The organism is Pseudomonas sp. ADAK7, assembly GCF_012935675.1.
Taxonomy (GTDB): Bacteria; Pseudomonadota; Gammaproteobacteria; order Pseudomonadales; family Pseudomonadaceae; genus Aquipseudomonas.
This window is the reverse complement of record NZ_CP052861.1, coordinates 1,592,931-1,820,308: the sequence shown is the minus strand read 5'-3', so window position 1 is coordinate 1,820,308 and position 227,378 is coordinate 1,592,931. Positions and strand designations below refer to the sequence as shown.

General features: G+C 59.8%; 220 protein-coding genes (2 of these 220 cut by a window edge). 95 read left to right on the top strand and 125 right to left on the bottom strand.

The annotated features are described in order from the left end of the window. The 3 genes in view from HKK53_RS08395 to HKK53_RS08385 are tightly spaced (at most 20 nt apart) and all read right to left on the bottom strand, a layout consistent with a single transcriptional unit that may run on beyond the window. Positions 1–48: the start of a sugar transferase gene (locus HKK53_RS08395; protein ID WP_169370423.1), read on the bottom strand. The gene continues 699 nt to the left of window position 1, outside the view; 48 of the gene's 747 nt are visible here — the first part of the coding sequence; its start codon is at positions 46–48; its stop codon lies beyond the left edge, outside the window. Positions 49–68: 20 nt separating this feature from the next. Beyond that, entirely contained in the window at positions 69–1,115 is a 1,047-nt protein-coding gene (locus HKK53_RS08390) for an NAD-dependent epimerase (protein ID WP_169370422.1), read from the bottom strand. Beyond that, positions 1,112–2,464 carry a UDP-glucose dehydrogenase family protein gene (locus HKK53_RS08385; protein WP_169370421.1) on the bottom strand — a complete coding sequence of 451 codons (1,353 nt, stop codon included), beginning with the start codon at positions 2,462–2,464 and terminating at the stop codon, positions 1,112–1,114. Before HKK53_RS08385 ends, HKK53_RS08390 begins: the two co-directional genes overlap by 4 nt. Before the next feature lie 389 nt (positions 2,465–2,853). Here HKK53_RS08385 and HKK53_RS08380 point away from each other — a divergent pair, with 389 nt between their 5' ends. Continuing rightward, on the top strand, positions 2,854–4,551 hold the full coding sequence (locus HKK53_RS08380) for a sulfatase-like hydrolase/transferase (RefSeq protein WP_169370420.1): 1,698 nt from the start codon (positions 2,854–2,856) through the stop codon (positions 4,549–4,551). A gap of 126 nt (positions 4,552–4,677) precedes the next feature. On the opposite strand, the gene HKK53_RS08375 is transcribed toward HKK53_RS08380, so the two are convergent. Beyond that, positions 4,678–5,703, bottom strand: a complete 1,026-nt coding sequence (locus HKK53_RS08375; protein WP_169370419.1) for an AraC family transcriptional regulator ligand-binding domain-containing protein — start codon at positions 5,701–5,703, stop codon at positions 4,678–4,680. A 71-nt stretch (positions 5,704–5,774) separates the two neighbouring features. On the opposite strand from HKK53_RS08375, the gene HKK53_RS08370 reads away from it, so the two are divergent. Then, on the top strand, positions 5,775–6,689 hold the full coding sequence (locus HKK53_RS08370) for a LysR family transcriptional regulator (protein WP_169370418.1): 915 nt from the start codon (positions 5,775–5,777) through the stop codon (positions 6,687–6,689). A gap of 49 nt (positions 6,690–6,738) precedes the next feature. On the opposite strand, the gene HKK53_RS08365 is transcribed toward HKK53_RS08370, so the two are convergent. After that, the gene (locus HKK53_RS08365; RefSeq protein ID WP_237267159.1) at positions 6,739–7,659 is read right to left on the bottom strand and encodes a LysR family transcriptional regulator; all 921 of its coding nucleotides are present in this window, start codon (positions 7,657–7,659) and stop codon (positions 6,739–6,741) included. A gap of 94 nt (positions 7,660–7,753) precedes the next feature. Between HKK53_RS08365 and HKK53_RS08360 the strand changes: the two genes are divergently transcribed. From HKK53_RS08360 to HKK53_RS08345, 4 genes are all read left to right on the top strand, one after another. Further along, a complete protein-coding gene (locus HKK53_RS08360; protein WP_169370416.1) occupies positions 7,754–8,605 on the top strand; it encodes an AraC family transcriptional regulator in 852 nt (283 codons plus the stop codon). Positions 8,606–8,713: 108 nt separating this feature from the next. Further along, positions 8,714–10,540, top strand: a complete 1,827-nt coding sequence (locus HKK53_RS08355) for a DUF1302 domain-containing protein (RefSeq protein WP_169370415.1) — start codon at positions 8,714–8,716, stop codon at positions 10,538–10,540. 11 nt (positions 10,541–10,551) lie between these two features. Further along, entirely contained in the window at positions 10,552–11,889 is a 1,338-nt protein-coding gene (locus HKK53_RS08350) for a DUF1329 domain-containing protein (RefSeq protein ID WP_169370414.1), read from the top strand. 164 nt (positions 11,890–12,053) lie between these two features. Then, on the top strand, positions 12,054–13,397 hold the full coding sequence (locus tag HKK53_RS08345; RefSeq protein ID WP_169370413.1) for a DUF1254 domain-containing protein: 1,344 nt from the start codon (positions 12,054–12,056) through the stop codon (positions 13,395–13,397). 285 nt (positions 13,398–13,682) lie between these two features. Here HKK53_RS08345 and HKK53_RS08340 read toward each other — a convergent pair whose 3' ends face one another. Further along, positions 13,683–15,659 (bottom strand): alkyl/aryl-sulfatase, encoded by a 1,977-nt coding sequence (locus HKK53_RS08340; protein ID WP_169370412.1) that lies wholly within the window; start codon positions 15,657–15,659, stop codon positions 13,683–13,685. Positions 15,660–15,764: 105 nt separating this feature from the next. After that, positions 15,765–17,717, bottom strand: coding sequence for an acyltransferase family protein (locus HKK53_RS08335; RefSeq protein WP_169370411.1), 1,953 nt, complete (start codon positions 17,715–17,717; stop codon positions 15,765–15,767). Positions 17,718–17,922: 205 nt separating this feature from the next. Here HKK53_RS08335 and HKK53_RS08330 point away from each other — a divergent pair, with 205 nt between their 5' ends. From HKK53_RS08330 to HKK53_RS08305, 6 genes are all read left to right on the top strand, one after another. After that, entirely contained in the window at positions 17,923–18,591 is a 669-nt protein-coding gene (locus tag HKK53_RS08330) for an ABC transporter ATP-binding protein (protein WP_169370410.1), read from the top strand. A 1-nt stretch (position 18,592) separates the two neighbouring features. Further along, positions 18,593–21,064, top strand: coding sequence for an ABC transporter permease (locus HKK53_RS08325; protein WP_169374210.1), 2,472 nt, complete (start codon positions 18,593–18,595; stop codon positions 21,062–21,064). Next, positions 21,054–22,106 (top strand): lipocalin-like domain-containing protein, encoded by a 1,053-nt coding sequence (locus tag HKK53_RS08320; RefSeq protein WP_169370409.1) that lies wholly within the window; start codon positions 21,054–21,056, stop codon positions 22,104–22,106. The genes HKK53_RS08325 and HKK53_RS08320 overlap by 11 nt, the downstream gene beginning before the upstream one ends. Positions 22,107–22,168: 62 nt before the next feature. Further along, positions 22,169–22,411, top strand: coding sequence for a hypothetical protein (locus tag HKK53_RS08315; protein ID WP_169370408.1), 243 nt, complete (start codon positions 22,169–22,171; stop codon positions 22,409–22,411). An 11-nt stretch (positions 22,412–22,422) separates the two neighbouring features. Then, on the top strand, positions 22,423–22,590 hold the full coding sequence (locus HKK53_RS08310; RefSeq protein ID WP_169370407.1) for a hypothetical protein: 168 nt from the start codon (positions 22,423–22,425) through the stop codon (positions 22,588–22,590). 429 nt (positions 22,591–23,019) lie between these two features. Beyond that, positions 23,020–23,844: a VanW family protein gene (locus HKK53_RS08305; protein WP_169370406.1), complete on the top strand. Its 825-nt coding sequence runs from the start codon at positions 23,020–23,022 to the stop codon at positions 23,842–23,844. A gap of 54 nt (positions 23,845–23,898) precedes the next feature. Here HKK53_RS08305 and HKK53_RS08300 read toward each other — a convergent pair whose 3' ends face one another. Then, positions 23,899–24,924 carry a hypothetical protein gene (locus HKK53_RS08300; protein ID WP_169370405.1) on the bottom strand — a complete coding sequence of 342 codons (1,026 nt, stop codon included), beginning with the start codon at positions 24,922–24,924 and terminating at the stop codon, positions 23,899–23,901. Between the two features lie 471 nt (positions 24,925–25,395). Beyond that, on the bottom strand, positions 25,396–25,866 hold the full coding sequence (locus HKK53_RS08295) for an SMI1/KNR4 family protein (RefSeq protein WP_169370404.1): 471 nt from the start codon (positions 25,864–25,866) through the stop codon (positions 25,396–25,398). A gap of 247 nt (positions 25,867–26,113) precedes the next feature. Between HKK53_RS08295 and HKK53_RS08290 the strand changes: the two genes are divergently transcribed. The 5 genes from HKK53_RS08290 to HKK53_RS08270 are packed head-to-tail and all read left to right on the top strand — an operon-like array spanning position 26,114 to position 29,064. Next, the gene (locus HKK53_RS08290) at positions 26,114–26,704 is read left to right on the top strand and encodes a hypothetical protein (protein ID WP_169370403.1); all 591 of its coding nucleotides are present in this window, start codon (positions 26,114–26,116) and stop codon (positions 26,702–26,704) included. Next, the gene (locus HKK53_RS08285) at positions 26,701–27,228 is read left to right on the top strand and encodes a DUF4303 domain-containing protein (protein WP_169370402.1); all 528 of its coding nucleotides are present in this window, start codon (positions 26,701–26,703) and stop codon (positions 27,226–27,228) included. Before HKK53_RS08290 ends, HKK53_RS08285 begins: the two co-directional genes overlap by 4 nt. Positions 27,229–27,256: 28 nt before the next feature. Next, on the top strand, positions 27,257–27,799 hold the full coding sequence (locus HKK53_RS08280) for a CbrC family protein (protein ID WP_169370401.1): 543 nt from the start codon (positions 27,257–27,259) through the stop codon (positions 27,797–27,799). Between the two features lie 45 nt (positions 27,800–27,844). Beyond that, positions 27,845–28,585, top strand: coding sequence for a hypothetical protein (locus tag HKK53_RS08275; RefSeq protein WP_169370400.1), 741 nt, complete (start codon positions 27,845–27,847; stop codon positions 28,583–28,585). A 5-nt stretch (positions 28,586–28,590) separates the two neighbouring features. Next, positions 28,591–29,064, top strand: a complete 474-nt coding sequence (locus HKK53_RS08270) for a hypothetical protein (RefSeq protein WP_169370399.1) — start codon at positions 28,591–28,593, stop codon at positions 29,062–29,064. Between the two features lie 2 nt (positions 29,065–29,066). Here HKK53_RS08270 and HKK53_RS08265 read toward each other — a convergent pair whose 3' ends face one another. From HKK53_RS08265 to HKK53_RS08200, 14 genes are all read right to left on the bottom strand, one after another. Next, a complete protein-coding gene (locus HKK53_RS08265) occupies positions 29,067–29,354 on the bottom strand; it encodes a hypothetical protein (protein WP_169370398.1) in 288 nt (95 codons plus the stop codon). Further along, entirely contained in the window at positions 29,351–30,394 is a 1,044-nt protein-coding gene (locus HKK53_RS08260) for a hypothetical protein (protein WP_237150738.1), read from the bottom strand. The genes HKK53_RS08265 and HKK53_RS08260 overlap by 4 nt, the downstream gene beginning before the upstream one ends. Before the next feature lie 362 nt (positions 30,395–30,756). Then, positions 30,757–31,797, bottom strand: a complete 1,041-nt coding sequence (locus tag HKK53_RS08255; RefSeq protein ID WP_237150736.1) for a DUF6708 domain-containing protein — start codon at positions 31,795–31,797, stop codon at positions 30,757–30,759. A gap of 72 nt (positions 31,798–31,869) precedes the next feature. Continuing rightward, positions 31,870–32,235 (bottom strand): hypothetical protein, encoded by a 366-nt coding sequence (locus HKK53_RS08250; RefSeq protein ID WP_169370397.1) that lies wholly within the window; start codon positions 32,233–32,235, stop codon positions 31,870–31,872. Positions 32,236–32,334: 99 nt separating this feature from the next. Continuing rightward, positions 32,335–34,197, bottom strand: a complete 1,863-nt coding sequence (locus HKK53_RS08245; protein ID WP_169370396.1) for a hypothetical protein — start codon at positions 34,195–34,197, stop codon at positions 32,335–32,337. A gap of 121 nt (positions 34,198–34,318) precedes the next feature. Beyond that, positions 34,319–35,002, bottom strand: coding sequence for a hypothetical protein (locus HKK53_RS08240; protein ID WP_169370395.1), 684 nt, complete (start codon positions 35,000–35,002; stop codon positions 34,319–34,321). A gap of 98 nt (positions 35,003–35,100) precedes the next feature. After that, positions 35,101–35,730, bottom strand: coding sequence for a hypothetical protein (locus HKK53_RS08235; RefSeq protein WP_169374207.1), 630 nt, complete (start codon positions 35,728–35,730; stop codon positions 35,101–35,103). A gap of 721 nt (positions 35,731–36,451) precedes the next feature. Next, on the bottom strand, positions 36,452–37,180 hold the full coding sequence (locus HKK53_RS08230; RefSeq protein ID WP_169370394.1) for a permease: 729 nt from the start codon (positions 37,178–37,180) through the stop codon (positions 36,452–36,454). A 105-nt stretch (positions 37,181–37,285) separates the two neighbouring features. Further along, the gene (locus HKK53_RS08225) at positions 37,286–37,915 is read right to left on the bottom strand and encodes a hypothetical protein (protein ID WP_169374206.1); all 630 of its coding nucleotides are present in this window, start codon (positions 37,913–37,915) and stop codon (positions 37,286–37,288) included. Between the two features lie 1,060 nt (positions 37,916–38,975). Then, a complete protein-coding gene (locus tag HKK53_RS08220; protein ID WP_169370393.1) occupies positions 38,976–40,106 on the bottom strand; it encodes a hypothetical protein in 1,131 nt (376 codons plus the stop codon). Positions 40,107–40,559: 453 nt separating this feature from the next. Then, a complete protein-coding gene (locus tag HKK53_RS32565) occupies positions 40,560–41,813 on the bottom strand; it encodes a hypothetical protein (RefSeq protein WP_237150734.1) in 1,254 nt (417 codons plus the stop codon). Further along, the gene (locus HKK53_RS08210; RefSeq protein ID WP_169370392.1) at positions 41,810–45,031 is read right to left on the bottom strand and encodes a hypothetical protein; all 3,222 of its coding nucleotides are present in this window, start codon (positions 45,029–45,031) and stop codon (positions 41,810–41,812) included. The genes HKK53_RS32565 and HKK53_RS08210 overlap by 4 nt, the downstream gene beginning before the upstream one ends. Beyond that, positions 45,028–47,121, bottom strand: coding sequence for a type VI secretion system Vgr family protein (tssI, locus tag HKK53_RS08205; RefSeq protein ID WP_169370391.1), 2,094 nt, complete (start codon positions 47,119–47,121; stop codon positions 45,028–45,030). Before tssI ends, HKK53_RS08210 begins: the two co-directional genes overlap by 4 nt. Before the next feature lie 131 nt (positions 47,122–47,252). Next, entirely contained in the window at positions 47,253–47,768 is a 516-nt protein-coding gene (locus HKK53_RS08200) for an Hcp family type VI secretion system effector (RefSeq protein WP_054051032.1), read from the bottom strand. A gap of 427 nt (positions 47,769–48,195) precedes the next feature. Here HKK53_RS08200 and HKK53_RS08195 point away from each other — a divergent pair, with 427 nt between their 5' ends. Beyond that, complete coding sequence (locus HKK53_RS08195) at positions 48,196–48,873, top strand: type 1 glutamine amidotransferase domain-containing protein (RefSeq protein ID WP_169370390.1); 678 nt, start codon at positions 48,196–48,198, stop codon at positions 48,871–48,873. Positions 48,874–49,011: 138 nt separating this feature from the next. Here the strand turns inward: HKK53_RS08195 and hglS are convergent, their stop codons facing one another. The 6 genes from hglS to HKK53_RS08165 all read right to left on the bottom strand — a co-directional run bounded on the left by hglS (position 49,012) and on the right by HKK53_RS08165 (position 56,923). Continuing rightward, entirely contained in the window at positions 49,012–50,403 is a 1,392-nt protein-coding gene (gene hglS, locus HKK53_RS08190) for a 2-oxoadipate dioxygenase/decarboxylase HglS (RefSeq protein WP_169370389.1), read from the bottom strand. Between the two features lie 88 nt (positions 50,404–50,491). Then, positions 50,492–51,712, bottom strand: coding sequence for a glycolate oxidase subunit GlcF (gene glcF / locus HKK53_RS08185; protein WP_169370388.1), 1,221 nt, complete (start codon positions 51,710–51,712; stop codon positions 50,492–50,494). A gap of 1 nt (position 51,713) precedes the next feature. Beyond that, a complete protein-coding gene (gene glcE, locus HKK53_RS08180) occupies positions 51,714–52,763 on the bottom strand; it encodes a glycolate oxidase subunit GlcE (RefSeq protein ID WP_169370387.1) in 1,050 nt (349 codons plus the stop codon). Next, positions 52,763–54,262, bottom strand: a complete 1,500-nt coding sequence (glcD, locus tag HKK53_RS08175; RefSeq protein WP_169370386.1) for a glycolate oxidase subunit GlcD — start codon at positions 54,260–54,262, stop codon at positions 52,763–52,765. Before glcD ends, glcE begins: the two co-directional genes overlap by 1 nt. 253 nt (positions 54,263–54,515) lie before the next feature. Then, positions 54,516–55,445 carry an alpha/beta fold hydrolase gene (locus tag HKK53_RS08170; protein WP_169370385.1) on the bottom strand — a complete coding sequence of 310 codons (930 nt, stop codon included), beginning with the start codon at positions 55,443–55,445 and terminating at the stop codon, positions 54,516–54,518. Positions 55,446–55,468: 23 nt separating this feature from the next. Then, complete coding sequence (locus HKK53_RS08165) at positions 55,469–56,923, bottom strand: flavin-containing monooxygenase (protein ID WP_169370384.1); 1,455 nt, start codon at positions 56,921–56,923, stop codon at positions 55,469–55,471. A gap of 282 nt (positions 56,924–57,205) precedes the next feature. Here HKK53_RS08165 and HKK53_RS08160 point away from each other — a divergent pair, with 282 nt between their 5' ends. Together HKK53_RS08160 and HKK53_RS08155 are read left to right on the top strand one after the other, a co-directional pair. After that, complete coding sequence (locus HKK53_RS08160) at positions 57,206–58,279, top strand: diguanylate cyclase (protein ID WP_169370383.1); 1,074 nt, start codon at positions 57,206–57,208, stop codon at positions 58,277–58,279. Between the two features lie 273 nt (positions 58,280–58,552). Continuing rightward, on the top strand, positions 58,553–59,794 hold the full coding sequence (locus HKK53_RS08155) for a M20/M25/M40 family metallo-hydrolase (protein ID WP_169370382.1): 1,242 nt from the start codon (positions 58,553–58,555) through the stop codon (positions 59,792–59,794). A gap of 67 nt (positions 59,795–59,861) precedes the next feature. Here HKK53_RS08155 and HKK53_RS08150 read toward each other — a convergent pair whose 3' ends face one another. The 8 genes from HKK53_RS08150 to HKK53_RS08115 all read right to left on the bottom strand — a co-directional run bounded on the left by HKK53_RS08150 (position 59,862) and on the right by HKK53_RS08115 (position 68,083). Next, complete coding sequence (locus HKK53_RS08150; RefSeq protein WP_169370381.1) at positions 59,862–60,731, bottom strand: isocitrate lyase/PEP mutase family protein; 870 nt, start codon at positions 60,729–60,731, stop codon at positions 59,862–59,864. 135 nt (positions 60,732–60,866) lie between these two features. Further along, a complete protein-coding gene (astA, locus tag HKK53_RS08145; protein ID WP_169370380.1) occupies positions 60,867–61,901 on the bottom strand; it encodes an arginine N-succinyltransferase in 1,035 nt (344 codons plus the stop codon). Between the two features lie 61 nt (positions 61,902–61,962). Beyond that, a complete protein-coding gene (locus HKK53_RS08140) occupies positions 61,963–62,979 on the bottom strand; it encodes an arginine N-succinyltransferase (RefSeq protein WP_169370379.1) in 1,017 nt (338 codons plus the stop codon). A 121-nt stretch (positions 62,980–63,100) separates the two neighbouring features. Beyond that, the gene (locus HKK53_RS08135; protein ID WP_169370378.1) at positions 63,101–64,450 is read right to left on the bottom strand and encodes an APC family permease; all 1,350 of its coding nucleotides are present in this window, start codon (positions 64,448–64,450) and stop codon (positions 63,101–63,103) included. A gap of 67 nt (positions 64,451–64,517) precedes the next feature. Next, positions 64,518–65,270 (bottom strand): N-formylglutamate amidohydrolase, encoded by a 753-nt coding sequence (locus HKK53_RS08130; protein ID WP_169370377.1) that lies wholly within the window; start codon positions 65,268–65,270, stop codon positions 64,518–64,520. Next, a complete protein-coding gene (locus tag HKK53_RS08125; RefSeq protein WP_169370376.1) occupies positions 65,254–66,585 on the bottom strand; it encodes a glutamine synthetase family protein in 1,332 nt (443 codons plus the stop codon). The genes HKK53_RS08130 and HKK53_RS08125 overlap by 17 nt, the downstream gene beginning before the upstream one ends. After that, positions 66,582–67,226 (bottom strand): isochorismatase family cysteine hydrolase, encoded by a 645-nt coding sequence (locus HKK53_RS08120; protein WP_169370375.1) that lies wholly within the window; start codon positions 67,224–67,226, stop codon positions 66,582–66,584. Before HKK53_RS08120 ends, HKK53_RS08125 begins: the two co-directional genes overlap by 4 nt. Positions 67,227–67,228: 2 nt before the next feature. Then, positions 67,229–68,083, bottom strand: coding sequence for a MurR/RpiR family transcriptional regulator (locus HKK53_RS08115; RefSeq protein ID WP_169370374.1), 855 nt, complete (start codon positions 68,081–68,083; stop codon positions 67,229–67,231). A gap of 382 nt (positions 68,084–68,465) precedes the next feature. On the opposite strand from HKK53_RS08115, the gene HKK53_RS08110 reads away from it, so the two are divergent. Together HKK53_RS08110 and cobF are read left to right on the top strand one after the other, a co-directional pair. Next, on the top strand, positions 68,466–69,038 hold the full coding sequence (locus HKK53_RS08110) for a histidine phosphatase family protein (protein WP_169374204.1): 573 nt from the start codon (positions 68,466–68,468) through the stop codon (positions 69,036–69,038). Next, entirely contained in the window at positions 69,038–69,793 is a 756-nt protein-coding gene (gene cobF / locus HKK53_RS08105) for a precorrin-6A synthase (deacetylating) (RefSeq protein ID WP_169370373.1), read from the top strand. The genes HKK53_RS08110 and cobF overlap by 1 nt, the downstream gene beginning before the upstream one ends. Before the next feature lie 25 nt (positions 69,794–69,818). Here the strand turns inward: cobF and ftrA are convergent, their stop codons facing one another. Continuing rightward, positions 69,819–70,793, bottom strand: coding sequence for a transcriptional regulator FtrA (gene ftrA, locus HKK53_RS08100; RefSeq protein WP_169370372.1), 975 nt, complete (start codon positions 70,791–70,793; stop codon positions 69,819–69,821). 101 nt (positions 70,794–70,894) lie between these two features. Here ftrA and HKK53_RS08095 point away from each other — a divergent pair, with 101 nt between their 5' ends. Then, positions 70,895–71,329 carry a rhodanese-like domain-containing protein gene (locus HKK53_RS08095; protein ID WP_169370371.1) on the top strand — a complete coding sequence of 145 codons (435 nt, stop codon included), beginning with the start codon at positions 70,895–70,897 and terminating at the stop codon, positions 71,327–71,329. 98 nt (positions 71,330–71,427) lie between these two features. Here the strand turns inward: HKK53_RS08095 and HKK53_RS08090 are convergent, their stop codons facing one another. Next, on the bottom strand, positions 71,428–72,069 hold the full coding sequence (locus HKK53_RS08090; protein WP_169370370.1) for a type 1 glutamine amidotransferase: 642 nt from the start codon (positions 72,067–72,069) through the stop codon (positions 71,428–71,430). A gap of 344 nt (positions 72,070–72,413) precedes the next feature. On the opposite strand from HKK53_RS08090, the gene HKK53_RS08085 reads away from it, so the two are divergent. The 3 genes from HKK53_RS08085 to HKK53_RS08075 all read left to right on the top strand — a co-directional run bounded on the left by HKK53_RS08085 (position 72,414) and on the right by HKK53_RS08075 (position 75,299). Continuing rightward, positions 72,414–73,193 carry an ABC transporter substrate-binding protein gene (locus HKK53_RS08085; RefSeq protein ID WP_169370369.1) on the top strand — a complete coding sequence of 260 codons (780 nt, stop codon included), beginning with the start codon at positions 72,414–72,416 and terminating at the stop codon, positions 73,191–73,193. Positions 73,194–73,303: 110 nt separating this feature from the next. Next, entirely contained in the window at positions 73,304–74,416 is a 1,113-nt protein-coding gene (locus HKK53_RS08080; protein ID WP_169370368.1) for a M14 family metallopeptidase, read from the top strand. Positions 74,417–74,582: 166 nt separating this feature from the next. Beyond that, positions 74,583–75,299: an alpha/beta hydrolase gene (locus HKK53_RS08075; RefSeq protein WP_169370367.1), complete on the top strand. Its 717-nt coding sequence runs from the start codon at positions 74,583–74,585 to the stop codon at positions 75,297–75,299. Positions 75,300–75,310: 11 nt separating this feature from the next. Here HKK53_RS08075 and HKK53_RS08070 read toward each other — a convergent pair whose 3' ends face one another. Continuing rightward, positions 75,311–75,877, bottom strand: coding sequence for a hypothetical protein (locus HKK53_RS08070; RefSeq protein WP_169370366.1), 567 nt, complete (start codon positions 75,875–75,877; stop codon positions 75,311–75,313). Positions 75,878–75,982: 105 nt separating this feature from the next. After that, positions 75,983–76,768, bottom strand: coding sequence for a hypothetical protein (locus HKK53_RS08065; RefSeq protein WP_169370365.1), 786 nt, complete (start codon positions 76,766–76,768; stop codon positions 75,983–75,985). 200 nt (positions 76,769–76,968) lie between these two features. On the opposite strand from HKK53_RS08065, the gene HKK53_RS08060 reads away from it, so the two are divergent. Further along, on the top strand, positions 76,969–78,291 hold the full coding sequence (locus HKK53_RS08060; RefSeq protein ID WP_169370364.1) for an Nramp family divalent metal transporter: 1,323 nt from the start codon (positions 76,969–76,971) through the stop codon (positions 78,289–78,291). Between the two features lie 89 nt (positions 78,292–78,380). Here the strand turns inward: HKK53_RS08060 and HKK53_RS08055 are convergent, their stop codons facing one another. Further along, entirely contained in the window at positions 78,381–79,274 is an 894-nt protein-coding gene (locus HKK53_RS08055; protein ID WP_169370363.1) for a LysR family transcriptional regulator, read from the bottom strand. Between the two features lie 114 nt (positions 79,275–79,388). On the opposite strand from HKK53_RS08055, the gene HKK53_RS08050 reads away from it, so the two are divergent. Continuing rightward, positions 79,389–79,991 carry an NADPH-dependent F420 reductase gene (locus HKK53_RS08050; protein ID WP_169370362.1) on the top strand — a complete coding sequence of 201 codons (603 nt, stop codon included), beginning with the start codon at positions 79,389–79,391 and terminating at the stop codon, positions 79,989–79,991. Positions 79,992–80,206: 215 nt separating this feature from the next. Here the strand turns inward: HKK53_RS08050 and HKK53_RS08045 are convergent, their stop codons facing one another. From HKK53_RS08045 to HKK53_RS08035, 3 genes are read right to left on the bottom strand one after another with little or no spacing between them, the layout of a single operon-like run. Beyond that, a complete protein-coding gene (locus HKK53_RS08045; protein ID WP_169370361.1) occupies positions 80,207–81,388 on the bottom strand; it encodes an acetyl-CoA C-acetyltransferase in 1,182 nt (393 codons plus the stop codon). 11 nt (positions 81,389–81,399) lie between these two features. Next, positions 81,400–82,065, bottom strand: a complete 666-nt coding sequence (locus HKK53_RS08040) for a CoA transferase subunit B (RefSeq protein ID WP_169370360.1) — start codon at positions 82,063–82,065, stop codon at positions 81,400–81,402. 36 nt (positions 82,066–82,101) lie between these two features. After that, a complete protein-coding gene (locus HKK53_RS08035; RefSeq protein ID WP_169370359.1) occupies positions 82,102–82,800 on the bottom strand; it encodes a CoA transferase subunit A in 699 nt (232 codons plus the stop codon). Positions 82,801–83,028: 228 nt separating this feature from the next. Between HKK53_RS08035 and HKK53_RS08030 the strand changes: the two genes are divergently transcribed. Further along, complete coding sequence (locus HKK53_RS08030) at positions 83,029–83,928, top strand: LysR family transcriptional regulator (RefSeq protein WP_169370358.1); 900 nt, start codon at positions 83,029–83,031, stop codon at positions 83,926–83,928. Between the two features lie 132 nt (positions 83,929–84,060). Here the strand turns inward: HKK53_RS08030 and HKK53_RS08025 are convergent, their stop codons facing one another. Both HKK53_RS08025 and HKK53_RS08020 read right to left on the bottom strand, forming a co-directional pair. Continuing rightward, the gene (locus HKK53_RS08025; RefSeq protein WP_169370357.1) at positions 84,061–84,903 is read right to left on the bottom strand and encodes an NAD-dependent protein deacetylase; all 843 of its coding nucleotides are present in this window, start codon (positions 84,901–84,903) and stop codon (positions 84,061–84,063) included. A 243-nt stretch (positions 84,904–85,146) separates the two neighbouring features. Beyond that, the gene (locus HKK53_RS08020; protein ID WP_169370356.1) at positions 85,147–86,193 is read right to left on the bottom strand and encodes a class I SAM-dependent methyltransferase; all 1,047 of its coding nucleotides are present in this window, start codon (positions 86,191–86,193) and stop codon (positions 85,147–85,149) included. 340 nt (positions 86,194–86,533) lie between these two features. On the opposite strand from HKK53_RS08020, the gene HKK53_RS08015 reads away from it, so the two are divergent. Together HKK53_RS08015 and HKK53_RS08010 are read left to right on the top strand one after the other, a co-directional pair. Then, entirely contained in the window at positions 86,534–87,373 is an 840-nt protein-coding gene (locus HKK53_RS08015; protein WP_169370355.1) for an HvfB family MNIO-type RiPP peptide maturase, read from the top strand. Next, positions 87,366–88,115, top strand: coding sequence for an HvfC family RiPP maturation protein (locus HKK53_RS08010; protein WP_169370354.1), 750 nt, complete (start codon positions 87,366–87,368; stop codon positions 88,113–88,115). Before HKK53_RS08015 ends, HKK53_RS08010 begins: the two co-directional genes overlap by 8 nt. 151 nt (positions 88,116–88,266) lie before the next feature. On the opposite strand, the gene HKK53_RS08005 is transcribed toward HKK53_RS08010, so the two are convergent. Next, positions 88,267–89,565, bottom strand: coding sequence for an ATP-binding protein (locus HKK53_RS08005; protein WP_169370353.1), 1,299 nt, complete (start codon positions 89,563–89,565; stop codon positions 88,267–88,269). Beyond that, entirely contained in the window at positions 89,562–90,302 is a 741-nt protein-coding gene (locus HKK53_RS08000) for a response regulator (RefSeq protein WP_169370352.1), read from the bottom strand. The genes HKK53_RS08005 and HKK53_RS08000 overlap by 4 nt, the downstream gene beginning before the upstream one ends. A 297-nt stretch (positions 90,303–90,599) precedes the next feature. Here HKK53_RS08000 and HKK53_RS07995 point away from each other — a divergent pair, with 297 nt between their 5' ends. From HKK53_RS07995 to HKK53_RS07985, 3 genes are all read left to right on the top strand, one after another. Next, positions 90,600–90,863, top strand: a complete 264-nt coding sequence (locus HKK53_RS07995) for a DUF2790 domain-containing protein (RefSeq protein ID WP_133835903.1) — start codon at positions 90,600–90,602, stop codon at positions 90,861–90,863. A 39-nt stretch (positions 90,864–90,902) separates the two neighbouring features. After that, positions 90,903–91,109, top strand: coding sequence for a hypothetical protein (locus HKK53_RS07990; protein ID WP_169370351.1), 207 nt, complete (start codon positions 90,903–90,905; stop codon positions 91,107–91,109). A gap of 166 nt (positions 91,110–91,275) precedes the next feature. Continuing rightward, the gene (locus HKK53_RS07985; RefSeq protein WP_169370350.1) at positions 91,276–92,487 is read left to right on the top strand and encodes a cytochrome c biogenesis protein DipZ; all 1,212 of its coding nucleotides are present in this window, start codon (positions 91,276–91,278) and stop codon (positions 92,485–92,487) included. A gap of 17 nt (positions 92,488–92,504) precedes the next feature. On the opposite strand, the gene HKK53_RS07980 is transcribed toward HKK53_RS07985, so the two are convergent. Beyond that, a complete protein-coding gene (locus tag HKK53_RS07980) occupies positions 92,505–92,963 on the bottom strand; it encodes a GNAT family N-acetyltransferase (protein ID WP_169370349.1) in 459 nt (152 codons plus the stop codon). Positions 92,964–93,003: 40 nt separating this feature from the next. Continuing rightward, entirely contained in the window at positions 93,004–93,993 is a 990-nt protein-coding gene (locus tag HKK53_RS07975; RefSeq protein WP_169370348.1) for an AraC family transcriptional regulator, read from the bottom strand. 182 nt (positions 93,994–94,175) lie between these two features. Between HKK53_RS07975 and HKK53_RS07970 the strand changes: the two genes are divergently transcribed. Both HKK53_RS07970 and HKK53_RS07965 read left to right on the top strand, forming a co-directional pair. After that, entirely contained in the window at positions 94,176–94,445 is a 270-nt protein-coding gene (locus tag HKK53_RS07970) for a DUF4242 domain-containing protein (RefSeq protein WP_169370347.1), read from the top strand. A 51-nt stretch (positions 94,446–94,496) separates the two neighbouring features. Then, the gene (locus HKK53_RS07965) at positions 94,497–95,309 is read left to right on the top strand and encodes a class I SAM-dependent methyltransferase (RefSeq protein ID WP_169370346.1); all 813 of its coding nucleotides are present in this window, start codon (positions 94,497–94,499) and stop codon (positions 95,307–95,309) included. 119 nt (positions 95,310–95,428) lie between these two features. Here the strand turns inward: HKK53_RS07965 and HKK53_RS07960 are convergent, their stop codons facing one another. Further along, positions 95,429–95,887: a GNAT family acetyltransferase gene (locus tag HKK53_RS07960; RefSeq protein WP_169370345.1), complete on the bottom strand. Its 459-nt coding sequence runs from the start codon at positions 95,885–95,887 to the stop codon at positions 95,429–95,431. 251 nt (positions 95,888–96,138) lie between these two features. Between HKK53_RS07960 and HKK53_RS07955 the strand changes: the two genes are divergently transcribed. Beyond that, positions 96,139–96,738: a SagB/ThcOx family dehydrogenase gene (locus HKK53_RS07955; RefSeq protein ID WP_169370344.1), complete on the top strand. Its 600-nt coding sequence runs from the start codon at positions 96,139–96,141 to the stop codon at positions 96,736–96,738. Between the two features lie 13 nt (positions 96,739–96,751). Here HKK53_RS07955 and HKK53_RS07950 read toward each other — a convergent pair whose 3' ends face one another. The 5 genes from HKK53_RS07950 to HKK53_RS07930 form a co-directional block, all read right to left on the bottom strand. Then, a complete protein-coding gene (locus tag HKK53_RS07950) occupies positions 96,752–97,210 on the bottom strand; it encodes a GNAT family N-acetyltransferase (RefSeq protein ID WP_169370343.1) in 459 nt (152 codons plus the stop codon). A 39-nt stretch (positions 97,211–97,249) separates the two neighbouring features. Further along, positions 97,250–97,645, bottom strand: coding sequence for a DUF488 domain-containing protein (locus HKK53_RS07945; RefSeq protein WP_169370342.1), 396 nt, complete (start codon positions 97,643–97,645; stop codon positions 97,250–97,252). 6 nt (positions 97,646–97,651) lie between these two features. After that, positions 97,652–98,374 carry a phosphatidylcholine synthase gene (pcsA, locus tag HKK53_RS07940; protein WP_169370341.1) on the bottom strand — a complete coding sequence of 241 codons (723 nt, stop codon included), beginning with the start codon at positions 98,372–98,374 and terminating at the stop codon, positions 97,652–97,654. A 199-nt stretch (positions 98,375–98,573) separates the two neighbouring features. Continuing rightward, positions 98,574–98,999: a GNAT family N-acetyltransferase gene (locus HKK53_RS07935; RefSeq protein ID WP_169370340.1), complete on the bottom strand. Its 426-nt coding sequence runs from the start codon at positions 98,997–98,999 to the stop codon at positions 98,574–98,576. A 27-nt stretch (positions 99,000–99,026) separates the two neighbouring features. Then, positions 99,027–99,392, bottom strand: coding sequence for a VOC family protein (locus HKK53_RS07930; RefSeq protein ID WP_169370339.1), 366 nt, complete (start codon positions 99,390–99,392; stop codon positions 99,027–99,029). 175 nt (positions 99,393–99,567) lie between these two features. Between HKK53_RS07930 and HKK53_RS07925 the strand changes: the two genes are divergently transcribed. Further along, on the top strand, positions 99,568–100,311 hold the full coding sequence (locus tag HKK53_RS07925) for a tellurite resistance TerB family protein (protein WP_169370338.1): 744 nt from the start codon (positions 99,568–99,570) through the stop codon (positions 100,309–100,311). 130 nt (positions 100,312–100,441) lie between these two features. Beyond that, positions 100,442–101,569, top strand: coding sequence for a saccharopine dehydrogenase family protein (locus HKK53_RS07920; protein ID WP_169370337.1), 1,128 nt, complete (start codon positions 100,442–100,444; stop codon positions 101,567–101,569). A 117-nt stretch (positions 101,570–101,686) separates the two neighbouring features. On the opposite strand, the gene HKK53_RS07915 is transcribed toward HKK53_RS07920, so the two are convergent. Further along, positions 101,687–101,968: a hypothetical protein gene (locus HKK53_RS07915; protein WP_169370336.1), complete on the bottom strand. Its 282-nt coding sequence runs from the start codon at positions 101,966–101,968 to the stop codon at positions 101,687–101,689. 136 nt (positions 101,969–102,104) lie between these two features. Beyond that, a complete protein-coding gene (locus HKK53_RS07910; RefSeq protein WP_169370335.1) occupies positions 102,105–102,779 on the bottom strand; it encodes a DUF3313 domain-containing protein in 675 nt (224 codons plus the stop codon). Between the two features lie 286 nt (positions 102,780–103,065). On the opposite strand from HKK53_RS07910, the gene HKK53_RS07905 reads away from it, so the two are divergent. Then, on the top strand, positions 103,066–104,127 hold the full coding sequence (locus tag HKK53_RS07905) for a hypothetical protein (protein ID WP_169370334.1): 1,062 nt from the start codon (positions 103,066–103,068) through the stop codon (positions 104,125–104,127). A 12-nt stretch (positions 104,128–104,139) separates the two neighbouring features. Here HKK53_RS07905 and HKK53_RS07900 read toward each other — a convergent pair whose 3' ends face one another. Continuing rightward, positions 104,140–104,541 (bottom strand): hypothetical protein, encoded by a 402-nt coding sequence (locus tag HKK53_RS07900; protein WP_169370333.1) that lies wholly within the window; start codon positions 104,539–104,541, stop codon positions 104,140–104,142. Positions 104,542–104,653: 112 nt separating this feature from the next. Then, complete coding sequence (locus tag HKK53_RS07895) at positions 104,654–104,968, bottom strand: DUF2388 domain-containing protein (RefSeq protein WP_149662174.1); 315 nt, start codon at positions 104,966–104,968, stop codon at positions 104,654–104,656. Positions 104,969–105,193: 225 nt separating this feature from the next. Here HKK53_RS07895 and HKK53_RS07890 point away from each other — a divergent pair, with 225 nt between their 5' ends. Both HKK53_RS07890 and HKK53_RS07885 read left to right on the top strand, forming a co-directional pair. Then, positions 105,194–106,807: a methyl-accepting chemotaxis protein gene (locus HKK53_RS07890; protein WP_169370332.1), complete on the top strand. Its 1,614-nt coding sequence runs from the start codon at positions 105,194–105,196 to the stop codon at positions 106,805–106,807. A 65-nt stretch (positions 106,808–106,872) separates the two neighbouring features. Then, positions 106,873–107,538, top strand: a complete 666-nt coding sequence (locus HKK53_RS07885) for a polysaccharide lyase family 7 protein (RefSeq protein WP_133835923.1) — start codon at positions 106,873–106,875, stop codon at positions 107,536–107,538. Between the two features lie 58 nt (positions 107,539–107,596). Here the strand turns inward: HKK53_RS07885 and HKK53_RS07880 are convergent, their stop codons facing one another. Beyond that, positions 107,597–108,028 carry a nuclear transport factor 2 family protein gene (locus HKK53_RS07880; protein WP_133835924.1) on the bottom strand — a complete coding sequence of 144 codons (432 nt, stop codon included), beginning with the start codon at positions 108,026–108,028 and terminating at the stop codon, positions 107,597–107,599. A 183-nt stretch (positions 108,029–108,211) separates the two neighbouring features. On the opposite strand from HKK53_RS07880, the gene HKK53_RS07875 reads away from it, so the two are divergent. From HKK53_RS07875 to HKK53_RS07865, 3 genes are read left to right on the top strand one after another with little or no spacing between them, the layout of a single operon-like run. Then, positions 108,212–108,433 carry a hypothetical protein gene (locus HKK53_RS07875; protein ID WP_169370331.1) on the top strand — a complete coding sequence of 74 codons (222 nt, stop codon included), beginning with the start codon at positions 108,212–108,214 and terminating at the stop codon, positions 108,431–108,433. After that, on the top strand, positions 108,433–108,864 hold the full coding sequence (locus HKK53_RS07870) for a DNA methylase (protein ID WP_169370330.1): 432 nt from the start codon (positions 108,433–108,435) through the stop codon (positions 108,862–108,864). Before HKK53_RS07875 ends, HKK53_RS07870 begins: the two co-directional genes overlap by 1 nt. Beyond that, on the top strand, positions 108,861–109,589 hold the full coding sequence (locus HKK53_RS07865; protein WP_169370329.1) for a DUF72 domain-containing protein: 729 nt from the start codon (positions 108,861–108,863) through the stop codon (positions 109,587–109,589). Before HKK53_RS07870 ends, HKK53_RS07865 begins: the two co-directional genes overlap by 4 nt. A gap of 26 nt (positions 109,590–109,615) precedes the next feature. Here the strand turns inward: HKK53_RS07865 and HKK53_RS07860 are convergent, their stop codons facing one another. Further along, entirely contained in the window at positions 109,616–110,047 is a 432-nt protein-coding gene (locus tag HKK53_RS07860) for a lysozyme inhibitor LprI family protein (protein WP_169370328.1), read from the bottom strand. A gap of 465 nt (positions 110,048–110,512) precedes the next feature. On the opposite strand from HKK53_RS07860, the gene mqo reads away from it, so the two are divergent. Then, a complete protein-coding gene (mqo, locus tag HKK53_RS07855) occupies positions 110,513–112,159 on the top strand; it encodes a malate dehydrogenase (quinone) (protein WP_169370327.1) in 1,647 nt (548 codons plus the stop codon). Between the two features lie 102 nt (positions 112,160–112,261). Here mqo and exaC read toward each other — a convergent pair whose 3' ends face one another. The 8 genes from exaC to phnD all read right to left on the bottom strand — a co-directional run bounded on the left by exaC (position 112,262) and on the right by phnD (position 120,831). Continuing rightward, positions 112,262–113,782 (bottom strand): acetaldehyde dehydrogenase ExaC, encoded by a 1,521-nt coding sequence (exaC, locus tag HKK53_RS07850; RefSeq protein WP_169370326.1) that lies wholly within the window; start codon positions 113,780–113,782, stop codon positions 112,262–112,264. Positions 113,783–113,856: 74 nt separating this feature from the next. Beyond that, entirely contained in the window at positions 113,857–114,684 is an 828-nt protein-coding gene (gene phnX / locus HKK53_RS07845; protein WP_169370325.1) for a phosphonoacetaldehyde hydrolase, read from the bottom strand. An 86-nt stretch (positions 114,685–114,770) separates the two neighbouring features. Continuing rightward, the gene (locus HKK53_RS07840; protein WP_169370324.1) at positions 114,771–115,643 is read right to left on the bottom strand and encodes a LysR substrate-binding domain-containing protein; all 873 of its coding nucleotides are present in this window, start codon (positions 115,641–115,643) and stop codon (positions 114,771–114,773) included. 54 nt (positions 115,644–115,697) lie between these two features. Continuing rightward, positions 115,698–116,993 (bottom strand): MFS transporter, encoded by a 1,296-nt coding sequence (locus HKK53_RS07835; RefSeq protein WP_169370323.1) that lies wholly within the window; start codon positions 116,991–116,993, stop codon positions 115,698–115,700. A gap of 125 nt (positions 116,994–117,118) precedes the next feature. Then, positions 117,119–118,210, bottom strand: a complete 1,092-nt coding sequence (psrA, locus tag HKK53_RS07830) for an iron-containing alcohol dehydrogenase PsrA (protein ID WP_169370322.1) — start codon at positions 118,208–118,210, stop codon at positions 117,119–117,121. Between the two features lie 136 nt (positions 118,211–118,346). Beyond that, the gene (gene phnE / locus HKK53_RS07825) at positions 118,347–119,165 is read right to left on the bottom strand and encodes a phosphonate ABC transporter, permease protein PhnE (protein WP_169370321.1); all 819 of its coding nucleotides are present in this window, start codon (positions 119,163–119,165) and stop codon (positions 118,347–118,349) included. Positions 119,166–119,167: 2 nt separating this feature from the next. Next, the gene (gene phnC / locus HKK53_RS07820; RefSeq protein WP_169370320.1) at positions 119,168–119,965 is read right to left on the bottom strand and encodes a phosphonate ABC transporter ATP-binding protein; all 798 of its coding nucleotides are present in this window, start codon (positions 119,963–119,965) and stop codon (positions 119,168–119,170) included. Continuing rightward, positions 119,962–120,831, bottom strand: a complete 870-nt coding sequence (phnD, locus tag HKK53_RS07815) for a phosphonate ABC transporter substrate-binding protein (protein WP_169370319.1) — start codon at positions 120,829–120,831, stop codon at positions 119,962–119,964. Before phnD ends, phnC begins: the two co-directional genes overlap by 4 nt. Before the next feature lie 109 nt (positions 120,832–120,940). On the opposite strand from phnD, the gene HKK53_RS07810 reads away from it, so the two are divergent. Then, positions 120,941–121,819 (top strand): LysR substrate-binding domain-containing protein, encoded by an 879-nt coding sequence (locus HKK53_RS07810; protein ID WP_169370318.1) that lies wholly within the window; start codon positions 120,941–120,943, stop codon positions 121,817–121,819. A gap of 38 nt (positions 121,820–121,857) precedes the next feature. On the opposite strand, the gene HKK53_RS07805 is transcribed toward HKK53_RS07810, so the two are convergent. From HKK53_RS07805 to HKK53_RS07795, 3 genes are read right to left on the bottom strand one after another with little or no spacing between them, the layout of a single operon-like run. Next, positions 121,858–122,235 (bottom strand): hypothetical protein, encoded by a 378-nt coding sequence (locus HKK53_RS07805; RefSeq protein ID WP_237150732.1) that lies wholly within the window; start codon positions 122,233–122,235, stop codon positions 121,858–121,860. A gap of 42 nt (positions 122,236–122,277) precedes the next feature. Next, positions 122,278–122,700 (bottom strand): DUF4952 domain-containing protein, encoded by a 423-nt coding sequence (locus HKK53_RS07800; RefSeq protein WP_169370317.1) that lies wholly within the window; start codon positions 122,698–122,700, stop codon positions 122,278–122,280. Beyond that, complete coding sequence (locus HKK53_RS07795) at positions 122,697–123,446, bottom strand: hypothetical protein (protein WP_169370316.1); 750 nt, start codon at positions 123,444–123,446, stop codon at positions 122,697–122,699. The genes HKK53_RS07800 and HKK53_RS07795 overlap by 4 nt, the downstream gene beginning before the upstream one ends. A gap of 290 nt (positions 123,447–123,736) precedes the next feature. Between HKK53_RS07795 and HKK53_RS07790 the strand changes: the two genes are divergently transcribed. Beyond that, positions 123,737–124,804 carry an NAD(P)-dependent alcohol dehydrogenase gene (locus tag HKK53_RS07790; RefSeq protein WP_169370315.1) on the top strand — a complete coding sequence of 356 codons (1,068 nt, stop codon included), beginning with the start codon at positions 123,737–123,739 and terminating at the stop codon, positions 124,802–124,804. A gap of 357 nt (positions 124,805–125,161) precedes the next feature. Next, positions 125,162–127,417, top strand: coding sequence for a catalase/peroxidase HPI (gene katG / locus HKK53_RS07785; protein WP_169370314.1), 2,256 nt, complete (start codon positions 125,162–125,164; stop codon positions 127,415–127,417). A 571-nt stretch (positions 127,418–127,988) separates the two neighbouring features. Here the strand turns inward: katG and HKK53_RS07780 are convergent. After that, complete coding sequence (locus HKK53_RS07780; protein WP_169370313.1) at positions 127,989–128,603, bottom strand: hypothetical protein; 615 nt, start codon at positions 128,601–128,603, stop codon at positions 127,989–127,991. Between the two features lie 187 nt (positions 128,604–128,790). On the opposite strand from HKK53_RS07780, the gene HKK53_RS07775 reads away from it, so the two are divergent. After that, complete coding sequence (locus HKK53_RS07775) at positions 128,791–129,435, top strand: M24 family metallopeptidase (protein WP_169374202.1); 645 nt, start codon at positions 128,791–128,793, stop codon at positions 129,433–129,435. A 59-nt stretch (positions 129,436–129,494) separates the two neighbouring features. Here the strand turns inward: HKK53_RS07775 and HKK53_RS07770 are convergent, their stop codons facing one another. From HKK53_RS07770 to HKK53_RS07750, 5 genes are all read right to left on the bottom strand, one after another. After that, a complete protein-coding gene (locus HKK53_RS07770) occupies positions 129,495–129,713 on the bottom strand; it encodes a hypothetical protein (protein WP_169370312.1) in 219 nt (72 codons plus the stop codon). 195 nt (positions 129,714–129,908) lie between these two features. Continuing rightward, on the bottom strand, positions 129,909–132,488 hold the full coding sequence (locus HKK53_RS07765; protein WP_169370311.1) for a bifunctional diguanylate cyclase/phosphodiesterase: 2,580 nt from the start codon (positions 132,486–132,488) through the stop codon (positions 129,909–129,911). Between the two features lie 294 nt (positions 132,489–132,782). After that, positions 132,783–133,565, bottom strand: coding sequence for a methylmalonyl-CoA decarboxylase (gene scpB / locus HKK53_RS07760; protein ID WP_169370310.1), 783 nt, complete (start codon positions 133,563–133,565; stop codon positions 132,783–132,785). Continuing rightward, positions 133,562–134,788 carry a CaiB/BaiF CoA transferase family protein gene (locus HKK53_RS07755; RefSeq protein WP_169370309.1) on the bottom strand — a complete coding sequence of 409 codons (1,227 nt, stop codon included), beginning with the start codon at positions 134,786–134,788 and terminating at the stop codon, positions 133,562–133,564. Before HKK53_RS07755 ends, scpB begins: the two co-directional genes overlap by 4 nt. 22 nt (positions 134,789–134,810) lie before the next feature. Continuing rightward, positions 134,811–136,115 carry an MFS transporter gene (locus HKK53_RS07750; protein WP_169370308.1) on the bottom strand — a complete coding sequence of 435 codons (1,305 nt, stop codon included), beginning with the start codon at positions 136,113–136,115 and terminating at the stop codon, positions 134,811–134,813. Between the two features lie 165 nt (positions 136,116–136,280). Between HKK53_RS07750 and HKK53_RS07745 the strand changes: the two genes are divergently transcribed. After that, positions 136,281–137,198, top strand: coding sequence for a LysR substrate-binding domain-containing protein (locus HKK53_RS07745; RefSeq protein ID WP_169370307.1), 918 nt, complete (start codon positions 136,281–136,283; stop codon positions 137,196–137,198). A gap of 156 nt (positions 137,199–137,354) precedes the next feature. Here the strand turns inward: HKK53_RS07745 and HKK53_RS07740 are convergent, their stop codons facing one another. Beyond that, positions 137,355–138,113: a DUF899 domain-containing protein gene (locus HKK53_RS07740; protein WP_169370306.1), complete on the bottom strand. Its 759-nt coding sequence runs from the start codon at positions 138,111–138,113 to the stop codon at positions 137,355–137,357. 90 nt (positions 138,114–138,203) lie between these two features. On the opposite strand from HKK53_RS07740, the gene HKK53_RS07735 reads away from it, so the two are divergent. From HKK53_RS07735 to HKK53_RS07725, 3 genes are all read left to right on the top strand, one after another. Beyond that, the gene (locus tag HKK53_RS07735) at positions 138,204–139,415 is read left to right on the top strand and encodes a helix-turn-helix domain-containing protein (protein ID WP_169370305.1); all 1,212 of its coding nucleotides are present in this window, start codon (positions 138,204–138,206) and stop codon (positions 139,413–139,415) included. 34 nt (positions 139,416–139,449) lie between these two features. Further along, entirely contained in the window at positions 139,450–140,079 is a 630-nt protein-coding gene (locus tag HKK53_RS07730) for a Vgb family protein (RefSeq protein WP_169370304.1), read from the top strand. Between the two features lie 151 nt (positions 140,080–140,230). Further along, positions 140,231–140,593: a hypothetical protein gene (locus HKK53_RS07725; protein WP_169370303.1), complete on the top strand. Its 363-nt coding sequence runs from the start codon at positions 140,231–140,233 to the stop codon at positions 140,591–140,593. Here HKK53_RS07725 and HKK53_RS07720 read toward each other — a convergent pair. From HKK53_RS07720 to HKK53_RS07710, 3 genes are all read right to left on the bottom strand, one after another. After that, positions 140,588–141,352 carry an alpha/beta hydrolase gene (locus HKK53_RS07720; protein ID WP_169370302.1) on the bottom strand — a complete coding sequence of 255 codons (765 nt, stop codon included), beginning with the start codon at positions 141,350–141,352 and terminating at the stop codon, positions 140,588–140,590. The genes HKK53_RS07725 and HKK53_RS07720 overlap by 6 nt on opposite strands. A gap of 84 nt (positions 141,353–141,436) precedes the next feature. Further along, positions 141,437–142,330 (bottom strand): YghX family hydrolase, encoded by an 894-nt coding sequence (gene yghX, locus HKK53_RS07715; RefSeq protein WP_169370301.1) that lies wholly within the window; start codon positions 142,328–142,330, stop codon positions 141,437–141,439. A gap of 24 nt (positions 142,331–142,354) precedes the next feature. Then, on the bottom strand, positions 142,355–142,855 hold the full coding sequence (locus HKK53_RS07710) for a transporter suffix domain-containing protein (RefSeq protein WP_169370300.1): 501 nt from the start codon (positions 142,853–142,855) through the stop codon (positions 142,355–142,357). Positions 142,856–143,034: 179 nt separating this feature from the next. Here HKK53_RS07710 and HKK53_RS07705 point away from each other — a divergent pair, with 179 nt between their 5' ends. The 3 genes from HKK53_RS07705 to HKK53_RS07695 are packed head-to-tail and all read left to right on the top strand — an operon-like array spanning position 143,035 to position 146,706. After that, positions 143,035–144,558 carry an efflux transporter outer membrane subunit gene (locus HKK53_RS07705; protein WP_169374201.1) on the top strand — a complete coding sequence of 508 codons (1,524 nt, stop codon included), beginning with the start codon at positions 143,035–143,037 and terminating at the stop codon, positions 144,556–144,558. Then, entirely contained in the window at positions 144,555–145,694 is a 1,140-nt protein-coding gene (locus tag HKK53_RS07700; RefSeq protein ID WP_169370299.1) for an HlyD family secretion protein, read from the top strand. The genes HKK53_RS07705 and HKK53_RS07700 overlap by 4 nt, the downstream gene beginning before the upstream one ends. Further along, complete coding sequence (locus tag HKK53_RS07695) at positions 145,684–146,706, top strand: DUF2955 domain-containing protein (RefSeq protein ID WP_169370298.1); 1,023 nt, start codon at positions 145,684–145,686, stop codon at positions 146,704–146,706. The genes HKK53_RS07700 and HKK53_RS07695 overlap by 11 nt, the downstream gene beginning before the upstream one ends. Here the strand turns inward: HKK53_RS07695 and HKK53_RS07690 are convergent. The 3 genes from HKK53_RS07690 to HKK53_RS07680 form a co-directional block, all read right to left on the bottom strand. Next, on the bottom strand, positions 146,696–147,151 hold the full coding sequence (locus HKK53_RS07690; RefSeq protein WP_169370297.1) for a YMGG-like glycine zipper-containing protein: 456 nt from the start codon (positions 147,149–147,151) through the stop codon (positions 146,696–146,698). The two genes, HKK53_RS07695 and HKK53_RS07690, sit on opposite strands and share 11 nt — an antisense overlap. Before the next feature lie 576 nt (positions 147,152–147,727). Then, positions 147,728–151,864: a CheR family methyltransferase gene (locus tag HKK53_RS07685; protein WP_169370296.1), complete on the bottom strand. Its 4,137-nt coding sequence runs from the start codon at positions 151,862–151,864 to the stop codon at positions 147,728–147,730. Positions 151,865–152,249: 385 nt separating this feature from the next. Then, a complete protein-coding gene (locus tag HKK53_RS07680; RefSeq protein ID WP_169370295.1) occupies positions 152,250–154,013 on the bottom strand; it encodes an L-lactate permease in 1,764 nt (587 codons plus the stop codon). A 158-nt stretch (positions 154,014–154,171) separates the two neighbouring features. Between HKK53_RS07680 and HKK53_RS07675 the strand changes: the two genes are divergently transcribed. Beyond that, positions 154,172–154,408: a hypothetical protein gene (locus tag HKK53_RS07675; RefSeq protein WP_169370294.1), complete on the top strand. Its 237-nt coding sequence runs from the start codon at positions 154,172–154,174 to the stop codon at positions 154,406–154,408. Positions 154,409–154,429: 21 nt separating this feature from the next. On the opposite strand, the gene HKK53_RS07670 is transcribed toward HKK53_RS07675, so the two are convergent. Further along, on the bottom strand, positions 154,430–154,786 hold the full coding sequence (locus HKK53_RS07670; RefSeq protein ID WP_169370293.1) for a hypothetical protein: 357 nt from the start codon (positions 154,784–154,786) through the stop codon (positions 154,430–154,432). A gap of 197 nt (positions 154,787–154,983) precedes the next feature. On the opposite strand from HKK53_RS07670, the gene HKK53_RS07665 reads away from it, so the two are divergent. Together HKK53_RS07665 and HKK53_RS07660 are read left to right on the top strand one after the other, a co-directional pair. Further along, positions 154,984–155,238 carry a hypothetical protein gene (locus HKK53_RS07665; RefSeq protein ID WP_169370292.1) on the top strand — a complete coding sequence of 85 codons (255 nt, stop codon included), beginning with the start codon at positions 154,984–154,986 and terminating at the stop codon, positions 155,236–155,238. A gap of 75 nt (positions 155,239–155,313) precedes the next feature. Next, on the top strand, positions 155,314–156,315 hold the full coding sequence (locus tag HKK53_RS07660) for a hypothetical protein (protein ID WP_169370291.1): 1,002 nt from the start codon (positions 155,314–155,316) through the stop codon (positions 156,313–156,315). Here HKK53_RS07660 and HKK53_RS07655 read toward each other — a convergent pair. After that, the gene (locus HKK53_RS07655) at positions 156,312–156,581 is read right to left on the bottom strand and encodes a hypothetical protein (protein WP_169370290.1); all 270 of its coding nucleotides are present in this window, start codon (positions 156,579–156,581) and stop codon (positions 156,312–156,314) included. The two genes, HKK53_RS07660 and HKK53_RS07655, sit on opposite strands and share 4 nt — an antisense overlap. Then, the gene (locus tag HKK53_RS07650; RefSeq protein ID WP_169368742.1) at positions 156,578–156,892 is read right to left on the bottom strand and encodes a hypothetical protein; all 315 of its coding nucleotides are present in this window, start codon (positions 156,890–156,892) and stop codon (positions 156,578–156,580) included. The genes HKK53_RS07655 and HKK53_RS07650 overlap by 4 nt, the downstream gene beginning before the upstream one ends. Before the next feature lie 80 nt (positions 156,893–156,972). On the opposite strand from HKK53_RS07650, the gene HKK53_RS07645 reads away from it, so the two are divergent. Both HKK53_RS07645 and HKK53_RS07640 read left to right on the top strand, forming a co-directional pair. Beyond that, positions 156,973–158,040: a hypothetical protein gene (locus HKK53_RS07645; protein WP_169370289.1), complete on the top strand. Its 1,068-nt coding sequence runs from the start codon at positions 156,973–156,975 to the stop codon at positions 158,038–158,040. 18 nt (positions 158,041–158,058) lie between these two features. Further along, positions 158,059–158,412, top strand: a complete 354-nt coding sequence (locus HKK53_RS07640; protein ID WP_169370288.1) for a DUF1428 domain-containing protein — start codon at positions 158,059–158,061, stop codon at positions 158,410–158,412. 14 nt (positions 158,413–158,426) lie between these two features. Here the strand turns inward: HKK53_RS07640 and HKK53_RS07635 are convergent, their stop codons facing one another. Then, positions 158,427–158,621, bottom strand: a complete 195-nt coding sequence (locus HKK53_RS07635) for a hypothetical protein (RefSeq protein WP_169370287.1) — start codon at positions 158,619–158,621, stop codon at positions 158,427–158,429. 60 nt (positions 158,622–158,681) lie between these two features. On the opposite strand from HKK53_RS07635, the gene thpR reads away from it, so the two are divergent. Beyond that, positions 158,682–159,248 carry an RNA 2',3'-cyclic phosphodiesterase gene (gene thpR / locus HKK53_RS07630; protein WP_169370286.1) on the top strand — a complete coding sequence of 189 codons (567 nt, stop codon included), beginning with the start codon at positions 158,682–158,684 and terminating at the stop codon, positions 159,246–159,248. Between the two features lie 234 nt (positions 159,249–159,482). Here thpR and HKK53_RS07625 read toward each other — a convergent pair whose 3' ends face one another. The 5 genes from HKK53_RS07625 to HKK53_RS07605 form a co-directional block, all read right to left on the bottom strand. Next, positions 159,483–160,580 carry a polyamine ABC transporter substrate-binding protein gene (locus HKK53_RS07625; RefSeq protein WP_169370285.1) on the bottom strand — a complete coding sequence of 366 codons (1,098 nt, stop codon included), beginning with the start codon at positions 160,578–160,580 and terminating at the stop codon, positions 159,483–159,485. 218 nt (positions 160,581–160,798) lie between these two features. Beyond that, positions 160,799–161,683: an ABC transporter permease subunit gene (locus HKK53_RS07620; RefSeq protein WP_169370284.1), complete on the bottom strand. Its 885-nt coding sequence runs from the start codon at positions 161,681–161,683 to the stop codon at positions 160,799–160,801. Continuing rightward, the gene (locus HKK53_RS07615) at positions 161,680–162,594 is read right to left on the bottom strand and encodes an ABC transporter permease subunit (RefSeq protein WP_123509047.1); all 915 of its coding nucleotides are present in this window, start codon (positions 162,592–162,594) and stop codon (positions 161,680–161,682) included. Before HKK53_RS07615 ends, HKK53_RS07620 begins: the two co-directional genes overlap by 4 nt. After that, positions 162,591–163,733 (bottom strand): polyamine ABC transporter ATP-binding protein, encoded by a 1,143-nt coding sequence (gene potA / locus HKK53_RS07610; protein WP_149658484.1) that lies wholly within the window; start codon positions 163,731–163,733, stop codon positions 162,591–162,593. Before potA ends, HKK53_RS07615 begins: the two co-directional genes overlap by 4 nt. 376 nt (positions 163,734–164,109) lie before the next feature. Next, entirely contained in the window at positions 164,110–164,871 is a 762-nt protein-coding gene (locus tag HKK53_RS07605; RefSeq protein ID WP_169370283.1) for a gamma-glutamyl-gamma-aminobutyrate hydrolase family protein, read from the bottom strand. Positions 164,872–165,151: 280 nt separating this feature from the next. Between HKK53_RS07605 and HKK53_RS07600 the strand changes: the two genes are divergently transcribed. The 5 genes from HKK53_RS07600 (at position 165,152) to HKK53_RS07580 (ending at position 170,949) form a co-directional block, all read left to right on the top strand. Further along, positions 165,152–166,528: a glutamine synthetase family protein gene (locus HKK53_RS07600; protein WP_123409720.1), complete on the top strand. Its 1,377-nt coding sequence runs from the start codon at positions 165,152–165,154 to the stop codon at positions 166,526–166,528. A 251-nt stretch (positions 166,529–166,779) separates the two neighbouring features. Beyond that, the gene (locus tag HKK53_RS07595) at positions 166,780–168,270 is read left to right on the top strand and encodes an aldehyde dehydrogenase (RefSeq protein WP_169370282.1); all 1,491 of its coding nucleotides are present in this window, start codon (positions 166,780–166,782) and stop codon (positions 168,268–168,270) included. Positions 168,271–168,320: 50 nt separating this feature from the next. Then, positions 168,321–169,607, top strand: coding sequence for an NAD(P)/FAD-dependent oxidoreductase (locus HKK53_RS07590; protein ID WP_169370281.1), 1,287 nt, complete (start codon positions 168,321–168,323; stop codon positions 169,605–169,607). A gap of 268 nt (positions 169,608–169,875) precedes the next feature. After that, positions 169,876–170,424 carry a cupin domain-containing protein gene (locus HKK53_RS07585; protein WP_007895886.1) on the top strand — a complete coding sequence of 183 codons (549 nt, stop codon included), beginning with the start codon at positions 169,876–169,878 and terminating at the stop codon, positions 170,422–170,424. A 78-nt stretch (positions 170,425–170,502) separates the two neighbouring features. After that, complete coding sequence (locus HKK53_RS07580) at positions 170,503–170,949, top strand: NUDIX hydrolase (RefSeq protein ID WP_169370280.1); 447 nt, start codon at positions 170,503–170,505, stop codon at positions 170,947–170,949. Positions 170,950–171,066: 117 nt separating this feature from the next. Here the strand turns inward: HKK53_RS07580 and HKK53_RS07575 are convergent, their stop codons facing one another. From HKK53_RS07575 to HKK53_RS07550, 6 genes are all read right to left on the bottom strand, one after another. Beyond that, positions 171,067–171,594, bottom strand: coding sequence for a hypothetical protein (locus HKK53_RS07575; RefSeq protein WP_169370279.1), 528 nt, complete (start codon positions 171,592–171,594; stop codon positions 171,067–171,069). A gap of 224 nt (positions 171,595–171,818) precedes the next feature. Next, positions 171,819–172,112 carry a fructose-bisphosphate aldolase gene (locus HKK53_RS07570; RefSeq protein WP_169370278.1) on the bottom strand — a complete coding sequence of 98 codons (294 nt, stop codon included), beginning with the start codon at positions 172,110–172,112 and terminating at the stop codon, positions 171,819–171,821. Positions 172,113–172,681: 569 nt separating this feature from the next. Next, on the bottom strand, positions 172,682–172,882 hold the full coding sequence (locus HKK53_RS07565; protein WP_123514905.1) for a PLD nuclease N-terminal domain-containing protein: 201 nt from the start codon (positions 172,880–172,882) through the stop codon (positions 172,682–172,684). A 142-nt stretch (positions 172,883–173,024) separates the two neighbouring features. After that, on the bottom strand, positions 173,025–174,722 hold the full coding sequence (locus tag HKK53_RS07560) for an amidase (protein WP_169370277.1): 1,698 nt from the start codon (positions 174,720–174,722) through the stop codon (positions 173,025–173,027). Positions 174,723–174,866: 144 nt separating this feature from the next. Continuing rightward, complete coding sequence (locus tag HKK53_RS07555; RefSeq protein WP_169370276.1) at positions 174,867–176,081, bottom strand: MFS transporter; 1,215 nt, start codon at positions 176,079–176,081, stop codon at positions 174,867–174,869. A 42-nt stretch (positions 176,082–176,123) separates the two neighbouring features. After that, a complete protein-coding gene (locus HKK53_RS07550; RefSeq protein WP_169370275.1) occupies positions 176,124–177,509 on the bottom strand; it encodes a 3-deoxy-7-phosphoheptulonate synthase in 1,386 nt (461 codons plus the stop codon). Between the two features lie 420 nt (positions 177,510–177,929). On the opposite strand from HKK53_RS07550, the gene HKK53_RS07545 reads away from it, so the two are divergent. From HKK53_RS07545 to asnB, 7 genes are read left to right on the top strand one after another with little or no spacing between them, the layout of a single operon-like run. Then, positions 177,930–179,246: a phenylacetate--CoA ligase family protein gene (locus HKK53_RS07545; RefSeq protein ID WP_169370274.1), complete on the top strand. Its 1,317-nt coding sequence runs from the start codon at positions 177,930–177,932 to the stop codon at positions 179,244–179,246. Continuing rightward, positions 179,243–180,982: a prenyltransferase/squalene oxidase repeat-containing protein gene (locus HKK53_RS07540; RefSeq protein ID WP_169370273.1), complete on the top strand. Its 1,740-nt coding sequence runs from the start codon at positions 179,243–179,245 to the stop codon at positions 180,980–180,982. Before HKK53_RS07545 ends, HKK53_RS07540 begins: the two co-directional genes overlap by 4 nt. Before the next feature lie 10 nt (positions 180,983–180,992). Further along, positions 180,993–181,388, top strand: a complete 396-nt coding sequence (locus HKK53_RS07535) for a hypothetical protein (RefSeq protein WP_169370272.1) — start codon at positions 180,993–180,995, stop codon at positions 181,386–181,388. 4 nt (positions 181,389–181,392) lie between these two features. Beyond that, the gene (locus HKK53_RS07530) at positions 181,393–181,677 is read left to right on the top strand and encodes an acyl carrier protein (RefSeq protein ID WP_169370271.1); all 285 of its coding nucleotides are present in this window, start codon (positions 181,393–181,395) and stop codon (positions 181,675–181,677) included. Position 181,678: 1 nt separating this feature from the next. Next, a complete protein-coding gene (locus HKK53_RS07525; RefSeq protein WP_169370270.1) occupies positions 181,679–182,662 on the top strand; it encodes an acyl-CoA synthetase in 984 nt (327 codons plus the stop codon). Beyond that, on the top strand, positions 182,659–184,041 hold the full coding sequence (locus HKK53_RS07520; protein ID WP_169370269.1) for an amidase family protein: 1,383 nt from the start codon (positions 182,659–182,661) through the stop codon (positions 184,039–184,041). Before HKK53_RS07525 ends, HKK53_RS07520 begins: the two co-directional genes overlap by 4 nt. Positions 184,042–184,053: 12 nt before the next feature. Further along, positions 184,054–185,889 (top strand): asparagine synthase (glutamine-hydrolyzing), encoded by a 1,836-nt coding sequence (gene asnB / locus HKK53_RS07515; protein WP_169370268.1) that lies wholly within the window; start codon positions 184,054–184,056, stop codon positions 185,887–185,889. Here the strand turns inward: asnB and HKK53_RS07510 are convergent. Continuing rightward, positions 185,886–186,824, bottom strand: coding sequence for a LysR family transcriptional regulator (locus HKK53_RS07510; protein WP_169370267.1), 939 nt, complete (start codon positions 186,822–186,824; stop codon positions 185,886–185,888). The genes asnB and HKK53_RS07510 overlap by 4 nt on opposite strands. A gap of 285 nt (positions 186,825–187,109) precedes the next feature. Here HKK53_RS07510 and HKK53_RS07505 point away from each other — a divergent pair, with 285 nt between their 5' ends. Together HKK53_RS07505 and HKK53_RS07500 are read left to right on the top strand one after the other, a co-directional pair. Next, positions 187,110–187,955, top strand: a complete 846-nt coding sequence (locus tag HKK53_RS07505; RefSeq protein ID WP_169370266.1) for an SDR family NAD(P)-dependent oxidoreductase — start codon at positions 187,110–187,112, stop codon at positions 187,953–187,955. Position 187,956: 1 nt separating this feature from the next. Then, a complete protein-coding gene (locus tag HKK53_RS07500) occupies positions 187,957–188,841 on the top strand; it encodes an SMP-30/gluconolactonase/LRE family protein (RefSeq protein WP_169370265.1) in 885 nt (294 codons plus the stop codon). Positions 188,842–188,890: 49 nt separating this feature from the next. Here the strand turns inward: HKK53_RS07500 and HKK53_RS07495 are convergent, their stop codons facing one another. After that, positions 188,891–189,385, bottom strand: coding sequence for a PaaI family thioesterase (locus HKK53_RS07495; protein ID WP_169370264.1), 495 nt, complete (start codon positions 189,383–189,385; stop codon positions 188,891–188,893). A gap of 71 nt (positions 189,386–189,456) precedes the next feature. Next, positions 189,457–189,690 (bottom strand): hypothetical protein, encoded by a 234-nt coding sequence (locus tag HKK53_RS07490; RefSeq protein ID WP_169370263.1) that lies wholly within the window; start codon positions 189,688–189,690, stop codon positions 189,457–189,459. 242 nt (positions 189,691–189,932) lie between these two features. Between HKK53_RS07490 and HKK53_RS07485 the strand changes: the two genes are divergently transcribed. From HKK53_RS07485 to HKK53_RS07455, 7 genes are all read left to right on the top strand, one after another. Beyond that, on the top strand, positions 189,933–190,859 hold the full coding sequence (locus tag HKK53_RS07485) for a substrate-binding domain-containing protein (protein ID WP_169370262.1): 927 nt from the start codon (positions 189,933–189,935) through the stop codon (positions 190,857–190,859). A 73-nt stretch (positions 190,860–190,932) separates the two neighbouring features. Further along, the gene (locus HKK53_RS07480) at positions 190,933–192,438 is read left to right on the top strand and encodes a sugar ABC transporter ATP-binding protein (protein ID WP_169370261.1); all 1,506 of its coding nucleotides are present in this window, start codon (positions 190,933–190,935) and stop codon (positions 192,436–192,438) included. Beyond that, a complete protein-coding gene (locus HKK53_RS07475) occupies positions 192,422–193,396 on the top strand; it encodes an ABC transporter permease (RefSeq protein ID WP_169370260.1) in 975 nt (324 codons plus the stop codon). The genes HKK53_RS07480 and HKK53_RS07475 overlap by 17 nt, the downstream gene beginning before the upstream one ends. 81 nt (positions 193,397–193,477) lie before the next feature. Beyond that, on the top strand, positions 193,478–194,563 hold the full coding sequence (locus HKK53_RS07470) for an alcohol dehydrogenase catalytic domain-containing protein (protein ID WP_169370259.1): 1,086 nt from the start codon (positions 193,478–193,480) through the stop codon (positions 194,561–194,563). A 15-nt stretch (positions 194,564–194,578) separates the two neighbouring features. Beyond that, on the top strand, positions 194,579–196,111 hold the full coding sequence (locus tag HKK53_RS07465) for an FGGY-family carbohydrate kinase (RefSeq protein WP_169370258.1): 1,533 nt from the start codon (positions 194,579–194,581) through the stop codon (positions 196,109–196,111). A gap of 16 nt (positions 196,112–196,127) precedes the next feature. After that, a complete protein-coding gene (locus tag HKK53_RS07460) occupies positions 196,128–196,865 on the top strand; it encodes an SDR family oxidoreductase (protein WP_169370257.1) in 738 nt (245 codons plus the stop codon). Positions 196,866–196,932: 67 nt separating this feature from the next. Beyond that, positions 196,933–197,940 (top strand): LacI family DNA-binding transcriptional regulator, encoded by a 1,008-nt coding sequence (locus HKK53_RS07455; RefSeq protein WP_169370256.1) that lies wholly within the window; start codon positions 196,933–196,935, stop codon positions 197,938–197,940. Positions 197,941–198,067: 127 nt separating this feature from the next. Here the strand turns inward: HKK53_RS07455 and HKK53_RS07450 are convergent, their stop codons facing one another. Then, entirely contained in the window at positions 198,068–199,003 is a 936-nt protein-coding gene (locus tag HKK53_RS07450) for a DMT family transporter (RefSeq protein WP_169370255.1), read from the bottom strand. 74 nt (positions 199,004–199,077) lie between these two features. Here HKK53_RS07450 and HKK53_RS07445 point away from each other — a divergent pair, with 74 nt between their 5' ends. Beyond that, entirely contained in the window at positions 199,078–199,932 is an 855-nt protein-coding gene (locus HKK53_RS07445) for a LysR family transcriptional regulator (RefSeq protein WP_169370254.1), read from the top strand. A gap of 7 nt (positions 199,933–199,939) precedes the next feature. Here HKK53_RS07445 and HKK53_RS07440 read toward each other — a convergent pair whose 3' ends face one another. Then, complete coding sequence (locus tag HKK53_RS07440) at positions 199,940–200,557, bottom strand: LysE family translocator (RefSeq protein ID WP_169370253.1); 618 nt, start codon at positions 200,555–200,557, stop codon at positions 199,940–199,942. A gap of 147 nt (positions 200,558–200,704) precedes the next feature. Here HKK53_RS07440 and HKK53_RS07435 point away from each other — a divergent pair, with 147 nt between their 5' ends. Further along, the gene (locus tag HKK53_RS07435; protein ID WP_169370252.1) at positions 200,705–201,157 is read left to right on the top strand and encodes an Lrp/AsnC family transcriptional regulator; all 453 of its coding nucleotides are present in this window, start codon (positions 200,705–200,707) and stop codon (positions 201,155–201,157) included. Between the two features lie 15 nt (positions 201,158–201,172). Here the strand turns inward: HKK53_RS07435 and HKK53_RS07430 are convergent, their stop codons facing one another. Continuing rightward, positions 201,173–201,421, bottom strand: a complete 249-nt coding sequence (locus tag HKK53_RS07430) for a hypothetical protein (protein WP_169370251.1) — start codon at positions 201,419–201,421, stop codon at positions 201,173–201,175. Positions 201,422–201,639: 218 nt separating this feature from the next. Between HKK53_RS07430 and HKK53_RS07425 the strand changes: the two genes are divergently transcribed. Next, positions 201,640–203,559 (top strand): tyrosine-protein phosphatase, encoded by a 1,920-nt coding sequence (locus HKK53_RS07425; protein ID WP_169370250.1) that lies wholly within the window; start codon positions 201,640–201,642, stop codon positions 203,557–203,559. Positions 203,560–203,693: 134 nt separating this feature from the next. Here the strand turns inward: HKK53_RS07425 and HKK53_RS07420 are convergent, their stop codons facing one another. After that, the gene (locus tag HKK53_RS07420; RefSeq protein ID WP_429527162.1) at positions 203,694–204,629 is read right to left on the bottom strand and encodes an AraC family transcriptional regulator; all 936 of its coding nucleotides are present in this window, start codon (positions 204,627–204,629) and stop codon (positions 203,694–203,696) included. A gap of 181 nt (positions 204,630–204,810) precedes the next feature. Between HKK53_RS07420 and HKK53_RS07415 the strand changes: the two genes are divergently transcribed. Continuing rightward, complete coding sequence (locus HKK53_RS07415) at positions 204,811–205,203, top strand: GFA family protein (RefSeq protein ID WP_169370249.1); 393 nt, start codon at positions 204,811–204,813, stop codon at positions 205,201–205,203. A gap of 14 nt (positions 205,204–205,217) precedes the next feature. Here the strand turns inward: HKK53_RS07415 and HKK53_RS07410 are convergent, their stop codons facing one another. Then, a complete protein-coding gene (locus HKK53_RS07410) occupies positions 205,218–205,934 on the bottom strand; it encodes a hypothetical protein (RefSeq protein WP_237150729.1) in 717 nt (238 codons plus the stop codon). After that, positions 205,924–206,928: a LacI family DNA-binding transcriptional regulator gene (locus tag HKK53_RS07405; protein ID WP_169370248.1), complete on the bottom strand. Its 1,005-nt coding sequence runs from the start codon at positions 206,926–206,928 to the stop codon at positions 205,924–205,926. Before HKK53_RS07405 ends, HKK53_RS07410 begins: the two co-directional genes overlap by 11 nt. 182 nt (positions 206,929–207,110) lie before the next feature. On the opposite strand from HKK53_RS07405, the gene HKK53_RS07400 reads away from it, so the two are divergent. The 3 genes from HKK53_RS07400 to HKK53_RS07390 are packed head-to-tail and all read left to right on the top strand — an operon-like array spanning position 207,111 to position 210,666. Then, the gene (locus HKK53_RS07400; RefSeq protein WP_442962280.1) at positions 207,111–208,277 is read left to right on the top strand and encodes a Gfo/Idh/MocA family protein; all 1,167 of its coding nucleotides are present in this window, start codon (positions 207,111–207,113) and stop codon (positions 208,275–208,277) included. After that, positions 208,274–209,377 (top strand): sugar phosphate isomerase/epimerase family protein, encoded by a 1,104-nt coding sequence (locus HKK53_RS07395; protein WP_169370247.1) that lies wholly within the window; start codon positions 208,274–208,276, stop codon positions 209,375–209,377. Before HKK53_RS07400 ends, HKK53_RS07395 begins: the two co-directional genes overlap by 4 nt. A gap of 56 nt (positions 209,378–209,433) precedes the next feature. Beyond that, a complete protein-coding gene (locus tag HKK53_RS07390) occupies positions 209,434–210,666 on the top strand; it encodes a nucleoside permease (protein WP_169370246.1) in 1,233 nt (410 codons plus the stop codon). 23 nt (positions 210,667–210,689) lie between these two features. Here HKK53_RS07390 and HKK53_RS07385 read toward each other — a convergent pair whose 3' ends face one another. Beyond that, positions 210,690–212,369 (bottom strand): thiamine pyrophosphate-binding protein, encoded by a 1,680-nt coding sequence (locus HKK53_RS07385; protein WP_169370245.1) that lies wholly within the window; start codon positions 212,367–212,369, stop codon positions 210,690–210,692. Between the two features lie 187 nt (positions 212,370–212,556). After that, positions 212,557–213,393, bottom strand: coding sequence for an NAD(P)H-binding protein (locus HKK53_RS07380; protein ID WP_169370244.1), 837 nt, complete (start codon positions 213,391–213,393; stop codon positions 212,557–212,559). Positions 213,394–213,587: 194 nt separating this feature from the next. Here HKK53_RS07380 and HKK53_RS07375 point away from each other — a divergent pair, with 194 nt between their 5' ends. After that, entirely contained in the window at positions 213,588–214,274 is a 687-nt protein-coding gene (locus HKK53_RS07375) for a TetR/AcrR family transcriptional regulator (RefSeq protein WP_169370243.1), read from the top strand. On the opposite strand, the gene yghU is transcribed toward HKK53_RS07375, so the two are convergent. The 4 genes from yghU to HKK53_RS07355 form a co-directional block, all read right to left on the bottom strand. Next, complete coding sequence (gene yghU, locus HKK53_RS07370) at positions 214,271–215,110, bottom strand: glutathione-dependent disulfide-bond oxidoreductase (protein WP_169370242.1); 840 nt, start codon at positions 215,108–215,110, stop codon at positions 214,271–214,273. The genes HKK53_RS07375 and yghU overlap by 4 nt on opposite strands. Before the next feature lie 71 nt (positions 215,111–215,181). Further along, on the bottom strand, positions 215,182–215,853 hold the full coding sequence (locus HKK53_RS07365; RefSeq protein WP_169370241.1) for a class I SAM-dependent methyltransferase: 672 nt from the start codon (positions 215,851–215,853) through the stop codon (positions 215,182–215,184). 47 nt (positions 215,854–215,900) lie between these two features. Continuing rightward, on the bottom strand, positions 215,901–216,422 hold the full coding sequence (locus tag HKK53_RS07360; protein ID WP_169370240.1) for a hypothetical protein: 522 nt from the start codon (positions 216,420–216,422) through the stop codon (positions 215,901–215,903). A gap of 174 nt (positions 216,423–216,596) precedes the next feature. Then, positions 216,597–218,012 (bottom strand): purine-cytosine permease family protein, encoded by a 1,416-nt coding sequence (locus HKK53_RS07355; RefSeq protein WP_169370239.1) that lies wholly within the window; start codon positions 218,010–218,012, stop codon positions 216,597–216,599. 344 nt (positions 218,013–218,356) lie between these two features. On the opposite strand from HKK53_RS07355, the gene HKK53_RS07350 reads away from it, so the two are divergent. Further along, positions 218,357–219,268 carry a LysR family transcriptional regulator gene (locus tag HKK53_RS07350; RefSeq protein WP_169370238.1) on the top strand — a complete coding sequence of 304 codons (912 nt, stop codon included), beginning with the start codon at positions 218,357–218,359 and terminating at the stop codon, positions 219,266–219,268. 16 nt (positions 219,269–219,284) lie between these two features. Here HKK53_RS07350 and argE read toward each other — a convergent pair whose 3' ends face one another. From argE to HKK53_RS07310, 8 genes are all read right to left on the bottom strand, one after another. Further along, a complete protein-coding gene (gene argE, locus HKK53_RS07345; RefSeq protein WP_169370237.1) occupies positions 219,285–220,433 on the bottom strand; it encodes an acetylornithine deacetylase in 1,149 nt (382 codons plus the stop codon). Beyond that, entirely contained in the window at positions 220,430–221,107 is a 678-nt protein-coding gene (locus tag HKK53_RS07340; protein WP_169370236.1) for a DUF1028 domain-containing protein, read from the bottom strand. Before HKK53_RS07340 ends, argE begins: the two co-directional genes overlap by 4 nt. Positions 221,108–221,249: 142 nt before the next feature. Continuing rightward, positions 221,250–221,666 (bottom strand): RidA family protein, encoded by a 417-nt coding sequence (locus HKK53_RS07335; RefSeq protein WP_169370235.1) that lies wholly within the window; start codon positions 221,664–221,666, stop codon positions 221,250–221,252. Between the two features lie 20 nt (positions 221,667–221,686). Beyond that, positions 221,687–223,039 (bottom strand): flavin-containing monooxygenase, encoded by a 1,353-nt coding sequence (locus tag HKK53_RS07330; protein ID WP_442962288.1) that lies wholly within the window; start codon positions 223,037–223,039, stop codon positions 221,687–221,689. A 208-nt stretch (positions 223,040–223,247) separates the two neighbouring features. Continuing rightward, positions 223,248–223,679, bottom strand: a complete 432-nt coding sequence (locus HKK53_RS07325) for a hypothetical protein (RefSeq protein WP_169370233.1) — start codon at positions 223,677–223,679, stop codon at positions 223,248–223,250. A gap of 171 nt (positions 223,680–223,850) precedes the next feature. Beyond that, complete coding sequence (locus HKK53_RS07320; protein WP_169370232.1) at positions 223,851–224,279, bottom strand: nuclear transport factor 2 family protein; 429 nt, start codon at positions 224,277–224,279, stop codon at positions 223,851–223,853. Positions 224,280–224,281: 2 nt separating this feature from the next. Continuing rightward, complete coding sequence (locus tag HKK53_RS07315; protein WP_169370231.1) at positions 224,282–224,752, bottom strand: hypothetical protein; 471 nt, start codon at positions 224,750–224,752, stop codon at positions 224,282–224,284. Continuing rightward, positions 224,749–225,726, bottom strand: a complete 978-nt coding sequence (locus HKK53_RS07310) for a DMT family transporter (protein ID WP_169370230.1) — start codon at positions 225,724–225,726, stop codon at positions 224,749–224,751. Before HKK53_RS07310 ends, HKK53_RS07315 begins: the two co-directional genes overlap by 4 nt. Before the next feature lie 93 nt (positions 225,727–225,819). Here HKK53_RS07310 and HKK53_RS07305 point away from each other — a divergent pair, with 93 nt between their 5' ends. Together HKK53_RS07305 and HKK53_RS07300 are read left to right on the top strand one after the other, a co-directional pair. Continuing rightward, on the top strand, positions 225,820–226,728 hold the full coding sequence (locus tag HKK53_RS07305) for a LysR substrate-binding domain-containing protein (protein WP_169370229.1): 909 nt from the start codon (positions 225,820–225,822) through the stop codon (positions 226,726–226,728). A gap of 57 nt (positions 226,729–226,785) precedes the next feature. Beyond that, on the top strand, positions 226,786–227,378 hold the 5' portion of the coding sequence (locus HKK53_RS07300; protein WP_169370228.1) for a diguanylate cyclase domain-containing protein. 1,021 nt of this gene lie beyond the right edge of the window; only the first 593 of its 1,614 coding nucleotides appear in the window; the start codon lies at positions 226,786–226,788; the stop codon falls past the right edge of the window.

The window sequence follows — 227,378 nt, the reverse complement described above, 5'->3', positions numbered from 1 at the left end:
GTCACGGCGCAAACTTTGGAGTGGCACACCTTTTTCATGTCCAGTCATAGACTCCTCCGCTGTAGCTCTCAGCCCTGTTGCTCAGCCGCAGGCGGCGTATGGGCGTGCAATGGGTAGTATTCGCGGAACCAGGCGACGAACCGGCGAAGGCCCTCGTCGAGTTCGATGCGCGGTTGAAAACCGGTGTCCCGTTCCAGTTCGTGGACATCGGCACAGGTGTTGAGCACATCGCCCGGTTGCAGCGGCAACAGCTCGACATTGGCTTTGCGGCCCAGGTGCTTTTCCATCAGGGCCAGGTAATCCTTGAGTTCCACCGGGCGTTCGCCGCCGATGTTGTAGATCCGCCACGGCGCCATGCTGCTGGCCGCGTCCGGTTGTTCGCGGTTCCAGTCCGGCGTGCTGCTCGGTGGCCGATCGACCAGGCGAGCGATGCTTTCGACGATGTCGTCGATGTAGGTGAAGTCGCGTTGATGCTGGCCGTAATTGAACAGCTTCAACGGGCTGCCCTCGGCAATCGCCTGGGCGAAACGGATCGGCGACATGTCTGGCCGACCCCAAGGCCCGTAGACCGTGAAGAAGCGCAGCCCGGTGCTGGGAATGCCGAACAGGTGGCTGTAACTGTGGGCCATCAGCTCATTGGCTTTCTTGGTGGCCGCGTACAGCGACAGCGGGTGATTGACGCCGTCATGGGTCGAGTAGGGTGTGTGCTGGTTGGCGCCGTACACCGAACTGGACGAGGCGTAGATCAAGTGCTTCACCGGATGGTGGCGGCAGCTTTCAAGGATGTTCAGGAAACCGCTGAGGTTGCTGTCCAGATACGCCTTGGGGTTATCCAGCGAGTAACGCACCCCGGCCTGGGCGGCGAGGTGAAGCACCACCTCCGGTTGTTCGCTCGCAAACAAGGCTTCGATGGCCGGGGCGTCGGCCAGGTCAATCTGCGCGAGGGGAAAACTGCCGACTTGCTCCTGCACCCAGCGCACGCGATCGTGCTTGAGTTGCGGGTCGTAATAGTCGTTGAAGTTATCCAGCCCGCAGACCCGATGCCCGTCGCGCAACAACCGCAACACACAATGGGCACCAATGAATCCCGCTGCTCCCGTCACCAGAATATTCATGGGCGCAGCACCTCTGGAGCGATGTGCCGCAGGCCGATGCCGCTGTAGTGCAAACCGGCGGCGGCGACGTGTTCCGGGTTGTAGAGGTTGCGCCCGTCGACGATGACCTTGGCGCGCAACTTGCTCGCCAGCAGATCGAAATCCACCACCCGGAAATTCTTCCACTCGGTGCAGATCACCAACGCATCGGCGTCTTCCAGGGTGTCGTCGCGGGTGGCGCACAGGTGCAGGTCATTGCGGTAGCCGTAGATGCGCCGGCATTCGGACATGGCTTCCGGGTCATAGGCCTGCACACTCGCGCCTTCGGCCCACAGCGCATCCATCAGGTAACGGCTGGGTGCTTCGCGCATGTCATCGGTGTTGGGCTTGAACGCCAGGCCCCAGACGGCGATGGACTTGCCGGCCAGGCCTTGGGGAAATTGCGCTTTCAGTTTGCTGAACAGAATGTGCCGCTGGGTATCGTTGACGTCGGTGACGCTGCGCAGCAGACGCAATGGCATGCCATTGTGTTCGGCGGTGTGCAGCAGGGCGCGCAGGTCCTTGGGGAAGCACGAGCCGCCGAAGCCGCAACCGGGGTAGATAAAGTGATAACCGATGCGCGGGTCCGAGCCGATGCCCTTGCGCACCGCTTCGATGTCGGCGCCCAGCAGTTCGGTGAGGTTGGCCAGCTCGTTCATGAAACTGATGCGGGTGGCGAGCATCGCGTTGGCCGCGTACTTGGTCAGCTCGGCGCTGCGGTTGTCCATGAACATGAGCTTTTCATGGTTGCGGCAGAACGGTGCGTAGAGTTCGCTCAACTGGTCACGGGCGATGTCGTCGTTGGTGCCGACGATGATCCGGTCCGGGCGCATGCAGTCGGCGAGGGCACTGCCTTCCTTGAGAAACTCGGGGTTGGACACGACCCGTACGATCAGCGCGTCTTTGCCCCGGCGTCGCAGTTCGTCGCTGGCGGCTTCGGCAACCTTGTCCGCAGTACCGACCGGCACAGTCGACTTGATGATCAGGGTACGATCGGCTTCCATGAAACTGGCGATCTGCCGGGCCACGTTCAGCACATGGCTGAGGTCGGCGGAACCGTCTTCATCGGCCGGCGTACCGACCGCGATAAAGATCAATTCGGCATGTTCGACCGCATCGCTGGCCTGGGTCGTGAACAGCAAACGGCCAGCCTTGATGTTTTCTTCCAGGGTGCCGGAAAGTCCCGGTTCACTGATCGGTGGAACTGCCTGTTGCAACTGTTTGATCTTGTTCGGATCGATATCGACACACAGCACGCGATGTCCGACATCGGCCAATGCAGCTGCTTGAATCAGGCCAACGTAGCCCGTACCAAATACGCTCACGTCCATATTGGCGTGCCTCGTAAGACGGTGGAAAGATCAGGAATTAGACTGTCAAAAGGGGTATAGCCCAGCCTTGGCAAATCGTGTCAGCAAAATGACATGTTGCTCTTCTAGAACACCCCCGTTTTTGGGGGCGAATGGCCATCAAGTGCTTGCTGTGTCTGGATTTGCCGCGGTTTTGACGGGTTTTTCACATTTAGAAGAAAACGATAAACGGTCGAAAGGCTTGAAATACAAGGGCTGTAGCGCTTTGAGTGTGTCAGATTTGAGTCAACAATTTTTTGACGCTTTTAGGAAAAACCCGGCATTTCTTGCGGTTTGATGGCTCGGTGCTAGTGTCAAAAAATGGCTGACAAACTATTGGCAAAACACCCTCGCCGAGTTGCGTAAATACTATGATTCGATATTTGAAAGAACTGCTGTTAGTTCTCTACTTAATCAAGAATTACGATTATTACCTGGAGCGCCTGAGCGCCATGGGTATCGGTTTTCCGGTGCTGCTGTTTAGCGCGATGTTTATCGCGCTGACGGCAGCGCTGTTCATGACCGCGTACATCCGCCAGACGCTCATCAGGCATTTATTCGCTATAACGCTGTTTATATCCGCAGTGTTCTTTGACGTTTATACCCGGGTGACCGCCGATTACCTGACTTACAGCAGTTTTGTGTCGTTGGTGTATTCCGGCGGTTTCATCCAGGAAGCGGCGTACCAGTACCGTGATCCGCTGATCAGCGGCTTGCTCAGTGGCCTGTTGCTGCTGTTCGGCATCGGCCTCAAGCCCCGTCGGCGGATGCCGCTGCCGGGGGCTTTGCTGGTGGCGGCGCCGGTGTTGGGGGTGTTGCTGCTCAGTGCGGTGCTGTTTGTGCGGGCCGGCGAGGGCGCCCGGGGCCTGCCGATCATGTACACGCCGCTGGCCTACCTGAATCTGTTCACCTATGAAGCCCTGCACAACACCGTCGGCCCGCGGGAACCGGTGAAACTGGCGCGTAACGATCAACCGGTGGGCCACGACATCGTGCTGATCATCGACGAGAGCATTTCCGGCAACTACCTGGACATCAACGCGCCGTTCGGCGTGCACAGCAACCTCAAGGAAGCGCGCCCCGGCGTCGACATCTTCAATTATGGCTACGCCGCCTCCATCGCCAATTGCAGCGCCGACACCAACATTACCCTGCGCTACGGCGGCACCCGCGCCGACTACATGCGCATCAACACCACGCTGCCGTCGATCTGGCAGTACGCGAAAAAGGCCGGGCTGCGCACCGTCTACATCGACGCCCAACGCACCGGCGGTAACCTGCAGAACCTGATGAACGACGCCGAGAAAAAAGACATCGACGAGTTCGTGCAATTCGACCAGACCAGCGTGCGCGACCGCGACATGGCGGCGGCGACGAAATTGATCGAATTGCTCAACGACGATAAACCGCAGTTGGTAGTGATCAACAAGGTCGGCGCGCATTTCCCGGTGCATGACAAATACCCGGATGCCTTCATGGCCTACCGCCCGACTTTGCCCCGTGGGCAGTTCGTCGAAGTGGCGGACACCGGCAAGCGCGATGGTTTCAACGGCCAGCCGGATGATTGGCTGCTGTACCGCAACGCCTACAAGAACACGTTGCTGTGGAATGTCGGGGAGTTTTTCTCACGGCTGTTTGCCCAGGCGGATTTGAGCCATGCCACGCTGATCTACACCTCGGACCATGGCCAGGATCTGCATGAGCGCGGCAATCCCGGGCTCAATACCCACTGCGGCGGCGACCCGGTGGAGGAGGAAGGACTGGTGCCGTTGGTGGTGATTCAGGGCAGCGGGTTGAAGACGCTGGACTGGTCGGCGCAACTGCCCGGCAACAAGGATCGGTCGAGTCACTACAACATCTTCCCGACGCTGTTGCAGTTGATGGGGTACGACCTGGCGGGGGTGGAAGCGGTGTATGGCAAACCGCTGAGCGTGGCGACGGCGGATGAGTTCACCTTCAACTATCGGTTCAATGCGCGGCTGGGGGCGAAGCCGGAGTGGAAGCATATTGATTTGAAGACGATTGTGACGCCGGCGCAGGCGGCAACGAGCGTAGCGGCGGGGCAGTGACACCGTAAAAAGATCGCAGCCTTCGGCAGCTCCTAAAGGGGATCGAGTACACCAACCATGCCCGGTGGATACACGCAATCCCCTGTAGGAGCGGCCAAAGGCTGCGATCTTTTGATCTTCGTTTTTCTAATTCACCCACCGCGCCCGATACACCCCCGGCGCACACCCCAACCAGCGCAAACACGCGCGGTTGAAACTCTGCACATCGCCGTAACCCAATCGATCCGAAATCTCCACCAGCTCCAGAGCCCCAGCCTGCAGCAAGTCTTCAGCTTGGCAGCGCCGATACTCATCCAGCAACTCGGAAAAACTCCAGCCCAACGCCTTCAAGCGCCGCGCCGCCGTGCGTTCCAGCATGTGGTGATCAGCGCAAAACTGTTGCCAGTTGGCACCCGCGAGGTCGGCGATCAGATGGTCGCTGACCTGCTCCAGCAATGTCGGTTCGCTGTTGAGTCGGGTTTGTTCCAGCAAGTCCACCAGGGTTTGCTCCAGCTCATGATTGCCCGGTGTCAGCGCGGTCACGAACAACTGCGGATCGAGGCGGAGCGAAGGGTGCGGCTGGCGCCAGTGCACCGGTGCGCGAAAGGCTTGTTCGTGATCCTGAGGATTGGCCGGTGTCGGCCACGCCAGATTGACGCCCAGTATCGGATCGCGCTCCAGGCCACTGGCGAGGAATTTTCGGCGCAGCATGCTGCACAGGCCGATGAGGATGTAATCGGTGGTCGGCGCGCTGGCCTTCAGGCTGCCGCAGTCGAGCAGGCGCAGCTCGACACCGTCCTCGTCGCGTACGATCTGCGCCTGGTAGTGCCCGTTGAAAAACGGAAAGAAGCGGACGAAATACGCGCAAGCGCTTTCCAGGGTCGCGGCCACATCGAACAGGTAGGTCAGGCCATTGGTCGCGGTCGAGACAAAACGCCGTCCCGCCGCGAGCCCGATCAATGGGTCGGCGCTTTGCTCCAGCGCCAACGCCCAGAATCGTCGCGACAGAAACAGCGGGATGCGCATGAACGGCGTGCGCAACTCGAACAAGCTGCGGTGAAACACACGTTCAATGGTTTCCCGTGCGACGCCTCGGGCCAGCAGTTCTTCGATGGCTGGCAGCAAGGTCGGGGCGTAGAACGCATTCGGCAATGGCTGATCGCTTTTTGTCATGTAGGGCTCACAGCGTGTTCCTGGACACTGGTTAGGCTGCCCGACGTTAAGCGATTTGCCGGAGCAAGACCATGCTTGATTTACGCCAGCTCGACCTCAACCTGCTGCTTGCCTTCGACGCGATATACCAGCAACGCAGCGTGACCCGCGCCGCCGAGGTGATGTGCCTGTCGCAACCGGCGATGAGCAATGCGCTGCGCCGGCTGCGGGATTTGTGCGGCGATCCGTTGTTCATCAAAAGCCGTCTCGGCGTGACGCCAACGCTGGTCGCCCATCGCCTGGCCGACTACGTGCGCGCGGCGCTGGAATCGTTGCGCGACGGTTTGCGGATGATCCCGGCCGCGCGCCAAAGCAATCCGCTGCTGCGCATCAGTTGCCTGGATTGCCTGCAACCGGTGCTGCTCGATGCGCTGCTCGAAGCGCCCCAGGCCGACTGGCAGGTGCGCTACTTCCAGCCACGGCGGCGGGACGCCTTGCAAGAATTGGCGAGCGGCAAACTGGACATCCTGATCGACCTCGACCAACCCCTGGCCGGGCTCGCCGGTCTGCACAAGCAAGTGTTGCCGGCGGACCATTACGTGTTTGCCTATGGCGCGGCGCTCAAGGAACCGCCGCGCACGCTGCAAGCCTATCTGGAACAGCCGCAGATTCAGATTTCCAGCCGTCGCGACGGGCTCAGCCCGGTGGATCTGCACTTGGGGTTGAAAGGCTTGCGTCGCACCCTGGCGGTGAATACCCAAAGCACCCTGGCCGCCAAATTGATCGCCGACCGCCAGCCTTTCGGCATGAGCCTGCCGAGCCGGGTCGCCAGTGTGCTGGGGTTGCAGCAGGTGCCGTTGCCGCTGGATGAACCGGTGGAACTGAAACTGGCGCTGTACATCGAGGCCCGTTATCGCTTTGAGCGCAGTCGGGAAGAGGCGATGCATTGTTTGTTGCGGGCGTTGGGTGAGCCGCGGGCATTGCTGTCGCTGGCGCGGCGTGCCTGACACAGAGCGATGGCTGCTTGATCATTTGGCAGTCGATTTTCGGTTGATGTCATCCCTCCGCCAGCAACCGCCGATCCACCGTCAGAATCGCCTCAATCATCGCCAGCGCCGCCGGGGTCAGGGAGTAACCGGCGCGGCTGACGATGCCGTAATGCAGCTGCAAACCGGGGTCGTCGCTGGGTACGTCGGCAAACTCCAGCAGGCGGATCAACCCCTGATCGGCCAGTTCGGTGAGCGCTTCCATCGTCGCCAGGCCCACGGCGTCGGAGTACATCACCACTCGGCGGATCGCATCGAATTGCGCGCATTCGACACTCGGGTTGAAGTCCGGCTCGCCCTGGATGTCGGCGAGGATCTTGCGAATCATCGGCGGAATCCGCGTGCCGACCACGGCGTAATCGAGCAATGCCCGCAGGGACAAACCCTTGCGCCCCGCCAACGGGTGATCGACACGGCAGAAGAACCTTCCACGCCGTGGTCGCAACAGCTGCACCTGATATTGCGGATCGCCGGTGAAGTAGCGCGCATCGGCCACCAGGAATTCAATCTGCTGCTCGCGCAACCACAGCGACAGTTGCTCCCAGTCGCCCAAATGAAAACGCGTACGGATCGCCGGATGCGCCTGGATGAATTCGGCCAGTGCAGCGGGCACCAACAACTGTGCCGGATAAGGGCCACTGCCGAACTGCAGCTCGCCGCCGGTCAAGCCGTTGTACTGGGTCAGTTCGTTGTGCAAGGCCTGGCTGCCGGCGAGCAAGCGCCGGGCGTGTTGCAGCACCAGTTCGCCCTGGCCGGTGAGGCGAAATTCACGGCTGCTGCGTTCGACCAAGGCGCAATCGAGGTCCCGTTCCAGGGTCTGGATGCTGCGGCTGAACGCCGGTTGACTCAGGTTGATCGCCTCGGCCGCGCGGCCAAAACTGCGGTAATCGGCGAGGGCGACCAAGTGGCGAAGCTGGCGTAGATCCATCATGCGTCTCCTGCATTCTGAGGATACTTTTAATGCATTTGATCGATATCACAACGACTGGCATAAGTACACGCCTGCCCACTCGATGTCATCTGCCATGCCTGACCAACCCTTTGCCTCCAGTGCATTTACCCGCACCATTCTCAGCCACGCCCAACAGTCGGGCTTGTGCCAGGACCAACTGCTGGCACGGGCCGGCATCAGCCTGTCGTGGCTCGACGGCCAAGGGCAGCACATCCCCGCGCACCTGGTGGAACAACTGTGGAATGAATGCGAGAGCGCCGGTGCCGGTGCGACGTTCGGCTGTGAACTGGTCAACGGCATGGCGACGGCTTGCCTGCAGGGCTTGAATATCCTGCTCGATTCCGCCGCGACCCTGCGCGCGAGCCTGGCCTGTTTCGTCGAGTTCCTGCCACGGGTGACCAATTGCGTGGTGGCGGAACTTGAGGAGGTCGACGGCCAGGCTCGATTGCATGTGCGCGCAGCCGGGCAATTGCCGCATTACTTTGGCCTGGATGCGGCGACGTTGAGCCTGGTGCGCAACATCGCCCGGCGTGTCGGGCGGGCGCCGGGCGAGGTGTTTATCGCCGTCAGCCTGACCTCGCAGCAGGCGGCCGGCCCATGGCTGCACAGCGTCGGCATCGCGGTTGAAGAGGGGCCATACCCGTGTCTGACACTGCCACTGGCCAGCCTCGACCAACCGTTGCTCGGGGCCAATCCATTCCTGCATCAGAGCATGCTTCGGCGCTGGCAAACCGAGGCTGCGCAACACGCTCGCAGTGACAGCCTGGACATGGCGCGGCATTGGCTGACCGCCGGTGACCAACCCATCGAGCGCATTGCCGAGCGCCTCGGGTATCGCCAGCCGAGCAACTTTATTCGCGCCTTTCGCAAACAGTTCGGCATCACGCCCAAGCAGTTTCGGCTGGGTTGTGCCGAGCCGGTTTAACACCGCGAACGCACGCTGATGATTACTTTTTGTCGGCCATCGCTTGCGTGTGCCGGCTGAGAGTTGGGCACCGTGTCCGGGCTGAGTAATCCTGACCGGAGCCTAATAATGATAAGAAAATGCTCGGCCACCGCCGGAGTCCGCCCGCGACGCCATCGGCTTGGCCAAACCCGCCCGCAGCCCCTTGCGCTGGCGGTGCTTGCCGTCCTCGCGGGACCTTCGTATGCCACCAGTTTTGACATTAATGACGACTGGACACTGTCGACCAAAACCACCTTGACCCTTGGCAGTAGCTGGTCAACGCAAAACCCCGACAAGCGCCTGATGACCCGCGCCAACGCGTTGCAGGCCCAAGGCGTGCGCGCCAATGGCACCAGCGTCAGCGCCGACGACAACCGGCTCAATTTCGAGAAGGGCGATCCGGTCTCGCAGAACTTCAAGGGCCTCACCGATTTCAGTCTCGATGGCCAGGGTCAGGGCGCATTCGTGCGCTTCAAATACTGGTACGACCATGCCTACGAAACCCGCGACGGGCGCTTCAAGCAGTTCGACGATTCGGGTTGGGACGACCTGTCGAAATTCCAGGGCTTCAAGATGCTCGACGCCTACGTCTGGAAGGACTTCCAGGTGGCCGACCGTCCGCTGACGGTGAAGGTCGGCAACCAGGTGTTGTCCTGGGGCGAATCGCTGCTGATCCAGAACGGCATCAACGTGATCAACCCGCTGGACGTCTCGGCGTTCAACCGTCCGGGGGTGGAGATCAAGGAAGGCCAGTTGCCGGTGGAAATGCTGTCCTTCAGCTTCGGCCTGTCGGACAGCCTCAACCTCGAAGGCTTCTACCAATACAACTGGCGCCCCAGCGCGCTCGATGGCTGCGGCACTTTCTTCGCCAGCAGCGATGTGATCCAGAAGGGTTGCGGACCGTTGTACCTGAGCCAGGTGCAGACCGATCAACAGATGCAGGCGGCCGGGTTGTACGCCTCGCCTCGGGGCAATGAATCGCCGTCCGACAACGGCCAGTTCGGTTTCGCCCTGCGCAACATGATCCATTCGCTGAACGATGCCGAGGCGGCGATCTACTACATCAACTATCACTCGCGGCTGCCGTATTTCACCCTCGATGCGAAGAACACCAGCCTGCCCGGCACCTTCCCCGGTGGCGTCCAGGCGCCGAGCTACGCGGCGGCGTTTCCGGAGAATATTCACCTGTATGGCATCAGCCTCAATGGCGTCGAGCCGATCAGCGGGATTTCCCTGGCCGGCGAGCTGAGCTATCGGCCGAACATGCCGTTGGCGATCAATGCGCCGGACATCAACGTGGCGGTGATTTCCGGGCCGGGCGGCAGTTCCTGGGTCGACTTGCCGGCCGGTTTCAATATCAACAACGGCAGTCGCTACGACGGCTGGGTGCGCAAAGGCGTATGGCAGATGACGGGCTCGGCGACCCAGGCATTCGACAACGTATTGGGCGCGACCCGATTGAGTCTGTTTGGGGAGGTTGGCGTGGTGCACATCGACGACCTCGGTGACGAGCGTCTGGGCCGCAATGCCGCGTTCGGCCGCAGTGCGCCGCGCAATGGCACGGCCTGCAACACCGTGGCCTCGGGCGTGACCAATCAGTATTGCACTGACAAGGGTTTCGCCACGCCGTGGTCCTGGGGTTATCGCCTGCGCGCCAGCCTCGAATACAGCGACGTGTTGCCCGGTATCAACCTGATCCCGGCGGTGAATTGGCGGCATGACGTCTCGGGTTATTCCTACGATCCGCAAGGGCCGTTCCAGGAAGGCCAGCAAGCCCTGGGCGTGAGCCTGACCGGCACCTACCTCAACGATTACAGCGTGGAACTGGCCTACAACGCGTTCTTCGGTTCCAACGACTACAGCACCCTCGACGACCGCGATTTCGCATCCGTCAGCTTCAAGGCAGACTTCTAAGGAGAACCGTTATGCGTATGCAATTGTGCGTGCTGGCGCTGGCCTGCACCGTCGGCCTGGCCCAGGCCAAAGGCACCGATACCGCCGCCCTCGGCAAGACCCTGACCCCCATGGGTTCGGAAATGGCAGCCAACGCCGACGGCAGCATTCCGGCCTGGACCGGCGGCCTGGCGAGCAACGCCGGCACCGTCGACAGCAAGGGCGGATACAGCGATCCGTTTGCCGCCGAAAAACCGTTGTTCACCATCGACGGGAAGAACGTCGCGCAGTACCAGAAATTTCTCAGCCCAGGGCAAATCGCCTTGTTCAAGCGCTTCCCCGACAGCTACAAGATGAACATCTACCCGAGCCATCGCAGCGCCAACCTGCCCAAGGAGGTGTTGGCGCAGAGTCGCGACAACGTCGCCAAAACCAGCCTGGCCGATGGCGGCAACGGCTTGCACGATTACGCTCGCGGCATTCCGTTTCCACTGCCCACCGAGGGCCTGGAGGTGATGTGGAACCACATGACCCGTTATCGCGGCGGCAGCTACGAGCGCATCAGCAGTTCGGCGCTGGTGCGGGAAAACGGCGCCACCAGTTACGTGCGCAACCAGTCGCTGATCAACTTCGCCGACACCGTGGGCGGCCTGGAACCGGGGGCCAACATGCTGTTCATGTTCAAGAGCCGGGTACTGGAACCGGCGCGGCTGTCCGGCGAAGCGGTGCTGGTGCACGAACCGATCGACCAGGTCGCCGAGCCGCGTTCGGCCTGGCAATACCTGCCGGGCCAGCGCCGGGTGCGTCGGGCGCCGATGATTGCCTACGACAACAGCGCCCGCTACAGCAACGGCCTGATCACCGCCGACAACATCGACGGCTACAACGGCGCGCCGGACCGTTTCGACTGGAAACTGATCGGCAAACAGGAGCTGTTCATTCCCTACAACAGTTACAAAATCGGCAGCCACAGCCTTAAGTACGACGAGGTGATCAAGCCCAACCACATCAATCAGGACCTGGCCCGTTACGAGAAACACCGGGTCTGGGTAGTGGAAGCGACCCTCAAGCCGAACGCCCGGCACATCTACGCCAAGCGCCGGTTTTATGTGGATGAGGACAGTTGGCAGATCGCCCAGTCAGACCAATACGACAGCCGTGGTGAACTGTGGCGCAGCGGCGAACTGCACGCGATTCAGCAGTACGACCATGGCTTCACCTACAACGTGCTCGAAACCTCGTACGACCTGATCTCCGGACGCTATTACGCCGGTGGCCTGGCCAACGAAGAGACCGAGCCGATGCGAGTCGGCTTCGCGGCCAAGACCGACGACTACACCCCGTCGGATCTGCGCCGCTGGGCCAAGTAATCCCGTCCTTGGCATGTTGATCGTTCCCACGCTCTGCGTGGGAATGCCTCAATGGACGCTCCGCGTCCGCTTTGGGACGCGAGCGTCTCGGGCTGCATTCTCACGCGGAGCGTGGGAACGATCAGCGTTGTGCGTGCTGATGTTTATTTGTCTGGAGACCTGATATGCGCTACTGGATTTCTGCTCTGGCCCTCGGCGCAAGCCTGGGCACTGTTCACGCTGCAACCCTCGATCAACCGCAAGCGAAGATGCTGGCGCAAGAGGCTTATGTCTTCGCCTACGCCACCGTCGAACACGACAAAGTCCTGACCGCCATCGCCGCGAAACTGCCGTTCAATCGGTTGTACAGCGAACCGCGTTTGCTCGGCCCGGAAGACAACAAAGTCGTCTCACCGAACAACGACACCTTCTACTCCCGCGCCTTGCTCGACCTGCGCGGCGAGCCGCTGGTGCTGGAAGTCCCCGAGGTGCAGGGGCGCTACTACAGCTTCCAACTGGTGGACATGCGCACCGACAACCTCGACTACATCGGCACCCGCGCCACGGGTAATCAACCGGGGCGTTACCTGATCGCCGGGCCGGACTGGCACGGTGAAGTGCCGGCGGGTTTCAGTGGGGTAATTCGTTCGCCCAGTCGCCTGGTGTTTTTGCTCGGGCGCACCGAGGTCAAGGGTGAAACGGACCTGAAAGACGCCGCGAAAGTGCTGATGGGCTATGCCTTGCAACCGTTGTCCCGCGTGGTGGGTGGCGTGGTGCCAGAACTGCCGGCACCGCTGCAACTGCCGCCATACCAAGACACCAAACAAGGGCCGGCCCAGGCCTTGTTCGGCACCTTCAATGCGTTGGCGCCGCTGCACGAGTGGACGCCAAACGAGCGCGAAAAACTCGCCCGTTTTGCCGCCATCGGCGTGAGACCCGGTGCGGCCTTCCAGCCACCGGCAGACCTGAGCGAAGCGATTGCCCAAGGCGCCGAAGCCGGTCGTGAGCAAGTACGCGTGGCCTCAAGCCAAGTGTCGGTGGAGCAGCAAGGCTGGTTTCGTTCGCCGGCCAATGTCGGCAAATTCGGCGACGATGACCTGACCCGCGCGGCGGTGGCCTGGCGCTACATCTACGCCAACGACCCGGTGGAAGCGGTGTACCCGATGGCCTTGCACGATGCCCAAGGGCAGATGCTGGATGGCCGCAACGCCTATCGCCTGCATTTCCCCGCCGGGCAATTGCCGCCGGTGAATGCCTTCTGGTCCCTGACTTTGTATGACGGCAAAACCCAGTTGCTGGCGGCCAATCCGATCCAGCGTTATGCCCTGGGCGATCGCAGCCCCGACCTGCGTTACGACGCCGACGGTGGCTTGACCCTGATCCTGCAACCCGGCGCTCCCGCACAACAGGGCAACTGGCTGCCGACCCCGCAAGGTCCGTTCAATCTATTGCTGCGCTTGTACCTGCCCAAGGCCGGGGCGCTGGACGGTGGTTATCAAATGCCGACGATTGCGCGGGTTGAGCCTTGATCGTCGGTCGATCGGGCGATCGGGCGATCAGAGCCCGCCATTGCAGGGCGAGATGCCTGGGGTTGAGGTGGTTTGATATCGTTCCCACGCTCCGCGTGGGAATGCCTCTTGTGACGCTCTGTGTCACGCTTTGGGACGCGGAGCGTCCCGGGCTGCATTCCCACGCAGAGCGTGGGAACGATCAAGCAAAAGATCGCAGCCTCGTTTCACTCGACAGCTCCTACGTGTGAATGCGTAAGCCCTGTAGGAGTTGTCGAGTGAAACGAGGCTGCGATCTCTTGAACTTTACGGCGTCACAATATTGAACTGCGGACTGAACGTATCCAGGCTCCCCAGCAACTCCCCAAGTTTCTTCCCGTTCCCTTGCAACTTGATCAAGCCTTTCTGAATCGCCGTCGGGAAATCCAGCTGCTTGAGGCTGATCTGTTCCAGCGTCGTCTTGCTCAAACTCACACTGGCATCCGCCGCTGCATTGAGGCCTGCGCGGTGGGTCAGCACGCCATTGCGCAGGGTCAGGTTGAAGTCCTTGTTCTTCTGGTCCTCGAACGTCCAGTTCAGCGTCAAGTCATGCCCCACGGCCTTGTCGCTGTCGAGACGAATCGCCAGGTAATCGAAGAACATGTCCGGCGTCATCGCCCGCACCATGTCCACCGACACTGAACTGCCGGCATGTTGCGGTACGCCGTTGCGCAGTTCCATGGCCCCGGTCAGGTACATGTTGCGCCAGGTGGCGTTCTCGCTCTGATAGCCCGTCTGCTCCAGGGCTTGGGCCTGGGCGCTACGGCCGGCGGCGTTGTCCGGTTCGGCGAAGAGCAACTGATTGCCCAATTGCGCAGCCCAACGATAGTCACCCTTGGCCATCGCCGCGCGCATCTTCTCGATCACTGCCGCGCCGCCACCCATGGCCTCGACGGTGCGCTGGGCAGTTTCCACGGGTGGCAGTGGATTGAGGTTGGCCGGGTTGCCGTCATAGAAACCCATGTAACGCTGATACACCGCCCGGGAATTGTGGCTCAGGGAGCCGTAATACCCACGGGTGTACCACTTCTGGTCGAGATCGCCGGGCAGCTTTTGCATGTTGTCGGCGATTTCCATCGGCGTCAGGCCCTGGTTCAACAGGTGCAAGGTGCGGTCGTTGAGGAAGGCGTACATGTCGCGCTGATCCGCCAGGAACGTGCGGATCCGCTCGCTGCCCCAGGTCGGCCAGTTGTGCTGGGCAAACAGCACGTCGCTCTTGTCGCCATAACGCGCCAGGCTGCTGTCCAGGTATTGCGCCCAGGCTTTGGCGTCACGCACTTGCGCACCGCGCGGGGTGAGGATGTTGTGCATCATTTGCGTGGCGTTTTCGGCCATGCACAAGGCGCGCAACTGCGGCAGGTAGAGGTTCATCTCCGACGGCGCTTCGGTGCCGGGGGTGAGTTGGAATTCCACCTCGATACCGGCGATGGTGCGGGTTTCCAGTTCCTTGCCGATCAGGTCGGTGGGCTCGATCAGGGTGATGGTGCCGCCCGTGGGCAGACTCTTGCCCATGCCTGAATCCACCTGACCTTTCTCGCCACGGGGCAGCAGACTGCCGAATTGGTATTGGGCGCGGCGGCTCATGGCGTTGCCGGCGTACACGTTCTCGCTCATCACGTGTTCCATGAACCCGGACGGCGCGAACACCTTGACCTTGCCGGCCTTGACGTCGGCCTCGTCGATGACCCCGCGCACGCCGCCAAAATGGTCAACGTGGGTGTGGCTGTAGATCACCGCCACCACCGGTTTGTGCGGACGATTGGCGTAGTACAGCGCCAGCGCAGCCTTGGCGGTTTCGGCCATGGTCAACGGGTCGATGATGATCAGCCCGTCGTCACCTTCGATGATGGTCATGTTGGCCACATCGAGGCCGCGCACCTGATAGATCTTCGGGCTGACCTCGAACAAGCCGGCGTGTGCACTGAGCTGGGCCAGGCGCCACAGACTCGGGTTGACCGACTCCGGCGACTTGTCGTTCGCCAGGAAGTCGTAAGCCGAGACATCCCAGATGACCTTGCCGGCCGCATCCTTGACCTGGCCCTTGAACGGCGCGATCAAGCCACGGCTGACCGACTCATAGTCCGTACGGTCGCTGAACGGCAAGTGTTGCAGCACCGCTGCGTTTTGCGTGGCAGTGATCGAACTGGCACTGGCCGGTTCATCGACGGCGTAGACCGATTGCGTCAGGCAAGCGGTGATCAAGCAGGCCAACAGGCCACGAGGGCTTAAAGTGAAACGAGGCATGGCGTCTCCGGTTTTTATCGTTATGGTTAGACCAGCCTCGAGGGTAGGGCGCCCGTCGTGCGGGGCGGCAATCGTCAACGGACAAAAACCATGCAGTGGGCCGTTTTATCGTGCCGGCGCTTGGCTCGGCGTCGCAAGCAATGCCGACGCCTGCGCGTTGGCAGGCCTCGTGTGATCGGCCAACAAAGAGTCGCCCCGGTTCAGCAATGTCTGGCCAATGAAACGCGAACCCACTTCGCTGAGGTGGGCATTGTCCAGGTACAACAACGTGCCCTGAATGATCGGGCTGCAAATACCGTTGGGGCAAATCACCACATTGGGATCAATAAAGCGAACCTGAGGCAACGCCTGCCGCACATCAGCCCAATAGGCGGGCAGTGCACTTCGCTTCACCGAGCAGTCGCGATCAATGCCGAACATCAAGCGGCGGATGGGACAGCTCGCGGCCTTTTCAATCGGCTGGTTACTCAAGATGACGATAACCTGGCCGCTGTTCTCGACCACCCGCTGAATACTCGCCTTGACCATGTCCCTGGCGGCTTCATTCTTCGGCCAGATCCCCGCGAGGACGACGTAGGGATATTTATTCTGCTGGATCAACTCGAACACGCGCTCGTTGCGTTTCACACAATGGGTGGCATACACGGCGGACATTCCTGCGGTGTAGCCCATGATCGGCGGGCAGGAGTCCATGGTGTAATCCATGAGCGTGATGCCGTTGGGCTTGGCCAGGACATCGACCATGCCGGTGAAGTGATTGGCGAACGAATCACCGATCATGATGCCGTCGATCCGTGGCTTATCGGCCCCCACCCGGCAGGCCGCGCTGGGTTCGGTGCGGTACAGCGCATTGGTCACGTGGCACCCCCGACGAATCTCGCTGGGCTTGCTCAGCGTCATCGCCTCCAGCGTCGCCACTTCGGGGCTGAAGCGCTGCGTAAAGCCATTCCATTGCACACTCAGCCCGGCCAACACCGCCAGCCCCAATGCAGGGAGGGCAAAGCGCCGGGTAAACACCTGGTGCAAATGCATCGCGGCACCGTTGCGTCGAAACGGCACCTCGACATAACGCCAGGATAGCCACGAGAGCAGGATCGAGGTCGCGACCACCAGCATCGCTGCGGCAAGATTGAGGTGAATGCCGAGGTAGTTGAGATAGGCAATCAGCGGCCAATGCCATAGGTAAAGCGAGTAAGAGATCAAGCCGATAAATACCATCGGCCGGCTGGTCAACAAGGTCGAGCGAAAGTCGCCGCTGCCGGCCAGGATCAACAGGAAGGCGCCCAGGCACGGGATCAGCGCATTGATCCCGGGGAAGTTGGAATCGGCGTTCAATGTCCCCAGCGCAAACCCGATTAATAGGTACCCGGCCAGCGCATAACTGTGGGCCCGCAGCCTGCCAAGGGGGCGCGGCTGGTACAGATAAATCCCCAGCAGCCCTCCCAGCATCAGCTCGAAAAACCGCGTGGGCAACAGGTAGTAAGCGGCCGTAACGAACAGGCCGGTGCCGTACTCCGAAATCCCCACCGCGACCATCACGCCGAGGCCCACTATCGGCAATACATAACGCGGTGCCAGGCGCACCAGCAGGACGATAAACAGCGGCCAGATCACGTAGAACTGCTCTTCAATCCCCAGCGACCAGGTATGCAGCAAGGGCGCCTCTGTGGCATCGGCGGCGAAATAGTTGCCGTACTTCATCCAGATGTAGATGTTCGAGACACCCATCAAGGAAAACAGCGCGCTGACGTTGAGCCGAATCAGATCGACCGGTGAAAGAATGAATACCCCGGCAATCACACTGGCCAACAGCACCGTGATCAGGGCCGGAACGATGCGGTTGATGCGTCGCTGGTAAAAGCCCTTCAGCGAGAACGTCTTGCGCTTGATCTCGGCGTAAACCTGGGAAGTGATCAGGAAGCCCGAAATGACAAAGAAGATATCAACCCCGACGAACCCGCCCGGTAGCAGGCTCGGTTTGAGGTGGTGGATCAACACCGCAACCACCGCCACCGCGCGAAGTCCGTCGATGTCCCGACGGTAATTGTTTTGTGTCATCCCTTGGCCATCCATCCGGGCGTTGATCCGAGGTGGACCGCCGACCGCCTAATGCTCGCCGCGTCGTCGCGCGGCAAACAACTGTCAGAAATGACGGTTTTTAATAACTTTTCGCGATAGGTTTTATTTAGGTTTTGCGCGGATGATTACGTGTTCAACCGGACGTCCGCTATCCTTGCCTCACGTTCACCCATCAGGTTTTCCCATGCTTTTGGTCCAAGGCGTCTTCAAAAGCTACGCCACCCCGCAAGGTCCATTGCCAGTGCTGCAAGGCATCGACCTCACCTTGAAACCCGGCAGCAGCCTGGCGCTAATGGGCGAGTCGGGCAGTGGCAAAAGCACCTTGCTGCACCTGATCGCCGGGTTGGACAAGGTCGACAGCGGCAGCATCCGCAGCGGCGAGCATCGGCTGGAGCGGATGAACGAAGGGCAATTGGCGAATTGGCGGCGCAGCGAAATCGGCCTGGTGTTCCAGCAGTTCAACCTGATCGGCAGCTTGCGGGTGGAGGATAATCTGGCGTTCCAGGCACGCCTTGCCGGGCGCCACGATGCGCGTTGGCAGGCGCATCTGGTGCAGCGACTGGGCTTGAGTGATTTGCTGAAGCGTTACCCGGAGCAGTTGTCCGGCGGCCAACAGCAACGGGTCGCACTCGGTCGCGCGTTGGCCTCGCAACCGAAACTGCTGCTGGCGGATGAACCCACCGGTAGCCTCGATGAAGCGACCAGCGACGAGGTGTTGAAGTTGTTGCTGGAGTTGCTCGACGACACGCCTACGACTTTATTGATGGTCACCCATAGCCCACGGGTGGCGGCGCGTCTGGCGGAAAAAGTGGTGCTGCATCATGGCCGTCTGGCTGACGCGGACGTGCGCTGAGGTGCGAGTCTTTCGTGAAACCTTGCGCGCGTTGCTGAGCCATTGGCGCCAGCACCCGGTACAGTTTTTCAGCGTGCTGACCGGGTTGTGGCTGGCCACCAGTTTGCTGACCGGGGTGCAGGCCTTGAACAGTCAGGCCCGGGAAAGTTATGCCAAGGCCAGTCAGTTGATCGGCGGCGAACCCCAGGCCAGCCTCAGCGCGCCGAGTGGCGGCGTCTTCTCTCAGCAATTGTTTGTCGACTTGCGGCGGGCGGGTTGGCCGGTGTCGCCGGTGCTGCAAGGCCGGCTGACGCTCAAGGGCCACGACGATCAGCGCTTGCAGTTGATGGGCATCGAGCCGGTGTCGTTGCCGGCCGGTTCGGCGGTGGCGGGGCAGGCGCTGGCGATGGAACGGATCGTCGAATTTTTCAGCCCGCCGGGCCGTACCTGGATTGCGCCGCAGACCTTACAGGCCTTGGGTTTACATGAAGGTGAAACGCCGATTTCCGAAAGCGGTCAGACCTTGCCGCCGCTGCATGCCCAACCGGACATGGCGCCCGGTGTGTTGCTGGTGGACATCGGCTTCGCCCAGCAAATCCTCGGCCTGCCGGATCAACTGTCGCGCCTGCTGTTGCCCAAGGATTTTCACGCGGCGCTTGCGGATCAATTCAAAGGCCAACTCCAACTCAAGACCAGCGGCGAAGAAAACAACCTTGCGCGCCTCACCGAAAGCTTTCACCTGAACCTCGATGCCCTGGGTTTTCTGTCCTTCGTGGTCGGCCTGTTCATCGTGCACGCGGCGATCGGCCTGGCGCTGGAGCAACGCCGGGGTTTGCTCCGGACCCTGCGCGCCTGCGGGGTCAGTGCGCGGATGTTGATTGGCTGCCTCGCTGTCGAATTGGGTGGCTTGGCGCTGATCGGCGGCATCGCCGGGGTCGCCAGCGGTTATCTGTTGGCCACTGTCCTGTTGCCGGACGTCGCCGCCAGTCTGCGCGGGTTGTACGGCGCCGAAGTGGCGGGGCAGTTGAGTTTGAGTCCATGGTGGTGGCTCAGCGGTGTTGGCCTGAGCCTGCTCGGCGCCTTGCTGGCCGGCGCCAACAGCCTGCTGCGCGCGGCACGTTTGCCGTTGCTGGCGCTGGCCAATCCGCAGGCCTGGCATCAGGCTCATGCGCGGTGGTTGCGGCGCCAGGGTTGGGTCGCCGCATTGGCGGCAGTGATCGCGCTGCTGGCATTGATCTTGGGCGACAGCCTGGCCAGCGGTTTTGTGCTGATGGCCGCGTTGCTGCTTGGCGCGGCACTGGCGCTGCCGGTGTTGCTCAACGCCGTGCTCAACCTGGTGCTGCACCGCAGTCGTACGGTGCTCGGCCAATGGTTTCTTGCTGATTGCCGCCAGCAACTGCCGGCCCTGAGCCTGGCGCTGATGGCGTTGCTGCTGGCGCTGGCGGCGAACATCGGCGCCGGCAGCATGACCGCCGGGTTCCGCCAGACCTTCAGTGACTGGCTCGAACAACGCCTCACCGCCGAGCTTTACCTCAACCCGCAAAACCCGGCCCAGGCCCGCGAGTTGCAAACCTGGCTCAAACAACAACCGCAAGTCACTGCCGTGTTGCCGAGCTGGCAAGTGTCGATCCAGTTGCAAGGCTGGCCAGCGGACGTCTACGGCGTGATCGACCATCCCAACTACCGCCAGCACTGGCCGCTGCTGGAAGCGGTGGGGGACAACCCGTGGGAGCGCCTGGCCAAGGACGACACGGTGATGCTCAGCGAACAACTGGCGCGGCGCTTGAAAGTGCAGTTGGGTGATCACCTGACGATCCCGACGCCGAATGGCTCGTGGTCACCGCGAGTGGTCGGGATCTACGCCGACTACGGCAATCCCAAGGGTCACGTGCTGGTCAACGTCAATCACCTGCTGCGCGGCTGGCCGCAGCTCACGCCGAACCGTTTTAACCTGCGTATCGACCCGACGGCGACCCCGTCATTCCTTGTTGCGCTGCAAAATCGTTTCGCGCTGGACGACAACCGCATCGTCGATCAGGCGCGTCTCAAGGGCTGGTCGACCCAAGTGTTCGAACGCACCTTTGCCGCCACCGCCGCGCTCAACAGCTTGACCCTCGGCGTGGCCGGCGTCGCGCTGTTCATCAGCCTGCTGACCCAGAGCCAGAGCCGCCTCGGCCAACTCGCGCCGCTGTGGGCGCTGGGCGTCACGCGGCGGCAACTGATGCTGCTCAACCTCGGGCAAACCTGGTTGCTGGCGCTGCTGACGCTGGTCTTGGCGCTGCCGCTGGGCATTGCTCTGGCGTGGTGCCTGGACTCGGTGATCAACGTCCAGGCCTTCGGCTGGCGCCTGCCGTTGCGAGTGTTTCCATTGCAACTGGTGCAGTTGATGGGGCTGGCAGGGCTCGCCACGTTGCTGGCGTCGGCGTGGCCGCTGTACACCTTGTATCGCACCCGGCCGGCGGATCTGTTGAGGACGTTTGCTCATGAAGATTAAGGCCGGGCTGTTGATTTTGGCTTTGTTGAGCGGTTGTGATAACTCGGCACCCGATGAAAAAGGCTTCGCCGGGATGGGCGGCGAGGCGTCCGCGTTTACCCCGGTGGTGCCCGGTCGAGTGTTCAGCTTTCCGGCGGATCATGGGCCGCATGATGGTTTTCGTATCGAGTGGTGGTACGTCACCGCCAATCTCAAGGACGCTCAAGGCAACGAGTTTGGCGTGCAGTGGACGTTGTTTCGCAGCGCCTTGAAGGCTACGCCCGAGGTGGCGGGCTGGAGCAACCAGACGATCTGGCTCGGGCATGCGGCGGTCACCTCGGCAACGGTGCATCACGCTGCTGAACGCTATGCGCGAGGCGGTGTGGGTCAGGCAGGTGTGAACGTGGCGCCGTTCAAGGCGTGGATCGATGATTGGCAATTCAGCGGTCCTATGACCGATTTGCAGCTCAGCGCGTGGGACCAGAGGTTCAGCTATCAACTGCGGCTGACGTCCAGCCGTCCGCTGGTGCTTCAGGGCGATCATGGTTTCAGTCAAAAATCCGAACAAGGCCAGGCCTCGTATTACTACAGCCAGCCGTTTTTCCAGGCCAATGGTTCGCTGGAGATCGACGGCAAAACCTACACCGTCAGCGGCCCGGCGTGGCTTGACCGCGAATGGAGCAGCCAGCCGCTGACCGCCAACCAGACGGGCTGGGACTGGTTTTCCCTGCACCTGGACAGTGGCGAACAGGTGATGCTCTACCGCATGCGGCAAAAGGACGGCGCGCCTTTTGTGACGGGCACCTGGATCGACGCCCAGGGCAAAACGCAGTTATTGCATGGCGCCGACATCAGCCTCACGCCCGAGGACACCGCCAAGGTCGCCGGCCGAGCCATGCCTGTGCGTTGGTCGATAAAAATCCCCGATAAACACCTGGCTATCAGCATTAACGCGCTGAACCCGAATGCATGGATGGATTTGCGCATTCCGTATTGGGAAGGGCCGGTGCGGTTGAGCGGCAGTCATGCGGGGCAGGGGTATCTGGAAATGACCGGTTATTGAATCGGAACTCTCGCCGCAACGACGTCCTCCTACGTTATGAAGCCCGTTCCCTGGAGTCCGCCATGAGCGACGACCTCAAACCCCCGGATCTCGCCACTTGGCAACGCCTGTTCGACGACAAGGCCTACTGGCAACAATCCCCCGACGCCCACTACAGCGAACTGCTGCGAGTGGCCGACGACTTGCTGGGGCAGGGCGCCATCGACCTCGAGCAATGGCAAACCCTGAAAGCCAAGGCCGAGCAATCCCACAAGGACTCGCCCGCCGTCAACGTCGCCGAGGAAGTCGACGACCCTGAAGCCTGAGGAGGCCCCATTTGAAACCCATCACCGAATCCGAACACCCCGACGAACCCCGGCCACCCGGCGAAACCGAGCGCGACAACGACGCCCTGCGCCCCACCGACCCGACCAAGCGCAAGGAAAACAGCAAGGGTACCGACAGCGGCGAATCCACCGCCCAGGAAACTGCGAACACTCCCTGATTGGCGGCAATGGTCATCGGCAAAAAAGCGTTATTGTCACTTACACCGATATCATTGAAAGTGAATCGACAACACAAAATCTGAGTAGTAGCTCTACATAAACTGATTATTCTTGTACGACTCTTGTATAAGAATAATCAGCTTAACGTTCCAGTTGGTGAGTTTGGTGTTTGTAAGTTTGATGTCGATAAATATCCACACAAAGTTGTGGGCATGAAATTTCATGTATATGTATGCGGACATCTTCGCCAACTTCTATTAATATGCGTTGCGTTCGCCCAGTGTCAGGGCTCTTTACCGGTGCATGGATTGCCAGGCCATTACACTGGGCGAACACCTTCTTTTAGTGCGACACGCACTTGCAGCAATACGTTAAGATGCGCGGCTTTTTACTCAAGGAAGAAAACGGCCGCCGCCGATCTGACACGGATGAAACCACTTTCCCTCTACCACCCGGCCCTCTACTGGCTTCGCGTGTGGCAAAAACGACTGTTCCGCCAACTGTCCTGGCGCTATTCCCGTAAGACATTCGCCGTGTCGCTGGACAGTACCCGCTTGCCGTTTCGCTACCTCAAGCACACCTCCAAACTGATTCGAAAACTGGGCAATTCCGATATTGCACTGCAACATAACAAAGTCATTAACCTGAAACTTGCAGTGGCTTCTGTCGACGGTGTCGTCATTGCCCCGGGCGAATATTTTTCCTTTTGCCGGTTAGTGGGTCGACCGACTCGTCGACGCGGGTACGTCGAAGGCATGGAATTGTCCTTCGGTGAGGCACGCACGGGCGTCGGTGGCGGGATCTGCCAATTGAGCAACCTGATCCACTGGATGGCGATTCACTCGCCGCTGGTGGTGGTCGAGCGGTCCAATCACAGCTTCGATCCCTTTCCCGATGAAGGCCGGGTATTGCCATTCGGTTCCGGGGCAGCGATTTTTTATAACTATGTTGATTTGGTGTTGTACAACCCGACGGATCGGCATTTTCAGTTGAAACTGAATGTCGGCGAGCAACAGTTGGAAGGGGAGTTGTTGTGTGATCGGGTGCGGGAGTTTCGCTATCACGTTTATCAACGGGCGCATCGATTTGTGCGCGACGGCGATCGGGTGTTTCGAGAGAACGAAATCTGGCGCGATGTAAGCACCAAAGGGCAGGAGAGTCAGTTGGTGAAGAGTGAACGTCTTTATCGAAATCGGGTGGTGGTCAAGTACGCGGTGGATGACGCGTTACTTGAAAGTCCGGTCGTCATATAAACAAACAGGTGATCACAAGATCACCTGTTTTTCATCTTTAGCATTTAAAGGTGATCAGACCTCTTTTCTCCAGGCAGTAAACGTAATCGCGGTGCCTTCATCCTCTTGATCCCGGATGTCGATTTTGTAGGTGCCGCCGCCAGCAACGCCGTCAACCCGTGCCTTTTCATCATTGGCTTGTAACTCGGCACCTTTGGCGTGCTGTTGGTAAAACCTCAGCACGTCGGCGAACGGCATATAAGTCTGCAACATGACCTCGAACTCATGCATGGGGCGGCCGTCAATCTGGTCGAACATACCCTCCATCGGGGAGCCTTTGATACCGGGCGAAATGTAAAATCCATCGGCGCCAACGCCCGATAGATAGGAATTCGTTGGCAGCAGCGGGAGCATCGCCTTCGGGAAGTCAGACGGCAATTGCGCAGTCGTCCAGGACGGTTTGTTCGGGGCAGTGGTGATGTATTCGACCGAGCCGATCTTCTGCGCCTTGGCGCGTGTTTCGGGATCTTCACTTTCAGCCCAATACGCCACCAGTGGCGGCAACTGTTTGCTCCAGACAATGATCGGGTCTGCGTCGCTCTTTTTCGCACCTTTGGCCTGGAAAATCGTCAGCACGGTTTCGGGCCCCGGGTTGCAGGACAACGTCTCCGTACGCGATTTCACGGTGCAATGCCCATTGACCAACCCCACGGCGATCAACTGCCCCTTTTCGTCCAACAACAGCGCGCCGCGCTCGTCGCCGTGGTTACCGTCATCCATGGCGGTCAGCATCGTGCGCCCGGCCGGCACGCCTTCCTCAAACGTCGTGAATTCTGAATCCAGGGCATCGAGTATCTGCGACACGATCAAACTGCCGTCGAGGGTGTAACTGCCGGTGGCGTAACCGATGAAATCAACCAACGCCGCGCGTATCGCCGGATCTTCATTGAGTTGAGGCGGCCGTGCGGCGGCGGGCGCGTTGGAGAGCTGCAGCACGGTGGTGCCGTCGGCGCGCTTTTCTGAACGAAGTGACAATGCCGCGGCATCAAGAGAAACAGACAACGCCAAAAGCAGGGCGAGGGGGCGTGCGATGGTAAACAAGGGTCATTCCTTTGCTGGGTGGTGATCCGGTTTCACTCGCCGACGGCCATGCGTCAGGCGGAAATGGGGGTATTCAACCTGTGTGGCAGTCAAAAAGCCAGATTAAACATTGGGTTGCGTTATCGGATTCGTCCATGCGGTGGGGATTTTTCAATTGATGTATGCACTTCGCTGGGGTGCGATATCAGACTTTATAAGTTTTTAATGGTTTAAAGACTTTCAAGGTCGAGGTTGCAGCCATAGGTTTTGAAATCATTTGCAGATAGTGCAGGGGGCTTTCTGCGAAGATAATTATAACAACCGATGTTTTCCAGTAGGTCGCTCGCATCCTCTATGTGATTAGCTACAGTGAATACATATTTGATAAATGCATTTTTCAGTAGGGTTTCGGGATGTTCTTGCGTCTTTAGAAAACCGCAAAGCCATTGCCAGTTAATTATGTGCAACTGGGTTCCCCAGCCGAGCCCTATCCTACTCTCGCCATAAGCCAACAAAATCATTAAAACTGTTAGCTACAAAGCCTGTACTGCCGGATTCTGGATCGAACATCTCGACAGTGGTGGAGCGTGTATTGAAAGTCAGACAAATAAGACAATCACCCGCATCCCTGGCAATGGCTACCCATCCAGTTGGCAGCCCGGCAACTCTGGTGTGCCAAACAATAGTGCCAGCCTTTAATGACGGGGAGAACGAGTAAAACTCGCTTATGCAGGTGCCTGCGCCAGATATTGAGTGCTGACTCAGAATGTCCAGGGCTAATGCACCCCATTCTTTTCCATTGTCTATTTTCAGGATCAGGAGCGGAATGCACTTTGTTCTGAAGCTAATAATATCCCGGACATCCAGTTCTCGCCGAATATGGTCATTTTCGTAGAGATCACACGTGAAGAAAAACCCTTTGCCGCCCATGGAAAGCTTTTGCTGAGAGCCAATCAGTGACATCTTGAAGTGCTGGGCAGGGCTGTCGCGCTACCTCGATGACGGGGCCATCTGAAGGATATACTTACGCCGCTGCCGACGCAGCGGGCGAGTGAGGTTGACCAGCTATTGCCGCACAGGTGGACGGACGAACGTGTCCATGCCCCATTTAAGCCGACCAATGCCCCCAGCCCACCGCGCCTTAAATACAGTGCTGGACGATTGAGGGTTGGCGAACGCAGCTGTTTTGATCAAATAAGGATATTTGTTAATGACGACTCCTGATGAAGCACCGCAAGCATTTGCGCAGTTCGTCACGCTATTCAATACGTGGCCTGACTCCCTCGGCCAACTGCATCTGCGCGAGAGTCCAGCGGACCTTACGGCTATTGCCGAAGCCCCCAGAGCCGGAATCATGCGCAGCTACTTCCAGTGGATAGACTTCCCTGATCGCCCCATGATCGGCGGGGATTTCATGCTTGCGCTCTATGGTCCTGACGACTTGCCCAAAGCGCAGGAGGGATGGCACGCAACAGGTGATGAAAATCCGGCGTGGGGCTGGAAAGACAGCTTCACTGTGTTCGCTGATCGCCATGGCGATGTGCTGGTTTATGATCGCCTTGATGAACACTCCGCCATATTTGGCTCGATTCAAAAGCGCTCATTCAAGGTCGCGGCGAATATTCTCGCGCTGATAGGCGCGCTGGAAGCGGGTATCGCGGTGCAATTGAACGAGTTTAATGATGCCACTTGCGACGATGACGACGACTATACGCCCGCCTTTCTGTCCAGGGTCAGGGAAGTGGTCGGCGATGTTGAGGGCACGGATGTGGATGGTTTCATGAGGTTCTTTTTTGAATGAGCGACTCGGGCCAGATCAACGACCATTTTCAGCGAGATATTCAGATAGCGTGCAAAAAGGCCATCGAGCAGTTTCGCCAAGCGCACCCCACCGCCGATGTCTGTGGGTTTGCACTGTACTCAGACGCCGATGCGCGGACGTTGGTGCCGTCGTTCAACACGGCTGATCACTTGGCGCGCGTGCAGGCTGAAGAACCTGCTGAGCAGGGGTACTTCAAATGGTCACCCGCTGAATGGAGCCACGAAACGTTCGGTGGCGAACACTTCAACGCCCTGTCGAACCTGTTGTGGGACTTGGCTGATTCGATTCCCGATGAAGATGTTGAACGTCACCGCGCGCTCGTCTTCGAACACTGTGTTGCGGCCTTGAAGCCGCTAACGAGGTGCGCGTTTGAGAACGCCATTTATGTATTCACAGTCTCTGACTTTCAAAGCGTGCCGGAAGAAATCACCTGGATTACGCAACTCAATACCCCCGAGCAAGCCCTCGAATTCAAGACTTGGTTAGAGCAGGTCGAGCAATGAAAGGCATGCATTTAACAAGGATGCGTACATGACACTGCCCCACTTTATTTACCATCCCGATCCCGTCGGTAGCGGTTCGGTGCAACCCTCTTCCGCCACTTGCGTGAGCTGCAATCAGGCGCGAGGCTACATTTATGTGGGCCCGGTATACGCCATTGATGAATACGAAAACTGCATCTGCCCTTGGTGCATTGCCGACGGGAGTGCGCACCAGCGCCTGGGCGCGACGTTTGTCGATGACGAGAGTATCGGCCTGGACGGCGAAGACACGCTGAGCGAGGCGCAGATCGCCGAAGTCAGCCAGCGCACGCCTGGTTTTAACGGCTGGCAGCAAGAGTGCTGGTTCACTCACTGCGACGACGCAGCCGAGTTTGTCGGTAAGGTCGGCCATGCAGAGTTGCTTGAACTGGGCCCGGCAGCCATCGCCGCCGTTCAGGACTCAACAGGGTTGGAGGACGGTCCGCAGTGGCAAGCGTTCTTCAATGCCCTGGATAAGGATCATGGGCCTACCGCCTACCTGTTCAAATGTCGCCACTGCGCCACGCTGGGCGCTTACCAAGACAGCCATTGATACCCAAGTGCTCAACCCGTAGCGACCCACAAGGAAGAACCTCTGATGAGTGACGATCACACCCCCGACTTCACCAAAGTCCCCACCGGCATGCTGCCGTTCCCGCCTGTTGAAGACGTGTTTGTCGCCGATCAACTGGAACTGGCCAACCATCTGCACCCTTTGTTCAGCCTGGATATCAGCACCGTAAACCCCGAGTGGTCGGGCGTGCTGCACATGCTCAGCCCGTTGGAGCCGTACGAGGGCTTTGTCGGCGAGCTGACCGAGTGGGACGGGTACCATGGCTACCTGCTGAAAACCAACTGGATCGGCTTCAAGGTCGAGCAAGGGCGGTATCGCTTGTGCGGCGATCCACGCTACTTCTTTCTGCACGAGGGGAATGCACAGCTGGCTGATCCTCACCCGGAGGCGAGAGCGGATCTGGAGCGGCACTACGCCGATCAGCACCGCGCGTTTGCCGCCACCGTTGAAAGGTTTAAAACCAGCGGCGTGCTGGCGCGTGAGGATGGCGAACCGTTGTATGCAGTGGAATTTGTCGCGCAACTGGGCGGCGAAGTCGATGGCTGCGCCAACTGGGTGGAGGCGGTCGAATTTCCAATGCACATCGTTGAACTGGACCCCGACCGCGGCGATTCGAATGTCTACCCCCTGAGCCCTGCGGGTAACCGGTTTTTCCACGTGGCAAGCGTTCCGGGCTGGCATTACCGGACGGCCGGCGCAGACCTGATCGTCATGTTCTACGAACCGATTGAAGGCTTGGTGCTATTCACCTTCGATTACAGCTGAATCCCATGAGTAAGATCGAACTGCAAACCCTTGTAGTCAGAGTTAAAAAGTATCTCTCGATTATCTTTTTGCTCTGCCTTGTAGGCGTTTTCATCTATGCATACCTGCACAAACCGGAATTCCCTTCTGAGATAGTCCTGAAGCAAGGCTTCATTCCGGGGCAGTCGATCTACATCGTTCAGGATGCCAGGGATCCAGATGAGCCCAAAAGCCTGAGGTTCTACGTCAACAACGGCGGCAGTAGGAATAATGAGACGATGAAGGTGCGCCTCGGCAAGACCCCGCCCTTCCTGGTCTCGGACACTGACTTGAAAGACGTGGTAATCCAGCGAGTCTCCAACGGCCTGCACATCAAGCTCAAAGGCGCAGTCTCGGATTACCAGAGCAACCTTTACCTGGAAGACGGCGATACTTACACCACCTACCGTGTAAGCCTTGAACAAGTCGAAACGCGACCGCCCTTGCCGAGCGGTCAGTAAGCTTATTTCAGCAAGGCAATCACTGCGCAGACAACCGCAATCGCCAGCGCCGGCCACTGCATCGGCATGAAAAAGAAGTGGTGGCGAACGCCATCGGCGTGAACCTGGCGATTCAATACAAAGCCCAGCACAACGTTGATGGCTGAACCAATACCCACCCCCATCAAAAAATGCATGAGCGATACATTGCCGGGCTTAACGCTGGGATCCATCAACAACCACATCAATAACAGCACCATGACTATTGGTGTTAACAAGGTCATCCAGCCTGCGCCGCGATAGATCATCATTTGCTGTTCATCTCGAAAACATCTGCTGCTGACTCGCGTGCTTGCTCTTCAACAGCCAATACGACATCAAGCGTATTGAGGAACAGGTCATGGCTCAGGATGCCGGTGGTGGTGGTCGACAATACGGGCTTGCCGTTTTCGTCCTTGATCACCACGTCTTCGGTCCAGGCGTTGAGGTCTACCGTACGCAGCGACGACATCGGCACTTTGTTGCCTTGGTACTCGAGGAAATCCTGGCGCACAACAATTGGCGCCGTAGTTATTTTGAGGAAGTTACCGGTCACTCGCTTGCCCCAAACCTGCTTTGAATTGATGCAGTTGAAAGTTACGGAGCCGCCCGACTCCAGCGTTTGTGCAACAGACGGCAGGCGCGCGCGTACGTGCAACTCACGAACCAGTTCCTGAAACTTCTGAAAGCCTTTGAGGGATTCGAGAACCCGATGAAACGGCTCTGCGGCATTACGGCGATAGGCCAGGTTTGTGATCAGGCCGGTCAATGCAGTTTGCCCGGAGCTGAACAGATACAGGTCTTCTATCTCAGCAAACGGCATGTAGTCGCGCTGCTCTTTAGTGATGCGCACGAGGCCGTGTTCATAAACTTCGTAGTGGGTATTACGCAGCTTCTTTTGCCAAACGTAGATACCCAATATGCACAGCCCCACAATGGCCAACAAACCGGTCGTGAAATAAAACATGACGTGTGTGCTGGCGAAATTGAGAGTCATGCCTCGGGACGTCTGAAGACTGACCGGGCCGTCATTGCCCATCGGCAAAATCGTGCTCAGATAGAAGACGAACACGGCGAGGCCCAAAAACGCAGCGGCCAATATCAGGCTGAAAATCAAAAAGGCCTTGCCCTGGCGGAACGTCGCGATCAGCTCGCCGGTGGCGGAAGAAGCGTGGAAGTCGGTTGAGTGCATGAGTGCTTGCGTCCCTGTCATTGAGTAGATGCGCGCCTTTAGGCGCGGCGCGGTGTGAACGGTGCGCCTTGGCCGTCCGGTATCGATATTAATCCAGAAGTAAGCGGACAGTGAGGCCATCTTGCGTTTTATCTAGTCGTTGGCAGCTTTAGAGCTAGCCGATACAGCACCTTCTTCAGTCGCGACAAAATAGCTTAAGATCAGGCGAAAGCTGGAATGGAATATGTCGACTAAAGGACACAACATTCATTGAAATCCCCTGTTCTCACATCAGCGAGCGTTTGAATAATCGCCGATTCACGGTAGCGGGCAACACCCACGGGCTATTGCCGCGTAGCGGGTTGGATTTAGGTGACTTGGCCGGACGGATATGTTCAACATGCGTCCTGCTCCTTGCAGGGGAATCTTCCCGGTTTGCCGTGTGTGTTTTGCGTCGAAGGGGGGCTCTGGGAAGCCCCGTCACAGATAAAAATCTGTCTGCTTTATGTAGGTATTTTGTTCAACTCGCCAAGCTTAATCTTGAAGTAGTCCAGCAAGTTCTTTCCTTCTGAAAATGCCTTTCGGATCTCAGCACTTTCCTTAATCAGTTCCTCGCCAGGTATTGCATGTTCTTCAATAGGGCGCGGTAGCGACCACTCCAGAACCTCCCTTGGGAAGCCTGCTTTAGGGCGGTTATTGATCCAGACGGCAAGGTAACAAGGAATCGTCCAGCCACTGAAAAACTGAACTATCAAGAAGCCGAAGACATATCGAAGCAATGAATGATGGGAGCGATAACCTTTTCTACACATATGGAAGTAGGCGACCGAGCCGGCTTCGAATTCATCCGATTGCCCCTCGGGCAAGGCTTGCGGTCCATCTTCCATATAGACACGGATTGCCTCCCACTCAGCGATCGCCTGATTCAAATTTCCACTTGGAACACTGATCCAAAGCACATCGCCGTTTTTCGTCTCACGTAGCCCAATCATTAATTTGAATTCAGGAATGACAGCATATTGAGTGATCAATTTGCTGATCGAGACACTCGTAATGACTTCCTCCCACGGTACATAACGTGGGGTCATGCCTTTTTTGGGAACAAAGACGACCTCGCGACGCTGACGATTGAAGCGCACAGGAGGTTGATTGCTTACCCGACGAATTGCAAAGAAAAACACGCAAAGGTAGAGAGTGGCCAGCGCTCCCACAAAACCCCAAACGGCAATACTTGTGAAGAAATCCAGCCAGCTACTCCAGAAAGGTTCTATGTCACGTCTTATCCAGGATCCGAAACCCGTTGTGAAAAACAGAAAAATCAACAGGAACATAACCGCCCCGATTCCGGCTCGAGTCATAAACTCAAAGCTTCCTCTAGAAACGGCAAAGTCCAAGACTACTTCATCGGCATAGCGGTGTAGCTGGCGAGCACTGAAAGGCTGCACTCCGGTTGGCACTGGCTTTGGTGATAAATAGAGTGTTTCAGTGCCTGATTCTCTGTCGATGTCACCTGCTTGAGGCAGTCGGTCATATCTATTTTTCAAGGGTATGGCTCGTCAAGTAGAGGTCTCGGGTTCTTGAGTCGGTTCGGCAAATGTCACCGGGCTTTTTGTTCTCTACGATGTGCGCTGTTCTTCTGCCAAAAACAAACTCTGCAAGTCACCCGTCAGTGTGTCGTTGTCTATGCCGTAAGTCAGAGAAAACGCATCGTTTACACCCTCTATTGTGCTGACGCCATCCATGATTCCCAAAAGGTTAGATGTGGTATCGACCATTGTCTGCCTGATGACCTCAAAGAAAACTTCTCGCTGTTCGGTAGGTAGCGAGTTGAACAAGGTTAAGGCTCGCCTCCAGTATTCGTCGGTTGCATCGTGAATGGTCGTGTTGGCGAAAAGCTGTCTGTAAATACAAATATTCTCCTCCACGACAGCCGTTTTAAGTCCAATGACAAAGTCTTTCGGGGTGATCGGGTTGCTGCTCACTTGGATTAGGCCTCGGGTTAAGCGTCTTTTTTCTTTTATTGGGTGGGCAGGATGCTCACCGCCCCCCAATCTTCACGACTACCGACACATCGTCCAACCCTACCAGGACAACGCTTGCGCAATCTGATTCGCCTCTTTCCCGGATTGCCCACCCTCCATGATTGGCGCCCGTAGCAGCGACCGTACCCCCTCGCGATCCACAATCCAGAACGTCATCTTCGTGGGCGTTTTCCGCTGGATGCCAGCCACGTAGTCGTCAGTCACGGCACCTTGTTCGCCAGGCAGCTTCGTCACATCGAACTCCCATATTTGCCCGGTTGCTTGCGACTTTTCTGGTTCGGCCGATTTGGGTGAGAATTTCGTCTTGCGCATATCAGCGGCTTGTAGCCCCAGCTTTTTCACCATGAATGCGCGCAGCAACGACTCAAGTTTTTCGTCCGATGTCTGAGCCGAATCCACGGTGAGGCCAAGCTGTGCCCCTGTTTGCAAGTTTTCGTAGTAGAAACGATTTTCCATGTCCGTTCTCAAACGGTAGTCGCCCACGCGCAAGGGCAGGTGAATGCCTTTCCAGCTATTCACCAGCGCATTTTTATCCTTCGGTGTTCCCCAGCCGAGCGTCGCATCGCTTTGCTGCCATTCGATGAGCTTCCGGTTCAGGGCGATGGCCTCCTGAGTTCTGCCCTGGCGGTAGGCGATGTCCGCTGCGTAATCCAGCGCAGTGCGATAGAGGGGTAGATAGGAAGAGCCATTCTCCCAGGCAGGTAGGGCCAAACCCAGCGAGTGGCGAGCGGCGTCGAGGTCGCCGTGCCGGTACTGCGACACGCCGATAAGTGTTTGTACACGCGCAACTTCATCCGGGAAAAAGGCGTCGGGCAGCGCCTTTTTCGCGAGCTCAGCAGCCTTCGACCAGCCACCCGGAAGCTCCCAGGTTGAATCCATGTCTTGGGTCTGTTCGGCCATCGTGCGCTCGCGGAACAGCGTTGGTGCGCTTTGCCATTTCAGTGACGCGAACAACTTATGCATTTGTTCAATGGCTTGGGCCTCGTCTCGCGATTTGAACATCACATCAATGTCCATGCGCCAGTCACCGCGTAGCGCCGTCCAGCGAATGTTGGTGCATTGCTCGCCGTCACACTGTTCTGGGCTTCCCATTTTTGCGGCGGTCAGGTCGGCGAAGGGGAGGTCGGGCATCGCCGATGCAAATGCTCGACGCTTAGGCTGCTCCTGATAGGGTTTGAGCCAATCCTGGCGTTGCGATGCCGTGTACTTGCGTTGTGCTTCGTCATAAACCAGCGAAATCTCCGCGCTCAGGCGTCCGTTCGCCAACGCCTGCGTGTAGAGGAGGTTGGTGGTGACATCACGTCTTTCTGCGGGCTCAAACTTCGCCAGTTTCCATTGCCCCAGCAGGAGTGGCGTCGAGAAGTCAGCCAGTTCGTAATGCAAGCGCGGTTCGTCCGGCGACAAGCGCCACAGACCGAGCTCGGGGCTGTTGATCGTGAAGAGCTTTTCCTGCAAGCGTGCTACCTCAGCTCGTTCACCCGCCATCATGCTTGCCTCGATCGCCACGCCCAGCATGCTCGTGATGCGGGTGTCGCGCCTGCTTGTCGACCCGACAGCGGCCGATTCCCGCTCCCAATACGCGATCTGCTCTTCGGCGGCTTTCCGGGCTTCGTCGTATCGCCCTTGCTGATGCAGCAGATCGACGAGCAAGGCGCCCGCCTCGAGATCCGTGTAATCCATGGCGCTGCCCTTGCGGCCTGCCTCCATCGCCGCCCGGGCGGCGACCGTAGCCTCTGCCAGTGATTTCTCGCTGCTCAGGCGTTGTGCTTCGTGCATCAACTGAGCAGGACTGGGTGGCCGAGCTTTTGCCTGATCCGCCGGCACCGCCCAGACGGCGGAGCAGGTTGACAGCAGGATCGCGGTAAAGAGGGCGCAGTGTCGGCGTCGTATCGAATGCTTCATGGTTGTCTCCCTGACACATGTCCAATGGGCTTACCGCACAGACATATAAAAATGCGCAGCTCGGCGCGAAGGCGCCTCGCCATTTGAATGAAATTGACGCTCAGGAGGATGAGTCCCGAACTCACAGGGGCCGCTTGACCACCCAATTTTTTATCGCGGGATCAATAGGCTTGTCCGCTTCAACTTCCGTCGGCGTTTGATTGAACTTCATGCCATTGCCGCAGAACGCGGTGAACATATCCCCGTTGAAACTGTAGAGCTCGACACTCGTGACAGTCTCACAAGCATCACTCGCCACAACCTTTCGGGCGAGCTTGACCCGAGACGACTGATAAGTGTCGTACCAGTCTTTGAAATAGGCTTTGGATCGGGCTGCGGATGCACCGGGACTCAGGATATTGTTGGCAATCCGGGCATCGAGCGGGCTCGCCGCGAAACTTGAATAAGGCTGGATATCTTCGGGGCTGACTGGGTAGACACGTGCGTACCCTTTTTGGATGTCGAGTTTGACCACCTGCAACTGGGCTTCTTCTGGATAAACTTTGTAGACGACATCCAGAATTCCCAGGAGCGAGTTGGCTGACGATTTACCCGTGTAGATGAACTTCTCTTCAATGTTCAGGTTGAAGCGTTGGACTATTGCTTCGATTTGGTCGAGCCGTTTCCGTTCTTCCAAGCTGCTTTCCGCGATGGCGACTGGCTTCAGGTTTTTCAGTTGTTCGGGTATTGGGGAGATCTGGACCTGGATATCTGCCTGGGCGTTGAAGGCGGTGGCTGCCAGGATCAAGGGGATTATGGGTTTCAACTTGCTTACTGGTCCTTGTAGGGAAGCTTCCTGGTTTTGCTTTGTGTGTTTTGCGTCGAAGGGGCGTGCGTTGGGCAGCCCCTCCCAAGCTTTTACGCTCAACCACGATGAACATCATCAAAGTCATCGGCCTTCGGCGTTGAGTGCATGCCTTTAGCTTCTTGAGCGCGGTAGTAAGCCTCGATACTCAGAGATGGATCAATGCGAGCCTTGATGATGCAGGGTTGTTGTTGCCAAGGGTATTGCTGCAACTGTTGAGTCAACTGCTTGAGACCCGTGGCCAGCCAACCCTTTTCCGACTGGTCGCGCCAGCGTCTCGGGTTGCGGCCCGTTTTGGCGTCGTAGGCGGCAGTTATCGGGTCGAGGTGACGACTTTGCTCAAGTACTGGCAGGTCCGGCAGCGGTTGGGTGACGTCCATGTAGCGTTGTAGGCAATCCCAGAAGGCCAGTGCATTCGCCTGGTCGAGACCCAAGGCGTGGACTTTGGTAGCTAGACAAATCTTGTTGTCGGTGTAGCGGTGATGCAGCCAAAGGGCATAGTCGTGGGAGCCATAACCGCTGGGAAGCAGTTGTAGCACTGGGTCGAACTCTTCGAACGGTGCAACGAAGAGGCGGCGGAAACGGCGTTTGAAGCGAAGCATGCCGTCGACGCGGTTGAATTCGCTTCCGTCGTGGGTGGTGATTTTGCTGTGGAGCCAGAGCAGGCAATCAAAACCGATGGCACCCATGAAGTAGAGGAAGGCTCCGGTCCATAGGGCTACTTGCAGTTTATTATGGCCCCATAATGAACCCGTCATTCCAAGCACGATTCCGGCGCAAACAATAAAACCAATAATCTGTACGTGGTGAACTATTTTTTTTCCTGTCATATAAAGAGTTAATGAGCCTAATGATAAAAGAAGAAATACCACAACTAAGAGTAGTAGCGACGAATCTCGCAGATACTTCGCTACCTCCAATCCGGGTAGAAGCGAGCTCAAAATCCAAGTTCCCCAAACGACCCAGATGAAAGGAAAACTCATCAGTTTTAGTAAGAATAATAGATGTGGGACCTTGCTTGAGTTTTGAAAGCGCCAACTTTTAGCATCGCAGTAAATTTCTTCTTTTTTTCCGAGTGTCTGCTGCTGTAGATAGCGCGTGTGCTCTTCACCTTGCAACTGGGTAGTAATCTCCATCGCCGGTTCCAAATTGGCGTAATGACCAAAGGCGAGATGGGTATCAAAATTCCCTGAGCGATTGGCATCCTCTAACCATTTTGGCGGTGGCACAGGTTCACGACTGTTGCTGCGATAAGCACTGGCAGCGTATGGGGTATCCTTTTGTACGGTCATACAGAGAACTCAGTGTTTTGAGGTGCCAATCCCTAGCGGTTGCCGGGCGTGGATGAAGTCATGGCTGATTATTGGCCAATAAATCTGTCCCGTTTCTTATATTCTTCTTCATGCTTTTTCAATATGGCCAAGTGTCTTCTGTGAAAACTGCGGTTTTAGGCAGTGCTTCTTTTAGTAACTGTAAATATTGCTCAAGATTTTTTTTGTTTTCAAAGCGGGTTTCAAACCCTACGGTCTTGTCGGTCCGATGAATGACTACAACAGAACTGGGCCTATCAACGGTAACAAAATTGTACTCGTTCCATGGCCTGCTTTTTTCGTATTTTTTTTCATTTTTCCAACCGAGTAAAAATTTCGCTGCGCCTAAGGACATTGCTACCGGACCAAATAGAAATATCAATGAATTTGTGTAAACCGCTATTCCGATGAATAAAAGAACTACGAATATTGCACTGCCTTTGAACAAAGGGCCAGCAAATTCAGGGTAGTGGAGAGCGTGCTCAACTGCAATTCCGGTTGTAGTAGCTCGGTAATTAAATATGGTTTTTTGTCTTGTTATTAAAAGAAGACCACCTAACATGGTGAAGACTATAACGCACATTCCAGACCAAATATCTAGATTTTCTCCGATTTGTCCCCACATTTTCCAAGTGATCGCCAGGCATATTGTCATGGCTAGGCCTAGGATTATTATTGGACCTAAGATTATTTCGCGTCTAGGTTGATTTAGGACCTTACTTGTCCATGACATCAACTGGCTTCCTTCCATGGAGTGGATGAAGTCGCTTTGCTCTATTGATGCCTCATTTTGTTTTATGTCGTTGTCAGGTTTTTTTTCTTTGTGCATTTCTTCTTTATTCCCGAAGTACAAAAAAATGGGATAGGTTTATTTTTACGCGACCTCCAGTCAAGGAATGCAAAGAAAATAAGTTATCCCTTTTAAACTTTACGTTCAACCACGATGAACATCATCAAAGTCATCGGCCTTCGGCGTCGCCTGGATGCCTTTCGCTTCCTGAGCGCGGTAGTAAGCTTCGATGCTCAGGGACGAATCAATTCGAGCCTTTATGATGCAGGGCTGTTTTTGCCAAGGGTATTGCTGCAACTGTTGGCTTAGCTGCTTGAGACCCGTGGCCAGCCACCCTCTTTCCGACTGGTCGCGCCAGCGTCTCGGGTTACGGCCAGTTTTAGCGTCGTAGGCAACAGTTATGGGGTCGAGGTGGCGACTTTGCTCCAGCACTGGCAGGTCCGGCAGCGGTTGCGTGACGTCCATGTAGCGTTGTAGGCAATCCCAGAAGGCCAGTGCATTCGCCTGGTCGAGGCCCAACGCGTGGACTTTGGTGGCCAGACAAACCTTGTTGTCGGTGTAGCGGTGATGCAGCCACAGGAGATAGTCATGGGAGCCATAACCGCTGGGTAGCAGTTGCAGCACTGGGTCGAATTCTTCGAACGGCGCAACGAAGAGGCGGCGGAAACGGCGTTTGAAGCGAAGCATGCCGTCGATGCGGTTGAATTCGCTTCCGTCGTGGGTGGTGATTTTGCTGTGGAGCCAGAGTAGAGCATCTGAACCTATGGTCGCCATGAAATAAAGGAAAGCACCGGCCCATAAAGCGATCTGCATACTGCTACCTCCCAAGACCGAACCCTTAAACCAAAACACAGTAATGGCGCCGATAATGAAACCCGCGATTTGTAGATGGTGGACTATTTTTTTTCCTGTCATATATAAAGTTAAAGAAGTTAGCATTAAGGCAACAGCGGAAAATGCAATTAGAAGTGCGAGACCTGTGTCAGGAGGTCCATATCCAAGCTCCGGCTTAATTGATCCTATGATCCAAACGGACCAAGGAACCCATATAAAAGAAATACACGCTATTTTTAGTACGAATAGCAAATGTGGGATTTTGCTCGAGTTTTGAAAGCACCAACGCCGCGCATCGCAATACACGTTTTGTTTTTTTTGTCCCTGCTGTTGCTGGTAAATCCTCTGCTCCTCACCCTGCAACTGGGTATTGACCTCCATCGCCGGCTCCAAATTGGCGTAATGACCAAAGGCGAGATGGGTATCAAAGTTCCCTGAGCGATTGGCATCTCCCGCCCATTTCGGCGGTGGTAAAGGCTCATGACTGTTGCTGCGATAAGCACTGGCAGCGTACGGGGTATCCATTTGTACGGTCATAGAGAGAACTCAGTATTTTAGTGTGCCAATCCCTTGCGGTTACCGGCGTGATTGAGGTCGTGGCTGATTCTTGGCGGTTATCGGCTTTCAACTCGGCCTGTCGCTGGCGGATAGCCTGTTCCAGCTCTGGAGAGCGCTGGGACCATTGTTCGGGCGACAGAGGTTTGGACCACTGGCGGCACCAACGTTTCTCTGGGGCAGTTCACTGCCAGGGCGGTGCATGCAACACCTTTACCGCTTGATCCACATGGGTGTCAGGCAGGACTCGACCGTAGCCATCGACGAGAAAACGGGTACGACGGGTTCATCCGGGCAGGTTGAGAGAGAGGGCAACCCTGCAGTTAAAAACTGCAGGGAGAGTTGGCTTTTGCCTTGAATGGAGACCGGCTAATGGGGTTCCCGTTCACCTTGTTTTAATGCAAGCGGATTAGGTCTGAAAAAGCACCTTTGTTTGTGTAAAACATCACGCCTTTTTCTTTCCGCCGTTTTCTGCCTGATAAACTTCTGCAAAAATTTCAGTGATTGAGCGCAGGCGTTTTTGCTTTTTTAGTTCTTTCACCCGTTTACTCAGTCTGACCAAAACATCGCTTGGCTTTGCCCATTGCTCTTCAGGTAGTGGCTCGGACCAATCACGCATGGCTTGCGGCAATGCCTTGCGTCCGACTTTCGCAATGCGGCGAATTTCCCATTCGACGATTCGATTGGGTAACGTCCAGAATGTCATGAGGTGGTAGAGGTACCAGAAAAAGGCATAGACCCACCCAACTTCCTTTTCGCGAATCCGGCGGTGCAGGCGTGCCCGGGCATTGCGGAAAGTGTGCATCCCTTCATGGGGTGGATCATCTGGACCTTGCAGGTCCATGGGGTCCTGAATGCTTTTTAGGTCGTGGACTTCGTATTCCATGTAGGCACGCACGGCCTCCCAATGGGCTATGGCAAGTGGCAGACCGCCACAAACGAATTCAACGCTGACCAACTGTCCCTCGTGATGGAACCCCATGCCCATGCCGTACTGTCGCCGAACACCATACTGGGTTGCGCCTTGCGCCTGAACCACCCAGGCGGAGAGCGATTCCCAAGGCACAAAAACCGGAGCTTCTGCGCCCGTGGGCATGAAGCAGACTTCACGGCGCTGACGGTTGAAGCGGGTCGGGGTGACTTGTGTGTACTTTTTATGATTGTAGAGCCACACGGCGAGGCCGATGCCCAGGCCGCCCAAATACATCCAGATAGCTGGTTCGCGAGTAGCTAAAAAGACGCCTTGCATCGCACCCCGAATGTCAGCCCGACCGTAGCCGAAGCTTGCACCAAAGAGTGCGATGATAATCGGGCCACCTAAGACCATTAAGAGCGCAGCGGTAAAAGGACCACCCAGTGTCATCTGCCATGAAAACACTTGTGGTTTGCCGCCGCCGAAATCCAGATACGTATCGTTGAGATCGCTTACATAAGGGCTGTGTGGGGATGCGTCGGTGGGCAGCGGCAATGGTGCCAAAAACGTCGTGTTGCCAGAGGGGAACCGCTCGATGTCTCCTGCGCGGTGCAATTGCCTTGCCGCTGGATCTATCGGGTCGATATCAAGGTTTTTAGACATGCGAAGCAAATTCCATCATCAGGGGTTCTACCTGGAGCAGAGGCGCTTGAGGGGGAGGTGGGACTCGATCAACTGAAGGGAAGGCGCCAACTCCCCTTGGATCAAAACGAATATAGTGTGTTCTCTGTTGAGGCTGCCCACTGGAACTGGTGCTTTGAACAGCCACAACGAGCATCAATTCCTCACGAGATTTACCCACAATCCGTTCGTTGGTCTCTGGGTACCCGACGCAGAGAACCACTTGATTGTCTTCCACACGGCGTAGTCTGGCCACAACAGGCTCGCTAAGAATCTCCCAGCGTTCTGTGGTCTGCGCCCGATCTATGAGAATTGTGTTAATGCGGTACGCCCCGATTTTCAACTGGTGGAAAAACGGGACGGATTTATTTACGCGATTTCCTGGCAAGAATATGCTTAGAAAATAAACCTTTCCACTTACTGCATATGTTTCATTTAGCCGCGATGAATGTTGTCGTAATCATCTGCCTTCGGAGTTGAGTGTATGCCTTTCGCCTCTTGAGCGCGATAATAAGCCTCGATGCTAAGTGTAGGATCGATTCTGGCCATTAAAATGCACGCTTGGCTTTGCCAAGGGTACTGCAAGTTTCTCCGCATCATGGCCGGCCGCTCAGTGCGATCCCAAACTTTATATTTAGTATCACGCCATCGGCGTAGGGGGCGATTGGACAGTTTGTCGTGTGCAGCAGTGGTTGGATCAAGATGACGGAATTGTTCAAGGATTGGTAGTTCCGGCAATGGCTGACTCACGTCCATATAACGCTGTAATGTATCCCAGAATGCAAGGCACTCTTCACGACTCATGCCCAATGATTGAACCTTGCCTCCAAGAAATATCTCAAAGTCGCTATAGCGATGGTGCAACCAGACGGTCATGCTGCTATTGCCGTGCGGACTTGGTCGTAATTCCATGGTCGCGTCGAACTCATAAAATGGTGCAGTAAAGGCAGGGCGGAAGCGGCGAGCAACGGTGACTATACCTGTTTTTCTATTGAGTTCACTGCCATCGTGTTTGAATATACGTAAGTAATAAATAGTTATATAGTCCCAGCCGACTAGCCCCATAAATACCGTCGCACCCATCGCGAGGCTTAACCATAGTGGAGAGGTATCATCTGGTGCGGTCTGAAAGTTTAAAAAGCTTGAAGCGAAAACTACTAAAAACTCAATCGATACCAAGAATAGATATTTTTTATACTTGGGGTTGTCTCTCCACATCATCCAAGCACTTAATGCAATTGATATTAATGTGGTGGCTACTATTAGTAGCATAAGCACCATGGTGATATACACACCTTTAGATGCATTGATCTCGTCGAAAAAATTCGAAAATGCTTCAGTCATTCCGAATCCCCACAATATCCATGGAAAAAATGCGATGGACCACCATTTAAGAAAAGGCAGAAGCGTTAAAAATATACTGGAGGTTTCAAAACTCCAGCGATGATGGTTAATGTAGTGATCGACGCTACTTTCTGGGGCCGATGAATTTTGCATGCCTGAATTGAGTTGAGCGCTGACATCTTGCCAAGGTTGGAGATTGGCGTAGTTCCCCCAGCACAACGTCGTCCGGAAAAGGCCTGAGCGGGTAGAATTCTCGCGCCCTCGGTGTCCGGGTTGAGTCGGAATTTTGCCGCTGTTGAATGAGGCCGGGCCATAGTTAAGTGGTTCAAAATTTAAACTATTCATATTTTCGCAAAATCTCTCTGCTCTATCAGCCAGTAGGGTACGTCTCCGGCACCATCATTTTTTTCTGGTTCAGGACCGGGGTAAGGCACCCACGCGCTAGGTTTAGGTTGCGGAAGCGCGATGTTACGATACGCGGGAAATGGCTCTCCTGCATTACATTGACGCTGCCCCAACTCAAATTGACCAGAGACCTTTAAACTGTACTCGCATGTACGAAGTTGCCGGCTCGGATCATTTTCCGCAATTGCGTAGTTCTGGTTTGCAAGTATATAAAGTACCCGAGTTCCATCCAATACAACTCCGCCAAGTTTTTCTTTGGGGATTTCTGTCGGAGGGCGATAGTCCCAACCGCTATCGTTTTGTAGTGTGCGCACGGTTTCTTTGGCTGTGATTTTGAACGTTGACTCATTATCAAAGTGGCTCAGAAGAGGAGTTTGCAGTTCCACGGCCCAATCATTTGGAGCTAATATTGTGTTGCTTTCTCTTGCAGCAGAAAGAAGTTGGCTGTTGTCTTCTTTGCTGACCTCTTGTTGCCAATTTTTTAACCGGTAAATTTTAAATCGGGGGGCGCCTAGTATGCCAAGCAGTTGTTGGTATGCAATCAACGGGTCATTCAGATGTGTTAGTCGATCACTATCACCAAAAGGCCCCTGTTTGACAGATTGCTCTACTGGGCTGTTGGCTAATAAAGCACTTCCTACAAGTCCCACCACAAACAGGGTGATCCCGATTCCAAGTATCCAAGGACTCGCCAAAAATCCAACGGTATAAAGTGCCCACATGCCAGAGCCGACGGCAGCCAAACTATAGGCCATTGCTACATCATTTTCACCCTGCTTAGCTGCTCGAACCGCATCCCAAATAAAAAGAGCGGTAGTGGCTGCGACAGCAAAGGTTGACCCTATACGAGTCCAGTTGAGCCAACTACTTCCGGTACGTTTGAGAAGGTTTTCCGAGAAATTACCTTTCCAGTTTTTTGTATCGAAACGTCCGTTTTCCCAAAAAGCAAGCCAAGGTGATTGCGTAGCTTTCGAGTTAACCAAAATTTTCAATGCAACGTTGTTGGCGGCTAAACCAAGATCAATACCTGCTGCCATAGCTCCTGCGAAAAACCGCGATCTTTCTCCTGATAATAGAGACAACGCCCCCACCGTGTTCGCATATAAACTAAACGCTGCAAAAGCCGTCGCTATCCCAGGTAACGCAACGTTACTGCTTAATTTTTCGGCGGACGACATCCTAGGCATAGCCATACGCCATTTCATATATTCCTGAACGGCGGGGTCGTTCGCGGGACCTGCCACTACCATTACGTAGCCTAACTCTTTCTTTGCGAAGGCGAGGCGTTCCGCTACCTTACCGCTTGTTGTACCAACAATTTTCCCGTTTTTCCCTTCCAAATTGGCCACAAGGAAGTTTTTGCGCGTGAAAGTAGTTCGTTCGTCGGGAGAGATACCGAAACTCAATCCCGCGCCATGAATGCCCAATACGACTAAATCTTTACCCAAGGCCTCACCTTGAGTGATCAATTTCAGGTTTTTTGCTTTACTGGCGAATTTGTTGGCAAATGTGAAACTAGGGCCGAAGACTCTAACCATTTCGACTTGAGTAACATTTTTGCTTTCGGCTACTTGTTTTGCCACCGTTGCAGTCGCGTGTGCGATGTGGGCTGCCAATTCATCTATCGCGAGTGATACGTTCTGGCCGATATATAAGTTGGTGAACAACGATAACGAACTCAACCCAAGATTTTCTGGGGTCGCGTTTTTGCCGTTGCTTTGGAATACAGCAAGCCTGCTTGCCAATGCTGGTAGCTCACCGTTAGTTGGCGGCAGCAGGTCTTTTGTTAGGACGTGAGTGGCGGCGGCCAACTCTTTACTTATCTTGAATACTGCTGCGCTGACCTTGATGTCTTCTGGCTCTATACACCGTGGATCGGATTTTTTTGCAGAGCGACCCAACAACTCCAGCAACTCCACCAATAGGGCGTAAGGTTCGAGCAGCCGCTCATCCTTGCTGTAGGTGTAGTCATTCCAGATAGGCGGTAAACTCTTTGTTACCAAGTCGAGCATGCGTTCTTGCTGAATATAAATAACTTCGCGAGCTTTTTCTCGTTCAAAATGGAACGTCGTTTTTTTCAGCCCTTCTTGATCTATGTGCGGGAGTAAGTCTTTCAAACTACCCGCAGGCGACAGCGTCTCTTGATACAAAAGCTCGGCGTAGTGACCAAAGGGTTGGTAGGGTACAAGCGCATTGAGTGTTTGAAGCAGTTCGACGGCCAGTCTGGACTGAGCAACAGCGTGACGGAACGTAAATAAAGGGTCGTCGACTATGAACCCCACCAAGTGAGGGTAATCGCGAATCTTATATTCGTTAAGCAAGTCTTTGCTTTCAGGTAGAGCGCCTGGTGGTGAAGGTGGGCTGGTACCGAGATGCCCGGCGAGCTCTTGGTGATATTTTTCTAATTGTTTGATGATTGCTGTGTCTGGCAGAGTCTTCAAATCCGGAGTAAACAGGCTGGGATCTTCCATCAGGGTTTCTGCGTGCAGTTCACGCGCCCGCAACCCTTTGACTAGACCCTTTACCGGTGTCGCCGGATAAATCAACGAAGCCTTCCAGATCTGCGTTTCACCCGCAGTCGCCGCCCAGGCAGGCGCCATGTTTTGGCTGCGCGCCTTGATCCGTCCGGAGTCCTTTTCAAGCCATTCGATGTATTCCCATGTCCATGGCAATTCGCTGTAGGCCATGCTGAGTTGGTCGCCAACGAATCGACCCTGTAGAAACATCGGAACTAGAATCAAAAATTGTTTAACGCACACTGGTTCGCGTTTGTCGGCATCGCCTTTTTTCTCGGCAATCTTGCGCCAGTGGGCCACGTCGACTTCGAACAGCTGACCTTTACCGTCGGTTTCCAGTTCTCGCCACAGTTTGTTTTTCAGGAACACATAGATGCGGCCAGGGCGCGGTAACGCGCCTTGTAACGTTTCATTGAGTTTGTCATGCCCCGGCAGCCGCGCCAGCGGGGTGACCGCCAACAACGTGTTGTGCTGGTACTTTTCTTCTTCTTGAGTGGTCTTGGCATCGACCATGATCGGAATCTGCAGTTTGCCGCCATCGGTACGTTCTACGTTCAGCGCTAATCGCGACTTTTGCTCATTCTCGTATTCGGTTTTCTTGCGAGTCCCTTCGCTGATGGGCTTGTCGTTAAAACTGCTCATGCCTTGCCCTCCGGGCCCAGTAGTTGCAATTGGCTGCCCAATTCAGGGTCGCCCCAGACATCGACGATTAGAGCCTCCGGGCCTTTTTCGCCTGGGGTTTTTCTCGGTGCGGCATTGTTGACCGGTGCATTGCCCAACGTCTGCCCGACTGGCGCGGTGTCTGCGGGTTTAGGTGGTGTCGGAAGAATCGGCGCAGCCCCCGTACCATTACCGGCGCTGCCGCCAGAGTTCATGTTGATCACTGGCCCGCTTAGCGTGACGCCGCTGCCGTCGATCTTGATGAAGCTTCCCCCGCCAATCAGGGTTAATTCAGTGCCCGCTTCCATTACCACTTTCAGGCCACTGTCGAGATGGATTTCCTGACCGGCCTCAATAAACTGCCCAGTCCCAATCTTGACGTGCTGATTAACCCCCACCGTCAAATGATCATTCGCCTGTGTCTCCACCTTCCGGTCGGCATAAACCGTGTGGTGTTCTTCAGCCTTGAACTCCGTATAGCTGTTCTTCTCAACCGTATCGTGGCGTTCATTGCCGACGCGGATCTTCTGGTCGTGCTCGACGTTTTCATCCCAGTCGCGCTGGGCGTGGAGGAAGATTTGTTCCTGGCCTTTTTTGTCTTCGATGCGCAGTTCGTTGTAGCCGCCGCCGCCGGGGGAGCTGAGGGTTTTGAAGGTGGTGCGGGTTTTGTTGGCCGGTAGCTCGTACGGGACGATGTTTTCCTTGTGGTACAGGCAGCCGCTGATCAGTGGTTGGTCGGGGTCGCCTTCAAGGAAGGTCACCAGTACTTCCATGCCGATGCGCGGGATGGCGATGCCGCCGTAGTGGGCGCCGGCCCAGGCGGAGGAGACGCGTAGCCAGCAGCTGGTTTTGTCGTCGGCCTGGCCTTCGCGGTCCCAGTGGAATTGCACTTTGACGCGGCCGTATGGGTCGCAGTGGATTTCTTCACCTTTGGGGCCGGTGACCACGGCGCTCTGGCTGCCGAGGATTCGCGGTTTTGGGTGGTTCAGCGGTGGACGGTTCGGCACGTCCCACGGGGTGGCCTGGAAGCGGTTGCGATAGCCCTGGTGGAAGTCGTCTTTAAGGTTAGTGGTGCTGCTGGTGACCGACTCTTCCAGCACTTGCGGCTGTTTGCCTTCGTGGAGGACTTCGGTGAGCAGCCACAGGTCGTTCCACTTGGCTTTCGGGTGTTGGGTCAGGGCCAGGAAGTGGCCGCTGACCAGGATCGGTTGATCGCTGCGGCCTTCGGCGAGCTGGAAGTCGCTGCGGTGGCGTTCGAGGGCGCGTTTGGCCAGGTGCTTGCCTCGTTCGCGGTCGATGAAGCGGCCTGGGTAGTCGTAGTCTTCGAGGTCGGGCAGGGCGTCGCCACGGTTTTCGCTTTCGAGGGTGAGGCGTGGTTTTTCGAAGTCGTAGTCGCGGCGGGTGGTGCGGCTGGTGCGGGTTTCCAGGCGCAGGTCGAAGCGCTTGATCACCGGGTCGTTGGCGACCATGCCGGAGTCTTGCTGGTAGGCCACAGGCTTGAGTTTCGGGAACACCGTCTGGTCATCGCCGAACACCAGTTTGTGGGCCGTGGCGCTGTGCTGGAAGTGGTAGTGGATACCTTCTTCCTCGCACAGGCGCTGGATGAAGTGCAGGTCCGATTCATCGTACTGGACGCAGTAAATGCGCTCGGGATAAATCGCCCCGACTTTGAATTCGTAGGCGTTGCTCTGGATGCCGTGCTCTTCGAGGACCATGCCGATGATTTTCGGCACGCTGAGGTTCTGGAAGATGCGCTGGTTGATGCGGTGCGCCAGGTAGGACAGTTGCGGGCGCAGGGTCACCGCGTAGCGGGTCAGGCGTTTGCCGGATTCACCCTGGGCGGCGCGATAGATCTGACCATGGATGCCACTGCCGTCAGGCGAGAGCTGCAAAAAGGCCGGTTTGTGCAGCAGCGTTTCGAGGTCCAGGGACGGCTGTTCACTGACCAGCTCCACCTCAAACACAAAGGGCTGGCTGATGGCTTCCCGGCCTTGCAGGGCAAGGACCTGCAGGTCGTTGGAAAGGCCTTCGATAGTCAGGGCAAAGTGGGTCTGATTGGCCGGCGCGAACATCCCTTGTTCCTCGTGCAGTGCTGCGGCGTAAACCAATACCCGATCAAAGGATCAGCAGACGCAAAATTCTGGAAAGGCGTAAACAACATCGACCAGCAGAGCTGGCCGATGCGTGAAGCGGTCAGCCGCGATTAAGCGACTGGTTGACGCCAGTCATCGGAACCCGAAGTACCGGATACTTCGTGGGTCCAGGTGATTTTACGGTAGGTGAACTGCACTTCTTCCAGGTGCGTGAAGTGGGAGTTCGACGGATCCTGGCAGTTGTGCATTTTGTTGTTGATGGCGACGATGATCGCGTCTTCCAGTTTGGTGGTGTAGTAGTGCTCTTGGGTCCCTTGGGCCGAAGTGCGGTACCACTGGATAACGATTTCGCTCATGCGCTCGCCGGAAGTCAGAGCGGCTTGCAGCAGTGGCGAAGCTTTGTCGTAGACCTTGGTGATCACGACTGGCTTGTGAACGCGCTGACCGGTTGGTTGGCCGGACTGCGGGTCACGCGGGATGATCACGTCGTGGCTGAACGCCTGAACCATGACCTGGTCTTCGTGACCTTCCTGGTAGGTGTTGCCAACGGAGTCAGCGGTGAATGCGCCAGCAGTGATCAGGCCTTGTTTTTCGCCAGTGACGGACATGTAGGCAGGTGTTGCCATGGGATGCTCTCCTTGCTTGATAAATAAAAGTGCCCGGAGGCGAAATCGCCCGGTGGGTGCCTAACTGTTATCAAGGTCCGTGCCAGAAAAGGTGAGGGCTATATAAACCGGGGGGATGGCCGAGGTATTTCAATCACTTGCGTGATGTTGAAGGGAAAACACCCCACAAAGTGCGCAAGAAGTTGCGCAGTACTGCGCAACTTCTTGCGCACTCGTCTACAGGCCACAGCGGGGTTGGCGCTTAGCGATATTGGATGGCGTTTTCGCAAAATAAGTGCGCAACTTCTTGCGCATCAAGGCCATGCGCCATCATTCAAGGTCGGCGCCGATATATGCGACGAAACGAACCGCGCTGCCGGGTGGTCAATGGCTCTGTACCTACGCGCCGTTGAGCGTACGAATAATCCGCAAATCAAGTGAGAACGATATGAATATCCTGATGGTTCTAACGTCCCACGATCAGTTGGGAAACACCGGTAAGAAAACCGGCTTCTGGCTGGAAGAATTCGCTGCGCCGTATTACACGTTCAAGGACGCCGGTGCTCAGCTGACCCTGGCCTCGCCCAAGGGCGGCCAGCCACCACTGGACCCGAAAAGCGACGAGCCGGACGCGCAAACTGCCGCAACCGATCGTTTTCGCAAGGATTCGGCTGCGCAATCTGCGCTGGCATCTACCGTGGTGTTGAGCAGCGTGAAGGCTGAAGATTTCGACGCCGTGTTCTATCCAGGTGGCCATGGCCCGCTGTGGGATTTGGCGGAAGACCAAGACTCGATCGCGTTGATCGAGGCGTTTTACAAGGCCGGTAAACCGGTGGCGACGGTCTGCCATGCACCGGGCGTGCTGCGTCACGTCAAGGATGCGCAGGGGCAACCGTTGGTCAAAGGCAAGCGGGTGACCGGGTTTAGCAACACGGAAGAAGAGGCGGTGCAGTTGACCGATGTGGTGCCGTTTTTGGTCGAGGATGTGTTGAAGGCCAACGGCGGGATTTATTCGAAGGGTGCTGATTGGGCGAGCTATATCACCACCGATGGGTTGTTGCTGAGCGGGCAGAACCCCGCGTCTTCGGAGGCGACGGCCAAAGCGTTGTTGGCGAAGCTGACCTAAGCACTTTCCTGTGGCGAGGGAGCTTGCTCCCGCTTGAGTGCGCAGCACTCACAAAAATCTCTGTCGTTCGAAGAGTTTTGGGGCCGCTGCGCAGCCCAGCGGGAGCAAGCTCCCTCGCCACAAAGGTGTTCCACAAACTCAGCTCAGGTCCGGCAATCCCAGTGCCTCATAACACGCCTCAATCGACCGCCGCTGCGTCGCCGCATACAACCCGAGCTCATCAATGGTCGACCGCCCCAGCGCCTGTTCAAAAGCCTGCTGATTCGATTGCACGTCATAGCGGGTTTGCGCCGCATCTCCCAGGTTCGACTGGAAAATCCCCGCCGCACTCACCGGCAAAAAGTCCTCATACACCATGGGTTCAACCCGCACATACCCGCCGCTGAGCAAGTCGTCCAGCGAGACACCGTCCAGCCCATCCGCCGCCAATCCCTTTTCCGTCACGAAGTAGCGAAAGTACGCCAGTTCCTGTCGGCGCATGCCCTCCAGCGTGTCAGGGAATTCGCCAAAGTGTTGGCTCATCAATTCGTTGTAACGGACGGCGTTGGCTTCATTCGGAAAATCCTTCAACTCATCACGGGCGGCGTTAAGCAAACGGTCGTAAAGCGCCCGACCTTTAGGCGTGAGCGCCGCACCACGTTGCTCGATTTCACCGAAACGGGCGCTGTGGCTGCCGCGTGTCTGGTCTTGATCGGTAAAGGCAATCGGCTCGTCCAGCGCTTTGAAGCTGGTCTGGCGCAGCAGGATCGGGCAATGGCGGCGCGGCGGGCCTTCGATCACGGCTTTGGGGGTGATGCCGTGGGCGGGCATTTGCGCCTGGACGATATCGATGTCCAGGGTGCGCGGGGTCAGGTGGTTGATGTGTGGGCCTTTGAACGCCACCACGTCGGCGATCAGTCGATGCTGGGCGCTGAGTTGCTGGTATTGCGCGGCGGTGACGGTGGCGCTGTGGTGCCAGCGGAAGGTTTCCAGGGCCTGCTCGACGAATTCCCAGGCTTGCTTCTCGGTGAGCCCACCGTGGGTTTCGGCCTGTTCAATCAGCGCCAACGTCTCAACGGTGAAGATCGAGCGTTTATCCAGCACCGATTGGGCAAAGGCGCGCAGTTCCAGATCTTCGATCAGCTCCAGGCGCAGCAACGAGGTGAACACCCGGAACGGGCTGACTTGCAGCGCCGCTTCATGCACCGCGCGGAACGCCGTGGAATGCACCGGAACCCCGGCCGGGGTCAGGTCGTAATAGCCCACCGGTTGCATGCCCATCACCGCAAACAGCCGTGCAAGGGTGGCCAGTTCAGCGGCGGTGCCGACGCGGATGGCGCCGTGACGTTCCAGGTCCAGGCGCTGGATTTCGCCGGTGCTTTCGAGCTGTTGGGCGATCTGCGTTTCGCTGGACAGCACCTGGCGGTTGGTTTGCTCCACCAATTCCATCAACGCGCCGTACAGCGGCACTTCTTCGCGGTACATGTCGGACATCGCTTTGGAGAAGCGCTGGCGGATCAGGTCGGGGCTGACGAAGCGGGGGTGGTTCATGAAAAAAATTCCTGGCGCGGTAACAGAGAGGATGCGGGAAAAGATCGCAGCCTTCTGCCACGCCGACAAACGAAGATTCCTACGAACTTCATTCTCCCAGCGACTGGTCTACCAATTCGATCCAGTGCCGGACCTGGGTTCGCCCGGCGCTGGCGAGGTGGCTCTGGCAGCCGATGTTGGCGGTGACGATCAGTGACGGATGGCCACTTTCCAGGGCGTTGAGCTTGTTGTCCCGCAGTTGCCGGGCCAGTTCCGGTTGCGTCAACGAATAAGTCCCGGCGGAACCACAACATAAATGACTGTCCGGCACGGCGGTGAGGTTGAAGCCCAAGCGGCTCAGCACGGCCTCGACCGCGCCGCCAAGTTTCTGCGCGTGCTGCAAGGTGCAGGGGCAATGGAAGGCGATGCGTTGATCCGTCGCGGCGCAGACCTTCTCCAGGGGTTCATCGGCCAGCACTTGCACCAGGTCCAGCGCCAGCGCACTGACCCGCAGTGCCTTGGCCGCATACGCCGGGTCACCCTCCAGCAAATGCCCGTAATCCTTGATGAACGCGCCGCAACCACTGGCGGTCTGCACAATCGCTTCGGCACCGCTTTCGATATGCGGCCACCAGGCATCGATGTTGTGCCGGGCGCGGTCCAGCCCTTTGGCCTGGGCGTCGAGGTGATAGTCCAATGCACCGCAACAACCGGCCTCGGGCGCTGGGATCACGCTGATCCCCAACCGATCCAGCACCCGCGCCGTCGCTGCGTTGGTGTTGGGCGACAGACCGGGTTGCACGCAGCCTTCGAGCATCAACACTCGCCGCGCATGCCGCGGGGCAGGGCGCTCGCCGGTGGCGGGCAGGTCGTGGGGCAACTTCATTTCAACCGTGCGTGGCAATAACGGCCGGAACGTCGCGCCGATCCGCAGCAGCGACTTGAACAGGTTCGGATTCGGCGCCAACGCCCGCAACCCTTCACGCAACAGGCGCTGACCCATCGGACGCGGCACCGCTTGATCGACCACGGCCCGGCCGATGTCGAACAGGTTGTGATAATCCACCCCGGACGGGCAGGTGGTTTCGCAGTTGCGGCACGACAGGCAACGGTCCAGGTGCAATTGGGTTTTCGCCGTGGCGGGGGCGCCTTCGAGCACTTGCTTGATCAGGTAGATGCGCCCGCGCGGGCCGTCCAGTTCATCGCCCAGCAATTGATAGGTCGGGCAGGTGGCGTTGCAGAAGCCGCAATGCACGCAGGTGCGCAGGATCTTTTCCGCTTCGGCGGCCCGTGGCAGTTTGCGCGACTGCTCGCTGAGGGTGGTTTGCATGCTAGAACTCCGCGTACATCCGGCCAGGGTTGAACAGCCCTTGCGGGTCCAGTTGCGCCTTGAGTTGCCGGTGGTAGCGCAGCAGCGCCGGGGCCAATGGCTGGAAAGGTGTGTCACTGAAGCCATGACTGAAACAGGTGGCGTGGCCGCCCAGTTCATGGGCCAGCGACTGAATATTGCCCGCCTCGGATTTCAACCAGCGTTGCGCGCCGGCCCAGTCGATCAGTTGTTCACCGGGCAGCTGCAAAGGTCCGAGGTTGTTGGGCAGGGACAGCCGCCACAACGGCAGGCCCTCATCGAAAAACGCCAGTCGCTGCTCGTTCAATGCCGCCCAATACCCCGAGTCCAGCGGCTCGCCGCCCAGCCGTTGATGAGCCGCCGTCACCGAGCCTTCGCCACCTTCCAGTCGCAGAAAAAGGCGCTGACCATCATGGCTCGCCGCGCTGATCGGCAGCGGTTGTTGGCCCCATTCGGCCAGTTTGATCAGGGCGCGGGCGCTGTCGACTTCCAGGCTGATGCTCAAGCATTGCCGGGGTTTTGGCAGCACTTTGAGCGAGACTTCGGTCAGCACGCCGAGGCAACCGTAACTGCCCACCAGCAAGCGCGACAGGTCATAACCGGCGACGTTCTTCATCACTTCGCCGCCAAAGCGCAGGTGTTTGCCGAGGCCGGTAATGACGCGGGTGCCGAGGACAAAGTCGCGCACCGAACCCGACCATGGGCGCCGTGGCCCGGACAGCCCCGCAGCGATCATTCCGCCGACGGTGGCGCCTTCACCAAATGACGGAGGTTCGCAGGGCAGCATTTGCCCCTTTGCGTCGAGCGCCGCCAGCAGTTCGGTCAAAGGCGTGCCGGCACGAACACTGACCACCAATTCCGTCGGGTCATAGCTGACAATGCCGCGATGGGCACGGGTGTCGAGCACTTCCCCGGCCACCTCGCGGCCAAGAAACGCTTTGCTGTTGCTGCCCTGAATCCGCAGCGGCGTGGCGTTGTCCCGGGCCTGATTGACCTGCGCGAGCAACGCCTCGCTGGCATCGAAATCCGCCATCAGAAGCGCTCCAGTTCAGGAAACGGCAATTGCCCGGCGTGAATGTGCATCGCGCCGAATTCCGCGCAGCGGTGCAGGGTCGGGATGTTCTTGCCGGGGTTGAGCAGGCCCTGCGGGTCGAACGCCGCTTTTACCGCGTGAAACAGGGTCAACTCGTCGCTGTTGAACTGCGCGCACATCTGATTGATTTTCTCCCGTCCCACGCCGTGTTCGCCGGTGATGCTGCCGCCGACCTTCACGCACAATTCCAGTATTTGCCCGCCCAACGCTTCCGCCCGGGCCAGTTCGCCGGGCTGGTTGGCGTCGAACAGGATCAGCGGATGCATATTGCCGTCGCCGGCATGGAACACATTGGCCACGCGCAAGCCATGTTCGGCGCCGAGGCGGGCGATGCCTTCGAGCACGCCGGGCAATTCGCGGCGGGGGATGGTGCCGTCCATGCAGTAGTAATCCGGCGAGAGGCGGCCGATGGCCGGGAAGGCATTTTTGCGTCCGGCCCAGAAGCGCACGCGTTCGGCTTCGTCCCGGGCCTGGCGCACTTCGCTGGCGCCGGCCTGTTGCATGACCTCGCGCACGCGCTGGCAATCGTCGTGGACATCGGCTTCGACGCCGTCCAGTTCGCAGAGCAGGATCGCCTCGGCGTCCACCGGGTAACCGGCGTGGATAAAGTCCTCGGCGGCGCGGATCGCCAGGTTGTCCATCATTTCCAGGCCACCGGGGATGATCCCGGCGGCGATGATGTCGGCCACGGCGCGGCCGGCTTTTTCCACCGAATCGAAACTGGCCAGCAAGACCTTGGCGACTTGCGGTTTGGGCAGCAACTTGACCGTGACTTCGGTAATGATCCCCAGCAAGCCTTCGGAGCCGGTGAACAGCGCCAGCAGATCGAAACCTGGCGAATCCAGCGCGTCGGAGCCCAAGGTCAGGTGTTCGCCTTCAACGGTGAGCACTTCCAGTTTCAGCAGGTTGTGCACGGTCAGGCCGTACTTGAGGCAATGCACGCCACCGGCATTTTCCGCGACGTTGCCGCCGATGGAACAGGCGATTTGCGAGGACGGATCCGGCGCGTAATACAAGCCGAACGGCGCCGCAGCCTGGGAGATCGCCAGGTTGCGCACGCCGGGCTGGACCCGCGCGGTGCGAGCGGCGGGGTCGATGTGCAGGATGTTATTGAAGCGCGCCATCACCAGCAGCACGCCTTTTTCCAGCGGCAGGGCACCGCCGGACAACCCGGTGCCCGCGCCGCGCGCGACTACGGGCACGTGTTGCGCGTGACAGATTTCGAGGAGTTTTTGCACGTGCTCCAGACGCCGGGGCAGGGCTACCAGCATCGGTGTGGTGCGGTAGGCGGAGAGGCCGTCGCATTCGTAGGGCTTGAGTTCCTCTTCGCGCCAGAGCAGGTCCAGGTCGGGGATTTGCTGGTGCAGGCGGTTGAGCAGGGCGGCTTTGTCGACATCGGGCAACGCGCCGTCGATGCGTTCGTCATAAAGAATGTTCATCAATGCTGTCCCTTATCTCAAACATCACCCTTGTAGCAGCTGTCGAGCTTGCGAGGCTGCGAGGCTGCGTTCGGCTGCGAAGCAGTCGTCAAACCTGAGCACTCTGTCTCCTGAGGCACCGCGCTGGCTGAATTCACGACTGCTTCGCAGCCGAACGCAGCCTCGCAAGCTCGACAGCTGCTACGGGCGAACGTAGCCTCGCAAGCTCGACAGCTGCTACGGGCGAACGCAGCCTTCGGCAGCTGCTACAGGGTTACGTGCGCACTTCCCCTAAAAACTCCCGATACAACCGCGCCGTCCTCACCGGTTGCTCGACCATCGGCATATGGCCAATGCCTTCCCAGATGTCCACCCGCAAGTTATCAATGCCCTTGCTCCACACCGCCACGCTGCTGACGTCGATCAAGCGGTCCTTGCGCCCCCAGAGCAACAGCGCCGGGCATTTGATGTCGGCGAGTTTCGGCTCCATCGGTGGGCTGGCGCGGAAGTCCTCGAAGATCTCCGCCAGTTCGTCGCGGCTTTGTTCGTAGCGCTGGGCGACGGCGTCGAGCACCACTCCCGGCACCCACGGCGGGTTGGCCATGGTCATGGCGTAGAAGTACTGGAATTCTTCCTTGGAGTTGATCAAAAACGGGTTGTGCCCCTTGGCCAAGTGACGCTCCAGGTCGCTGATTTCGGGAGCGGTGACGCCCGCCGGATCGATCAGCGCCACCGAGGCAATCCGCTCGGGATAAGTGGCCGCCAGCCAGGCCGCGATGTAGCCGCCCATGGAGTTGCCGATCACATGCACTTTTTCGACCCCGCAAACGTCGAGCAACTGGATCATTCGCTTGGCCTGCAAGCCGATGTCGTAGCCGCCGCCGGCCTTGAAGCCGGTTTCGCCATGGCCGGCGAGGTCGGGGATGATCACCCGGTAGTCGCCGACAAAATGCCGGGCAAAGCGCAGCCAGAGGTTCTTGTCGGCACTGTAGCCGTGCAGCATCAACACCGCGCTGGCGGCTTCATACGGCCCGCCTTGCCAGGTCGAGACGGTCATCTCGCTGATCGGCACCACGATCTTGTGCAGCCGATACAGCTTGGCCTCCAGGGCCATGCTCAGGTCATACAGCCAATGGCCGATGGCCGGGTAACTCAACCAGCTCCAGGCCACAAAAACCGCGATTGCGACAACCAACAAAAGCATCAGGCGTCTTCCTTTTTACGTGATCAGGACAGAATGTGGTCGGCGGGTTTCAGTGCCTTGGTCAAGCGGTGATAGCTGAAACTGAACCCCGGAAACATGGCGATCACATGACCGCTCTTGCTTTGATACCAACTGTGGCAGCCCCCGGACTTCCACACCGTGCGTTCCATTTCCCGGTGGATCATTTCAGTGTAGGTACGTTCCGCCTCGGGGCGTACTTCAATGCTGCGCAGGCCCTGTTCTTTTAGTGTGCGGATGCAGCCGAAGATGTAATTCATCTGCGATTCGATGATGAACAGCGCCGAGGTGTGGCCGATGCCGGTGTTGGGGCCGGTGACGATAAACAGGTTGGGAAAGTCCGGCAGGCTGGTGCCCAGGTAGGCGCGCGGGTATTGGGCCCAGACATCTTTCAGGCGCTTGCCGTTCTTGCCGGTGACCGGGTAGGAAATCACCCCGTCGGTGGCGTCGTAGCCGGTGGACCAGACGATCAGGTCAACGTCGATGTGCTGGCCGTCCAGGGTGTTGATCCCGGTTTCGTCGAGAGAGGCGATGCCTTGTTCGCGCGCGTGCAACGTCACGTTGGGTCGGCCCAGCGCCGGATACAGCGTGCTGGAGACCAGCACCCGTTTACAGCCGATGGTGAAATCCGGAGTCAACTTGCGTCGCAACTCGGGGTCGGGCACTTGGCGCTTAAGCAAGCGCAGGGCTTGCTGCTGAACCAGATGAATCGCCGGTTTTGAGTATTTGAAGGCGATCACCCGGGTTTCGAATAACCAGTAGATCGTCCAGCGCAGCAGTTTGTAAGCCGGTTTCACCCCCAGTAGCCAGCGCTGGAAGCGGCCGAAAGTTCGATCGGCGCGGGGTAATACCCAATGGGCGGTGCGTTGGAAGACGTGCAGGTGTTCGACGTTGGGTGCGATGGCCGGAATGACCTGGGCTGCACTGGCGCCGCTGCCAACAATAGCCACGCGTTTACCCGTGTAATCGTAGGAATGGTCCCAATGGTTGGTGTGAAAGGTTTTGCCCTGGAAGCGTTCCACGCCTTCGAAGTGTGGGACGACGGGTTGGCTCAGCGGCCCGGTGGCGTTGATCAGGAACTGCGCGTAGTACGTGCCTTTGCTGCCGGTGCGGACTTCCCAGCGTTTATTGGCGTCATCCCATTCGATGCCTTCGACGTTGGCCTCAAGCTCTACCTTGTCGCGCAAGCCGAAACGCTCCACCACGTACTGGGTGTAGCGATGCAGTTCGGCCTGTTCGGCGAACATCTGCGTCCACTGATAAGGCGCGAAAGACAGCGAATACAGGGGCGAGGGCACATCGACGGCTGCACCGGGGTAGGTGTTCTGGCACCAGGTGCCGCCGAAAAAGTCCCGCCGTTCCAGCAAGCGAAAATCGCTGATTCCCGCCTTGAGCAAATTGATCGCCGCACACTGTCCGCCAAATCCGCTGCCGATGATCAATACCTGAAAGGTTGGCATGGGCCTCCTGTTTGTCGTTGTTTATTAAACCCTTCCTTCATGTATAGCCATAGGGCGCCGTTTGCGCATTTGCATTTGTAGGAGCGAGGCTTGCCCGCGAAGAACGATAACGCGGTGCATCAGGCGTACCGTGTCATCGTTCTTCGCGGGCAAGCCTCGCTCCTACAGATAGCAGGGTATTCACCGCCAGCCGGTGATGGCTATTTAACGTTGCCCTGATAGACTCCGTTCACACCCGCAACCCCCGGTGTAATCAGATTCCGTTCAGTGGTAGAGGCCTCTATGGCAAAAACGGGAGGAAAGGGACTTTCACTGGCCAGGAGGCTCTACACGTCGCGAACCCTGGGTTTGGCCTTGGGTTTGTTGTGCGTGAGTGCGGCGATGTACCCGCTCAATCCTGCGCCTTGGGTCTGGGCGGTGATGCTGTTCAACGGCATTATCTGGCCGCACCTGGCCTACCAATGGGCCCGCCGCGCCACACTCCCTTATCACGCCGAACACCGCAACTTGCTGGTAGACGCCTTTCTCGGCGGCTTCTGGGTCGTGGCCATGCAGTTCAATCCATTGCCCAGCGCCACCACCATTTCGATGATGGCGATGAACAACGTCGCCATCGGCGGCTTGCGTTTTCTGTTGGCCGGGACCGTGGCGCAGATCCTCGGAGTGGGCATCGGACTATTGGTTTTCACTCCCGCGTTTATCCCGCAAACCAGTCCGTTGCAGCTGTATGCCTGCTTGCCGTTGTTGTGCCTGTACCCGCTGGCGCTGGGCTGGATCTGCTTTCGCCAGGCCAATACCCTCGGCCGGCAGAAACGCGAATTGCTCGCCCTGAGCCGCACCGACAGCCTCACCGGTCTGCTCAACCACGGCGCCTGGAAGGATCAACTGGAAGTCGAATTCCAGCGCTGCCAGCGACAGAATCAGGGCGGGGCGATTGCGCTGATCGACATCGACCATTTCAAAACCATCAACGACACCTACGGCCATGTCGCCGGGGACATCGTCCTGCGCCAACTGAGCAAAATGCTCAAGCAGAACCTGCGTGCAGCGGACGTCGCCGGGCGCTATGGGGGTGACGAGTTCTGCGTGATTCTCCCGGACCTGCCCCTGAACAGCGCCGCCGCCGCGATGGACGCCTTGCGCGACCGTTTCGCCACCCTCGGCTATGAGCAGAATCCGGCGCTGAAAGTCAGCCTTAGCATTGGTTTGGCCGCGTTCAATCCGGCGCATTCCGACGCGACGTTGTGGCTCAACGATGCCGATCAGGCGCTTTACGAAGCCAAAACTACAGGGCGCAACCGGGTTATCTGCAGCAGTGACGGCAAGCCTCGGCATGAGTTATTTGACTCGGTCTGAGCGTCTAAAACCCTACACGTAGCAGCTGTCGAGCACCGCGAGGCAGCGTTCGGCGGCGAAGCCGTCGCAAACCCTGCGCACGCGGTCCACCTGATACACCGCGTTGCCTGATTTCACGACGGCTGCGCCGCCGAACGCTGCCTCGCGGTGCTCGACAGCTGCTACGGGGGCTTTGGGCTTGTAAAACGAACGCTCAGTGTCGTATCCGGTATAGAGCCTTGCGTCGCAGTCAGGTAGGGTTCGACTACCCCGACAAGAAACAAGGATCGATTCATGACCTTCAAACTCGCGCGTTCCCCACTGGCCACCAGCCTCGCCCTGACCTTCGCCCTCGGCGCTTTCGCGCCCGCCGCCTTCGCCGAACCGAACAAACAAGTGCTTGCCGACTCCGAGCAATACAAGGCCGAAGCCCTGAAGCTGCTGGAAAAACTGGTCAATATCGACACCGGTTCCGGCTACGAACCCGGCCTGACCCAGGTCCGTGATATCGCCGTCGACGAGCTGAAAAAACTCGGCTTCAGCATTGAACTGGTGCCGAACACCCCGGACAAGAGCAGCCACGTAATCGCCACGCTCAAAGGCACCGGTAAGGCGAAAATCCTGCTGATGGCGCACATGGACACCGTGTTCAAGGAAGGCTCGGCCGCCGAGCGCCCGTTCCACATCAAGGACGGCCGCGCCTACGGGCCGGGAGTGATGGACGACAAGGGCGGGATTGTCGCCGGGATCTACGCGCTGAAAGTCCTGAAAAACCTCGACTTCAAGGACTATGCGCAAATCACCTTCCTGCTCGATGCCAGCGAAGAAACCGGCTCGGACGTCGCCACCGACCTGATCAAGAAAACCGCCAAGGCCCACGACGTTACCCTCAACCTCGAACCGGGTCGCCCGGCGGATGGCCTGGTGGTGTGGCGCAAAGGCAGCGCTACTGCTGTGGTCGAAGTGAAGGGTAAAGCAGCCCACGCCGGCGTCGCGCCGGAACTGGGGCGTAATGCGGCGATGGAAGCGGCGCACCAGATTCTGCAGCTGGGCAAACTCGGCGACGAAGCGAAGAAAACCACCATCAACTTCACCGTGCTCAAGGCTGGCGACCGCACCAACGTGATCCCGGACCAGGCCACCGCCAAGGCTGACGTGCGCGCGGCGGTGCCGGAAGAATTCGACCGGATCGAGAAGGATCTGGCGCGGGTATCCAAGGATAAGTTGATCCCGGATACCGAAGTCACCACCACCCTGCAACGTGGCTTGCCACCGATGCCGCAGACGCCGGAATCCGATCGCCTGATGGCCATGGCCCAGGGGATTTACGGCGAAATTGGCCGCAAGTTGACCGAAGAAGGCAGCGGCGGCGCGGCGGATGCCAGCCTCTCCGCTGGCGTGGGTACGCCGACGCTGGACGGGTTCGGGATTGTCGGCGGCAACATTCATACCCCGGAGGAATACGCGGAAGTGGAAAGCGTGGCGCCGCGGATTTACCTGTTGTCGCGGATGATTATGGAGTTGGCCAAGCGGTAAGCCACTGATCGTTCCCACGCGGAGCGTGGGAACGATCAGATTAGCGGTGTGCCGACTGGCGCCGTAATCACTCTTTCACGCGCATAAACTCTTCCGCCCAACGAATGTATTCTTCAGGCTGCGTATAGGTATGCGTCAGCTCGGTCGCGCTCAGATCCGAGGCCTGGGTAAAGATCTGCCGTTGTTCGCGCAGGCTGTCGTACGTCGCCTTGATCGCCGCAAAGTACGCGCCGTGGCCATCGATGGTGACCCGTACACCCAGTTCCGCCAGGCGTTTGTCGTCGCGCAGGGCCGGGTTGCCGTAGGTGACCAGCATCAGCGGCACGCTCAAATGTTCGGCGATTTTTTCCAGTTGGTCGAAGTCCTGGACGCCGACCATGCAGATGCCATCGGCCCCGGCGTTCTGGTATTGCTGGGTGCGGTTGATGATTTCCTGGATCGGCAGGATCCCCGCATTGGTGCGGGCGATGATCGCCATTTCCTTGTCGACCCGGGCTTCCAGCGCCGCGCGGATTTTGCCGACACCTTCGGCGACCCCGATCAAGTCCGTGGATTTGCGGCCGAATTGCGCGGGCAGCAGGGTGTCTTCGATGGTCAGCGCGGCGACGCCGGCGCGTTCCAGTTCGACGATGGTGCGCATCACGTTCAGCGCGTTGCCGTAGCCGTGGTCGGCGTCGGCGATGAATGGCAACTGGGCCACACGGCCGATACGGGTGGCCTGTTCGGCGAATTCGCTGAGGGTGATCAAGGCGAAATCCGGGGCGCCCAGCACCTGCAACGAGGCGACCGAGCCACCGAGAATCCCGACTTCAAAACCCAGGTCCGCCGCGATACGCGCCGACATCGGGTCGAACACGGAAGCGGTGTGGTAGCACGCGTCGGAAGCCAGCAATTGGCGAAAGTTACGGCGCAAATCTTGATGGGAAAGCCTGGACATATAGTTCCACCACTGCATTGGAATGGAAGGGCTTGAGCAAAAGTGTCAACGCCGAAGGAACAAAAGGCTATCACGCGGGCGGGGTAAGGATGATGACGAATTTTCAGGCGGGTTGTGGGAGGCTTCAGAGGTTAATCAAGCCGCCACCGCCTGCTGCGCCTGATCCAGCAACCGCACCGCCCGCACCGAGTTCCCCGGTTGCAGTTGCAGGCGTTTGGCAGTGAGGCGGTCGACGATCAGGCTGTTGCCCACCAGTCGCGCCTTGGCGGTGGTGATGCGGCAGTTTTCCATGCGCCGGTTGTGGATCAGCCACGCCGGCGCCTGTTCGTCCGGCGTGCCGATGCCCAGCACCAGTGGCTGGCTGTCGCGCACGGTGCGGATTTTCGCGATCTGGGCTTCGATCACCGGTCCGCCGTCAAAGATGTCGATGTAGTCGCGGTGGGCAAACCCCTCGGCATTGAGGATTTTCAAGGCCGGTTCGGTGTTCGGGTGGGCCTTGCCGATCACGGCCTGGGCCTGTTCGGTGAGCAGGCAGGTGTACAAGGGTTGGCGCGGCATCAGTTCGGCGATGAACGATTTGTTGCCCAGCCCCGACAAGTGATCGGCGTGGCTGAAATCGGTCTTGAAAAAGTGCCGGCCGAGGCTGTCCCAAAACGGTGAGCGGCCTTGTTCGTCGGCAGTGCCGCGCAGTTCGGCAATCAGTTTGTCGCCGAACAACTGTGGGAACTCGGCAACGAACAGCAACCGCCCCAGCGACAGCAACCGCCCGTTATAGCCCTGGCGTTGATCGGGGCGCAGAAACAGCGAGCAGAGTTCCGATTGGCCGGTCATTTCGTTGTTCAGGAACAACGTCGGGATCTGTTTCTGGATGCCCAGGTCCGGCGATGAACTGACGGTCAACCCGACCCGGTAGTTGTACCAGGGCTCGCGCATGCCCACGGCCCCGGTCAGGGCACTGACCCCGACCACGCGCTGATCGTCGTCTTCGAGCACGAACAGATAATCGGCATCGGCGCGTTCGACCTGTTCGGCGAAGGTCCGTTGCGCCCAGCGCAAACGGTGGCCCAGGCGCTCCTCGTTGGCCGGCAGGGTGGTAAACCCGGGGCCGGCCTGTTGCACCAGCACCAGCAGGGCGGGCAGGTCGGTGACTTGAACCGGACGGACAATCATGATGCAGCTCCTATTGCGCGCGTGCTCGGGCGCTGTCGTTGGGCACGGGGCCGGGTGTTGCTCACAGGGCGATCAGCCGGATCGGGCTGCCGTCGGTCACGTTCAGGGCCGCGCACATCTCGGCGCTCAGGCCCACCGGTTGTCCGGCGATGAAATCCAGTTCGGCCACGATGGCCCGGTAACCCTTGAGCGAATCGTTGCTGACCAAATAGCTGCCACGGGCGTCGATGACTTCGACGGGCTGCGTGGTAGCGGTGTGGCTATGGGCGATGGAGCGAATACCCGGCGTGCGCGCATACAGCGTCGGGCCGCCGTCGAACAGGTCGATGTAGCTGTTGGTTTCGAAGCCTTCGCGCTCCAGGATGTCGAACGCCTCCTGGCCGTCGGGGTGGATGCGGCCGATGCAATCTTGCGCCGCCTGGGGCAGCATCGGCACGTAGATCGGGTATTGCGGCATCAGTTCGGCGAGAAAGGTCCGGCTCTCCAGACCACAAAGCCGTTCCGCCTCGACGTAAGGCAAATCGAAAAAATGTTTGCCCAAGGCATCCCAGAACGGCGACTGGCCTTGCTCATCGCTGTAACCGACGATTTCGGTGATCACCGCGTCGGAGAAGCGCGCCGCATGCGCCGCGATAAACAACAGCCGCGCCCGTGACAGCAGTTCGGAAAACGGTGTGCGCACCAGCTCGGCATCGATGTGAAAGCCGCGCAGCAAGGTGTGGCCGCTGAGGTCGTGACACAACGACAGCGCCGGCACGCCGTGCTCGATGTTCAGTTCCCGGGAGACGCTGGTGAAATGGCGGTTACGCAAGCTGTAGAACGGCTCGTTGAAGCCGGCGGTGGCGAGGATTTCCGAGCAGCCCGCCAGACGCTGGGTGGCCAGGTCTTCGAGGACGAAAAAGTAGTTTTCCGGGCCATGGCCTTCAACGTCTTTGTTGAAAGAGGCGCAGGAATCGAGAATCTTCTCCCGCAGGCGCTCGCTGTCATCCGGCAGGGACGTGACGCCCACCAGGCTGTCACGGGCCAGTTGTTGTAACTGGGGCAGGTCGGTTAATTCGACTGGGCGTAAGACCAGCATGGATGTACTCCTGTATCAAAGGGTTCGGCGGTAGTGCCGTCGAACCTGACTATCACTGTCGGTTTCCACGCGTTAAAGCGGCGGTCGCCTGATCTGTTGTCAGACGCCGCCCTTTTTCTTGTCAGACGTTGCTCGGGTCGGCCAGCGTCGTGCTGGCGCCCAGCTTGTTTAGAAAGAACAGATAGACCAGACCCAGGGCAATCCAGATCAGCCCGAGTTTCTGCGCATCGACGCCCATGTTGTACATGATGGCCGCGACGATGATGAAGCCGATCACCGGGCACAGCAGGTGACGGATCACCTGGCCGGATTGCTGCCGGCGCCAGTAGTAATTGATCACGGTCAGGTGCAGCAGCATGAAGCCGCTCAAGGCACCGAAGTTGACCAGGGAGGTGAGGGTGTCCACCGAATTGATGAACAGGTAGCAGATCACCAGCGACAACACCGCCACCAGGTAAATACTGATGTAAGGCGTGTTGTGTTTGGGATGGACCCTGGCCAGCACTTTCGGCAGTTTGCCGTCCCGCGCCATGCCGAACAGCAGCCGCGACACCGCCGCTTGCGAGGTAATCGCCACCGCCACGCCCCACGCGAGGGCCGTGGCCACGCCAGTGAGGGTCGCGAGCCAGCTGCCGGCAGCGATTTCAGCGATTTCATAGAATGCGGTGTCGGCGGATTTGAAGCCCATGCCGGCGGCCAGGTCGGTGGCAATCCAAGTCTGCACAACGAAGATCACACCCATCACCAGCAAAGTAATCAACGCAGCCTTGCCGACGCTGCGGCCCGGATCGCCCTTGATCTCTTCGGCGAGGGTGGAAATCGCGTCGAAACCGAGGAACGATAACACCGCAATCGACACCGCTTGCATCAGCAGGGCGAAGTTGAACGTTGCCGGGTTGTACAGCGGCGCCAGGGTCAGTTCACCGTGACCGCCGCCGCTGTGCAGGGCATTCCAGGCGTAGAACAGGAAGATCCCCAATACCACCAGTTGCGCCAGCAGAAAAACGATGTTCATCCGTGCGGTAAAAGTGATGCCGCGCAGGTTCACAAAGGTTGCGCTGACCAGAAACGCCAGGATGAAACCCACTTTTGGAATGTCCGGGTACAGGTGATTCAGCGCCATCGCCGCGTAGACGTACAGCAGCGGCGGAATCAGCAGGTAATCGAGCAACATCAACCAACCGGCGATGAAGCCGACGTGTGGATTCAGCCCCCGTTGGGCGTAGGAATACACCGAGCCGGCAATCGGAAAAGCCCGGGCCATGCTGCCGTAACTGAGGGCGGTGAACAGCATCGCGACCATGCCGATGATGTACGCCAGGGGGACCATGCCCGGCGCTTCGGCGTTGACGTAGCCATAAACGCCGAACGGGGCGATGGGGATCATGAAAATCATCCCGTACACCACCAGGTCCGTCAGGGTCAGGCTGCGTTTCAACTCCTGTTTGTAGCCGAATTCTTCTATTTCCATGAAGCGTTTCTCCTTGTCAGTCATTCAGGCTTTGTTAGTTTTTATAGCGTCAGCGTTCAGCTTTTTTCTACAGCAGCGGGGCGAGGTAGCCAGCCCAGCGCTCAATCGCTTCGGGGGTACGCAGCAGGTCGTTACGCACCTCGATCAACACCGATTCCAACCCGCGGGCATCGCCGTGCACCGGCACGGTCATGTCCCCCTGCGGGTCGATCTTGTACGGCTGATTGCCGGCCACTTTAAGCGGATGCCGGCTCAATCCGTCAATGATCCGTTCGGCGTATTGCCGGGCTTCGCCGAACAGTACGCCGGCCTCCAGCAGTCGGGGCTGGCCGTAATAAACCGGGGTGAAACTGTGAATCCCCACCACACGCACCTCGCGCCCTTGCGCCAGGCGCTCGTCGATCAGGCTTTGCAGCCGGGTGTGAAACGGTGTGAACAGCGTCTGCCGGCGGTATTCCCGGGTGGCTTCATCCAGCTGCTGGTTGCCCGGCACCTGATAGATCTCGCTCTGTCCCGGAATGCTGTCCGGGGCATGGCGTGGGCGGTTGAGGTCGATCAACAGCCGCGAATAATTGGCCGCCAGCAAGGTCACGCCGAGGGTGTCGGACAAATGCTCGGCCAGGGCCAGGGCGCCGATGTCCCAGGCGATGTGTTCACGGGCGGCCTCATGGCTCAAGCCCAGGTCGTGCAAGGCCGGCGGGATAAAACGGCTGGCGTGTTCGCACACCAGAATCAACGGGTGCTCGGAGGCTTCCCGGCTCAGGGTGTACGGGGGCTCGGTGTAGAGCCCCACTTCAACGGATTCAGTACAAGCGCGCATAGTGCTCACAAAGGTCGGCGGGCGAGAGCTGTTCCGTCAGCGTCAGTTCCTCGGTTTTCAGGGCGAAATAGGTGTCGAGCAAGGCCTGGGGCAAGGCTTCGATCAGCGCCTCGCTGTTGCGCAGGCAGTCCAGGGCCTGGGCCAGCGAGGCGGGAAGGGCGACGATGCCCCGGGCCTGGCGTTGTTCTTCGTTCAGGGCGTCGGGGATTTCATCGGTGATCGCGTTCAGCGCCAGGCGCTGCTCGATGCCGAGGCGCCCGGCAATCAGTAGCGCGGCCATGGCCAGGTGCGGTGAGGCGGTGGCGTCCATGGCGCGAAATTCCAGGTTGTACTGCGCCGCCACGGACTTGCCGCCCAGGCTCACCGTCGGACAAATCCGCAGCGCCGCTTCGCGGTTGCGCTGGCCAAGGCAGGCGTAGGAGGCGCTCCAGTGGTGGGGCTGCAAACGCTCGTAGGACACCGGCGTCGGCGCGGTAAAGGCGCAAAGGGCCGGCAAATAATGCAGGACACCGGCGGCCCAGTGCTGGCCGAGGGTCGACAGGCCGTTGGTGGTGCCGGCGTCGTACAGCAGCGGTTGCCCGGCCAGGTCTTGCAGGCTGATATGCAAATGCACGCCGTTGCACACCGCGTGCTCGGCGGTCTTCGGTGCGAAGCTCAGGCCAAGGCCCATTTGCCGGGCGATTTCCCGGGTGATCTCGCGCACGTTGACTGCACGATCAGCCGCCGCGACCCCCAGTGTCGGACGGCAGGTGATTTCGTATTGGTGCTTGCCGTATTCCGGTAGAAACATCTCCGGCTCGACGCCCCCGGCGCGCAAGGCGCTGAGCAGCCAGCCGCCAAATTCGGCGCCCTGGCGCTGGGCTTCCAGGGTGAACGCCAGGTGTTCGGCAGCCCCGCAATCCAGATTGAATTCATGTTCGAACGCGGCGTTGACCTGCACACCCAGTTCGGCCCGATAGCGCTCCACCTCGTTGCGCAGCAGCGTGCGCGGGCAAGCGCTCCAGGGACGGCCATCGGTTTCGCGAATGTCACCGTGGATGAAATCCAGCGCCGGGGCGTTGGCGTCCGGGCCGTTGCTGACCGTGACCCGGCTGCTCAGCTCGGGAATCAGGCGCAAGTCACCATAGGCGCCCCACGGATTGGTCGAGGCAATGACGTCTTGCGGGGTCAGCGCGCTGTTGGCCGGCACCCAGCCGCAACCGGCGGCTTGATAATGCTCCAGCTCATCAGTCGGAAAGGAACGCCCACGGGTCACGCCGATCAGGTCGGTGGTGACGATCGTGGTCATTGGCACCGGCAGCAGGCGCGCGCTCATGGTTGCATGTCCTGCAAACGGGCGAGCACGGTCTGGGTATCGGTAATCCAGCAGTAGCCCTTGATCGCGTTGAGGCAGGCTTGATGGCGTTCGGCGGTGTAGGTGGCGCAAGCGTCTTCGACCATTGTCACCAGATAGCCACGGTCGGCGGCGTCGCGCACGGCCATGTCCACGCATTGGTCGGTGACAATGCCGGCGATGATCAGGTGCCGCGTCCCGAGGTTGCGCAGCACGTAGTCGATGCTGGTGGAGTTGAACACCCCGGAGGAAGTCTTGGGTAACACCACTTCGTTTTCCGTCGGCGTCAGGTCGTCGATAATTTGCGCCTGCGGGCTGCCCTTGGGCAGGTGCATGTCCGAGAGTTTGTGGTCCAGGGAGCGGTCGCGGCCATCGGCGGTGAGGCTTTCGATCAGGGTGTGCAGCACGTTCTGTCGGGCGCTGCGAAAGGCGCTGAGCAACCGCCGCTGGTTGGGCACCACCTGCATGTGGGTGCGGGTCAGGAAGTATTCGGCGTCCGGGTCATTGAGGTGCGGGTCGAACTGCGGTTCGAGCCAGGCCCGTTGCATGTCGACCAGCAACAGCGCGGTGTGGTCGGTGACAAATGGCAGGTCGCGGGGCGAGCGGTGGGGGAGCGTAAACATCCTTATTTTTCCTCCAGCAGGTGGGTGTCGAATTCGGCGCGCACGGCATCGATGCCTTCCAGGCGATCGGCCAGATCGGGGCTGCGCAGGGTCAGGCAGGCGATCAGTGCTTCAATCTGCGCCAGTGCCGGGACCATGCTGTCGAACGCCGACACTGATTCGACCGGCGCACTGATGATCAAGTCGGCCATTTCCCGCAGTGGCGAGGCATAGATGTCGGTGAACAGCACCACCCGCGCATACCGATTTTTCGCCGCACTGGCCACGCGCAGGGCCTGGCACTGGTAACGCCGATAATCGAACACCAGCACCACGTCCTGGCGCTGCACGTCAAACAAACGGTCCGGCAACTGGGCGTTGTCGTCCAGGGCAAAGCAACCAGGACGCAGCAGGCGCAAATGGTTGAGCAAATAGTTGGCGAGGAAACTGCTGAAGCGCCCGCCGAAGCAATGCACCTGATGGCGGACATCGAGCAACCATTCCACCAGGATTCGCACATCTTCGGGTTGGGTCAGGGCCTGGGTTTCCACGAGCGAGCGATGGGTTTCGGCCAGGTAATGGCTCCACGGATCGTCTTTTTGCAGGTGGGCGCGAGGTTGCAACAGGGCGCTGGGGGAGCGCAGGCGGTGGTCCATGTCGCTGAGCAGGGCGTCCTGGAATTCGGCGTAACCGCCAAAGCCGAGTTTTTTCACCAGCCGCACGATGGTCGGATCGCTGACACCGGCATGTTCGGCCAAACGCGACATCGGCCCCAGCCCGTTACGCGGGTACTGGTCGAGCAAGGCGCGGATGACTTTGCGTTCCGATGGCGTGAGGTCCAGGCCGGGATCGGTGATCAGGTCTCTGAGGGGGGGCATCCGGGCTCCTGCTGGAGGGGTGTGTCGGTTTTATTTCACATTTCGCTAAAACAGTATTTATGTAACGCACGCTACATGTCTAGTGAATTTTTAAACGGGAATGCCAAGCGTTGAAATCGGGTGAAACGCCCGTGGCATAAGGCCTACGTGGATGTCGACTGAGGGTGTAGGACATTGTCTATAGCTGTGTCGGAGATCGCCGTTTTCCGTTGAAGAATTTTTACGCGACAGGCTGGCCAGTGAACAATTTGGGGCGAGAAAGCTTGCTGTGGCGAGGGGCTCCTTGACTGATCGCTTTACCCCCTAGCCCTGTCTTGCGGCACAATCAGCCAATTGTTTACGGCGTGTTGCCGTTTGCGTTTCCAATGAAAGAGTAATGCCCGTGCAGGCGACCCGTTTGACCCTGATTTGCCACGCCCGAACCGTCGCACAAAAACTGGCGCGTTTTCCTGCGGATGAATCCGTGGAAATGGTCTGGCAATCGGCGAAGTGTTCCCGCCGTGGATCCTCCAAGGTCGCGCCACGCCTGCTGTGTGGTCCCGAGGCCCGCACTCGCGAGACCGCCGAACTGTTCGGCAGCGATGCGCAAATTGTCGACGCCTTGCGCGATTGCGATTTCGGTCGCTGGCAGGGTCAGCGAATCAGTGAACTGCAAAAAACCGAGCCCGAGGCGCTCAAGGCCTGGCTCGAAGACCCGCACTCCGCGCCCCACGACGGCGAGTCGGTGGTGCAACTCGGTGAGCGCGCGGCCGCCTGGCTGGCGACACTGGAGACGACGCCGGGCGACATCATCGCCATTACCCATCCCTATGTTGTTCGCGCCGTACTGACCCATGTCCTGCAAAGCACGGCGTTCAACCTGATCGACGTCGAACCGTTGTCGGCCATCGAACTGCGGTTCACTGGACGCTGGCGGCTGCGCTTGATGAGCACTGATGCTGACGGAGGCTTTTGATGAAAACGTTGTTGGTCATCGGTATCGGTGCCGGTAACCCGGACTACATCACGATGCAGGCGGTGAAGGCGCTGAACCGGGCGGACGTGTTTTTCCTCATGGACAAGGGCCAGAGCAAAGACAAGCTGATCGACCTGCGCCGCGAGATCTGCGAGCGCTACATCACCGATCACCCTTACCGGTTCGTCGAAGCCCACAGCCCTGAACGTGAACGCGGCGATGTGGACTACAAGGCCAGTGTCGATGAGCTGAACCTGGCCAAGCAGCACACCTTCGAACGCCTGATCAACGAGGAAATGTCCGACGGCCAGTGCGGCGGTTTCCTGGTGTGGGGCGACCCGGCGTTGTACGACAGCACCGTGCGCATCTTGCAGGCGATCCTGGCTTCGGGCCGTGGTGTGTTCGAATTCGAAGTGATCCCCGGCATCACCAGCGTCCAGGCCTTGGCAGCACAACACAAGGTGCCGCTGAACCGCATCGGCCGCTCGATTGAAATCACCACGGGCCGGCGGTTGGCGGCGGGGCAGGTGAGTGAGGCCGACAGTCTGGTGGTGATGCTCGACGCCGAAGATTCCTACCATCAGGTGGCCGATCAGGAGACAGAGATTTACTGGGGTGCCTACCTGGGCACGCCGGATGAAATCCTCATCAGCGGCAAGCTCAAGGATGTGGCGGATGAGATTGAGCGGGTACGCAAGGCGGCGCGGCTGGCGAATGGGTGGATTATGGATACGTATTTGTTGCGTAAGCCTTGAGGTTGGCGGTGTCCTCAAGGACACCTCAGGAAATGGCTTGTACGCCGCGCCCGAACCGCTCCCGATACACCGATGGCGGCACCCCGACCACGCTGCGAAACGCCACCCGGAAACTCTCCACCGAACGATAACCACAGCGCTCGGCAATCTGCTCGGTGTTGTCGCCCGTGCTCTCCAGCAACTCCCGGGCCCGGGCCAGGCGTTGATGTTGCAGCCAAGTCTTGGGCGACTGACCGCTGGCCTCGCTGAAGCGACGCAGGAAGGTGCGTTCACTCATCGCCGCCTCGCTGGCCAGGTCACGGACTTCCAGCGGTTCGTGCAAGCGCTCCCGCGCCCATTGCATGACCCGTGACAAATCGCTGCGAGGCGTTGGACTGACCGGTGTAGGAATAAACTGCGCCTGACCGCCAGTACGTTGCGGCGACATCACCAGCCGTCGTGCCACCGAGTTCGCCACTTGAGTCCCGAAGTCCCGCGCCACCAGATGCAGGCAGGCATCAATACCTGCTGCACTGCCGGCTGAGGTGATCAGCTGACCCGAATCGACATACAGCACGTCCGGGTCTACCTGAATGTTCGGGAAGCGCTCGGCCAGCTCCGTGGTGTAGCGCCAATGGGTGGTGGCGCGATGACCGTCGAGCAATCCGGTAGCCGCCAGCACAAACACCCCGGAACAGATCGACAGCAATCGCGCGCCGCGGGCATGGGCCTGGCGCAACGCACTGAGCAAGGCTTCGGGCACCGGTGCCTGGCGGTCGCGCCAACCGGGAATGAGGATGGTCCGGGCCTGTTCCAGCAATTCCATGCCGCCGTCGGCCAGCACCTGGATGCCGCCCATGGCGCGCATCGGGCCCTCATCCACGGCGACGATCTGATGTTCATACCACGGGAAATCGAACTCCGGCCGGGCGAGGCCGAAGATCTCCACGGCGATGCCGAACTCGAAGGTGCAGAGGCCGTCGTAGGCCAGGATCGCGACTAATCCAGGGGTGGGCTGCATTTGGCGGAAAGTTCCCGGTGAGTGTCTTGTGCGCCACTGTAGCGGCAAGCGCCGGGCAGATAAAGTCTGCCTACACCCACCCAGACGTAGGACTACACCCAATGACCAGCCTGGTTCGTCAAATTCCCGCAGCCCCGTCCGCCATTGCCCTGATGCACTTCAGCAATCGCCTGACGTTTGAAACCGATTGTTCCGACGTGTATGGCAGCCAACAGGCAGGCGAAGTGGATTTTATTCTGGTCGATACCCGTGGCCCGCAGGCTTTTGAGCGTGGGCATGTGCCGGGAGCGATCAATATTCCAGGGCGGCTGATGACCGCCGAGACGTTGGCGGGTTATCCCTCATCCAGTGTGTTCGTGGTCTATTGCGCCGGACCGCACTGCAACGGCGCCAACAAGGCCGCGGTGAAACTGGCGGCGCTGGGTTACCCGGTCAAGGAGATGATCGGCGGGGTGACGGGGTGGCTGGATGAGGGGTTTGAGTTGAGTGTTGAGGTGGCGCGGCCGGTCAGTGTGGTGGTCAATTGCGAGTGCTGACATAGACACCGCCATATCGCGGCGAACACCACGCCCGTAGGAGCAAAGCGTGCTCGCGATGGCGTCCTTGAGATCGCTATCGCAGGCAAGCCTTGCTCCTACAAAAAGCCTGTCGCTACCCACCATTGATCCAATGTTCCCCGCAACCACTCAAACACCGCCGCATGCGCAGCGCTGTCGTCTTGGTCTCGTGGCAATGGCGACTCATCGCCAAAATGCTCGTTCAGCAGAATCACTGATTCAGCATTCCACTCCGGATGAAACTGCAACCCCACCCGCGTCGCCCCGACCCGATACATCTGCTGCTCACAGGCCTCGCTACTGGCCAGCAATTGCGCGCCGGGTGGCAGATCGATCGCGTCTTCATGCCATTCCAGCACGTTCAACGTCTGGCCATCAGCCAGGCTCAGCGCGGTCCAGCCCGTTTCAGGGTGAGGCATGCGCCGCACATTCCCGCCCAGGCTCAACGCCAATAACTGCGCCCCCAGGCAAATGGCAAACACCGCCGCGCCTTGCTCCAGGCTGGCCGCCAGCCATTGACGCTCTGCTTCCAGCCACTCAGGCCCGGCGTTGGACTCATAAGGCCCGCCCAACAGGATCACCGGCCCCGCAGCCATCGGCGGCAATTGCCCGAGGTCGGCACGAAAGACATTCAGCGTGATCCCGCGCAACCTGGCCCATTCGGCAATGGCACCGGGGCCTTCGGCGGGGTGGTGCTGGATCAGGTTCAACTCGGGCATCAGGTTTCTCTTGCAGGGGGCAGGTGGCGCTCAATGTGCCGCAAAAAAGCCTTCGTCGCCAGTGAGGCGCTGCGGCTGTTTCCATGGCGACTATTCAGTCGGATAAGCACCCGAACCTCGTAGGTTTTATCTGAAAGCAGGACTTGTCCTACAGCTTTTGCACTGCTGTGGCGCACACCGCTAAACCGTCCCTTGGCTCGGCCACTTTTTTATAAGTATTTGTCGCATCAACACAATTGGCTGGCCGAAAGCCACTCTAGACTGCCCGCCATTTCGGCTTTCTCTCGCCGAAACTGCCAATCGAAAAGCTGCCAATAAAAGCCTCCGCACACATGGAGTTATAAATGAAGAAGCTAGTGATGTTCGGTGCCCTGGCACTGTCGATGTTGTCCCTGACCGCTGTGGCCGAAGACGCCAAGCCGATCCGCATCGGTATCGAAGCCGGTTACCCGCCATTCTCGATGAAAACCCCTGACGGCAAACTCACCGGTTTCGACGTCGACATTGGCGACGCGCTGTGCGAGCAGATGAAAGTGAAGTGCGTGTGGGTCGAGCAAGAGTTCGACGGCCTGATCCCGGCGCTGAAAGTGAAGAAAATCGACGCGATCCTGTCGTCTATGACCATCACTGACGATCGTAAGAAAAACGTCGATTTCACCATCAAGTACTACCACACCCCGGCGCGCTTCGTGATGAAGGCAGGCACCGACGTCAAGGACCCGCTGACCGAACTCAAGGGCAAGAAAGTCGGTGTGCTGCGCGCCAGTACCCACGACCGCTTCGCCACTGAAGTGCTGCAACCGGCCGGGATTATCCTGGTGCGTTACGCCTCGCAGCAGGAAGCCAACCTGGACATGGTTGCTGGCCGCCTCGACGCGATGCTGGCCGACTCGGTCAACCTGGACGACGGTTTCCTGAAAACCGACGCCGGTAAAGGTTTCGCCTTCGTTGGCCCGACCTATGAAGACGCCAAGTACTTCGGCGGCGGTGCCGGCATCGCCGTGCGTAAGGGTGACAAGGCGCTGGCGGACCAATTCAACACCGCCATCACCGAAATCCGCGCCAACGGCAAGTACAAGCAAGTGCAGGACAAGTACTTCGCCTTTGACGTCTACGGCGAATAATCCAGCCGTTCAAAAAAGTGGCTACCGTAAACGCGGTGGCCACTTTTTTTATGACCTCATGATCTATCCTGCCAACACATTCCCCCCTACGGTCTACAGGACCCTTCGCTATGCAACGCATCGACCATCCACTGCCGTGGAGCCATTTGGGCACCGAACGCAGCTTGAGCGTGTTTCGTTTTGGCGCCGGCGCCCGCAAGGTGTACATCCAGGCCAGCCTGCACGCCGATGAACTGCCGGGCATGCGCACCGCCTGGGAGCTGAAAAAGCGCCTGACCGAACTCGAAGCCCAAGGCCAGTTGCAAGGTGTTATCGAGCTGGTGCCGGTGGCCAACCCGATCGGCCTCGACCAGCACCTGCAAGGCGCGCACATGGGCCGTTTTGAACTCGGCAGCGGCAAGAATTTCAACCGCTCGTTCGTCGAACTGAGTGCGCCGGTGGCCGCGTTGGTCGGCGCTCAGTTGGGCGACGATGCCGAGGCCAACATCGCGTTGATTCGCCAGGCCATGGGCCAGGTATTCGACGGTCTGCCGGCGCCGGCGTCGCAACTGGAAGCCATGCACCGCTTGCTGTTGCGCCACGCCTGCGATGCCGACATCACCCTGGATTTGCATTGCGACTTTGACGCGGCGATTCACATTTACGCCTTGCCGCAACAGTGGCCGCAGTGGCAATCCCTGGCCGCGCGCCTGAATGCGGGCGTGGGGTTGTTGAGTGAAGATTCCGGTGGCAGTTCGTTCGACGAGTCCTGTTCGACGCCGTGGTTGCGTTTGGCGCAGGCCTTCCCGGAGGCGGCGATTCCGCTGGCGAACCTGGCAACCACCGTGGAGTTGGGCAGCATGGGCGACACCCGGGTTGATCAGGCCCAGGCCAATTGCGAGGCGATTCTGGGCTTTCTCGCTGAACAAGGTTTCATCACAGGCACCTGGCCGGCGGCGCCGAGCGAATGCTGCGAAGGCATGCCGTTCGCTGGCACCGAATACCTGTTCGCCCCGCACCACGGCGTGGTCAGCTTCCTGCGCGAGGCGGGTGAGTGGGTGGAGCAGGGCGATGCGCTGTTTGAAGTGGTCGATCCGTTGAGCGACCGAGTGACGACCGTGCGCGCCGGGACCAGCGGCGTGTTGTTTGCGATTGATCGTGGGCGGTACACCCAGCCGGGGACGTGGCAGGCGAAAGTGGCGGGGCGCGAGGCGTTTCGGGTTGGGAAGTTGACTAACGACTGATCCAGGTTATTTGTCGCCCGTCATGGCCTCTTCGCGGGCAAGCCTCGCTCCTACGGGGGATACATTGTAGGCGCGAGGCTTGCCCGCAAAGGCGGCATCAGCCACACCAAAAACCTCAGCGATGTTAGGGTATCTCCCGAATCCTGCGCCCCATAAAGGAAGGTTTATGCTGAAGTTTCTCGCTCTGTTCATGGTCCTGGCCTCCGCCACGGCTCACGCTCAAACCCCGCTGCACACCGACCTGCCCCTCAAATACCTCGAACAGGCCAACCCTGACTCGCACAATCAGCCGCTGGTGATTTTCCTCCACGGCTACGGCAGCAATGAGCGGGATCTGTTCGGGATCAAGGACGAACTGCCGACACAGTACAACTACCTGTCAGTGCAGGCACCGGTGGCGTTGGACGCGGACAGTTACCAGTGGTTTCGCAAAAAGGGCGAAGGCGCCTACAACGGTGAGACCGATGACCTGAAGACCAGCGGCAAGGTGTTGCTGGACTTCATCGCCCAGGCGACGAAGAAATATCACACCGACGCCAACAAGGTGTTCCTGGTGGGGTTCAGCCAGGGCGCGATCATGTCCTACGAGGTGGCGTTGCGTCATCCCGACGCGGTAGGCGGGATTGCCGCGTTGAGCGGGCGGATATTGCCGGTACTCAAATCGGAGCTGAAACCGGATGAAAAACGCCAGCAACTGGCGATTTTCATCGGTCATGGCACCGTCGACCAACGTCTGCCCTTGGTCGACGGCACGGCGGCCAACAGCCTGTTGCAGAAACTGTCACTCAAGCCTGAGTTTCATACCTACGAAGGCCTGGGCCATAGCATCAGTGCTGCCGAGATCCAGGACTTGAGCGCCTGGTTGCTACGCCTCAACCCCTGAATCGTTCGGATTTACTTGCCGGTGATCTGCTTGACCAAGGTGTCGTGACCCGCCTTGTCGGTTGGGCGCGAGATGATCTGAATCACCGCCATGCGGTTGCCGGAACCGGCCATCAGCGTGGTGTTGAGGGTCTTGCCGCCGCCCTGGGTGGCGGTGCTGTCGACCTGGCGCATGCCCAGCCCGGTACCTTTCAGGGTCAGGCTTTTTTCGCTGAGCTTGGTGAAGTCCGGCAGGGCCTTGTGTTCGGCAGCATCGAAATCGGCGGCGGTGCTGTCGAGGAACTCGCCGTCGTTGTCTTTGACGGTGACGCCAGGTGCCAGGTTGTTTTCAGCGGCGATCACCACGGTCTTGGTGGTTTCGTTGGCGTACATGGTGCCGGTCGCACCGGTCGCGCCCGGCGGCAGCGGGTTGGCGACGAAGCCCTTGGGCAGGGTGAATTTGAATTTGCCACCAAGCATCGAGACTTTGATCGGCGCGGCGTCGCTGGTGGTGGCCTTGGCGGCATAAACATTCATCGCCCCCAGGCTGGCAGCCGCCGTCAGCAACAGGACAACGGCTTTTTTACGGAACAATGACATAGAAAATCTCCAGGGATGGTCGCGCTAGAGGGCGATCATCCCATGGAGGTTGGATGGCATCCAGCCCGGTGTACGTTCCGCGCTGGCGGGTAGGCAGTTTCTGGCCTAGTCATTCGCAACCCTCGAACGAGTTATTGCTGCCGGTTTCGCCAACAAGCGCCGCGTGACCCCGAGCATGCCCACGGACACCGCCACGCCAAGGGCAAACGCTGGCAAGCCCAGGCTTGGCAAGGTCAGCGCCAGCACCAGGCAGAACGCCGCGAACGAATACATGCCGGTGGCGGTGGCGCGCAACAAGGCGGCGGTGAACGCCGGGCCACGGGTTTGCTGGGAGAACACCGCCATCACGCTGCCCAATACCGGGAACACCGCCAGCAAGCCGCTCCAGCGTTCGCCCACGGTACTGGCCAGCAGCGTGACGGCCAGGGTCAGCAGGGCGCCGGCCACCATGCGCAGCAGCAGTTTGTCGGACTTGGGTTTGGGGCCTGAAACAATCGGCTGCACCGACGGAAACAGGTAAGGCGCGGCGAGCAGGGCGGACGCGGCAGCGATCACCGAGAAGGTCAGGGAGGGCGGGATTAGCGAGAGCACGACAGCCACCGTGGCCCACACCAACATCGAAATCGCCAGCGCCCACGGCCAACCGGCCCGTTGCGCCACTTGGGCGTAAGTCACGCAAAACGCAATCATGGCGAACATCGCGGACAAGGCTGCGGTCGCGGCTTGAGCGGCGAACACCTGGCCCTGCTCGATGGCGAGGAAAAACAGAATCGGCCCGACCACCACCGGCAGCCCGGACAGCCACCCGGCCACGCTCGGCCCCCAGCGTTTGCCCGCCAGGGAAATCAGCAGCAGAAACCCGGGAATCACCAGCAACTTGAGCAGCAGCACGCACGCACCTCCGACCTGTGTGAGGCGGCAACGTTAGCATTGCAGACGGAGGATTGCTCTATGAATGGCCGAATTTTGTATACAAAGCGCGGATCCCTCGTAGGAGTTGCCGAAGGCAGCGCCTACCCAGGTCGCGTGTATAGCCTGTAGAGGGTCGAAACGTCTAAGCTGCGCCTTTCCAATTGTTTCTGGATGTTTGAGTGAACTTCAGTTTTTTGCCCAAAATCGCCACGGCGCCGTTTTGCCCGCCGGAAGTGGCTGGCAGTGTTGCGGTTGATCCGGGCGCTTCATTCTTCAAGCGCCTGCTGCGTTTTGCCGGCCCCGGTTTGTTGGTGTCGATTGGCTACATGGACCCCGGCAACTGGGCCACCGCCATCGAGGCCGGTTCGCGATTTGGGTACAGCTTGCTGTTCGTGGTGTTGTTGGCGAGCCTGGCCGGAATGGTGGTGCAGTGTTTGTGTTCGCGGCTGGGCATCGCCACCGGGCGTGACCTGGCGCAACTGTCCCGGGAGCGCTACAGCACCCGCACCGCACGCACGCAATGGGTGCTGGCGGAAATCTCGATCATCGCCACCGACCTGGCAGAAGTGCTCGGCTGCGCCCTGGCGTTCCATTTGCTGCTGGGCTGCTCGCTGACCTTCGGCATCGCCCTGACTGCGTTTGACACGCTGCTGGTGCTGGCCTTGCAGAACCGTGGCTTCCGCCGGCTGGAAGCGATCATGCTGGTACTGGTCGGTACCATCGGCGCGTGTTTCTTCGTCGAACTGCTGCTGATCAAACCCTACTGGCCGGACGTTGCCCGTGGCTTCACCCCATCACTGTCGGCCATTGGCGATGCCGCACCGCTGTACATCGCCATCGGCATTCTCGGGGCCACGGTGATGCCGCATAACCTGTACCTGCATACTTCAATCGTGCAGACGCGGCTGATCGGCAAGGACCTGGCCAGCAAGCAGGACGCGGTCAAACTGGCGCGCATCGACACCATCGGCTCCCTGGCCCTGGCGTTGCTGGTCAATGCGGCGATCCTGATCCTGGCAGCCGCCGCGTTCCACAGCACCGGACACAGCGACGTGGTGGACATCCAGGACGCCTATCACCTGCTCGATCCGCTGGTGGGCGGGGCCTTGGCCAGCGTGCTGTTCGGCGTCGCGCTGCTGGCCTCGGGGCAGAGCTCGACTTTTACCGGGACCATCGCCGGCCAGGTAATTATGGAGGGTTACCTGAACCTGCGGATTCCTTGTTACCAACGGCGTTTGATCACCCGTGGGCTGGCGTTGATCCCGGCGTTCATCGGTGTGTGGCTGATGGGCGACAATGCGATTGGCAAGTTGTTGGTAATGAGCCAGGTGGTGTTGAGCCTGCAACTGCCGTTTGCGTTGTACCCGTTGATCAGCATGACCAATGACCAGAAGCTGATGGGGCCGTTTGTGAACCGGCTGCCGACGCGGGTGTTGGCGTGGGGGTTGTTTACGGTGATCAGCGCGGCAAATGCGTGGTTGATTTTGCAATTGGTGGTTTGACCTGATCGTTCCCACGCTCCGCGTGGGAATGCAGCCCGGGACGCTCTGCGTCCCTTCCAGAGCCGAACGCGGAGCGTGGGAATGATCGGTCAGTCGCCGAACGCGTCCATCACAAAATCGATAAACACCCGGGTCTTGGCCGGCATCAACGTGCGGCTCGGGTAGTACAACGAGATCGGCCCCGCATCCGCTTTCCAGTCCGGCAGCAGTCGCACCAGCTCACAGCGCTGGATCTGCGCGACCACATCGGGCAGCACCAGCAGCGTTACGCCCAGGCCGAGCAGGGCCGCTTCACGCATGGCCGCCGGGTCATTGAGCACGATGTTTTCATTCAACGTGGCGGTCGCCTCATGGCCCGCGCCATCGCGCATCACCCACTGACGAACCCGCCCGGTACGAATGCCGCGCATCACGATGCCGGTGTGCCCGAGCAAGTCCCCCGGGCTGACGGGGAGGGTGCGTCCTGCCAGATAAGCCGGTGATGCGACAGCAACGATATCGGCCGCCGCCAAGGTCCGCGAGATCACCCCCGGCGTCAATTCAAAACCACCACCAATGGCCGCGTCATAACCTTCGGCAATTAAATCCACCTGGCGATTTTCGAAGTGCCACTCCGGCCGAATCAACGGATAACGCGCCAGGAACGCCGGCAGCAGCGGCAGCACATGCCCAATGCCAAAGGTCGGCGCCAGGCTGACCTTGAGCACACCCGCCGGCTCGCCTCGATCACTGCTCACCGCGCTGATCGCCGCTTGCAAGCCCTGCAGATTGCCGCTGATGCTCGCCAGGAAACGTTCCCCGGCCTCGGTCAGGGACAACTTGCGAGTCGAGCGCTGGAACAACCGCACACCGATATTGCGCTCCAGCATCGCCACGTTGCGACTGACGGCGGCGGGCGTCAGCGCGAGCAACCGCGCGGCAGCGGAAAAGCTCCCGGTTTCGGCGCTGCGCACAAAGGATTCGAGGTTGGCGAGGGTTTCCATGGCAAGGCACCTGCTAGCAATGCTTGAAGATCATTCAAATCATTACCGGCTAATCAAGACCTAATGGCAAGTGCAGTATTCACCCCAACGACAACCTGTTTGGAGTGAATAACCATGAGCACTATCGGAATCATCGGCGCCGGCGCCATCGGCTCAGCCTTCGCCCGGGCCCTGTCCCGTCAGGGGATTGAATTGGTCATCGCCAACAGCCGCGGGCCGCACACCCTGGCGGCGCTGGTGGAAGAACTCGGGCCAACCGCCCGTGCCGGCACCCGAGAAGAAGCGGCGGCGCAAGACATCGTGTTGGTGGCGGTGAACTGGTCGAAATTGCCGATGGCGTTGGCGGGTCTGCCGGATTTCGCCGGGCGGATCGTCCTCGATGCCAACAACTCGATTGAAGCGCCATCGTTCAAGGCTGTGGATTTGCAGGGTCGTACGTCCAGCGAAGTGTTCGCTGAGTGGGTACCCGGAGCGCGGGTGGTAAAGGCGTTCAATCACCTGGCGGCGCGGTTGTTGGAGAGTGATCCGGCGGCGGAGGGTGGCAAGCGAGTGTTGTTTCTTTCGGGCGATGATGCCGAGGCGAAAGGGAAAGTGGCGGAATTGATCGAGCGCTTGGGCTTCTGCGGGATTGATCTTGGAGAACTGAGTGTCGGGGCGCGGCTGGCGCAGTTTCCGGGTGGGCCGCTGCCGATTCTCAATCTGGTGAAATTTGGCTGAATGCCAGGCAAAAAGAACCCGGTGCGACGTGAATCGCACCGGGTGTTTTGCCAGACAGCGAACGGATATTCGTGGGTCCCCGCGCTGCCTGTTGAACACTTGATCGTTCCCACGCTCTGCGTGGGAATGCAGCCCGGGACGCTCTGCGTCCCCTTGGAACGCGGAGCGTCCCTTGAGGCATTCCCACGCAGAGCGTGGGAACGATCATGTACGGGTTAAGCCCGTTCGATCGCCAGTGCCACGCCTTGACCACCGCCGATGCACAGGGTGGCGAGGCCTTTCTTGGCGTCGCGCTTGATCATTTCATGCAGTAAGGTCACCAGCACCCGGCAACCTGACGCGCCGATCGGATGGCCCAGGGCAATGGCGCCGCCGTTGACGTTGACCTTGTCCAGGTCCCATTCCAGGTCCTTGGCCACTGCCAAGGATTGCGCGGCGAAGGCTTCGTTGGCTTCGATCAGGTCCAGTTGGTCAATGGACCAGCCAGCCTTTGTCAGGCAACGGCGAGTGGCCGATACCGGGCCGATGCCCATGATCGCCGGGTCGACGCCCGCATTGGCGTAAGCGGCGATTTTCGCCAGGACCGGCAGGCCCAGGGCCTTGGCTTTTTCGGCGCTCATCAGGATCACGGCGGCGGCACCGTCGTTCAGCGAAGAGGCGTTACCGGCGGTCACCGAACCGTCCTTCTTGAAGGCCGGTTTCAGCTTGCCCAGGGCTTCGGCGGTGGTGCCGGCCCGTGGCTGTTCGTCGGTGGCGAAGGACAGCGGATCGCCCTTGCGCTGCGGGATCAGGATCGGCGTGATCTCATCGACAAAACGCCCGGCTTCGATGGCGGCCGTGGCTTTTTGCTGGGAGGCCGCGGCGAAGGCGTCCTGTTGTTCGCGGGTCAGGCTGTATTTCTCGGCCAGGTTTTCCGCGGTGATGCCCATGTGGTAATCGTTGAACGCATCCCACAGGCCGTCGCTGATCATGGTGTCGACGATTTGCGCGTGACCCATACGCAGACCGGTGCGCGCGCCGGGCATCACGTAGTTGGACAGGCTCATGTTTTCCTGGCCGCCGGCAATGATCACGTCGGCATCGCCGCAACGAATCGCCTGGGTCGCCAGGTGCAGGGCTTTCAAGCCCGAACCGCAGACCTTGTTCAGGGTCATGGCCGGCACGGTGAACGGCAGGCCAGCCTTGATCGCCGACTGGCGCGCAGGGTTCTGCCCGGCACCGGCGGTGAGCACCTGGCCCATGATCACTTCATCGACCAGCGCCGGGTCGAGCCCGGTTTGCGCCAGCAACTGACGGATCACCGCAGCGCCCAGGTCAACGGCGGACACACCGGCCAACGCACCCTGGAAACTGCCGATGGCGGTACGGGTGGCGGCAACAATAACGACGTCTTGCATGGAATGATTCCTCACTGGGCAGCGAACTGCATTTCCGGCACGTGATCCGGCACGATCAGTTTGCCGGCGGTCTTGGCGACAATTTCTTCAACGCTCACGCCTGGCGCACGTTCTTTGAGAATGAACGCGCCGTCCTGGATTTCCAGGTAGGCCAGGTCGGTCAGCACACGCTTGATGCACCCGGCGCCGGTTAGCGGCAGGCTGCATTTGGCCAACAGCTTGGACTCACCGTCCTTGGACGCGTGGGTCATGATGACGATGATGTTATCTGCACCGGCCACCAGATCCATGGCGCCGCCCATGCCCTTGACCAGTTTGCCGGGAATCATCCACGAGGCGATGTTGCCTTCGACGTCGACTTCAAAGGCGCCGAGCACGGTCAGGTCGACATGGCCACCGCGGATCATCGCGAAGGACTCGGCCGAGGAAAAAATCGACGCGCCGATCCGCGCGGTCACGGTTTGTTTGCCGGCGTTGATCATGTCGGCATCGATGGTTTCTTCCGTAGGAAACGGACCCATGCCGAGCAGGCCGTTTTCCGACTGCAGCATGACTTCCATGCCTTCAGGGATGTAGTTGGCGACCAGGGTCGGAATGCCGATGCCCAGGTTCACGTAGTAGCCGTCCTGCATTTCGCGGGCGACGCGTTGAGCCATTTGTTCGCGGGAAAGTGCCATTGTTGTTATTCCTTCATTCGGTCCGGGGGCAGGGGATCACTTACGCACGGTGCGCTGTTCGATGCGCTTCTCGAACGTGCCGCAAATGATCCGGTCGACGTAGATGCCAGGGGTGTGGATCTGCGCCGGGTCCAGCTCGCCGGGTTCGACGATTTCTTCGACTTCGACCACGGTGATCTTGCCGGCGGTGGCGGCCAGCGGGTTGAAGTTCTGGGCGGTGTGGCGATAGATGACGTTGCCGAAGTGGTCGGCTTTCCAGCCTTTGACGATGGCGAAGTCACCGGTGATGGACTCTTCCATCAGGTACTTGCGACCCTTGAATTCGCGCACTTCCTTGCCTTCGGCCACCGGGGTGCCGACGCCGGTGGCGGTGAAGAAGGCCGGGATGCCGGCGCCGCCTGCGCGCATTTTTTCGGCGAGGGTGCCTTGGGGGGTCAGATCGACTTCGATGACGCCGCTGAGCAGTTGCTCTTCGAACAGTTTGTTCTCGCCGACGTAGGAGGCCACCACCTTGCGAATCTGCCGGTCTACCAGCAGCACGCCGAGGCCGAAGCCGTCGACGCCGCAGTTGTTGGAAACCACGGTGAGGTCGCGGGTGCCTTTGCGCTTGATCTCGGCGATGAGGTTTTCCGGGATCCCGCACAGGCCAAAGCCGCCAGCGATCACGGTCATGCCGTCTTCAAGACCTGCAAGGGCTTCCTCGTAGGAACTCACGCGCTTGTCGAAACCTGCCATATGCACCTCTTTTATTCTTGATGGGCGGCTGGCTAGCCGTAGTGGAAGTGAGTGTCGCGCCGGGCCATTCATTTGTTAAGTTGATTTTTAAGGTTGATTGATAGATAAAACTCACCAATCAATCCCGTAGGAGCAAAGCTTGCTCGCGATGAGATTCTCAAGGACGCCATCGCGGGCAAGCCATGCTCCTACAGATAGCACATGCGCCACTTACTGGAGCCATTCGCCATGACCGTCAAGCAAATCCGCGCCTTCCTGGCCGTGGCCCAGAGCCTGAGTTTCGCCGTGGCCTGCGAGCGGTTGCACCTGTCGCAATCGGCGCTGAGCCTGACCATCAAGGCCCTGGAAGAAGGCCTGGGCGGGCGCCTGTTCAGCCGCAATACGCGCAACGTCGCGCTAACTCCGGAAGGTGAATCCCTGGTGCCGTTGGCGCGCCGGTTGATCGCCGATTGGGACAATGCCGAAGATGAACTGCGCCAGCGTTTCACCCTGCAGCGCGGTCGCGTGACCCTGGCGGCGATGCCGTCGTTCGCCGGCAACCTGCTGCCGCCGATCCTCAAAACCTTCCGCGCGCGTTACCCGAAAGTCAACGTCACGGTGAACGACGTGATCAACGAGCAGGTGCTGGAAATGGTCCGGGATCGGCAGGTGGAACTTGGCGTGTCGTTCGAACCGGCCCACAGCACGTCGCTGGAATTCACGCCGTTGTACATCGATCGCTTTGTCGCGGTGGTGCCCCATGACTCGGCGCTGGCGAAACTGGACGAGATCGACTGGCAAACCTTATTGATGGAGCCGTTTATCACCTTGCAACGACCGTCCACCGTGCGGGTGATGCTCGAAGAACACTTGCAGGCCCGGGGTATGAAGTTGCCGGTGGAATTTGAAAGCCATCAACTGGCGACGGTCGGGCGGATGGTCGCCAGCGGTTTGGGCGTGAGCGCGGTGCCGGCATTGTGCGTGCAGCAAATGCAGGAGTCGGGCGCCCACTGCATCACCTTGCGTGACCCGGTGGTGGAACGGGCGATCGGCGTACTGACCAAGCCGGGGCATGAACTGTCGGCGGCGGCACAGGCGTTGTTCGATATTTTCAAAGAAGCCAACCTCGCACAGCGCCTCATGCCCTGAGCGCGGAACACGCCCTCCACGTGATCGTTCCCACGCTCCGCGTGGGAATGCATCCTGCGATGCTCTGCGTCACATCCGGAAGCGGAACGCGGAGCGTCCCCGGCGGCATTCCCACGCGGAGCGTGGGAACGATCATTGGGTCAGGCGTTGTGTCAGCAGGGGTAATAGTTGTTCGCAGGAACCCTCAATCTTCATATCCAGAATGTCATCCGCCCGGGTCTTGCCCAGATTGATCGCAATCAACGGCTTGCCCTGATCGACCACCGCCCGACACAACCGAAACGCCGAATACGCCATCAACGACGATCCCACCACCAGCAACCCCGCCGCTTTCTCAACCGCCGCCATGGCCCTGGCCGCCGTCACCTGCGCGACGTTCTCGCCAAAAAACACCACGTCCGGCTTCATCCGCTCCTCGCCGCAATGCGGGCAGTGCGGCACCTGAAACCGTGCTTCAAACGCCGGGTCGAGCAGGGTATCGCCATCCGGCGCTTGGACCGCATCGACGCCCGCCAGGTAGGGGTTTTGCACTTCCATTAGCTGTTGAATCGCATCGCGCTCGCTGCGCCGGCCACAGTCCAGGCACAGCACCCGGTGCAGGCTGCCATGGAGTTCGATGACGTCATGGCTGCCGGCCTGGTCGTGCAAGGTGTCGACGTTCTGCGTGATCAGCCCGCCGATCTGCTGCGCACTTTGCAAACTGGCCAATGCCTCGTGGGCCGCGTTGGGGCTGGCCAGGCGTACCCGCGGCCAGCCGAGCATCGCCCGTGCCCAGTAACGGCGGCGGGATTCGGGGGCGGCGAGGAATTCCTGGTACATCATCGGTTGCCGGCCACGGCGTACGCCCTGGTTGTCGCGGTAGTCGGGAATGCCTGACGGGGTGCTGATGCCCGCGCCCGTCAGGACCGCGAACGGCTGGTCGGCCATTAATTGCTGAAGACGGTCGAGTTGTTCGCGGATGGGGCTGTCGAGCATGTTCAACACTCCGGGAAGGCCTTGAGTGTTTGCAGGGTAGCATTTGCCGATCACCACGCGCCGCTCGCAGATAACGCACCTGTAGCAGCTGTCGAGCACCGCGAGGCAGCGTCCGACGGCGAAGCCGTCGTGAAATCAGGCCACGCGGTGCATCAGGTGCACCGCGTGCGCAGGGTCTACGACTGCTTCGCAGCCGAACGCAGGCTTCGCCAGCTTCTACAAGTTTCGCGTTCCCCCCGGTGTCTATTTACGCGCTTCAAGAATCAGGTTGAACGGCGTTTCCGTCGCCCGGCGGAAATGCTTGAACCCGGCCTCGGTAAACACCTTGCGCAACCGCGCTTCACCGGCCTGGGCGCCGAGCCCGAGGCCGACTTCCTGGGACAGTGAGTTTGGCGTGCAAATGAAGGTCGAAGCCGCATAAAACAGCCGTCCCACCGGAGTGATGTTGTCGTCGAGGGCATCGTTGGCATAGGGCTCCACCAGCAGCACCGTGCCGTCCGCTTTCAGCGAGTCATAGGCGTGGCGCGCCGCACCCACCGGGTCGCCCATGTCGTGCAGGCAGTCGAAATAGCACACCAGGTCATAGTCGGTGCCCGGATAACTTTTCGCCGTGCCCTGGAAGAACCGCGCCCGCCCGGACACCCCACCGGCCTCGGCGCGCTGGGTGGCCACGGTGACGGAGGGCGCGTGGTAGTCGAAGCCGACAAAGCGCGAATCCGGGAACGCCTGGGCCATGATCACGGTCGAGGCGCCATGGCCGCAGCCGATGTCCGCCACTTTGGCGCCGCTCTCCAGCTTGGCCACCACGCCTTCCAGCGCCGGCAACCATTCGGCCACCAAGTGCGCTTTGTAGCCGGGGCGAAAGAAGCGCTCCGTGCCGCTGAACATGCACGGATGGTGATCGCCCCAGGGCAATGCACCGTCACCGCGAAAAGCGCTGACCAGTTTGTCCTTGTCATGGAAAAACGACGCGACCACCCCGATACCGCCAGCGATGTACACCGGTGAGTCTTCGATGGCCAGGGCCAGGGCTTGCTCTTCGGGCAGGCGGAACTGGCCGTCCTGGTGTTCCATGTAACCGGAAGCGGCGTGGGCGCTGAGCCATTCGCGCAGCAGGCGAGGGTGGCACCCGGTCTTTTCGGCGAGGGTTTCGGGGCTGATCGGCTGGCTGTCGGCCATGGCCCGGTACAGGCCGAGTTCTTCGCCGAGAATGACATTGGCCAGCATCGCCGCGCCGCCCATGTCGTTGACCAATTTACCCATGAAGTCGTTAAGTCTGGCCTCGTCCATCACGTGTGCTCCTGTGGCAGGATCACGGTCCAGAGGCAGTGTGGGTCGAGGCGTGCGCCGCTGGGCGGTGGTCGTGGGAATGAACAGGACGCTGACGGCGCCCCGCGTGCGTTAAGTTTAGTCCGGCCCCCGCGCACTGCGGTTTGGGGCGACGAAAGCCACAGGGCCCACAATCCCTGTAGGAGCGAGGTTTTGTGTGGTTGGGTGTTGTGTATCGCAGTGTGTACGGTGCAGCGGCTGATACATGCGCTGCCGGTTTTTGCAAAAACCGAACACAGCCCCGATACACCGCTTCGATTAACTCGACTCTCATTAATCCACACAGAATGAGATCGACATCATGCAGACCTCTGATTTATCCACCAAGGCCAGCGTCGGCCTCGGCCTGCGTCGCGGGCTGATGAAAGACCTCCAGGCCGCCCCGACTGGGAGTTTCGACTTTCTCGAAGTTGCCCCGGAAAACTGGATCGGCATCGGCGGTGCCCATGGCGCGGCGTTGCGCGCGTTGGCCGAGCGTTATCCGTTGTCCTGCCACGGCTTGTCCCTGTCGTTGGGCGGGTCGGCGCCGCTGGATGTCGGGTTTTTGCAGGAAGTGCGGGTGTTTCTCGATCACTACAACGTGCCGCTGTACAGCGAACACCTGAGTTATTGCAGCGATGACGGTCACCTCTACGACCTGCTTCCACTGCCGTTTACCGAAGAGGCGGTGCACCACGTTGCCGCACGAATTCGTCAGTCCCAGGACATTCTCGGCCGGCGGCTGGCGGTGGAAAACGTCTCCTATTACGCCGCGCCCCGGCAGGACATGGACGAACTGACCTTCACCAATGCCGTGCTACGGGAAGCCGATTGCGACCTGTTGCTGGACGTCAACAATGTGTACGTGAACTCGATCAACCACGGTTTTGATCCGCAGGCGTTTCTGGCGGGGATCGATTCCGGGCGGGTGGTGGCGATGCACGTCGCCGGGCATTTCGATGAGTCCGAAACCTTGAAAATCGATACCCACGGCGCGTCGGTGAAACCGGTGGTCTGGTCGTTGCTGGCCGAGGCTTACGCCCGCTTCGGCGCGCAACCGACGCTGCTGGAGCGGGACTTCAACTTCCCGGCGTTCTCGGAACTGGTGGCCGAGTTGCAGACCATTCGCCGCTTGCAAGGTGTGGAGGTGAACCGTGGATAAATCTTCGCTGCATCAGCAACAGGATGCCCTGACCCGATACCTGCGTGATCCCGAGCACTGCGCGCCGCCAGCCGAAATGGACGCTGCGCGGGTGCAGGTTTATCGGGATCTGGTGTTCAACAATGTGTCGTTGCTGCTCAGCGGAACCTTCCCGGTGCTGGTGCGGATTCTAGGGGATGCGGAGTGGCGCGCGCTGGTGCGGATCTTCCTGCGGGACTATCGCGCGCAGACGCCGAAATTCGGTGAGATCGCCCAGGAGTTTGTCGCGTTTCTCGCCGCTGAACCGCCAGGCTTGAGCGATGGGGATTGGCCGCCGTTCATGGTCGAACTGGCGCATTACGAGTGGGTCGAGATGACGTTGCAGCAGTCTGACGACGAGCCATTGCCGATGAGCGATGCCGGGTTGTTGCTGGAGCGACCATTGCAGGTTTCGCCACTGGCCTGGCCGTTGGCGTATGGCTGGCCGGTGCAGCTGTTGGGGCCGGATTACCGGCCTGATGTTGTGCCGGATCAGCCGACGTTGTTGTTGGTTCGACGGACTGAAGACTGGAGCGTCAAGTTCTCTGAGTTGAGTCCTTTGGCGTGGCGGTTGTTGCAGCGGATGGGGGAGTTTCCCGAGCTGGACGGGCGTGCGCAGCTGGAAGGACTCGCGGAGGAGGCCGGTGCTGGCGGGTCTAGCGAGTTCATGGACAACGGCGTGGCGTTGTTGCGGCAGATGCATTCGGAAGGTGTATTAGCCTGATCGTTGATCGTTCCCACGCTCTGCGTGGGAATGCAGCCCGGGACGCTCTGCGTCCCTTCCAGAGCCGAACGCGGAGCGTCCGATGAGGCATTCCCACGCGGAGCGTGGGAACGATCAGGTTAGAGGTCTGGAGTGTGGGAACGATCCGCTCTCAACGAGGTAACTTCAGTTCTGCACATAGCCCGCCGCCTTCACGATTACTCAAGGTCAACGATCCCCCGATCGCCAACGCCAACTGCTGCGCAATCGCTAGTCCCAATCCGGTCCCGCCGGTGCTGCGGTTGCGTGAGTTCTCTACGCGATAAAACGGCTCCATCACCTGGGCCAATTCCTCTTCGGCAATCCCCGGCCCACGGTCCATGACCTTCACCGACAAGCTGCCATCGGTTTTTGCTTCGACCTGCAACTCCGCAGCCCCGGCGAATTTCAGGGCGTTGTCGGTCAGGTTCACCAGCACCCGGCGCAAGGCGTGGGGGCGGGTGTCGATCACGGCGGCGCTTTTGCCGCTCAGTTGCACGTCCTTGCCCATGTCCTGGTAGTCGAACACCAGGCTGTCGAGAAACGAATCCAGATCCGTGCGCCGGCTCTCTTCGGTGGCGCCGTGGATGCTGCGGGCATACGCCACGCCTTCGCGCACCAGGTGCTCCATTTCGCTGAGGTCATTCCACAGTTTGTCTTTCTCGCTGGAATCGTCCATGAACTCGGCGCGCAGTTTCATGCGGGTGATCGGGGTTTGCAGGTCGTGGGAAATCGCCGCCAGCAGTTGCATGCGTTCCTTGAGGTACGCCGCGATCCGCGCCTGCATGGCATTGAACGCCATGGCCGCATGGGCGACTTCGGTCGGGCCTTTTTCGTCCAGGTGCACGGCGTGGGTGTTGGGGTCCAGGGTTTCGACCGCCGTGGCGAGGCGGGTGAGAGGGCGGATGGCGATCCGCACGGCGAGCCAGGTGCAGGCGAGCATCAGCGCCAATTGCCCCAGCAACGCGATCGGCAGCCACGGCGACAACGGCACCATGGCCGGCCGCACGTCGATGGTCACCGGGCTGCCGTCCGCCAGTTTCAGGTGCACCTGGAAGTGTTTCTGCGGACCGGGGATGTCGGTCACGGTCATCGGGTAATCCTTGCCGATGGCATCCTTGATCGAGGTCACCGCGATGGGTGTGTCACGCATGGCCGTACCGGGCGAACCGTCGTCCAGCAGATAGCGGTAATTACGCCGCTCCAGTTGCTGCAGCCAGCCCGCGCGTTCTTCCGCCGGCAAGCGGTCGAGGATGGCAATGGAGGTCGAGACGTCGGTTTCCAGGTTGCCGAGCATGGTGTTTTTCGCGCTTTCGTAACGCTCGTAATACTGCGCGCCGAAGGACAGTGCCTGGGCGAGGATCAGGCCGATCAAAAAGATCAGCGACAGCCGTGAAGCGAGGGTGCGCGGCCAGTGCATCGCGAGATTCATGCGGGCGCTCCTTGTACTTCGACCGGCAGGGAAAACACATAACCCTCGCTGCGTACGGTCTTGATATAGGCCGGCTCCCGCGCATCGTCGAGCAAGCGCTGACGCAAGCGGCTGACCAGCAAGTCGATGGAGCGGTCGAACAGATCGGCGTCGCGGCCTTGGGTCAGGTTCAGTAACTGATCGCGATTGAGCACCCGTTGCGGATGATCGAGGAACACCCGCAACAAGCGATATTCCGCGCCGCTGAGGGCGACCATGGTGCCATCGGTGTCGAGCAGATGCCGGGCCGACGTGTCCAGGCGCCAGCGCCCGAAGGCCAGCAGGCGCCCGCTTTCGGTGACCACCAGGTTCGGCGGCAGCATGCGTGTGCGGCGCAGTACGGCGTTGATCCGCGCCAGCAATTCGCGGGCGGCGAAGGGCTTGACCAGGTAATCGTCAGCGCCCATTTCCAGGCCGATGATGCGGTCGGTTTCGTCGTTGCGCGCGGTGAGCATCAGCACCGGCGTGGCTTTGTGTTTGCCGGCGCGCAACTCGCGGCAGAGCATCAGCCCATCGTCGCCGGGCATCATGATGTCGAGCACGATCAGGTCCACCGGCGTGGATTCCAGGAACGAACGCATCTGCCGGCCATCCGCGACGACGGTGGTGCGCAGGCCATTCTTCTTCAGGTAGTTGCCGACCAGCTCCCGAATCTCGCGGTCATCGTCGACGATGAGAATGTGATCGACATGTTCCATGGGGCCAAACCTCTATCAATGGGGGATGTCGCGCAGTCTATCGAGCCTTGGCCCGTTCGCCCGCTGCCCTTTGTATTGCAGTGTATCTGGCCTGTCGACGGATACACGCAGACGCAAAAACGCGATTTTTTCGGGGTTTTGTATCGCTGTGTATCGGGCGGCGGCTTTGATACGTAACGATTTACTCAGGGGTTTTCCCGACACAGACGGGATACCTCGCAGGCTTCTAATGGGTCCCATCGAGGCAAACCAACCCGCCTCGGACCCACTAATCATTGAAGCCTTGAGGAAACCGCCATGAACACCAAAGCCATCTACGCCGCTTGCCTGTTTGCCGCCCTGAACATCTGCACCTTGTCGGCCCGTGCCGAAGCCGATGTGACCCCGAAAACCTACACCTACGGCACGCATCTGGACATCCAGAAAGTCGTGTCGCTGACACAGGACACCGCGCCTTCCTGCGGGATTGTGAATGCCCGGCTGACCTACCTCGATTCCCAGGGCAAAACCCAGGCGCTGGATTACAGCAAGTTTTCCGATGACTGCCACGAAGGTAGCTGAGTCCCTCTCTGAATCCCACTTTGAAACAGGAAGACCATCATGAACAACGTGACGCGTTACTTGACCGCCGTAGCCTTCTCCGTTGCCGGCGCTGCCGCCCATGCCAATTCTGCGGTTGAAAAGAATGCCTGTGGCAGTGCCACTTGCTTTCAACTGACCCCGGTGGAGAAGGGCGCTGCGGCGCTGGCGGAGAACGGTTCCAGCCGCACGCCCCAGGGGCAATTGCTGGAGCGCCAGACGGCTTGACTCGGTTTTTGCCGTGGTCCCCGCCCCCCCCTGTAGCAGCGAAGCTTGCTCGCGAAGAGGCCGGCACATCCAACATCAATGTCGCCTGACACACCGCCTTCGCGAGCAAGCTTCGCTCCTACAGGGATAGCGTTGTTTCGTTGAACACCTTTTCAGGAATCCCCCCATGTTTCTCATCGCATTCCTGGGCGGCATTTTGACCGTCCTCAGCCCTTGTATCCTTCCGGTCGTGCCGTTCCTGTTCGCCGGTGTCGAGCGCACCCGCTCTTCGATCCTGCTCACCCTCGGCGGGATGGTCCTGACCTTCGCCCTGATTTCCAGCCTGGCTGTGGTCAGCAGTGAATGGGTGGTCCAGGCCAACAACACCGGTCGCCACGTGGCTCTGATCGTGATGGCGCTGTTCGCCCTGTCGCTGATTTCCGCCCGCATCGGCGGCTGGCTGGCGCGTCCGTTCGTGCTGTTGGGCAATCGCCTCGACCCGAACACCCGCAAAATGTCCGGCCCGCTCGGCTCGCTGATGATCGGTGTCGCCACCGGTCTGCTCTGGGCGCCGTGTGCCGGGCCGATCCTCGGCGTGATTCTCACCGGCGCCATGCTGCAAGGCGCCAACGCGCAAACCAGTCTGTTGCTGGTGGCTTACGGCCTCGGCAGCGCCTTGTCCCTGGGCACCTTGATCTTTGCCGGTCGCGGGTTGGTCAATCGCTTGAAAGCGTCGATCCCGGTTACCGGTTGGTTGCGCCGTGGCGCGGGTGTTGCCGTACTGGCGGCGGCCGCCGTGATCTCCACCGGCGCCGACAAAACCCTGCTGGCCGGCACCTCGTCCGAGGGCGTCAGCAGCGTCGAGCAAGGGCTGTTGGAAAACGTACCAAAAGTGGTCGATTACTTCGTCAGTAAGGTCAAGGCCGACACGTCCATGGACAACGCCAAAGGCGCAATGCCCTCGCTCGACGGCGCAGTGCAATGGTTGAACTCGCCGGCCCTGACCAGCGAATCCCTCAAAGGCAAAGTGGTGCTGATCGACTTCTGGACCTACGACTGCATCAACTGCCAGCACACCTTGCCCTACGTGAAGGACTGGGCGAAGAAGTACGAGAAGGACGGCCTGGTGGTGATCGGCGTGCACACCCCGGAATACGGCTTTGAGCGGATCATCGATAACGTCAAGGATCAGGTGAAGAAACTCGGCATCACCTACCCGGTGGCCATCGACAACAACTACGCGATCTGGCGCAACTTCGACAACCAGTACTGGCCCGCCCACTACCTGATCGACGCCAAGGGCCAAGTGCGTTACACCCACTTTGGCGAGGGGCGCTACGACACTCAGGAGCAGATGATCCAGCAGCTGTTGCAAGAGGCCAAGGCACCGGCCGCGTAAGCCTTCAAATCAATGGCTCACAGGTCTTGCACCATGAGCCATTGTTGTTTGTCCCAGGCCTGGAAATTGTCCAGGACCGTCCAGCCACGTTTGGCGTAGTAGTCGTGCTTGTCCTGGGTGTGCAGGTAGATTCGCGCCACACCCTTGGCTTTCGCTTCAGCGCAAATCCCTTCGATCAAACGCTCCGCCAGCCCCTGGCCTCGCGCCTCGGGGCTGACAAATACACAGGCCAGCCACGGACCGAGATCCGCTCGAAGGGCCAGGTCGGCCCTGGCCAGTGCGGCACCGCCCAACAGTTGATCCCCCTTCAGCGCAATCAGGCATTGCCAGTCGCTATTGTGTTGACCGTCAGCAAACTCCCGCTGCCAATCCGCCAAGGGCTGTGAGGCGTATTCGTAATCGAATTGCCGATGAATCCACGCGGCGAAGGTGTCACTGTGTTGCGGGTGATGGGTGAGCCAGTCCAGGCGGGGCATGGGTTGATTCCTTTCGAAGGGGGCCCCATAAGAGCCGATTTCAGGGCGGACAGGCAATCCCGGGTTTTGCATCAACCACGGCCTGATGACGCCGCCACGCCGCTGGCGGTGCGCCAAACTCGCGGCGAAACGCGCGACTGAATGCCGTGTCGGTCTGATAACCCACTTCCTCGGCAATCCGTGCCAATGAGGTGTTACTGCGGCGTAACAGGTTGGCGGCGAGCAACATCCGCCATTGGGTCAGGTACTGCATCGGCGAGCTGCCGACCAGTTGCTGGAAACGCTCGGCGAGGACCGACCTTGAGGTGCAGGCGGTGCGTGCCAGTTCTTCCAGGGTCCAGCAATGACCGGGGTTCTTGTGCAATGCGTTGAGGGCGCCGCCGACGATCCGGTCGCCGACGCCCGCCAGCCAACCGGTGCGACCTTCGGCCTGCTCGTTCATGTACAGGCGCAACACCTCGATGAACAGCACCTCGGCCAGTTTCGCCAGCACCCCTTCGCCGCCGGGCCTGGGCGATCGCGCCTCGGCGAGGGCGTAGCGCACCGACGATTCCAACCACATTCCGGCATTCGAACCGCGCACATTGACCCTGATCACCGCCGGCAACCCTGTCAGCAACATGCCGGCCAACCGCGTGTCGCACGCCAGGTACCCGCACACCAGACGCGTCACGCCACCGCCACCGCCATAGCTCAATTGCCGCGGACGGCGCGCCAGTACCACGTCCAGCCGTGCCCCCGTGGCCGGCGGAACGCCCGGTCTCGAACACATGCGATGGGCATCGCCCTGAGGGAAAACCACCACGTCGCCGGCATTCAGCAGCAGCGGCGGATCATCACCCAACTCGACGTAACACTCGCCTTCGGTAATCAGGTGGAAGATCACCACCCGCTCGGCGCCGGGCTCCAGAAATGGCGCGGCGGTATCGGCGCTCGGCGACTGGTAGCACCAGGGCGCGGTGAACCGGGCGTTGATGAAAATCGCGCCGACCAGGTGGACCACACGCAAGGTTTGCGAGAGGGCGTCCATGGTGATTTCTCGTGGGGACGGATGCTGTTAAGTGTGAGCCCGTCGCCGCGCGGCGTGAAACCTCCGGACGATCGGGCAGTGTTGGCCGACGATCGGACAGGACGCCGGCCCGCGCCAGCGCGATAGTGGATGCACGGGGTCACTGCCGGCCCTGTGTCCATAACAAGAAAAGAGAGGTTGCTATGCCGAAGTTCGTCATAGAGCGGGACATTCCGGGCGCCGGAGCACTGTCGGACCGGGATCTGAAAGCCATCTCGCAAAAGTCCTGCCGGGTCTTGCGCGATTTACCTGAAGTGCAATGGCTGCAGAGTTACGTCACCGGCGACAAGATCTACTGCGTGTACATCGCGCCGAACGAAGAGCTCGTCCGGGAACATGCCAGGCAGGGCGGTTTTCCGGCCAACAGCGTTTCACAGGTCATGAACATCATCGATCCCACCACGGCGGAGTAGTTTTCCGTCAGCGCCTGGACTGTGTTTCAACCCGCGAGGGAGCCACACTTCATGAGTACACCCATTGATCTTACTGCCCTGAAAAACCGCCAGATGGCCGCGTGGGCCAGCGGCGACTACGCGGTGATCGGCACCACGCTGCAGATCGTCGGCGAGCAACTGGCCGAAGCCTGTGACCTGCTCTGCGACGAACAGGTGCTGGATGTCGCCGCCGGTAACGGCAACGTCACACTGGCGGCTGCCCGTCGTGGCTGCAAAGTCACCTCCACCGACTATGTCGCCGCGCTGCTCGAACGCGGTGAAGACCGCGCCAGGGCCGAACGGCTGGAAGTCATTTTCCAAGTGGCCGATGCCGAAGCGCTACCGTTCGACGACGCCAGTTTCGACGCGGTGCTGTCGACCTTCGGTGTGATGTTTACGCCGGACCAGGCCAAGGCCGCTGCAGAACTGGCACGGGTCGTTCGCCCCGGCGGTCGCATCGGCCTGGCCAATTGGACGCCCGAAGGCTTTGTCGGGCAGATGTTCAAGATCCTCGGCGGTCACCTGCCACCACCGCCCGGCGCGCAACCGCCATCAAACTGGGGCAATGAAGCCTGGCTGCGCACGCATTTCGATGAGCAGGATTTTCTGACCCAAGTGACGCGCCGGACCTTCAACTTCCGCTACCGCTCGGCCGCCCACTTCATCGACACGTTCCGCAGTTGGTATGGGCCGGTGCACAAGGCGTTTGCGGTGCTGCCGGTAGACGGCGCCATGGCGCTGGAAAGGGACTTTACCGAGTTGCTGAATAGCCTGAATCGGGCCGGCGAGGCGTCGCTGGTGGTGCCGAGTGAATACCTGGAGGTGGTGATCTCACGGCGATAAGGTCCATGTCGGAGCTGGCGAAGGCTGCGATCTTTTGATCTTGATCTTTTTCGGACTTGCTGAAGATCAAGATCAAAAGATCGCAGGCTGCGCCAGCTCCTACAGGGATTGCGGTGGTTTCAGAGGCGTACGGGCGAATCCGTTGGCGCCGGGATGTTCACTTCCACCTTTTTGCCCATGCTGATGCGCGGCTCCACCGCGTAGCCCAGCGACTCATAAAAACTCTTCACGCTTTCGTTCGCGCTGACAATCTGCAGATTGATCTTCATGCAGCCGCGAGCGGTCAATGCCAGTTCAGCGTGGCGTACCAATCGGGCGCCGAGCCCTTGCCGGCGCTGTGCCGGATGCACCGCCACCGAATACAGCCAGCCGCGATGACCGTCGTATCCCGCCAGCACCGTGCCCACGACCCCGTCGTTCGCCAGCGCCACAAAAAACAAGCCGTCGGCGATGGCCAGTTTCTTGTCGATCACCAGGCTTGGGGTGTTGTGCGCGGTTTCGTAGCCGAATGCGGTTTCCCAGAGTTCGATAACCGAGGTGCGGTGGTGTTCGTTGGTGTAATCGACAATCTGCGTCATGGTCAGTCCTTTGAATGCTTGGGGCTGACGCTAACGTTCCATGGCGTGTTTTGTCCACCCGATAGATTGCCCCCCAAAATTGTAGGCGCGAGGCTTGCCCGCGAAGGCGATCTTGAGGGCGCCTTCGCCCGCAAGCCTGGCTCCTGCGCGAAGATGGCCTTTCAACCGGGTGAAATATATCGGGCCAGTTGCCACGAAATCGTGGATGAGCTGCTTTAATCGAAGTTCTGAAAAATCAGGACTCATGCGCAATGGATGCTTCAAACGCCACACCCCTGCAGCACCTGCTCGCCCGTCGGCGCAGTGTCCGGAGTTACGCCGACGAGCCGGTCCCTCTCAGTGCCTTGCTCAACATCCTGTCCGCCGGCCAAGGCCGCACGTCCACGGAAGGCAAACGTGCAGCGCCCTCGGCCCATGCCTTGTATCCGCTGACGCTGGGCGTCGTCGTTCGTCGAGTGGACGGGTTGGCGCCAGGCTTCTACAGGTTCGAACCTGAGTCGGCGCAGCTCAAGCCAGGCGGGCACTGTGTGCAGACCGGGGCGCTGAACGCCGCCGCGCTGGGCGATGAAACGTGGCTGGAAGACGCCGCCGTCGTGGTGGTGATCATCGGCAACCGTGGCCTGGCCATTCAGCACTTTGCCGAACAGCAAGCCGATGGCCTGCGGGGTGCGCGTTATGTTGATTTTGAAGCGGGTGCGGTCGCGCAAAGCATGTATTTGGCGGTGACGGCTGAAGGATTGGGCTCGGTCGTGGTGATGGGGTTCGACGATGCGGCCATGACAAGCGCGCTGGGCCTGGACGAATCCGGTCAACCCGTGGCGCTTTTTTGCGTGGGGCGGCCGGTGGTTTGATCCGCTCCTGCAGTCAATCAGGGTTCGAGCGGCGCTCCATGATGATCGTGCGCTCGGCGCCATGGAATTCATCGCGGACTTTCAGAAAGCCCAACTTCAGGTAAAAGCCTTCAGCGGTAATGGAGGAGGGGACGCGCAGGATATCGATGTTGGCGGCTTGGGCGAAGGATTGCAGCGTGGCCATCAGCTGGCTGCCGAGTCCGGACCCTTGATGCTCTGGGTGGACGAACACGCTGCGGACAACGTCGCGGTCGAGGCTGGCGGTGGCTACGACCTGATGGTCAATGGTCGCCACGAATACCTGGCGTTGGCCGAGCAAGGCGAGGATGGACTGGGGAGCGAAGTTTTTCTCCACCTGGGCGATGACGTCGGGCGGGTAGTCCCGGGCATTGGACTGGCGCAGGGACTGGATGATGACCTGGCTGATGGCGGCTGCATCTTGCGCGGTTGCACGTCGAATCGGGTTGTTCACGTTCTCACTGCTCCTTGTGAAAGATTTCCTGCTGACCTCCTACGGTACGTCCGTGATCTGCGCCCCCCGTGCTTGCAGCAATTCGCGCAGGACCGAACGGTGGCAATGCGCCTCATCCTCGCAATAACACCCCACCGCCAGCGCCGTTTGATGAGACAACGCCGCCAACAAATCCAGCAGGTGACTGGGTGCAGGCTGGTTCATCTCGGCCTTGAACTTGCGCTTGAACGCGTCCCAAGCCTTGGCGTCCTGCGCCGTTTGGGCTTGGGCAACCAGTTCCGGGCTGGGCGACAGCAGGGGCTGCCAGACATCATAAAAATCACGGCTGGCAAACTCGGCTTTAGGTACGCCCCGAGGCGGGCGGCGCACCGTGCCGATGCGCAGGCCTTCATCGGGCCTGCGTGGCGAGCCAAGCCGCACGATGCTGATGGCCATGGACGGTTACTTGTGCCGCGAACCGTCAAACCACTCCATCGCCGTGCGCCAGATGCAGATGCCCAGGAAGTACGCCGACATCAGCAGCCAAAGCCCCATCACCATCGGGTTGATCACCGGATGGTTGACCACCAGCGACAAACTGCAGAGCAGCCAGATGGCGGTCACGGCAATGTTGATTGGCATGAACTTGCGCACGCGGAACGGGTGCAGGAACTTCATGCGGGTCACGGTCAGCAGGGCCAGGCCGATGACGGTGAGCAGCGTCACCCACGGCGACGGGCCAATGATGTACAGGCACAACGCGACCACGTTCCACGCGGCGGGGAAACCCTGGAAGTAGTTGTCCTTGCTTTTCATGTTGACGTTGCAGAAGCAGAACAGCGACGAGACCAGGATCAGCGACACGGTCAGCAGCAGCGTGTAGTCCGGCAACGGAATGTAGCGATAGATGAACAGCGCCGGGATGAACACGTAGGTCAGGTAGTCGATGACCAGGTCAAGGATCGAGCCGTCGAAACTCGGCAGCACCGATTGCACGTTGACCTTGCGTGCCAGCGCGCCGTCGAGGCCGTCGACGATCAGCGCCACGCCCAGCCACAGCAGGCAATGGGTGGCCTGGTTTTCCAGCAGCGCGAGGGTGGCCAGGAAGGCTGTGACCACGCCAGTCGCGGTAAAGCCATGGGCGCCCCATGCTTTGAGCCTGGCAATGTGTAGGGTTGATATCACGGGGGCGTTCTCCAAAAAGTGAAGCAAGCCAGTCAGCACCCTTCTATTGGGGGCGTCGGCAAACCGGGTCGGGTTGCAGGTATCGACCGGGAATCCGGGGATAAGGTTCACCACCTATGAATCTTAGCTGTGCTGTGGGAAAAAAACCCCGGTAAATCTGCATGGCTGAAGACTTAATGAAGACTCTGTTGCCACAGGTCTATAACGCTTTGCTCATGAACACCCGGCTGGTGCCCTCAGGCAGGCACGGCACTTCGCCGAATCGCTGCCAGCCCTGCTTCTCGTAAAACGCCGGGGCTTGAAAACTCAAGGTGTAGAGCACCGCGGAGCGACACCCACGCCGGCGGCCTTCGTCTTCGTAGGTTTTGAGCAGTCGAGCGCCCAGCCCGGAGCCGCGCACCGACTCGGGCAAGTAGAACAAATCGAGAAACAGCAGGCCCAGCGACGTGCGCCCGGTAATCCCGCCCAGCACCTGTTGGGTCTCTGGATCGCGAACCGTCACCGCCAGCGCCTGCCAGTCGCTGATCCCGGTGGCCTGTTCATTGAAGGCACTGAGCCCGGCACTGAGCAGGTGCTCGACTTCGGGTTCGATCACGTCGCTGACGACGATTTGATGCGGTTCCATGGCGCGGGTGATCCTCTGGGTGGCGGGTTAGCGAGGGAAGAACACTCGCAGCCGATGGTCATCGGGGTCAAGCGCGACGAAAGTGCGGCCGAAATCCAGCTCGGTCGGTGGTTGCAGGATGCTCAGGCCCAGGCTCGACCATTGGCCGAACAGCGCGTCGACTTCTTCGGCCGATTCCACGGGGAATGCCAGCTCCATGCCGCCGCCGGTCACGCCCACGGCAGGCTCGGCGGTGTGCCGCGACCAGAGTCCCAGTTTGTAGCCGTCCTCCAGCACAAACAGGGCGAAGGTCGGGGATTCTTCCACGGGTTTGCGGCCCAGCAGGAACTCATAGAACCGGGCACTGACGGCAGGGTTCTCGACAAAAAGTAGCCAATAACGAGGCGTGATCATGGGGCGGCTCCGAAGGATGTGGCACGCAGCATAAAAGGCTGCACTGTCAGTTTCTGTCAGGAGCGTGTGCCCTCGGGTGTTGTGCCTGTTCAAGTCGGCCAAACGGGGTTGGCGCAATGGCCGGCGAGGACTATCGTTGCCTGACTGAGTTACACCCATAAGAGAGGTCGTCGTCATGAACACCAGCGATTTGCTCGAACAACTTTTGCGCGCCGGCCAAGGCTCGATGGCGCAGCAGGGCGGCGGTGGCGCGCTATCCCAGGGCGGCCAGGGCGGCCTGGGCGGTCTTGGCGGTCTTGGCGGATTGCTCGGTGGCCTGTTGGGCGGCGGCGCCGGGGCAGGGGCCGGCGGTGGCGGGTTGGGTGGCTTGCTCGGTGGTTTGCTGGGCGGCGGCTCTGCCTTGGGCGGCTCGACCCGAACCCGTTCTTCGGGTGGCACCAATTACGCGGCGCTGGCGTCCCTCGGGATGATGGCGTTCCAGGCCTATCAAGCCTGGCAACGCAGCCAGGCCTCGGCGCCGCAACAGGCACCACGCACGGTGGACCTGCTGTCCGGCCCGGAAGTCGAGGACCACAGCCACGCGGTGCTGCGCGCACTGATCGCGGCGGCCAAGGCTGATGGCCGGATCGATGCCAACGAGAAACAGATGATCAGCAGCGAAATCGGCCGCCACACCGATGATCCGCAATTGCAGCAATGGCTCGACGATGAAGTCGCCCGGCCATTGGACGCCGCCGATGTGGCGCGGTCAGCCACGGACCCGGCCATCGCCGCGGAAATGTACCTGGCCAGCGTGATGGTGGTGGATGATCAGCAAGACGCCGAGCGCAGTTATCTGGATGAACTGGCGGCGGCGCTGAAGATTGAGCCCGAGTTGCAGGTGCATCTGGAGCAGCAGGCCAAGGGTGGCGCGGTGTAGCGTCGGGCATAAACCTTGTGGCGAGGGAGCAAGCTCCCTCGCCACAAGGTTATGAACAAATCATCGCTGCCGGGTCATTCGATCCCTTAGAATCGCGCCTCGGTCGAGAAACGGTTCAGGGAAGCAGTGAATGACACTCAAGGTATTGGTGATCGGTGGTTACGGAAACTTCGGCAGCATCGTGTGTCGGCATTTGGCGGTGATGCCGGGCATCGATCTGGTGATCTCCGGGCGTGACCCGCGCAAGTTGTCGGCCCAGGTCGATGCATTAAAAGCCCAGTCAGGCAAAACCTGCGAAGGCTGGTGCGGCGATGCGATGGGCGCGGGTTTCAAATCCGCCCTGGAGTCACTGGGCATTCAACTGGTGATCCACACTGGCGGACCGTTCCAGGGGCAATCCTATGCCGTTGCCGAGACCTGCATCGACGCCGCGGTCAATTACTGCGATCTCTCGGACTGCCGCACCTTCGTCAACGCCATCGGCGTGCTGGATGCCCGTGCAAAAAGCGCCGGCGTGGCAATTCTCAGTGGCTGCAGCTCGGTGCCGACGCTGTCGTCCGCCATCATCGATCAGCACCGCTCGCGGTTCAAACGTATCGATTTGATCGAGCACGGCATTTCCTCCTCGGCCAAGATGCCCGGGCTGTCCACGATCACCGGGGTGCTGGCCTACGCTGGCAAACCGATCAAACAGCTCAAGAACGGCCAGGTGCACGAAGTGTTCGGCTGGCAGGACCTGACCCTGCGCAAGATGCCGCAGATGGGCACGCGGGTACTGGCCAATGTCGACGTGCCGGACATGGACATCTTCGCCAGCCGCTACGGCGCGCAGACCTTGCGGTTCAAGGCCGGCGCGGGGCTCAAGCTCGGTAATGTCGCCACCTTCCTGCTGGCCCAGGCCCTGCGCACCGGGCTGGTTCGCGACCACGAGCGCTGGGCCGCGCGCCTGCATCGCTGGGGCAGCGGGTTCGAGCGGTTTGGCGATGGCAAAAGTGCGATGTACATCGACGTCGTGGGCGACGGCATGGACGACAAGCCGTTGTCCCTGACCGTGCAACTCACGGCGTTCAACGACAAGGGACCAGAGATCCCCAGCTGCGCCGCCGTCGCCCTGGCAGCGAAAATGCTCCAGGGCTACACGCCCGCACCCGGCGCGCGCCCGTGTGTCGGTGAAATCAGCGTCGATGAGTACATGGCCGCCATCAACGACCCGGGCAATCTGCAAATGTCCGTGGTGTTTTCTGACGGGCAGGGCTGATCATGGTGAGCAGGATGACGCCGGGGCAGTGGCTTGAAATGTTGAGCTAAGAACACCGCCAACCCCCCGTAGGAGCCGCCTTCGGCAGCTCCTATAGGAACGTGTCAGGTGCCTTTTTTATTGGTCGCCCTTGGTGTTGTTCTGGATGTCCTGCAGGGCTTGTGTGGTCAGCGAGATGCAGTCTTTTTTGCCCTCCTCGGTGCCTTTGGCCTGTGCTGCCTTCGCCTGTGTCACGGCGTCGTCAATACTGTCTTTCAGATCGGCACTTTGTGCTTCAGTGCTGACTTGAGCCTCCTTGATTTTCTGCAGATTGACCGCGCACAGGTCGTCCGCAGCAAATACCGAAGGTGCCAGCAGTGCAGCGGCGACGAACAATCCAGCAAGTGCAGAACGCTTCATGGAAATCTCCTTAATGGAAAGTTCGGTGCCATGGCTGATGAGCTGTAGCACCGAGGCAGATCAAGCCCTGAAAACAAGGCCTGGAAAATGACTATAGCTAACCGTGGTAAAAAGACCGGTGACGCTCCCCGTCATGTCAGCGAATAAACGCCTGCAAGTCCTCGGTCAGTTTGTGAATCGCCGCTTTGAAATCATTAGTGGTGATCTTCTGGCTCGAGTTCTTTAATTGCTCGCCGAACACCTTGCGCACCACTTTGGCCATGATCTGGTTGTTGCTGGCGTCCACCAGTTCGGCTTCGAGGAACAGTGTGGTGTCCTGGCTGCGATGGCCGGAAGCCGCGCTCACCCCGCCCACCACGGCGGCGACCGGGACCACTTCATACCATTGCATGCCTTCATTGGAGGCCGTGACCCCCGTGATCGCCGCCCGCAGGACCAGGGTTTTCGACCCTGCCGGGGCTTTTTTGGCGCTGGATACGACGCGGTACTTCTGCCCGAGCACACCCTTGGCGCTGTTGGTCATGTAGGTCTGCAATTCTTCCAGGGTGCGCTGGTCGACCCGTTCGTTGGGTTTCGGCTTCGGATAGAGTTCCAGCTTCATGAAGGCCACGCTGTCATAGGCGTTGGGGTTCCATGACGGGCTGACCCAGCGCATGGCTTTCTCGCCGCTGGGGGTGGTCACTTCCTGGAGGTTGTTGTAGTTGGGCAGGAAGCCTGAGTACTGCTCCCGTTCGGTGACCTTTGAAGTACAACCGCCCAGCAAAAGGCTGGCCAGCGCGGCGCCGATAAACACGTTTCGGGACAGGTTCATTGTGGCGGGTGCTCCGTGGGGGAACGCGTTATTTTTTCGATAACGGTAGTTCAAAAACGCCAGGTCATATTGGCGGTCAACGCTTGAATCCAGGCATTGTCGAACTGACCGGAGGTTCGCACGCCTGATACGGATTTGGTCGGGTCCACGGGCCTTGCTGTCATAGGTCACGCCGATGTTCCATAACCACTCACGGCTTGCCTGATTTGCCAAGGTGGACACGATGATGGCCATTTAGTAGCATTTCGCTCTTTTCCATTACGCGAAACGCGTTCAAGGACGATGCATGTCGGTGTTCCACTTCAATTCCACTCGCGCCATCGTCGGCGTCACGCTGCTGGCCGCGCTGCTCAGCGGTTGCAGCGTCAACGGTAACTACACCGACGCCACCGAGCCGGATGCGGCCAAGCTGCGTTTCGTGGCCAATACCGATAATGCGAGCCTCAGCTACTTCGACGCGCAGCATTGCGACGGCCAGACCACCGGCATGCTCAACAACCTGTTTTTGGGCGACACCCCGCGCCGGGTCGGCATGAGCGTCGCGCCGCCAGCCGATGCCCGGGGCTATCTGGAAATCAAGCTCAAGCCTGAGCAGGATGCGTACCTGCGCATCAACACGCAGGTCGGTTACTCCGTGTGCGGCGGCGCGTTCACCCTCAAGCCTGAGCGCAACGCCGAATACGAGTTGAAGTTCAGTTCCGGCAACGGCCAGTGCACCACGTTGCTGCAGCGGGTGGCGCGGGTCGATGGCAAAGATGTCCGCACGCCTTTGGTCATCGAGCACAAGGGGCTGCCGGCCTGTGACGGGCGCAACCCGTTGTTCGTGAAACTGCCGGACCCGCTGCCGGACACGCCGCAACGCGTGACCTGGATCAACCAGATCATCGACAGTTCGGTCATTCCGGTGATGAAGCCTGACCCGATCAAGGATGCTGACAATCGCTCGTCCCCGGAAAAACTCGACAAACTGATTGCCGAACGCCAGGGCAAACTGGGCTTTACCCTGCCGGACGACTATTGGACGCTGTATCGCCAGAACCTGATCGCCTTCGACAACGAAGCCGTGCAAAACAAAACCGAGACGCTCAAGCGCTACACCGCTGAATACCGCCTGCGTCTGCAACGACTCGACGATAAACAACTGGAAGACTGGGCAAAGCCCGAAGACAAATCGGCCAAGCCTGCCAACAAGGCCGCGTTCGAAGAGTACAAATCGATGGCGATGTTTTACTTCCAGGCGCAGAAAAGTGTTCTGGTCGACACCATCAACCATCACCTCGACCGGATGGCGCAGATGGACCGCGAGTATCAGGTATGTGAGCGGTATTCTGGGTGTTGGAAGCGTTGAGGCACTGAACACTCAAGCGTCGCGCAACAGGTCGTTGGCGTTGAGCAGCTCGTAGGCAATCTCCGGGCGCTTTTCCAGACTGCGGCGAATGGCTGCGGGGATGGCGGCGCGGGTCTTGCGGCACAGGCCCGGCAGATCCTCGATCTGAATGCCGATCCCGCGCATGGTCCGCACTTCGTTGAAGCTGGGGGTCAATGCCACGCGAATCCCCAAGCGCTCGTGCATCAGCGCTTGCAGGTGCGCCAGGTCGGCGAGGTCCTTGAGGTTTTCCAGACGTTCGAGCAGGCGCTTTTCTTCCTGGCGGGTCAGGAACAGGATGCGCACATCCGCGCCGGGTGTTTCCAGCAACGGGTCACGCCCGCAAATGCAGGCGCCGGGTGGGCAGGGGGAGCGGATCGGGGCCGGGGTCGTCATGGCCTCAATCATAGAGGCCGGCGAGCGGTTTTGCCCAGCGTGTTCCAGTGCGGTCCAAGGGCAGGCGTCCAAGCGAGCCTGCCCCTGTTACTCACGCGGGTAAACGTTGGTATCAGTGAGCGGCTGGCCCCTCGTACTGCACGAGGATCGCGTTGGCCAGGTCTTCGTCGGTGGCATTGAGGCCTGGGTTGTCCTGGCGGATCTGCTGCAACACCGCCTCCATGTAGACCCCGCGGATCGCGCCGTTACTGGCGACAAACGCAGAGACGTCATCCCGGGCAGGAATCACCATCTTGTGGTCTTTGAAGGTCGAATACAGGGACGCGGAAACCCCTGCCGAGGTCGCGACGTCCTTGCCGCTGACGGCCAGGGCAGACCCGATGGGCAGGCATAACATCAATGAAGTAATGAGTAACATGCGGCGCATGGCGTCGTCCTCCAACAGCGTAAAGCGAAAAGGAAGTAACACATTACTTAGGAGGTGCGGCGAGGCTCAGGAGTTCCGTGGCCCCCGGCAAATGGCCACGTACCCCAGGCTCTACCGCCGGTCTTAAACCGACGGGCTCACGGAAATAGGCTTAAATAACCACAGGATGGGGTCGATAACCTCTTCAGAGTCGTCTTTCGCAGCGTCCAACAGGGGAACAACAAAGTGTCCATAAAACTACGGTTACTTCTGTTGATGGGGACGGGCCTGCTCACGGCGTTGGTCATGAGCCTGGTCAGTTACCTGGGGCACACCCAGATGGCCCAGGCCGTGAACGACAGCGAAGTCAGCATGGCGGCGCTGCGCAATCACCTCGAAGCCGACATGATGCACGATGCGCTACGCGCCGACGTGCTGTCGGCGATGTTGGTGGGACTGGGCAAAAGCACCAGCAGCAAGGACGAGGTGCGCAGTTCCATCGAGGAGCATGCGACGCGTTTTCGTGAGGTGCTGGGTGAAAACCTCAAGCTGCCGGTCAACGCGACCATCATGGCCGGCCTGAACAAGATCAAGCCGAGCCTCGACACCTACATCAGTGCCGCCGAGCGAATTGTCGCGGTTGCACTGGAAAATCCGGAGGCCGCGCAGCAGCAGATCGGTACGTTCAACGGCGTGTTCACGCAACTCGAAGGCGAGATGTCGGCGCTGAGCGAGTTGATCGAGACCAACACTCAACAAGCCAGCCAAGGTACGCAGCAGGCCATCAGCCACGCCAACATCGCCCTCGGCAGCGTCCTCGTCGCCAGCTTGTTGTTGCTGTTGGCCCAGGGTCGCTGGGTGATTCTGAGCATCATGGCGCCGTTGCGCTCGGCCATTCGCATCGCCGACAGCATCGCCCATGGCAACCTCAGCGAACCGATCATCGAGCCCACCGGCAACGACGAAGCCAGCCGCCTGATCCGCACCCTGGCGACCATGCAACGCGACCTGCGCGGCATGATCGAAGTGGTGCGCAGCAACGCCCACGGCGTCAGCGGCATGAGCCAGCAATTGAGCAACGGCTGCCACGAAGTCGCCGGCAGCAGCCAGCAGCAAAGCGTCGCCGCCAGCACCATGGCCGCCGCCGCCAGCGAAATGACCGCCAGCATCGAAGAAATCACCCGCCACGCTAACCGCGCACTGGACATGGCCAACCAGGCCGAAGAACTGGCCAAGGACGGCGGCAAGGTGATTCATCAGGTGGTCAGCGACATGGACGGCATTGCGCGCTCGGCGCAGCAGTCGGCCCAGGTGATCCGCACGCTGGACAAGGAGTCCGAGGGGATTTTCAGCATCATCCAGGTGATCAAGGGCATCGCCGACCAGACCAACCTGCTGGCGCTGAATGCCGCGATCGAGGCGGCGCGCGCCGGTGAACAGGGCCGAGGTTTTGCCGTGGTCGCCGACGAAGTCCGCAGCCTGGCGGGCCGCACCAGCGCGTCCACCCAGGAAATCGCCGCGATGGTCGCACGCATCCAGCAAAGCACCCGCGAAGCCGTCACCAGCATGGAGGCCGGCGTGGCCCAGGTCGACAAAGGCATGGCCGTGACCGCCGACGTCGAACGCGCCATCCGCGAAATCCTCGAAGCCACGCTGAACACCACGCAACTGGTCAACGACATCAGCCGCACCATTGGCGAACAAAGCCTGGCCAGCAACGAAATCGCCCATCAGGTGGAAATGATTGCCGGCATGTCCGAAGACAACAGCAAGGTCATCGGACGCACGGCGTCGACCACGGATGAGTTGTCGTCGCTGGCGGGGCAGTTGTCGCAGTCGGTGGATCGCTTCAGGCTTTAAGCCTTTCCTTGCTGGGCAACAGACCCAAGTGCTGTAGGGTACTGTCGCCCCCAAGGAGAGTTGAAATGATTGATTTGGCAACCTGGAACCTGACGATCCCTGTAGGGACGCCCGCCAAAGTCATCGATACGCCGCGACTGGTGGATGGCTATTCCGACAACTATTTTCGCTCCGGCGACTCGCTTTTTTTCTGGGCGCCGGTCACCGGCTCCAGCACCTCGAAATCCGAATTCCCCCGCAGCGAACTGCGTGAAACCCTGAGCGACGGGACCCTGCGCAACTGGACCTATCCCGAAGCTGATCACCGCCTCAAGGCCGTGTTGAAGGTCAATCAAGTGCCTTCAACCGGTCGGATCGTGATCGGGCAAATCCATATCTACCAAGACAAAGGCCCGCTGCTGAAAGTGGAGTATCAGTACGATGCGGCCACCAAGAAGGGCAATGTGATTGCCAACTATCGGCTGAAACCGGGCAGGGAAGACATCACCGTCGTGATTGCCAGGGACATTGCCTTGGGCAAGCCGTTTTCGTATGAAGTTCGCTTCAGTTCTGCCGGCTATTTGAATGTCAGTTCGCAAGGGTACAGCTGGGGCAAACAAATCAGTTCGAGCTGGAAGAACAAGCTTCTGTACTTCAAGGCTGGGGTTTATGCGTTGGATAACGCCGGCTACAAAAATGAAGGCGGGCAGGTGACGTTCAGTCAGCTGGACGTGGCGCATACCAAGCCCTGAACTGGGGACATAATCCTGTGGCGAGGGAGCAAGCTCCCTCGCCAAAAGTTACTCGGCGTTAGATCCGAAACGCCTGACGCCCCACCAACAACCATTTCCCATGCTGTTTCTGCCAGATCTGCAGGTTCTCGATCTCGGTCGGCACTACTTCCGTGCCGTTGAGCGCCTGCGCCGAGAAGTGGTTACGCACCAGCGCGGTATCGCCTGACAGAGTGATGGTCTGCTTCTGCATCTCCAGGGTCTTGAACGCACTTTTGCCGGTTTCGATATCGGCGATAAAGGCGGCCTTGTCCTGGACCTTACCGCTGGAATGCCCGTAGCTCAGGTTGGTCGCCGTCAGCTTTTGCAGCTCGGGGATGTCCTTGTGCAACATGGCTTGGGTCAGATGGTCGACGGCTTGCGCCACGTCCTTCTCGGCAGTGGCCGGGGCGGCGGCGACATAACCGCTGAAGAGGCAGAGAAAACCGATCAGCAATTTGGTTTTTTGCATGGGTGTTTCCTTGTTGTTGTGGGGAGTCGAGACTGAGTAAATTTGTCAGTCGTCGTACAACTTAGCAGATATTTTGCCGAGCCAACAGAACGAGCTTTTGGCCGACATGGCCATTTGTCGGGCGCGAGGAACGGCGCTCAAGCTCGGTCCTTCCAAGGGAAAACGACCCTTGGGAGCCCAACCATGAGTGATGACCCTAAGCAGGAAGCCTTGGCCGCCTGGTACAAGCTGCTCAGGCAACCCGAAATCCGCATGGACAGTGAAGAGCACTACGACGAACTGCTGAAGGCCGCCGATGAGATGGAGCGCGCCGGATTGATCAACGGCATGGAGTGGCGCGTGCTGGTACGCGAGGCGGGTGTTGCCTTTGCCAATTCGATTCAAGGCATCGGCGGTGGAACCTGATGAGCAAAGCGATCAGCGCCCGTGACCTGGGCATCCACCTGAAAAAAGGCGATGAAGACGCCCTGTTCAAATGGTTTGTCGCCAGCTTCCTGATGGGCAAGCGCATCCAGGCGGACATCGCCGCCCAGGCTTATCGGGTGATTGTCGAAAAACACAGCCGCGACACCGCGCGCAAGTTGGCCGCTTGTACCCATCGGGACTTGGTGGCCATGCTCGGCGAGGCCCATTACGTGCGTTACGACGAAACCACCGCCGAGCGCCTGCGCCATCTGGGCAAAAAACTCAGCGATGAATACGCCGGTAAAATCGGCGCCATTCATAACGCCAGCGAAGATCGCCAGGCCTTCGAAAAACGCCTCGACGCGTTTGAAGGCGTAGGGCCGAAAACCATCGAAATCTTTATGCGTGACGCCGCGGCGGTGCTCTATTGAGTCCGCTCTACATCGGTTGCGCGGGCTGGACTCTGCCCCGGGATTACTGGCCGCTGTTTCCCGACACCGGCACCCATCTGCAACGCTACGCGACGCAACTGCCGGCCGTGGAAATCAACAGCTCGTTCTATCGTCCGCATCAACCGCAAACCTATCTGCGCTGGGCGCAATCGGTGCCGTCGACGTTTCGCTTTTCAGTCAAGCTGCCCAAGCTCATTACCCATGTGCAGCGCTTGCAACATTGCGAAGGCTTGCTCGACGAGTTCCTTGCTCAGTGCCTGAAATTGGGTGACAGGTTGGGCTGTCTGCTAATCCAGCTGCCGCCGTCGCTGGCCCACGACGCCACGTTAGCCGCCGAATTTTTCCGCATGCTGCGGCAACGTTATGCGGGCACCGTGGTACTCGAACCGCGCCATGAAACCTGGCGCGCAGCCAGCGGTTTACTGATCGAACACCGCATCGGACGAGTCGCCGCCGATCCCTCACCGATCACCGGCGGCACCACGCCGGGTGGCTGGTCCGGGGTGCGTTATTGGCGCCTGCATGGCTCGCCACGGATTTACTACAGCGACTATGACTTGGGACGATTGCAGGTGTTGGCGCAGCGAATGCGCAGCTCTATGGAGGAGGGCGCTGAGACCTGGTGCGTTTTTGATAATACGGCGAGTGGGTTTGCGCTGGGGAATGCGTTGAGTTTGCGGGCGTTGCTGGAACCATCAGGTTGATGGTGTCCACCCAGTCGCCTATTGATTCAAGGCGCGCCAACCAATCCATCCAAATACTCAACACGCTTTTGCGTCTGCTCCAGCAGGCAGAAGGTATGGATCGTGCCAAAACCACTGCCTTCCCTTGATTCGTAAGTCTCGAAGTCGCAACTGGCATCGCGTAAAGCAATCCAGGCTAATTGAGCCTTTTTCAGCATCTGATCCTGGGTGGGTGGATTTCTGGAAAGACCATTGTCTTTGTACCGCGCGATCAATGTTTTGTAAGCCGTATTCAGCGCCTGGTCGGATGCTTTGAGTTTCTGCTGCAGGCAATCGTACATCTCGCCTTCATCGGTGGCGGCAGGGCAGATGTTGCTGGCTTGCGCGGTGGCGCACAATGCGAAAAACAGTACTGGAACAAGCAATGAGCGGTAGCGGTGAATCGTTTTCGGCTCAACGCCGGGGTGAAGGCCATCCATGGTTAATCGTTCTCAGGTGTTTGGGGGGGGCGTCACTTTAACGGTCTGGTGCCGTTTGTAGCGAATTCGGTGATGCGCGCGGTATCGTCAGCCTCAGGAATGCCACGTTTTACCAACCTCCGCCGATACATCCAGACACAGACCCCGACCACCAAGTCGCGAACAGACGCGCGGGTTTGCCATGTCGTGATATTCTTCGCCCCATCTTGCTTTGACCAATTCAGTTCGCGCGCCCTTGAGGCGTGCAAACAGGATCAATGTCGCTCAAGTAGCTGAAGCCAATAATGATAAGAAGTCAGTTCAGTAGGGACATATAAACTGAGGTCGATGGACACGTCGGCCTTGTGTGCCCACCCTCCAATCCTGATGTGCGGGAACCCGCGACATGCTGCCTGCATGGCGTGAACCAGGGGCCTTCGCGGTTGGGATGGAAGGGCGGATGGCGTTTTATCATAGGTGCTACAGATGCTTAAAAAACTCAACACGGCCCTGCTGGGGCTGGCTTTGTCGATGGGGATCACGTCCGTTCACGCGGAAGAGGCAAAGAAAGTCGATGTGCTGCTCATTGGCGGCGGCATCATGAGCGCGACCCTGGGCGTGTGGCTCAACGAGCTGCAACCGGACCTGTCGATGGAAATGGTCGAGCGCCTCGACGGCGTCGCCCTGGAAAGCTCCAACGGCTGGAACAACGCCGGTACCGGTCACTCCGCCCTCGCTGAGCTGAACTACACCCCGGAAGACGAAAACGGCAAAGTGTCGATCCCGAAAGCCGTTGAAATCAACGAAGCTTTCCAGATCTCCCGCCAGTTCTGGTCGTGGCAGGTTCAGCAAGGCGTCCTGAAGAACCCGCGTTCGTTCATCAACTCCACTCCGCACATGAGCTTCGTGTGGGGCGATGACAACATCAAGTTCCTGAAAAAACGCTACGAAGCCCTGCAAGCGAGCCCGCTGTTCGCCGGCATGCAGTACTCCGAAGACCCGGCTGTGATCAAGAAGTGGGTTCCGCTGATGATGGAAGGGCGTGACCCGAACCAGAAAGTCGCGGCCACCTGGACCCCGATCGGCACCGACGTTAACTTCGGCGAAATCACCCGCCAGTTTGTTGCGCACCTGCAAACCACGCCTAAGTTCGACTTGAAACTGTCCAGCGAAGTACAGGACATCACCAAGAACGAAGACGGCACCTGGCGCGTCAGCTACAAAAACCTGAAAGACGGCACCGAATCCGAAACCGACGCCAAGTTCGTCTTCATCGGCGCGGGCGGCGGTGCACTGCACCTGCTGCAGAAGTCCGGCATTCCTGAAGCCAAGGAATACGCAGGCTTCCCGGTCGGCGGCTCGTTCCTCGTGACCGAAAACCCGACCATTGCCGAGCAACACCTGGCCAAGGCCTACGGCAAAGCTTCCGTCGGCGCACCGCCAATGTCCGTTCCGCACCTCGACACCCGTGTCCTGGACGGCAAACGCGTCATCCTGTTTGGCCCATTCGCGACCTTCAGCACCAAGTTCCTGAAGGAAGGCTCGTACCTGGACCTGCTGACCAGCACCACCACCCACAACATCTGGCCGATGACCAAAGTCGGCATCAAGGAATACCCGCTGGTCGAGTACCTTGCCGGCCAACTCATGCTGTCCGACGAAGACCGCATGAACGCCCTGAAAGAATACTTCCCGAACGCCAAAGCCGAAGACTGGCGCCTGTGGCAAGCCGGCCAACGCGTGCAAATCATCAAGCGTGATGAAGCGGCTGGTGGCGTGCTGAAACTGGGTACCGAGATTGTTGCTTCCGCTGACGGCACCATTGCTGGCCTGCTGGGCGCATCGCCAGGTGCATCGACTGCTGCGCCGATCATGCTGACCGTGCTGCAGAAAGTGTTCAAGGATCAGGTTGCTTCCCCGGCCTGGCAAGAGAAGCTGCACCAGATCGTGCCGAGCTATGGCACTCAGTTGAACGGTAGCCCTGAGAAGGTTGCTGAGGAGTGGGCTTATACGGCGAAGGTGTTGCAGTTGACTCCGCCGCCAGTGATTCCTCAGGTTGCGGCTCCGACTGCTGCACCGGCTGAACCTGCGAAGGCTCCGAAGGCTAATGCTGCAAGTGATATGGCTTTGTAAGTAGAAGCTGAATCGAAAAGCCCACTGGACCGGTGACGGTTAGTGGGCTTTTTTGTGGGCGGGATTTGAGAGAGGCGTAGCTAGCCTGTCGCATCTTCTGTTCTAGAAGAAGCCCAACGGATTGATGTCGTAGCTCACCAGCAGGTTTTTGGTCTGCTGATAGTGATCGAGCATCATCTTGTGGGTTTCACGCCCGACGCCGGACTTTTTGTAACCACCGAACGCGGCATGCGCCGGGTACAGGTGGTAGCAGTTGGTCCACACACGACCGGCCTTGATGGCGCGGCCCATGCGGTAGGCGCGGTTGATGTCGCGGGTCCAGAGGCCGGCGCCCAGGCCGAACTCGGTGTCGTTGGCGATGGCCAGGGCTTCGGCTTCGTCCTTGAACGTGGTGATGCTCACCACCGGGCCAAAGATTTCTTCCTGGAACACGCGCATTTTGTTGGTGCCCTTGAGCAGGGTCGGCTGGATGTAATACCCGGTCGCCAGGTTGCCCTCGAGTTTTTCCACCTTGCCGCCGGTCAGCAGCTCGGCGCCTTCGCCCTTGGCGATTTCCAGGTACGAAAGGATTTTGTCGAATTGCTGTTCGGATGCCTGGGCGCCGACCATGGTGTCGGTGTCCAGCGGGTCGCCACGTTTGATCGACAGGACTTTTTTCATCACGACTTTCATGAAGTCGTCGTAGATCGATTCTTGAACCAGTGCACGAGACGGGCAGGTGCAGACTTCGCCCTGGTTGAAGAACGCCAGCACCAGGCCTTCAGCAGCTTTCTCGATGAAGGTTTCTTCGGCTTGCATGATGTCGGCGAAGAAGATGTTCGGCGACTTGCCACCCAGCTCCACGGTGGACGGAATGATGTTTTCGGCGGCGCATTTCATGATGTGCGAGCCAACCGGAGTCGAGCCGGTGAAGGCGATCTTGGCGATGCGTTTGCTGGTGGCGAGGGCTTCGCCGGCTTCTTTGCCGAACCCTTGCACCACGTTCAGCACGCCGGGTGGCAGCAGGTCGCCGATCAATTCCATCAGCACGGTGATGCCCAGCGGGGTTTGCTCGGCAGGCTTGAGCACCACGCAGTTACCGGCGGCCAAAGCCGGGGCGAGTTTCCACGCGGCCATCAGGATCGGGAAGTTCCACGGAATGATCTGCCCGACCACGCCCAGCGGTTCATGAATGTGATAAGCCACGGTGTTGCCGTCGATCTCGGCGGCGCTGCCTTCCTGGGCGCGGATGCAACCGGCGAAGTAGCGGAAGTGATCCGCCGCCAGCGGGATGTCGGCGTTGAGGGTTTCGCGAACGGCTTTACCGTTGTCCCAGGATTCGGTGATCGCCAGCAGTTCCAGGTTCTGCTCGATGCGGTCGGCGATTTTCAGCAGCACCAGCGAGCGCGCCTGGGCGGACGTGGCGCCCCAGGCATCGGCCGCCGCGTGGGCCGCGTCCAGGGCTTTGTCGATGTCTTCGGCGGTGGAACGCGGGAATTCGGCAATCGGTTGGCCATTCACTGGCGAGGTATTGGTGAAGTACTGACCTTTGACAGGCGCGACGAACTCGCCGCCGATGTAGTTACCGTAGCGGTGCTTGAAGGTCACGAGGGCGCCGGGGGCGCCAGGATGGGCGTAGATCATGACGAGTCTCTCTTGTTGTTTTTGGTGGTGGCCGTCCGGGTGACGGCCACTGTCACTTCAGTGGCCGAGTGGGTTCAGGAACCTTGAGGGGTTTCACCGCGCGCCAGGCGGGCATTGATGTCTTCGATGACTGCCGGCAATTCGACGATGGTGTCGATCAGGTAGTGCGGACGAGAGCCTTCGAACATCTTGATGATGCGGGCGCGCTCTTCGGCCAGTTTGTCGGAGGGCAGCGCCTGGTACTGTTCGTAGGTCAAACCCAGCGCGTTGCCGGAGCACGTCAGCGCGACTGTCCACATGCCGGCACTGCGGCCTTCGAGGATGCCGGGCCAGGTGTCGTCGACCTTGACGCAAGCGGCGACGTCGCTGATGCCCAAGGCGATCACGTTAGCCAGAGCCTGGGCCGGGTGTGGGCGGCCATTGGGCACTTCGTCGGTTGCTACCACGTGGTCGGCGACGTAGCCATTGTGGCGCGCCAGTTCCACCACTTTTTCCATGACGACAGCCGGATAACCCGAACAGGACCCGATTTTCAAACCCTGGTCGCGCAGCGCATCGATGGCGTTCAAGGCGCCAGGAATCAGCGCCGAGTGCAGGGCAATCTTCTCGATTTGCAGCGGCATGAAACGCTCATAAAGCGCTGTGACGTCTTCATCGGTCGGTAAGCGATCAAACACCGCACGGTACCGTTCGGCGATCTGTGGCTGGTTGCATAACGTGCGGATGTGGTCCCACTTACCCATCCCCATGGGGCCGCGCGCTTCCTCCAGAGAAACCGCTACGCCAAACTCGGCAAAGGCCTCGACAAAAATTTGCGTAGGTGCGAATGAACCGAAATCTACGACGGTGCCTGCCCAGTCCAGGACCACGGCTTGCAGTTGAGCAGGTTGTTTGTAATGCATGGTGAATCTCCACTTTTGGGTAGGGGAAGACCGTCCCTCTCACCAGTGAGAAGTAGGGTTATCGATTGTTAAAGTGCGCTACAGAATCAGATGACAGGCGTTGAACTAGCGTCGAACAACTCCGCGATCATCGGCCGGTTTCTGCGAATACCGAGGCAGCACAAGTGGTAGTCGATGGAAAACGGGTGATTTACAAACGTGATCGGTTTTGTACCTGGGGTTTCGGCGTATTCGACGGCAGCGACAAAACCTATGCCGATGCCCTTGGCGATGGCATGAACAATGGCTTCCCGGCTGTTCAACTGCATCACACAGTTCAGCGAGACGTCGAGGCGCTTGCAGCTTTCCTCCACCAACTGGCGAGTGCGTGAACTTTTTTCCCGAAGCACCCACCTCTCGTTGCTGATCTGCTCGACGTGTACCTCTTTTTGACTTGCCCAGGGATGGTCTTCGCGCACAACGGCAATGATCGGATAGCGCCGGTAAAGTTGCGTATCAAAACGCTGGTCAAATTCGGACAGCGCCAGAATCGCCACATCAATGTCGAAATTGAAGAGCCTGTCCAGCGTCTCCTTTTCAGGGGAAAACGAGGTCTCGAGTTCGATGTCCGGGTGCCGCTGCATCAATTCGTACGTCAGGTTCATCGCAATGGGCGGGGAAACCGCCCCCAAGCGCAACATACCTATCTTGCGCTGCTTGAAGCTTTTCAAAAGTTGCACGGCTTCATCCTCTTGGCCGAACAGGCCCTGGGTGATCGCATAAAGCTTGTGTCCTGCCGAACTCATTTCGATAAAGCGGCCGCGACGATGGAACAGTTCTACGGAAAACTTCTTTTCCAGCGCGTTGACCTGCTCACTGACCGTCGGTTGGCCGACGCTCAGGTACTCGGCAGCGAGGGTGAAACTGCCAGTCTTCGCTACCGCATGAAAAGATCGAAGCCACTTGTGGTACTGGTACATAGAAGATCCTGTTCCTGAGCCGCAACCTATGATTCAAGCCTCTAAACCTTGTACTCAGCGCCTGATGAACAGCGCAACCACCGCGCTGCAAAGGCACGCGGTAGTGACCACAAGGAAGATCAACGACGTATTGCCGGTACTGTCGAGCATACTGCCGATCAGCGGTTCCGCCAGGCCCGCAAACAGATAGGACGAAAAGTTCATGACGCCGGTTGCCGTGCCAGCACGTTTTGCTCCGACCAGGTCAGGGCAGAGCGCCCAGAAACTCGACGCAGGGCCGTAAACAAAGAACCCGCAGAGGAATAACGCGATAAGACCAGTGGCGCTGTGTGGCGCAAGCGTCCACATCCACAGGCTGGTGGCGGCACCGAGCACCATGTAGAGCATGATTGCCAGGTAGCGTTTGGAACCGAACAGTTTGTCCGAAATCCAGCCATTACTCAGCGCGCCGATAGCCATGCCTACCGGCAGGGCAACAGTGATCCACTTTGGATCGATCATGCTGTCGCCGCTCTTCCAGTTGGCACCCAGAAAGTGAACAGGTACCCAGACGATCAGGCCATAGCGAGCGGCGTTCTGGAAACCCAGGGACACGGCGGCAATGATCAAACGAAAGTTTTTCAGGACGGCTTTATAGCGTTGCGCAGAGGTCTCGACTTCGCCATGGGCCACTTCGTGATTTTTGTCATCGGCGTTCGCTACACCGGTGTCTGCGAGCGGCTCGAAGCCCATATCCTGTGGGCGTTCCCGCGCCACCAGGTAGAAGATTATCCCGCCCGCCAGCATCAGCAGCACGGGCAACCGAAAGATCCAGCGCCACTCCAGATGCATCACCTCAAGCACCACGATCGAAGTCACGTAAGAGAGGACCGAGGCGCAACCGGCGGCGAACACGTATAAGCCATAGACCTTGCCGCGCTCGCCGGCACTCCACCAGTTGGAGATCAGCCGACTGCCCGGCGCCCACCCCAACGCCTGGAAATAACCGTTGATGCCCCAGGGCAGGATCAGTGCGGCAAAATTGCCGGCGAAGCTGGTCACCCAGTTGGCGGCGCAGGACAACACCGCACCGGCGGTCATAATGCGGCGACCGCCGTATTTATCGGCAAGGTTACCGTTGATGGCCTGGCCGATGGCATAAGCCCAAAGCATGGCGGCCGATGCCCATCCGAGGTGTTCCTTGGTAAAACCGAATTCGGCCTGGATGCCCGGAATGGCGAAACCGAAGGTTTGCCGACCGGTGTAGAAAAACAAATAACAGAACATCGCTGCCAGCAACATGCGCCATTGAGCGACTCGGAATGAGGCGGTGTGTACGGCCAGAGCAGGCATGGTTTGGGCACGATTCATGATCTTTTCCTTATTATTGTTCGCTCTCACCAGTTGGCGCCGGCGGATGCACTCTTTTGTGAGGGCAGCAGGAAATCGTCGCGGCTCGTCATGCCGCTGACAGTGCTTGTCGGGTGTTGGCAGGGCTACGCAGCTTGAGAGCCGATAAAGTTTTTGCCCCTTGCGCCCTGCATGGCGAAAAGAATCATTTGCTCGGCTTGCTCCGCCGTTACGCCATAGTCGGAAAATTCCGTTTTCACGCCCAGGCTATGCAGGAATTCACGCAACTGATCCTGAGCTTTGTCCAGGTCGTTGCCGAAAATTCGTTGAAGGGTACGGTCGCGCACTGCGTCGTGACCCCAGGCCAGTCCCAGCACCCGCGGCAATGTAAAGGAGCAGGCTATGCCATGCGGCAGGCCGTAGTGCAGTGTCATCTCGTAAGATATGGAATGGGCAAGGGCGGTTTTGGTGTTGGAAAACGCCAATCCGGCCTTGAGGGCGGCCAATGCCATGCGCGAACGCAGTTCCTTGTTGGAGAGATCACGATGCAGCAGCGGCAGGCACTCCAGGATGTCCGCAATGGCGGAGATGGCGAAGGTGTCCGAAACCGGATTGGCGTTGATGTTCCAGACCGACTCCAGCGCATGAGACAAGGCATCCAGTCCTGTAGAGACGGTGACGCCGCCAGGAACGGTCAGCATCAGCTCCGGGTCCACAATGGCGACTTTGGGCCAGGTGCATTCAAGGTGCAGCGAGTATTTTTTGTGGTTGGCCGAATCCCAGATCGTCGCCCAAGGCGTCACCTCGCTGCCGGTACCTGCCGTGGTGGGCGCCGCGATCAGTATTTTGCTGCGCGCCGGGACGAAGGGTTTGCCGGTTGCCAGCAACGCGAGCAATTCATCAAAATGCCCCGATTCAGTCCCCACGATCAACGCCTTGGCGGTATCGATGGCACTGCCGCCACCCACTGCGATGACCGCCTGGCATTCGCCGGCTTGCTGCCAGAATCGTTCATAGGTCTCACGTAGCTGGGCCACGTCAGGATTAGGCTGGACATCTTCAATCACATACACCAGACGGTCGCCCAGCAGGTCTTGAATGCGATCAACCAAACCCAGCCCACGCGCCTCGGGAAAGGTCACAAGGGCGACTTTTTGGTTTTCAGTGATGTTGGCAAGCTCAAGCAGGCTGCCCCAGCCGAATCGTGTATCAACGGGATTGTGGAATCGGGCAATCATGGCGGGTCCTTTGTTTTTGTTGTTGGAAGTGGCCCCATACTCGGGGCGCTTCATCAACAGCTCAAATCGATAGTTCGCAGGCATTAATCGGCTGAACCGATACTTGATTCAATGTGAGTGCTTGCTAGAGGCGTGTTTAGTTGTGAACGCCACGCTGGATCGCGTTGCGCAATCGACCCGACACCGCGTCAGCGACGATCACCATGAGCGTGATGACGATGATGCAGGTGGCAGTCTCCTGATACTTGAACAGTTTCAGGCTGCTCACCAGCTCAAAACCAAGCCCACCGGCACCCACCATGCCGAGTACGGTCGCCGAGCGTAAATTGACTTCGAAGCGGTAGAGGACCACTGCAATCCAGGCAGTGATGACCTGCGGCAGTACCCCAAAAACGATGACCTGCAAGGGCCGTGCGCCGGTAGCCTGGAGCGCTTCAATCGGGCCTTGGTCGATCTCCTCGATACTCTCGGCAAAGAATTTTCCAAGCATGCCCAGGCCATGCAACGCCAGCGCCAGCACGCCGGGGAAGGGCCCAAGGCCTACCGCCGAGACAAATATCAGGGCAAGAATCAGTTCATTTATGCTGCGAGTGAAATTAAGAAATTGCCGGGTCGCGTGGAAGACCAACCGGTTTTGGCTCAGGTTGCGGGCCGCGAGAAATGACAGCGGAATGGCCATCAACACGCCGAGCAATGTGCCCCAAATGGCAATTTGCAGAGTCTCCACGGCGGGCGCCAGCAGTCGAGGAAGAATGCTCAGGTCGGGTGGGACGGTGCGTGCAAGGAAATCACCAATTTGTGGCAACCCTGCCGCGAGTTCGCCCACGCTTAATTGCGCTCCCGTGGCACTCCAGTGCAGAGTCAGAATGACCGCCAGCACGATTGCGCCAGTGGACAGCCAACCACGCGGTCCGCGAGGCAGGCCCACCGTCCACAGATAACGTTGCTGTTTCATGCTCAAACCCTCAGTTGCGCGCAAGGGGTCACCCGCTCGCCCGCGCTCGCAGTGGTACCTTGGGCGTCCGTTGTCTGGCCGGGGTATATGCGCTGCAAGTCGTCTTCGGTCATGCTGGAAGCGGTACCGTCATACACAAGTTTTCCGTGGGCCAGGCCTACGATCCGGTCTCCAAACTCTCGGGCGTAATCAACCTGATGCAGGTTGCACAACACCGTGATACCCAGCTCCCGCGTGGCGTCGCGCAAATATTGCAGCACCAGGCGCGCAGTCTTTGGGTCGAGACTGGCTACCGGTTCGTCCGCCAGAATCACTTTTGGGCGTTGCGCCAGGGCACGTGCGATGCCCACGCGTTGCATCTGCCCCCCGGAGAGCGAATCGGTCCGTTCGCGGGCTTTATGCGCCAGCTCGACGCGCTCCAGGCACTGCATGGCCAACGCCACGTCCTCGCGCCGAAACAACTGCATGATCGAGGTGAGCGTTGATACAGCGCCCAAGCATCCGGTGAGTACATTCTTCAGTACGCTGAGACGTGGCACGACGTTGTGGTGCTGAAAGATCATCGCCGCCTGACGTCGCAGAACGCTGGTGTCGCGGCAGGCCAGTGCGTCAATACCTGCCACTGAGAGCGTCCCTGAATCGGCTTGGACAAGTCGGTTGATACAACGCAGCAAAGTAGATTTACCCGCACCGGACTGGCCCAGCACCACCACGAATTCTCCCGCTGCCACCTCCAGGTCGATCCCACGTAAAACCGGGTTTGATCCGTAGTGCTTGGTCAGTTGGCGGATGCTGATCATTTGAGCCTCCGCAAATCGAGATCGAGCACCTTGGCGGTTTCGCGCACGACGTCGTAAGCAGCATCGGTAGTGGGCTGAAAGCCATCCAGTTGGCCCTGGTCACCCCAAGGCACATCCTTGATCGAAGCCAGGGCAGCAGCGACTTTTTGCTTGAGTGCCGGGTCGAGGTTTTGCCGCCAGACCATCGGAGACTCCGGGATCGGACGAGAACTCCACACCACTTGGAATTCATCCTGCTTGACCAGTCCTCTGGCGACGGCGTTGGTCAGAATGCGGTCGGCGACTGCGGCTGCATCCACCTTCCGGTTGGCTACCGCGAGGATGCTTGCGTCATGGGAACCGGAGAAAATTACCCGCGAAAACAATGTTGCGGGATCAAAACCAGCCTGCTCCAGTCCAGCTTTGGGGAACAGATGACCAGAAGCAGAGCTGGGGTCGACAAACGCGAAGGTGTGATTCTTGAGATCTGACAATTCGTGAATGCCGCTGTCCTTGCGAGCAAGGATCAAGCTCTTGTAGGCGCTCTGCCCCGTTTTTTTGGTGACGGCAACCGCGAACGCTTCAACGTCTGCGACCGACGTTGCCAGAACATAGGAGAAAGGGCCGAGGTAGGCCACGTCCAGTTTGCCTGCACGCAGTGCTTCGATGATGCCGTTGTAGTCCGTGGCGACAAAGGGTTCGACTGGCATGCCCAGTTTGGCCTCAAGGCTGCTGAGCACTTGCTTGCTCGACTCGATCATCGCTTGGGAGTCTTCCGACGGGATCAGGCCAATTCTCAATTTTTCGTTCGCTCCCGCTTGGCAGACCGCGCTTATCGAGAGGCAGGCAATAGCGGCGATACGCAAGAATCTGGAGAAATTATTCATGGCATTCCAGGCAGTTGGTGGGAGTGGCCTCAGGCTAGAAATGTCACGTGACAGTCATACGATCAATTCAATATAGGTTTTCGCAGCTAAGTATTGATGGAGTCTATGGATGTCGACCGCCAAGATGCGTGCCTTCCTCGCCGTGGCACGTCACGGTAGTTTCAGTGCCGGCGCGCGGGCACTTGGGCTCAGCCAACCTACGCTCACCACACAAGTCCAGAGCATGGAGCGGCAATACAATCTAGAGCTGTTCCACCGTCGCGGGCGGCGCATTGAGTTGTCCGATGTCGGCCGGCAATTACTGCCAATTGCTCAGGCAATGGCTGCGCTGGATCTGGACGCGCACAACCTGCTGCGAGACTCCGGCCGGCTTGACAGTGGTCAGCTCAAGCTAGGGGCGGTGGGGCCTTTCCATGTAATCGAGATGGTCGACAACTACCTTCAGCAGCATCCTCGCATCGATGTTTCGATACGGGTTGGCAATTCGGCGCAGGTGCTGGCTGATCTTGAGAGTTACGTGACGGATATCGCGGTACTTGCCGGACGGCACGATGATCCAGGACTCTGCGCCGTGCATTACGCACGTCACGCCATCATCCTGTTTGCCCACCATGAGCATCCTTTCGCAGAACGCGATTCAGTACGACTTGAGGAGTTGGAGGGGCAGCGGCTGTTGCAACGAGAGCCCGGTTCCACAACTCGTCTGGTCCTGGAACAGGCCTTGATGGCGGCGCAAGTTGTGCCGCGCATCGCCATGGAAATCGGCAGTCGCGAGGCACTGCGTGAAGCCGTCGTGCGTGGGATCGGGCTGGGGGTGGTATCTGAAGCGGAGTTCATCGCCGATCCGCGTATTCGCACGATCCGCATCGAAGGGGATCCGCTCTACACCGAAACCTTTCTTTATTGCTTGGCTGAGCGTCGCTCCAGTCGACTGATCACATCGTTTTTTGATGTGGTTCTTTCGGCGGAGGTGAACAGCTCACATTAGTTTGCCGAGTATTGAACGTCCGCTTTTCGCCGACTCCTTTATTGACCCCCTATTGGATAATGCTCAATCCGACACGCATAACTATTCCCATCGCCCTTACACACCCCATCCAGATACCGATAGTCAACCCGCACCGACTGTCCCTTTTTAGGCCACTGTCGGCGTGGCAGCGGGTTTTGGTAATCGGGTTTTTCCGGAATGAAGGTGACAGTCGCCCCAACTTCAGGGCATTCCACGGTGTTTGATACCGGGCTGACTTTCAGGATTCGGGCCTGTAGCTGTGGAGAGGGTTGTTTCAATACATCGGTAACCAGCAACTCCAGACCGCAAATTTGCCATGCGGCGGCGTGTACGGAGTCGCACATTACTAAGAGCGTTAAGGCAAACAGCACCGAGGGCGTGACACGGTTTTTCATGATTGCGTTTGCCTGCCTTGGACGCATCGAATCATCGGGCGATTAAATCTCTTCGGTGTCGAGCGACACGTTGATGTAGAAGAACTTTATATCAGGCCACGATTCACGTTGGTTGATGGGTGTTTCCTCAGAAGCCATGACGAAGCTATACCCGAGATCTGTTTTTTTATCGCGATAAAAATAGGGCATGGAGTCCCAGACGCAGCAGTAAAACTTGAGTGGGGGCAGGCCAAAGCGTTGGGTCATGTACCGCTCGGCCTTGAGCGCGTCAGCACCCGTTATGCGGTACTGGGCAACGAAGGGTTTCCCCTGTCGGTCCGTGGCTTGAGTGCATTGTAGAAATTCTACAAAGGCAGGTTTGTCACTCATCTTCGCCAGAAAATCCTCGCAGCCGGTTGCCGCGCTTGCCCAGCTCGACAGCGTGCACAGGGCGAGTAAAAGCAGTCCGCGAATTAATCTGTTCACGCCTTCTCCGTCTTCACTTTCTGCGCCAAATCCCCTGTCACCCCCGCCGTGATCACCCCTGCGCCCGGCGCCAGGCTGGTCACGGTGCTCGTCACGCTGGTGGTGATGTTGCGCGTATACGCATCAATCGCCACGCCCCCACGCATATGCGCCGAGACCATTTGTGGCGAGATGACGGTGCGGGTGATGGTGGAGCTGACGGTGCGGAACAGGTTTCCCAGGGCCGATACGATGGAGATGATGGTGAGGGCGGCGAAGGGGATGGACAGCCACATGACGCTCATCTTGAACAGCGCATGTTCGGTGGAGTAGCCGTTGAGGCTGCGGCAGTAGAGCACCGACGCGATCAGGTAGGCGCCGGCCAGCGCTGTGATGGCCATGGGGTCGCGGAGGTCGAAGGCCAGGCGTGCGCACAGCAGGGCGTAGATCACCAGGCTGGCAAGCACATCCGGGAGCAGGCTTTTCAAACCTTCCAGGGCTTTGGAGATGTTGTAGATGACGAAGCCGATGATCACGATCCAGCCGAGCACAGGAATGATGCCGATGGCCATGACGAGTATTGAGAGCAGCAGGCTTTTGATGATGCCGTGGTGCAGGTTGTGCCTGATCAGGTAGAAGACGAAGTAGCCGAAGGAGAACAGCGCGATCAGCGCGAGGGAGCCCAACGCGGCTTCACGTGGCAGAAAAAAACTCAGGCCGCCCACCACCATCATGAAGGCCAGGCAAAGGTAAGCACTTTTGTTCATCGATGTTCGTCCGTGATCGGGAAGCAACCCGGGTGTTGTTCCGTTGGACGTGCATGCTACTAATTTGCCATTACTTTTGTCGAGTTCGGCGGGATTAGGCAATAAATCAGCAGGATGGGGTCATCGGTCGTGCCTGCGCCGGTCTTATCCTGTGGGCAACGCGGTGCAACGCAGCCGCCAGGGTTTCTGGGCGTTCGGCGATCAATGGGTCGCCACTGTCATCCACTTGAACGATTCAGCACCTACGCTCCTCCTCTGATATTCAACATCCGACTCAAAAGGCGATCGTAATGACCAAGACTTACAGCTACGCCGCGCAGGGTTCCAAGGACTCGCTCAAGCCCTTCACCTTCGAACGCCGTGCGCCTGGTGCCGATGATGTGCAGATCGATATCCTCTATTGCGGCGTCTGCCACTCCGACTTGCACACCGCACGCAACGAGTGGCAAAACACCTTGTACCCCTCGGTGCCGGGCCATGAAATTGTCGGTCGGGTGACCGCCGTTGGCGCGAATGTCAGCAAGTTCAAGGTGGGCGATCTGGCCGGCGTTGGCTGCATGGTCGACAGCTGCCAGCACTGTGCGTCGTGCGCCGAAGGCGACGAGCAATATTGCGAGAACGGCTTCACCGGCACGTACAACGGCCCGGTGTTTGGCGGCGAGAACACCTTTGGTGGCTACTCGGACAATATCGTGGTCAAGGAGAAGTTCGTCCTGCGCATTTCCCACGACGACACCAACCTGGCCGCCGTCGCGCCGCTGCTGTGTGCCGGCATCACCACGTATTCGCCGTTGCACCACTGGAAGGTCGGGCCCGGCCAGAAAGTCGGCGTGGTCGGCCTCGGTGGCCTCGGGCACATGGCGGTGAAGATCGCCCATGCCATGGGCGCGCATGTGGTGCTGTTTACCACGTCGCCGAACAAGCGTGAGGACGGCCTGCGCCTGGGCGCCGATGAAGTGGTGGTGTCGAAGAACCCGGATGAAATGGCCAAGTTTGCCAATACCCTGGACTTCATCCTCAACACCGTCGCTGCACCCCATGATCTGGACGCGTTCCTCAATCTGCTCAAGCGCGACGGCACGATGACGCTGGTCGGCGCGCCGGACAGTCCGCACCCGTCGCCTTCGGTGTTCAACCTGATCTTCAAGCGCCGCAGCCTGGCCGGTTCGTTGATTGGCGGGATTCAGGAAACCCAGGACATGCTGGATTTCTGCGCCAAACACGGGATTGTCTCGGACATCGAGATGATCAACATTCAGGACATCAACGAAGCCTATGAGCGCATGCTCAAGGGCGATGTGAAATATCGCTTTGTGATTGATATGAACAGCCTGAAGAAAGAAGCCAACGCTGCTTGATGAATCGCCCCTCGGGCCTGACCTGAGGGGCACTTCAGCTACCCCGCAAAAGATTCTCCCTATCACGCCCTAACACTGCCGCTATTAGCAGTCCTCCCCAGACGGTCTAGTCTTACCGTTGCGCTGGCGTACGCTGGCCGATTAATACCTGATAACGAGATAAGAAAGAGTCACAGGCTTGCCGTGGGCCCGTGTGCTGGCGGATCGTCGCCAAACCCCTGAGTTCCCGTGTGGCCACACAGAGCAGTTGATCGAACTGCCAGGCCCAGCAGCCTATGTCTTTGATTTCGCTCATTGCTATTGCAGGCCCAGGTCGGGCCGGGTAGCTGGATGAACACGACCAAAGGTAGCTATTACATGGCAACTGAATCGAAATGCCCGTTCAATCACGCCGCTGGCGGTGGCACGACGAACCGCGACTGGTGGCCGAATCAACTGAACCTGAAGATCCTGCACCAGCACTCGTCCCTGTCCGATCCCCTGGACGAGGGCTTCAACTACGCCGATGCGTTCAAGAAACTTGATTTCGCGGCGGTGAAGGCGGATCTGAATGCGCTGATGACCGACTCGCAAGACTGGTGGCCGGCGGACTTTGGACATTACGGACCGTTTTTTATCCGCATGGCCTGGCATGCCGCCGGCACCTACCGTACCGGTGACGGACGGGGCGGGGCGGGTTCCGGTCAGCAGCGTTTTGCGCCGCTCAACAGTTGGCCGGACAACGTCAGCCTCGACAAGGCGCGCCGGCTGCTGTGGCCGATCAAGCAAAAATATGGGCAAAACATTTCCTGGGCCGACCTGATTGTCCTCACCGGCAACGTGGCGCTGGAGTCGATGGGCTTCAAGACCTTTGGGTATTCTGGTGGCCGCGCTGACGTCTGGGAACCGGACGAGGACGTGTACTGGGGCTCCGAAAACAAATGGCTGGGTGGCGACACCCGCTACGACAAAGGGCAAAAACCGGTGCAAGCGCCCGGCGATGTGCCACTCGTGGCCGAGCCCGGAAGAAATGAGGACAGCCGTACCGACCACGGACGCAACCTGGAAAACCCCTTGGCCGCTGTGCAAATGGGCCTGATCTACGTCAACCCTGAAGGTCCGGAAGGCGAGCCGGACCCGGTCAAATCCGCCATCGACATCCGCGAAACCTTCGGCCGCATGGCCATGAATGACGAAGAAACCGTGGCGCTGATCGCCGGCGGCCACGCCTTCGGCAAAACCCACGGCGCCGGGCCTGCCGACAACGTCGGGGCTGAGCCCGAAGCGGCTGGCCTCGAACAACAGGGCCTGGGCTGGAAGAACAGCTTCGGCACCGGCAAAGGCCCCGACACCATCACCAGTGGCCTGGAAGTGACCTGGACCACCACGCCGACGAAGTGGAGCAACAACTACCTGGAAAACCTGTTCGGTTTCGAGTGGGAACTGACCAAAAGCCCGGCCGGTGCGCACCAGTGGACGCCGAAAAACGGCGCTGGCGCCGGGATTATTCCGGATGCGTTCGATCCGGCGAAACGGCGTAATCCGACCATGCTGACCTCGGACCTGGCGCTGCGTTTCGACCCGATCTATGAACCGATCTCCCGGCGCTTCCTGGCCAATCCCGACCAGCTCGCCGACGCCTTCGCGCGCGCCTGGTACAAATTGATCCATCGCGACATGGGGCCGCTCTCGCGCTACCTCGGCCCGGAAATGCCCGGCGAAGAATTGCTTTGGCAAGACCCGATCCCGGCGCTGGACCATGAAGTGGTCAACGACAGCGACATCGCGGCACTCAAGGGCAAACTCCAGGCCTTGGGGCTGAGCGTCTCGCAACTGGTGTCGACGGCTTGGGCGGCGGCGTCCACCTTCCGTGGCTCCGACAAACGCGGCGGCGCCAACGGCGGACGCCTGCGCCTGGAACCGCAGAAGTCCTGGCAAGCCAACCAGCCTGGGCAGTTGGCGAGCGTGCTGGCGAAACTCGAAAGCATCCAGAACGAGTTCAACAGTGGCGGCAAGAAAATTTCCCTGGCCGACCTGATCGTGCTGGCCGGCAGCGTGGGCGTCGAACAAGCCGCGAAAAATGCCGGCCACAACGTAACCGTGCCGTTCACGCCGGGGCGGATGGACGCCTCGCAAGAGCAAACGGACGTGGAATCGTTCGGCTTCCTCGAACCCATCGCCGATGGCTTCCGCAACTACCTGAAAACCCGCTACAGCGTGCCGGCCGAGGCGTTGCTGATCGACAAGGCGCAACTGCTGACCCTCACCGCGCCCGAAATGACCGCGCTGATCGGCGGCCTGCGCGTGCTCAACACCAATGTCGGCCAAACCAAACACGGCGTCTTCACCGACCGGCCAGAAGCGTTGACCAACGACTTCTTCACCAACCTGCTGGACATGGGCGTGGAGTGGAAACCAACGTCGGAAGCGCAGGAAGAGTTCGAAGGACGGGACCGCAAAACCGGCGCAGTGAAGTGGACGGCGACGCGGGTTGATTTGGTCTTTGGCTCGAATGCGCAGTTGCGCGCGCTGGCGGAGGTGTATGCCAGCAGTGATGCGAAGGAGCGGTTCGTTAAAGACTTTGTGGCCGCGTGGGTCAAGGTCATGAACCTGGATCGGTTCGACCTGAAGTGATGTAAGCAACCAATAAGCCCGCTGAACCGGTCACGGTCAGCGGGTTTTTTTACCTGCCAGTGGGGCAAGCCATAACCCGACCTGTAGCAGCTGGCGAAGCCTGCGTTCGGCTGCGAAGCAGTCGTGAAATCAGCCAGCGCGGTTTTTCAGGAAGACCGCGTGCTCAGGTTTACGACTGCTTCGCAGCCGAACGCAGGCTTCGCCAGCTGCTACAAAGTTCGCGTATCGTCATAGACTTGGCTCGCATTCGGGCTTCCTCTGATGAGCCGCGATACGCCTCCCAACCATCTGATCCGTATTTTCTCGCGCCACCTGCATCTGTAACGAGATCAGCCACAGTCCCACAATGCCTCACCGGCCCGGCCGCCTGAAGTGAACGCACTTCACTGCGCCTGTTGCGCCGCAAACTCAAGTGGTAGGAGGCCTTATGGCTAAGATGGCGTTTTTCCTGGGTGGGTTTCTGGTGCTGACCGTCTTGATTGGTGCCTTGGCCACAATCTCTCCGGTGTGAGAACAAAAAGCCCGCTGAACCGGTGACGGTGAGCGGGCATTTTTGTGGGCGGATTTCGTGTTACTCGTCGCCGTACATCAATTCCAGGCTGCTGATCCACGCGTCAGTAGCGCCGTACCTCACGTAATAGGCGTTTTTTTCGGCTGCGTTCAAACCGGTAAAAAACGGCAGGAAGTAGCTGTCGTTGTAGCACCCGTTCGCCCCTTGCATCGCGCCGCCCCACCACGCCGGGTTGTACCCCTCGAACGCCACCCACGGCGGCGGAACAGCGAAACGTTCACGATGAACGCTGTCGAGGAAATCGACACTGTTCGTCACCAGCCGTACGGTGGTGGAATGGAAGGCTTCGTCGGATGTGAAACAGATCAGGTGGTGATTTTTTTCGGTGTTCGCGTATTGCTTGACGAGGACATCGTTGAACGGTTTTTCCGTCTCGTAGCGGAATGCTGATTCCACCAGCGCCCAAAAATGCTCGGCATCTTCCTTGTCGATTAAAAACGAAGAGTAATAGGCCGGGACGCCAATGTTCTCCAGCGAAACCGCTGGCGGAGAGTCAGCCGGAAGACGTGCCAAAGGCGCGGTAAACACGACCTTCAATTCGTCTGGTGAATACCCTACGACCTGTTCTTTGGGGGCTTGCCTTGCGAGAGCTTTGAAACGACTGAAAAGACTCACTGACTACCTTCGATCCTTGGGTTTTACATTAGACTTGGCCGTTCTTGAGTGTTGTGTTCATTGCGATGCAGACTTATGACAGGTACGACGCTTAATCTCAAATACCCTAGAGTCTCTGTGGCGAGGGAGCGACGCCTTACATGCCAACACCCGCGAACTTACCCGTCCAGACCGCTGCAAAAGCTGTCTGCAGCAACTCGTCAAACACATAACAGCCACGTCCACAGAAGCCTCCATTGCCCGATTTTCGTCCCAGGCGTTGGCCCAGGCCGGCTATCCCGACACCTGGTATTACGACTGTCCGGCCTTTGTGCTGCTCGGATCCCGAAGTGTGCTCTCGGTGTCAGGCCGAGACTACCGGCCGAGTGATGAGGCGGTTGGCCCCCATAATTTAATAACCGTCGACTTAAGCCCCATATCGGGCGATGTCTGGGGCGACTGTGCGCGCTCGTTTTATGTGGAGGGTGGTGTGTGCCGGGCCGTGCCCATTGGCAATGAGTTCGGTAGGGGTTATGAGGTAGAGCGCCAGTTACACGAGCGGATGTGCCAATTTGCCCAGCCGCAGACGACGTTTCATGAGCTCTATGAGTTTGCCAATGAGTCGATCATGACGGCAGGGTTCGAGAACCTCGATTTCAGCGGGAATGTCGGGCATAGCATCTGCGGGCGACGGGATGACCGGTTGTATATAGAGGCCGGGAATGACCGGCGTCTTGGGGACGTGAGCTGTTTTACCTTTGAACCTCATATCCGTCAGAGGGGCGGCGTCTGGGGGTTCAAGCATGAAAATATCTATTTCTTCGACAACGATGGCCGCGCGACTGAGCTTTAAGGCTAAACATGGCCCTGTGGCGAGGAAGCAAGCTCCCTCGCCACAGGTAGGCGTTCGATCTAGTTACCGTCCGCCACTTTCCGTTCAATCTCGTCAATTTTGCGCTGCAGTTCCTCGGCATCCTGCTCTTTAGCCCGGGTCGAGGAGGGCGTAATGGTTTCATCCACGCCTCGGGTATCGCTGTCCTCATCCTCAAGATCCCGCTCAACCACATTGACGGGTTTGCCAGAAGTATCGGTGGGCGGGGCGTTTGGTGGGGTTTTCGATTCGTTGTTCATATCGCGTACCTCTGTGGGCCTAAACATTGGAGGCACTGACATCACGGGAGTTCGAGATTTCTACCGTTCACGCTCACGGTAATCCATGGACCGTGGCCGATTGATGGTTTGCAGCTTCGATGAGGTCTTCAACATGCGCGGGTTTCCTGGGCCTCTTCGCGGGCGAGCCTTGCTCCTGCAGAGGGAGTGGAGTTGTCAGGCGCGGGATTTGCTCAGGAGTTTGCTGAACGCCACCTTATCAACCGGGCGGCTCATGTAGAACCCTTGCACTTCGTGACATTGATCGGCGCCGAGTATTTTCAGTTGTTCCGCTGTTTCGACCCCTTCAGCGGTCACGGTCAGGCCCATGGCTTTGCCCAGGCTGATGATGGCCTGGACCACCGCGCGGTCGTTGCCGCCGCTGCTCATCGAGGCGATGAAGCGTTTATCGATCTTGATCCCGTCGAACGGGTAGGCCCGCAAATAGCCCAGCGAGGAATAGCCGGTGCCGAAGTCGTCCATGTTCAAACGCACGCCCAATTCCTTGAGGGCGTTCATGGTGGTGAGGGCGCCGTCGATGTCGTTGAGCATGACGTTTTCGGTGATTTCCAGTTCCAGGCGGCTGGCCGGGAAGCGGGTCTCGACCAGCACTTCGCGCACGTCCTCCACCACGTCGCTGCGGGCGAATTGTGCGGGAGACAGGTTGACCGACAGCAGGATGTCGTCCGGCCAGGTCAGGGCGGTTTCACAGGCTTCGCGCAGCACCCAGCGGCCCAGCGGCACGATCAGGTCGGTTTGCTCGGCCAACGGGATGAACAGGTCCGGGCCGAGCAGGCCTTGCGTCGGATGCTGCCAGCGGACCAGCGCTTCCACTGAGACGATTTCCTTGCCGTCCACTTTGTAGCGCGGCTGGTAGTGCAGCACAAACTGATTATTCAGCACCGCTTGCCGCAGATCGTCTTCCAGTTGGCGACGATGCTGGATCTGGTCGCTCATGTGCGCTTCGAAGTAGCACCAGGTGTTTTTACCGTCGGATTTGGCCTTGTACAGGGCAATATCGGCGCAGCGGATCAACTCGCTGGGCACGTAACCCTGGCGACGGCTGAGGGCAACGCCCAGGCTGGCGCCGATGTGCAGCATATGGTGTTCATAGGGGATGGGCCGGTGCAGGCTCTCGATCAGGCGGGTGCAGAACTTGTCGATCTCGCTGTGGCTATTCATGCCGAGGACCACCACGACAAACTCATCACCGCCCAGCCGGGCGACGATGTCATGGTCGCGGGTGCACTCGCGCAAGCGCACGCCGACCTCCTGCAACACCGCATCGCCGGCGGGATGGCCGAGTGAATCGTTGATCGGTTTGAAGTTATCCAGGTCGAGCATCAATAACGTCAGCGGCGCCGAGTGTTCCTTGAGCTGCAAGGCATCTTCCAGGTAGCGCGCGAGTTTGTTGCGGTTGGGCAATCCGGTCAGCGCGTCGTGCATCGACAGGTGCTGGATTTGCGCGTGGGCGGCAACTTCGTCGGTGATGTCGCTGGCTGTACCCCGGTAGCCGATGACCCGCTGGTCGTCGAGGATCGGTCGGGCGGACACCCGGCAGTAGCGTTGTTGGCCGGTTTGATCGCGATAGGTGCAACGCAGGTCGCTGACACTGGCTTCCTCGGTCAGTTTGTTCAGCCAGAGGGCCAGCGGCGTGGTGTCGCAATACAGCAGTTGTTCGATGTTTTGCCCCAGCCACTGCTGATCGGAGAAGCCGGTCACGGCGCTGAAGCGTCCGGACAGGTAGGTGATGTATTGGTGTTGATCGATTTCCCAGATCCAGTCCGACGCGGCTTCGGCCACCGCGCGAAAGCGTTCTTCGCTGGCCTCCAACGCGTGATTGGCGCTTTCCAGTGCCCGGTGGGAGGCTTGCAACACCTCATAACTGCTGTCGACGTAGCGCGAGGAACGCATCGCATACCGGAAGAAATACGCAGTGAGCAACATCAGCACCACCAACGTCCCGCCCAGGGTTGGCAACAACGACCACAACAAGTGCTTCCCCGGCTCATCGAGTTGGGCAATCAGGCTGTAGCCGGTGCTTTCAAGCGGGACTTGCGGCTGGTTTTTTCTGAAGGTGGCATCGGGGGCCAGGTTCAGATTTTCCAGGCCATAACTGCTGCCCAGTGTGTGCAGTTTGGCCGTGGTCAGTTGGTCGACGAACACCATGACGGAGGTGGTTTTCGGATCATCAATCGGCCGTGCGTCATTTGGCATGATCGCCTCGGCCGTCAACAAGGCGGGCCAGCCCTCGAACATCGTGTACAGGCTCACCGGTTTGGTCAGGTCTTCCTGGCTCTGAACCTGTTCAATCAGCGTCGCGGACGACGCTGTCACGTAACTGGAAAAATCCGCCTGGACCATCTCGCCCCGAATTACGGCGTATTTGGTGTGCCCGCGATCAAGTACGAACACGCCTTCGTACCCATCGTTGGTGAACAGCGTTTTGCCTATGTTCTGCTCGATGTACGCCCAATCGGTGTCGACTTCACCGTTCATATGCTCGTACGCCGACGTCCAGTAGGCATAACTGGTGATGTAGTTTTTTGATGCGGTGATGCGGTTTTCCAACGCGCGGGCGGTGTAGAACCGTGTCTCGTCGATGTCTTCTGTGTCGAGGCCGGTGGCGATGCTGAATAGCGCAACCACCACTATGCAGACGCCAATGATAAACAGAAGGCCCATGGCCAATGCCAGGCGCCAAGTCACCGAGCTTTGGCGGGAGGGGGCCGAGGCTGCATAGGCGGAAACGTCCATTGACTCGTCCTTGATCCATGTCACGGCGTCTGGTCAGCCTGGACGTTGCACGGTTCAGGCTGGCCAGCGATCCAGTCATCGGCGACGGTCGGTGATGAATCTATGGGCGTGAGTATAGGCAGCGTGGGACAGAACGTTGGGGCCATCTTTGGGATGTGCGGGGTTTGTGCCGGCCTCTTCGCGGGCAAGCCTTGCTCCTACGGGGCCGCGAAATTTTCGAACACCGCGAAACCCTGTAGGAGCAAGGCTGCCCGCGAAGAGGCCCGCCCAGACACCACACCTCCCAGCGCCCGATCACTGCCCGCTAAACACCGCCCCCCTGCGTTCGGCAAACGCCGCCAGCCCTTCGCCAAAATCGGTGCTCTCACACGCCTGCCGCCGTAACTCGGCAATCTGCTCCATCGCCTGCACGGGCAGCGGTTGCAGGTCCTCAAGAATCCGCAGTTGCTCCTTAACTGCGGCCACCGCCAGCGGCGCTTTGGCAGCGATGCCTTGGGCCAATTCCAGCGCCGTGGCTTCCAGTGCATCGCTCTCGACCAGTCGATTAATCACGCCGAAGCGCTCGGCCCGCTGCGCATCGAGTTTCTGCGCGGTGAAGAACATTTCCTTGAGCACATGAATCGGCAAATTATTGAAGAACCGCAGCAAGCCGCTGGTGGTGTAGGGCAAGCCGATGTTCACCGGGGTCATGGCAAAACTGGCGCTGTGATCGGCCACCACCAGGTCGCAACTCATGGCCAGATCCACCGCGCCGCCCCACACCGAACCTGAGATCAGCGCGATGACCACGCCGGGATAGGCGCGGATGCGGCGCAGCACTTGTTCGAGGGGTTTGCCGTAGGCGATGGGGTCGCGGTCATGTTGCAGTTCGCGAATGTCGTGGCCGGCGCTCCACACCGGTTGCCCGACTTCGCCGCCGAGAATCACCACGGGAACGCGTTGCGCGGCGAGGGCGACGAGGCTTTCGTCGAGGGCGTTCAGCAGTTGCGCGCTGAGGGCGTTGCGGTGGGTGGGGTTGCTGAAGACCAGTCGGGCGATGCGCTCATCGACGTGGTGGACGGTGACTGTCGAGTTCATTGGGCAGTTCCTGTGGCGTGTGCGGGTGAATCGTCGGTGTCCTGGAACACCACGTTGGCGGCGAGCAATGCGTTGATCGAAGCGTCATCGAAACCCGCCTCGCACAGTACTTCAAGGGTGTGTTCGCCCAGCAGCGGCGGAGGGCGGCTGGCGGCGCTGTCGGTGGCGCTGAACACCGGTGTCACCACTTGGCGCACGGCGCCGAGGGTCGGATGCGTGACGGTTTCGGTCAATTGGCTGTGCAGCACCTGCGGATCATCGAACACTTCGTCGAGGGTGTTGATCGGCCCGGCGGGCAGGCCGGCTTCGATAAACAGCTCGGTCCACGCGTGTTTGCTGCGGGTTTTCAGACGGCTTTCGAGGATCGCCTTCAGCTCTTCACGGCGCTCGACCCGGGCCTCATTGCTGGCGAAGCGCGGATCGTCCGGCAGCGACGGCAAGTCGAGCAACACGCACAAACGCCCCCACATGGCCGAGGTGATCGGCGCCAGGTTCAGCGGGCCATCCAGGGTCTGGAACACGCCATAGGGCGCGATCACTGAATGCGCATTGCCGGTGCGGCGCGGCACATCGCCGAGGCTGAGATAACGCTGGCCGTGCACACTCAACAACCCGACCAGACTGGCCAGCAACGAGGTGCTGACATGCTGCCCGCGCCCGGTCTTCGAGCGCTCCAGCAGGGCGGCCAATACCGCCGTCACCAGCCACATGCCCGAGGTCAAATCACCAATCGCGGTGCCGGTGCGGGTCGGATCGCCATCGACGAAACCGGTGAGGCTCATCAGTCCCGAATAGCCTTGGGCGATCTGATCGAAACCCGGCCAACGGCTCATCGGCCCGTCGGTACCGAACGCGTTGATGCTGCCGAGAATCAGCCGTGGATTGCGCGCACTGAGCACGTCGTAACCGAGGCCCATGCTCTCCAGCGTGCCGGGCTTGAAGTTCTCGATCACCACGTCGGCGTCATCGATCAGGCGCTGGATCGTGGCCAGGCCTTCGGGGTGGCGGAAGTCGATGCACATCCCGCGTTTGTTGCGGTTGCACGAGAGGTAATAAGTGCTGACGCCGCGGTCGAACGGGCCCCAGGTGCGGCTCATATCGCCGGTCGGGCCGGGCTCGATCTTGATCACGTCGGCGCCGAGGTCGGCCAGCACCATGGTGCAGAACGGCCCCGACAGCGCGCGGCTCAGGTCGACAATCTTGATGCCTTGCAAAGCTTGCATGGGATTCTCCGGTGAATGAACGCTATTGCGGCAAGGTCTGGTCGCGGGTTTCGACGGCAAACGGCAGGATCAGAATGCCGGCGACAAACGCGGCAGCGGTCCAGGCGATAGGCGCGCCGAGCGAGCCGTGCCAGTGGATCGCGGCCGCCAGCAGGAAGTTGACCCCGGCGCCGATGAAGCGCCCGACCGAGGCGTTGAAGGCGAATGCCGTGGCGCGAATGCGCGTTGGGTATTGCTCGGGCAGCCACAGCGAGAAGATCGCGAAGTTGCCGCCGAAGAAACCGAGGAACACCAGCGACACCATGAACAGGTGCAGGCCATCGTCCATGTAGAACACCCAGCCGAACGCGACGACGATCGAGGCGGCCATGCCGGCGAAGTAGATGCCCAGCGCCTTGCGCCGTCCGACGCGCTCCGCCAGCCATGGCGCGATCAGGCAGCCGAGGATGGTGCTCAAGGACAGGATCGCCGCGCCGATCGAGGCCAGGTGCACGGCGCCGACGTGATCGATGCCGGCGCGGGTCGCCAGGGTCACCACCGCCGTAGCTTCGTACACCGAACCGGCCCACAACCCGACAATCGCGACACCGACCAAGGCTGAACTGGTGAGCGTGCGACGGCGAAACGCCGGGGCGAAAATCTCCAGCCAGGCGCTATGCGCTTTCGGAGCTTTGTCTTCGATGATCACCTTGCGCGGCTCTTTGACTTTGAGCGCGGTATAAATCGCCACGAATGCCGGGAACAACCCGCACAGGAACATCACCCGCCAGCCATACGTGGCGCCGACCGTGTAGTTGAGCAACGCGGCGATAAAGAAGCCCAGGTAGTAGCCGGTTTGCAGGTAACCCGCGCCCATTTTGCGTCGGTCTTCCGGCCAGCACTCGGCGACGTAAGTGCCCGCCAGTGCCCACTCGCCGCCGACGCCAATCCCGGCAATCAGCCGAAACACCGCCAGTTGCCAGATGTTCTCGGAGAACGCCGCCGCGCCGGTAAACAGCGAGTAGACCAGGATGCTCGCGGCCAGCATCTTCACCCGGCCAAAGCGATCGGCCAGCGGCCCCCAGATAAACGACAGGCCCCAGCCGATCAGGAACAACCCGAACAGCAGCGAACCATACATGGCGATATTGGCGGGGGTGGCGGTGATGCCGGAGTTGGGCAGCAACTCGGTCATGGCCGGGATCAGCACCAGGGCGAAGATCACGGAATCGACGCCATCCAGCACCCAGCCCAGGTACACCGTCCAGAAGCCGCGAATCTGCTCGCGGCTCAGCGGCGTCTTGATCGGTTTTTCCCGTGTTGCAGATGCAGTCATTGCTCTAGACATGGCGATCTCCCAGTGGCCTTGTTCAGGCCTATGGAAGCGCGACGCGGCAGTGGCGGCCGGTGGCGCTTCGTTTGTTGTGAGACGAGTCTAGGCGCGGTATCTCATAAACTTAAAATATGATATTCCTCTGATCCCAACGGAAAATCCGATGGCTTTGGAGGGCTCATGGACCTGCGCCAGTTGCGCTATTTCATCAAGGTGGTCGAGTGCGGCACCATCACCCGCGCCAGTGAAGCGCTGCACATTGCCCAGCCGGCGATCAGCCAGCAGATGCGCAATCTGGAGCAGGACATGGGCATGCAATTGCTCGAACGCAGCGTTCATGGCGTGGTGCCGACGGCGGCGGGGCGCACGTTGCATCGGCATGCCGTCGAATTGTTGCGCCAGGCCGACGGCACTCAGGAACTGCTGCGCCAGGACGCCGAATTTCCCCAAGGCAAGGTCTCGGTGGGCATGCCGTCGAGTACCGCGCGAATGTTGGCGATCCCCTTGGCGCGGACCATTCGCAGCCGTTATCCGGGGATCAAACTGGAACTGATCGATGCACCCAGCGCCGAGCTTGGCGGGTTGATCACGGTCGGGCGGGTGGCGTTGGCGGTGAATGTCGATGTGGTCGAGAGTCGGGGCGTGGTGTCGCAGCGGCTACTGACCGAAACACTGTACCTGGTGGCATGGCCGGCGTTTGCGTTGCCCGATGGCCCGGTATCGATTGAAGCGCTGGCGCAGATGCCGCTGGTGCTGCCCTGCGCGCCGAATACGATTCGCAGTCGGGTCGAGTCAGCGTTTCAAGAGGCCGGCCTGCACTGTGAGGTGGAATTTGAAGCCAACTCCACCGACCTGCTGTTCGCGGCGGTCAAGGCCCGACTCGGCGTGACCATCCTGCCGTGGGCGGCGGCGCATGCCGAGCTGGAGCAGCACAAGTTGAAACTGGCCAGGATCGACCATCGACTGTTCACCCGGGAGTTGTCGTTGTGCTGGCATGACACGGCGGTGCAGAGCAACGCGGTGCAGAAGGTCAAGGCGACCATTTTCGAATTATTCGACGGGTTTGGGCGCCAGCCGGGGTGGGCGGATGGGCGGTGATAAGCAGTGGGTTTTGTGTGTGTTTGAGGGCCTCTTCGCGGGCAAGCCTCGCTCCTACAGGTTTTGTGGTGGCCGCGAAATTTTCGAACACCGCGAAACCGTGTAGGAGCGAGGCTTGCCCGCGATGACGTCAGTCCAGACACTACCAACCCCTGATCAGCTGTACTCATCATGCCGCCGCCACCAAGGCCCTTGTTCATTCCGCCCCAACGGCGCCCGGTCCAACCACTGATACATGCCCCACAACCCATCCACTCCTCGGGCATAGGTGGAATAGGTGTGATAAATCACGCCATCCTCGCGCACAAACGCACTCAACCCCGGCCGGTCCCGCGAATAGGTCGGCGCATCGGTGCCACAGGTCGCCGCGAACTGCGCGACCGGCTCGGGGATTTGCGATTCATCCATCGCATGGCCCCCGCGCTGATAGTTGTACTCGACAGTCCCTTCACGCTGCTGCGCCTCGGTAAACGACACATTGAAGTCAGCTGTGAAATCGCTGTCGGGCGCTGACGCCCAGGGAAACGTCCAACCCATCCGCTGCCGGTACGCCAGCAGTTTCGCCAGCGGTGCGCGGGACACGGCCATCAGCGTCACGTCGTGGTTCGCCAGGTGCGTGACGATGCCGTCAAACCCGTCGGCAATCGCCGAGCAGGACGGGCAGCCCGCCTTGTAATCGGGGCCGAACATAAAGTGATAGACCAGCAGTTGCGAGCGACCGTCGAACAACTCGTCCAGGGTCGCGGGACCTTGCTCGGTGTCGAAACGGTAGGCCTTGTCGACTCGCACCCAGGGCAACGCCTGACGTTGCCGGGCGAGTTCGTCGCTGCGGCGGGTCAGGTCCTTCTCGGCCTTGAGCAACTCCAGCCGCGCGGCCAGCCATTGTTCTCGTGTAGCGATCGTGTGCTTGTTCATCCTGCTTGCCTCCCATCGGGGTCAGTCATCGTGAGATAGACTAAATTCGAGACGTCGGACGGTGGGAGTGACAAATGTGGCGCGATTCAGATGGATTCGTTGATCACGGCGGCGGCGCGAGCGCTGGCGGCGGGTGATCCCCTCGGTGCGCTGAACCGGGTGGCCTTGCGCGACGACGCGGCAGCGCTCGCCTTGCGCGGCATTGCAATGGCGCAGCTCGGTGAGCTGGTGTTGGCCAGGACGCTGGTGCAACGGGCGGCGCGGGCCTTCGGGCCGAAGGAAAGCCTGGCGCGGGCGCGGTGTGTGGTCGCCGAGGCCGAGATCGCGCTGGCCTCGCGGGACCTCGGTTGGCCGGTGAAGAAACTCGACACCGCACGGCTGACGCTTGAGGCTCATGGCGATGCCGTCAATGCCGCCCATGCGCGCTATCTGGCGATCCGGCGCTTGTTGCTGATCGGGCAACTGGATGACGCCGAGCAACAACTCGCCGAACTCGACCCCGCGCCACTGCCGCCAGCCTTGCGCGCGGTGCATGAACTGGTCGCCGCCGGGATCGCCATGCGCCGCGTGCAATCCCATTTGGCGCGAGCGGCTTTGGCCCGCGCGCAGGAGGCCGCGCGGCAGGCCGCGATTCCCGCGTTATCTGCCGAAGTCGAACACGCTGTGCTGGTGTTGAACACGCCTGTGGCGCGACTCATTACCCATGGCCAAGAGCGGCCATTGTTGCTGGAGGAAGTCGAGGCATTGCTCGCCTCAACCTCGCTGGTGGTGGACGCGTGCCGTTACAGCGTACGTGGCGCCGGTATGTCGGTGGCCCTGGCCACGCGCCCGGTGTTGTTCGCCATCGCCCGGGCCTTGGCCGAAGCCTGGCCGGCCGACGTGTCGAGAGAAGCCCTGATCGCCCGAGCCTTTCGCCTGAAACTCAGTGACGAGTCCCATCGCGCCCGGCTGCGCGTCGAGGTCGGGCGGTTGCGGGCGGCCCTTGAACCCTTGGCCAGCGTGATCGCCACACCGCGCGGCTTTGAGTTGGTGGCGCAGGATGTGGTGCTGCTGGCACCACCTGTCGAAGAAAGATATGCCGCCGTGTTCGCTTTTCTCGCCGACGGTGAATCGTGGTCCAGCTCAGCCTTGGCGCTGGCACTCGGCACCAGTCAGCGCACGGTGCAACGAACCCTCGACACGCTGGCGGCGGACGGCAAGGTGCAGTCGTTCGGGCGCGGACGGGCGCGGCGCTGGATGACGCCCCCGGTGCCGGGTTTCGCGACGACTTTGTTACTCACGGCGCCGTTGCCCAGTGCTTAGGATCACCTCACCCACCCGTGACGAGGAACACCTCATGAAAAGCTCAGCAGCTGAAATCATCCGTGAATATGGGCCCTTTACTGGCGTCGACGCCGTGCATGGCGTCAGCTGGGACGGCCAGCATGTCTGGTTCGCCAGTGGCGAAAAACTCAACGCCCTCGACCCGGCCAGCGGTCAGACCGTGCGCTCGATCGATGTCACCGCTGATGCCGGCACTGCGTTCGATGGCGAGCACCTGTTCCAGATCGCCGCCGATCGCATTCAGAAAATCGACCCCAAGACCGGCCGCGTGCTCCACACCATTCCCGCACCCGGCAACAGCGACTCGGGCCTGACCTGGGCGGAAGGCACGCTATGGGTCGGGGAATACCGTGACCGCAAGATCCATCAGATCGACCCCGAAACCGGCAAGATTCTGCGCACCATCGAATCCAACCGTTTTGTCACTGGTGTGACCTGGGTCGAAGGCGCGTTGTGGCATGGTACGTGGGAAGGCGATGAGAGTGAGTTGCGCCGGGTTGATCCGGGCACGGGCGAAGTACTGGAAAGCGTGAAGATGCCGGTGGGCGTCGGTGTTTCCGGGCTGGAGTCCGATGGCGGTGATCAGTTCTTTTGCGGTGGCGGTGGGAGTGGCAAGGTAAGGTCGGTGCGGCGGCCGAAATGAGTTGGGTGTTTTTTAAGATCGAAAGATCGCAGCCTTCGGCAACTCCTACAGGAGCAATGCATTCCAACCGGAGGCTGCGATCTTGACGATTTCATGTCGGTGAAATTTCGTATGATTGGCGCTTCCCCTCGTCAGACACAAGGATCAACCCATGGCGTTAAGCAAACGCGACCAAACCCACATCGAACGTCGCCTGGTCGCTACCCTGACTGACGCGTGCGAGGCGGCCAAAGCAGAAATCGTCGGTTTCAGCTGGCTGACCCATGAGGTCGATTACAGCGTGTTCCCTTCCAGTTTGCGGGTGATCTGGGTGTTCGATACCGAGGCGCAGAAGGACCAGGCGCTGGCCAGCGGGCAGGGCGAGCGCATGGTCGCGCTGACGGCCACCGCACTCGATGAGGCGCAAGTACTCGTCAGCCCCGTAGCGGCTCATGTGCAGTTCGACTCAGAAGAACAATGCCAGCGCGTCAACGGCGGAAATTGGCAGCAACGCCTGGCGCGACGCCGTTCATAACGCGGCGCCGATCAACTTGAGGTACTCGGGGCTTTCAGAGATTGAATTGTGCCCCACCCCCGCAATCACCTTCATCGACGCCACGCCCTGGATGAATTGGCCATAGAGCCGCACCGTGCTTGAACGCGGAATCACTTCGTCATGTTCCGCCGCGATCAGCAGGGTCGGCACGCTGATGTGCGCCGCGTATTTCCCCGAATCAAAGGTGTCCTTCAACAACCACTTCACCGGAAAAATCGGGTACTGACGGGCTCCGAGTTCCAGCAGGCTGTTGTAGGGCGTGATCAGGATCAGCCGCGCCGCCGGGCGTTGGCTGGCCAGGCGAATCGCCACGCCAGTGCCGAGGCTGCGACCAACCACGGCCACCTGCGGGTGTTCGGCGTAGACCCGATCAAACAGATCAAGGGCATCGCGGGCGATGGCCTCCTCGGACGGTGAGCCGGAACTGCCACCGTAGCCTCGGTAGTGCAGCAGGTAGAGCGCTTGATCCGGGAAGGCTGCGGAAAACGAAGGCAGGTTTTGCGAGACATCCTCGGCATTGCCGCCGAAGTAGAGCAACGCCTTGGGGCCGTCGTGGGGCCTGACTGACACCTGCAAGTTCGCGTCTGCCACCGGCAGCGTGAGCACACTGTCGGGTGTGGCGTAGGCGCTGGGTTGCGGGAAGTAGATGAGCGAGCGCTGAAATACGAACAGCGCCACGCAGAGCAGCAGGTACAGGGCTGCAATCGCAATGAGGATGTACACCAGAATTCGTGACATGAGGCTGATTTTTCAGGGGGACAATCGCAGTCTAGTCCAACGCCAGATCAAAAGATCGCAGCCTTCGGCAGCTCCTGCGTGGGTCTATGTCCCCTGTAGATGCCGTTTGAACCAATCCAGCGTCCGACTCCACGCAAGCTTGGCGGCAGCCTCATCGTAACGAGGCGTGGAGTCGTTATGAAATCCATGATTCACCCCAGGGTAAATGTAGGCTTCATAGGTCTTGCCCGCAGCTTTCAACGCCTGCTCGAAAGCGGGCCAGCCTTCGTTGATGCGGGTATCCAGTTCGCCGTAGTGCAGCATCAGTGGTGCCTTGATTCGCGGCACGTCCTTGGTTTCGGGTTGACGGCCATAAAAAGACACCGCCGCGCCCAATTCCGGATAGGCCACGGCCGCCGCATTGACGACGCCACCGCCATAGCAAAACCCGGTGATACCGACTTTGCCGGTGCCCGCCGGGTGATTCATCAGCCACTCGATGGCGGCGAAAAAATCATTCATGAGTTTTTCCGGGTCGACCGTCAGTTGCAGCTCGCGGCCCTTGTCGTCGTTGCCAGGGTAGCCACCGACCGAGGTCAGGCCATCCGGGGCGAGGGCGATGAAGCCGGCCTTGGCCACGCGCCGGGCGACGTCCTCGATATATGGGTTGAGCCCACGGTTCTCATGCACGACCACCACCGCCGGCACCTTGCCCGTGGCTTTCGCCGGGCGCACCAGATAACCGCGAACCTGGCCATGGCCCTTGGGAGACGGGTAGGTGATGTACTCGGCGAGGATGTCCGGGTCGGTGAATTCCACTTGCTCGGCCAGGGCGTAATTGGGGCTCAGGGCGGCGAGCAGGGCGGAGGCGGTCAGGCCGCCGAGGGCAAACAACGCCGCGCGGTCGAGAAATTCCCGTCGGTTGATCTGGCCATGCACGTAGTAGTCGTAGAGTTCGAGCAACTCGGGGGCGAAGTCTTTGGCGGTCAGACGGCTCATTGGCGTGCTTCCTGTCGATGCGTGCTAGGCATTGGCCACTTTGGCAGTGCGGATGAACAGGGCGCGCACCTTGTCCCAGAAGTTGCCCCCCAACACGAAAAAGCTGCCGATCAGCATGAGATCGCCCAGCAGTTGCAATTGCCACAGGTTCGGCCGCAGCCCCGGCCAAATGCTGTCGACATAGGGTTCCAGAAACGCCGAAATCAACGGCAGGAAGAACATCACCAGGCCGATGCGATGCCGAATCGGGCCCACTTCGGTTTCCGCGCTGGGCGCCAGCGACGTCACGTAACCGAACACACTGCGCTTCAATTGCTGGAACCCGGCCTTGCCCATGACCGCGATGACCAGGATCAGCAGGACCTTGTTACTGATAAACAGCACACCGGTCAGCGCCGCGACCTTGGAGCCCGGCACCCCGACAGCCGCCGCCAGCGGCACCATCAGCCACGACCCCAACATCAAACACAAAATCACGATGCCCAGTTTGAAGCGCCAGCCGGCGGAGTGGGGTTGGGTGGTCATGAGCGTTGCACCTTTTTGATGGATCGTCGTGGTTTTAAGGGCCCTTGGAAAGCGTAGCAGCTGACTCCCAGGCGTGAGTAAGTCGGCAGCGCGTTTACCTCCGCTCGATTTTCTTTCGGGCGACTATGCTCCAGTCATCTTCCTTGGCCGGGAAACCATCCATGCCTTCACGTGCCGCCATGCTGATCCGGTCGGGACCGCTCCTGCTGCTGCTGCTGCTGCTCGGCCTCGGCGGCTGTGCGCGCGTCGGGCCGGACTTCCAGCCGCCCGGTGAGGAATGGGTCAAGCACTGGAGCACGCCGGCACTGGAGCACTCCAGCGAGCGGGGCGCGAGCCCGGACCTGCGCCAGTGGTGGCAAGTGTTCAATGACCCGGTGCTCGACCAGTTGATTACCGATGCGGATGCGCACAACTCCAGCCTGAAAATCGCTGGCCTGCGGGTGATGGAAGCGAGGGCGCAATTGGGCATCGCCCAGGCCGGGCGTTACCCGCAATTCCAGCAGGCCAGTGTCGATCTGCTTTACGCGGAGCGCCGGCAATACAGCGGCAGCAACCCGAAGAACAGCCGGTTCTGGCAATTCAGTGAAGGCTTCGACGTCGGTTGGGAGCTGGATTTCTGGGGCCGCTTCAGCCGGGCCATCGAGTCCTCGGATGCCAGCTACTTCGCCGCCCAGGCCAACTACGAAGACGTGTTGGTACTGCTGCGCGCTCAGGTGGCCGACACGTACTTTTCCCTGCGCACCACCGAGGCCCGCCTGCGGGTCGCCCGGGACAATACCCGGCAGCAAAAACGCAGCCTGGACATCACCCGCAAGCTGTTCGACAGCGGCCAGACCGCCGAACTCGACCTGCAACAGGCCAGGACGCAATACCTCGGCACGTTGGCCAGCATCCCCAGCCTCGAAGACCAACTGCATCGAACCCGCAATGTCCTGGCGGTGCTGACCGGGCAAGCGCCGGGTGAGCTGCCGCAAGTGACACCCAATGAAGAACTGATCCCGCTACTGGACCGCGCCGTACTGCAGGATGTGCCGGCCAACCTGTTGCTGCGCCGCCCCGATGTGCGCGCCGCCGAGCTGAATGTCGCCGCGCAATCGGCGCTGATCGGCGTCGCCGTCAGTGATTTTTATCCGTCGCTGACCTTGCTCGGCAGCATCGTCTGGACCGCCACTTCCGTGGGCGGCTCGCCGAACAATCTGGACTTTGTCGGCGGTCCGAGCCTGCGCTGGAACCTGTTCGATCACGGCCAGATCAGCAACAACGTGCGAGTGCAGGATGCGCGCTTGCAGCAATTGATCGAGTCCTACCGCGACACCGTGCGCCAGGCCGCCCGTGAAGCCGACGATGCCGCCAGCGGCTTGAGCCAATCCCTGGAACGCGAACGCATCCTGCGTCAGGCCGAGACGGCGGCCAAGCGTTCGCTGGTGCTGGCTCGCGCGCAGTACAGCGAAGGTTTTTCCGATTTTCAGCGGGTGCTGGATGCGCAACGGGCGTTGCTCGAACAACAGGACAACTACCTGGTCAGCCGCAGCAATGCCGTCAGTAATCTGATTGCTTTGTACAAGGCCCTGGGCGGTGGCTGGTACGCCGCCCAACCCCTCATCGATCGCACCACGCAAAAGCAAATGGAAAAACGCACGGACTGGGGCGACCTGCTCGACGAACCCGGTCTTACCCCTGCCAGACAAGGTGAACAACCATGAGTGAAGCCGCGCCGCCCTCTGTTGAAGCGCCTCCTGCAAAGGCGCCAGCACCGGCCGCCGATCCGGCCAGGAAAGGCATCAAGTGGGTGTTGCTGCTGATCCTCATCAGCCTCGCCTGGTACTTGCTGGCGGACCGCTTCACGCCTTACACGCAGCAGGCGCGGGTCGGGGCGTTTGTGATTCCGGTTGCGGCGGAAGTGGCGGGGCGGGTAATCCGGGTGAATGTGCGCAACAACCAGGATGTCCGGGCCGGGGACATTCTTTTCGAAGTCGATCCACAGCCGTATCAGATCGCCGTTGACCGCGCCCGCGCCGACCTTGAATCGACCCGCCGCCAGATCGGCGCCAGCACCGCCGGCATCGCCTCGGCACAAGCCTCATTGCGCGCGGCCCAGGCCAACGAACTGAGGATGCGCCAGGACAGTCAGCGGCTCGAAGGCTTGTACCGCGCCGATAAAGGCACGGTGTCGGTGCGGCTGCTGGAAGTGTCGCGGGCCAACCTCGAACAGGCCACCAGCCAGGTCGCCGCCGCCGAAGCCGAAGTGCAACGGGCCAAGGAGCAGGAGGGCGGTAGCGAGGCAGATAACGCCGTGCTGCGCAGCGCCGCGACGGCGTTGACGAAAGCCGAACTCGATTTGGCCAACACCCGAATCGGCGCGCGCTCGGCGGGGCTGATCACCGACCTGCGCACCGATGTCGGCCAGTTCGCCGCCGCCGGGAGTCCGGTGATGACCCTGATCGCCATCCATGACGTGTGGATCAGTGCCGATATGACCGAGAACAACCTGGGCCTGGTCAAACCCGACACGCCGGTCGCCATCGTGCTCGATGCGTTGCCCGGCGAAGTGTTCGGCGGCCGGGTGCGCAGCGTCGGCTACGGCGTCAGTGTCGGCCAGGGGACCACACCGGGCACCTTGCCGAGCGTGCAGAACAGCCGCGACTGGCTGCGCCCGGCCCAGCGTTTTCCGGTGGTGATCGAGTTCGATGAGGACGCCCTGAATGCCCTGCGCGACAGCCGTTCAATCCGCGCGGGCGGGCAGGCCGAAGTCATGGCGTTCCCGGCGCCGGGCAATCCGTTGAACCCGCTCGGCCGGGTGTTCTTGAGTCTGATGAGTTGGCTTTCGTATGCCTATTAAGCGCACGCCCCGCGATCAGCGTTCACTGCGCCTGGCCACCGGCACGGCGCTGTGCCTGGCTGCCAGTTTCGGCTTGGCGTTGCCGATTCCATTTCTCGCGCCGGTGCTGGCGCTGCTGTTCCTGGCCACGCTCAATCAGCCGTTGCCGCTCAAGGCCGGCGTGGTGCTGGCGTTGGTGGCGATGCTGACCACCGGCGTCGGCCTGCTGTTATTTCCATTGCTGCGCTATTACCCGGTCAGCGGGTTGTCGCTGATTGGTGTCGGTTTATTTGTGGTGTTTCGCTTTGGCTTGCGCGGTGGCAACAACCTGATCGTGACCTTTCTGGTGATCGGGCTGACCATGATTTCGGCGGCCGGCACCGCCAGTTTCGAACTGGCACTGCTGGTCATCGGCGCGCTGGTCAAGGGCTTGCTGCTCGCGGTGCTGGTGGTGACCGTGAGCCATGGGCTGTTTCCCGAGCCAGCCAATGCGCCGCCGTCGCCCGCCGCCCCGGCACTCGCCGCCGAAGACGTCGACCGGGTCGCGTTGCGCGCCACGCTGATCGTATTGCCGGCGTTCCTGTTGGCGCTGATCGATCCGGCCAGCTACCTGCCGATCATCCTCAAAGCGGTCAGTCTCGGTCAGCAGAGCTCCACCACCACCGCGCGCAACGCTGGCCGCGAATTGCTCGGTTCGACGCTGCTGGGCGGTGTGCTGGCGATCCTGTTCTGGTGCGCCCTGAGCCTGTTCGTGCACCTGTGGATGTTCTTTCTGTGGATGCTGCTGTTCGGCCTGGTGCTGGCGCGCAAACTCTACGCACTGAGCCCGACCCGGTTCAGCCCGGGGTTCTGGCTCAATACGACGATCACGCTGATCATTTTGCTGGGGCAGTCGGTGCAGGACAGCGCGGCCGGCAAGGACGTCTACACCGCGTTTGCGGTGCGCATGGGGTTGTTTATCGGGGTGACGGTGTATGCCGGCCTGATGGTTCATCTACTCGATCAGCGGCGCCAGGCGCCTGTCAGGAAGTGACCTGATAACCCCGCCCTTGCAGGCAACCGGTATACGCCGCTGAACTGTTCGTCGACGTGGTCTGTTGCTGGGCTCGACGTTGCTGGCGCTGCCGTGCACCGCCCACCACCGCCCCGGCCGCAGCAGTTTGCTGGGCGTTGTTTTGGCGGTAGGCCTGCTTGGCGTCATCACCGGCGTGATCATAAAACTCGTCGTGTTGACGCCCGCGCACCTCAGCACCCACAGCGCCAGCGGCAGCCCCCACGGCGGCACCGCGCAATCTTCCGCCGGTCGCAGGCGGTGCGGTCGAAGAGGCCTGACTGGCGGCCACGTTTTTGCAATCGCTCATGTCAGCTTGAACTTGCTGCGAACTCTGCCCTTTGAGGGGCACGACCGTTTCGGCCCAGCCCTGGGAGCAAGTAGCCGCCAACGCCACAAACAGACCGATGGAAGACAACCGTTTCATGATGACCTCCGACAGTAAAAAAACTAAAAAACGGGACAGATCTATTTAAGTCACAACCTGTGTAGCAGCTGGCGAAGCCTGCGTCCGGCTGCGAAGCAGTCGTAAAATCAGGCGGCGCGGTGTTTCAGGAGGACCGCGCACTCAGGTTTGACGACTGCTTCGCAGCCGGACGCAGGCTTCGCCAGCTGCTACAAAGAGCGTGTTTCACCTAGAAAAAGGGGACTGATCTATTTAAATCAATCCGACCGCGTTTGCCTCAGCTCTTCAATCGTCTCTAAAAAACGGGACAGATCTATTTAAGTCACGACCTGTGTAGCAGCTGGCGAAGCCTGCGTCCGACTGCGAAGCAGTCGTAAAATCAGGCGGCGCGGTGTTTCTAAAAAACGGGACAGATCTATTTAAGTCACGACCTGTGTAGCAGCTGGCGAAGCCTGCGTCCGGCTGCGAAGCAGTCGTAAAATCAGGCGGCGCGGTGTTTCAGGAGGACCGCGCTCAGGGTTGACGACTGCTTCGCAGCCGGACGCAGGCTTCGCCAGCTGCTACAAAGAGCAGAAAAAGGGGACTGATCTATTTAAATCAATCCGACCGCGTTTGCCTCAGCTCTTCAATTGTCTCGATCAACGCGTCATAGGACACAGGTTTGCCCAGGTGCCGGTCGAAACCGGATTTACGGGATTTCTCGACGTCGCTTTCCGCGCCATAACCGGTCAAGGCAATCGCCGGCACCTGCTTGATATGCGGTAGTTCGCGCAAGGCGCGCATCAGGTCGTGGCCGCTCATGCCGGGCATGCCCACGTCGGAGACCACCAGGTCGTATTGCCCGGTCTGGGCGGCTTCCAGCGCCTGGTGTGGTTCGGCGAAGGCGATGACCCGGGCATCTTCCATTTCCAGCAGCATCTTCATCGTTTCCAGCACGTCCCGCGAGTCGTCCACCAGCAGCACGGTGAGGCCGGCCAGGCGTCCGCACTGTTCGCCGGTCAGGGTCGATGGCGCCACCAGCTCACGGGGTTGGCTCAAGGGCAGGCGGACGGTAAAGGTGCAACCCAGGCCCAACCCTGGGGAGGTGACCTCGACACTGCCGCCATGGGCTTCGGTCAATTGCCGCACCAACGACAGGCCGATCCCCAGGCCATTCCGTTGATGGGTCGCGTGCTGGTTGGCCGCCTGACCGAACAGGTCGAACACTTCATTCAGACTATCGGCGCTCAAACCGACGCCGCTGTCCTGCACATCGAGCCGGGCCATGCCGGCCTCGCGGGTGCCGATCAAACGAATCTGGCCACCCTCAGGGGTGAACTTCAGGGCGTTGTTCACCAGGTTCCAGATGATCTGTTCGACCCGGGTCGGGTCGGCATCAATCACCAACGCTTCAGGCATTTGCAGCGTCACATCGACGCCGGGATGGGCATTGGTCACCACCAGATAGACGTCTTGCAGCATCCGGTTCAAATCCACGACGCTGCGCTTGAGACGCAGCTTGCCGGTGCGCACCCGGGCGACATCGAGCAAATCATCGATGATCCGTGCCTGGCTGCTCACCGCGTCGCAAATGGTGTTGACCGCTTTTTCCGCCGGTGCCGTCGTCTTGATCAGCGGCAGGCGCCGCAGCAGCTCGGCGTTGAGCTGAATCAGGTTCAGCGGATGCTTGAGTTCATGGGACATCACCGCAAAGAACTCGTCCTTCAAGTGGCTGCTGCTCTGGGTTTCCGCCAGTTGCTGGTTTTGTTCTTCATGCAGGCGCTTGTGCCCCGTCAGGTCCCGGGCAATTTTCACGTAGCCTTGAAGGTTGTCGCCGCGCAGCAGGGTGACTTCGCCACTGCAGAAGAAGCGGCTGCCGTCCTTGCGCAGGTGCCAGCGCTCGTCTTCGTTACGGCCGTTGATGCGCACCGTCGAGAGCTCGCTTTCCGGCACGCCGGCGGCACGATCTTCTTCGGAGAAAATGAAGTCGTAATAGGCGCCTTCGGCCTCGGATTTCTTATAGCCGAAGATCAATTCCGCGCCTTTGTTCCAGGTGGTGATGATGCCCAGTTCATCGAGGGTGATGATCGCGTAGTCACGGGTGCTTTCGGCGACCAGGCGCATGCGTTCTTCACCCATGCGCAATTCTTCTTCGGCGGCATGGCGCTTGGTGATGTCGATGAAGGTCAGCACGGTGCCGTCGATGTGGTCGGCGCTGGAGCGGTAAGGCAGGAGGCGGGCGATGTACCAGCGATTGTCGGTGCTGCTGACTTCGCGCTCGATCATGTTCAACGACTCGAACACTTGCGCCGCGTCACCCGCCAGGTCTTCATAGTCCAGGCGATGGGTGATGTCGAGCAACGAGCGTCCGGTGTCCACCGGCAACATGCTGAAGATATCGGTGGCCCGGGGCGTGAACCATTTGATGCGCATGTTGCTGTCGACAAACACCGTGGCAATGTCGGTGGAGGCGATCAGGTTGGTCAGGTAATCGTTGATCTTGTCGGTTTCTTCGACTTTGGTTTTCAGCTCGAAGTTGACGGTCAGTAGCTCTTCGTTGATCGACTGCAGCTCTTCCTTGCTGGTTTCCAGCTCTTCGGTGGCCGAGCGCAGTTCTTCGTTGATCGCCTGCATTTCTTCGTTGGAAGCCTTGAGCTCTTCGCTGGAGACTTCCGATTGTTCGATGGTGTCCTGCAACTGCAACTTGGTGCGTTGCAACTCCCGTTCAAGGTTGGACAGCACCTGGTTTTCGGATTGCAGCATCGTGGAATTCGACACTTCAGAAGGGTCGACTTCGACTTCTTCGAACATCAGCAGGACGAACTCGTTGTCCGATTCTTCGTCACGGTAGGGGTGGGCCGCCAGGTCGACGCGATAGCTGCGCTCCTCACGCTTGATCGCCACCGTGCGCGACTTGACCATCTGGCTGCCTTGTTGCGCCTGGAACAGCGTCGTGCGTACTTCCAGGCGCAACTCCGGAAGGATCAGCGTCAACAAATTGCGCGACAGCTCGCCGCCGACATGGCGCAGAAAACGTCCTGCGGTTTCGCTCATGTGCAGGATGTCGGCATTGGCGTCGACGATCATGCTCGGTGGTGCCGAGTATTCCTGCGCGCGTTGGTGAATATCGGCAAACGACAGTTTGCGCGGCTTTTGGCTGGCTGGGGCCTGGTGGGTAATGTCGCTTCGCACATAGCCTCCACGGGGCATGGTCGGGGCGCGTCGGCTACTGCCGGTGCCAGTCTTGGCCCGGAAGATCCGGTTGCGCTTGTCGACCGGGGCAAACAGGTCGTGGCAGGCGTCCGCGCTCTCGGAAGTACCCAGGAACAGGAAGCCGCCAGGGCGCAGGGCAAAGTGGAACATCTGCAGGATCTCCCGTTGGACTTCGCGGTCCAGGTAGATCAGCAGATTGCGACAGACGATCAGGTCCATGTGCGAGAACGGCGGATCGGACAGCAGGCTGTGCTTGGCAAACAAGACCTTTTCGCGCAGCTCTTTACGAATTCGGTAGTGCTGGTTTTCTTTGGCGAAATAGTGGCGCAGCCGCGTCGGCGGTACATCGGTGATGATGGCTTGCGGGTACAACCCGCTGCGCCCGACGCTGATCGCGCGCTCGTCGATATCGGTGGCGAACAATTGCAACGACGCCTGGCTGGCGTCCAATTGCATCTGATCGTTGACCAGCATCGCCAGGCTGTAGACCTCTTCACCGGTGGAGCAGCCCGCCGACCAGATGCGGATTTCTTCGTTTTCCGGGTGGGCCGACACGGCGGCGCTGACCAGTTGCGGCACCACGTCGCGCTCCAGCGCTTCGAAGGCCTCGCGGTCGCGGAAGAAATTGGTCACGCCGATCAGCATGTCGGCCAGCAACGCCTTGGTTTCTTCGGGGCTGCTCAGCAGGTAGCCATAGTAGGCGGCGAGGTCGGGCTGCGCGGTGACCTGCATCCGCCGTTCGATACGACGCAACACGGTGGCGCGCTTGTAGTGCTTGAAGTCGTGACCGGTGCCGGCGCGCAACTGAATCAGCACGTCCCGCAGCACTTGTTCGGCCGCCGCCGCGTCGCGCTCGGCAACCGAGGCGATGGTTTGCAGGTCGGAGTCGTTGGCTGTTGGCAAGGAAATCGCCTTGGCATTGCGCCACAACTCCAGCAGCTTCTGCGGCATCTCCACGACGGGTAGCACCAGGTCGACCATCTGAGTGTCGATGGCCGCCCGGGGCATGCCGTCGAACTCGGCGTCTTCCGGCGCCTGGGCCAGGGTCACGCCACCTTGTTCCTTGATGCGTGACAAGCCGACCGCGCCATCCGAGCCGGTGCCGGACAACACCAGGCAAAACGCCCGTTCACGGTGCACATCGGCCAGGTCGCGGAAGAACAGATCAATGGCCGAGGTACGGCCCAGGCGCGGGTCGGATGGGCTGACCTCAAGGTAACCGTCATTCATCGTCAGCCGATGGGCGGGTGAAATGACATAGACGTGATTCTTTTCGATGGCCACCGATTCGGTGACCTGCAGGACCGGCATCTGGGTCGATTCCTGGATGATCTTGTCGGCAATGCTTTCGTGGTCCGGCGACAGGTGAAGAATGATCACGAACGCCATGCCGTTGTCCTGGGGCATGTTCTCGAAAAACAGTTTGATCGCTTGCAGACCCCCGGCGGACGCACCAATGCCGACCACACCAAAATCGAGTGGGTGCAGCGGGTGTTGCCTGGACTGGGCAACTTGGGTTGTCGGGTCGGGTGAATTCGTCATGGATAAATGCCTTGAAAGGCGACGTCTAGACGCCGCGGCAAAAGGGTGAGGCTGCTCCTGCCTTGGCAGTCATCGGCAGGGCTATTTATATTCAGCAGTCGCAATCAGTTAAGTGCAGGTCATCAACGCTAACTTGGCCGGCGGGAAATTTAGCATTCTATTCGCAATTCGCGTGGACGTTTCGTGGGGGACTGAGTCGACCAATCATTACCCTCAGGGCGCACTGACTCAGTGTTTCAAGCTTAGCCGATTATCAAGGGATAAGTTGCGACCGAGAAGGTTCCTCGTCGCCCGGTAAATAGGGCTCGGCGCGGACAAAACCTGTGGCGAGGAGGCTTGCTGAGGCGAGGGAACAAGCCCCCTCGCCACAGGGGATCGCGTTGTCTCAATGCCCACCCACCACCATCTGCGTAAACGGCGACACATACGCCTGCAACGTCACCAGCCCGCCGACCAGGATCGCCAGCACGATGGAGTGGAAGAACACATAACGCAGAATCTCCCCTTCATGCCCGTACCAGCGGGTAGCCGTGGAGGCGACCACGATTGACTGGGCATCGACCATCTTGCCCATGACCCCGCCGGAACTGTTGGCCGCGGCCATCAACACCGGGCTGATCCCCAGCTGTTCCGAGGTCACCCGCTGCAAGCCGCCGAACAGCACGTTGGAGGCCGTGTCCGAGCCGGTCAGCGCCACGCCGAGCCAGCCGAGCAGGGTGCCGAACATTGGGTAGAAAATCCCGGTGGCGGCAAAGGCCAGGCCCATGGTGGCGTCCAGTCCCGAGTAGCGCGTGAGGTAGCCGAGGGCGAGCATCGCCGCAATGGTGATCAGCGAATACCGCACCACCCACAGGGTGCGCAGGTACTGGCGTGCCAGTTGCGGGATCGAATAGCCCATCAGCAGCCCACCGAAGATAGCCGCGAAGAAAATGCCGCTGCCGGTGGCGGTGAACCAGGTGAACTTGTAGATCGCGTCTTCGGTTTTCGGCGTCGGTACCACCGGCGGCACTTTTTCGACTTGCTGGTGCAGGGTGGTGAAGGTCAGGGCCGGGGAAAAGATCGGATTGGCCTCACGCAACGGCTTGCCTTGCGGGTCGAGGGTGGCGGAATGGGTTTGCGGGTCGATGACGGCGCGGGTATCGAACATGTTTTTGAAGCCTTGGGTGCCCCAGGCAAACACAAACACCGTGAGGATGATCCACGGCATCCACGCGCGCATGACCGCCGGTTTGGCGTCGCCGGAAAAGGTCGCGCTGGCCTCGGTTTTTTGCTCGTGCTCCGGGTCGATTTTCGAGTTATCGACGCGCCCCGACAGGGCCGCCGAAGTGTGCACAGTGGCCGGTTTCCACACCTTGAGGAACCCGGTCAGGCACGCCATGGAAATCAGCGCGGCGATCACGTCCACCAGCATCGGTCCGTGATAGTTGGAAACGAGGAACTGCGGCACGGCAAAACTGACCCCGGCCACCAGAATCGCCGGCCAGATTTCCAGCATCTTGCGCCAGCCGGCAAAGGCCCAGATCAACCAGAACGGCACCAATACCGAGAAAAACGGCAGTTGCCGACCGACCATCATCGACAGCTCCATTTCATCCAGCCCGGTGACCTTGGCCAGGGTGATGATCGGCGTACCGAGGGCGCCGAAGGCCACCGGCGCGGTGTTGGCGATCAACGCCAGGCCCGACGCCGCCAGCGGCGAGAAGCCCAGGCCGATCAGAATCGCCCCGGTCACCGCCACCGGCGTGCCGAACCCGGCCGCGCCTTCGAAGAACGCGCCGAAACAGAAGGCGATCAGCAGCAATTGCAGGCGCCGGTCGTCGGTGATCCGCGCCAGGGAATCCTGTAGCACTTTGAACGAGCCGTTCTCGGTGGTCAGCCGGTGCAGGAAGATGATGTTGAGCACGATCCAGCCAATCGGCAGCAGGCCGTTGGCCGCGCCAAACAGCGCCGCCGTACCGGCCATGTTCGCTGGCATGCCGAAGGCGAAAATGGCGATCAGCAAGGCTGAGGCCAGGGCCAGCAGCGCCGCCAGGTGCGCCTTGACATGGAAGAACGCCAGGGAGGCCAGCATCACCACCACCGGCACTGCTGCCATGATGGTCGAGATCACCGGGTTGCCGAACGGGTCGTAGATTTGCTGCCAGACCATGTTCCACCTCTGCTTTTTATTGTTGGAGGCGCAGATCCTTTGCGGGTTGGTTGCGTGGAGTATAGGTGGCATTTGGCCGCTGTCTTGGCGACTGTTATGGCTGAGCTAACATGACTCAGGCGTGATTCGTTCACCCACGACAACAAGAGGATGCAGCAATGACCGAGCGCCATATGGTCCACACGGAAACCCTGTCGAACGGCTGCAAGATTGAGGTCAAGGCCAAGATATTGCGGGATGGTTCGTTGGAGATGTTTATCGGCGTCTATGGGCCGGACGGTAAGGTCATTGATGAAGACCACGACCCCAAACCGCACCTGCTCGATATGGAAGATGCGCTGGAATGGGCCATCGAAAAGGCGCGGACCATCGGCAACAGTCAGAAAACGTTGTAATGCGCAGTGTTGATCGCGCAATTACACCGCCACGACTTGCCGCTTGAATTTCAGATACAGCGTCATCCCATGGTTGACGTAGGTCGTCGTCTTCTCAGGGTCTTGCTTCTTCGGAGCCTTGTTGCGGGTAACATCCGCTGTCTTCCAAACGCCGAAGGCGATGACTTCTGTATTCGCGGGATATTGCTGTAGCCAGGTTGCATCGCTATGGCCGATGCTGACAGGAAAGGTCATTACTTCACCCGTAGTGCTTTCGAAGTAGTTCACTTGATGCAAGGTGAGAAAGTTGTTCTTCGCCCCGGGTCTGACGGCAGAGAAGTCCTCGACCGTACCTACTAATGCGAAAGGGTGACATGGGTCGCCGCGTGATTTGAGCATTGCCCATGCTTGCGCATAGCGGTTGCGCCATTGCGGTTTGTTAGCGGGGCAATGGATCTGTGAAATGAGCCGTAAGTGGGTCTAGTGGTAGGGCCATTGAGGTCATAGGATGCTCACACATCCTGATCAATCGGCCGGTTGTCAGATCCCGATCAAAAAATTCCAAGAGCGTTTTCCTTAACCGAAAACGGATCCTCATGAAGTTAATCCTGAGTTATTCGGCTGCCTGGAAATCGGTTGCCGTCATGCTGTCGGCTGCACTGTCATCCGCCTGCAAACCGCCCACCCGCGTGGACTTTATCAAGTACCCGTCGTTGCGGCAGAAGTGGTCGATGATCTGCGATGCCCGCAGTAACGCCGCTGAACTCAACGCCAAGGGTTGCGACAACTTGCGTCAGTGGCAGAGCGCCAATCAACAGCCCGGTTTGATGAATCAGAACCTGGGCAAATGAGGACCGGATGGACGCGTTAGTAGCCCTTTAGTAGCATCGGCCACTTTCATCGCGCCTGCGCGTCAAGGATGATCCATGTCAGCTTTCCCACCGCGCATGTGGCCAATGATCGCCCTATGCGCATTGCTCAGCGGTTGCAGCCTCAACGGTTCCTATCCCGAGGTCGTTGACCCCAACCCCGCCAAACTGCGCTTTGTCGCCAATGTCGACAATGCCAGCCTCATGCTTTTCACCGCTGAACGCTGCCAGGGCTACACCACGGGCGTGCTTAATAATGTGTTTGCCCGCGACACTTCACGGCGGGTGGGCATGAGCTTTGCGCCTCCGGCCGATGCGCGGGGATACCTGGAAATCAAGCTCAAGCCCGAACAACCGGCCTTTCTGATGGTGTGCGGTTCGCCGGCGTTCAACCTCACGCCTGCGCCCGGCGCTGAATATGAGCTGAAGGTCGATTCGGTGAAATCCCGATGTGTGGTGTCCTTGCAGCAGGTCGAGCGAGTGGACGGCAAGACCCTGCGCACCTCGCTGCCTCTGGAGCACAAGGGCCTGGCCGCTTGCACGGGGACATCGCCGATCTTCCCGGTGGTGCCATTACCCGATACGCCGCAGCGCGTGGTAATGATCGATCGCATCATCAATGCCAGCATCACTGCGGACATGAAAGTCGACTCCGCCGAGGTGACGCGTCTGCGTAGGCCGCCCGATAAACTCGAGCAGCAGATCAGCACGCGCAAGGCGCAGTTGTGGTTCACTTTTCCGGAGGAGTACTGGGCTCAATACCGACGCAACTTCAGGACCTTCGATCATGAGATGAGCCAGGTCAACGCGCAGGCATTGGCGCGTTATCGGGAGGAGTTCGGGCTGCGCCTGCGACAGTTCGATGATCAGACGCTGGACGCGTGGCAGGGACCGGTCGCCGAGCAACTGACCCAGGAAATGCGCGAGTTTTACCTCAGCACTGACACCCAGCTGGCGCATCAAGCGTTCCGTCGTTTGGTAACGCCCATGGCCGAGCTGGACGACCAATACGGTGTTTGCCTGCGTTCAACGTCGTGCTGGAAATGGAATGTGCACTAAAACGTGAAGCTGCGAGACGAACGTGGCGCCTGTTGCGCCAGTTCAGTGTCGAGCAAATGCTCGACCAGCACATCGTTCAAAAAGCGGAATTGATCATTCAGCCCGACCACTTCGTTGCTGAAATGGTTGGCGGCGGCCGGCATCAGCACGTCTTCGAACTGTGGGTCGAACACCAGCGCGATCTCTTTGCGTGAAACCACGTGTTGCGAATAGTAGTTGCTGCCGAACACCGGGAAACTCACGGCCAGGGTAACGATGCGGATCATGACGGGTGCTCCTCGGTGTGGCCGATGTCCAGGAAAAAGCGCGAGAACAGGGTCAGCGTGACGGCGGTCAGGGCCAGGCAGGTCAGGAGATGGATCAACATGATGTGCCCCTCCGATGCGGGGTTTGGGTTGCGTATGGGGCGATCCTGCGCCGGTCGGTTTTTTTGCGGAAGGCATTCGTTACGATGGTGGATATCGACGTGAATGATGGTGAAGGTTTTTTCATCGATGGCGGTGCCAAATCTGTAGGAGCAAGGCTTGCCCGCGATGGCGGCATAAACGGCACCACAAATCACCAGACGAACGGCCAAAACCCTCAACCTATACTCAACTCAATAGTCTTATAAGCCCCGGGCATTTCGTTCGGGAGCGCCTTCAGGACACCGCGATCTTGAACCTGCGTTCGCTGATCGTCGCCGTGATGCTGGTGTTGGCGGGATGCGCCATGTCTACGCGCGCCCCGGAAGTGGCGCCGGTCGTGATGGTGTCGCCGAGCACCTGGCAGCAGGTGGACCGGGAGATCGTCGCCGCGTCGCAGTCGGCCACCGAGCAGACCAAGATCTACGCCCGTGGTGCCATGGATTACTGGCGCACGCGGGTCTATCAACTGACCGAAGAGAACTTCATTCCCTGGTTCAGCAGTTACTGGACCCAGGAATGGCTATCGATGAAGGTCAGTTGGTACACGCTCAGCGCTGCGGGCGAGCAGGACGCTTCGGCCAAGCGCCTGGCGGCGTATCTGCTGGAGCAATACCAGCAACGGGTGCTGGCGCCGGTCGCGGTGGAAATCGACCCTGACGCGATTCTCGGCCTGGCCACGGCGTTCTACGTGGACATTGTTCAGGAAGAATTACAGAAAATTTCCCAGCGTCACGGCATTCCCATGGCGCAGCTCAACGGTCGCCTCCAGAAAATCCCCGCCATCGCCCTCGGCCCGCCGCCGGCCCGGGACGCCTCGCTCTTTCAGGTGGTGCACACCGAGCCGCTGAATACATTGCCGGCCTACGCGGCGCTGATCGACAAGATCCACAAGGCGGGCGGTGACAAGGGCGTGGATTCGACCGACACCGCCATGGCCCCAGTGGCCAAGCGCGCCAGCCAGCGGATGGAGGCCGAACTGCCTTCGCGCGGGGCCGCCAGTGCGGTGGCGGCGGCGGCAGGCAAACTGGCCGGAGGCTTGATCACCATTGGGGTCGCCGGGATTCGCGCGATCATCCGGGCCAATGACCGGCCGGACAGCGAGGCGCTGATTCGCAGCAGTCTGGGCAACACCTTCGACAAGGCCTGGACCAAGCTGGTGCAGAACCCGACGACCGGTGTCATGGCGGGTACGCTGTACATGGCCGCGCAAATCGAGGGCAACCTGGCGGGGAGCGCTGAAGTACCGTCGGTCAGTTCGAGCGGTGGCGCTGTCGATTGGAGCCCGGGTGGTTCGACTATTCAACAGATCGACCCCTAACCCAGCAGGAGAACGACCATGTCTTACGTAGATGGCTTTATCGCTGCAGTGCCCACCGCCAACCGCGAAAAATTCAAGAAACACGCCGAGGACGCCGCCGTGATCTTCAAAGAGAACGGCGCCCTGAGCGTCGTCGAATGCTGGGGCGATGACGTGCCCGACGGCAAGGTCACCTCGTTTCCGATGGCGGTGAAACTCAAGGAGGACGAAACGGTGATCTTTTCCTGGATCGTCTGGCCCGACAAGGCCACCCGCGATGCCGGGATGCAGAAACTCATGGACGATCCGCGCATGCAACCGGACGTCAATCCGATGCCATTCGATGGGCAGCGCCTGGTGTTTGGCGGATTCAACATCATCGTGCAGGCCTGACAACGAGCGCAGGTTCACTCATGCGCCGGGGTGATCCTGCAACTCTTGCGGTTGCGGATCTCGTTGTCCGTCGGCCGCTCCCGCACAAACTCGAAACGCGGCTCACCTTCGCTATAGTGAACCAGCCAGCCCCATTCCAGCTCGGCCTCGTCCTGACCGGGCTGCGGCGGCGTCGCCCACCATGGCTCTTTGCTGATGATCTCTCGCATGGCGCCCTCCGGTTGATTGGGTTGGTTCAACTATAACGTGCATGTCAGGAGGTGCCAGGCGTGAGCGACGAATCCCATGAACCGCTCAAGCGGCTGTTTTTCGCCTTGAGCTGCGCCCCCGAGCCGCGCCGAGCGATTGTCCAGTGGCGCAGCGCTCTGCAACTGCGCAGCGGACGCCCGGTACCAGTGGAAAATTTTCACCTGACCTTGATGTTTTTAGGCGCAGTGGGCGTGGCGCAAATTGCCGATCTCTGCACCGCGGCGGCGAATGTGCGGGTGCCGGGTGTGCCGTTGCGGGTGGTGCTGGATCGGCTGGATGTCTGGCGCAAGCACGGGGTTCTGGTGCTGGTGCCGGAAGAGGCGCCGCCGGAGTTGTTGCGGCTGGTTTATGGCTTGGAACAAGCGATGTTGCCGTTCGGGTTTGAGGACGCGCCCAAGGAGTTTCGGCCGCACCTGACCTTGATGCGCGACTATCGCTTGCCGGTGCCTGAGTCTGAATCACCGCCCGAATTTATCCTGCGGGCGGATCGCTTCACTCTGTTCGAATCCCATAAGGGCCATTACCGAGCCCTCGCCGAATGGCCGCTGCTGTCCCAGGATCAAAAAAAGGCGCCCGGAGGCGCCTGAAGTTCACCTTAACCGAGGAGCCAGGTGAGGCCGTTCACAGCAGGTGCAGCGGTGGTAAGGCGCTGCGTGAACGGAAGAGAGGAGCCGCCGAGCGTTCCCACGCGACCCGGCGTGATCGTTCCGACGCTCCGCGTGGGAATGCAGCCCGGGACGCTCCGCGTCCCATCCAGAACCGAACGCGGAGCGTGCGCGGAGGCATTCCCACGCAGAGCGTGGGAACGATCGGGGTGTCAGTTATTTACCGAGCTTCACGCGGGTCCAACCCCGGGTCATTACGCGCTGAACGCCAATCGGCATATCCGGAATCGCATACAGCGTCGCCATCACAGCCTGCGACGGGTATGACCCCGGTTCATCACGAATCGCTTCATTCACCAACGGTGTCGCCGCCGCATTGGCGTTGCTGTAGCCGATGTCGTTGGTGATGCCGGCGATGATGTCCGGGCGCATCAGGAAGTTCATGAACAGGTAAGCATTCTCGACGTTGGCCGCGTCCCGCGGGATGGCGACCATGTCGTAGAAACTGCCGGCGCCTTCCTTCGGAATGCTGTAGTCGATTTTTACCGTGTCGCCGGCTTCCTTGGCGCGGGCCTTGGCCTGCAACACATCGCCGGAGTAACCGACGGCCACGCAGATGTTGCCGTTGGCCAGGTCGGAGATGTACTTCGAGGAATGGAAGTACGCCACCGACGGCCGAATCTTCATGAACAGCGCTTCGGCTTCAGCGATCTGCGCCTTGTCCTGGGAATTCACCGGGTAGCCCAGATAGTGCAGGGCGGCCGGCAGCATCTCGGTCGGCGAATCAAGGAAACTGATCCCGCAAGCTTTGAGTTTTTCCGCGTTTTCCGGTTTGAACAGCAGGTCCCAGGAGTTGGTCGGCGCATTCGCCCCGAGCACTTCCTTGACCTTGGCCGGGTTGAAACCGATGCCGATCGAGCCCCACATGTACGGGAAGGCGTGAGCGTTATCCGGGTCGCTGGCCGAGGCGTTTTTCAGCAGTACAGGGTTGAGGTTTTTCCAGTTCGGCAGCTTCGATTTGTCCAGCGTCTGATAGACGCCGGCCTTGATCTGCTTGGCCAGGAAACTGTTGGACGGCACCACGATGTCGTAGCCGGATTTACCCGCGAGCAGGCGTGCCTCAAGGGTTTCGTTGCTGTCGAACACATCGTAGGTCACGCGGATACCGGTCTCGTCCTCGAACTTCTTGACCGTGTCCGCAGCGATGTAATCCGACCAGTTGTAAACGCGCAGAACCTTGTCGCCGGCCTGGGCAACCGAAGCCATGGCGCCCAGTAAGGACAGTGTCAGCAGAGTCCTGCCAAACATTTTCATCGGTACAACTCCATTTCTTTTTTATTCAAATACGCAAAACAATTGCAGTCTCGGCGCACCCCTCGTAGCAGCTGGCGAAGCCTGCGTTCGGCTGCGAAGCAGTCGTAAAACCTGCGAATTCAATCTTCCTGAAAGAACCGCAGAGTCTGAATTCACGACTGCTTCGCAGCCGAACGCAGGCTTCGCCAGCTGCTACAAAGTGTGCGTGCTGCAGGCCCTTAGGCCGTTGCTTCGACTCGTTGGTTTTTCTGTGGCTGCCAGGATTCGCTGGCGGTCTGGTCCATCGCTTCCTGGATCGCCCGTTTGCGGGTGGCTTCGGCGCGGCGGCTGAAGTACCAGACCATGAAGGTTACGATCGATACCGCGAGCAGAATTAGACTGGCCACAGCGTTGATCTCAGGTTTAACCCCCAGACGCACCGCCGAGAACACTTCCATCGGCAAAGTCGTCGAACCTGGACCCGATACGAAACTCGCCAACACCAAGTCATCCAGCGACAAGGCAAACGACATCATCCCGCCCGCCGCCAACGAAGGCGCGATCATCGGAATAGTGATCAGGAAGAACACCTTAAACGGCCGCGCACCCAAGTCCATGGCCGCTTCTTCAATCGACAGATCCAGCTCACGCAAGCGCGCCGACACCACCACCGCCACATACGCGGCACAGAACGTGGTGTGGGCGATCCAGATCGTCACCAGACCGCGTTCCTTCGGCCAGCCGATCAGCTGCGCCATGGCCACGAACAGCAGCAACAGCGACAGGCCGGTGATCACTTCCGGCATCACCAACGGCGCCGTGACCAAACCACCAAACAACGTACGGCCCTTGAAGCGAGTCACCCGAGTCAAGACGAACGCCGCCAATGTCCCCAGCGCCACCGCCGCAATCGCCGTGTAGCAGGCGATTTCCAGCGAGCGCACCACCGAGCCCATCAGTTGCGTGTTGTCGAGTAAACCGGCGTACCACTTCAGCGACCAGCCGCCCCACACTGTCACCAGTTTCGAGGCGTTGAACGAGTAGATCACCAGGATCAGCATCGGCAAGTAGATAAACGACAGGCCGAAAATCAGCATGAACTTTGAAAATCCGAAGCGTTTCATCCCCGTGCCTCCATCTCTTTGGCCTGGCTGCGGTTGAACAGCAGAATCGGCACAATCAGGATCAACAGCATCACCACCGCCAGGGCAGACGCCACCGGCCAGTCGCGGTTATTGAAGAACTCTTGCCACAGCACGCGACCGATCATCAGCGTCTCGGGGCCACCCAGCAGTTCCGGAATCACGAACTCGCCGACCACCGGAATGAACACCAGCATGCAGCCGGCGATGATGCCGTTCTTGGCCAGCGGCACGGTGATTTTCCAGAAGTTGTTGAAGTTGCTCGAACCGAGGTCCGAGGCCGCTTCCAACAGGCTTTCATCGTGTTTGACCAGGTTGGCGTACAGCGGCAATACCATGAACGGCAGGTAGGCGTAGACCACGCCGATGTACACCGCCGTGTTGGTGTTGAGGATCTCGATTGGCGCCGAGGTCAGCCCGGTCCACATCAGGAAGGCGTTGAGCAAACCGTTGTTGCTGAGGATGCCCATCCACGCGTAGACGCGGATCAGGATTGCGGTCCAGGTCGGCATCATGATCAACAGCATCAGGACGTTTTGCGTTTCCTTTTTCGCCTTGGTAATCGCGTAGGCCATCGGGAAACCGATCACCAGGCACATCAAGGTGCTGAGCAGCGCCACTTTCAGCGAACCGAGGTACGCCGAGATGTACAACTCATCCTGGGTCAGCAGGCTGTAGTTGCCGAGGTTGAGCAGCAGCTGGAATTTCTGCTCGGCGAAGGTGTAAATCTCCGAGTACGGCGGAATCGCCAGCGCTGCTTCCGAAAAGCTGATCTTCATCACCAGAAAGAACGGCAGCATGAAGAACAGGAACAGCCAGATGAACGGAATGCCGATCACCAGTTTGCGCCCGCTGGGGACCAGTCTCAGGAATTGCTGATTGAAGGTTTTCATGAGCGCAGTACCACGCCGCTGTCGTCTTCCCACCACACGTAGACTTGATCGTCCCAGGTCGGACGTGCGCCCCGGCGTTCGGCGTTGGCCATGAACGACTGCACGACTTTGCCGCCGGGCAGTTCGACGTAGAACACCGAGTGGCCGCCGAGGTAGGCGATGTCATGCACCTTGCCTTTGGACCAGTTGTAGCGCTGCTCCGGCTTGAGCGTGCTGACCAGCATTTTTTCCGGGCGGATGGCGTAGGTGATCGACTTGTCCTGCACCGAGGTGCTGACGCCGTGACCGACGTAAATCTTCTGCTCCAGGTCCGGACTGTGGATGATCGCGTGACCTTCAAGGTCTTCCACAACGGTGCCGTCGAAGGCGTTCACGTTGCCGATGAATTCACAGACCATGCGGCTGACTGGCGCTTCGTAGATGTCCACCGGGCTGCCGATCTGGGCGATCCAGCCGAGGTGCATGATCGCGATGCGCTCGGCCATGGTCATGGCTTCTTCCTGGTCGTGGGTCACCATCACACAGGTCACGCCGACCCGCTCGATGATCTGCACCAGTTCCAGTTGCATCTGCGACCGCAGTTTTTTATCCAGCGCGCCCATGGGTTCGTCGAGCAACAACAGCTTCGGACGTTTGGCCAGGGAGCGGGCGAGGGCGACGCGCTGACGCTGGCCGCCGGACAACTGATGGGGTTTGCGTTTGGCGTATTGGGTCATGTGCACCAGGCGCAGCATCTCTTCCACACGGGCGTCGATTTCGCTGGCGGACAAGCGATCCTGCTTCAAACCGAAGGCGATGTTCTGCGCCACCGTCATGTGTGGGAACAGCGCGTAAGACTGGAACATCATGTTGATCGGCCGCTCGTAGGGCGGCATGTCGGTGATGTCGACACCGTCGAGCAAGATTCGCCCTTCGGTCGGGCGCTCGAAGCCTGCAAGCATGCGCAGCAGGGTCGATTTGCCCGAACCGGAGCCACCGAGCAGGGCGAAGATTTCGCCTTGATGGATCTCCAGGGACACATCGTCCACCGCGGTGGTTTCGTCGAACTTCTTGGTCACGCGATCGATTTTCACCAAGACCTTTTTCGGTGCCTGGTGACCTTCAAGAGCCTTCCTGTAAGTGCTGGAGGCATTTGCCATGTGAAACTCCCAACAGGTTTCAGTCGTCGGGCCAACGCGGCCTGACTTAATAGTTGATTGCAAGCCTGTGTCGTACGGTGCCAATCCATTCAAACTCGGTCCCTTGTAGGAGCGAGGCTTGCCCGCGAGGACGGCGTGTCAGTCGCCATCATCGTTGCCCGACAAACCGCTTTCGCGAGCAAGCTTCGCTCCTACAGGGGTATTGCGTTTGGTTCGCTGGCCCATACCGCTCGGGCTTATTCGGCGCCGCCGTCCTGGCTGCCTGGTGGTGCTTGTTGTTGTCTTGTTGCGTTTTTTACGCGTGAAGAAGCAGCGCGCGTCGGCGCAGCCGCCCGTTCACGAGGGCAGTTAAAGGGTTGGGTGAGGGTTTAAGTCGTCAGCGTTTTTTACGTAGCGCCGCCCGTTGCCGGCACGCATCGCCAAACGCCTGGAAAATACTTAAATACTGAGGATTCGAGAGCACCTGCCATTCCGGGTGCCATTGCACGCCGACCGCAAAAGTCGGGCTGTGCTCCACCGAGATCGCTTCGATCAAACCGTCCGGCGCCACCGCTTCGCAACGCAGGCCCGGCGCCAGTCGATCAATGCCCTGGCTGTGAATCGAATTGACCATGAACTCGGCCGGCAGCTCCAGCGCTTCGAACACGCCGCCCGGCTGCACAGTCACCGCATGAGCCGGCGCGTATTGCACCGCCAACTCCGGACTGTCCGCTTCACGGTGATCGAGCATCCCGGGCAGTTCATGCACTTTCTGATGCAGGCTGCCACCAAACGCGACGTTCATTTCCTGAAAACCGCGGCAGATGCCCAACACCGGTACACCGGCGGCAATGGCTGCACGCAATAAAGGAAGGGTCGTGGCGTCCCGCGCCGGATCGTGATCCGTGCCGGGAGCGCTGGCGGGGCCTTGATAGTGGAAGGGTTCCACGTTTGAGGGCGAGCCGGTCAGCAACAAACCGTCGAGCTGCGCGAGCAAGTCCTCGATGTCGGTCAGTTCGCCCAGGGAAGGAATGACCACGGGCAGCCCCAGAGCCGCGACGCTGACAGCACGCAAGTACTTGTCGCCGCTGACGTGGTAGGGGTGCAGGCCAATCTGTTTGACGCACGCTGTAACGCCGATCAATGGCTTGAATGCCATTTTTATCACCTCGAAGTTTCACACTTGAACGAGCTTTTCCGGAGCTTAGCCTTGTTGATTTTAATTAACAACTCTCATGTAAAAAATTCTAAACGCCGGTCGTCCGATGCTGAGGGTTTACGCGGCTCAGGCGACCTATCTGGCACTCTCGTCCCCATAAAAGGCCCGAAAATAAAGGTTGAAAGGCCAAGTGTTCGCTATTGACTTCACTTTGCCGTTCGGGTTGACTGGGCTCGCAACACCGTAGTGAACATAATAATTAACAGCTAATAGGTGCATCATGTCGGTCCCTCTGCGTACCGTTCAACTCAACGAAGCAAACGCATTCCTTAAGAAATATCCTGAGGTTTTGTACGTCGACCTTCTGATTGCGGATATGAACGGTGTGGTGCGCGGCAAGCGCATCGAACGCACCAGTCTTCATAAGGTTTACGAAAAAGGCATCAACCTCCCGGCGTCGCTGTTTGCCCTGGACATCAACGGTTCTACGGTGGAAAGCACCGGCCTGGGTCTGGACATCGGCGACTCCGATCGAATCTGCTACCCCATCCCGGACACCCTGAGCATTGAGCCGTGGCAGAAGCGCCCAACCGCGCAACTGTTGATGACCATGCACGAACTCGAAGGCCAACCGTTCTTCGCCGATCCGCGTGAAGTACTGGCTAATGTCGTGCGCAAATTCGACGACATGGGCCTGACCATCTGCGCGGCATTTGAACTCGAGTTCTACCTGATCGATCAGGACAACGTGAATGGCCGTCCGCAGTCACCGCGTTCGCCGGTATCGGGCAAGCGTCCGGTGTCGACCCAGGTGTACTTGATCGACGACCTCGACGAATACGTCGATTGCCTGCAAGACATCCTCGAAGGTGCGAAAGAGCAGGGCATCCCTGCTGATGCGATCGTCAAGGAAAGCGCCCCGGCGCAGTTCGAAGTCAACCTGCATCACGTCAACGACCCGATCAAGGCCTGCGACTACGCGGTGTTGCTCAAGCGTCTGGTGAAGAACATCGCCTACGACCACGAGATGGACACCACCTTCATGGCCAAGCCGTATCCGGGCCAGGCGGGCAACGGTTTGCACGTGCACATTTCGATTCTCGACAAAGAAGGCAACAACATCTTTGCCAGCGAGGATCCCGAGCAGAACGCCGCACTGCGTCACGCGATCGGCGGTGTGCTCGAGACCCTGCCGGCGCAGATGGCCTTCCTGTGCCCGAACGTCAACTCGTACCGCCGCTTCGGCGCGCAGTTCTATGTACCGAACTCGCCGAGCTGGGGCATCGACAACCGTACCGTTGCGGTGCGAGTGCCGACCGGTTCGGCGGACTCGGTGCGCATCGAGCACCGGGTTGCCGGTGCGGATGCCAACCCGTACCTGTTGATGGCCTCGGTCCTGGCCGGTATTCACCACGGCCTGACCAACAAAATCGAGCCAGGCCCACCGGTCGAAGGCAACAGCTACGAGCAGAATGAACAGAGCCTGCCGAACAACCTGCGCGACGCATTGCGCGAGCTGGACGACAGCGAAGTCATGGCCAAATACATCGACCCGCTCTACATCGACGTGTTCGTGGCGTGCAAGGAAAGCGAGCTGGCCGAGTTCGAGAACTCCATCTCGGACCTTGAGTACAACTGGTATTTGCACACCGTTTGATGGGCTGACACCAGTCAGTTAGGCGGCAACGAAACCTGTAGCAGCTGGCGTAGCCTGCGTTCGGCTGCGAAGCAGTCGTAAAACCTGAGCGCTGGGCTTTCCTGAAGCACCGCATCGCCTGATTTCACGACTGCTTCGCAGCCGAACGCAGGCTTCGCCAGCTGCTACAAAAGAACGCGCTACGGCTGAGACTTCTTCACTGGCTGGCTTCAATCCAATAACTACTTATTCCTCTGCGTCGAGTCACAACAATGACAAACACTCGCAGCGACTGGGAACAACGCTTCCAGTCCTTATCCATCGAAGGCCGGGCCTTTATCGACGGGCAATACCGCGCAGCACTTAGCGGTGACACCTTCGAATGCATCAGCCCGGTCGACGGCCGCTTCCTGGCCAACGTCGCCAGCACCGACGAAGCCGACGCCAACGCGGCCGTCGCCGTCGCACGGCAGACGTTCGAGTCCGGCATCTGGGCGCGTCTTGCACCTGCCGAACGTAAAAAAATTCTGATCCGCTTCGCCGATCTCATCCTGGCGAACCAGGAAGAACTGGCCCTGCTCGAAACCCTCGACATGGGCAAACCGATCAGCGACTCGATGAACATCGACATTCCGGCGACCGCCAACGCGATCCGCTGGAGCGCCGAGGCCATCGACAAGATCTACGACGAAGTCGCCGCCACGCCCCACGATCAACTCGGCCTCATCACCCGTGAACCCACCGGTGTGGTCGCCGCCATCGTGCCGTGGAACTTCCCGCTGATCATGGCCAGCTGGAAGTTCGCCCCGGCCCTGGCCGCCGGCAACTCGTTCATCCTCAAGCCTTCGGAAAAGTCGCCACTGACCGCGATCCGCATCGCGCAATTAGCGTTGGACGCGGGCATTCCGAAAGGCGTGTTCAACGTCCTGCCAGGCTACGGTCACACCGTCGGCAAGGCGCTGGCGTTGCACATGGACGTCGACGTGTTGGCCTTCACCGGCTCCACCGCGATTGCCAAGCAACTGCTGATCTACGCCGGGCAAAGCAACATGAAACGCGTTTGGCTCGAGGCAGGGGGGAAGAGTCCAAACGTGGTGTTCGCCGACGCGCCGGATTTGCGCGCGGCAGCACAAGCAGCGGCGGGGGCGATTGCCTTCAACCAGGGCGAAGTCTGCACCGCCGGTTCGCGGTTGCTGGTGGAGCGCTCGATTCGCGAGCAGTTCATTCCGCTGCTGGTGGAAGCGCTGCAAGCCTGGAAACCGGGGCACGCCCTGGATCCTGAAACCACCGTCGGCGCCGTGGTTGATCAGCGTCAACTGGACAACGTGCTGCGCTACATCCAGGTCGGCAAAGACCAGGGCGCGCAGTTGATCGCGGGCGGCAGCCGCACCCTCGAAAGCACCGGTGGCCTGTACGTGGACCCGGCGATTTTCGACGGCGTGACCAACGCCATGACCATCGCCCAGGAAGAAATCTTCGGCCCGGTGCTGTCGCTGATCACCTTCGACACCTTCGATGAAGCGCTGGCCATCGCCAACGACAGCATCTTCGGCCTGGCCGCCGGCGTCTGGACCAGCAACCTGAGCAAGGCCCACACCTTCGCTCGCGGATTGCGCGCCGGTAGCGTCTGGGTCAACCAGTACGACGGCGGCGACATGACCGCGCCGTTCGGCGGGTTCAAGCAGTCGGGTAACGGTCGGGACAAATCGCTGCATGCGTTCGACAAATACACCGAACTCAAAGCGACCTGGATCAAGCTCTAACACCTTTACAGCGGCGGTCGCAGGCCAGCCTGCGACCATCGGAGAAACGTATGAAACCAACAACACATGTCAACAGCTACTACGCCGCCACCCGCAACTTCACCGGCGAATTCCCGGTGCTTGAAGAACTTGTGGAATGCGACGTCTGCGTGATCGGCGCCGGCTACACCGGTCTGTCCTCGGCGCTGTTCCTCGCCGAAGCGGGCTACAGCGTCACCGTGCTCGAAGCCGCCAGAGTCGGCTTCGGCGCCAGCGGTCGCAACGGCGGCCAACTGGTCAACTCCTACAGCCGCGACGTCGATGTCATCGAAGAACGCTACGGCGACAAAACCGCTGAAATCCTCGGCAGCATGATCTTCGAAGGCGCCGACATCATCCGTCAGCGCATCCAGCACTACGACATCCAATGCGACTACAAGCCCGGCGGTATCTTCGCTGCGCTGAACAAAAAGCAACTCAAAGGCCTGGCCGAGCAGAAAAGCAGCTGGGAACGCTACGGCAACAAAAACCTGAAAATGCTCGACGCCGCCGACATCAAACGTGAAGTCGGCAGCGACAACTACGTCGGCGGCCTGCTGGACATGCAGGGCGGCCACATCCACCCGCTGAACCTGGCCCTCGGCGAAGCCTCGGCCATCATCGGTTTGGGCGGTAAGATCTACGAGCAATCGGCGGCGGTGGAAATCACCTACGGCGAGCCGATTACCGTGCGCACCGCCAAAGGCGTGGTCCGCGCCAAGTACCTGCTGATCGCCGGCAATGCCTATCTGCCACAAGGCCTCGACAATCGCGTGACCAGCAAAAGCATGCCCTGCGGCTCGCAAATCGTCGTCACCGAACCGTTGTCCGAGCAAGTTGCGCGCAGCCTGATCAAAAACAACTACTGCGTCGAAGACTGCAACTACCTGCTCGACTACTACCGCCTCACCGCCGACAACCGTCTGCTGTATGGCGGCGGCGTGGTCTACGGCGCGCGTGAGCCGGACGACATCGAGCAACTGATCAAACCGAAAATCCTCAAGACCTTCCCGCAACTGAAGGACGTGAAAATCGACTACCGCTGGACCGGCAACTTCCTGCTGACCATGTCGCGCATGCCGCAGTTCGGCCGCATCGAGAAAAACGCCTACTACATGCAAGGCTACAGCGGCCACGGCGTCACCTGCTCACACCTGGCCGGCAAACTCATCAGCGAAATGATCCGCGGCGACGCCGAACGCTTCGATGCGTTCGCCTCCCTGCCGCACATGCCGATGCTCGGCGGCCGCACCTTCCAGGCGCCGCTGACCGCAATGGGCGCTGCGTACTACGCACTGCGCGACCGTTTCGGTATCTAAAGTCCCTGTGTGAACGGGCCCCCTCGCCACAACGTCCAAACCAACACCATCTTTGTGGCGAGGGAGCTTGCTCCCGCTGGGTCGCGAAGCGTCCCCGTTTTGGGCTTTTTACCCACCACCCATCGAACCTGCTGAGCAACACGAACAAACGTGATTTAATACCCGCCTTTCACGTTTCTGGGACAGGGAAGCGGTGCTCCTCGCGGCCAAAAGTCGCCCGCCATCCACCCCCATAACCCCTTAAGTAGTGCACACACATAAGGCTGTCATGGACACGGGCTCACGACTCAAATTAGTACGCGAAAGCTACAAACTGTCCCAGCGCGAGCTGGCCCGCCGTAGCGGCGTCACCAATGCCACCATCTCCCTGATCGAACAAAATCGCGTCAGCCCCTCCGTCAGCTCCCTCAAGAAACTGCTCGAAGGCATCCCCATGTCCCTGGCGGACTTCTTCACCTTCGACCAGCCACCGCGTGAGCATCAATACGTGTTTCGGGCGAATGAACAGCCGGATCTTGGGCGGCATGGGTTGAGGTTGTTGCTGATTGGGGCTTCGGTGCCGAGTCGGCAGATGCGCTTGTTGCGCGAGCAGTACGCGCCTGGGGCTAGTTCTGGTGAGGAGCCGATCGTGCACTCGGAAGGCGAGGAGTGTGGGTTGGTGACTCGGGGCACGGTTGAGTTGACGGTGGATGGGCAGATCAGTGTGCTGAATGCCGGGGATGGGTATTACTTTCCGACAACGTTGCCGCATCGATTTAGGAATATTGGGGCGGATGAGGCGGAGATTATTAGTGCCAACACGCCGGCTAACTTCTGATATCGCAAATGGACACCGACCTGTAGCAACCTTCGTCCGTTGCTACAGGCATTCTTCAAAGTAAATGGACTTACCTGCATGACTACCCAACGCATCCGTGCACTTGCACTGTGTGTCTTCCATCACGATGGAAAGATACTGGTCAACGAATTCTGCGACCCCACCACAAAACAAACCTTCTTCCGGCCGCTAGGCGGAGGCATCGACTTTGGCGAAACCAGCGCCGAAGCCGTTGTGCGAGAGATCCAGGAAGAACTCGGTTTGCCGATCACCGATGTCCGGTTGATCGGTACGCTTGAAAGCCTCTTTACGTATGCCGGTAAGCCAGGGCACGAAATCGTGCAGGTTTACGATGCGAAGTTTTTGGATAGCACCGTTTACGAATTACCGTACTTGAATGCTCAAGAGAGCGATGGGGCTGCGTTCACAGCGAAGTGGCATTCATGCGCAAGCTTTACTGACGAATCACCGTTGGTACCTGATGGGCTTTCCGATTTACTCAAAAAAGTCGCATTGCTGGACTGAAGCCCATGACAAAAGAAGGTGACAGATCTATCTAAATAAAGATCTGCCATCTTATTTCCAGCGTCATTTAACAACGATTACAAACTTTACGACCGCGTACTCAACCAGCGCGCGTGATCAACGCATCGGCGGTAACAGCCGATCCAGAGCACAGCCGTTGGCCGGTGACTGCTCGGCCTGAAACAGTCGAACCCCGGAATCCAGATCGACGATGTTGATCTGGCAGCCGCTCATGACATGAGGGCCGTCGGTGATGCCGCCCTTGATCACATAGCGAGCGCCCGGCATGAACTCGGTAACAAAATCGACCGTGCATCTGCGGTTGCCGCTGGCCCCGCCCTCCAGCAACAGATGGATCGGCTTGCCCGCTTCAATGGCTCGAAAACCTTCGGGTTTCGAGGGGGTCGATGGGTAGCCACCCCAGACCGAGAACAGTTGCCGAGCGGGTGTCACGGGCACCGACCGGCCGTACTTGCAGGCCATAGTCGGCGCTGCACTAAGGGTCAGGTAGTTGTGACGATTGATCATTGCGTCCATTTCGCTGCGGATCTGCGCTTGGGGGGCGTCGGCGGGGGCTTCGTATTGTGGGATCGGTGAGCAGCCTACGAGTAGCAGCAGGAGCGAGCCTAAGTACAGCGGTTTCATGGGCGTTTCTGTCCGTAGCGGTTTGAGAAATAGGCAGGATTAATGGTTCGAGCAAAACGAATCCCGCAGAGATATGCCAAGTAGGCGGCAGAGTGCCATTAAGTTGATATTGGTGGAAGGGGCGCGGGTTGCATGGCTGGATTGGCAGGGTGGGTTGTTGGCCCAGCTTCAGGACGACGTAAAAAAACCGCAGAAATGCGGTTTTTTCTGCGACTCGGTTCGGGTTACTGATTCGGTGGCGTATCAAACCCACGCTGCTCAATCACCCGAAACACATCATGCACATCCCGGATCAGGATCCAGGCGATGTTGGTGACGGTGTTGATGTCGTTTTCGGCGTAGTCGGGGAGGGTGGTGCAGCCCATGAGGTTGAGGTATTTGAGGACGGCGTTGAGGCGTTCGCTGACGCAGTTGTGGAGTTCGCGGATTGGGGCGTCGTTGTCGATTAGGAGGACGGGGTAGTCGGTTGCGAATTGGGACATTGGGGTGAAGCGGCGTGGCGGGTTGTTCGTAGTCATAAGTTTCGATTCTTTATTGAGTGTATGAACTGCCACCCTTTTGCTGCGAAACAAAATGGGTGGCAACTGTGCGTGGGTTCGCAGACCAAGGCAGAATCAAACCCGGCAGACCCGTAGGTCTCCCACGCACAGTCGCCATAAAGTGAGACTCAGGCGTAGCACGCCTGGGTTTCTCATGACTGAGCAGGATTGATTCTATTCGGTAGGGCTGCGAAACCCTATCGCCAATTTTTTGTTGGTGACGGGTCGAATATAGGTGCGCACTTTGGTGCTCGCAACCGGGGTGTAGGACGCCATTACGGCCATCGTGGTGAAGGGGATTTGCTGCGTTTGGTGATGAAACCCTTGTGAACCGGGCATTCGGAAATGTCTGAGGAAATTGGAGGCAGGGGGGTGCGGTTGCTTCGCTGCTCGGCGGGGGTAAGGTCCCTCACCACAAAGGGTGTTTTCCTACGTGGTTTTCGGACGTGAAGATCAAAAGATCGCAGCCTTCGGCAGCACCTACGTGGGTTGCGGCATACAGAAATAATAAAGCCCCGAATCTTCGGGGCTTTTTTGGAGGGCGGCGGTTATTGCGCGCTATGGGTGCTGTGTTTCGGCCCGGCGAGTGCCCAGGCGATGAGGCCGATCAATGGGACAAAGACGATGACGACGATCCACACGCCTTTGTTGTCGACCTTGCTGCCGCTTTTGATCACTTTGTTGATTGCCCACAATTCAATCACCACCAGTACTGCCGCGAGTGCGATCCAGACGTATTCGATTTGCATTAGCCACCTCCTGAAAGTCATTTCTTTAGGCGGGTGGTGGCGGGCAGGGTTCATTAAATTTGTGGCGAGGGGTATTTCCAAAGAGAACGAGGGCCGCTTCGCAGCCCTTCGGAAGCAAGCTCCCTCGCCACAGGTTATTTGTCTATTGCTTGGCAGTCAGCGCCGGGGTGCGCGGCGGAATCATCCGCTTGCTGCCCGTTGCTTCAAACGCCGCAGCCAACCGCAGCAACGTCGAATCATCATAAGCACGCCCGGCAAACGTCAGCCCAACCGGCATGCCAATGTCCGCCATCACCCCCATCGGCACAGTCACCGTCGGCACACCCAAATGCCGAATCGCCAGGTTGCCGTTAGCCACCCAAACCCCATTGCTCCACGCGATATCCGCCGACGCAGGATTCACATCCGCATCCGCCGGCCCGACATCAGCAACGGTCGGGAACAGCACCGCATCCAGCCCAAGCCGATCCATCCAGTGTTCAAGGTCGAGTCGGCGAGTCTGCTCAAGCCCCCGCAGGCCATCAGGCACGGTGCTGATCTGGTCCCACGGTGTAATCCCGCGCTCAGCCATCCGCACATATTCATCCATGCCCGCCGCAAGGTCGCCCTCGCGATTGGGCAACGTCCCCGGGTCATGCGGGAAGATCAGCGGCCCATCCACATCGGCCAGGCGATTCAATTTCGGATCGCCATTGGCCCGCAGGAAATCATCAAATGCCCACGCCGTCAGGTCCCACAATTCATGGTGCAGAAACTCTTTGGACACGATGCCGCGATTGAACACCGTCGGCGCGCCGGGGCGATCGCCTTCGCAGTTGGACACCAACGGAAAATCAACTTCGATCACTTCAGCGCCCGCTGCTTCGAGTGACTGGCGCGCCTGTTTCCAAAGCTCGATCACCGAATCTCGAGTGTTGATTCGCTGCCCGGTCGGGCCACCAATCCCCGGCGCTTGCGACGTGCCGGCTTCGGGATCAGCGTTGATGTACATCCGGGGAATGCCAAGACGTTTGCCGGTAAGTGCCTCGGGATTGGCAGCCAGCTCGGCATAGGACGCAGGACGCACCGAAGCAACGCTCGGAATCGGCACCCACGGTTGCATCCGCCACAGGTCGCCGCGAGTGTCGGGGTCTTCCGCGACCACCACATCCAGCACTTCAAGCAAGTCAGCCATGGTCCGGGCGAACGGCACGACCACGTCCATCGTTGGGGTCAACGGCCAGTTGCCGCGCACCGAGATGATCCCGCGCGACGGCGTGTAGGCGCACAGGCCATTGTTCGACGCTGGGCCGCGACCGCTCGACCAGGTTTCTTCCGCCAAACCGAACGCCGCGAAACTGGCAGCGGTGGCCGTACCGGCGCCGTTCGAAGAGCCCGAGGCGAAAGGTGCGGTGAGGTAATCAGCGTTGTACGGACTCTCAGCCCGACCATAAACCCCGCGCTGCATGCCGCCATTGGCCATCGGCGGCATGTTGGTCTTGCCCAGGCAAATCGCCCCGGCGCCGCGCAGGCGTTCGATGGTGAACGCATCGCGATGGGCAACCAGATTGGCGAAGGCCGGACTGCCAGACGCGGCGGTCAGGCCCTTCACCAAATAACTGTCCTTGGCCGTGTAGGGAATGCCATCGAGCGGGCCCAGCGTCTGGCCTTTGGCGCGGCGGGCATCGGACGCCTGCGCTTCGTTCAACGCTTCGGGGTTGCGTACGACTACGGCGTTGAGGTCGCCGTCATAGGCCTCGATACGGGCGAGATAGGCCTGGACCAACTCAACCGCCGTGGTCTGGCCCGATTCGAGCGCCGCACGCAGCTCGGCAATGGAAACCTCGGTGACCTCGATCATGCTGTTCTCTCAAAATGGGTGTTCATAGGGGGCTCGTTGCGCTGTATGACGTGACAGCGTCTGGACTTGCAAAGCTGCGCTATTTAACACCATGTAGCACCAGGCCGGGAGGGGATGCAGCGGATCGCGGTGCCGTACGAGCGATTATTCGGCAGCGTTCCGGGCGAGGTCATCGAGTTCAGGGGAGGCGGAGGCCGGGACGCGCCGCGTGCTCATTTGCAACCAGAGTGCGCCCATGGCGGTGAAGGCCGCCAGGGCACCGGCAATCGGTATGTAGGCTAGCCCGGCGTAGGTGATCACCAGCCCTCCGCTGACCCCACCCAGGGCGGTGCCGAGGTTGAAGGAGGCGATGTTGAGGCCGGCGGCAACGGCGCTGGATTGCGGAATATATTGGTTGGCCAGGCGTAGCAGGCGCAGGGTCGACATGGTCACGATGGCAAAGAAAATCACCCCCAGAAGGCCGATCAGCGTCAGTGTCACCAATGGCGAAGTGCCCCACAGATACAACCCGAGCAAATTCACCACCAGGGCGATCAACGCGCCAAGCAGGCATCGGTCGGTGTCGAAGGTGTCCACCAGGTGACCGCCCAGCAAATTACCCAGAATGGAGCAGCCGCCAAACAGCAGCATGGCCAGGCTTAAGGTCTGCACGCTGAGCTGTGTGATGTCGAGCAAGAACGGTGAGATAAACGTGAAGAACGAAAATGTCGCCACGCTCACCAGCATCGCAATCGTCGCGGCCATGAGCAGTTGGCGGTGCATGATCGCTTTGAGGCCTTGCATGGCCTTTGGGGTTTCAAGCGGAGGCGGCGGCGGTTGCTTTGGCATCAGCAGTACCAGGCCCGCTGTGCTGATGAGGCCCAATACGCCGATGGCCAGGAATACCACTCGCCACGACCAGAAGCTGCCGAAGAACGTCCCCATCGGCACGCCGAGGGCGATGGACAGCGTCAGCCCGGTCCACACCAGCGACAACGCACGTCCGGCGCGCATCGGGTCCACCAGTTTGACGGCGGCATTGGAGGCCACGGCCATGAACACGCCATGGGCCAGGCCGACCAGAAAGCGCACGACGTGCAGTGTCAGAATATTCGGTGCAAGGCTGATAACCACGCTACCTGCCGCCAGTACACCCAGTGTCAGCAGTAACAGGGTTTTGTCCCGCCAGCGAGCCAGCAACGCGGTAATGACCGGTGCACCGATCGCAGCGCCCAGGGCATAGGCGGCAATGGCCGAGCCGACGTCGGAGATCGACTGGTGCAGGTCCATTGAAATGGCTGAAACGAGGCCGGCGACCACGAATTCGGACAAGCCGAATGTAAAGGTGCAGAGCGCAAAAATATAAATGACCGCAGGCATAGGGACTCGGCTGTGTGGGGGATCAGGGGCGGGTTGGGGGTCTCAGTGGCGTGTACCTGGCTGGAGGGTGTCGAGGTGAGCGACCCGTAAAGCCAGTTCCAGGGCCTGTTCATAGTTGAGTCGCGGATCGACCTTGCTCAGATAGCGTCGGGAAAGATCTTCTGGTTGCAGGTCACGGGCGCCACCCAGGCATTCGCTCACATCGTCGCCTGTCAGCTCCAGATGCAGGCCGCCCAGCCGTGTGCCGTGGTCACTGTGGACGAGGAATGCGGCCTCGATCTCCGCCATGATGAGTTCGAAACGCCGGGTCTTGGTGCCACAGGCCAGTGTCTCGGTATTGCCGTGCATCGGATCGCACAGCCACAGCACGTTGGCGCCGGCCCGGCGGACCGCGTTAAGCAGGGCGGGCAGCTTTTCGCGCAGGTCGCGGGCGCCAAGCCGATGAATCAAGGTCAGGCGCCCCGGCTCATTGTCGGGGTTCAGTCGTTCGATCAACGCCGTTAACTCATCGGCAGAAAGATCACTGCCTACTTTCACCCCGAGCGGGTTACGGATGCCGCGACAGAACTCCACATGAGCGCCCTCCAGGTCCGCGGTTCGCTTGCCGATCCAGGGGAAATGCGTCGACAGATCGAACCAGCCTTCAAACCCGGGCACTTGCCGGGTCAGGCCGTGTTCATAGTCGAGCAACAGCGCCTCATGGGACGTGAAGATGTCCCGGTGGAGGAAGTTGTCGGTATCACTGCCGGCCAGGGTGTTCATGAAGTGCAAGGCGTGGTGCACACCCTGGACTGTGTGCAGATAGGTGTCGCGCTCTGGCAGATGATCGGCCCACTTCATGGCCCAGTTCTTCGGCATCAGCAGTTCACCGATGCCGGTTTCATAAAGTGCACGCACAAAACCCAGGGTCGACGCCGAGTGAGCGTGGGCCTTGAGCAGGCGCCCGGGGTCGGCACGGCGTGCGTCATGCTCGAATTCGCTGTCATTGACGATATCGCCGCGGTACACCGGCAGGCTGTCCGCACCCAAGGTTTCGGTATCACAGGAACGCGGTTTGGCGTATTGGCCGGCGAGACGGCCCATGCACACCACCGGCATTTGCAAGCGGTGCATCAGCACTTGGCTCATCTGCTGCAGTACCTTGAGCTGGCTGGCCACTGCCTCACTGGTACATTGCGCGAACGATTCGGCGCAATCGCCCCCCTGCAGGATGAAACGCTTACCGTCCTGGGCCTGGGCAATCAAGGCCTTGAGCTGGAGGACTTTGTTGGCGCTAACCAGTGCAGGGCTGCGGGCAAGGACGTGCAACGCTTGCCGGTGTTCCTGTGAGCACGCGTACGTCGGTTGATGAAGCGCGGGTCGCGAGCGCCACGACTCAGGCGTCCAGTCCGACACGGGTGTGTTCGGGTTTTTCTGCGTGGACAGCATTCAGCGTCTCCTTGTCGAGTTCAACAGTCGAGGATTCAGCCGGTGTATTACAAGTGGACCAGCGCCGACTCAATAGTGGCTATACATGTTTTTTGCGATAAGTACTCTCTAGCCGGTGGTGATAATGCGACGATGAAAAGAAGATGGGAAATATTATAAAAGTCTCTGTTTAATACTTTTGAACGAGAATGATATGAGGGTGGGCGGCAGTGGTTCGAGTGTGTACGGGTTGGTTAGTTGAAGATTGTTATCCATAAGTGTATTCGCGCGTCAGGCGTAAATATTTAATAAGTCACAGCGCAACACTAATTTATCCATAGGTCTGATATCTCCAGGCTCTTACAAAAAGACCGGAAAAGTATTTTACATTAGTGGGCGACTCGCCAATTCTCGTTGAGGTTTTTAAAAGAGGGCGAGTTAATGTTAGTTCACAACGATCATTACTATGGGATTTTGCAGGGGGCCGAACGTGAAATCCTGCATCACGGAGACTTGATCCCGGATGAGCCATTCTATGAGCGCAAACTGGAAGCCGTTTGGGCGCGTGCGCGGCACAGCGAATTTTACCGAGCGCTGGGGGCCTACAGCCTCGCCGGGTTCCAGGCACTTGCGCTGACGCCAAAGGCGAGCCTCAAGGCTTCACCCCAGGCGTTCTGCACGGTCGATTACGGTCAGGCCGCCAAGTATTACGCCACCACCGGCACCACGGGCCAGCCCACTCCCAGCCCGCGGCTCAAGGAAGACGTGATCTGGAACTCCGTTTCGGTGGCGTTCCACTGGCGTCACATCATCAAGCCCGGGTCACGGGTCGCCAACCTCATGCCTTCGGACGTCGTTCCTGTAGGGGACCTGATCGCCAACGTCTGCGAATACCTCGATGTTTCCCACGTGCGCGCCTACCCCTTTACCACCGGGATTACCGATTGGGAGCGCTTGTGCACGATGTTCGAAACTTACCAGCCTACGGTGATTTTCATTGCGCCCGGCGTGCTGGTTCAACTGACCCGTTACCTCAAACAGCGGCAGATGCTTGACCGGATTGCCGGGTCGGTGAACGCCATCATGTTGCTGGGTGAGGTCAATACCCGACCGTTCCGGCAAAAGCTTGGGCAGTGGTGGGGGTGCGACATCCACGACGCCAGCTACGGCAGCACTGAAACCGGCACCCTGGCGGCCGTCACCCAAGGCAAGGTCCAGCGGTTGACCACCGCCACCAATTATTTCGAACTGGTGACCGCCGATGGCCGGGTGGTACCCCTGAGCGAAGGGGCTACCGGTCGGCTGGTAGTGACCCCGCTGAACCTGTACGCCCGGCCTTTGTTGCGTCTGGATACGGGCGATAGCGTGACTATCACTTCGCACTGTGCGCCAGGTTTGCCGGGCCCCACGATGCTGGTCAATGGGCGGGATTCGGATGCGGTGGTGGTGGCGGGCGTAGACCTGGAAATCCGCAAGATCGAGGAGATCGTCTACGGCAGCTGCAACGCCACCGGTTACCTGATTGAGGTGGACCGACAGACAGACACTGCCAACCTGATCCTTGAGCGCGACGTGGTCTGGGACAACAGCACCGAGCCCATGCTCGCCGACTCGTTGCGTTCATCCTCCCAGGACCGGATCAAGCTGCATTGGGACAAGATCCTGTTCGTCAATAACCTGGCTGCCATCAACAAGAGCGGCGCTTCACAAAAGAGCTGGAAGAAGACCAACCTGCGTTTCGTGGGAGGTCAGCAATGACTTCTTCCAGTCAGGTGCGGCCGCACTTTCCCGACGGTTTTGGCGTGGTCAGCGGTCAACCGGATTTGTGGTGTACCTATGCCGCCATTCGCAGCCTGGCCTGGGTCGATCGATTGCACAGCGCCGACCAACCGCAGATACGCCGCTACATCCAGTCCCGGTACAACCGCGACGGCGGCTACGCATGGAGCAAAGGCATGCCTTCGGATGCCTGGGCGACGTTTTATTGCACCGAAACCCTCAACGACCTGGGCGGCATGGAGCCTGTCGCCGAGGCCACCGAGGCCTGGCTGGACAGTCTGTCGGATGGCCGCGCCTACGGCATGTGCGCGGGGCAGGGCGCTGATGTCTGGGCGACGCATTACGCCGTGCGAACCCTGGTCAATGTCTGCCATCGCGAGGTGAAAGAGCCTACGGCGTTACTTGACTGGCTCAGCGGTTTGCAGTGCGAGAACGGTGGCCTGAGCTGGTCGCCCGAGTTCGCCCGTCGCGACAAGGCCGACGTCCGCGCCTGTTTTTATGGCGTCATGGCCTGGAAGGCGCTCAGCCAGCAAGGCGCCTGGGTGCCGACGTGGGACATGGAGCGTCTGGTCAAGTGGTTGCAACTTCAACAGCTCGACTGCGCTGGCTTCAGGTTCAGCGAGGCGGCGGACAGTCCTTGTCTGTGGGCGACTTACCGCGCCACGGCGACCTTGGCCGCGCTGGGGGCCGGACCACTGGGGGCCTCCGACTGCGTGGACTGGATCTATTCGCTGCGCGGCCCGGGCGGTGCCTTTGTGCGTTGGGAAGGTTACGACTGCGAGGATGTCTGGGCGGTGTTTTGCGCCGTTGGTTCGCTCAAGGCATTGAACCAGGATGTCCGCGCCCTGGGGGATGACGTGAGCCGGTTCATCCAGCACCTTTATGTCGACACTGGCGGCTACACCTACCGTGAAAAAAGCGCCGCGGCCGACGTGCTGACGACGGCGGCAACGGTGCTGGCCGGCCACCTCGAACCGGAGGCGGCAGAGTCGGCCGTTCGCTGGATCGAGGGCTGTCAGATGCCCAACGAGGCGGGCGTCATGTACATGCCCGGGCGTGGCGCCGAAGTGCGTTGTACGGCCTGGGCATTGGCGACCGGAGCCTTTCGGGCGGCGCCGGAACGCCGGCGCGAGATACTTGCCTGGCTGGCCAGGATTCAGAATCCCGATGGCGGGTTCGGGTTCTGGGAAGGGCGCGGCTCGGACATGGTGTCGACGGCGTCAGCGGTGTCGATTGCGCAAATGCTGGGGGACGCGCAAGGCATCGACCTCGGGCAACTGGAGCGGTTTGTCCGCCGTTGCAGCGTGTCGGAACAACCGTCGATGTTCAGTAATTTTCCGGCGGCGACCCCATCGTTTCGAGCCAGTATCCAGGCGCTTAAATGCCTTCAGTTCCTGGGGCATGGCGAGGTGATTGCGTTGCAAGGCCTGCTGGCCCGGCACAAGGTCAAGCAGGGCGGGTTTGCCAACGTCGGCAATCGCATCCCGGACTTACTGAGCACCTACGAAGCCATCGCCGCGATGAATGCTTTCGGCCTCGAAGTGGAAGGCCCGCACCTGACGTACTTCCTGGACAAGGTGGCAACCGCAGCCGGTTACGCGTGGTCGCCAATGTTTCGAGAAGGTGAAGATGCGTTGTCCGGATGCCTGGGCAGTTTGCTCCGACATCACATGGACGGACGGCTGAACTCACTTCCCCATTTGTACTTGTCTTGAGAGGTTGAGCGTGCCCACGATCAACATAAGTTCCGGTGTTCTTGGAATAAGCGAGAAGAAAAGAATCGCCTTGAAAGTTGCCCGGGAACTCAAGGGTCATGGCCTTGATCCGGCGCACTGCATGGTGATCTTTAGTGTGCTGGATGAGCAGAGTGTCTTTAGTGCCGGTCTGCCGCTGCCGGTCAATCATGCTGACTCGGGGAAGAGTCGGGTGTTTTTTATCAGGGCATCGATTGCCGCCAGCCGGGATCAGTTCTTTCGAAAGGACTTTGCCCATCAATTGTTCAACTTTTTTGCTGAACACTTTGCCGATGTATTTTTCTACCTGCAGTACGAAGACGTATGTCCAGAAAGTGTTTTCTACTCGACAGGTGACTTTCTGAATAACGCTGCCACAAAGGGTTAATAACATGTCGAGTTCAAATACGGTAAATGAAGATATCCGCGCTTCGCTAGAAGCTTTATTGGGACCGGAGGTACGAACCATTGGTGCCGACCAGAGCTTTCGGGATTTCATCGGAGAGCGATTCGACAGCCTGATGGCCGTCGAAGTGGTGACCACCATTGAAGAGCGTTTCGGGATCGAGGTCGACTTCGTCGGTGACGACGTTCGTTACTGGTTCGAGACGCTGGAAAAGATGGAGCAGTTTGTCAAAGGCCGGCTTGAAGACAACGCCACGCTGCAGGCTGTGTGAAATGAGTGGGGAACAGGTCTTCAGCACCTCCGGTTCGACCTCCTCACCTTGCCAGTGGGTGCGTACGCGCCAGCAGATGGAACAGGAAGCTGCGTTGGTCCTGGGGCGCTGGGCGCCCGGGGTCACCGACATCCTGTCGTTCGCCCCCCCTGAACACAGTTACGGAATGATCCTGGGACAGGTCGGCGCCGAAGTCACTCACGCCAGGCTGCAGCAATGCTCGCTGGAAAACCTGGTGTTGCCGGATCTGCAAGTGCTTGGCCCGACGGTGATTCTGTGCATCGCCAGCACCTGGAAGGTCTTGGCGTCATTGCTTGAGCGCCTTGTCGAGCAGGTTCCGGTGTTGGTGCTGCACAGCGCATCGGTGCTGCCCAGCGGCGCTCATGAAGTGGTCACCCGCTTTGCCGGGCGAGAGGTGGGTTTTGTCGAGATTCTTGGCTCGACCGAGACCGGCGCCATCGCTCACCGCCCGGTGGTCGAAGAGACGCAGGCGCCGATCGGCTGGACGGTGTTCGAGGACGTTTCGTTGCTCAACAGGACGGGTATTGAGTCACGCCTGGAAATCCACAGCCCGCGTATTGCCCGTGCCGTCGGACATCGAGTGCCGGCGCTGACGCACCAAAGTGATGACCTGGTCGTTGCGTTGGACCGCGAGCACTTTCATTGGCAGGGAAGGGCCAGTCAACTGATCAAGATCAACGGCGTGCGCCAGGACCTTGGAGTCATCCAGGCCGAGCTCATCGCTGCGACGCACTGCCAGAACCTGGTCTGCGTACCCCTGCGCGATGCACTTCGCGGGGAGTCCTATCAAGTGCTGTTCAGTGCACTTGGCCACAACGAGGCCAGCATCCTCCAGGCAATCAACCTCCTGGGCACCCATTTCCCCAGGCCCGTGCAGGTCCGACGCGTTGAGCATTTGCCAGTGTCCGCCAGCGGCAAGCCACAGGCCTGGGCTATCCAGGAAACAGGGAAAAGAATGCCATGAACACCCGCATTGCAGAACAGAGCATCAAACATTACCTGTCCGGGCAGACGACGTCGCAGGAACAGGTTGTCGCGTTACCGGACTTTCTCAAGCTATCGATGCGAGAGCGCCACAGGTTGCTCGAACAGCAGCCGCAGTTGAAGGAACAATGGGCCATGCACTATGCCCAGTGGGCGGCTTGGGCCGACAGCCAATACCGGTGTCTGGTGTCGAGCGTGGCCGACGACGACGCGGTGTTTCGTCTGGGGGTCAAGGATACGGTGGACGTTCAAGGCATGCCGACGCGACTGGGGCTGCGCAGCTATCGCCACTATCCCCGAGCGTCCGCCAGCGCATTGAGGGGATTGCACCCTGAGGTCCGAACGCTGTTCAAGGTCGCCACCACGGAACTCAACATAGGGTTTGTCTCCGGTTGCAGCAACCCGTTGTACCCGACCATTGATCCGTCGGGGTCCAGTACCGGTTCGGCGGTCGCGGTGGCGGCGCATATCTGCGATATCTCCCTGGGCACGGATGTGCTCGGGTCGGTCCGCTGGCCGGCAGCCCATTGCGGCATGGTCGGGCTGCGGATGACTCACAAGCCGGACAATCTGGACGGGGTTTTTCCGTTGTCGCCCTCCATGGACGCGCTGGGGTGGATCACCCGTACCGTCGATGACCTGGATTTTCTGCTGCCAAGATTGGGCCTGGACAAGCAACTCGGCGAGCAGCTACCGCCCAAGCGCGATTACCGGATCGGGGTTTTGACGCATATCGACGAAGGGCTGACCAGCGCACCGATGCTCGACATGATGCGCCAGGCAAAAACGTTGCTGGCTGACCTGGGCATGCAGCAGGTGCCCGTGCAGTTGCCTGAACTCTGGGCCTGTCGCGGCGCCGCCTGGCAGTTGTGCGCTCGCGATGCCTGGGTGGCTTCGCAGGTCTGGGAAGGTGTATTCAATACCGAGTTGCACTGGTCGACGCTCGCGGCCCTTGAGGTCGGGGCCGAACTCACAGACACCGAATACGCGCAAATCGCCGAACGCATGCAATCGGTACGCGCCGGGATCGGAACGTGTTTTGACGAAGCGTCGGTGGATTTCGTGATTTTTCCTATCGACCCGTATCGTCCTTTCAACACGAAAAATCCCCAGCCTGGCGACTCGACCATTCCATCCCCCGTCGATGTCGACTACGCACGGAAAATCGGTTTTACACCGCTAGCCAGCTTCAGTGGACTGCCCGCTATTACCTTGCCCATCACCCTGAGTGCCGACGGCAAGGCGCCCCTGGCGTTACAGATCATGGGGCGACGAGACAGCGAGCTGCAATTGATCGACCTGGCCAAACGACTCGAGTCGCTGCGTGGCCCGATGCCCGCTGCTTCAACCGCTAAATAAGGATCACCTGATATGTGTGGAATTGCTGGATGGGTCGATTTTTCGAGAGTACTCACAGGTCAGGCCTCGATCGTTCGAGAGATGACCGCTAGCCTCGCCCGACGAGGCCCGGATGCCGAAGGCGTATGGCAGGGGCAGCACGCCTTGCTCGGGCATCGGCGTCTGTCGATTATCGATTTGAGTGGCGGGGCGCAACCGATGAGCTACACCACCGGCAGCGGTGCCGAAGTGGTGCTGGTCTACACCGGTGAGGTCTACAACTATGTCGAGTTGCGTGAGCGCCTGCGCAGTGCCGGTCACCGGTTTATTACCCGCAGCGATACCGAGGTGGTGCTGCATGCCTACCTGGAGTGGGGAGAGCAGTGTGTGGAGCACCTCAACGGCATGTTTGCCTTCGCCGTGTTTGATGGTCGCAGTGCGCGTTTGCTGTTGATGCGCGATCGCCTGGGGGTCAAGCCGCTGTTTTATGCGCCTCTGGACTCGGGCTTGCTGTTCGCCTCGGAGCCGAAGGCAATCCTGGCCCATCCGCAGTTCAAGCGTGCGCTGGATGTCGTTGGCCTGGTGGATGCGTTGTCATTGTCCAAAGCCACCACGCAGACGCCGTTCCAGGGCATCCGCGAGTTGACTCCCGGCCATTGCTTGCAACTGACGGCCGGGCGGGGTCCCGTCCTGCAACGCTACTGGTCGCTGGAGCGCCGGGAGCATACCGACAGCCTGGCGCAAACCGTCGAAAGGACCCGAGCCCTGCTTGAAAAGGCGCTGGGTGAACAGCTCTATGCCGACGTGCCCGTGTGTACATTGCTGTCAGGTGGCCTCGACTCAACGATTTTGACGGCCATGGCTCAGAAGAAACTGCAAGCGGAGCAGGGCGGTGTGGTCAACTCGTTCTCCGTGGATTTTGTCGGCCAGGCCGAACAGTTTCGCAGTGACAGTTTTCGCCCCGACCGCGATCAACCGTTTGCATTGGCGGCCGCCGAAGCCATTGGCAGCCATCACCAGACCATCTTGATTGAAAATCAGGAGTTGGTGGCCGAGGCCGCACGGCAATCGGTGTTCAGGTCCAACGATTCGGCCCAGACGTTTGGTGATGTAGATACGTCCCTGTATTTGCTGTTCAAGGCGATACGTGAACATTCCACGGTGGCCATTTCAGGCGAGGCGGCGGATGAGGTGTTCGGTGGCTACGCCTGGTTCCGCGATCCTCACGCCCTGCAAGCCCAGCGTTTTCCATGGTTGTCGCGCATGCAACTGTTGCACAGCGAGATGATCAATCCGGATTTCAACAAACTCTGCGATTTCACCGAGTACCAGCGCGCCAGTTACGGTCAGGCCGTGGACAGTGTCGAGCATCTGCGCGGCGACAGCGTCGATGAGCGCAAGATGCGGGAGGTTTGCCACATGCATGTGCATCGCTGGATGCCGATCCTGCTCGACCGCAAGGATCGCTTGAGCATGTACGCCGGCCTGGAGGTGCGGGTGCCTTACACCGATCATGAGTTGGTCGAGTACGTCTATAACGTGCCATGGGACATCAAAAGCAAGGACGGCGTCGAGAAGTGGCTGCTCAAGCAAGCCTGTGCAGACCTGGTGCCTGCCGCGGTGCTGCAACGCAAGAAGAGTCCTTATCCGACGTCGGCAAACCTGGCCTATGAGCAGTTTTTACGTGGACAAACCCAGGCATTGCTGCAAGAGCCGGGTAATGCGGTGTTCCAGATCATCGATCGCACTCACCTGCGCCGTGAGCTTGAGCACCCTGCGGGCTATTTCAACTCCCAACTCAAGCGCAATAACCTGGAAACGGCGCTCTCCCTGGGGGCCTGGCTCAAGGACTACAACCTGGCGCTCTAGCGAACCTGTTCGGCCAGGGCGCCTTCGACATGAGGCTCTGCGCTGAAGTCGAGCATGGAAATAAAACTATCCATCAGCGGTGATTCGTTGTGGGTATTCCAGCTCATGTACAACCCGATGGCGGGGTTGGGCGACTCGGTTACCGGGAAAATTCTGCGAAACAGAACCTTGTCGCGCATGATCGAGTTGGCGATGGATTCGGGTACCAGCGCCACGCCGAACCCGCAGGCCACCAGGCCGATCAGGGTGTGAATCTGTGCAGCTTCCTGCACCACTTTCGGATAAAAACCGGCGGCTTCGCATAAGGCAATGAGCTGGCTGTGATAACCGGTGCCCAGGGCTTCGGGGGTGAACACGAAGTCTTCGCCGGCGAAATCCCGCAGGTCGATTTGCCCGGCTTGTGCTTTTGGATGATGGGTGGGGAGCGCCATGACGATTTCTTCGTCGAGCAACAAGCGCGATTCGATGTTGTCCGCCGAAATGGGCAGTTTGCGCATGAAGGCGATATCGGCGTCTCCGGACAGAATCGCCTTGGCCTGGCTGGAGGATGGCATTTCCTTGATGATCAGCTGGACCTTGGGAAAGGTTTCGCGAAACTGCCTGAGGGTATTGAGCAGCGACTCGTAGTAGGCGATGGACACCGCGGTGACCGTGAGTTTGCCGGCGATGCCTTCGGATACCTGGCGAGCGTGTTCCACCCCCAGCTCCAGCTCCTTGAGTGTGCTGTAGGCCGCCTCCAGAAAGGCACTGCCTGCGGGTGTCAGTTTTACCCCGCGCTTATTGCGCGTGAACAGGCTGAAACCCAATTTGTCTTCCAGGCGATTGATGGCCTGACTCAGGGGAGGCTGGGCCATGTGCAGGCGAATCGCGGCTTTGTGAAAATGCAGTTCTTCCGCCACGGCAATGAACTGCCTGAGTAGTCGGGTTTCGATCATTCTTCCGTTCCTTCATTTGAATTGATCAGTGCTGCGAAATGGGTCTGGCGTCATCCCTCCGGGATCATCGGTGAGCACAAGATGCTGTCATGAGCGTCCCGGGTAGAAACCGTGCAGGCCCGCATACGAGACACAACCCCCCGGCTTAAGTTCACGGACGGGGTTTTGCGAGCTTGATCCAGGCATTGATTTGATATGAGCCAGGTATCAACTTCGCCCCTCATTAGTATTAAACAACCCTCCTTTTCATTGTTAAGGTGAACTGGCAATCAAGAGGGGAAAACGATGAACTTTTCAGGAAAGACGGCGATTGTAACGGGCGCTGGTCGAGGCCTCGGTTTCGTCTATGCACGGGAATTGGCCAGGCTGGGCGCCAATGTCGTGATCAGTGATATCGGTGCGGACAACATCGGCGATGGTGCGGACACATCCATTGCCCTCGATGCCGCCCGGACGCTTCAGTCCGAGGGTTACAGCGTTATCGGCCACCACGGCGACCTGGCTTCCGAGCAAGGTTGTCGGCAATTGGTCGAGACGGCCATCGAGGCATTCGGGCAACTCGATATCGTGATCCACAACGCCGGTTGGGTCGGTTATCAATCGATTGAAGAGGCCGAGTTGTCATTTATCGAGCGCGCGGTGGATATCAATATCCATACGCCCATCTGGCTGTGCAAGCATGCCTGGAAACACCTCAGGCAATCTGCTGTTGCGCGTGTGGTCCTGACCTCTTCGGATCGGGCGATGTACCAGCAATATGCTCAGCCGGGCCTGGTGGCTTATGCGGCGGGCAAAATGGCACAACTGGGCATCATGAACGCGCTGAGCATGGAAGGCGCAACCGATGGCATCCTGGTCAATGCCGTATCGCCCGTCGCCAAAACCAGGATGTGGGGCGTGACCGGGGAACCGGACAATCTGAAGCCTGAGTGGGTGGCGCCCGGTGTGATTTTCCTGGCTTCGCAACTGTGTCAGGACACCGGCTACATTCTGCGAGCCAGCAATGGCCAATTCACTGCTACACGGTTTGCCGAGAACAAGGGCGTCGACTATCCCGTCGACCTGGCCCGGGTCGAGGCATCCAGCGCCGAGCAAATTGCTCAATTGTGGGACCACATCAAGGAGTGTTGATATGCCTGCTCAGGAAGAGCTGCGGCTTTTTTCATCGTGTCAGTCTGATCTGGGCGAAAGCCCGGTTTGGGACGAAACCTGCAACGCGCTGTTGTTCGTGGACATTTCAGGAGGACAGATCAACGTCCTGGACGAACAGGCCAACCTTACACGGCTCTACGAGTCGCCATCACGGATCGGTGCGTTGGCATTGACCCAGGCCGGTAACCTGATTTTTACCCAGAATGCCGGCGTCGCCGTTCTGAATCGTGTCAGCCTTCGGGTGAGCCAAAACTCGAAACTGGCGATTACGCTTTCCTCCTTTCGTTTCAACGATGGTGCTTGTGATCCTCAGGGACGCTTCATCACCGGATTGATGGACGAAGCTCACAGCAAAAATACCGGCAAGCTGTATCGATATGACGCAGGGCTGAACGCCTCGGTGATGCTGGACCATATCTGCCTGCCCAATGGCCTGGTGTGGTCAATCGACGGCAGTGAACTGTTTTTTGTCGATTCGGTAGCGCGCACTATTTACCGCGCCCGCTATCCGGCCACTGGCCAATACCTGGAACAGGTGTCGGTGTTTGCCCATACACCGCCGGACCTCGGTCGCCCGGACGGGTTGGCGATGGACGTGGAAGGGGGCATCTGGGTATGCCAGTTCAATGGCGGCTGCCTGCTCAGGTACGATCGCCACGGCGAATTGACCCAGACCCTTGAGGTGCCGGTCCCGCGTCCCACCAGTTGCTGCTTCGGCGGGGCGGACATGCGCACGTTGTTCATCACCAGCGCCAAATTCGGTATGTCGCCTGCCGAACAGGCGGACTTCCCCGAATCCGGAAATATCTACTGCATCCGACTGCCGATCCCCGGCGTTCCCCGGCACCGGTTCAAGGAGCTTTAAGGCCTTTGCAGGCTCTCTCGGTCAGTTGGCCTCGCGGTTGAACTGAGGTTTATCGGCCATGCGCCGCGTTCGCCAATTGCCCGGTATCCACCCGCACGAAAATCGAGTCGCCAATCGCGGTAAGCACGTCGCCGGCGAAAACCTCGCAGACCACCCGGGTTTTGCGCCCGACATCGCCCTCGACTTTCGCCCGCAGGGTCAGCGGCACGCCCATGGGTGTCGGTTTGATGAACTTGATGCCGAGGTTGCCGGTGACGCAATCGATGCGCGGCAGGCTTCCCGCTTCACGCTGTTCCGCGCGGTAGTGGTAGGCCATCGCCGTCCAGTTGGAGTGGCAATCGACCAGCATCGCAATCAAACCGCCGTAGACCAGATCCGGCCAGCCGCAGTATTTGGCCTCCGGGATGTGCTCGGCGATGACATGCACGCCGTCTTCATGCCAGACGCTCTTGATGTGCAGCCCATGCGGGTTGCTACCGCCGCAGCCGTAACACACGCCTTCGGGCGCGGCGCTGTCTTGCAGGGACGTTTCGAAATGAGGCATGACGCGGTCCTTCTGAACGATTTGAGCTAGACGTTGGCCGATTGTAACGCTGAACCGGTGGGGAGTCGGCGCTACAGCCACGCCTCGATAATCCGCCGATCCAGCTCTTCCCACTCCGCCATGCCCAACACCCGCGTGGTATTGAGCCCACGCAAATACCCGCGCAGCTGGTTGGCGGCCGCACGCACTGGCTCCGAGTCGGGCGCCTTTTCGCGCAGCACGGTTTCGTACTCGACCAGGTATTCGGACACCCGGTCGCGGAATTCAGGCAAAACGGCATCGCGGATCAGATCAAAAGTTCGCACTGCGGGCCTCTGTGGTTTTTGAGTTGTGGTTGAGTGTGGATCAGTTTGTACGCCCTGCAACGACCGAGCGCTTCGCAGACCCAACGCCGTTGCAGCCTGCCGACACGACGCAACATAAATCAGATTCCTCTCGCCTGAAAGGTAACCCTCTATTGCATACGCCAAATTTCTTTGTTAGCTTCGCTGAAAATGTTATCGATAACATTTGCTCCAAAACAATAAAAACAACAGAGAATTACTCCATGAAAATGCTTCCGAAAACCCTGTGTTTGCTGGCTTTTAGTGTGAGTTTTGCCTGTGCCGGGACTGCCAGTGCGGATACCCCGTCCAAACCGCTGCGTATCGGTGCTTCCTTCCAGGAAATCAACAACCCCTATTTCGTCACCATGAAAAACGCCCTGCAGGACGCTGGCGGCAGCATCGGTGCGCAACTGATCATCACCGATGCCCGGCATGACGTGTCCAAACAGGTCAGCGACATCGAAGACATGCTGCAAAAGGGCATCGATATTCTGATCATCAACCCCACCGACTCGGTCGGCGTGCAGTCGGCCGTCAAGTCTGCCCATGCGGCCGGTGTTGTGGTGGTGGCGGTGGATGCCCAGGCCGATGGGCCGCTGGATTCCTTCGTCGGCTCGAAAAACTTCGACGCCGGGTCCCAGGCCTGCGAGTACCTGGCGAAGAGCATCGGCAACAAGGGCGATATTGCCATCCTCGACGGCATCGCCGTGGTGCCGATCCTTGAGCGCGTGCGCGGCTGCAAAGACGCGCTGGCCAAGCACCCGGACATCAAGATTGTCAGCATCCAGAACGGCAAGCAGGAACGTGATCAGGCGCTGACCGTCACCGAAAACATGTTGCAGGCACAGCCCGGCCTCAAGGGCCTGTTCAGCGTCAATGACAACGGCTCCCTCGGCGCCTTGTCGGCCATCGAAGCCAGTGGCCTCGACGTCAAACTGGTCAGCGTCGACGGCGCGCCGGAAGCGATCAAAGCCATTCAGAAACCTGGCAGCAAATTCATCGCCACCTCGGCGCAGTTCCCCCGTGACCAGATCCGCCTCGCCCTCGGCGTGGCCCTGGCGAAGAAGTGGGGGGCGCAAGTCCCTGCGGCCATCCCGGTGGACATCGCGTTGATCGATCAGGCCAAGGCCAAAGACTTCAGTTGGTAGGTGCCCCCGCGCCTGGCGCAACACGCCGGGCGCGGTCATTGGTGTGCATCAATCGAAGGATGAGGGCGGCGGCATGAGCAGTCTTTTGAAGTTGGAAAACATCTGTAAATCCTACCCCGGCGTGCAAGCGCTCAAAGGTATCGACCTGGAAGTGCAGCGCGGTGAAATACACGCCTTGCTCGGTGAGAACGGCGCGGGCAAGTCGACCCTGATGAAAATCCTGGTGGGCGTGGAGCATCAGGACCAGGGGCAGATTCTGATCGATGGCCAGGCGCAGCAGTTTGCGACCTACCACGACGCCATCGCCGCCGGCATTGGCATCGTGTTCCAGGAGTTCAGCTTGATCCCGTACCTGAATGCGGTAGAGAACATCTTCCTCGGCCACGAACTGGTCAGTGGCCTGGGCCTGCTGCGCAAGCGCGAGATGCAGGACAAGGCGCGGGCGTTGTTCGTGCGTTTGGGTGTGAGCATCGACCTGCAATGCCCGATCAAACACCTCAGCGTGGCCGAGCAGCAGTTCGTCGAAATCGCCAAGGCCCTGGCGCTGGATGCGCGTTTGCTGGTGCTCGACGAACCCACCGCGACCCTCACGCCGACCGAGGCCGAATTGCTGTTCCAGATTATGCGTGAACTCAAGCGCCAGGACGTGGCGGTGATTTTCATCTCCCATCACCTGGAAGAGATTTTCCAGGTCTGCGACCGCATCAGCGTGCTGCGCGACGGCTGTAATGTCGGGGTCACCGATGTGGTGGACAGCGACATCGATCGGCTGGTGGAAATGATGGTCGGTCGGCGCCTGGAGTGCAGCTTTCCGCCGAAGACGCAAAAGCCTCGCGGCCCGGTGCTGCTGGAGGTCAAGGACATTCAATTGACCCGCAACGGTCCGCACAATCATTTTGAGTTGCACCAGGGCGAGATTCTCGGCTTCGCCGGGCTGGTCGGCTCGGGGCGCACCGAACTGGCGTTGGCGGTGATCGGTGCCTTGCCGGTTGTTAGCAAGGACGTTCACTTGCGCGGGCACAGCGTCAGCCTGCGCGACCCTGCTCAGGCCCTGGCGCAAGGCATCGGCTTGCTGCCGGAAAGTCGCAAGAGTGAAGGGCTGATCACCGATTTCAGCATCCGCGAAAACATCTCGCTGAATAACCTGCAAAAGTACGAGCACTACCACCTGATTGATCAGGGCCAGGAGTGCAGCACCACTGAAGCCTTGATGAAGCAACTGTCGATCAAGGCCCCCAGCGGCGAGAGCCGGGTGTTCAACCTCAGCGGTGGCAATCAGCAGAAAGTCGTGATTGCGCGCTGGATCAACCACCACTGCGACATCCTGATTTTCGACGAACCCACACGCGGCATCGACGTCGGCGCCAAGGCCGAAATCTATGCGCTGATGCGTGCCCTGACCGAACAGGGTTACGCGATCATCATGATTTCCTCGGAACTGCCGGAAGTCATCGGCATGTGCGACCGCGTGGCGGTTTTCAACAAAGGCGCCATCGTCACAGTGCTGGAAGCCTCCGCCGTCAACCCGCAGGAAGTCATGCGCCACGCCACCGGGAGCCAGAATGAATACCTCCATTAATACCTTCGACCCATCGCGGCTGCGCTTTAACGTTGCGCGTCTGTCTCGTTCGCCTGCGTTCTTTCCCTTTGTCGGGCTGCTGGTGGTCACGCTGTTCATGATCTTCGCCAGCGACAAATTCCTCACCTCGGCCAACCTGGAGAACATCGCCCGGCAAGTGTCGATCAACGCGATCATCGCGGTCGGCATGACCTGCGTGATTCTCACCGGCGGCATCGACTTGTCGGTGGGGCCGGTGATGGCTTTGTCCGGCACGTTGACCGCCGGTTTGATGGTCGCCGGTTTGCCGCCCGGTCTGGCCATCGGCGCCGGGATGCTGGTGGGCGTGGCGTTCGGCATCGGCAACGGATTGTTCGTCGCTTACCTGCACATGCCGCCGATCATCGTCACCCTGGCGACCATGGGCATCGCCCGCGGCCTGGGCCTGATGTACACCGACGGCTATCCGATTTCCGGGTTGCCGGACTGGTTCGGTTTTTTCGGCCGCGAAAGTCTGTTCGGCGTGCAAGTGCCGATTCTGATCATGCTCGTGACCTACCTGGTGGCCTATGTGCTGCTGCAACACACGCGCATCGGTCGCTACATCTACGCCATCGGCGGCAATGAAGAAGCGGTGCGCTTGTCCGGGGTGCGGGCGCCGCGCTTCAAGTTGCTGGTGTACGGCATCAGTGGTTTGACCGCCGCCATCGCCGGGCTGGTACTGACCTCGCGCTTGATGAGCGGGCAGCCGAATGCCGGTGTGTCGTTCGAACTGGACGCGATTGCCGCCGTGGTGCTGGGCGGTGCGTCGATTGCCGGCGGGCGCGGGGTGATCCTCGGCACGCTGGTCGGGGCGATGCTGCTGGGCGTGCTCAATAACGGTTTGAACATGCTCGGGGTGTCGCCTTACGTCCAGAGCGTTATCAAGGGCGGGATCATCCTGCTGGCGATTTTCATCAGTCGCCAACGGCACAAGTAAGCACTTACAAAAATCAGTCATTTCCGCACGGCGTGAAAGCGCCGTGACGGGCTCTCTCATGCTCAAAAAAGGTTGGACATCATGGACAAGAACACTCAAGCCCAGATGCAAGCGGTTGTCTGCCACGGCCCGAAAGACTATCGCCTGGAACGCATCGGCAAACCGCAGGCGCGGCCCGATGAACTGGTGATCCGCATCGCGGCGTGCGGTATCTGCGCCAGCGACTGCAAGTGCCACTCCGGGGCGGCGATGTTCTGGGGCGGCGACAACCCGTGGGTCAAGGCGCCGGTGGTGCCGGGTCACGAGTTTTTCGGGTATGTGGAGCAGGTGGGCGAGGGCGCCGAGGAACACTTCGAGGTGCAGGTCGGCGACAAGGTGATTGCCGAGCAGATCGTGCCGTGCGGCAAGTGCCGCTTCTGCAAGTCCGGCAAATACTGGATGTGCGAAGTGCACAACATTTTCGGTTTCCAGCGCGAAGTCGCCGAGGGCGGCATGGCGCAGTACATGCGCATCCCCAAAACCGCCATCGTGCACAAGATCCCGGAGTCGGTGTCGCTGGAAGACTCGGCCTTGATCGAACCGATGTCCTGCGCCATCCACACCGTCAATCGCGGTGACATCCAGCTCGACGACGTGCTGGTGATTGCCGGTGCCGGCACCCTCGGCTTGTGCATGGTGCAAGTGGCGGCGCTGAAAACCCCGAAAAAACTGGTGGTGATCGACATGGTCGACGAGCGTCTGGAGCTGGCCAAACAGTACGGCGCCGACGTGGTGATCAACCCGTCCCGGGACGACGCCCGCGCCATCATCAACAGCCTCACCGACAACTACGGCTGCGACGTGTACATCGAAACCACCGGCGTACCGGCGGGCGTGACCCAAGGGCTGGAGCTGATTCGCAAGCTCGGGCGTTTTGTCGAGTTCAGTGTGTTCGGCGCCGAAACCAGTGCCGACTGGTCGATCATCGGCGACCGCAAGGAACTGGATGTGCGCGGCGCGCACCTCGGACCGTATTGCTACCCGGTGGCCATTGACCTGTTCGAGCGCGGCCTGGTGACCTCCAAAGGCATCGTCACTCACGATTTCCCGCTCGACGATTGGGAAGAGGCGTTTGCCCTGGCCAACTCGGTGAAGTCGATCAAGGTCCTGTTGAAGCCAGGCCAGTAAGGCGAGGGGAAGGCTATGGAATACGTCATTGGCGTGGATATCGGTACACAAAGCACCAAGGCGTTGTTGGTCGATGGCCAGGGACGGATTGTCGCCCAGCACAGCCAGGGTTATCGGGTGGATACACCGAAAGTGCGCTGGGCCGAGCAGTGGCCGCAGGTCTGGCTGGATGCCGTGGAAACGTGCGTGGTCGGTTGCCTGCAAGGCGCCGGCGTGCCGCGCGAGCACATCAAGGCGCTGTGCATCAGCAGTTTGTACGGCGGTTCGGGGATTGCCGTCGATGCTGACGTGCAACCCCTGCACCCGTGCCTGATCTGGATGGACCGGCGTGCCGGCGAGCAAGTGGAGTGGGTGCGGGAGAACATCGACCTGGAGCGGCTGTTCCAGATCACCGGTAACTCGGTCGACAGTTACTACGGCTTCACCAAGATGCTCTGGCTCAAGCAACACCAACCGCAGGTGTGGCGCCAGACCCGCTATCTTCTGCCGCCCAACAGCTACATCAACCATTGCCTGACCGGCGAACTGGCGGTGGACCACAGTTCCGCCGGTAACATCGGCGGAGTTTACGACTCGGCCGCTCGTTGTTGGTCGGTGGAAATGCTCGAAGCGCTGGGCATCGCGCCGAGCCTGATGCCCGAGCGCTTGTTGTATTCCGGTGAAGTGGTCGGGGGCTTGCTGCCGGAGTGGGCCGAACGCCTGGGCTTGCCGACCGGGATGCCGATTCTGGCCGGTGGCGTGGATGCCGCGATGGCCACGTTGGCGGCGGGCGTGACCCAGCCCGGCAACCATGTGGCGATGATTGGCACCAGCATGTGCTGGGGTTATCTAAACCAGCAGGTCGATGCCCGGCATGGACTGGTGAGCATGCCCCACGTCTATAACGGCCATCGCGACCTGTACATTTTCGGTGGCGCGATTACCGCCGGGGCGTCGGTCAACTGGTTCCGCGAGCAGTTCTGTCAGGCCGAAGAACTGCAAGCGCAACGCAGCGGTGAAGACAGTCATTGGTTGTTGGAGCAGCAGGCGACGAAGATTCCGCCGGGCAGTGAAGGGCTGCTGTTTCTGCCTTATTTGATGGGTGAGCGCAGCCCGGTGTGGGACGACCGCGCCAGTGGCAGCTTTGTTGGCCTCAATTTGTTTCACAGCCGTATCCACCTGTACCGCGCGGTGCTGGAAGGGGTGAGTTTTGCCCTGCGCCACAACATCGAGGCCGGCACTCGCGGCGCCCATTCGCTGGACCCACGGCTGATCGTGGTCGGCGGCGCCAGCCATTCCGATTTGTGGATGCAGATTATCGCCGACATCACCCACTACCCGGTCTTCACCATCGTCCAGGAAGTCGAAGCGGCCCTCGGCGCGGCGTTGCTGGCGGCCCACAGCGTCGGTTTGGTGGATGACCGGCAAATGGATCAGGGCTGGGTGCAACTGCAGAAACGGGCGGAACCGATCGCCGGCAACGTTGCCGCGTATGACCAGGCCTTTGCCGACTACCTGCGCCTGTACCCGGCGCTGAAACCGATCATGCACAGCCTGCAACAGCACTGAGCCACGGAGAACACACATGAGCGGGATCAGCTTCGATTTCAGCCAGCAACGGATTCTGGTCACCGGCGCCAGCAGCGGCATCGGCCTGGAAATCGCCTGTCAGTTGATGGCGTGCGGTGCCCAGGTGTTTGCCTTGGGCCGCAATCTTCAGGTGTTGCAGCAGTTGCAAGCCGACGGCTGCGAGGTGCTGGCGGTGGATGTGGCCGACAGCGCGGCGCTGGAACAGGCCCTGGAAACATTGCCGGTGATGCACGGCTTGGTTAATTGCGCCGGTATTTCTCTGCTGGAATCTGCCCGGGGAATTACTGCCGAAGGGTTCGACCGGGTGATGGCCGTGAATGCCCGGGCGGCAGCGTTGATTGCCAGTCGTGTGGCGGCGGCGATGATCGATGCGGGCGAGCAGGGCAGCATCGTCAACTTGTCGAGCCAGGCCTCATTGGTGGCGCTGGATGATCACCTGGCCTATTGCGCGTCGAAAGCGGCGCTGGACGCCATGACCCGCGTGCAGTGCGCGGAGTGGGGTCGGCACGGGATACGGGTCAACAGCGTCAACCCGACCGTCACCCTGACGCCCATGGCAGAGGCCGCATGGGCGCAGCCGGCCAAACGTGATCCGGTGCTGGCGGCGATCCCGCTCGGGCGATTTGCCGAGTCGGCGGAAGTGGCGCTGCCCGTGCTGTTTTTACTCAGTGCCGGTGCCAGCATGATCAGCGGTGTCAGCCTTGCGGTGGATGGTGGCTACACCGCGCGCTGACGGTCCGGACGTCGTCATGTTAGCCTTCGGACTCCCGCCTCGACTTCAGGCCAGCCAAAGCGTTTCGATGAGCAAACAGAAAAGCGTCACCATCAGCGACATTGCCAAACGGGTCAACATGACCACGATCACGGTGTCCCGCGCGCTGAACAACCCGCATCAGGTCAAGGCTGAGACGCTGGCGCGCATCCTTGAAGTGGCGCGTGAACTCGATTACGTGCCCAATACGTTTGCCCGTAGCCTCAAACGCGACGAAAGCCTGATTATCGGGGTGATTACCGCGTCCGTGGACAACCCGTTCTACAGCGAGATGATCAAGGCGATTTCCCGCGAGGCGAAAAAGCACGGCTACACCATCATGCTGGTGGACACCGACAACCTTCCGGAAATTGAAAGCAAAGCGGTGGATACGTTGCTGGGCTACCGCGTGGCGGGGATCATCTTGTCGCCGGTGTCGGACGAGCCGAAGTACCAGCCGGATTACCTTGAGCGGCTGGCCAACGGCAAAACACCGGTGGTGTTGCTTGATCGCACGATTCACGACAGCCCGTTCAGCCGGGTTGTGCTCGATAACTACCACAGTGGTTACAAGGCGGGGCAGTACCTGTTGCAGCAAAACCCCGGGATCAAGCGCCTGTTGGTGCTGACCGGCCCCCAGCATTCGCGGATTACCGAAGAGCGTCTCAAGGGATTACACGCCGTACTTGGCGTACAACCCTCGATGCAGATCGACATTTATCCCGGTGACTACACCCTTGAACCTTCCTTCGAAAGCACCCTGGCTTACCTGGAAAACGGCACGGCGCCGGACGCAATCATGGGGTTTAACCAATTGATCACCATGGGCGCGCTGAAGGCATTGCGGGCCAGGAAAATATCCCATGAAGGCATCACCATCTGTGGCATCGATCGTTTGCCGTTTGCCGATATTTTCGGTGTGCCGATTGCGTGTGTCGCTCACGATGCGACCCTGGCGGGCAGTAGCGCTGTGCGCGTATTGCTGGATCACCTCGAACATCCGACCAGGCCCCGGGACAAGGTCATCATCAGTGGTGAACTGGATGATGCTTACTGAAGGCATTCAACGGATCCTCACCGGTCGCTGGCACCTGACGACTATGGCGCAGAGCCGACACATCCGGTGCTAGGGCATGTCTGACGGTTATAAGGGAAATGCTTTGTGTGGACATTTGCCCAAGGTGTCATGACCGGGCCTGCCGAGCCTCCGCCCGCACCACCATCCAGAGCCCGATCCCGGACACCGCCATCCCCGACACCATCTGCCACGACAGCGGCTCGTCAAACATCGCCCAGGCCCACAGCATCGTAACCGGCGGGCTCAGGTACAACACGCTGGCGACTCGGGTGGCGGTCGCGCGGCGCAGGCACAGCCAATACAGTCCATAGCCGCCCATGGTCGACAATCCCACGGTCCACAACACGCTCAGCGCAAACCCGGTGCTGGGGATCGGCGCGAGGCTGCCCTGTGTGCCCTCGACGAGGGCGAAGGCGACGCTCGACACACAGCATTGCAGCCAGAGATTGGGCAGTAGATCCAGCGTTTGCGAGGCGGGTAAATGCTTCTGCCACAGCGTGGCGACGGCGAGGGACAGCATGCCGAGCAACGGCAGGCCATACGCCCATAAAGGCGCGTCGCCCCACGCCAGCGCGCCATGCGTGACCACCACAACCCCAATCAGGCCGATAACCAGTCCGGCCCAGACTGGCCAAGCCAGTCGTTGCCCGAGCACCACCGCGGCCAGCAACGCCATGCCCATCGGCAACAGATCGGCGAACAGCGCGGCGAGGCCTGCCGGCACGCCCAGGGCGATGCCTTGCGTGACGCCAGCCAGATAACCCGCCATGGCCAGCAAGCCAATGCCGGCATTTTTCAGCAGGGCGGGCAGGGAGGTCCGGCGCAATGATTGAGCGACGAAGGGCAACAGGATGAGCGTGACCACAACGCAGCGCCAAAACACCACCAACAAGGCCGGCGCGTAATCAATCGAGAAGCGCGCGCCGACAAACCCGGAACTCCAGGTCAGCAGCAATCCGGCCTCGAGTATCGGTAGCGGCATCGTCCGGCGCCAGTTGGAGGTGGTTTTCGAGTGGCAAGCGATCGGTGTGGGCTGGTTCATTGCCACAGGCTACGAAACCGGCCTAATCTAATAAATCAAAATATAGTGCAGCAGTCCTTCACGAAGATGGAACCATGACAGCGATCCTCGATATCGAGCTGGTCCGGACGTTTCACGCCGTGGCGCGGATCGGCAAATTCAGTGCGGCGGCCGAACAGCTGCATAAAAGTCCGGCGGCGGTCAGCGTGCATATCCAGCGGCTGGAGGCGGTGGCCGGTGGCCGTTTGCTCAACCGCGATAATCAGTCCGTCTCGCTGACGGCATTGGGCAAGCGGCTGCTGGTATCCACGACAGAACTGTTGAGCACCCATGACCGGGTATTGGCCGACTTGCACGGCACCCATTTGGCGGGACGCATTACCCTGGGCGTGCCCGACGAATACGCCGTCCACGTTATCCGCGACATCCTGCCGACCTTCGCGGCCGCCTGGCCCAACGTGGTGCTGGAGCTGAAGACCGCACCAAGCTACGCGCTGCGGGAACAGGTTCAGCGAGGCAAGCTTCAGGCCGCGGTGATTGCCCAGCCCAAGGGGCAACTGAATGACGAAGCCCAGGTGCTCGTCTCCACGAAACCCGTCTGGATAGGACCGGCAACGGCCATGCTTGCGCTGACTGATCCACTGCCATTGGCCGTACACGCCGCGCAATGCCCTTATCGGCAAGCCATGTTGGAGTCGCTCAAGCACAGCGGCCGCCGGTCGCGGGTAGTGCTGGAAAGTCCGTCCAACCAGGCGATCAAGGCCTGCGTGGAGGCCGGGCTGGCGATCAGTCTGATCGACCGCGCGATGGTGACGGACAACATGCAGATCCTCGACGGTTTGCCCGACATACCGGAGCATGAGGTGGTGTTTATGCGTTCGGCGTCATCACAGGGCGATGAGGCGGTGAACGTGCTCGCCCAGGCCATGCAGCACTATTTTCGGCTGTAAAAATGACTCAACCCAACACCTGCTCACCGAGCAGAATCACCGCAATGATGATCATCGCCGCGCCCGAGAAACGACTGACGATACGAGCCGCCGCCGGGCGTGCCTGCAAGACCGCTTGAGAACCAAACCCCACCAGCAAATAGATAACACCACAGCTGACCGTATGGACGAGCCCCAGCGCAATCATCTGCATGGGCACCGTCCACGCAGCGGTCGCGTCGGTAAATTGCGGCAACAGCGCCAGGAACAGCAGGAACACTTTCGGATTCAGCCCGCTCACGCAAAGGCCCTTGAGCGCCCAGCGCTTCCACGAGCCCGACGCCTGACTGCCATCGGCGTGCGGCGTAGCGGGGCGTGCCAGCATGTTGATGCCCAGCCACAACAGATAACCGGCCCCGGCAACCGTCAGCACCGACAGGGCCACGGGGTGGTTGGCCACCAGCGTGCCGACACCACCGGCGACGATCACAGTTGCCAGCAAATGACCGGACAACAGGCCGCCCACGGCAGGTATCACGACCCGCCCCTTCAACCCCGCCGAAATCGCGTAGGCCCAATCGGCGCCCGGGGTGATGACGAACAGAATCGACACCGCCCAGAAGGCCACGAAAATACTCAAGGTCATGGGTTCATCCACCCTTGCTGATGACGCAACACGCTCTCCATCGTCTTGCTCCGATCAAGATTGAATGGAGGAAGAATAATGAAATGTTGTTAGTATTTATTTCCAAAGATGGTTATGAGAATGCTGGATAAGGGGAGATTTTTCCAAATGGACAGGACTGATCGAAAGATTCTTTCCGAGCTGCAAAAGGACGGCCGACTTTCGGTTACCGAATTGGCCGACCGCGTGGGGCTGAGCCTTTCCCCTTGCCATCGACGCGTGAAGGCATTGGAAGAGTCAGGTGTGTTGCTCGGCTATCGCGCACAACTGGACCCGACGGCATTGGGCCTCAACTTTTCCGCGATGGTGTTTGTCACGCTGCGAGAGGGCAACGGGCAGGCCGTCGAGGCCTTCGAGACGGCGCTCGTGGACATCCCGCACGTGGTCGATGCCCAGAGGTTGTTCGGGGAGCCGGACTACCTGCTGCACGTCATTACCCAGGACTTGCCGGCGTTTCAACGGCTCTACGATGACAGCCTGTCGACACTGCCCAACGTGCAGCGGCTGACGTCGACGCTGGTGATGAAACGCGTCATTCAGGACCGACCGCTGCCGTTGTGATCGGAAGCAACAACGTCACTGTTTCGGCGGTTGTGCCTTGTCCGTCGTTTCGGTTGAGGAGTCGGCTTCTTTTTCCATGGATTGCGAGTCGGCGCCGGAGCTTGAACCTGACGCTTCCTCGCCCTTTTTGTTGGCCTTCTCGTCGTTGGATTCAGCGGTGGCCGGGGTGGCGGATTCTGCGGCGGTCTTCTCGGCGGCCAACGCGACAAGGCTGCAGGGCATCAGCAGGCTCGCGAAGGTGAGCGCGGCGATTGTTCTGTTCATCGTTTTATCCTCCAGCGAGGGGTACACAGCGTTGGAAGAACAGGACGGGAAAAGGTGCTAAGCCACTGACGAGCGGCAGAAGTCGCACGAACATGGACAGAAAACGCGCCCTACGGCCCCATCGCGCAGGCATTTTCAACCCTCGGCCACTTGTCATATTCAGTCTCACTTCGTCGCAGATAGTAGCCAGCCCAACGCGTTTCCAATGAGGCTGCCCCGTGTTTCAACGTCTTCTGTGTTCGCTGTCCGTTTTGAGCCTGTCCATCGCCGCCGCCCAGGCTGCCGAGAGCACTGCCCTCGATACTCCGCACCTGCGCAGCATCGACAATTTCCGTGATCTGGCCGGCACCACCACCGCGTATTCCACGGCCCACGACGGCACGATGCGCAGCGGTGTGTTCTACCGCTCCAATGCGCTGACGCCGTCGGCGGCGGATCTGACCACGTTGAATGGCCTCGGCATCAAGGCGATCTACGACCTGCGCACGCCGAGTGAGATCGCCGGTACGCCCGATACGCTACTCACCGGGGCGACCTACGAGAACATCGACATCATCGGCAGCACCACGTCCGGCGCGAACATCACCACGGTCTCGTTCAAAAGCACCGCCGATGCCATCGCCATGATGCAGCAGACCAACCGAGCGTTCGTCAGTGATGCGGGGATGCGCAGCCAGTTCACCCGGTTGTTCAATGAACTGGCGAGTGTCGACGGCGCCGCGCTGTTCCACTGCACCGCCGGCAAGGACCGCACCGGTTGGACCGCCGCTGTATTGCAGAGCATCGCGGGTGTCGACAGCGCCACCATCATGAGCAACTACCTGGCGACCAACGACTACACCGCCGCGCGGGTGGCCGCGACCCTCAAGGCGATGCCGGCGAGCATGGCAGCGGTCTATGCGCCGCTGCTCGGGGTCGAGGCCAGCTATTTGCAGGCGGGTTTGGACCAGGTCACCGCGCAATACGGCAGCATGGACAATTACCTCAAGCAAGGCCTGGGCCTGTCCCAGGAAACCCTCTATGTGTTGCGCGGCAAAATGGTCGAATACAACAGCCTGCCGGGCCAGGCCGGCCTGATCGGCAACGCCGCTGCCGGCGCGCAAGTGTTGCAGCAGCTGCAGAACAGCAACCTGTCTGGCACCTACAGCGCCTACAACTACTATCTGCAATCGGCCATCGATGCCGGCAGCCTCGGTGGGGTTGAATCCACCGTCGGCGGCCAGGTGCATGCGGACGCCGCCAGTTATCTGCTGCGTCAAGGTGCGATGATCGACCAGGCGTCGGCGCCGTTCAGCAGCGGCACGGACCTCAAGGTCGGCCAATACCGGTTATGGAGCACCGCGCTGGCGGGCTATCTGGGCACGGACGGCTCGGCCCACGCCGCCAGCAGCAACGAGCACAGCCAAGGGTTGATGGTTGGCCTGACCCAGCGCTTCTCCGAACAATTCAGCGCCCATGCCGGCTTCGGCTACAGTCGCGGTAACGTCGGCGGGGCGGGCGGCGAGGTGGATACCGACCTGACCTTTTTCAGCGTGGGTGCGCGTTATGCGCCGGGCGGTCTGGAACGCGGACTATTTGTCGACGCCGACGTCAATGCCGGTTGGCTCGACTACGACAGCAAGCGCGACCTCGGCGGTGGACTCGGTTCGGCCAAGGGCGACAGCCATGGCAATCTCAGCGGAGCCAGCCTGGCACTGGGCTACCGTTTGCCGGTGAGCGGCATGATCCTCGAACCGAGTCTCGGTGTGCGCGTCAGTCATCTGGATGTGTCGGGCTTTCAGGAGAAGGGCAGCGAACTGGCCCTCGATGTCGATGGCCTCCAGGCCACCCGCCGCAGCGCCGTGGCCAACCTCAAGGCCTCGTTCGCACCGATTGGGATGGGCGCCTGGAGCCTGGCGCCGGGTGTCGAAGTGGGTTACGAGCATGTGCTGGGCGATCACACCGTCGACAGCGAAGGCCACTTGCTGGGCCTGGACATCGAACAGCGTGCCGCCTTCGACAACCGCGATCAGTTCACCGGCCGCGTTAATCTCATGGCTAACCTTGGCGCGCTGAGCGTGGGTGCTGAAGTCGGCGCCAGCGGCGGAGGTGACAGCCACGGCTTCAGCGGCGGCCTCAAGGCCAGTTATCTGTTCTGATCAACACCCAAACTGTGGCGAGGGAGCTTGCTCCCGCTGGACTGCGCAGCAGTCCCCTGCTTTTCAGATAGAGCAGGGGGCCGCTTCGCGACCCAGCGGGAGCAAGCTCCCTCGCCACAGGTTGCTCGTCGTGTTCAACGCCGGTTTTTCAGGCCGTTTTTCGCCTCCGCCGGGCTGATACCGTAAGCGCTCTGGAAGTACTGGCAGAACCTGCCGACATTGCTGAACCCATATCGCACGGCCACCTCGGTCACGGACATCAACCCACCGTCCGCCAGTGCAGCATAGGCGCGCTCCAGACGCACCTGCCGCTGATAAGCCACGATCGACATCCCCATAAATCGCCGAAACCCCTCCTGCAAAGCACGCTGGCTGACGTTGCTCAGCCGCGCCAGCTCCGTGCCGCTGACCAGGTTGTCGGGATGTGCCTGAATGTACTCGACCGCCCGCTTCACATGCCGTGGCGCAATCAGCGGCTCAGGGCGGCGAAGGGCTTGGCTGAAGTTGTGCGGCCAGGCCTCCAGCACCGCGTCCACCAGCATTTCCCGAAGGCGCGAGGGCATCAGCGTGCCGGCGTTGATCAGCAGGTCGAATTCGGTGCCCGTGGCCAGATCGATCAAAGCCTTGATGCCCTGGAAGGCCGGGGAATCCAGATCCACCTGCGGCTCGAAAATCAGCTTGTTCAAAATCGGCTTGCCCAGCAGCGTCGACAGGCGTTCGGTGATCAGCCCGCGCCGGATCGAAATTCCGTGCTGCGCATGGTTGTCGATAAACCGCATCGAGCGGATATCCGCCTTGTCGATCGCCAGCCCAACGTGGGCAACGCCTACGGACTCGGTGCGGTGGTTGAAGACAATCGTGCCGGCGGTGGGAATGACGAAGGTGATTTCATCCACGGGATCGGGAAAAGCCACCGTGAAGTCGCCTCGATAATGCATGCGGCGAAAACTCACGCCTTCGTGCCGGCCGTAGACCCCTCCGATGATGATGTGCCCCGGCGGGGGCGGCGTGTCGGCGTAGCGGTTGCCGAACATCTGCGAGAACAGCGCACCGAAGTCGTCGCAGCGCATGTCGTTGGACCTGAGGATGATTGACTGGCGTGTCGAAGTTGAGAACACCTTGAGGGGCACCTCGGGCAGGGCAATTGGGGGCAGGGCGGGGAAGTTAGCAGGCGGGCGTGACAGGTGTGTGACGGGGGTTGTTTGGGCTATTTTTAACAGGCCCATCGCATGATTTCAGAGGAGACGCAACATGGACCGATTCACTGGCGGTTGCCTGTGCGGCAATGTCCGGATCGAGGCATCGGGCCGACCCTACCGCGTCGGCCTGTGTCACTGCCTCGACTGCCGCAAGCACCATGGCGCGCTGTTTCACGCCTCGGCGATTTTCCCTCAGGACGCGGTGACGATCGAGGGCGAAACCCGCGACTACGCCGGACGCTGCTTCTGTCCGCGCTGCGGCTCGTCGGTGTTCAACCGCAGCGCCGACGAAATCGAAGTCAACCTCGGCTGCCTGGACGCGCCCGACCAACTGACGCCCACCTATGAAAGCTGGACGGTGCGTCGCGAGGCATGGTTGCCGGCGTTTCCGCTCGCGCGGCGGTATGCGCAGGATCGGGAAGGCACGGGGCGGTTTGAGGAATGAGTGATGCGCACGCGTCATTGCACCAGGTAAGCGGCCTGTGAATCATGCAGCGGGTGTGCCAGTTTGAGGGCCTGTTGGATGACTCGCCGTTCCTCGCTTGTTAGCCGCTTCCGGCCCATCTCATGGAAGGTGCCACCGGGGTCGATGTGCACTGAAAAGAGCCCGATCAGCTCGTCGCCGGATTCCTCGAGGATCAATTCCAGGTGCGCCTCGTTCGAGGTGTTCGCCGTTAAATAGGTGAATCCTTCAACGACCGCACGACCACACCAGTGCAGCTCATCCCACGCCAAAAAACTCCCTTGCGCGCTGCCAATGCCTTGCAGATTCCAGGACGTCGAACCCTCCCGAGATGCTTGCAGCGCCGGCAGCAATCGTTCGCAGGAGAGGATCTCGAGTTCGTACTTGCGGTCGCTATCTGGAGTGGAATGCGGGGACGCATGAGCGGCGCCGACAACGTGTGCTTTCAAGAAGTGGCTTTGAGCAATTTCGGACGGTTGTTCACTCCAGCCATTCAAGTCGGACACGGGCGGGCACCAGATCAGCAGAATGGTTGCACCGGCTTCCAGGCGGTCGTCGCGATCAAAGAACGCGAATGTCTTTTGACCAACGGCCGGCACGATATCGTTGAGGTGGATGACCGGGGCGCTGTAATCAACGCCTGAATCCAGCGACCAGAACCTCGGGCGGTAGATTTTTATTTGCGCTGCTCGGTCACATGCCTCAGCGCTCATTAACCACCGCCGTGCTATCGCGCAACGTCACTTCAAACGGCAACACCACGTGCCGTTGGGCAATCGGTTTTTTCTCAATCAGGGCAATCACCATCTCGACGGCTTTCTGACCGAAGGCTTCGGCGGGCTGGGTGATGGTGGTCAGGGGCGGGTCGCAGTACGCCGCGAACGGGATGTCGTCGAAGCCCACCAGCGAAATGTCCTCGGGGACCCGTAAGCCCTGTTGCTTGATTCGTTTCAACGCGCCGATGGCCATTTCATCGTTTTCGCAGAACAGCGCGGTGGGACGTTCGGGCAGCGCTAGCATCGCTGCGGCACCGTCATGCCCAGCCTTCAAGCTGAAATCACCGTGGCAGATCAGGGCCGGGTCGGACGCGATGCCGGCGTGGTGCAATGCGTCCTGATAACCGGCCACGCGGTCGCGGGTCAGCGGGCTGCTTTTCGGGCCTTTGATCAGGCCGATCCTGCGGTGGCCCAGTTCGAGTAAATGCTCGGTCATGGCCCTGGCGGCGGCGCGGTTATCGAGGCTGATGGTGGGATGGCGGCCACCCTGAATCACCTCGCAGGCGTTGACGATGGGCGGTAACTCGGCGTTGGGCAGGGGTGATTCAAACGGGTCGTAGGCGCGCAGCTGGATCACGCCGTCGGCCTGATGGGCGTACACCAGCGCGGCGAATTCCCGTTCGATTTCCTCCCGGCCCTGGGTGTCGCACAGCAGCAGTCGATAGCCGGCGGCCTGGGCGGCTTGTTGCGCGCCGCTGATCACACGGGCGAAAAAGATATTGGCAATGGCCGGCACCAGAATCACCAGGTTGCCGGTCCGGCGCGAGCGGAACTGCACCGCCATTTGGTTCGGCCGATACCCGGCTTGTGCCACGGCGGCGGTGACCTTGTCCCGCGTCTCGGGGAGCACGCGCTCTGGCGACGCCAGTGTTCTGGACACCGTGGCCACCGAGACGCCGGCCAGCCGGGCTACTTCACGGATATTGGACAAGCTCACCTCGATTTCGAACAGCGCGGCCGGCGAGCTTACCGCAGGTCGGCCTTGGGCTGAAATGTCCGGGATTTTTTAATCCGGGGTTTGACACCTCGCTTAACTCGGCCTAAATTTCGGCCACGATGTAACCGGTTACATCATAGCCAGTCTCCAGCCGCTTAAAACAGAGAAGAGTTGCGATGAATGTTCCAGTGGCAAAAATAAGAATGGGCTTTGTCGGGGGCGGCGAGGGCGCTTTCATCGCCCAGGCCCATCGGCAGGCCGCCGGGCTCGACGGGCGTTTCGAGCTGGTCTGCGGGGCATTCAGTCGAGATGCACAAAACAACCTGAACAGCGGTGCCGCGCTTGGTTTGCCTGCATCGCGCTGCTACAGCGACTGGCAGCAGATGATCGAGGCCGAGCGCTTGTTGCCCGCAGAACAGCGCATGGAACTGGTGGTGATCGTCACCCCCAATCACCTGCACGCGCCCGTCGCGAGTCAGGCGCTGAGCGCGGGTTTTCACGTGTTCAGCGAAAAACCTGCTGCACTGAATCTGGCCGAACTGCTGGCGCTGAAAGAGCACGTCATTCGCAGCCATCGCCTGTACGGCCTGGCCCACACGTACCTGGGTTACCCGATGGTCTGGCAGGCGCGGGAGATGGTGCGCAACGGCGTAATCGGTGCGGTGCGCAAGGTCATTGTCGAGTATCCCCAGGGCTGGCTCAGCCAGGATGTGGCCGGGCAGGGCAACAAGCAGGCCGAATGGCGCGATCAGCCGGAATTGTCCGGGTTGGGCGGCTGCATTGGTGACATCGGCACCCACGCCTTTTCCCTCGCGGAGTTCGTCGCCGATCAACCGATCCAGCAGCTGTGCGCGATGCTGGGCGTGCACATCCCGGGCCGGCAACTGGACGATGACGCCTCGATGTTGTTCAAGATGGCCGGCGGCGCGAGCGGCGTGTTGATCGCCAGCCAGGTCTGCGCCGGTGAAGAAAACCCGCTGAAGATTCGGGTCTACGGCGACAAGGGTGGGTTGGAATGGCGCCAGGAAGAACCCGCCAGCCTGATCCACCGCGCCCTCGATCAACCCCTGCGCATCTTGCGTTCCGGCCTTGGCCAGCCCTGGTTGTGCGCGGCCGCCACCCGGCGCATGCGCTTGCCTGCCGGCCACCCTGAAGGCTATCTCGAAGCCATGGCCAACCTCTACGGCGATTTTGCCAACGCTATTCGTGGCGAGGTCGCGGGCAACGACGCCCCTGGCGTGCCCGGTATCGAGGTGGGACTGCGCGGCATGGCCTTCATCGAAACGGTGATCGCCAACCATCGTGGCGACGCCAAGTGGACCGAATTGGTGTGCACCCCATGACGCTGGAGAATCTTGCCGTGAACGATCAACCCAAAACCATAAAAGGCCTGCGTGGCCCAGGGATTTTCCTCGCGCAGTTCATGTCCGACGAAGCACCGTTCGATAACTTGACCAACATTGCCCACTGGGCGGCGGCGCAAGGTTACAAAGCCATTCAATTGCCGACCCTCGGCACTCAATTCATCGACTTGGCGCTCGCCGCCGAAAGCCAGGATTACTGCGATGAATTGAAAGCCGTTTGCGCCCAGGCCGGCGTCGAGATCAGTGAGTTGTCGACGCACCTGCAAGGGCAACTGGTGGCGGTGCATCCGGCGTTCGACACGCTGTTCGATGACTTCGCCCCGGCCCATCTGCGCGGCCAGCCCCAGGCCCGAACCGAGTGGGCCATTGAACAATTGAAGTTGGCCGCCCGCGCCAGCCAGCGCTTGGGATTGAACGCCCACGCGACGTTTTCCGGTGCGCTGCTCTGGCCCTACATCTACCCGTGGCCGCAACGGCCGAGCGGTCTGGTCGAGCAAGGTTTCGCCGAACTGGCCAAACGCTGGTTGCCGATCCTCGATTGTTTCGAAGAGGCCGGGGTCGACCTGTGCTACGAAATCCACCCCGGCGAAGACCTGCACGACGGCGCATCGTTCGAGCGTTTTCTGGAGGCCGTTGATCATCATCCGCGCGCCGCCATCCTCTACGACCCGAGTCATCTGCTGCTCCAGCAAATGGACTACCTGGGCTTCATCGATCGCTACCACGAGCGCATCCGCATGTTCCACGTCAAGGACGCCGAGTTTCGCCCGGATGCGCGTTCGGGTGTCTATGGCGGTTATCAGGGCTGGGTCGAGCGGCCGGGACGTTTCCGTTCCCTGGGCGATGGCCAGATCGATTTCAAGTCGATCTTCAGCAAATTGACCCAATACGACTTCACCGGTTGGGCCGTGCTGGAGTGGGAATGTTGCCTGAAGGATTCGGCGCAGGGCGCCGCGCAAGGGGCGGCATTTATTGAGCGGCACATGATCAACAAGACGCAAAAGGCCTTCGACGATTTCGCCAGTGTGTCGGCCGATGAAGGTTTCAATCGACGATTGCTGGGGTTGCCCGACGCCTGATCACAACCTTGCGTGACCCGCTCTCCAACAAGAAAAACAATAAGAAGGTGACAGTTATGACCACGATGACCGCGCGATTGAGCGCCATGATGTTCCTGCAATTTTTTATCTGGGGTGGCTGGTTCGTCACCCTCGGTACGTTCCTGGCCAGTAACCTGGGCGCCAGCGGCGGGCAGATCGGCATGGCGTTCTCGACCCAATCCTGGGGCGCGATCATCGCGCCGTTTGTGATTGGGTTGATCGCTGACCGATTCTTCAATGCCGAGCGCATCCTCGCCGTGTTGCACCTGATCGGCGCCGTGTTGCTGTACCAGCTCTATCGCGCCCCGGACTTCAGTACGTTTTACCCGTATGTGCTGGCCTACATGATGATCTACATGCCGACCCTGGCACTGGTCAATTCAGTCGCGTTCCGGCAGATGAGCGACCCGGCCCTGGAGTTTTCCCGCATCCGCGTGTGGGGCACCATTGGCTGGATCGTGGCGGGCGTGGTGATCAGTTTTGTCTTCGCCTGGGACTCCCAGGCCGCCATTTCCTCCGGCGGGTTGCGCAATACCTTTTTGATGTCGGCGATCGCGTCGCTTGTGCTCGGGCTCTACAGCTTTACCTTGCCGCGCACCGCACCCCTGAAGCCTGAAGCGGGCAGTGGCGGCCTCAAGCAAATGCTCGGGCTGGATGCCTTGGGTTTGCTGAAAGATCGCAGCTACCTTGTGTTCTTTATCGCCTCCATTTTGATCTGCATTCCGCTGGCGTTTTATTACCAGAATGCCAATCCGTTCCTGGCAGAAATTGGCGTCACCAACCCTACGGCGAAAATGGCCATCGGGCAGGTTTCCGAAGTGCTGTTCATGCTCCTGTTGCCGCTGTTCATTCATCGCTTCGGCATCAAGATCGCGCTGCTGGTGGGGATGTTGGCCTGGGCCTTGCGCTACCTGCTGTTCGCCTACGGCAACAATGGCGACCTGGCCTTCATGCTGTTCACCGGCATCGCCCTGCACGGCATCTGCTATGACTTCTTCTTCGTCTCGGGCCAGATCTACACCGACGCCAAAGCCTCGGAACGCTTCAGAAGTTCCGCTCAAGGCCTGATTACCCTGGCGACCTACGGCCTGGGCATGTTGATCGGCTTCTGGGTCGCAGGGCAGGTGACCGACCACTACGCCTCGGCCAGCAGCCATGACTGGACAAGCATCTGGCTGTTCCCGGCAGGGTTTGCGTTGGCGATCTTTTTCTGTTTTTCACTGGCCTTCAAGGGGCGGCAAGCGGTGGCTGTGCAGTCGACCGTTTGACGATCGCCCCTGGAAATGGCCGCTCACTGTTTGCTTGATTGCTCTCTGATCTGCGTCAGGCTGAGTCGAGGGGTCAATGCTTCGGGGTCGACTCTGACTTCAATCAACGATGGCCGGGACATGGTCAGGCAGCGCTCAAAGGCGGGCGCAAAGTCGGAGGTCTCGGCGACCACTTCGCCATGCAATCCATAGGCTTGGGCCAGTGCAGCGAAATCCGGGTTGTGCAATTGCGTACCGGACACGCGCCCAGGGTAATTGCGTTCCTGGTGCATTCTGATGGTTCCGTACATGCCGTTGTTGACCACCACGAAAATCACATGGGCCCCGTATTGCGCGGCGGTGGCGAGCTCCTGACCATTCATCAAGAAGCAGCCATCCCCGGAAAACGAAACCACCACGCGATCCGGGCAGGTCAGTTTGGCGGCCACGGCAGCCGGCACGCCGTAACCCATGGAGCCGTTGGTGGGGCCTAACTGGGTGCGGTAATGGCGGAACTGATAGAAACGCTGAAGCCAGACGGCGTAGTTGCCAGCGCCATTGGTCAGGATCGCGTCATCCGGGAGCCGGCGATTTAACCACTCAATGATGTCGGCCATTTGCACTGGGCCAGGGGAGGGTGTGTGTTCCAGGTTTTGCAGATAATGCTGATTCAGCGCGCGCGTCCACTCACTGGTTTTTTGCGGGCTTGCGGGCGCCAGTCCTGCGGCGGCTTTCGCGAAACACGACATGCTGCTGTTGATCGCCAGCGCAGGCTGGTAGACCCGTCCCAGCTCTTCAATGCCTTGGTGAATATGAATCAGGGTTTGCCTGGGGACGGGAATATCCAGGGCCGCGTACCCGCCCGTCGAAACTTCCCCCATTCGCGAGCCGACGACCAGGAGCAGGTCAGCCTCTTTCACGGCTGACGACAACTGTGCGGACGCCGCGAAGCCAAGATCGCCGGCATAGTTGGGGTGTCGATTATCGAACAGGTCCTGACAACGAAAGGAGGCGGCCACCGGGAGATGTTGCTGTTCTGCAAAAAGGCGAATGTCCTGCACGGACTCGGCATCCCAGCCGCTGCCGCCCAACACCATCAATGGACGTTCCGATTGCTCAAGCAGGTGCTGCATGGCCGCCATTTGCTCGGCTGCGGGCGTCATCAACACCCGTTTGAACGCACCGGCATCACTGACCTCCGCCATTTCGGTCAGCACGTCTTCTGGCAGTGCGACCACGACCGGCCCCGGCCTGCCATTGACCGCTCGGTGAAACGCCTGGCTTACGAGTTCGGGAATTCTTCGGGGGTCGTCGATTTGTACGACCCACTTCGCCAAGGGGCCAAACATCTGGCGAAAATCAACTTCCTGAAACGCTTCGCGATACTGCTGATCGCGAGCGACCTGGCCAATGAAAAGGATCATCGGTGTCGAGTCCTGGAAGGCAGTGTGGACGCCAACCGCGGCGTTGGTTGCCCCTGGGCCGCGAGTCACGAAGCAGATGCCCGGCTCGCCAGTGAGCTTGCCGTAGGCCTCCGCCATATAGGCCGCCCCGCCTTCCTGGCGGCAGACGATCAGGTCGATGTCTTCTTGCACGTCATGCAATGCGTCGAGAACCGCCAGGTAGCTTTCTCCTGGAACACAAAAAGCCCTTTTGACGCCATGAATGCGCAAGGCATCCACCAATATCTGACCTCCGCTACGACGAGAAATGGTTTTATTCATTGTGATCTCCTGAGGCGAATGGTGAAGAGGAAAAGGGCTCACTTTCCGGCGGTTCTGACGCGTTCAAATGGAAGAGCAACGGGTAACGTCTGCGCCCGATTCTGAGCATCATCGCGTGGGGGGACAAACGATGATTGCTCAGCACTTCATTCCCTCAGCTATTGAAGTCGGACTGAATAATGGGACGTTATCCTTCGCTGGCCCAAACCCCGGTTGCCGCCGTGCGCCGGACATAATCGCCAAAGTCCCGCGCCGGCCGGCCCAACGCCCGCTGCACGCCATCGGCTACCGGCGTGTTGCGGCCATCGAGCACGGTGGTGAAGAGATACAGCACCAGGTCGATCACTTCCGCTGGAAGCTCTGCCTGTTCCAACGCTTGGCGATAATCGTCCGCCGGGACTGAGGCGAACTGAATTTCACGCTGGGTCTCACGGGCGATTTCCTCGACGGCTTCGGCAAACGTCAGCGCGCGTGGGCCGGTCAGTTCATAGAGTTGGCGTGAGTGTCCGGGTTGGGTCAGCGCCGCGACGGCGATTTCGGCAATGTCTTCGGCGTCGATGAAAGGCTCGGCGATAGTGCCCACGGGCAGGACGAGCGCCCCTTGCTGGATGGGTTCGAGGAAGTGCGCTTCGCTGAAATTCTGGAAAAACCAACTGGCGCGCAGGATCGTCCAGTCGACGCCGCTGTTCTGTATGACTTGTTCGGCCTGTTCAGCTTCGACCTCACCGCGCCCGGACAGCAACACCAGTTTACTGACGCCGCTGTTGACCGCTTGATCGGTGAAGGCCTTAACCGTTTCGAGCGCACCCGGGACGGCGAGGTCGGGTTGGAATGAAATGTACACCGCGTGAATGCCATCCAGCGCCGCTGCCCAAGTGCTTCGATCTTCCCAGTCGAAGGCGGGACTCGCCGCCCGTGAACCCAGGCGAACGGGCCGCCCGGCAGCTTGCAGACGCAGGGCAATTCGCCGTCCGGTTTTGCCGGTGGCACCGAGAATCAGGATGGTTTCTTGTTGGTTTTTCATCGTTTCATCTCCCTCGGGTTAATGTGAGTGATACTCACGTTAAAAAGATGATAGACCCTCATGTTTTGCTGTCAACGGGCAGAATTGCCAAGCCCGACGTACGGCAAATACCCCTGTAGGAGCTGTGGTGTCCATGTATCGGTCCGATGCTAAAGTGAGCCTATGTCATGTTCTCGTCCGGGAGATTTACCCCAGTGCCCAAGAAAACCCTCGAAGCCGTCGAACCGCCTGTCGCAGAGCCGACGCGGCGCACTCCCACGCAGCAGCGCAGCCGCGAGCGCCAGGAGCGGATTCTCGCCGTCGCCACTGATTTGATCGCGAGCAAGGGCAGTGACCAGGTCAAGATGAGTGAGATTGCCGAGCGTTCAGAGATCTCGATCGGCTCGCTGTATCAGTACTTTCCGGACAAGAGCTCGGTGATTCGCACGTTGGCCGAGCGCTACAACGTTGAAAGCCGTCGCTGTATCGAAGAGGCGCTGGTTGCCGTCGAGGACGCGCAAGGATTGCGAACGGCGTATTCCGAGCTGCTCGATCTGTATTACGAAATCGTTCTGGCGACACCGGCCATGCGTGATATCTGGTCCGGGATGCAGGCGGACAAACAGCTCATGGCGCTGGAGTTGCAGGAGAGTCGCGTGGCGGGCGGTTTATTGAGCGATGCGATGCTGCGGGTGTTTCCCGATAGCGATGCGCGGCAGGTCCGGGAATCGGCGTTCCTGATCTGGCATCTCGGGGAGGCGACCATGCGCCTGGCCGTTTCATGTTCCCCGGAGGAGGGACGTGGCCTGGTCGAGGCTTTCAAATCCATGTCATTGCGCGAAATCATGGCGCCGGGGGCCGGATCGAGTGAGTCTGATCCAGCCGCCGACGAAATCAGCTAAGCCAGATCATCGGCCTGGTGCCGCTCAGGCACCTGGCTCGCCTCGTCGCCCCACGTCCGGTTGACGCGTTGCCCACGGATGACCGCAGGCCGATTGGCAATCTCCTCGGCCCAGCGCTGCACATGGGTGTATTCGTGCGCCGACAGAAACTCGGCCGCCGAGTACACGTTGTCCCGCACCAGTTGGCCGTACCAGGGCCAGACCGCAATATCGGCGATGGTATAGGTGTCACCGGCCAGGTAGGGGCTTTCACCAAGACGACGATCGAGGACATCCAGCTGACGCTTGGCTTCCATGGTGAAGCGGTTGATCGGGTACTCGAGCTTATCCGGCGCGTAGGCGTAGAAATGCCCGAAACCACCGCCCAGGTAGGGCGCAGCACCCATTTGCCAGAACAGCCAGTTGAGGGTTTCGGTGCGTCCGGCCGGATCAGTCGGCAGAAAGGCGCCGAACTTTTCCGCCAGGTACAGCAGGATCGAACCGGACTCGAACACTCGGATGGCGGGTTCAACGCTGCGGTCCAGCAATGCGGGGATCTTCGAGTTCGGGTTGATCTCGACAAAGCCGCTGGAGAACTGGTCACCTTCGCCGATGCGGATCAGCCAGGCGTCGTACTCGGCGTCGGTATGCCCCAGCGCCAGCAGTTCTTCGAGCAGGATGGTCACCTTCACGCCATTGGGCGTGGCCAGCGAATACAGCTGCAACGGATGCTTGCCTAGGGGTAACGCCTTGTCATGGGTCGGCCCGGCAGTCGGGCGGTTGATGCTGGCGAATTGGCCCCCGGACGGCGCGTTATTTTTCCAGACCTTGGGCGGAACGTAGGACGCTTTGCTCATGAGACGAACCTTATCTAGTGTGCTTGCCGTGATCACGTGGACCGCGGATGGACAGTTCGTGGGGACAAGCATCATCCCCGTTGTTCGGCCACCAACAGCAACGACTGCGGCACAGGGCTTTGCGGGTGCTGCGGCTCCTGCAGGCCGGCCAGCCGAAACCCGGCCATGTCCAGCGCATTGAGCCAACTGGACAACGTGCGAAAGTACCACGGCATGGGTTGCCATTGCCCCTTGAACCCGGCAAAGGTCTCTTCCCGCCAGCCATCCTGATAATCGCCCGCCGCCACCGCCCACGGATGCAGGGTCTGGATCACCAGCGCGCCGCCCGGGGCGAGCAGGGCGTTCATCGCGGCGAGCAGCGGAATGATGTCCTGATGCAGCAGGGCGAAGTTGGCGCAGATCAAATCATAGCCACTGCCGATGTCCACCTGCGCCTCGACCAACTGTTTATAGCTTGCCACCTGCACCGGCTCAGACCCCGCCGCCCGCGCCGCCTCAACCAGCGTCCCATCGCCATCCACCCCGACCGCCTCGATGCCCCGTTTCGCCAGGGCCCGCAACAGCCAGCCTTCGCCGCAGCCCAGATCAAGCACGCGCTCGGGTTGCCGGCCGAGTATCGCCAGCAGGATAGCCTGGTCGGTGACCTGGACACGGCTTTCGAGCGTGCCGTTGCGGATGGCTTCGATCCAGGACTGGGCGTTGTGGTGCCAGCTCTGGAGAAGGGTGGATTCGGGGCTGGGCATTTCGATCTCCGGAGTCGGGGGGTGGATGGAAGGATAGGACAAGCGCTCTATTTGACGAACCTGAGGCACGCAAAACCTGTCTTGATGCGCAGCTGTTGTATAGGTTCGACGCTCTCTTGAGTCCCGGCTTTTTTGACGACGTTAATTCCGCAGTGATATTGGTCATTGGTGAAGATTGGCAGAAGGCCTGGCTTGGACTCACTCCAGGCGCCTGCTTGCACGGTGTAAATAGCGCCTGCCTGAGGGGTGAAGGAGAAGGGTATCCGGCATATCGTTCCTGCGACGACGTTCTCGTACGTCAATACCAACTCCTTACCCACGGCCACCTGCGATTCGATGAAGTCATCGGCCAGGGCATTCAATGACGAACCCCCCGCATAGCAACCCTTTTCATTGAAGGTTATGGCGTCCAGGCTGGTCCCGCGTGTGTATTTCAGGCGAACCGTGGCCGAGGGTTCATCCGGCTTGGGAAAGTCGTACGGCTTGCCCTGAAAAATTGAAGTACAACCACTGAGCAGTACTGCTCCAGCCAGTAACGCGCACAAACCAGACTTGCCATTGCTGTACATCAACCGCTCCTTTGATACCGGCGGACGTCCCTGAAAACTTCAGAGGCCGGGTGTTATTGAATGATGGCCTTATGGTACTTGATCTTGTGAAGGTCCAGTCAGCAGGGCAAAAAACACAGCAAAAACCCGCAACTCAGTGCGGGTTTTTTTTACGTATGAAAGACGCGCTATCCCTTACACGCCGGTAGCCAGTTTTCCCGTCGACAACCGACGCTTGTAGGCACTGTCCCGACTCGCCAACCAGAAATACAACGGCGAAGTCACCAGCAACCCCACCACCCAGGACAAGTCCGCGCCATTGATGTGCTCGGAAATCGGCCCGACGTACAGCGGTGTGTTCATGAATGGAATCTGCACGATGATCCCGATCACATAAGCCAACAGTGCCTGCGGGTTGTAGCGGCCATAGATCCCGCCATCGACGTGGAAGATCGAGTCGATGTCGTACTGACCTTTGTGGATCGCGTAGAAGTCGATCAGGTTGATCGCGGTCCACGGCACCAGGACCACCAGCAGTACCAGCACCATGTCGACGAAGTGGCCGATGAAGTCCGCCGAGGCACCGACGGCGGCGAAGCAGCAGGCGCCGAGGACGATGATCGAGAGCACGGCGCGGCTCTTGGCGGTGGGGATCCAGCGGTAGGCGAAGGTTTGGATCAGGGTGATCAGCGACAGCACGGCGCCGTAGAGGTTGAGGGCGTTGTGGCTGATGACGCTGAGCAGGAACAGCACCAGCATCAATGGGCCGATGGAGCCGGTGGCGAGTTTGACCGCGTCCATGGTGTCCATGCCCACGGGTGTGGCGAGGACGGCGACCGCGCCGAAGATGAACGAGAGGCTGGAGCCGAGCACGGTGCCCAGATAGGTGGTCCAGAACGTAGAGGCGACGGGGACGTCCGCCGGCAGGTAGCGCGAGTAGTCGGAGACGTACGGTGCGAAGGCGATCTGCCAAAGTGCGGCCAGCGATACGGTGGCCAGCCAGCCGGAGATGTTGAAGCTGCCGCGGGTGAGGAAGTCGGTGGTTTGCACGTGGGTGAAGATGTAGCCGAAGCCGAGCACGATGCCGGCACCGAGCACCCAGGTGCCGATGCGGTTGAGCACGTGGATGAAGCGGTAGCCGATGATGCCGATGATGCCCGAACCGAGGGCGCCGATAACGATGCCCACCGGTACCGGCACGCTGTCGACCACGCCGTGCAGGGACTTGCCGGCGAGGACGATGTTGGAGGCGAAGAAGCCGATGTACATGACCCCGGCGATCAGCACCACCAGCAGCGCACCGAGGGAGCCGAATTGGGCGCGGCTCTGGATCATCTGCGGGATGCCCATCTGCGGGCCTTGCGCTGAGTGCAGCGCCATCAATACGCCGCCGACCAGATGCCCGACCAGAATGGCGACGATGCCCCACACCAGGTTCAGGTGGAACAGTTGCACACCGAGGGCGCCGGTGACGATGGGCAGCGGCGCGATGTTGCCGCCAAACCAGAGGGTGAACAGGTCCCGGACCTTTCCATGGCGATCTTCCGGGGGAACGTAGCCGATCGTGTGTTTCTCGATCAGCGGGGCGGAGGTTGTTGCAGAGGTGACCATGACGAACTCCAAGGCAAAGTGAGTACGTGGACGTACTTCGGTGAGCGCCGCGTGGGCGACGCTTTTCTTGTTGGAGTGATGATGTGCAATGCACCGGGATAGATAAATTAGTAAGTTTGTTGCCTTAAACCTTAAAAAATATATGCCCGGGGTTTGGGTGGGTCCGGTATGTTCTGGGTGCGGTGTGTCTGGTTTCAGATCCGGCCGATGCTGAACCTGTAGGAGCGAGGCTTGCCCGCGAAGACGGTCTGACATTCAACATTCTTGTCGACTGACACACCGCTTTCGCGGGCAAGCCTCGCTCCTACAGGGCGTGTGTGGTGTGTGTTTTTCTGGAGGTCCGCATGGCCGCTTACAACCTGCGCCAGCTGCGCTATTTCGTCACCACCGCCGAGTGCGGCAGCGTGGCGGAAGCTTCGCGCAAGCTGTATATCGCCCAGCCGTCGGTGTCGACGGCGATCAAACACCTGGAAGAAAGCTTCGGCGTGCAGCTGTTTATCCGCCATCACGCCCAGGGTGTTTCGCTGACGCCCAGTGGCTCGCGGTTTTACCGCAAGGCGCTGGAGCTGTTGCGGGTCGCGCACGAGTTTGAGCAGAACGCGCTGGCGGACAATGACGTGGTGGCCGGGCAGATCGATATCGGCTGCTTTGAAACCGTGGCGCCGCTGTACCTGCCACGCTTGATCGCCGGGTTCAAGGAGCGCTGGCCGGGGGTGGAGATCCGCATTCGCGATGGCGAGCAGCAAGAGTTGGTGCAGGCCCTGACCGCCGGCAGCATCGACCTGGCGATGCTGTTCGAGCACGATCTGGACAGCACGATCGAGACCGTTTCCCTGATGCCGCCGCAACAGCCTTACGCCTTGCTGCCGGCGGACCACCGCTTCGCACAACAGGCAAAAGTGTCGCTGGACGACCTGGTGCTGGAGCCGATGATTTTGCTCGACGTGGTGCCGAGCCGAACCTACTTCGTGAGCATTTTCGAAGAGCGCGGGCTGACCCCGCACATCGTTTTCAGCTCGCCTTCGATCGAGATGGTGCGGGGCATGGTCGGGCGCGGTTTTGGTTTTTCGATTCTGGTGACCAAACCGTTTTCGCCGTACACCTATGACGGGCAACAACTGGTGTGCATCCCGCTCGCGGAAACGGTGACGGGCTCGGGGTTGTCGGCGGCGTGGCTCAGAAGGTCGCAACTGACCAAGCCGGTGCAGTTGTTCGTGGATTATTGCCAGGAAGAATTGGCCCGACTCTATACCTGACGGTCGGGCCCGACACTCAGCAAATCGACAGCAACATCCGTTGCAGCAGGGCATCGCAGCCGTGCAATTGTTCAACGCTGACAAACTCGTCCGGCTTGTGACCTTGATCCATGCTGCCTGGACCGCAGACCACCGTTGGAATGCCTACCGCATCAAACAGCCCGCCCTCGGTGCCGAATGCCACCGTCCCGAATTCCCGTGAACCCGAGAAGGCGGCGATCAGTTCAGCCGCTTCGCTGTGCGCATCGGTTGCCAGACCGGGATAGGCCGACAACTCACTGAAGCGGATGGCGCTGTGCTCGCTCACGGCGCGCATGCGTGGCAAGACCTGTTGCTCGGCATAAGTCTTCAGTTCCTGCGCCACATCGTTTGGATCAAACGAGGGCAGTGCGCGGACTTCAAAATCGAAACGGCAATCGGCCGGGACGATGTTCAACGCCTTGCCACCGGAAATCACCCCGGTTTGCACCGTGCTGAACGGCGGATCAAACCGCGCATCGTGATGCTCCGGCGCCTTGAGCCGCTGGCCAATCCGCCCCAGTTCACCGATCAATTCAGCGGCGTATTCAATCGCATTGACCCCTAGCGGCGCGTACGCCGAATGGCAGGCTTCGCCATGAATGTCGCAGCGCATTGCCAGTTTGCCCTTATGACCCAACACCGGTTTGAGCTCGGTCGGCTCGCCAATGATGCACAGCATCGGTTTGACCGGGCGCTGTTCCAGCGCTTTGAGCAGCGAGCGCACGCCAAGGCAGCCGACTTCTTCATCGTACGAAAGCGCGATGTGCACCGGCCGCTGCAACGTGGCCTTCACCAGCGACGGCACCAACGTGAGCACGCAGGCGATGTAGCCTTTCATGTCCGCCGTGCCGCGGCCGTACAGCTTGCCGTCGCGCTCGGTGAGTTCGAAGGGCGCCACGGTCCACGGCTGGCCGTCGACGGGCACCACATCGGTGTGCCCCGACAGCACGATGCCCGGCACATCCGCCGGGCCGATGGTCGCGAAGAGGTTGGCCTTGCTGCGCTCGTCGTTGTAGACCAACTCGCACGGCACCTCGAAGCGGGCGAGGTAGTCGCGGACAAACTCGATCAAGTGCAGGTTGGATTCGCGGCTCGTGGTGTCGAACGCCACCAACGTTTCAAGCAAATCGCGGCTGGTGCTCATCGGTCGTCTCCGGCGACGCCGTAGCCAGGGGATCTGTCGGGCGCAAGAGCGCGGTCGATGTAGTCCTGAAGCTGCGGGCGATAGGCGTCCCAGAGTTTTTCAAGTTGGCCAATCGGGTCTTCATCGGCCCAGTCCACCCGCAGGTTGACGATCGGCCAGGTCAACTCGCCGACCACCACCATCGCCGCCGAATGCACCGGCCCGGCTTCACCACCTGCCGCGATGGCCGCTTTCATCGCTGCCAGCAAGCGATCAGCCAACTGACCTTCACCTTGCTCGAAGGCGCGGACCATGGCCTCGATCACCGAACGATCCGCCAGCATATTGCCGGCCGCCACGCATTGTTCGCCGGATACGGCGTTGTGGGTGCCGAGGGTTTCCGAACCACTGAAATGCGCGGTGCGGCCGAGGTGGTCAATCGCGGTGACCTGGCGATATTGGCTGTAGCCGTTGCGGGTCAGGACTTTGTCCAGCGCATCCGCGGGCGCGAGGCCTTGCTCCATGAGCGCGAGGGTTTCCGGGCCGAGGGATGGCAGGGTGATGTTTTGCGTCGAGACCGCGCCGACGCCGGGCTGCAGCCACGGGCAGCGGGCGCCGACGGCGATGCTGGAGGAACTGATGGCAATGCCGAGCTGGCCGGTGTCGGGGCAGCGGGCGGTGATGGAGAAGGTCATGGGTTTTGCTCCTTGTCTGGCCTTGGAGAAAGTGTTGTTTGGGCGGACGCCTTCGCGGGCAAGCCTCGCTCCTACATTTGGAAAGCGTTCCCCTGTAGGAGCGAGGCTTGCCCGCGAAGGCCGCGCCTCGGTCGACCTGCGCTTACTCGGGAATCACTGCAATCACATCAATCTCCATCAACCACTGCGGTTGCCCCAACGCCGACACCACCAACCCGGTCGAAATCGGAAACACCCCTTTGAGCCACTTGCCGACTTCCTGATACACCGGCTCGCGGTAACGCGGATCAATCAGGTAGGTCGTGGTTTTGACAATGTGGCTCAGGTCGCTACCGGCTTCTTCCAGCAGCTGTTTGACGTTGCGCATGGCCTGTTCGGCCTGTGCACGCGGGTCGCCAAGGCCCACCAGCTTGCCATCGAAATCGGTGCCGACCTGGCCGCGAACATAGACCGTGTTGCCCGCGCGGACCGCTTGGCACAGGTCATTGTCCAGGCTCTGGTTCGGGTAGGTTTCCTTGGTGTTGAACATGCGAATACGGGTGTGGGTTGGCGTGGACATGTGAAGCTCCTGAACAAGAATTAAGCGCTGACGATGGTTTTGTGGGCGACCTGGGCGGCTTCGGCTTCGGCTTCACGCTGGTCGGCATCGCGGTAGTCGAGGTACGAACGCTGGATGGCGATGTGATCGGCGACGTACTTGGCGTCATGCCAGACACCCCAGATAAACGACGAGCCGCGACGGGACTGCCAGGGCAAGCCGAGGAAATACACGCCGGGCTCGCTCGATACGCCACGCTGATGCTGCGGCTTGCCGTTGTCGTCGAAGGCGTTGACCTTCAGCCAGCTGTAATCCGTGGCAAAACCGGTAGCCCAGATGATCGAAGTGACGCCGGCCTTAGCCAGATCGAGCTCAAGAACCGGGTTACTCACACAATCCGGGTCCGGGAAGGTATGCCGAGCTTCAGGTTCTTCCGGCAGGTCCAGGCCATTGCGCTCGATGTAGGCGTCGGCGGCATCGAGCAGCGCCTTGTAGTTTTCATCGCCGCGCGCCAGGTTGTCCGCCAGGTTGGGCTGGAAGGTCGCCACGGCGCCATTGAACGACTGGGTCAGGCCGACCAGGGTCATGCCGCGATGGGCCAGGCCACGGAAATCCACGGTGCGACCACCATGGGCGCCGCTGACCGCAATGGTCACGTGCTCGCGACCCGGCTTCATCGCCGCTTGATCCCATTCGCCGAGTACGCCCAGCCACCAGCAGAAATCCCGGTTGCGATAGGCGCGAGGAGGGCGGTCGTGCGCACCCACCGAGAGGTAAACCTTCTTGCCGGCGCCCTGTAATTCATCGGCGATCTGCACCCCCGACGACCCGGCGCCCACCACCAGCACAGCGCCTTCGGGCAGTTGCTGAGGGTTGCGGTATTCGGCGGAATGGATCTGGGTGAACGGCGCGTCTTTCGGCGCAATCGGCGGGATCACTGGACGCTGGAACGGTCCGGTGGCAGCCACCACGCGGTTGGCTTCGATCACGCCTTCGGAGGTTTCAATGGTGAAACCCGGGCGACCGACATTGCGCTCGACCTTCAACACGTCCACGCCAGTGCGGACCGGGGCGTTGAACTTCTTGGCGTAGGCTTCGAAATAATCGGCTACCCGCTCTTTCGGGGCGAAGCCGTCGGGGCTCAGATCGTCGAATTCCATGCCGGGAAAGCGATCGTGCCAGGCCGGACCATTGGCCACCAACGAATCCCAACGCCCGGTGCGCCAGCGTTCGGCAATCCGATTGCGCTCCAGCACCAGATGCGGCACCCCGAGTTTGCTCAAGTGTTCACTCATGGCCACGCCAGCCTGACCGGCGCCAACGATCAGCGTGTCTATTTTTATTGTTTCAGTGGTCATCTCTTTACCCTTCGAAGTGGGAGTCAGGTCGGTTATGGCCTGCCATCTCTTGGGTTCAAGACTAGGGTTCACCCCGGTATCGGTAAAATATTATTAAGCTGGGAACTGAGCATAAATAACGGATGCAGAGCGTTTGGCCCTGGCTTTAGCAGGCTGGAAGGGAGAGATTGAGCCATGAACAAACAAACACTCAGCGACACTTAACGCGCCTACATCGACTGTCTCAACCTTTTAAGGGTATCGACTACTTCACTTTCCAGTGACCGCCACCCGACTCGCAATCAATCCTGGCTTGCTCGAAGTGTTCTACGCCGTAGTAATAGGTCGTCACCTGGGCATTGTCGGGAATGTTCAGCGACTTGGCGTTTTTGTCCTTGCTGGTGGAATGCGGGTTGGCCAGGGATTCCTGGGTCAACGTGGCGATGCAGGTGGCCTGGTAATGATCGGCGCAGTGTTCGACCTTTTTCTTGGTGCTGCTGAGCATGTCCTTGCTCTCGTTGCTGCAGGACCAATCGATGGCATTCACCGGCATGCCTTCGTACTCATAGCAACTATGGGTTTCGACGGCAGGCACCGAAGGGCTCCCGGATCGGGTCAGCACGTCACAGCCTTCAGCCATGGCCCAGGCGGGACTCAGGCTGGCGATCAAAAGCAGAAGCAGGCATCTACTGTTCATCGGTGTTTCCTCTTCAGTGGCGCTCAACCCGATCAAGGATCAGCGCTTATGAAGTTTCGAAACGCGATGAGGTGCGGGGTTCAATTCGTTTTTGACCCGCGGTGGTGGCGCAGGCAGGAACACTTTGTGGCGAGGGGGCTTGCTCCCTCGCCACAGGGGGATAAGGCGCGATCAGGCTTTGCTGGCGGCCAGGTAAGCACCCAGTCGGCTGCCCATTTCAGCGCCCAAGGCCTGCAAGCCACTCAATGGGCGGACCATCACTTCAAATTCAACGATTTTCCCTTCTTCATTGAACCGGATCATGTCGATCCCTTTTAGCTCTTTGCCGCCGACCTGTGCGCTGAACTCGAGTACGACATTCAAACCATCCGCTGTCGCCAATTCGCGGTGGTATTCAAAATGCTCGAAGACATTGACCACGGTGTTCAGAATCATTGCCACCACGGCTGCGCCCGGATAAGGCGTGTGCGCCATGGGCGAGCGGAACACGGCTTTCGGGTCCAGCAATTCGGGCAAGGCCTGCAAGTCACCCTTGCGGATCATCTCGTGCCATTGCTTCAAGGAAGCTGCGGCTTTGGGGTGCAGGTTCAGTTCAGACATGTTCAGTTCCTTATTTTTGTTTGGGTCCGTAGAAACTCCGCCATCGCGGCAAAGCGCTGGCGTGTTTCATGTTCGAAAATACGATTGACCAGCGGATCCAGCAACCACCCCAGCCAGCGCGGCCGCAAACGGACGCTGAAGGTGTAGATCAACTCCGAGCTGTTGTCACTCAAGTCACGATGACGCATCGACGCCGCCCACCACGCAAACACGCCTTCCGGCTCGACCAACAGCGCTGCCGCGACTTGCCCGGGCTGAAAGTTGACGAAACGGGTGCGCATTGAGAAGTAACGCTTCCAGCCCCGGCCTTCATTGAAGGTAATTGCACCGATATAAGGACGAATGCCGCCACCCTCGACACCGGCGCGGGACAAGAGCGTGTCCCATTGCATGCGCACCGTGTGATTGTGGAAGGCTTCGAAGGCATCGGCTGCGCTGGCGGGCATGAGCAGGGTGATTCGATGTTGGGTCATCCGTCATCCTCGACGATTTTCGCCATCATGCCCCAGCGTGGAACCAGAATGATATGAACCGCCACCACCACGCCAACCAGAACGGCAGCAAGGCTAGAGGCCTCCAAAAGCGTCGGCAACCGGCCCTGAAACAACAAGCCCAGCACGCTGGCGAAGAGCGATTCCAGCGCGATCAGTTGCCCGGACAACACCATGGGCAGGCGCCGGGACGCGGCATTCCACGCCCAGGCGCCGGCGAACGAAGACATCACCGCGATCACCAGGGCCCAGACGTACAAGTGGCCGGCCACGGAAACGCTGAAGCCCAGGCTCGGCAGCTTGAGCAAGCCCAGTGTCTGCACCACCGGCAACAGGCACAAAGTACCTATGCTGGCGCCCGCCATCATCAGGCCTGTCCAGATCCCGGTTACGCTGGCCGGGAGTTTTTCCAGGGCCCTTTGGTTCAGCACGCTGAAGGCCAGCCACAACGCCACGGCGCTGATTGAAAAAACCAGCCCCAGCAGCCACGAGCCATGGTCTGCGGCGGGTTGATGGAGGCTGCTGAGGTTTGACAGCAACAGCCCACCGGTCAAAAAAGCCAGCGGCAGGGACAATCGGCGCCATTCAATGGTTTTTTTCGTGGCGTTGCCGAGCAGTGCCAGGAGCACCGGCACGATGCCGATAAACGCCGGTGTCAGCACCGGGCCGCCAAAAATCACGCCGGCCGCAATACAACTGCTGTAGCCCAGGTAGCCAATCAACCCCAGGCCTGCGGCAGTAAATTGCTGGTCGCGACGTAAGAACCGCAGTTGGGCGCGACAGAGCACCACCAGGCCGGCACCCAGCGCACCGGCGATCAGAAACCGAACGATCAACAAATCGAAGATGCTGTAGGCGCCGGTGACGTTGGGCGCTATGAAATTCAGCGCCCAGCTCAGGGTTGCAACCACGGCCAGGGTCACGCCGATGAAGATGTTTGCATGAGCAGAGGTCATAGCGTGGTGTCCGCGAGGTATTCAGTGCATGTTGCACAGCGTCGCCGGTGTGCTACAAACGAGTTCTCGGTCCTGGATGCATAACCTCAGATTATGAATACCCTTGGGAAGTCATTGCCGCCACTCGCCAGTTTGCTGCCGTTTGAAGCAGCGGCCCGACTGGAAAGTTTTTCAAAAGCCGCCGATGAGTTACACATCACGCAAGCGGCGATCAGCCGCCAGATCCGCGGGCTTGAAGATAATTTGGGGCTGAAGCTCTTTTGCCGACGCAATCGCGCGGTGTTCCTGACGGAGGAGGGGCGTGAGCTCGGGCGCGTGGTCAGCAGCGCGTTGCAAAGTATCCGCGACAGTGCAGTAACCCTGCGTGAATCACCGCGCAAAAACCGCGTCGTTTTACTCTGTCAGTTGTGCGAAGCGTTCTATTGGCTGATGCCGCGCCTGTCGACGTTCCACCAGCAATACCCGGATATCGAGATCCAGGTCGCGACCTCCACCCGACCGCTGACTGAATTCAACGAGCACTTCGACGTCGCCTTGCAAAGCACCGGGCGCGCCAGCGGCTTGCATGTGCTGGCGTTCACTGCCGCCGATGAAGTGTTTCCCGTGTGCAGTCCCCATTACCTGACGGCCCGCCAATCACTGGCCATCAGCGATCTGCGCAACCACACGCTGTTACACCATCGCGCCACGCCACCTCACTTGATGGAATGGGATAGCTGGCTGCTGGCGTTTGGGCAGACGTCGGATGGTTTCACCAACGGTGCCGTGTTCGACAGTTACCCCTTGATGCTGCAAGCCGCCGTCGAGGGGCATGGCATTGCCATGGGTTGGCAGCGAACCGCCGGCAAGCTGATTGAAAGCGGGGCGCTGGTGCGACCTTGCACCGAAAGCGTGCCTTTACCGCAGGCGATTTCCGTGTACAGGCAACAGGGCGGGGAGGATCGGCTCGAGGTGCGGGCGCTGATTGGCTGGCTGGAAGAAGAATTGCTCAGTGAACGCTGAGGCCGGTGCTATTGGAAAACACCGCCAAAGCTCGGCGCTCTCGGATACACTCCAGTGATGCCAAAACATCATCATGCACCGCTTGATTTCACCCGAATCGGTCACAGCATTGTCACGCGACTGCTGTTACTGGCGCTGTGCATGGTCATTTTTGGCGCCGTGGTGCGCTATTACGTGTTAACCAACTTCCTGCGTGAAGATCTGAGTGCCGTGGTGGAAGGTCAGCAATTGACGCTGGCCACGTATGTCGCCCGCGATATCGATAGCAAGATTGTCCGGCGCCAGCGCTTGCTGGAGCAGCTGGCCGCCGCCATCCCCGCCGATTTGCTGGCGCAACCCGAACGGTTGCAAGGGTGGTTGAAAGAGCATTACGACTACCAAACGATGTTCACCGGCGGATTGTTTGTTGTGAACACGCAGGGACGTTCACTCGCGAACTACCCCGATACCGCTTACGTAGAACATGACGACGTTCAAGCAAGTTTGAGCGGGCGTTCATTTATCAGCCAGCCGCGGGTGAGTGCTGCAACCAAAACGCCCATATTGCCCATGTCGGTGCCCATCAAGAATACCGTCGGTGACGTCCAGGGCGTGCTGGTGGGCGTCACTGCACTTGGCGCTTCCGGGCTTCTGGACTCGCTGCTGCTGAG

Coding starts and splice junctions, on each gene's coding strand:
- HKK53_RS07615 (WP_123509047.1), bottom strand. CDS start 162,594: ATGAAAACCTTCAATCAGCAATTCCTGAGACTGGTCCCCAGCGGGCGC.
- HKK53_RS07350 (WP_169370238.1), top strand. CDS start 218,357: ATGGCCGCTTACAACCTGCGCCAGCTGCGCTATTTCGTCACCACCGCC.
- HKK53_RS08290 (WP_169370403.1), top strand. CDS start 26,114: ATGACGACTCCTGATGAAGCACCGCAAGCATTTGCGCAGTTCGTCACG.
- HKK53_RS08235 (WP_169374207.1), bottom strand. CDS start 35,730: ATGGGTGCCATCGGTTTTGATTGCCTGCTCTGGCTCCACAGCAAAATC.
- HKK53_RS08270 (WP_169370399.1), top strand. CDS start 28,591: ATGAGTAAGATCGAACTGCAAACCCTTGTAGTCAGAGTTAAAAAGTAT.
- psrA (WP_169370322.1), bottom strand. CDS start 118,210: ATGATTGCCCGATTCCACAATCCCGTTGATACACGATTCGGCTGGGGC.
- katG (WP_169370314.1), top strand. CDS start 125,162: ATGGCAACTGAATCGAAATGCCCGTTCAATCACGCCGCTGGCGGTGGC.
- HKK53_RS07545 (WP_169370274.1), top strand. CDS start 177,930: ATGTTAGTTCACAACGATCATTACTATGGGATTTTGCAGGGGGCCGAA.
- HKK53_RS07565 (WP_123514905.1), bottom strand. CDS start 172,882: ATGCAAATCGAATACGTCTGGATCGCACTCGCGGCAGTACTGGTGGTG.
- HKK53_RS08280 (WP_169370401.1), top strand. CDS start 27,257: ATGACACTGCCCCACTTTATTTACCATCCCGATCCCGTCGGTAGCGGT.
- HKK53_RS07325 (WP_169370233.1), bottom strand. CDS start 223,679: ATGAACAGTAGATGCCTGCTTCTGCTTTTGATCGCCAGCCTGAGTCCC.
- HKK53_RS08055 (WP_169370363.1), bottom strand. CDS start 79,274: ATGGAAACCCTCGCCAACCTCGAATCCTTTGTGCGCAGCGCCGAAACC.
- phnC (WP_169370320.1), bottom strand. CDS start 119,965: ATGATCAGCATCCGCCAACTGACCAAGCACTACGGATCAAACCCGGTT.
- HKK53_RS07500 (WP_169370265.1), top strand. CDS start 187,957: ATGCCTGCTCAGGAAGAGCTGCGGCTTTTTTCATCGTGTCAGTCTGAT.
- HKK53_RS08260 (WP_237150738.1), bottom strand. CDS start 30,394: ATGGCCTCACTGTCCGCTTACTTCTGGATTAATATCGATACCGGACGG.
- HKK53_RS07310 (WP_169370230.1), bottom strand. CDS start 225,726: ATGACCTCTGCTCATGCAAACATCTTCATCGGCGTGACCCTGGCCGTG.
- HKK53_RS08085 (WP_169370369.1), top strand. CDS start 72,414: ATGAAGAAGCTAGTGATGTTCGGTGCCCTGGCACTGTCGATGTTGTCC.
- HKK53_RS07885 (WP_133835923.1), top strand. CDS start 106,873: ATGATTGATTTGGCAACCTGGAACCTGACGATCCCTGTAGGGACGCCC.
- HKK53_RS07365 (WP_169370241.1), bottom strand. CDS start 215,853: ATGCCCAGCCCCGAATCCACCCTTCTCCAGAGCTGGCACCACAACGCC.
- HKK53_RS07570 (WP_169370278.1), bottom strand. CDS start 172,112: ATGACTACGAACAACCCGCCACGCCGCTTCACCCCAATGTCCCAATTC.
- HKK53_RS08020 (WP_169370356.1), bottom strand. CDS start 86,193: ATGGACGAGGCCAGACTTAACGACTTCATGGGTAAATTGGTCAACGAC.
- HKK53_RS08160 (WP_169370383.1), top strand. CDS start 57,206: ATGGCAAAAACGGGAGGAAAGGGACTTTCACTGGCCAGGAGGCTCTAC.
- HKK53_RS07450 (WP_169370255.1), bottom strand. CDS start 199,003: ATGAACCAGCCCACACCGATCGCTTGCCACTCGAAAACCACCTCCAAC.
- HKK53_RS08130 (WP_169370377.1), bottom strand. CDS start 65,270: ATGCGCGCTTGTACTGAATCCGTTGAAGTGGGGCTCTACACCGAGCCC.
- HKK53_RS08345 (WP_169370413.1), top strand. CDS start 12,054: ATGCGCTACTGGATTTCTGCTCTGGCCCTCGGCGCAAGCCTGGGCACT.
- HKK53_RS07520 (WP_169370269.1), top strand. CDS start 182,659: ATGAACACCCGCATTGCAGAACAGAGCATCAAACATTACCTGTCCGGG.
- HKK53_RS08155 (WP_169370382.1), top strand. CDS start 58,553: ATGACCTTCAAACTCGCGCGTTCCCCACTGGCCACCAGCCTCGCCCTG.
- HKK53_RS07725 (WP_169370303.1), top strand. CDS start 140,231: ATGGCGTTAAGCAAACGCGACCAAACCCACATCGAACGTCGCCTGGTC.
- HKK53_RS08350 (WP_169370414.1), top strand. CDS start 10,552: ATGCGTATGCAATTGTGCGTGCTGGCGCTGGCCTGCACCGTCGGCCTG.
- HKK53_RS07495 (WP_169370264.1), bottom strand. CDS start 189,385: ATGCCTCATTTCGAAACGTCCCTGCAAGACAGCGCCGCGCCCGAAGGC.
- HKK53_RS08355 (WP_169370415.1), top strand. CDS start 8,714: ATGATAAGAAAATGCTCGGCCACCGCCGGAGTCCGCCCGCGACGCCAT.
- HKK53_RS08075 (WP_169370367.1), top strand. CDS start 74,583: ATGCTGAAGTTTCTCGCTCTGTTCATGGTCCTGGCCTCCGCCACGGCT.
- HKK53_RS07925 (WP_169370338.1), top strand. CDS start 99,568: ATGAACACCAGCGATTTGCTCGAACAACTTTTGCGCGCCGGCCAAGGC.
- HKK53_RS07640 (WP_169370288.1), top strand. CDS start 158,059: ATGTCTTACGTAGATGGCTTTATCGCTGCAGTGCCCACCGCCAACCGC.
- HKK53_RS08150 (WP_169370381.1), bottom strand. CDS start 60,731: ATGTCCAGGCTTTCCCATCAAGATTTGCGCCGTAACTTTCGCCAATTG.
- mqo (WP_169370327.1), top strand. CDS start 110,513: ATGCTTAAAAAACTCAACACGGCCCTGCTGGGGCTGGCTTTGTCGATG.
- HKK53_RS08125 (WP_169370376.1), bottom strand. CDS start 66,585: ATGAGCGCGCGCCTGCTGCCGGTGCCAATGACCACGATCGTCACCACC.
- HKK53_RS08265 (WP_169370398.1), bottom strand. CDS start 29,354: ATGATGATCTATCGCGGCGCAGGCTGGATGACCTTGTTAACACCAATA.
- HKK53_RS08285 (WP_169370402.1), top strand. CDS start 26,701: ATGAGCGACTCGGGCCAGATCAACGACCATTTTCAGCGAGATATTCAG.
- HKK53_RS07935 (WP_169370340.1), bottom strand. CDS start 98,999: ATGGAACCGCATCAAATCGTCGTCAGCGACGTGATCGAACCCGAAGTC.
- HKK53_RS08080 (WP_169370368.1), top strand. CDS start 73,304: ATGCAACGCATCGACCATCCACTGCCGTGGAGCCATTTGGGCACCGAA.
- HKK53_RS08120 (WP_169370375.1), bottom strand. CDS start 67,226: ATGTTTACGCTCCCCCACCGCTCGCCCCGCGACCTGCCATTTGTCACC.
- HKK53_RS07870 (WP_169370330.1), top strand. CDS start 108,433: ATGAGCAAAGCGATCAGCGCCCGTGACCTGGGCATCCACCTGAAAAAA.
- HKK53_RS07735 (WP_169370305.1), top strand. CDS start 138,204: ATGGATTCGTTGATCACGGCGGCGGCGCGAGCGCTGGCGGCGGGTGAT.
- HKK53_RS08040 (WP_169370360.1), bottom strand. CDS start 82,065: ATGGCACTTTCCCGCGAACAAATGGCTCAACGCGTCGCCCGCGAAATG.
- HKK53_RS07510 (WP_169370267.1), bottom strand. CDS start 186,824: ATGATCGAAACCCGACTACTCAGGCAGTTCATTGCCGTGGCGGAAGAA.
- HKK53_RS07900 (WP_169370333.1), bottom strand. CDS start 104,541: ATGACGACCCCGGCCCCGATCCGCTCCCCCTGCCCACCCGGCGCCTGC.
- HKK53_RS07530 (WP_169370271.1), top strand. CDS start 181,393: ATGTCGAGTTCAAATACGGTAAATGAAGATATCCGCGCTTCGCTAGAA.
- cobF (WP_169370373.1), top strand. CDS start 69,038: ATGAAAACGTTGTTGGTCATCGGTATCGGTGCCGGTAACCCGGACTAC.
- HKK53_RS08115 (WP_169370374.1), bottom strand. CDS start 68,083: ATGCCCCCCCTCAGAGACCTGATCACCGATCCCGGCCTGGACCTCACG.
- HKK53_RS07730 (WP_169370304.1), top strand. CDS start 139,450: ATGAAAAGCTCAGCAGCTGAAATCATCCGTGAATATGGGCCCTTTACT.
- HKK53_RS08050 (WP_169370362.1), top strand. CDS start 79,389: ATGAGCACTATCGGAATCATCGGCGCCGGCGCCATCGGCTCAGCCTTC.
- HKK53_RS07770 (WP_169370312.1), bottom strand. CDS start 129,713: ATGAACAACGAATCGAAAACCCCACCAAACGCCCCGCCCACCGATACT.
- asnB (WP_169370268.1), top strand. CDS start 184,054: ATGTGTGGAATTGCTGGATGGGTCGATTTTTCGAGAGTACTCACAGGT.
- HKK53_RS08170 (WP_169370385.1), bottom strand. CDS start 55,445: ATGCTTTTGTTGGTTGTCGCAATCGCGGTTTTTGTGGCCTGGAGCTGG.
- HKK53_RS07395 (WP_169370247.1), top strand. CDS start 208,274: ATGACGCTGGAGAATCTTGCCGTGAACGATCAACCCAAAACCATAAAA.
- HKK53_RS07595 (WP_169370282.1), top strand. CDS start 166,780: ATGACAAACACTCGCAGCGACTGGGAACAACGCTTCCAGTCCTTATCC.
- HKK53_RS07910 (WP_169370335.1), bottom strand. CDS start 102,779: ATGAACCTGTCCCGAAACGTGTTTATCGGCGCCGCGCTGGCCAGCCTT.
- HKK53_RS07945 (WP_169370342.1), bottom strand. CDS start 97,645: ATGGCCATCAGCATCGTGCGGCTTGGCTCGCCACGCAGGCCCGATGAA.
- HKK53_RS07765 (WP_169370311.1), bottom strand. CDS start 132,488: ATGGACGTTTCCGCCTATGCAGCCTCGGCCCCCTCCCGCCAAAGCTCG.
- HKK53_RS08070 (WP_169370366.1), bottom strand. CDS start 75,877: ATGTCATTGTTCCGTAAAAAAGCCGTTGTCCTGTTGCTGACGGCGGCT.
- HKK53_RS07410 (WP_237150729.1), bottom strand. CDS start 205,934: ATGAGCGCTGAGGCATGTGACCGAGCAGCGCAAATAAAAATCTACCGC.
- HKK53_RS07970 (WP_169370347.1), top strand. CDS start 94,176: ATGCCGAAGTTCGTCATAGAGCGGGACATTCCGGGCGCCGGAGCACTG.
- HKK53_RS07360 (WP_169370240.1), bottom strand. CDS start 216,422: ATGTACAGCAATGGCAAGTCTGGTTTGTGCGCGTTACTGGCTGGAGCA.
- HKK53_RS07700 (WP_169370299.1), top strand. CDS start 144,555: ATGAGTGAAGCCGCGCCGCCCTCTGTTGAAGCGCCTCCTGCAAAGGCG.
- HKK53_RS07840 (WP_169370324.1), bottom strand. CDS start 115,643: ATGTACCAGTACCACAAGTGGCTTCGATCTTTTCATGCGGTAGCGAAG.
- HKK53_RS07335 (WP_169370235.1), bottom strand. CDS start 221,666: ATGTCCACGCCAACCCACACCCGTATTCGCATGTTCAACACCAAGGAA.
- HKK53_RS07625 (WP_169370285.1), bottom strand. CDS start 160,580: ATGAAAATGTTTGGCAGGACTCTGCTGACACTGTCCTTACTGGGCGCC.
- HKK53_RS07955 (WP_169370344.1), top strand. CDS start 96,139: ATGGATGCTTCAAACGCCACACCCCTGCAGCACCTGCTCGCCCGTCGG.
- HKK53_RS07655 (WP_169370290.1), bottom strand. CDS start 156,581: ATGATCCGCATCGTTACCCTGGCCGTGAGTTTCCCGGTGTTCGGCAGC.
- HKK53_RS07710 (WP_169370300.1), bottom strand. CDS start 142,855: ATGACCACCCAACCCCACTCCGCCGGCTGGCGCTTCAAACTGGGCATC.
- HKK53_RS32565 (WP_237150734.1), bottom strand. CDS start 41,813: ATGAATAGTTTAAATTTTGAACCACTTAACTATGGCCCGGCCTCATTC.
- HKK53_RS07995 (WP_133835903.1), top strand. CDS start 90,600: ATGAACACCAAAGCCATCTACGCCGCTTGCCTGTTTGCCGCCCTGAAC.
- HKK53_RS07465 (WP_169370258.1), top strand. CDS start 194,579: ATGGAATACGTCATTGGCGTGGATATCGGTACACAAAGCACCAAGGCG.
- HKK53_RS08320 (WP_169370409.1), top strand. CDS start 21,054: ATGAAGATTAAGGCCGGGCTGTTGATTTTGGCTTTGTTGAGCGGTTGT.
- HKK53_RS08195 (WP_169370390.1), top strand. CDS start 48,196: ATGAATATCCTGATGGTTCTAACGTCCCACGATCAGTTGGGAAACACC.
- potA (WP_149658484.1), bottom strand. CDS start 163,733: ATGGCAAATGCCTCCAGCACTTACAGGAAGGCTCTTGAAGGTCACCAG.
- HKK53_RS08385 (WP_169370421.1), bottom strand. CDS start 2,464: ATGGACGTGAGCGTATTTGGTACGGGCTACGTTGGCCTGATTCAAGCA.
- HKK53_RS08335 (WP_169370411.1), bottom strand. CDS start 17,717: ATGACACAAAACAATTACCGTCGGGACATCGACGGACTTCGCGCGGTG.
- HKK53_RS08360 (WP_169370416.1), top strand. CDS start 7,754: ATGCCTGACCAACCCTTTGCCTCCAGTGCATTTACCCGCACCATTCTC.
- HKK53_RS07420 (WP_429527162.1), bottom strand. CDS start 204,629: ATGCGCTGCGACGACTTCGGTGCGCTGTTCTCGCAGATGTTCGGCAAC.
- phnE (WP_169370321.1), bottom strand. CDS start 119,165: ATGAAACAGCAACGTTATCTGTGGACGGTGGGCCTGCCTCGCGGACCG.
- yghX (WP_169370301.1), bottom strand. CDS start 142,330: ATGAGCCGTCTGACCGCCAAAGACTTCGCCCCCGAGTTGCTCGAACTC.
- HKK53_RS07390 (WP_169370246.1), top strand. CDS start 209,434: ATGACCACGATGACCGCGCGATTGAGCGCCATGATGTTCCTGCAATTT.
- HKK53_RS07860 (WP_169370328.1), bottom strand. CDS start 110,047: ATGGATGGCCTTCACCCCGGCGTTGAGCCGAAAACGATTCACCGCTAC.
- HKK53_RS07620 (WP_169370284.1), bottom strand. CDS start 161,683: ATGAAACGCTTCGGATTTTCAAAGTTCATGCTGATTTTCGGCCTGTCG.
- HKK53_RS07575 (WP_169370279.1), bottom strand. CDS start 171,594: ATGAAACCGCTGTACTTAGGCTCGCTCCTGCTGCTACTCGTAGGCTGC.
- HKK53_RS08305 (WP_169370406.1), top strand. CDS start 23,020: ATGAAACCACTTTCCCTCTACCACCCGGCCCTCTACTGGCTTCGCGTG.
- HKK53_RS07795 (WP_169370316.1), bottom strand. CDS start 123,446: ATGAACAAAAGTGCTTACCTTTGCCTGGCCTTCATGATGGTGGTGGGC.
- HKK53_RS07685 (WP_169370296.1), bottom strand. CDS start 151,864: ATGACGAATTCACCCGACCCGACAACCCAAGTTGCCCAGTCCAGGCAA.
- HKK53_RS07810 (WP_169370318.1), top strand. CDS start 120,941: ATGTCGACCGCCAAGATGCGTGCCTTCCTCGCCGTGGCACGTCACGGT.
- HKK53_RS07960 (WP_169370345.1), bottom strand. CDS start 95,887: ATGACGCAGATTGTCGATTACACCAACGAACACCACCGCACCTCGGTT.
- HKK53_RS08005 (WP_169370353.1), bottom strand. CDS start 89,565: ATGAATCTCGCGATGCACTGGCCGCGCACCCTCGCTTCACGGCTGTCG.
- HKK53_RS07985 (WP_169370350.1), top strand. CDS start 91,276: ATGTTTCTCATCGCATTCCTGGGCGGCATTTTGACCGTCCTCAGCCCT.
- glcD (WP_169370386.1), bottom strand. CDS start 54,262: ATGAACATTCTTTATGACGAACGCATCGACGGCGCGTTGCCCGATGTC.
- HKK53_RS08035 (WP_169370359.1), bottom strand. CDS start 82,800: ATGGCAGGTTTCGACAAGCGCGTGAGTTCCTACGAGGAAGCCCTTGCA.
- argE (WP_169370237.1), bottom strand. CDS start 220,433: ATGAGCACCAGCCGCGATTTGCTTGAAACGTTGGTGGCGTTCGACACC.
- HKK53_RS08030 (WP_169370358.1), top strand. CDS start 83,029: ATGACCGTCAAGCAAATCCGCGCCTTCCTGGCCGTGGCCCAGAGCCTG.
- HKK53_RS08165 (WP_169370384.1), bottom strand. CDS start 56,923: ATGCCAACCTTTCAGGTATTGATCATCGGCAGCGGATTTGGCGGACAG.
- HKK53_RS07600 (WP_123409720.1), top strand. CDS start 165,152: ATGTCGGTCCCTCTGCGTACCGTTCAACTCAACGAAGCAAACGCATTC.
- HKK53_RS08275 (WP_169370400.1), top strand. CDS start 27,845: ATGAGTGACGATCACACCCCCGACTTCACCAAAGTCCCCACCGGCATG.
- HKK53_RS07920 (WP_169370337.1), top strand. CDS start 100,442: ATGACACTCAAGGTATTGGTGATCGGTGGTTACGGAAACTTCGGCAGC.
- HKK53_RS07605 (WP_169370283.1), bottom strand. CDS start 164,871: ATGGCATTCAAGCCATTGATCGGCGTTACAGCGTGCGTCAAACAGATT.
- HKK53_RS08340 (WP_169370412.1), bottom strand. CDS start 15,659: ATGCCTCGTTTCACTTTAAGCCCTCGTGGCCTGTTGGCCTGCTTGATC.
- HKK53_RS07540 (WP_169370273.1), top strand. CDS start 179,243: ATGACTTCTTCCAGTCAGGTGCGGCCGCACTTTCCCGACGGTTTTGGC.
- HKK53_RS07320 (WP_169370232.1), bottom strand. CDS start 224,279: ATGTCTGAACTGAACCTGCACCCCAAAGCCGCAGCTTCCTTGAAGCAA.
- HKK53_RS08220 (WP_169370393.1), bottom strand. CDS start 40,106: ATGTCTAAAAACCTTGATATCGACCCGATAGATCCAGCGGCAAGGCAA.
- glcF (WP_169370388.1), bottom strand. CDS start 51,712: ATGCAAACCACCCTCAGCGAGCAGTCGCGCAAACTGCCACGGGCCGCC.
- HKK53_RS08375 (WP_169370419.1), bottom strand. CDS start 5,703: ATGACAAAAAGCGATCAGCCATTGCCGAATGCGTTCTACGCCCCGACC.
- HKK53_RS07475 (WP_169370260.1), top strand. CDS start 192,422: ATGAATACCTCCATTAATACCTTCGACCCATCGCGGCTGCGCTTTAAC.
- HKK53_RS08295 (WP_169370404.1), bottom strand. CDS start 25,866: ATGTCACTGATTGGCTCTCAGCAAAAGCTTTCCATGGGCGGCAAAGGG.
- HKK53_RS08200 (WP_054051032.1), bottom strand. CDS start 47,768: ATGGCAACACCTGCCTACATGTCCGTCACTGGCGAAAAACAAGGCCTG.
- HKK53_RS07965 (WP_169370346.1), top strand. CDS start 94,497: ATGAGTACACCCATTGATCTTACTGCCCTGAAAAACCGCCAGATGGCC.
- HKK53_RS07690 (WP_169370297.1), bottom strand. CDS start 147,151: ATGAAACGGTTGTCTTCCATCGGTCTGTTTGTGGCGTTGGCGGCTACT.
- HKK53_RS07745 (WP_169370307.1), top strand. CDS start 136,281: ATGGACCTGCGCCAGTTGCGCTATTTCATCAAGGTGGTCGAGTGCGGC.
- HKK53_RS07665 (WP_169370292.1), top strand. CDS start 154,984: ATGAAGTTAATCCTGAGTTATTCGGCTGCCTGGAAATCGGTTGCCGTC.
- HKK53_RS08140 (WP_169370379.1), bottom strand. CDS start 62,979: ATGCTGGTCTTACGCCCAGTCGAATTAACCGACCTGCCCCAGTTACAA.
- HKK53_RS07415 (WP_169370249.1), top strand. CDS start 204,811: ATGGACCGATTCACTGGCGGTTGCCTGTGCGGCAATGTCCGGATCGAG.
- HKK53_RS07445 (WP_169370254.1), top strand. CDS start 199,078: ATGACAGCGATCCTCGATATCGAGCTGGTCCGGACGTTTCACGCCGTG.
- HKK53_RS07660 (WP_169370291.1), top strand. CDS start 155,314: ATGTCAGCTTTCCCACCGCGCATGTGGCCAATGATCGCCCTATGCGCA.
- HKK53_RS08365 (WP_237267159.1), bottom strand. CDS start 7,659: ATGATGGATCTACGCCAGCTTCGCCACTTGGTCGCCCTCGCCGATTAC.
- HKK53_RS08000 (WP_169370352.1), bottom strand. CDS start 90,302: ATGGAACATGTCGATCACATTCTCATCGTCGACGATGACCGCGAGATT.
- astA (WP_169370380.1), bottom strand. CDS start 61,901: ATGATTGTCCGTCCGGTTCAAGTCACCGACCTGCCCGCCCTGCTGGTG.
- HKK53_RS08370 (WP_169370418.1), top strand. CDS start 5,775: ATGCTTGATTTACGCCAGCTCGACCTCAACCTGCTGCTTGCCTTCGAC.
- HKK53_RS07380 (WP_169370244.1), bottom strand. CDS start 213,393: ATGAAAAACCAACAAGAAACCATCCTGATTCTCGGTGCCACCGGCAAA.
- HKK53_RS07755 (WP_169370309.1), bottom strand. CDS start 134,788: ATGCAAGCTTTGCAAGGCATCAAGATTGTCGACCTGAGCCGCGCGCTG.
- HKK53_RS07790 (WP_169370315.1), top strand. CDS start 123,737: ATGACCAAGACTTACAGCTACGCCGCGCAGGGTTCCAAGGACTCGCTC.
- HKK53_RS07705 (WP_169374201.1), top strand. CDS start 143,035: ATGCTGATCCGGTCGGGACCGCTCCTGCTGCTGCTGCTGCTGCTCGGC.
- HKK53_RS07835 (WP_169370323.1), bottom strand. CDS start 116,993: ATGAATCGTGCCCAAACCATGCCTGCTCTGGCCGTACACACCGCCTCA.
- HKK53_RS07980 (WP_169370349.1), bottom strand. CDS start 92,963: ATGCCCCGCCTGGACTGGCTCACCCATCACCCGCAACACAGTGACACC.
- HKK53_RS08095 (WP_169370371.1), top strand. CDS start 70,895: ATGACCAGCCTGGTTCGTCAAATTCCCGCAGCCCCGTCCGCCATTGCC.
- HKK53_RS07560 (WP_169370277.1), bottom strand. CDS start 174,722: ATGATCGAGGTCACCGAGGTTTCCATTGCCGAGCTGCGTGCGGCGCTC.
- HKK53_RS08230 (WP_169370394.1), bottom strand. CDS start 37,180: ATGCACAAAGAAAAAAAACCTGACAACGACATAAAACAAAATGAGGCA.
- yghU (WP_169370242.1), bottom strand. CDS start 215,110: ATGAGCAAAGCGTCCTACGTTCCGCCCAAGGTCTGGAAAAATAACGCG.
- HKK53_RS07550 (WP_169370275.1), bottom strand. CDS start 177,509: ATGCTGTCCACGCAGAAAAACCCGAACACACCCGTGTCGGACTGGACG.
- HKK53_RS08315 (WP_169370408.1), top strand. CDS start 22,169: ATGAGCGACGACCTCAAACCCCCGGATCTCGCCACTTGGCAACGCCTG.
- HKK53_RS07580 (WP_169370280.1), top strand. CDS start 170,503: ATGACTACCCAACGCATCCGTGCACTTGCACTGTGTGTCTTCCATCAC.
- HKK53_RS08045 (WP_169370361.1), bottom strand. CDS start 81,388: ATGCAAGACGTCGTTATTGTTGCCGCCACCCGTACCGCCATCGGCAGT.
- HKK53_RS07460 (WP_169370257.1), top strand. CDS start 196,128: ATGAGCGGGATCAGCTTCGATTTCAGCCAGCAACGGATTCTGGTCACC.
- HKK53_RS07505 (WP_169370266.1), top strand. CDS start 187,110: ATGAACTTTTCAGGAAAGACGGCGATTGTAACGGGCGCTGGTCGAGGC.
- HKK53_RS08015 (WP_169370355.1), top strand. CDS start 86,534: ATGCAGACCTCTGATTTATCCACCAAGGCCAGCGTCGGCCTCGGCCTG.
- HKK53_RS07930 (WP_169370339.1), bottom strand. CDS start 99,392: ATGATCACGCCTCGTTATTGGCTACTTTTTGTCGAGAACCCTGCCGTC.
- HKK53_RS07470 (WP_169370259.1), top strand. CDS start 193,478: ATGGACAAGAACACTCAAGCCCAGATGCAAGCGGTTGTCTGCCACGGC.
- HKK53_RS08090 (WP_169370370.1), bottom strand. CDS start 72,069: ATGCCCGAGTTGAACCTGATCCAGCACCACCCCGCCGAAGGCCCCGGT.
- HKK53_RS07975 (WP_169370348.1), bottom strand. CDS start 93,993: ATGGACGCCCTCTCGCAAACCTTGCGTGTGGTCCACCTGGTCGGCGCG.
- HKK53_RS07635 (WP_169370287.1), bottom strand. CDS start 158,621: ATGCGAGAGATCATCAGCAAAGAGCCATGGTGGGCGACGCCGCCGCAG.
- HKK53_RS07555 (WP_169370276.1), bottom strand. CDS start 176,081: ATGCCTGCGGTCATTTATATTTTTGCGCTCTGCACCTTTACATTCGGC.
- HKK53_RS07435 (WP_169370252.1), top strand. CDS start 200,705: ATGGACAGGACTGATCGAAAGATTCTTTCCGAGCTGCAAAAGGACGGC.
- HKK53_RS07590 (WP_169370281.1), top strand. CDS start 168,321: ATGAAACCAACAACACATGTCAACAGCTACTACGCCGCCACCCGCAAC.
- HKK53_RS07895 (WP_149662174.1), bottom strand. CDS start 104,968: ATGCGCCGCATGTTACTCATTACTTCATTGATGTTATGCCTGCCCATC.
- HKK53_RS08135 (WP_169370378.1), bottom strand. CDS start 64,450: ATGGAAATAGAAGAATTCGGCTACAAACAGGAGTTGAAACGCAGCCTG.
- HKK53_RS07585 (WP_007895886.1), top strand. CDS start 169,876: ATGGACACGGGCTCACGACTCAAATTAGTACGCGAAAGCTACAAACTG.
- HKK53_RS07680 (WP_169370295.1), bottom strand. CDS start 154,013: ATGGTCTGGCAGCAAATCTACGACCCGTTCGGCAACCCGGTGATCTCG.
- HKK53_RS07385 (WP_169370245.1), bottom strand. CDS start 212,369: ATGAATAAAACCATTTCTCGTCGTAGCGGAGGTCAGATATTGGTGGAT.
- HKK53_RS08225 (WP_169374206.1), bottom strand. CDS start 37,915: ATGGCGACCATAGGTTCAGATGCTCTACTCTGGCTCCACAGCAAAATC.
- HKK53_RS07915 (WP_169370336.1), bottom strand. CDS start 101,968: ATGAAGCGTTCTGCACTTGCTGGATTGTTCGTCGCCGCTGCACTGCTG.
- HKK53_RS07485 (WP_169370262.1), top strand. CDS start 189,933: ATGAAAATGCTTCCGAAAACCCTGTGTTTGCTGGCTTTTAGTGTGAGT.
- HKK53_RS07670 (WP_169370293.1), bottom strand. CDS start 154,786: ATGCTCAAATCACGCGGCGACCCATGTCACCCTTTCGCATTAGTAGGT.
- HKK53_RS08210 (WP_169370392.1), bottom strand. CDS start 45,031: ATGAGCAGTTTTAACGACAAGCCCATCAGCGAAGGGACTCGCAAGAAA.
- HKK53_RS08330 (WP_169370410.1), top strand. CDS start 17,923: ATGCTTTTGGTCCAAGGCGTCTTCAAAAGCTACGCCACCCCGCAAGGT.
- hglS (WP_169370389.1), bottom strand. CDS start 50,403: ATGAACCACCCCCGCTTCGTCAGCCCCGACCTGATCCGCCAGCGCTTC.
- HKK53_RS07480 (WP_169370261.1), top strand. CDS start 190,933: ATGAGCAGTCTTTTGAAGTTGGAAAACATCTGTAAATCCTACCCCGGC.
- HKK53_RS07880 (WP_133835924.1), bottom strand. CDS start 108,028: ATGCAAAAAACCAAATTGCTGATCGGTTTTCTCTGCCTCTTCAGCGGT.
- scpB (WP_169370310.1), bottom strand. CDS start 133,565: ATGAACTCGACAGTCACCGTCCACCACGTCGATGAGCGCATCGCCCGA.
- HKK53_RS07305 (WP_169370229.1), top strand. CDS start 225,820: ATGAATACCCTTGGGAAGTCATTGCCGCCACTCGCCAGTTTGCTGCCG.
- HKK53_RS07430 (WP_169370251.1), bottom strand. CDS start 201,421: ATGAACAGAACAATCGCCGCGCTCACCTTCGCGAGCCTGCTGATGCCC.
- HKK53_RS07875 (WP_169370331.1), top strand. CDS start 108,212: ATGAGTGATGACCCTAAGCAGGAAGCCTTGGCCGCCTGGTACAAGCTG.
- phnX (WP_169370325.1), bottom strand. CDS start 114,684: ATGCATTACAAACAACCTGCTCAACTGCAAGCCGTGGTCCTGGACTGG.
- glcE (WP_169370387.1), bottom strand. CDS start 52,763: ATGGCGGATTTCGATGCCAGCGAGGCGTTGCTCGCGCAGGTCAATCAG.
- HKK53_RS07990 (WP_169370351.1), top strand. CDS start 90,903: ATGAACAACGTGACGCGTTACTTGACCGCCGTAGCCTTCTCCGTTGCC.
- ftrA (WP_169370372.1), bottom strand. CDS start 70,793: ATGCAGCCCACCCCTGGATTAGTCGCGATCCTGGCCTACGACGGCCTC.
- phnD (WP_169370319.1), bottom strand. CDS start 120,831: ATGAATAATTTCTCCAGATTCTTGCGTATCGCCGCTATTGCCTGCCTC.
- HKK53_RS07720 (WP_169370302.1), bottom strand. CDS start 141,352: ATGTCACGAATTCTGGTGTACATCCTCATTGCGATTGCAGCCCTGTAC.
- HKK53_RS08245 (WP_169370396.1), bottom strand. CDS start 34,197: ATGAAGCATTCGATACGACGCCGACACTGCGCCCTCTTTACCGCGATC.
- tssI (WP_169370391.1), bottom strand. CDS start 47,121: ATGTTCGCGCCGGCCAATCAGACCCACTTTGCCCTGACTATCGAAGGC.
- HKK53_RS07525 (WP_169370270.1), top strand. CDS start 181,679: ATGAGTGGGGAACAGGTCTTCAGCACCTCCGGTTCGACCTCCTCACCT.
- HKK53_RS07455 (WP_169370256.1), top strand. CDS start 196,933: ATGAGCAAACAGAAAAGCGTCACCATCAGCGACATTGCCAAACGGGTC.
- HKK53_RS08025 (WP_169370357.1), bottom strand. CDS start 84,903: ATGCTCGACAGCCCCATCCGCGAACAACTCGACCGTCTTCAGCAATTA.
- HKK53_RS07355 (WP_169370239.1), bottom strand. CDS start 218,012: ATGGTCACCTCTGCAACAACCTCCGCCCCGCTGATCGAGAAACACACG.
- HKK53_RS07315 (WP_169370231.1), bottom strand. CDS start 224,752: ATGACCCAACATCGAATCACCCTGCTCATGCCCGCCAGCGCAGCCGAT.
- HKK53_RS07400 (WP_442962280.1), top strand. CDS start 207,111: ATGAATGTTCCAGTGGCAAAAATAAGAATGGGCTTTGTCGGGGGCGGC.
- HKK53_RS07750 (WP_169370308.1), bottom strand. CDS start 136,115: ATGTCTAGAGCAATGACTGCATCTGCAACACGGGAAAAACCGATCAAG.
- HKK53_RS07805 (WP_237150732.1), bottom strand. CDS start 122,235: ATGAAAAACCGTGTCACGCCCTCGGTGCTGTTTGCCTTAACGCTCTTA.
- exaC (WP_169370326.1), bottom strand. CDS start 113,782: ATGATCTACGCCCATCCTGGCGCCCCCGGCGCCCTCGTGACCTTCAAG.
- HKK53_RS08390 (WP_169370422.1), bottom strand. CDS start 1,115: ATGAATATTCTGGTGACGGGAGCAGCGGGATTCATTGGTGCCCATTGT.
- HKK53_RS07695 (WP_169370298.1), top strand. CDS start 145,684: ATGCCTATTAAGCGCACGCCCCGCGATCAGCGTTCACTGCGCCTGGCC.
- HKK53_RS08380 (WP_169370420.1), top strand. CDS start 2,854: ATGATTCGATATTTGAAAGAACTGCTGTTAGTTCTCTACTTAATCAAG.
- HKK53_RS07340 (WP_169370236.1), bottom strand. CDS start 221,107: ATGACCTTCTCCATCACCGCCCGCTGCCCCGACACCGGCCAGCTCGGC.
- HKK53_RS07675 (WP_169370294.1), top strand. CDS start 154,172: ATGACCGAGCGCCATATGGTCCACACGGAAACCCTGTCGAACGGCTGC.
- HKK53_RS07440 (WP_169370253.1), bottom strand. CDS start 200,557: ATGACCTTGAGTATTTTCGTGGCCTTCTGGGCGGTGTCGATTCTGTTC.
- HKK53_RS07740 (WP_169370306.1), bottom strand. CDS start 138,113: ATGAACAAGCACACGATCGCTACACGAGAACAATGGCTGGCCGCGCGG.
- HKK53_RS07905 (WP_169370334.1), top strand. CDS start 103,066: ATGTCGGTGTTCCACTTCAATTCCACTCGCGCCATCGTCGGCGTCACG.